Here is a 230,686-nt window from a genome sequence, read left to right on the forward strand (position 1 = left end):
CCTTTTCTTACTACAAACTTCTTATCAATTAATCCACCATATTTAAAATTATAAGTACCCTCATATGCTTGGAAATCTCCCCACATATTAAACTTACCAAGTGTGTTTATTTTAAATAATAGCGATCCAAATCCTTTTCCTTTCATTCCATGTCCTGAATTTCTATCTAAGATCACTTCTACCTCGGCATCAGGCGTTATATCAAAATCAAACTCTAGTTCAAGACCATTATAGTTTTTTGTGTTTTCGACAATTCCATTTGCAAGGTTATATTTTTCTTTAGCAGTAATAAAATGAATAAAATTATTATCACTCATGGTTTGTGCATCATTAATCGGAATCTTCACTGATGTTCCTTTTTCTGATTTTGCATCAACTTTAATAAACAAAGCCGAAGTCAACCCTTTAATAGTTGCTCTACCATTGATGAATGCTGTACCAAAATAAGCTGCATCTTCACTATCTTTAGTATCTAATGCTAATAATCTTTTCGAACTAATATCCAGATCTAATTTCCAATCAGTAAAATTATTATGCTCTATAGAACCGTTTAAAATCCCTTTGGTGCCATATTTAGTATCCGTGATTGTATTATTTCTTAATAAAAACTTTTCATCAGTTACATCAACAATTGTCTTATCACTTAATTGGTAATCTATATTTAAATAAGGAATTGTCATTCCTGCTTTGTCCAAATACAAACGTCCGTTTACATCTGGTCTTTTTAAATTTCCAATTATAGCCGCATTTCCTGAGACATATCCTCTAATATTCGACAATACATCTCCTCCCAAAGTACTGAGAGAAGCTAAATTAAATGTGTCAAATTTTAACTGTAAATCGAGTATGGTTTCTTTATTGATAATTTCAAAGCTTCCAAACAACTTAAACAACTCTGATTTATCATTTTCTACAGTTGAATTTATTGTAAACTTTCTAAGATTTTCATCTCCAACAATATTAAAATTCAAAGCACCTAAATCAGTCTTATTTACATTCAATTTATTTATTTGAATTGAAGCCGTTGGCTGAAAAACATTCTTCCTTTGCTTAAAGTTAATCTCACCATTGATATCACCATTTAGAACAAGTTTATCATTAGTAGGTGTGATTTTATTAAGGTCTACATCTTTAAAGCTTAATTTCAAGTCTTTATAATCGCCCTCTTTTATTTGTCCTACCAATTCTATTTGCTGGTTTTCATGAGACAGAATAATATTGTCGATATCAAAATTTTTAAATTTTTTATCAAAAACGATCTGATTGTCTGGTTCATCTTTCTCATTCAGATACCACATATAATCTTTGAACTTCAACTCCGATTTATTAATTCCAACAATATTATTTTTATTCTTATCAATAGTATGATATAAATTGAAATTAAAATAATCTTCTCCTTTAGAACCTCCTTTAAATTCTGATCTTACAAATAAAGTATCCTTCATGGTTACATTAATCAAACTAAAATCACGCACCTTATAGTATTTTGTTTTAATACTATCAAGCTCTATATAGGTGTTATACAAAGGGTTTTTATTGTCTACTGCTACTCTTATATTATCAAAAGTATTTTGTGCAGCTTTAATTTGAGGCGAATTAAACTTAAGCTTAAACTCTTGTTTATCGGCATCAATTTTACCCCTTACAACTGTATTAGTTGCAAGTTCAATATCTGGATAAAAAATCTCAATAATTTTATTGTAAATAGTAAAATCAAAACGCAGAAACTGCCCTTTACTTACCTTCAATGGCTTGTAATTAGCATACAAGCTACCTACAGAATTGGTAACTAAATTTTCTAATTGATTAAATTTATATTTACCTACGATTACCCCATTAACAACATCCGTAGAATTTATTGTTATGGTACGTATTTTATCTGCATCAAAAACTGAACTAACATTAACTTTATCAAAAACATAAGTAGATTTTGTATTTTGATAAACGGCATCATTAATACTAACATCCCCTTGAAGGTTTTCAATTGTATTTCCAGAAACCTGAACCACAACATCTCCTTTAAAAACAGATACTGAATCTTTAATGAATTTAAGTTTATTTAAATCGGCATTTTCGACATTAATATGAAAATCATATTTACTATCTCTTCTGCTTAAATCTATCAAACCATCAAAGGTCATATTCAAGTTAGGGTCGTTTACAGAAAGCTTCCCTTTATAATGTGGCAATTTAAAATTACCATTTAAGACAATATTACTATAAGTATAGTTATTGTAATTAAATTTCTGAACATCTCCTTTTATAACTGTATTTAAATATTTATCTGTAAATCCTTTTCCATCGACATCAATATTTAGTGTTGTTTTTCCAATATCCTTTCGGCTTAATAAAGTACCTACATCAAAATTTTCTAAAACAATATTTCCTGAATAAGAAGCTTTATCAATAAAATCGATATTATTCATATTCAAATCAACAAGACCATTTCCTAAATCGGTTGTCATATAGAAATCGACATCCAATGCAGTTTTAGATACTTTTGCCTTACCGTCTATCGTGAATTTCCCTATTCGCTTTAATTCTTTGGGCAATTTTTTCCCTAAAACATTTGGCAATAAAACTACCAGATTATCATAACTAGAAGAGAGCTTGTCGAATTTTCCATTCATGAGAAACTCTTGTCCGTTTTTTCCAAAAAGATTTTTAAAATTAATATTCCCAACGATATTGGATTTATGCAAATCAGTTAACGTAAGTCGTTTAAGATTCAAATCATTTAAAGTCCCTTCAATTTTTGATTTCACACGGAAATATTGGTCTTTACCTAACTCTTTATAAAAATAACGAATATCATTTGAACCTATATTAGCAGAATCTAAAGCAACATCAAACTGAACTTTATCAGTAAACTTAGCAAAATCCTCAATATGGTAGTTTAATATAGCTGCTCCATATATTTTAGAATATTTAGTCAAGATAGATAACTTTTCAAGCTTCATTTGCTTTTTAGTATAGCTAAATCTTGAGGTTAGATTAGCAACATACAAACCTCTATGATCTAAAAATGATAACTTATGAATCCTTGTACTTACATCTGGCCCATGAAGCTTAAAATCGCTTATATGTGCATTTAATTTTGTAAAATCGACATCTTTTGGAACTACTCGATTCTCGTCGGTTAAAATAAAATGTCCATTGGTAATATAGGCATCCTTTGCAGTAAGCAAGAATTTTTTAGCAGAAGGAGCTGTTGGCTTTCCTGTTTCGAATGAATGAATAAACACATCAAGGTTGGTTTGCTTTTCATTTTTATAGGTTTTTAAGTTAAACAATAACCTTGTCAAACGAATTTCACCGAAAATCAAATCACCATCAAGAACTCTCTTGACTCCTAAAATATTTGTTTTAATTAAATCAGAATAGATTAAAGTATCTTTATGGTGATCCATTATTAAAACTTTTCTAAGTTTTACGCCACCAAAAACACTTACAGAAACTTTATCAACTGATATATGAGTACCAAAATCTGAGTTTAATGAATCCGTAATATAACTTGCAATTTTGGTCTGAACCACTGGTAAAGACAATGCGATAGCCAATACTAACAAAAGTAGAATTAGTCCGATTAGGGAACGAGATACTATTTTTTTTATTTTTCTGATACCGATTGTTTTTTTAGTTTTTCTTTAAATTTAATTTAGAGCAAACAAAGGAAGGTTCCTTTGATAAAAATTCTTTAATTTTGGCTTCTACTTTTAAATAAAAAAAATCAAAATTTGATTCGTCAAATATAATTCAAAATTCGTGCCTTTACATGCAAAATCCTGAGGTTTTTATTCTTGCTATCGAAAGTTCTTGCGATGATACTGCAGCAGCTGTTTTACTTAACGACAAAGTACTATCAAATGTTGTTGCCAACCAGCTGATTCATACACAATATGGAGGTGTTGTTCCTGAACTTGCGTCTAGAGCACACCAACAAAACATTGTACCTGTAATTGATGCAGCACTTCGTAAGGCAAATATAAAAAAAGAACAATTATCAGCAATAGCATTTACCCAAGGTCCTGGACTTATGGGATCATTACTAGTAGGAAGTTCTTTTAGTAAATCATTAGCACTAGCCTTAAAAATCCCGTTAGTTGCTGTTAACCACATGCATGCACATATTCTGGCTCATTTTATAGATGAAGAAGGTTATGACAAACCAACATTTCCATTCTTAGCATTAACAATAAGTGGTGGTCATACTCAGATTATTAAAGTGAATGGTTTTTTTGACATGCAAATTATTGGAGAAACAACCGATGACGCTGTTGGTGAAGCATTTGATAAAAGTGCTAAAATTTTAGGGCTTCCCTATCCTGGTGGTCCTCTTATTGACAAATATGCACAATTAGGAAATCCTAAAGCGTTTCCTTTTACCAAACCTAAAGTTCCTGGACTTGATTTTAGTTTTTCTGGTTTAAAAACAGCTATTTTATATTTTATCCAAAAGAAAAAATTAGAAAACCCAAACTTCATTGAAGAAAATCTAAATGATATTTGTGCTTCTATACAACATACAATTATTGAAATTTTAATGGATAAATTAAAATTAGCAGTAAAAGAAACTGGAATTACTCAAATTGCCATTGGTGGTGGTGTTTCTGCCAATTCTGGAATACGAAACATACTGAAAGAAAGCGAAAAAAAATACGGTTGGAAAACTTACGTCCCAAAATTTGAATACACTACCGATAATGCTGCAATGATTGGAATTGTGGGTTATCAAAAATATTTATCTGAACAATTTGAAACAGCTGCTGTTGTTTCTAAAGCACGAATACAATTTTAAACTATGCAATTATTTTACAACCCGAATATTGACGAAACAACCCAAGAATTTTCTTTTGACAAAGAAGAAAGTAGACATATTATAAAAGTATTACGAAAAAAAGATTCTGATATATTACATGTAACAAATGGATTGGGTTACTTATTTGAAACCGAAATCACTTTGGCTTCTGATAATAAATGTACTGTAAAAATAATTTCGTTTGAAAAAGCACCTGACCCAAAATATCGTTTGCATCTTGCGGTTGCTCCAACCAAAATGAATGATCGTTTTGAATGGTTTCTAGAAAAAGCTACTGAAATAGGCATTCACGAAATAACTCCAATTATTTGCGATAGATCGGAACGTAAAGTAATTAATACAGAACGTTTTGAAAAAATCATTTTATCAGCAATGAAACAAGCAAACGAATTATACCTTCCTAAACTTAATGAAGCTATTTCGTTTAAAGAATTTATAAAACGTAAAAACGAAGGACTACAGTTAATTGCTCATTGTGAAGAAACGGACAAAAAATCATTAAAATCAGTTTTGAAACCAAATGAGAATGTAACCTTGCTTATAGGCCCTGAAGGAGATTTTTCTGAAAAAGAAATAGTTCTAGCTATCGAAAACGACTTTCAACCTGTTTCCTTAGGCAATACAAGATTACGTACTGAAACTGCAGCAATGGTTGCTTGTCATAGTGTCGCTTTTTTTAATGAAACAATTTAAATTTAAAAATACTAATCTCTGACTTTGCTGTTATGAAGAAAATATTTTTGCTTTTTTTATTTATCTCCATCTCTTCTTTTTCACAAGAAATTGCCCTACTAAAATATAGTGGTGGTGGTGATTGGTATGCAAATCCTACTTCATTACCAAATTTGATAAAATTTTGTAATGCAAATATAAATACCCGAATTAAAGCAAAACCTGGAACGGTAGAACCAAACAATCCCGATTTACTTTCCTATCCTTTTGTACATATGACTGGTCACGGGAATGTTGTTTTTAGCGATGCTGATGTGACTAACCTTCGTAATTATTTGTATGGCGGAGGATTTCTTCATATTGATGACAATTATGGAATGGATCAATACATTCGGAAGGAAATTAAAAAGATATTCCCAAACAATGAATTGACTGAGCTTCCTGCCAATCATGCTATTTTCCAAAAACCATTTCTTTTTTCTAATGGCTTACCTAAGATTCATGAGCATGATGGGAAAAGACCACAGGCATTTGGAATTTTTATCGAAAATAAATTGGTTTTGCTTTATACTTTCCAATGTGATCTTGGGGATGGCTGGGAAGATGCCGAAGTACACAATGACCCTCTAGAAATACGTCAAAAAGCACTAAAAATGGGTGCTAATATCATCAATTATATCTTTACCAATTAATTTAAGTCAAGTGCAATTAACACACGAAGAAATACAATTCGAAAGAAAAACTTTTCCAATAACTCTTGTTTGTGATCATATCTATTTTCAGCAAAACATTGGTTCTCTTTTTAGAATAAGTGAAGCTTTTGGTGTGGAAAATATTATTTTTTTAGGAAAAGATATTCCGTTAACCCCAAGAAAAATTAATAAAACTTCTCGAAGCACACATCTTTATGTGCCTCATACCGTTATAGAAAAAACTGCCGATTTAGCTATTTATTTAACCGAAAATAACTTCGAAATAATTGCTCTGGAAATAGCTAGCAAAAGCAAACCTCTAAAAGAAGTTATTGTACCTGCTGACAAAAAAATTGCACTATTAATAGGAAGTGAAATCGATGGGATTTCTGATGAACTTTTAAAAATTTCCAACCAAATTGTCCACATTAATATGTTTGGAAAAAATAGTAGCATGAATGTTGTACAAGCTGCAAGTATAGCGTTGTATGAAATTACTTCTTTATAGAAACATTTACTTTATGAATTTTAACTGTAAATAGCACACTACACCTTCATGTTGTTATAAATTAAATACTTACAATTAAAAATCATCTAAAATGGCATATTCTATAAAAAAAGAGGAGGCAATTAAATACGAACCAAATGAATTGAGATCTTTTCATTTATTTACCCATGAATGGATTGACAATTTAAATTTCACATTTAAACCACACGATTTTTTACCAAATGCAAATCCATATATACAGGTAGCTGAAGAATTATTCAGGGATGCTGGTTGGAATGGAGATGGAGAAATACAACTTATTTGGGTACCTCCATTTGTGCTTTCCGCTGGCTTCACTTTAAGTGAAGAAGCATTGGGCATCGTAATTTGGCATGTTAAACAAGAAGAAGATGGAATTTCATGGCTACTTTCTCCAAAAGAACTTCCTTTTTATTAAAATAAAGTTTAATGAAATTCTTTAACATAATCTTCTAAAAAAAAATCTTCACAACCAACATCAAACCAACATCATAACTCTCACAAAAACAACAATATAAGAATTTTCATCATAATAATTAAAACAAAAAATTTGTAAGAACTAAGCCATACAAGGGATTGTAATATTCTGACAAACAAAATCATAATTTTTTTTTGCTTGTTAGAATATTTGTTATAAAATTGCGTTAATTATTAACAAACCAAAGAATTTATAACAAAACCCCAAATTATTATGAAAAAGATTGTTTTATCAGCATTCGTAGCATTAATGCTTTTCTCTTGTCAAAACGACAAAACGGAATCTACAGACCTTCAAACTTCAGCAACTAACCAACGTGGTTGTGCTACACAAGATGTTCTTGAAGCTCAAATAAAAGCCGATCCAACTTTGGCTATTAGAATGAATCAAATTGAAGCATTTACAGAAAACAAAATATTAACTGGAAAGTTAGTTAATGGAAAAGTTCAAATTCCAGTTATTGTAAACGTATTATACAAAACTGCAGCAGAAAATATTTCTGATGCACAAATACAAACACAAATTGATGTCTTAAATAAAGATTTCAATGCTCAAAATGCTGATTACGGAAGTGTTCCAGCATTATTCTCTGGAGTAAAAGCAAATGTTGAAATTAGTTTTGTACTTGAAAAAATAAATAGAAAATCAACAACAAAAACTTCATGGGGAACTAATGATGCCATGAAAAAAACTGCTTCTGGTGGTTTAGCACCTACATCTCCAACTACAAAACTTAATATATGGGCTTGTAAAATTGGTGGTGGAATATTAGGATACGCGCAATTTCCTGGAGGATCTTCTACAACAGACGGTGTTGTAATTGATTCTAAATATTTTGGATTATCAGGTTCTACAGCTGCTCCTTATAACTTAGGAAGAACAGGAACTCACGAAGTAGGACACTGGATGAACTTACGTCATATCTGGGGTGATGCAAATTGTGGAAGCGATTTAGTAAATGATACACCGGTGCACAACACTGCTAATTACGGAGTACCTACTTATCCTCATTATAGTACTTGTACAGGAACTCCTGTAGAAATGACTATGAACTACATGGATTATACTGATGACGCTGGAATGTACATGTTTACTACAGGTCAAAAAAACAGAATGGCTGCTATATTCTTAACTGGTGGACCAAGAGCTGCTTTTGGCATCTAAAATTAAAACCTTATAACTTAACATGTTAATAATTATTAAAAGCGAGATTTAATTATCTCGCTTTTTTTGGTTTAAAATGTAATCTTTCCCTGTTATTTTCTATATTTATGCCCTAAAGAAACATAAACTATGATTACATCTAAAGTAATTTCAAACGGGATTTTAAGAGCGATCACAACTATTTTGGTAGTATCACTAATTTTGTATTTTTTATATCAAATACAAACTGTAATAGTATACTTATGTGTTTCATTAATATTGTGTTTAATTGCAAACCCATTTGTAAAATTCTTAAAAGAAAAGCTAAAATTCAGTAGCTCATTCGCCGCAATAACTACTATAGCTTTTTTCATCTTGTTAATGATTGGATTCATACTATTATTTGTCCCATTGATAATATCACAAGCAAATAATTTATCTCTTCTTGATACTGATAGCCTTCAAAAACAATTTATATTGATTGAGCGTGATTTTGAAAATTACTTTAACCTACAACATCTTGATTTTCAATCTTTATTAAAGAACTCTGAAATAACTTCTAAACTAGACTTTAGCTATTTTACATCATTTATAAATTCTATTCTAAATATGTTAGCTGGTTTTGGTATGGGATTAGTATCTGTATTTTTTATTACTTTCTTCTTTATTAAAGATCAAAATATTTTTAAAGAAAACGCAAAAAGAATACTTCCTGACAATAATGAAGACAAAATAATAAACTCTATCACTAAGATAAACCATTTACTAACACGTTATTTTGTAGGCTTGTTGCTACAACTAACCGTTGTATTCATTCTATATTTTATTGTACTTATTATTTTTGGAAGTCAAAATGCATTTGTAATTGCTTTTTTATGTGCTGTATTAAACATCATCCCATATGTAGGCCCAATAATAGGAACTATCCTTGCAGCTATATTAACAATGTTGAGTTTAATTGGTGGTGATTTTCAAACAGAAATTTTACCTAAAACTATATATATTGTGATTGGCTTTTTATTGGTTCAAGCAATCGACAATAATATAAGCCAGCCGATTATTTCATCAAAAAGTGTAAATTCGCATCCACTGGAAATATTTTTAATCACTTTAATTAGCGGAATAACTTTTGGAATCGTAGGAATGATTATTGCAATCCCATTTTATACTTGTCTTAAAGTGATAGCCAAAGAATTTTTTCCAAACAATAAAATCGTTATTGTACTAACCGAAAAAATATAGCCTTGAATTTAGCCCTTTTACATCCTTCTGTTCAGGATTTTATAAATAAAAAAGTAAATGAATCTGTTTCTAAATTAGCACTTCAGAAAAATCCCTTTCCAGAGATTGAATGGATTGCAATTTTAAATCAGATTGAGGCTAAAACAAAAGCAAAAGAGAAGTTACCAACTTGGTTTGCTACCCAAGATATACTTTATCCAAGTAAAATTTCAGTAGAACAAACCTCTTCTGAAAAAACAGCACAATATAAAGCCAATTTAGTTTCAGGAGATAGTCTAATCGACTTAACTGGAGGCTTTGGTGTTGATGACTATTACTTTTCAAAAAAAATAAAAAATGTAGCACATTGTGAGATAAACATCGGTTTATCTGCAATCGTACAGCATAATCTCAAACAATTAAAAATTGAAAATTGTGTTTGCTATCCCGAAGATAGTTTTGAGGTTTTAAAAAAACTAAATAAAAAATGGGACTGGATATATATTGATCCCTCCAGACGAAACGATGCCAAAGGCAAAGTTTTTATGCTAAAAGACTGTTTACCTAATGTTCCTGATTTATTAGATTTTTATTTTGAAAACACGAATTCAATTTTAATAAAAACTGCTCCACTATTAGATATATCTGCAGGTCTTTCTGAACTAAAAAATGTAAAAAATATACATATAATAGCTGTAGAAAATGAGGTTAAAGAATTACTCTGGGAAATTCACAAAGACTATTTAGGAACTATAACTCTCTCTACTGCTAATATATTAAAAGACAAAACGGAGTCATTTGAATTTATTTTAAACGGAGAACCTGAATTTGTTAGCTACGACTTACCTCATAAATACCTATATGAGCCCAATAGTGCTATCATGAAATCAGGTGGATTCGACGAGGTGAGCTCTTTTTTCAAAGTAGATAAACTGCATAAACATTCTCATTTATACACTTCAGATGAATTAATTGCATTCCCAGGAAGGGCTTTTGAAATTCAAGAAACTATTTCGTACACCAAAAATGAAATGAAACTTCATCTCTCTAATCAACAAGCTAATATCACTACTAGGAATTTTCCCGATAGTGTAGAAACCATTCGAAAAAAATGGAAAATAAAAGATGGTGGAAATTTATATTGTTTTTTTACAACTGATAGAAATGACAATAAAATAGTTTTAATTTGTAAAAAAATATAATAAAATGAAACAACTAATTACTTTAACTTTTTTCTTATTAACATTTAATTTATTTGCACAAAAAGGTTGTGAATACTCTGTAAACGTTACCGATTCTTTAGGAACATACAAATCGACAAAAGAAACAATGATTTCTGAAAAAAACTTTGCAGGAACAGCGAGTTACATCTTTTTTTCTTTAGCACAAACTGATGGTTTACCAACACTAAATGTACAAATGATTAAAAAGAGTAAAGATTTTACGAAAGCGAATTGCTTTGATAAAAACTCAAAATTATATATACAATTAAGCAATGGGAAAATTGTTACTTTAATTCATATCGATCAAGAAAGTTGTGGAACATTAATTCGTGATGATAAAGGATTTGATAATCGGGTAAACACAGGTATTTTTATGTTTATGAAAGATAATTATGAAGATTTAAAAAAATCTTCAATCTCGATGATACGTATTAAATACTTAACTGATACTGAAGATTATGTTCTAAAAAGAGAATTCACATCAGAACTAGACAACAAAGTATATCGTCCTGATAATTATTTTATTGATAACATAAAATGTGTAGAATAAGCTTAATTACAATTCCATTTTGTATTTGAGACTTTATCATTTAAACCTGCTTTTAAATTATAATGCCACCACTCTGAATCAAAAGAATTAAAATTATGTTTTATCATTATTCTTTTCAATAATTTTCGGTTTGCTTTAATAGTATCTGATAAATCCATATAGTTATGACTGGCTTCTTTTCCGAAAAAATCAAAAGAAGTCCCCATATCTAATTCCTTACCATTACCATCAACAAGAGTAATATCTACGGCTCCTCCTCTATTATGGATGGAGCCTTTTTTTGGATCTGCAACATATTTAGGATTTGAAACTATTTCCCACATTCTTTTTTGGATAAATAATGGTCTATAACAATCGAATAGCTTGATTCTATATCCTTTCTTCATAAAAGTTTTATTAGCTTCTACTAGCGCTTTAACTGTTTTTAAACGCAGGAAACATTCTGCACAATCATACACTTTTGCTTTAAGAAAATTATCTTCTGTGGCATATTTCATGTCATATACAAAATCACTACTATAATCTTTTAAATTAACAAAAGTAGTATCCGAAATGACCTGCTTATTATCAACTTCATGCAATTCATTTTGAGCATTTACTGAAGTAACCAATAAAAGTGTTCCTATAAAAAGTAAATTGATGTATAACGTTTTTATTAATATCATAGTTTGAATTTTCCTGTGTAAGTAAAAGTAAACAAAAGCATCCAAAACAAAAAACCCACTAATTACAGTGGGTTTAAAATTATTATTATTTTTAAAATTATTACTTACTGCTTACTTCCTCTTTCAAATTCGGCTGTCCTTTACCTGTAGTTATTAAATTATACAAACTACTATTAATATAGTTAGTCCATCCGTTCACGCAGATATCGTAACACTCATAATCTGGAACCAGCCCTTTATGTGTTAATCGAATTTCTGTTTTATTATCTTTTTCACTTATTTCAAAAATGACTTTTGTACCTACCCACTCTCCTTTATCAACAGTAAAATTAAAATGATTTTCTAACACATCCCAAACTACCTTTTTGTTTGGAATAACTTCTACTAATTTCATTTTACAAATATGAATGTCTTTATAATGATATCTAAACTCATCATTTAACTTTCCTGTACCTCCTTCAATTTCTTCTGACCACCATCCTCGAACGTTTGTAACTGCATCAAATGCTTCTTTGGGAGTTTGACCTACTAAAATAGTTGTTGTAAAATCTTGATTATCCATAATTATTATTGTTTAAAAAAAATGAAAACTCATTGAACTAAACAAAGTTAACAATCTCATTTACAAATAACAGGGTGTAAAACAGACTTTTACAGGGGTAATTAAGACAGCTTAAATTTTACAGATATTCTTTTTTATCATCTCTTCTTTTCTTTAGGTAATATAAATACCAAAGTCAAAGCCAAAATTGCCAATACTGATCCTGCTAGAATTAAAACTACATCATGTGCATCTTTAAATGCTGTCATTGCCGCTTTTTTTATGATCTCACCTTTCTCACCTCCTAACTCATTGGCAACAATCATTGCATCTCCAATTGAATTATTTACCTCCTTTGAGACTCCATTCAACAATTCATCACTAATAATAAACTTTTTTACAAAAATTTGAGATAGTATAATTCCAAAAAAAGTAATCCCTAACCCAGTACCTAGTTCATAAGAAATAGACTCCATTGAGCCTGCCATCCCAGCTTTATCAAGTGGAGCAGCAGACATGATAGCTGTTGTTCCAGCTATCAATACAACCCCTAAGCTGAACCCTAAAACTATCGACCAAAATAACAAGCTAGCTGTAAATGAACTAAAATCTAATTGACTCAACATAAAGAATGATAATGACGATAAAGACAATACAGTAATTATAACGTTCTTAAATCCAATTTTACTGAGTATTGAACCCGTAAGCGGTCCTGCTACTGCAGAAGAAGCCACAAATGGTAACATAAATAGTCCAGCATCTATCGGACTTAGCTTATGTACAAATTGGAGTTCTTGTGCTAATAGAAATTCAAACCCTACAATAACTGCCATTGGCACAAAACAAAGTAACATTCCTAACAAAATTATTTTGTCTTGCAATAAGCTCATATCAATCATTGGAGAAGATGATGTTTTCTGCTTTTTAAAAAATAATATCAAAAAAAGAAGTCCAACCGCCCCTACAACAATACTGACCCAGAAAGGATGATCTTCTTTAAAAACTGTTTTAATTCCATAAACGAGTAAAATCACGCCTACTAATACAAAAGCAGCATCTTTTAACACCCAAGGCTTCTCAGGATTCGAAATTCCTTTGGGCACTCCAATCCATATAAAAGGGATAACAATTAAAATTAACGGAAGGTTAATCAAAAACACTGCTCCCCACCAATAATGCTCGACAATAATTCCACCAATAACTGGACCTACTGCTGCTCCAGCAGTACCTACTGCTGCCCAAATCCCTAATGCCGTACCACGTTTTGCTTCATTAGTAAAAGTTTGACTTATCAAAGCTAAAGTTACTGGCATAATCATCGAGCCTCCTAACGCCAGAAGCGCACGAGATAGTATTAAATAAATCGGTGCTGTAGAAAATCCTGCAAAAAATGAAGCTATTCCAAATATTGTCAAACCAAATAATAGTACTTTTTTATGTCCAATTTTATCTCCTAAGATTCCCATAGGCAACAATAAACCAGCCATAATAAGTGGATAAATATCTATAATCCATAATACATCATTACCCGAAGCTCCCAATGATAATGTGAGTGTAGGGATAGCAACATGTAATATGGTCGCATCAATAGTTACAGGAATAAGTGCAACGATAATAATAGCAAGTATCAGCCATTGATTTTTTACATTATTTTCACCTTCTAATACTCTATCTATCTTTTTCATTCTAATCAATTATATTATCTACCACAAAGTAACCCTAAATTTTTCTACACCTAAGTGCAAAAAATGTTATTTCTATAATAAAATTAAGCTATAAATGCCCTAATCAATAATAAATCATACATTAAATACAAAAAGCCCACTCTGTTGAGTGGGCTTAAACGTAAATTTATTCAATAAAACAACAATACTATCTTTGTTCTGTTATTTCAGATTTATTAAGTTTAATTACTCTTATTTTTTGATTCGTATTATCTGACAAAAAAAGACGATCCTCAAGTTGCGCAACACTTACAATACTTCCAAAGTTATTTTGCCCCATAATATCTGACGTATTTACTCTTGGATTGTAAGTTCTGTCCATAAATTCTTTTTTAGGATAAAGGCGTAAATAATTTAAATCTCCTACATTCTCTGAGGTAATAGCCCAATCAGCATTAATAGCAACTGCCAATGGCTTTACATCATTAAAAGGTACTACTACAGGCTGTATTGGCGCTTTTAAAGAAGCTGCAGCATTAGCACGAATACCTGCAATGTTGTAATACAAATACCCTTTTGCATTTCTTCCTGCTACAACTAAATTCCCATCAGCAACAGCCATTGAATACACCTCCTCAAACCCTTTTAAGGTATTTAATTTTGCAATAGGAACTAAATCCCAATCACTTTTATCTGTAATTTGGGATGTCTCAAAAACTTTAATACTAGTTTCTTTTTCTTTAACAAATACTAATCCATCTTTTACAATAATCCCAAAAACATGAACGAAAGTTCTCGACCATTGACCATTCCCTAAAACACTGATTCCAACATTCGTTACTTCATCAAGAACAAAAAGTCTTGAATCAACGCTTCCAATATAAATTCGACCATTATCAACTGCAACTGAACTAAGTTTTGCAAATGCAATTGTAGTAGTTCCTTTAGTATAATTTGCAATTGTTTTTAAATGAGCCAAAGTACGTGCATTAAAAACTTCAAGTACATCTCCATTACAAACATACAATTTATCATTTGCTACAGCTATTCCATTTGGGTTTAACGTTCCTTTTCCATCACCAACCTGACCTGCAGTAATTGAGGCTTCATCAGTAGGATAGTAATAAGTATGATTTGGAGCCGTTCCGTCGAAAGAATCCTTGCTACAATTTGTAAATACACAAAGTAACAATATAAAAAAAGCTATTTTATTCATTTTGATTTTATTTGTTAATTCCATTTTCCTTCTCCTTTATATTTTAATAAGAATGGATTTTTTGGATTAACTGTGAAAATTGGTTTCTTATATGTTCCTGTCAAATGATTTGTTTTAGTCCATCCTTTTAATACCTCTGGATCAGTAAAAGGAAGATCTTTCAGGTAAATTAAGTATTTGTAAAAATGAGTTAACATCTCTTGTTGTCCACCGCCTTCGCCACTATTAGCTAAATTACTACTGTGACTAAAACCTATATGATGTGAGTATTCATGTGACCAAACCGACATATCTCCTACCCAATGTCCTGTAATATAACTAGATTCCCATTGAGATGCTAAAGGTCCGCCTCCCCAAGCAGAATCGCCTCCTACCATTGCCATATAAACTGTTCTATTATCAAGGTAGTCCAAATATATTTTCTCAATTTCAACCTTAGTAAGATAATCGTAGACACCATCAACATCCTCTGCATTTCCATGCCAATAGGTTGCTCCATTTACAGCTGTTCCTGCTTGAGCAGCTTGCTCTTTTTTATATCTATCAAAATTAATAAAGGTGTCATAATAAATTGGATGACTTAAAGCGTATGAATAATTGATAATCATCGCAATTGCCTCTTTAGCCAAAACTGGGTTCATAGGCAAAAATTTACCCAATTCTTTAATATGGTATCCATCATTAAATTGAACTAAATGTGAAGACTTAATTTTTTTGAATTTTGCAAACAAAGGATCACTTGATTCAACCGAAAATTCTATTGCACCTGAAGAGAAACCATCAATTTTATCAATTGTAACCGCATTACCAGTTTCTAATAAATAATCATGTTTTCCTGTTACCAAAGGAATTTGATGAAATGAACGATGAAAAGCGGGAATTTTTGTGAAACTATAAATTAAGAATCGCTTGTCATAATTAGCCAATTTAGCGTAGATTCTTACATCGGTAAGTCCAACAGGAGAATAAAGAGAAACTTGTACCGAATCTTTCCCTTTTTGAATCACTTGCATCGGTTGATTTACACGAAACCAACGATCTTCTTTATCATACATTTTTGAAGGACTTTCATCATCTTCAAACATAGTCATTGCACGATTTCCTGCTGGTAAATTTGTTGCATCAATACTTGGTAAATAGTTAGCATTGTAAGCAGTAGATTGGTCTTCTTTATCACAACTTGTAAAAATGAGAAAACCTGTAATTAGCAAGCTGGCAAAACGCCACCTCTTAATGTTTGTAATCATTGTAGGTTAGTTTAAATTTGTTTTTTTAGTTTTGGGAATATTAGATTTTGAATCTAATGTTGCAAATATCTTCCATTCTTTTTTAAATAAAAATTTGTTTTTCTTATTTATAGAAAACGATAATTATTACATTTTTATCTATAAAACAACAACATACTAACAAAACTACAATTCAAGCATTATATATATTAACTTTTATTATCTATAAATTTCCATTTTATAATAATAAAAAAACGGATTCTACTTTTAATTAAAAGAGACTCTTAAGTATAAAAAACTAACTACCTAACTACCGTTAATAATTAATAAAAAGAAAAAGCAACTCCAAATGAGTTGCTTTTTCTTTTATAAACATCAAATTAAACAATGAAATCTATTATTGTTTTTTTTCTAATAATTCTAAACGTTTATTCTGACTATCAATATACTCCATTAACTTCTCTGTCTTTTTTTCCTGATTGATAGCATACAAAGTTAATTCTTCTATTTTCTTCAATAAATTCATATTCATCTCGGCTAGCATAAGACCATTTTTTTCAATTTCTTTTGCTGATGGAATTTCTGGTAAATGACTATTTTCTTTTATAAAGCTTTCAACTTCTTCTAATGACTTTAATTTATAATCATTAGCAAACACATAATCAGGAACAAGTGGACCAGCTAAATCTACTCTCACCTCTTGTGTATGAATTTTTCCTTTTACAGTTAATTTTTCATCTGGAGCTGTTGTTCCTATACCAACATTACCATACATAAATGAAAACTGACTTGCATCTAACTGCATTTTAGAATATATATATGAGACTCTATTAAAAGATTGTAATCCAACAATATTGGTTAACGGATCTAAATAAACCTCAAGCCCTTCTGCTCCATTGTTAGAAACCACAAATTTTTGATGAGGACTCATAGTCCCTATTCCAACATTACCGTGCAAAAATGAAAACTGACTTGCGTCTAACTGCATTTTAGAATACGTATTTGAAACTCTATTGAAAGATTGTAATCCAACGATATTGGTTAACGGTTCTAAATAAACCTCAAACCCTTCTACTCCATTGTTAGAAACCACAAATTTTTGTCTAGGCTTAACAGTCCCAATCCCAACATTACCATCTCTTAGGTTAAATATTGTATTGTTACCTAACTCATTTATATAAAGAGGTAACATTCCATGCGATTGTATCCAACTATAATTTGAGTTTCCTCCTATTTTTAAATTAGTTCCATTATGCGTCTCAATTGTTAATCCGCCTACACCAGACTGATCGTCTGGAACCTTAAAGCGCCCCTTTCCTATAACATCCAATTCAAATTTAGGATCCAATGTACCAATACCTACATTACCGGTCGGTTCAAGCTTATTTTGAGCTACACAAAAAGACGTTATTAAGCATAGCAATGCTAGTGAAATATTATTTCTCATAATTTATTTAAATTTAATTAATAAGGGAAAACACCTAAACTCCTTGATTTCTCTGTATGATAACTTCTACACTTAATTCGTCTAAATTGGTTTTGTAATTTCTCTTTTTCATGAAATTCAAGTGCTTTATACTTCCTAAAGTAGCATCATTTTCAATTTTGTTTAGCAGCGCCAAACATCCGTTAAAAGAACCTTCCAAAGAGAAAATGTAACTTGTTGTTATAAATCCTTTTTCAGTTATTATATGTGGTTCTTTAAAATCAATAATTTTAAGATGGTAGTTAGTACTATAGGTATTAAGTTGTTTTAATAAATCATTCTGAAAAGAATCAGTAGTATTGATAGTATAATTTGATAAAAACAAATCCAATTGTTTTTCTTTTTGAACTAACTGACTTATTAATTTTGGCGTCTCGATTGTACTAAGAAGTTGTTCTTCTTTTGCTTTATATTCCTTATAATATTCAATTGTATTAGAAATTGCAAAAGAATAACAAATACATAAAGTTAAGAAGAAACCAACCAAAAGTAATTTGTTTTTTTTGTTAAGTCTCATATCATTTCAGTATTAGCTTAATTGAGAATTCTGTTTCATTTAATTCATTTTTTCCAAAATGAGTTATTATTGCTTTGTTGATCCATTCTAATTGTTCAATAACCTCGACCCAATTTGTAAAAGCACTATTATCTATAGTAGTTCCTGAAATTATCAATACTTCATCTTGCGTAATTATTGATTCTTCAGATTTTATCTTTTTTTCTAATGGAGAATAAATAAATTCTTTTAATAAAATTGATTGAGGCACTCTTTTAGTAATTTCATTAATGATAAATGAACTTTTGGAAGAGGTTCTATCAACAATACTTTTTACTTTTTGCTCTTTTATTACAATCCTCTGCTTGATAGTATTTACACTTTCTAGTGATGATTGATTTACCAATACTATTTCGGAAGTTTTTTCAGCCTTTTTATAATAATGTGAAAAAACAAAAAAATTAAGAAGTAAAATAGTCAATATTACTCCTACCATTATTTTTAATCCTTTAGTAAAAAAAGCTTTTTGATTAAATTCATCATAAAGCATTGTACTATAATTTATAATACTTCCTGTATTCTGAGTGCTTTGAGTTATGAGTCGTAATAAACCTGAAAAAACTAATAAATGAGTATTATAAATTATTAGATCATTTATATTATAAGTTGCTTCTAAACCTTCAGATTGAAAAGTAATAATCTGCTTTTCTTCATCCTTAATTATTATCTGATTATTTGTGAACAAAACCTTTTCATCAGTATAGTTCAATATCTCCGCTATTGAACAAACCCCAAGACTTACTCCAGAAATAGTAATCTTTTGTTTTTCATAATGTGAAAGTAAATCATCTAAATATTTTTTTCTAGTAATTGCAATAATTGATTTTGTTTTTAATCTCCAGATTTCAAAATAAAACTCATCCCAATTTGTGTTTGGAAATGTTTTATGCAATAATTTCTCATCTGAAGCATCAACACCAGCAACTTCCTTTTGAATAACCTGATTGGTATTAACAATCAAAAAAAAAGGGAGTTTAGTATCCCATTTTTCTGCTATTTTCTCAGTATAACTTACCTTATCTTTTTTGGAAATTATTAACCCTTCTTTCTTCTTTTCTACTAACAATAATGCTATTTTCTCTTCATTATTCAAAGTGAAATGTTCGATACCAATATACTGGGTACCTATTAATAAAGGGGCTATAAATGGCAAATTCATTAGTAAATAACAGTTGGTTTAATTAATACTGATAATTTTTTCTTAGAGTCCTCTCTTTTTCGAGAACTAAATAACCATTTAATAATTGGAATTCTAGATAATAATGGTACTCCAGTTCCTGAATCATTTTTTACAGATTCTTCAAGACCACCTAATACAATTATGTCTTGATCTTTTACTCGAATAATAGAGGTGAATTCTCTTGAATTAATTCCAGGAGGCGCATTTTTATCAACTTTTTGCCCATTAAAACTAGATTGAATTACTTTAATATCCATAGTTATCTGTCCATCACCAGAAACTAAAGGCATAATCGTAACAGATAATTCGGCATCAATTGGTTGGTAATTTTTAACTTCAGAAGCTTGTGGAATCTGCGACCCATAAAAGTTTTGATTCGTAACTACATAGTAGGTTGTTTCACCAATAGATAAATAGGCTTTATGTCCATTTAATGTTGATAATCTTGGGGACGAACGAATTTTTAAATTTCCGTTAGTCTCCATTGCTTTTAGACTCAAATAAAAATTAGGAACTACTTTTCCAATATTTAAAGATCCAAATCCATTAAATCCGTCGATAATATTATTAATTGTTTGTGCTCCAAGATTCATATCTGCTCCTGGAAACAAAGTACCTGTGGTAGTAACTGGCTTATTTCCAATCCCTGCACTAATTCCTGTTTCTACAGTAGCACTTTTGTTCACCTCAAGTAACATAACTTCTATCAAAATAACTGGTACAGCCTTATCAATATATTTTATAAAAACTTCAAAACGCTCAATATTCGCCGCAGGTCCATTAACCAAAAAACTATTAAGTTCTTTATCAATTTTTATATCTAAATCTTTCTTAATTTCATCAGGAATTATTGACAAAATAGACTCTGAAGGAGTACTTGCTGAAGAAGCTGAACTATTTGAATTATAGTTATTATTTTGATTTTGCTGATAATTTGAATTTGATTTATTATCAAACGTACTATTTGAATTATTATAATTAGTATAATTGGTATTATTATTTAATCGTCCTGCACTTCTTCCCTCTTTCGATGGATCGCTCAAAATATCAATTGAACGATACATTAACGGAATAACTTTTATGTTTCGAACAACTAATTGATCTTTAGTTCCAAAATAATAAATAGATCCATTTTTCATGTAAGTATAAGGCCCACTTGAAGCTCCACTATTTGAACTTCCTATATTATTATTATTATTATTATATTGTGCCTGAGATGAGCCAATATTTGAGGATGAATTATCTGACTTAATTTCAAATAATTTATTTAATAAAGCATCAAATGAAATGTTTTTTGCTTTAACAGTGGCATTTCCTGCATTCTCAAGTGGGCTAGAAATAAACATATCAATATCTAATTCATGCCCTATATCATATATAATACTTGAAATTGGAGTATTTTCGAAATCAACATCAAGTAATTTTTTATTAGCATCAATAATTGTAAAAAAGAAATTTGATTTTCGAGAACGCAATGGTTTATTTTGACGAATAGCATCTGTACCTGATTCTTTTGAATACGTTCCTTCCAATTGATCAAAAATATAAAAATTATCTCTAGACTTTGTTACATTTAGATTATTTGCAAAGGCTAGTTTATTTAATGCAGCATCAAATGGCATGCTCTTAATATAAACTGTTAATAATTGATTTTCTAATCCCGGAGCAAAAACTAAATTTTTACCACTCTTATCCATTATTTCTTTGAAAACTCCATATAATTGATCTCCTTTTAAATTAAGAGAAAGTAAATCATTAGAGGTATCATACACTACATCAATTGGCTTGACAGCTTCTTTTACCACTGGTTTTTCGTATGACTTTATAGAGAGAATATTTCCAGTAAAGTCGATTGTTAAATTATATTCCTTACAAAGAAAAAGCAACAAATCACCTACTGTAACTCCCGTAAAGCTGTTCACTATATTTATTTGACTTAAATTTGGAGCTACACTTAAGTTAATTTTATGCACCTCAGAAACTGCTAGCAAAAAACTAGATAAAGTAGACTCTTTAATATTAATATTAACTTTTTCTGACAAACCAGGTGCATCAGCACTTATTGCATCAATATTATTTTTAAGTTGTAAAATCCTATTTTCTTGTGAAAATGAAATTTGAAAAATTAATAATAAGAGGATAGTAGTTATTTTTTTCATGAATGTAAATCAGATGTGACTGCTTTTATATATATTTTTACAAGAGTAATGAAAAAACTTCATCAATTGAAGTCGTTCCATTTTTAATTAGAGATAATGCATTTTTTTTCAGTGTGAAAATTTCGTTTTCTTCCAAATAAGTATTTATATCTAATTGATTATTTTTAATCAATGCAGAGAGTTCACTTCCTATAGGTAGAATTTCATAAATGGCTTTTCTACCTGAATACCCTGTATGATAACAATTTTCACAACCAACAGCAGAATGATGTTTGTTCAAATTTTCAGGAATAATAAATCCTGTTGGAAAAAGGGCTTGCGAAACATTTTCTTCAACTTTACAATATTCACAAAGTTTCCTTACTAGACGTTGAGCCACGCTTACATTTAATGTACTCGCAATCAAGAAAGATGGGATTCCCATATCAATTAATCGAGAAACTGTAGCCCATGCCGAGTTGGTATGAATTGTAGACAACACAAGATGCCCTGTTAAGGCAGCACGAATAGCCATATTTGCAGTATTTACATCTCGAATTTCACCAACCATAATTATATCTGGATCTTGACGTAAAAATGTCCTTAAAGTAGTCGCAAAATCAAGCCCAATATTTTCTTTTAATTGTACTTGATTAATACCCTCCAATGTATATTCTATAGGATCTTCTACAGTCAATATGTTAGTATTGGGTAAATTAAGCTTTTTTAAAGTAGCATATAAAGTAGTCGTTTTTCCAGACCCTGTAGGTCCTGAAATGAGTACAATACCATTCGGGCGTTTTATATTCTCAAGATAAGTTATTAGCTCTTTCTCAGTAAAACCAAGAGCATTAATATTAATATGACTGGTATCCTTACTTAAAATACGTAATACTACTTTTTCTCCATGGAGGGTTGGTAAAACTGAAACACGAACATCAAAATCCTCGTAATCAGTAACCATAGTAATACGCCCATCTTGAGGTAATCGCTTCTCAGAAATATCTAGTTGTGCTCTAATTTTTATTTTATTCACCAGAATAGGATACTCCTCTGTAGTAATATGAAATTGCTCTTTTAATTTTCCATCCAAACGAAAACGCACTCTAGCATTTTTTTCATAGGGTTCAAAATGAATATCACTGCTTCCTATTTCTTTAGCATTTAGCACTATTTTCTCTAAAAAATCTGCTGAATAATGGATACTTGAAATATTTTCAGAAGATGTTTTTCTATAATTAGTACTCAAATAGCGATTAATATTTTCACTACTCTCTGCTTCTAATTTTATAGCAAAATTTAATAAAACTGATAGTTCATTTTGTAAACTTTGTATATCAACACTATCTGTTTTTAACAGCACCAACTCTCCTACTTTACCAACTGGAATAATCCTGTAATAAAATGCTTGTTCTGATTTAACAAGTTGCTGAAATTCTATAGAAATATCAAAATCATTCATTGCTTAATAGGCATATAAAAAGTTGCTGTCATAAAAAAAAGTTATTCCATAAACTACTCCAAAAAACAAAGCCATGTATCCTGCTAATGGCACTGTTCTTTTCTCTTTATTGACTGATAAAACAAAATGTAATAACAATGAGAAAAATAATGAAAATAAAAACAATACAAAAAAGGAAATTATAGAAAAGGAAAAAGAAATAAAAACAAAAAATAATACATCACCTAATCCTAAAGATTTTTCAAACTCTATCCCTCTTAGTTTAGTGTAGCCATAACAAACTATTAATAAAAAAGAAACGAATATTAAATTAACTCCACTATTAAGTAAAACAATGTTAATGGGTAAGATTGTAAGTTGTATTGTAAAAGCTAGAACTCCAATTAATGGATATAAAAACCAATAAACCAGCCGGTCTTTACAATCCTGATATAATATTATAAAAAATAAAATAATCAATAAAAATTTTAATAATAACATTAGTCATTTACTATTTGTTTTGGAACCCCATTCTGATCAATTTCCCAAACATTAAAAACACCATTACCATTAAAATCAGTTATAGCAGTAGCTTTTACTTTAAATTCATTATTGCTCGCTTGTACAATTTCATATACATAATTTGCACTACCATTATCTTTTGTCGTTTTGGGAGCTTCAAAATCAATCTCCACAAAATCTGGGCTGTATTTAGAATACATGAAATAGTATTGTTTTTCGGCATTGTATATCGCTTTTAGCTGTACTTGCGCCTCTACACTTTTAGCTTTTGTAATTAAAGGCATCAAATTAGGTAAAGCTATTAATAGTAATATTCCAATAATTGCCAATACAATTAACATTTCTTGGAGATTAAAGGAAGGGAATTTTTTAACAAGGAATTTTTTCAAAACAAAAAAGATTTAGTATGGGCAAATATATAGATTTTATTGAAAAAAAGTCACATAATAATAAATAAGAAATTACACATTAATTTACCGAAAAAAAAAATGAGTAATGATTAACAAAATCAATCCTCATACATAAAACACATAAAGTCATATTACTTTTAATTTAAACTACATTTTTTTTACATCAGTAAATAAAAATTTTAAATCAGACGACATTACAAGAAAGTAAAATACTATAAAAAAACAAAGATTGGTATTCCCTAAAAAACCCATTTTACATTAAAAACAATACAATATAACTTGTTAAAGTAATATAAAAGCTTTAACATTGCGCAAAATTAGCTAAATAAAATAATGAAGAAAATTCCTTTATATGCTGCAATTATAGCAGTGTTTTTAAGTATTGTTGCAATTTATTTTGCAAAATCAAGCTCACAATTAGTCTATGTTGATGTTAATAAACTAATTATAGGGTATAGTAAAACAAAAATTGCTAAAGCCGAGTTTGATAAAAAAGCCAATCTGATGAAAGCAAACGTTGACTCATTAGTTGCAAATTGGCAAAACGAATTAAAGAACTACGAAAAAGAAAGAGCGTCTTTATCTCCAAAAGAGTTAAAGCTAAAGCAAGAATTACTTGGTAATAAACAACAACAAATTAATGGATACCAAGAAGCAATTCAGAAAAAAATACAAGAAGAAGACAAAAAAGTAACTCAAACTGTAATTAATGATATTAACGATTACATTAAAGAGTACGGAAAAAAACATAACTATAAAATCATATTTGGTGCCAGTGGTGGTGGAAATATCATGTATGCTGATGAATCTACTGATTTAACTGAGCAAGTTTTAAAAGGACTTAATGCAGAATATGATAAAAAATAACCTTTTATTACTTCTTTTATTATTACTTCTAACTTCCTGTAACAAAACTTTTGATAATCAGGAAGAAATGTATGATTATATAAAAGATGAAGACAACGGATACTGTTATAAAAAAACGGTTAATGGTGTTGATTATATACTACAATACAGACCGACAGATTTATTAGTTCAACAAGATTTAGAAAACAAAACTAATCCAACTGAAATAAATAGACTAAGACAGAAATATAATAAATATTTATATTTCAACTTGTCTATGTCTAAGAATAATCAGGAATTACTAAATGGAGTTGCAAGAGATAAAACTAAATTCGGTCAAATGGTTACTGATTTAGCCTTTAGAATGGAAGAAAAACTTCACGTATATACTCCTACAAAAGACACTTTAGCATTAGCCGATTTTATTTACCCTAGAATGTATGGTATGAGTAGTTCTACATCCATAATGATTGTGTATCCCCGAGACAATAAATTTATTAAACAAGACTATCTAAACTTTGTTATTGAAGATTTAGGGCTTGATACTGGAGATATTAAATTCAAAATAAATACCAAAGCACTAGAAAAAGAACCTCAATTACGTTTTTAATATTAGCCTTATGATTACATACAAAAAGCACCATCGCCTTATTGCCACTTTTTTCTTGTTGATTTTTTTCCCAACTTTAATACCAAATAATCTATTTGCATCAAATAATGGACCTAAATCAGCTGAAGCAGCAAGCTTTGAGCCTGTTGATGCAACTGATATGGTAAATCTAATCACAGGCCAATATAGTTATGTATTACCTTTACTTAATGTCCCTAGTCCAGAAGGAGGTTATCCAATAGCTATGGCATATCATGCTGGTATAGCATTAGATCAAGATTCATCATGGACAGGATTAGGATGGAACGTAAACCCTGGCGCAATTGAACGAAACATTAATGGTTACCCAGATGATTATAATACTGCAGTTATTAGTGAGTATTTTTATGACTCTTCAAAAACTGATAAAATTTCATCTGTATCAGTAGGATATTCAAATGGCGCTTTTTCAGTTGGATTAGGTTTCAATTGGAGTAATAGTCAAGCTGTTGGTGGATTCGTAAGTGTTGGTGCTGGTTATACAGATCAAGCAAGTGGTGCAGGGGGTGGTGCCAATGCTTCTATTGGATTTGGAAGCTCATCAGGAAATGCCTCTGTAGGTGTTGGTATAACTACTGCAGGTGGATTAACAGTAGGAGCAAATTTAAATTCAAATGGCAATTTAGGAGGCAGTATCGGTTATTCAAATAATACAAATGGTGAAGGCTTTTCGTTAGGATACAATTCTTCAGGCACGTTTTCCTATGGAGCTACTTTATTGTCTGGAAATAACAATACATCATCCCTTGAGGTAAGCCTCTCCTCAGGAGGGATAGGAATAAATGGAGGGGTAAAAAATCGTAATAATCAAAACAAAACAGTAGGAGGAGCTGGGACAGGAATACGTCTATCTTTCAATCATACAATCAATATGGGAGATTACAGTACAAAATCTAATGGATGGATAGTACCTATTATTGTACCTACACAAATAGGAACCTTTAGTTTAAGCTTTGGTAAACAGGAATTTACATATTACCTTTCAACGAATAAAGAATCGGTTGTAAATGGAGTATTAAATTTCAACAAAGTACAAGAATCCTATGTGGTCTCTACTCGAGATGCAAAATTACCAAATACTACAGGTAATAATTTAGTTAAATCATTTGAGAACTTAAATAGTGCTATCGTATATCGAGACCAAATGCTAATCAAGTATCCCAATTTATCTACAACTATATATTCGGGTTCTAATTCAAATAGTGAGCCTCAAATAGTACCATGGACAGATCAGCAGTTAAATATTCCTGGTTACATTTTTGAGAAATCAACAGGAGACATACACGAATTCTCAATAGAGAATACTCTCAATATAGAAAACAATAACCTTGTCTTACCTAGCAATGATAACTTTAGTGCAAATTCTCAAGGGTTATCAGGAAATTTTAGATCTATTTTGTATGAGAATGGAGCGCTAAAAGGACTCAGTAATTATGAAAACAAAAATGGTTTTAAATTAATTTATTCTGCTCCTGACCAAGGTTATTTCCGTAACAAACCAGATTTTTATTTTGATAATGAAATAAGTACATACTTAAACACTACAGATGTAAAAACAATATCTCAAAATTCAGATTTAAATAAAAAATTTCCTTATGAACATTATTCATCAGGAGAAGATTATGGAAAACTTAAAAGAGTTACATCTAAAAAAATTGAATATTGGTTAAATAGTGATTTAGTAAAAAATTTATCTCAATTAAAAGATAGAGGCTTTTTAGATACTAATGCAACAGGGATTGACAGGTCTAAATTACCCGTAGATGGTATTGGTGCATTCTCAATAACTGCCATTGATGGTAAAACTTATCATTATTCATTACCTGTTTATAATCATGAAATTATTACACGAACTTTTGGAATGATTAATGGAAAAACGGAAGAAAACCAAGCATATATGGAGAAAAGACAATTGGAACCATTTGCCACACATTGGTTATTAACTGCTATTACAGGTCCTGATTTTATAGATAATGGTGACGGAATTGCTGGAGATGGAGATTTAGGTTATTGGACAAGCTTCGATTATGGCTTATGGTCAGATGCATATTTATGGTCCGCTCCTGATAATAAAGAGTATTTTACAGATGATTCAAACTCTAACATAAAGACTTGGATTAAAGGAAGAAAACAAATATATTATTTAGATAAAATAAAAACAAGGACCCATACTGCAATATTCTTAAAAGATGAAAGAAATGATGCAAAGTCAAAAGAATGGGAATATAAATCGGTCATACATGAAAATAAACGTGAACAACGTGAGTCTGACTTTGTCACTAGGTTTATAGTGCCTTCCCAAAAACTTCTAAAACTAAGTAAGGTCCTATTATTTAAAAATGAAGACATAAACATAAATAAGAATCATGGAGTTGATTCAAATACAAATATTGATATTAATTATAGTAAGAATTATAATTACACACAATCAAACACGTTAAGAAACTCGGAACTTTATAATAGTTTTTACTACAATAAAAAAGAACTAGCTCCAATTAACAAATATGATAACATAATTGATATTGGTGACAATTGGGAACAATACATTTCTAAAGCAATAAAAATAGTCGATTTAAATTATGATAATTCCCTACTCAAAGGGGAAGGCTGTTTAACATTAAAATCTGTAAAATTTAGAGGAAAAGGCGGTTCAGATATCTTACCTCCTTATCAATTCGAATATAATAATGAGAATGTACAATTAGCAGATTTAGATAATGTATCTGATGGCTGGGGGTATTACAAGAATAACCCTTCAAATTGGTCTCTGAAAAAAATAATTACTCCACAGGGTGGAGCAATAAAAATAAATTATGAGAGTACAAAATTTAAAAGTCTAACTAAAGCTGCATTAGAATTTTCAAATAAAAGCTTAACAAAATTTAAAAGTACTGTACCCACAAATCAATTGTTGATAGATGGTGTAAATGAAAAAGTAATAATAGACATAGGTTCAATACATAACTATCCCATCTCATTAAATCAATCAGTAAAAATTAATTTCACTTCTTTTTTTAGAAGACAAATTGGGAATAACATAGTAATAACAAAATATCAATATGCCGGTAACGGGCATATTTCTTTACTTGAAAACACTTTAGGAGCTGGTAAATATGAAGTTACATTCGACAATCCTGTAACAAGTGAAATCATATATAATTCACAATTAAACAGTTCTATATATAACAATGATGATATAACAATCAGTATTGATTTAGATGGGAATCCCACATTTGAAGGTGGTGGTACTCGAGTTTCAAAATTAGCAGTTAGTGATGGTTTAAATGAATATAGTACAGACTACAAATATGGATTAAATGAAGACGGTATAGGTTATGTAAGTTTTGTCCCATATGCTCAAAATATCACTAAAGAGCTACCTTATAGTTCGGAATTACCAGCTCCAAGGGTTATGCACGATTACGTATCAGTTGAATTTAAAAGCACAAATAATAAATCTAATGGTAAGATTCGTTATAAATTTAATGTAATGAAAGAAAAAACTCCAAATAAAATTAAATATGGAGATTTCTTTGAGATTGAAAAGAATGAAACCTATTTCACCAATAATTCAGGTAAAAATGTAAATATAAGTTCAATAACCTTGAAAGATAATTTAGCTGCAATTGGCCAATTATTAGAAGTTTCTACTTATAATTCAGAAGGGCATCTTTTAAGTAAAATTTCCAATAATTATTTTTCCAAAAATGAAATTCCGAATAGCATTGGTATTTCAAAAGAATCATATCAATCTTACAAAACAGTTGATTATCTATCTCCAAACATTAATGATAAATGGTTAATAAACACATCAACTAGAATAAAATATCCAAATATTATTAAATCATCTACAGAGCAAAGTAATGGATATACATATTCATCTCACTTTTTAGATTATGATGAAATTTCTGGCATTTCTAAAGAGCAAGTGATGAAATCAAGCGATGGCCAATCCTATAAAACAAAGATAATCCCAGCATTCCGTATTTACCCAGAAATGCAAACTTCAAGAAACATGTTATCTCAAGTTGCAGTTAATTATGATTATATTTTTAGTAAAGCTGAAAATAAATGGAAAGAAACTGGAGTAGGTATAACCACTTGGAGTAATAATTGGAGCTACAAAAGCATAGATGGTACTTTAACTCCAGTAACATTTCCTGATGGAAGCTCTCCTACGTATTGGAGTGAAGTTGCTAGATATGCAAAAAAAATAATTTGGAGAAAACACAAATCATATATTTGGAATGGTAGTAAAGATTCTAATGGTTTATTTCTCAATTATAATAGTGAAAATCATGATAATTTTAATTGGAATATTGGAGTTCTTAACATTTGGACTGGTTCAATAGGTGTTGGTTCACAACCAACCCAATGGAAACAAACTTCCGAAGTTACATTATATGATCATTTTTCTAAACCATTGGAGATAAAAGATGTCAATGGGAATTATGCATCCAGAAAAATGGGTGATAATAACACAAAAGTAATAACCTCTGGTAATGCTAGTTATAGTGAAATGTTTTTTGCAGGAGCAGAAAATGCGCCTCTTTCAAATTTCCCTACTTATCTTGAATCAGAAGTCGCTATGATAAATGCATCTAGAAATACATTATTTTATCACACTGGAAAATATTCAGTTGCTACAACCTCAAATTCTCAATTTGGAATATCCATGAAAAATGGCGAGCATAGACCTGGTAAATATAAAGTATCTGTTTGGGTAGAAAAAACTAATGCTGCCAAAGCTCGTATAAATAACAATGGTAGTATAATTGATTTCACAGAAACATACACTGCTGGTAATTGGATTTTAAAAACTGGTTACGTAAATGTACCAGTAGGGGCTTATTCGGTATATGTCACTTCTGCAGATGGATCAACTGTGTATTTTGATGATTTAATGATACGCCCAGTAGCATCTTCTATCACTGGATATGTTTATAATGAATGGGATGAATTAACACATATAATTGCTAATAATGGTTTAGCCACACGATTTGAATACGACGCTGCAGGAAGGTTAATAAGAACTTATTCTGAAATTATTGATGATCCAAAAAATGGAATTACGGGAGGTTTTAAATTAGTAAAATCAAACACTTACAATAATAAATTTTTTTGATAACATCGTTATTTGTTAGAAACAAAGATATTAGAGTTCATTAACCAAAACAAAACAAATGAAAAAATATATATACTATATAATTTTATTTCCAATATTTATTTTTGCTAATTCAGATATTAATAATACATCCAATTATATCAGTCATAATTTAGATGCATTTGGTAATTATCCAAATTATAGCATTACTATATCATCAACAGAATTATTTACGGGTAGCGGAGGAGGAGGAGGTAAAATTTCAGTTGATAACAATGTATTAACAGTTTATTTTAGTGGCGGTTGGACACAACAGCCATTAAAAACTGGAGTAATAAAAGTTCTTACAATTTCTCCTAGTCTACCAGATATTGAATTAGGCCCAGTAACAACAAGTGCCACTAATTATCCAAATGCATATAATGCAAAAATAGAAAATAACAGCCTAATAATATATTCAACCGCAGATGTTTTAAGCAGTATAAGTACAAACATAACCACTAGCCCTTCCAACTATGCAGCTGGTGTAGACTATACTGCTTCACTTCCAAATATTTTTAACTGCACAGATGAAGAAGGAAATAGTAATGGAACTATAACAATAAAAAAAGGTACTGTCACCCTAAACATGAACGGTACATGGCCTAGCAAATGTAATATTAAAACTGGACAAATTCTATATTTAGATACTGGAGTTCCATTACGGAATACGGAATTAGGAATAATTAAACAAGGGTCGACTGATACTAATTATAGAGCTAGAATAGTTTCCAATTTTTTAATATTTTACAATATAGAAGCATCTCCTCCTCTTACAACTACTGCTTCTTTAAATGTTATAAAAGACTTAAACGAAGGTTCTGAGCTTTTGATTCCAAATGACTATTCTAATAATTGGATTCATGCTGTCTCGTATGATATAAAAGGACAGGTCATTGGTCAATCCAGATCATACTTTGATGACCTTGGCAAATCAGATGTGACTCTGTCTAAGAATTATGTAACCAATCAAATTTGGGGTACAGAAACTACCTATGATGATTTTGCTAGACCAGATAGAACTTCATTTATCGCTCCTTCTCCACTCGATTCTTTTGAGAAAACAAATTTCTTAAAAAACAGTACGCAAATCGAATCCTATCCTTCGAGCCTATCATTGGGGGCAATAACATCTAGTAAAGATTATAAAGCTACACAATCTATTACAGCAAATGGAACTATTAGCCCTGGATTAACAGTAAGCTTAACATCACCAAGTATAGTATTAAGTAATGGTTTTATATTAACAGCAACTTCAGGGAGCAATTTTAAAGCAACAGCAGCCATCTTATCCGATGCTTCAACACATCCAAGTTTAGCCAATTACTACAGTGACAATAATACTGAGGAACTATATCAGGCAACAGCAACACACCCCTTTGCTCAGAATAACTATGACCAACTTAATCCTGGAAATGTAATAAATGTGACTGGTGGTAATAAAATAAATGATGAATGGAAAACAGGTTATTCATTTACTGTACCAGCAGCTCAGGAAATGTATTATATTTTTGGTACTGATTATTTTAATAATGATAGAGATCCTGAAAGCTATACTACAGTGGCAAAATATCCTGAATATGACAATAAAGGACTATCTGCTTATTTTATAAAAATTATTCCTTCAGAAAACCAAGTTTTACCTATAGAATCAATACCAGGTGGCAACCTAAACATAATGCTTCAGGTGGGTGGTAGACCATATACAATTAAAGCTAATTCACCACTCGAAAGAGGTAAATTGTATAAAATGTTAGTAGGTGGAAAAAGTGAAATTGTTCAAATACTTAATGAGATTAACTATAGGAAAGCCATTGAAAATAACAGTCCTGGTATAGATAACCCTATAAAAATAATATCAGGAAGCTGGGACACATATACTGAGGTTAACCATTTAAATCAGATTAGTGATGTTTTAAATAATACCGACAACATTATTGTAGGACTGAAATGTTTAAAAACAATCAATATTGACCCTAATGGAATTGAAAACGTTTCATTTATAGATACTGATGGAAAATCATTGGCTTCTGCACGTTCTGGAGGAGCAATCCAATACAAAGTTGCTTCTTTAATTGGAGATCAAGGTTTCATAGATGTACATTTACCAAAAGGATGTGAAGGAACACTATCATATTTTGGAGGTGCAGCATTATACAAAGTTTACGATTTAAAAATTGGAAGAGCATTATCCGATTCCGAAAAAAATAATCTTCAGGCGGGAATATACAGAATAGAATTAATTTCTAAAACACCTCAGTTATCATTAGCGTATATCAATAAAACTGATGGCTCAATTAATAATGTTTCACCAGATGCAAAAGGTGTAACTTATAATGTAAATTATTATGACTATGCTATTAATGTACATAACAAAACTGGTCAAGTAATAAAATCTATACAACCTAATGGATACGTAGCAAATACAACAATAGTAGCATCTCCTTCTTATTTAAGTTCAACTAATTTTGCGACCACATATACCTATAACTCATTAGGCCAATTAATACAAGTTACAAGTTCCGACGAAGGAACTAGTAAATTTGTCTATAGAAACGATGGACAAATACGTTATTCACAAAGTGCCCTTCAAAACGATTCCAAAATATCATATACTGATTATGATAGCTATGGAAGACCAATAGAAAGTGGTGTAATCGCTAATAATTGGACAACTGCTATAATTAATCCTGACGCAGCACTAATTTCAGGTACACGAACAGAGCAAACATTCACTGTATATGATGATGCCGAAAATAATCGTACATCAGTTAGCATCCCTAACAATTTAACCTTAAGTAACGTACTAAGCTCAGCAGGTATTGCTAACACTAATTACATACAAAACAATCTTTCAGGAAATGTTGCTATTACTTATACTAAACCAGAAGGCACAATTTCTGCTATTAGTTGGTATAGTTATGATATTTACGGAAGAGCTGAATGGGTTGTACAATATAATGAAGGTATTGGTGCAAAAACAATACATTACGAATATGATTATAAGGGCAATACAAAAAAAGTAATATTTCAAAAAGACAAATCTTCAGATTTTTTTATACACCAATATAGTTATAATGAAAATAGTGTTTTAACAAAAGTTGAGACTTCAATAGATAATATTAATTTTATAACACATGCTGATTATTCTTATTATAAAACAGGTGAACTTAAAAGAGTAAACATAGCTCAAGGAACTCAAGGTTTAGATTATGTTTACACACTTGGAGGACAACTAAAAAGTATTAATCACCCAAGTCTAGAAGCTAGTAAAGATCCTGGAGGAGATAACAATGATGTCTTTGGTATAACACTTGATTATTATAACGGTGATTATTTGCGTACAGGCAGAAATATAACTTCTTCTCCAACTGCGGGTGCTGATTATAATGGAAATATCAAAGCTACTCGTTGGACTAATAAAGGAGTCCCTGGAGATTTTTCAGGAAATACTGCCAACCAAAAAGGATATTTGTACAATTATGATCGTAACAACTGGTTAACAACAGCTACTTTTGGTAATACAAATTCAAATACTGCAGCAATTGCTGCTACAAATAGTTTAGTTGAAGGAGGATTAACTTATGATCCAAATGGAAATATAAAAACATTACAGCGTACCGATGAGACTGGCTCTTTAATTGACAATTTAACTTATAATTATGCAGGTAAAAATCAATTAAACAGTGTAAATGATGCTGCAACAACAACTGATATAACTGACATTAAAAATCAAAATCCAGATAATTATCAATATGATGCCATAGGTCAATTGATACATAATGCTGAAGAAAACCTATACTATTATTATAATACACAAGGATTAATTACTGAAGTCCGCAAAGGTATAAACCCTGTAATTAAAATATTTTACAATGAGCGTGGACAACGTGTTAAAAAAGAAAGTTATAATACTAGCACATTTTCATTACAAAACACTACTTATTATATCTTAGATTTATCTGGTAATGCTATAGCGATATACAGTTTATCAAATGGAGGTAATATAATTCAAACTGATTTACCTATCTTTGGCTTAAGTAGATTGGGAGTTTATAATAAAACAAATGCTACCAATAGTTATGAGATTACTGATCATTTAGGAAATGTTAGGGCCGTGATTCAAAAAACTAGTGGTAATACTACAATACAATCGTACGCTGATTATTACCCTTTTGGGGAGCAACTACCAGGTAGGAATTCGTTAAGTAATTACAGGTATGCTTTTCAAGGACAAGAGCTAGATAAGGAAACGGGAATGGAAGCTTTTCAGTTGCGTCTTTGGGATGGGAGATTGGGAAGATGGTTGAATCCTGATCCTAAAGGTATCGGTTATTCACCATATATTGGTATGGCAAACAATCCTATTAATACAATTGACCCTGACGGAGGATGCCCATGTAGTCAATGTCCCGAAAATTGTAAAGGTAGCGGTGTTAATCCCATAACAGATGCAGACAATATGTATCCAAATACAAGCGGAATGCAACATTTGGAAGGTATGACAATAACATATGGAAGTTCAAAAAGCATGCAACAAACAAATCCATTTACTCCCTTTGATGATGCAAATAATCTTTTAACAATTGCTTTGAACGCTTCAGGAGCATTAATACCTTTAGATAAATATACCGAAGCTTTAAGTAATAGTAAATTTATATTTAATTATAATGGAGTAGACAAATTATGGAAGATGGGTTATCATGGGGGAGGCAGTGGAAAAATAGCGAGTTCTTCAATTCAAACTGCAAAAATTGAGACTCAGGTTCTTGGCAGTGTAGGTAAAGGAATAAAATTTACAGGGTATAGTTTATCTGCCTTAGGAGTTTTGAGTACTGAAAGACAATATCAGCTTGGTTATATAGACAATGATAGAAGAGCTTATGACCAGTCACTAAATGTAATTAATTTTTATTTCCCAGAACTTGCTTTAGGTACCATACCAGGGAATTATCTAGGACAAAAATATCATACACAAATAATGAATCAGGTGACTAATCCAAACGCTTACTTAAACAATACAGTGGGAAATATTTTAAATTTCTTTGGAGTGCCTACTAGTAAAGAATAATTTTAAACTAACTGAAAATGAAATTTTTTGATTTAATACTTGTTAATTTTTATAAATTTTTTAAAATAATAGATTCAAACATGTTCTCTAATAATAATGATGTCAAATTACATGCTTTTGTATTACTTAGCGCAATTCAAAGTATAAATATATTTAGTATCGTAGGAATATTATATTTTTTTACTTTTTCGAAAGTTCAACCTCAAGTATTGGTTTATATTGCTTTTATATTACCTCTTATTTTTAATTATATAATTTACTATAAAAAGAAAAGGTTTGAGAAAATTATTAGTTCTGAATTAATTAATAATAATATTATACATTATCTTTTAGCTTTCGTTTATGTTGCTGTAACTATATTCTTAATGAATTTGGTTAGTAATTACATTAGAACTAACTATTTGAAAATCCCTCTCTAATCCGAACATTTGATGTCGTTAGGCTATTGTGAATCTCACATTTGTACCCACAACAAAACATATAAAACCACAACTATAAAAAGTTGTGGTTTCTTTTTAATATTAAACACTCTTTATAAAGCTTTCAGAGACATAGCACAACTCTAGATTTTGTTTATCTTGTATTTTCAATACGCTATCTAACATGGTATCATTAACACCAAATTGAACCACAACCTCAATAGAGCCCCCGATAGCGCCGATTTATTTGCTTTAAAAGGTCCTAATAGAGTAAATATTGGGACAGAAATTATAATTTTAAGGTCCTTTTACAAAGCATGCGTATTATATTACTTTAGCTACTTCCATGAAAAACTCAGACTTACAAATCTTCATAAAAAGACTCCATTTTGAATCTTTTTGTAGGCCAATATCTTGTTGAACAACCAACCCATTCCCTACCTGAGTAAATATACCTGGTAAACCTTCAATTAGAATAACAACTGGATTGTGAAATATTATTGCTTCAGATGTATAACATGACATTTAACATTAAAAGTAGGACTTTGCTCTGTAGCTTTAATATTTTGTACTTTCATGAATGATATATTGTGTTTCATTCCTACTAATGTAATATTACTTGTAAAAAACTTGGCTCGTTAAAACGTTCCATAACATAATGCTAAAAAAAAAGTATTATTTTTATCACTCAACTTCGATGAATGAAAAACGTAGATTTAATCTAGTTTTTTAACAAAATAACCACAATAAATCTTACAAATACTTATGTAAATTTTGTTAGATTTGTTAAAAAAATATTGGTGTCTTTTAATAAGTAAAAAGCATCAAATAAATAAAAAAGAAATTCTTATAAATTTAAAAATATGATAAAGAAATTGGTTGCACTGACATTAATATTATGCACTGCATGTCAGTCAACGAAAATAAAAAATGAAACTTATAAAATGGCAATATCTTCCCCTGAATTAGGGAGTATAGGACAGGCAGAAGTAAAAAATGTTGTCGAAAATAATTTTTCAATAAGAACATTACCAAAAATAGAAAATAAAATAAGAGTTTCTATTGATATAGTGCCCTTTAACCGAAAACTACATAAAGCATATACTGCGAAAGCTATATACAACCAAAACCAAACAAAAGTAACCTATGTTGATAGTTTACCAATAAAACCCGAGTTAGTAACTATCAAAATATTAGACATAAACGGGTTGGTTAATGAATTAAATGCTAATTATAATGCAGATGTTTTTAGATTACTTAAAGATACTAAAAGTTCACAAATTATAACGAGTCTTGCAGTAAGTTTATCCAAAGATGAAATTACAAAAATTAGACAGGCTGATGCTTATTACTTGACTAATACTCAAGATAAAAAATATCTTATTGCATTATATAAACTAGGAAAAAAAACAGAAACTATAGATCTAAATCCAGAAATTATAGTTGGATATCAAGCTAGTAAGTTTTGTTGGACTTCTAATCAAAAGGGACAATGGTATATTGCAGATATTGTTTTAGACAATACAAATTGTCTTGGAAACACCAAAACTGTTATCCCAAAAGGAGACAAAAAAAACAAAAGTCTCTTTGATATGTAATTTTACTACATAATCTTCTCTTATAATTACTAATCTATCTCAGAATAGATAATTCAAATAAATTACATTAAAAATGAATAAATCTTTATTATATAAAATTGCTTTAACTTTTATTTTTTTATCAATAGTATCTTGCGAAGAAATACTATTTGTTGATGATATTTCGAAAAAAGAAATTAATTTAATAGCACCTGCAAATAACACTGTTTTATTTTCAACTGGCGTTTCATTATCTTGGGACAATGTAGAAAATGCAGAGAGATATCGCTTACAAATTGCAAAGCCAAATTTTACATCCCCAATTCAAATCGTTGTCGATACCCTGATTACTAAAAAAACTTTTACTCAACAACTAAATATAGGTAAATACGAATGGCGAGTAAAAGCAATAAACAGTGGTTATGAAACTGAATATAAAACCCATGCTTTCGAAATTTTAAATAATGATGATTTTCAAAACAATACAGTTATTTTACTAACTCCAAGCAATAATTTAATTACAAAAGTTGCTATTCAAAAACTTGCTTGGCAAACAATAATAGGAGCAACAGAATATCAGCTTCAGATATTTGACAACAACGATGCTATTATTAAAGAAGAAAAAACAAGCTTAATCAATTTTGACTATACGTTTCCTGAAGGAAGTTACAGTTGGAAAGTCAGGGCAAGCAATGGAACTAAAGAAACTTTATATACTACTAGATCAATACTAATCGATACTAAAGCTCCCAATACCCCTGTACTATCAAGTCCAGCCGATAAAAGCACAACAATTACTACTGACATAAACTTTCAATATAATAGAGTTCCTATAGCTGGAAGTCCAGAAATAGATAGCATTTATGTATACACGGAAAGTGCATTGAGCAATCTTAAGTTTAAAGAACAGGTAAAGAATACATATACCAAAACCCTTACCTCTGGATCTTACTATTGGTATGTGAAATCATATGACAAAGCAGGTAACACTAGTAACAAAAGTACCGTTTTTAGTTTTACAATAAACTAAAAACATTACAAGAAGTCGAAGAATTCATTAATAAAAACAACCATTTTACCAGAAATACCATCTGCTAAAGAGATTGAAAAAAATGGGTTAATGCTTGCAGAAATGAATTTGAATTTACTGAAGAAAATTGAAGAAATGACTCTTTATATGATTGAACAATCAAAAGAAATTAAATCATTAAAAGAAGAAAATAAAAATTTTCAATTATTGTCTGATAGAATTTATAAACTCGAAAACCCTTCAAAATAAAATAATATGAAAAATATTTTTTTAATTATACTCACAATAGTAACAACAAATAGTATCTTTTCACAAACTGACATAGACCAAAATGGCTTAAAATCAACTGTAATTTCAGGATTACAAGCAGATGCTGCTCAAGCAAGAAGATTTGAAATAGCAACTGTAGGATATAATTCGCATCACTGGCAAGTAGGTGGAATTATTATAGTAGAACTATATGAAGCCTCTTATGGAACTGGATATGAAAAATATATTATTGAAAACGGCTTTGGACAAGGTGTCAATTCTGGTTCTCCTGTACTTAAATTATTAGACTCGCACGGAGCATATCATTCTGGGAAAATTGTTTTAGGCACACCAACAGACTTAACTTCCAGTCTCGGTGACTATATAAATAAACAATTACCAATATTATTTGATGTTAGAGATTATGCCAGTTATAAAATTAAAATTACCTATTTACAAGACAAGGTAAATGAATTGAATAGCTATAATCAAATAAAAATTAATCAAAACCCTATAGGGAATACCATTCCCGATTTTGCAGTAAGCACAGAATTAAATAATGACCTACATACAAATGGAACCTTAAAAGTTAGTGGGAACGGGAATCATTATATACAAAATGGTAATGTAGGTATAGGAACAACAACCCCTGATTCCAAACTTACTGTAGCTGGAAACATTCATGCTCAAGAAGTTAAAGTTACAACTACAGCAGGATCAGTTCCTGATTATGTTTTTACTAATGATTATAAACTAAGATCACTAAAGGATGTTGAAGACTTTATTAAACAAAATAGTCATTTACCAGAAATCCCATCAGCAAAAGAAATCGAAAAAAATGGGCTTATGCTTGCAGAAATGAACATGAACCTATTAAAGAAAATTGAAGAACTTACCCTCTACTCTATTGATCAAAATAAAAAAATAAATACTCAGGAAAAAGAAATTGAATCTTTAAAAGAATTAGTTTTGAGAGTTACTAAAATTGAAACCCAATTAGCTTCAAAAGTTAATAACAATGAAAAATAAAAAGAACATTTACATCCTTTTACCAATTGTACTCTTAATATGGGGGATTGTTATATTTCAGTTTTTTTCTTTTACAACTTCAGATACTGTTGTAGATAAAAAATCATCTGATTATAACTTCAAACCGCTTAAAATAGCAGTAAGAGATACATTTGGTATAAATGTAAATTATCGTGATCCATTTTTAGGAAAAATGTATGCTTCAGGTTCAACAACTAAAGTAAAAAGTTCTAATTCAACAATAAAAAAACTACCTAAAAAAGAAGATGCTCTTATATGGCCAATTATAAAGTACAAAGGTTTAATCTCTGACACTAAAGATAAAACTAAAATATTTCTTTTAATTATTTCTGGGCAAAATCATTATATGAAAATTGGTGATACTGCCAATGAAGTTTTCCTTAAAAGCGGTGACAAAGAGTCTATATATGTTAGGTTCAAAGGAAATTTAAATATTATAATGATTGCTGAGTGATTTTAAAACTTAAACTTAAATCAGGTGCTCTACAATTTACTGTATTTATTGCAGTATTAATCGCATTACTTATAAGCGGATTGTTGTTATATGCATATACTTTCATTTACATGAAAGAACAATCTAAAGGTGCAATCGAAAATATTCAACTATCAAATATCGGAATCGATTATTTACTTGAACAATCAGAATTAACAACAGATACCATTCCTATTTCTTTAGTTAAAAAAGAAAACCAAACGATAAAAGTTAACTTATCACAATGGGGATTGTTTGAGAAAGCCACATCAATAAGTCAATTCCGGAAAAAAAAATTCACAAAAGTAGCAATCATTGGTGCTGCAATTAATGCAAAAGAATCTCCTACCTTATTCTTACAAGAAACACAAACTCCTCTAGCGGTCGTTGGTAATACAATACTTCGAGGAAATATATACTTACCCAAACAAGGGGTAAGATCTGGTTATATAGCAGGAAATAGCTATTATGGTTCACAATTTGTATATGGTGACATAAAGAATAGTACAACTCAATTGCCAACTTTAAAAAAAAGTTCTACAGCTGCAATCCTATTCTATTTAAATGAATATAAACCGACCAACGCAAATGACTATATTAATTTAAATAGTACTAGAAATAGTGCAAATTCGTTTAAAAAACATACAAAAAGCATATTTCAAAAAGGCCCTATTTTTCTTGATGCAATAAAACTTACAGGTAATATTATAATTAAATCAGATACTTTAATAAAGATAACTAAAACTGCGCTCCTTAAAGACATAATCCTAGTCGCTCCAATTATAGAAATTGAAGATGGTACCATAGGAAGTTTTCAGGCAATTGCTTCTCAAAGAATTTCAGTAGGAAAAGGGTGCGATTTAGGATATCCATCTGCTTTGGTTTTATATCAGGATACCAAGGTAAAAACAAACGAAACATCTACAAATAAACTCGATAATAAAATTTATATCGGTACTGAATCTATCATAAAAGGAAGTGTCGTTTATTATAAAACAGATCAAGAAACCAATTTCTTAACACAAATTGTATTAGAAGAAAAAGCAAAAATTAAAGGGCAGTTATATTGCAATGGTAATTTTGAATTAAAAGGTAAAGTTTCAGGTTCTGTCTATACAAAACAGTTTGTAGCTAATCAATCAGGATCTGTTTATACAAATCATATTTATAACGGGACAATCGAGAATGAAAATATTCCAAACATTATCGGTGGAGTTTTATTTGATCAAGAGCCTAAAACTATAATGAAATGGTTGTATTAAAAAAAATAAAATCAGCAACATTAATTGAAGCACTTGTTGCTACAGTTCTTATTGTAATCATATTTGTAATTGCAAGTTTGGTATTAAATAATTTAGTACTAAATACATTCTCTAAAAACACCCATCTTATAGAGACTCGGATGAATGAATTAGCATATGAAATTCAAAATAAAACAATAAAAATTCCTCATGAAGAAAATTATGGAAACTGGAATATTGAAGTTCATAAAGAAATAGTAGAATCAAAAGCAATGTTATTTATTATTGCAACGAATGACAATACAAAGAAACAAATAACAAAACAACAGATTTATGACACCCAATAAAATAAAATCTTTTACACTCGCTGAGTTATTGATTGTCATAATTATTACAGCAATTGTTGTGGGGATGGCTTTTAGTGTACTGCGTTTGGTTCAAAAACAAATTCATACCATTCAAACTAATTTTGATAAATCAAGCAACCTAGCCTTATTTGAACAAAAATTGTGGCAGGATTTTAATGAACTAAATACTATTCAATATAACAAAGAAGAAAAATTGCTGTTAATGCAATCAGAAATGGATACTGTAATTTATTCTTTTAATGACACTTATAGTTTAAGAAACAAGGATACTATAAAATTAAAGTTAGTTCCTAATTTTCTTTTTTTAAATGGAAAAGAAACAGAATACGGAGATATAGATGCTATAAAAATTCAGGCCAACAATGAATTAGTAGATTATGAAATTTTTGTATCGAAAAAAAATGATGTAACCTTTTTTATAAATCAAGAAAATGGCATTTAAATTAGAAAACACTCCAAATAAAGTTACTTCTACAAATAGAAAAGAAAATAGTATCGAAGATTTACTAAAAAAAGAAATCACCTTTTTTAGTTCTGGATTTAATAACAAAAAAAAACAGGCTTTTTATCAGGAATTAGCTGTCTTACTAAAAGCAGGCATTACTTTTAAAGAAGGGTTATCCTTAATCGTTGAATCTTTAAAGAAGCAAGCTGATAAAGATTTAATTCAAAAAGTATTAAATGATGTCATTAATGGAAAATCCTTTTCAGAAGCATTGTTAGATTCAAAGGCGTTTACAGAATATGAGTATTATTCAATACAAATAGGAGAAGAAACTGGAACAACAGCTCAGGTTTGCCAAGAATTAGGGCTTTTTTATGAGCGGAAAAATGAACAAAAAAGGATTATCATAGCGGCACTTACCTACCCTTCGATAGTTTTATCAACAGCTGTGCTTGTTGTAGTATTCATGCTAAGTTATGTTGTACCAATGTTTGAAGGTATCTTTAAGCAAAACAACATGGAGCTTCCCGCTCTTACACAAATTATTGTGAAACTCTCCGCTTTTACTAAAACCTTTGGGGTATATGGGCTACTGATAATTATAGCACTTATTTTTACTGGACGTATATTAAAAGATAATGCAAAGTATAAAAAAATCCTTCATTTTTCTTTAATAAAAATCCCGATTATTGGCACTTTTATAACCAAAATTTATCTTGCACAATTTACACAAGCTGTAGCACTATTAACTACAGCAAAAGTTCCGTTGCTAAACAGTATACAAATGGTCAAAAAAATGATACGCTTTGTACCATTGCAAGATGCACTTGAAAAAGTAGAAAATAATATCCTAAAAGGAAATAGTTTAAGCTCAAGCTTAAAAGAAAACACATTATTTGATAACAGAATCATTTCGCTTGTAAAAGTTGCTGAAGAAACCAATCAAACTGAATACGTGTTCAAGCAACTAAGCGAACAATACAATCAAGAAGTAGTACAGCAATCTAAAATTATGACTACTGTTTTAGAGCCATTTATTATACTTTTTGTTGGGGTTCTTGTTGCTGTTTTATTAGTTGCTATGTATTTACCAATGTTCCAACTTAGTAGCGCTATAGGCTAAAACTTTTATTTTAAAATTTTACAAACAATAAAGAATAGTTTTGTTAATATTTATTTAAAGAAAACACTAGAATTTAGCTTTTATTAATTATACTTGTATTTTCCTACGGAAATCAACAAATAATTATCAATAAATCTAAATATGCATAAAATTTCTACCCTAGGAATTCTTTTTACAATGTTATTTACTAACATTATATTTTCTCAAGTAGCAAAAGATATTCCTGACTATTTCCCAGTAAGCCCAAATGCCGCATCATTTGCCAAACAAGGTCTTTTTCCTGTAGATTATTCAACGGGGAAAATAAATATTAGTATTCCGATTTATACCATAAAAACAAATGAACTAACTGTACCAATAGATATAAGTTATAATAGTGCTGGAATACAATTAGACGAATTGGCTTCTTGGGTAGGATTAGGATGGAATTTAAATGCTGGAGGAGCTGTCATCAGAAATGTAAAAGGAATTCCTGATAATAGTGAACCTGTTCCAAATATTGCAAATTTGGCCTTTACTGAACCTAATTATAGAATTTTATACAATCAATTTGACCCTTATAACTTTGGAACTGTAGATACAGCATACGATGAATTTATTGTCAATGCTCCAGGCTTATCTGGGACCTTTTACTTTGTTGACAATAAAGCTATTTTCAGAGATTTACAAAATACAGTAGTCAAAACGTCCTTAAACAATAATCAATTATTTTATGAAACACCTACATTAGAAATAATCAAAGGCGATGGAACTACTTATCGTTTTGGACAAGGTCTTGATGGTTATAACGCAACCGAAATTTCTCGTAATACTGCTGATACTTACAAACCTAGATATGTCTCTACATGGTATCTTACTGAAATCATCCCACCTAATAGTAATAATCCAAAAGACATCATATCCTTCAAATATAAAGCAGTCGACTATACAAGTGATTACAAAATTATTATTGGGGAAACATTGGTTGAAAACTCTATAAGTAATAACAATCTACCCAAATTAAAATCTATTTACCCTGGCTTAACAAGTTCAACCAGACAGTTTTTGACAGCTATCAACTTTAGTAATGGATCCGTTGAATTTTCTTCTTCCAAAAACAGACAAGATTTAGCCGATGATTATAAGCTCGATAAAATTAGTATTTATAATATAATTGGGACAATTAAAAAATTAATACAAGATTATAGTTTTGATTATGATTACTATATCAGGCATGGTGGTTCTATTACCTCTTCAGCCTATCCTAATCCAGGCGATCCTAATGATTATTATGCAAGCAGGAATGTCAATAGCAGAAATAAATCATTAAGACTAAATCAAATAAAAAATGAAATTCTTAATACCAAACATTCTTTTGATTATGAAACGACACAATTACCAGAAAGAAGTACAACACAAAAAGATTATTGGGGCTATATTAATACAAACTCTGGAAACCTGTCACCTCAAACAAGAATAAGACGTATGTCAGAATTCCCACTACAAGATGTTTCTTTTCTAGTAGGTAACGGAAACAGGACCGCAAACGAAAGCATGATGAAATCCGGTATTTTACAAAAAATAACTTACCCAGAAGGTGGTTATTCCATTTTTGAATACGAAGCCAATAAATATACAGAAAATGTGAGCACTCCAACCAATGTGTACAGAAGCGCATCTGCTGTTGCTTACGGATATGGAAAGGGTTGTACAGTTCACTCTGCTAACACTACTTTTACTCCCGTAAACTATGTTTCAGGAAGTGGTAAATTAACTATTTCTTTCATGTCTGCCACTGATGAAAATGGAGGTGCCACAAACGTAAATTATGATTCTGAATCTTTTGTAAGACCCTTACCCTTTACCATGGGAGGAAACTATATGCATCAAAGAGATTTTGGAAACTCTACACATACTTTATCGGCTTATGAATATAGAACAGGGAGTTTTGGTGCACAAGCCTGTCCAATATCTAGTATCACAGCTTCTTGGCTTGAAAATTCAGGAGAGACAACAACTCCAACAGTAAAGTTAATAGGTGGTTTACGTATAAAATCTATTAAAAATTATGATGGAGTAAATACCAATCCAATAACTATAAAACAATATAAATACGAAGATGAAAATGTACTAATAAAAGAAGGAAACGGAAGTTATGTTAGAGGCGTTTTTGCTGAGGACAGAAAGTCAGATGTACTACCTATTTTCTCTACAACTGCTGTATTTGACAATAACACAGGTGGGACTCCAGCTATGACTTATGGAAAAGTTACTGAAATAGATATAAATACCATCGATGGAAAAAAGAATGGAAAAACTGAATATTTTTTTCAAAATATTCTTTCTGAAAGAATATTTGATATCAATGCGGGGAATTTACCAACAGTTTTTAAAAGCCCTTTTTTTTCAACATATCCGGTAAATGGTTTCACACCAATCAATATATATCTACCTTTGGGTTTTCTAACAAATTTTGCCTTTTTTAAGAATGATCTTTGGAATCAAGGCTCTTTGTTAAAAACAAATATTTATAAAAATGGAACAACTCCTGATACATACAAAATAATTAAAAGTATAACTAATCAATACACCATATTAAAACAATCAGCATTACCTTATAATATTGTTTTTAATAATTTCCCTTCACAAGTTAATCCTGGAGATAATATTGGATCATTTAATTTACCTTATAATGAACGAGCAGACTTTCATTCAGGTCAATTTTATTATGCTGTAGGTCAAACTTCTCAAGGTAAAAAAGTAATAACCAGTACAACAGAAACTGATTATGATGCCAATGAAAACCCGATTACCCAAAAGACAACTACTTATGATTATCAGAATCCTACACATTATCAATTAACCAAAACCGAAATTACTAATAGTAAAAATGAGATTTTAAGAACTCAATTGAGTTATCCTCAAGATTTAGTCATTAATGGTCAAACTACTGAAATGCAAAAATTAGTAGCTCAAAATAAAATTGATAAGCCTATTAAAACTGAGACTTTTATCAATGATATACAAACTTCTGAGTCTATTACCAAATACGAAGAAAGTACTGTAACAGGAAATTTATTATTACCTAAAGAAATACATACTACCAAAGGAACTACTGAAACTTTTCCGTTTAACGATGCCAATCGCAAAGTAAATTTCAACTTATACGATACAGATGTGGTTAATGGTATAACCAAAGGAAATGGAAATGTATTGCAATATTCTATGGAAAACGGTATACCTATTTGTATCATTTGGGGCTATAATAAAACCCAGCCCATTGCCAAAATAGAGAATATTAGTTATGCAAACATTCCAGCAGGTTTGATTACAACTGCTCAAGATGCTTCAAACACAGGAACAGAAACAGCTTTAATAGATGCTTTAAATGCCTTACGCATAGCATTACCTAATGCAATGGTTACAACCTATACCTATATCCCACTAGTTGGAGTAAGCACCATTACAGATCCAAAAGGAGATACAATCACTTATAGCTATGACAACTTTGGAAGGTTACAGTTTGTAAAAGACAAAGACAAAAATATCCTTTCAGAAAACCAATACCATTATAAACAATAAGCCAAAAATGATTATGAAAAAAATTACAGCCCTACTTTTGGTTTTGTTTCCTATAATAATGATTGGACAAACTCAAAGTGAGAATTACATAAAATCAGTAACCTATAAAGTAGCTACCCAAACTGCTATTGCAGCTCCCACGATTAATCAGGCCAATCAAAATATTACTTATTTTGATGGCCTAGGAAGACCAATTCAACAAATTAACTATCAGGCATCCGCAACAGGAAAAGATATTGTAATCCCTACAGAATACGATGGTTTTGGAAGACAACTAAAAGAATACCTTCCTTTTGCTTCTGGACAAAATAATTCAAATTATATTGCTCCTTCAACTTTAATTCCTGATTTAGTACAGCAGTATAAAACCAAATATGGCGCAGTAAATGCGAACCCTTATAGCGAAAAACAAGTAGAGGCTTCCCCTTTAAATCGAGTGCTACAACAAGCAGCTCCAGGAAACGATTGGGCATTGGCTAATAATCATACCGTCAAAATGGATTATCAGGCCAATAGTGATACAGATCAAGTCTTGTTATTTATTGCTAACACTACTTGGAAAGAGTCTTTGGGCTTATATGATATAAGTTTGAGTAAAGCAAATGGAACAGGCTTTTATCCAGCCAATGAGCTTTATAAAACAATTACCTATGATGAGAACACAACCGCTTCATTAGTTGAAGCTAATGGTTCTACTGTAGAATTTAAAAATAAAGAAGGGCAAGTAGTTTTAAAAAGAACTTATGATGCAGGATCAAAACACGATACCTATTATGTGTATGATCAATATGGTAATTTAACCTATGTAATTCCCCCTAAAGCCTCAGATCTTATAAATGTATCCAATAGTCCATATGATACTAGCTCTAAAGCTACTGTAGCCTCAGGAACTTCATTAGATTTAACAGCAACCAATTCAATTACATTGTTACCTGGATTTAATGCTGTAAAAGGAAGTACTTTTTCGGCAAGAATAGAGTCTGGAAGTCTAGCAATTTTAAATGATTTATGTTATCAATACAAATACGATTATCGCAATCGATTGGTTGAGAAAAAACTACCAAGCAAGCAATGGGAGTTTATAGTATATGATAAGTTAGACAGACCTGTAGCTACAGGTCCTTCAAATTCTCCTTTCACAGATTTAAGCACAACGGGTTGGTTAATTACCAAATACGATGCTTTTAGTCGTCCAGTTTATACAGGATGGATGACACAAACTGCAGCTACAGACACTGGTAGAAAAGCATTACAAGATGCTCAAAATAATGCAACAGTTTTATTCGAAACCAAACAAGCAACAGGAACCATAGATGGTATTGCAGCTTATTATAGTAATATAGTTGCCCCTACTAGCTTCAAGCTTCTTACTGTAAACTATTATGATGATTATACTTTTCCAAGTACACCTGCCATAACAATACCTACAAGCGTAGAAGGACAAAACACTTTAGCAGCTTCGCAGCTAAAAACAGTAAGTACCGCTTCATGGACAAGAGTTGCTACCTTGAGTACCGCAACATTTGGGGAAACAACAGCTATTTTTTACGATGCCAAAGCAAGACCAATTCGTAATTATACTCAAAATTATTTGGGAGGTTATGCCTATACTGATAGTAATTTAGATCCTTTTTCAGGACAGTTACAGTATACTATAACAAGACACAAAAGAGTTAATGGTAATCCGGAATTAAAAACAAAAGAAGCATTCACCTATTCAGCCCAAGACCGTTTGCTTACACATACCCATCAGATTAATGATGGAGCTATTGAACTTATTGCAGCCAATACTTATGATGAATTAGGCCAGTTGGAATTTAAGAAGGTAGGAAACACCACCACAGCTCCAACTCAAAAAATAGATTTTACTTATAACATCAGAGGATGGTTAACAGGTATAAATAATATATCTTCACTTACTCAAGCTGGAGATCCTAAAGATTTATTTGCCTTTAAGCTAGATTACAATACAGTACCAACAGGAGTTCCTGGAGTATTACCTTTATACAATGGAAATATCTCGGAAACATCATGGAAGTCAAATTCAGATTCAGGTGCAACAACTCGTGGGTATGGCTATAAATATGATAATCTAAACCGTCTTAAGACAGCCGTTTTCCAAAAAAATAATGCTGTGACTAATACCTATAATGAATCATTATCTTATGATAAAAATGGTAATATAATGGGGTTATCCCGTAATGGATCTTCAGATACTACTCCAACATTAATAGATGATTTGGTTTATAGTTATGGCAATGCAAATAAAACTAACCAACTTATCAAAGTGGCAGATAGCAGCAATAAAACCGTTGGTTTTGTTGATGGCTCTAATACAGGAGATGATTACAGTTACGATGCCAATGGAAATATGATTAGTGATGCCAATAAAAACATTACAGCTATTACTTATAATCATTTGAACTTACCAACTCTTGTCACTTTTGGTTCTACTGGAAACATTGCCTATACTTATAATGCAACAGGACAAAAAGTACTAAAAATTGTAACTAGTGGAACTAATAAAACGAGTACTGATTATGTAAATGGGTATCAATATGAAAATAACATACTTCAATTTTTCCCTCAATCGGAAGGCTATGTAAATAACAATTCGGGAACTTTTGAGTATATTTACCAGTATAAAGATCATTTAGGGAATGTACGCTTGAGTTATGATAAAAACCTAAGCATTGTTGATGAAAACAATTATTACCCGTTTGGATTAAAACAAATTGGATATAATAATAATATTAGTTCTTTAGGTAATGCAGTTGCTAAAAAGTATAAGTTCCAAGGACAAGAGCGTCAAGATGAGCTGGGATTGAACTGGGACAGCTTTAAATATCGAAATTACGATATGGCTATCGGTAGATTTATGAATGTTGACCCGCTAACAGAAAAATATATGGATTGGAGTCCATATGTATTTAGTGGAAATCGTGTTATTGACTCAAGAGAATTGGAAGGTTTAGAGCCCGTAGAAGCTGGTAAAATTAAAAATTCAAATATGTTGGTTATAACAGCTAACGGAAGAGCTGGTGGTATGTATGGTGACAAAATTAAAGGTAATAATACATTAGTTAGCAATTTACCAGATGGCTATAATAAGGGAGACGATGGTTTATCTTTACTAGGGCAACGTGGCTTTGGTGTAGGTAATGCAACAATTATTAATTATGCTGGTTCTGATAGTGGTATTACAGCTGGGCATATTGCAGAAACTATTGGAAATTACAGACAAAACAATCCAGATGGGATGGTTGCTTTAATAGGGCATAGTTTAGGAGGTAAGGATGTTTTAGATGCAGCAAATATTGTAAATAATAGTGATGGTATAAAAAATAAGTCTATTGACTTAGTAATAACAATGGAAGCTGCATCAGTTGATGGTAAAGGGTCTGCATATAGTACCTCATTAGGGAGCAATGTTGCAAATGTTATTAATTTCAATTCCTCAGATTCCTCGATGATTGGAGTTGGTGGTAGAACTTCAACTGGCTTATCTACAAATATATCATTAGGAGCTGGAACAAAGCATACCAATCTGGACAACACATTAACACCCTACTTAGCACCAATATTAAATCATATGAGCAAAGGAGTAAATCCAGTTAATTTAGTAAATAATATAAACTTTGAAAAAGCTAAAGTTTTAAATAATGGAGATTTAAAGCCTGCAAGTGGAGGCTCTTATTAAATAATATGTTTATGAAAAATTTAAATACCCTATTGAGTTTTGCAATTCTTGTTTTTTGTTTTTTATGTATTCAAATTAGTTATAATGGGACGCCTTCAGTATCAATTTTTGGTTGTTTGGTTGCCATTATATTTAATGCATTAGATAACGGATGGAATTTCGAGCTAACAAATTGGACGATGAATTTTAGCTTTTTAGTTGTTGAATTTATTTTTGTTATGTTTTTTTTATCTATTTCTGTATTAAAGAAAAATTATAAATTAATAACTTTTTCATTAGTTTTAATGATAGTGTTGTGGTCATTCTGGGGAATTACTTATAATCCATATATTGAAATTAAACTATATTTATTGACTTCAATTCCATTTTTAATTGTATTTATTTTGCTTTTATTTTTAAATTTAAGAAAATTAATAAGTAAATATTAGATAATGTTGGTAATGTATCCCCTGCTGGCGCGAGCGTCCCGCTCGTGAAGACAAAGAGCATCGACAAAGAATAGAAAAGAAAACCTCGTCAAATACTGGCGAGGTTTTTTTATGCGCTAGATACTCCAAAACACACCAAATACGCTTTAATCCTGCGCTTGTTTTATTTGAAGATTTTTTAACTTTCATCTGAGTTTAAATCAAAACGTTCTAAAAAAATAAGCCCAATGTAAAAGCAAATCTATCAGAATTAGGAATGTACGAAAAGTTGTCATTTTTTATTTCAATTGAGTATGTAATCTATATATTTTACTATTTTTACAAAGCAAGAAAATGTAAAAGGACCTTCTTAAAAAAAAGTAGTTAAGCTCGCGAGGAAAATATTGAGCAAATACGATTGTCTATATTTACAATGCAACAGGGCAAAAATTAGAGAAATCAGTAACTGATAACGGAGTTGTAACTCAAACCATATATTTAGGAGGGTTCAAATATAAAGCTAATGTGTTGCAATATTTCCCAACAACAGAAGGTTATGTAAATAATACATTCACAAATGGCGGCAATAGCTATAATTATGTATTTAATTATACCGACCACTTAGGAATTATTCGCGTTAGCTACAAGAAAAATAGCCAAAACGTTCTTGAAATTCTTGAAGAGAATAATTATTACCCTTTCGGATTAAAACACGAGAGGTATAATACCGATAATAAACAACCAAATTATAAGTATAGATACAACGGAAAGGAGTTGCAGGACGAGCTGGGGCTTAACTTTTATGATTATGGAGCGCGTAATTATGACCCTGCAATTGGTAGATGGATGAATATTGATCCGCTTACTGAGAAAATGAGAAGGCATTCTCCTTATAACTATGCTTTTAACAATCCAATTTACTTTATTGACCCTGATGGGATGGCACCTACTGATGTAATCTTTTTAATACGAAATAAGGATGGTTCTACAAAAGAGCAACTACAATACAGAAATGGAAATTTTTATCATAATGGTGGAAAAGGTGCTAGATATAATCCCGGAAAAGAAAGTAATCCAACTCTTTATAAAGTTTTATCAGCTTTCAGGACAATAGAAAAATCAAATGATAATGAAATGAAGCAAAAACTTTCTACATTAGAAAATTCTAAACAGACACATTATATACAAGAAGGCACACCAGGAAAGGATGTAAATAATGTTTCTGTGAAATTCCATGGTGAAAACAGTATGCAAAATTATACCGCAAGTGAAGACGTAAAGAATGGTAAAGGTGTAGATACTATGACTACTTTTAATTTCTCAGAAGAATCAAAGAAAGACTTTAAAAGTCAAGAAGGAGTCGCTAATTCAGATTTTACTACTATTGCTCATGAAATGAGTCATCAATATGATTTCGATCAAGGAAAAAATGCAGATTCGGTAGGGAAAACAAATGAAAAATCACCAACTGAAAAACGAGCTGTTGATTTTGAAAATAGAGCTAGAGCATTAATGAATTTACCAAAAAGAACAACATATGGAGGCTTACCGTTTAATCTTAATTAGACTTTTATTTGTATTAACAATATTTACTTCTTGTTCAAAAGAGCAGGAGATTAATTATTATAAAACATATTCGATAGAAAATAAGAAAAATAATCCTGTCGAAAGAAATTATTATATCTTATTTTGTAAAAATAGTAGTGGACAAATATGCTTAGTGGAATCATATGAAATTTTTTATGTTTATAAAAAAAATAATATTCTTGGGGAATATGATGTCTTTTTCAACAACATTTTAAATCAAAAGGTTTCAATGAAAGCAGATGCAACTGACCATGTCTGTTTTGAAATAGATAAGAAGATTGAGAATGATTATAAAAAATTAGACAGAAATGATTTTTTACTTAAATATGCATATGAAAGTGCAGATAAAAAGAGATATCTTATAAATAATAAATTAGTTGGAGATAATAATTTATGTGTAGCCTATTTTCTTTTTAAAAGTGGTTTTGGAATTATCTTTGATGATTACTTAGGTTCTTATTATGTTAATAATTTAACTTTGGAAATGCAAGCAAGAAGTAAAGATTAACTTAAAGACAATAGACCATAGGATTTAAATTTATACAATTAAAATTCGACCACTTGTATATTTAGACAGTGATTGTGCGTAAATTCTTTCTGTGTCCACAAAGAGATCGATTAAAAAAGGAAACCTCGTCAAATATTGGCGAGATTTTTTTATGTGCTAGAATAATCCAAATCACACCAAATACTTTTTAATCCTGAGTTTTTTTTGGAATATTTTTTAATTTTTATTTGAGTTTAAATGAAAACGTTCTTGAAATTCTTGAAGAGAATAATTATTACCCGTTTGGATTAAAACAAATAGGATATAATAATGTAAGTTCTTTAGGTAATGCAGCTGCTAAAAAGTATAAGTATAATGGAAAAGAGTTGCAAGACGAGCTGGGGCTTAACATGTACGACTATGGAGCACGTAATTACGACCCTGCACTTGGTCGATGGATGAATATGGACCCGCTGGCAGAGCAAATGAGAAGACATAGCCCGTATAATTATGCTTTTGATAATCCTGTGTATTTTATTGACCCTGATGATATGTGGCCAGATAATCCTTTTACAGGATTAATTGATAGAGCTAAATCTGCAGTGAGAAATTACGTTGCAAATAAAGTAAGTACCGTTGTTTCGAATGTTAGAAACATAATTTCTCAAAAAGCAAATAAAATTTTAAATTCAATTACACCAACAATAAATAATCCTTTTACCAAAACAAAATCTACAAGTAGTAGCAGTAGTGGAAGTGGTTATGACTTAAGAGTCAAAGACCCAGATAATGCCAACAAGGGAATTGTTGAAAAGCCACAGGGAGGCAGAGATGTAGAAAAAAAAGAAGTAGATGTTCTTATACAGCTTTCGACCTTTTTAACTCCTGGAGGCTTTCCTAGCGATGATAGTGATAGTAAAGGAAAGGATAATACGACAAATGCATCTACTCCAACTGAAGCAAGTTCGAATTCAGCAGAAAATAGTGCAAATGAAGACAATGTAACTATATCTTATCAAGAATATACGGCAACAGGAACAATTGGCATTAACACTTCCACAGTTCATAAAACTGAAAAGGATACAACTGTTAGTACAGCAAATGTGCAAAATATTCAAAATGGAAATGCAAAGAGAAAAGCATCCGCAGAACAACAAGCAAAAAAAGACAACATTAAAAGATTTGGACATGACTAAAAATATTATCAAAATGATGATAGCTGTAACTTTATTAGTAGGCTGTAATAACAAAGAGAAAATCACTCAAGTTAATAACTCACAAATAGAGTTTCGCAATCAAACCATGTCCTATATTTTTGATTTTCCAGATACCGTTTCTGTTAATAAGCAATACAACGGAATGATAATCTACAAAAATATTTTAGACACTATCACTACTCATTTAGCTAACCCGAAAGATTCTTTGCGAGATAGGTATATTACTTATTCAATGACAATAGCAAAAAAAATATTAAACGATGAAAATTCGCTAAAATCGATAGTTAAAGATACTTTTGGTGCAGTTGACAATAGAACAATCCCTCTTTTTAAATTAAAATTCCAACATCCAGGAATTTACTTTATTGACGGATTTATTACTGATAATGGTTATTTAAGGATACATAAAGGAGATAGTACACGCATTATCACAAATGAATTTAGAATATACCACAAAGTTGTAGCTAAATAGAGTGTTAATATTCAAAGCTAGTATTAAGCACTCCCTATGGCTCGGATATGTCGACAACGATAGCGCAGATTTGTAATCTGTGACCGCAAAGAGAATCAAATAAAACCATTCCATAACGGAGTGGCTTTGCTTTTATTTATAAATAAAAAATAATTTTATTAGTTGTACTACTATCCTATCATATTTTATTCGGTATATTTTTCAATATAAAAGCATAAAGAATTAATACCGGACAACTCCGATTTCATTTAGATACGTTTAAGTTAGCTAAGAAAATACTCAAAACGCTCTTGAAATTACTGAAGCTAAATAATTATTACCAATTACATTAAAACACAAAGGTCAAACACTATTAAAAATCTACTCAATCCACCATAAACAACAAAGCCTGAACATTGTCAGGCTTTGTTATTATATATAGCTAAAATATTTATTTTACTACTCCAAACATCATTATCAATTTATCACCAAGATAAAAATTCAAAGTTTGTTCAGCTACATCAAAACGTAACTCCTTATCACTTAAAAGAGATAGCATTTTCTGTTCTGTTTTGGCAACGTTTTCATCAAGACATGCCATTCTAGTTGAACCTAAACCACTAAAAGAAATATGATCATTCCCCTTAAGCGTGTATGTTCCAAAAAAGTTATTACATCCTGTATTACCACTCACTTTCTTTTCAGTTGGATCAAATTTAATAGAAGCTCTTCCATAATCCTGTCCTACGTTTTCTAACATAATTAGCTTCCAATTGTTTTTACCAATAAAGCTCCAAACATCATTCTGTGTAGGTATGCTAAATTCCATAACAACTTTATTTTTTGAATTTTTAAACTGTACTTTATTGTTTTTCTTTACAATTTTAAATTTCTTATCTTTTATTGCATTAGTGAAATCTTGTTCTAATTTCATGCTTTCTTCATTACAAGCCATTAAAGTTCCATAAGGAGAACCGATTTTAATTTGATTTTTTGAAGAAAGCTTAGTGAATTTTGCACCAAAGTTATTACATCCACTTTTCCCACTAATCATTCCCGTATCTTCATTGATTGTCAAATACACATTTCCTGTACTTATCGCTTTACCATTTAAACGAGTTAATATCATTTTTGTATCATAAATACCTTTTGCTTTAGTTACAGGTATTTTTGAAACAATGCTTTTCAATTTATACTCGTATGAAGATGCATCTGCAGGAATAATACCTTGTCTTTTAGTTCTGATTACTAAAATCTCGTATCTGTTTCCTTTTTCAAAATTAAAACCTTCAATATGATCGTAAAAAAGCTCCCAGTCATTCTTATTGTCAGACTTTACCTCTAAGCATTCCATAGGTCCAACACCTTGGCAAGGCACTTTATTTTCTTTCACAAACATTTTCAAAGTTTCTTGTCCATAGCTTAATGATGACACTACAGTCATCATCATAAAAACAAACATGCATTTTAAATTTTTCATTCTTTTAATTTTTGTAATACTCCATGAAGTATTTGATTATTCTTTCCATTTCGTTTGCATTAATTGTGCCATTCTGAAAAAATTTTATTTTTTAAAGAGATTTTATGCTCTAAAAAAAGGCCTGTAATAGAAATAGAATCATCGAAATCTAAAATCAACTATTGCCTTACAAAATAATTTTTCAAACAACATAAAGCATAACCTTTTCTATTACAAATAATTGCAATAACAATACTAAATTTACCACGAAAAAATCAAATATGACTCGTCATAAAAATGTTATTTTATGATGTTGCGAAAAAATTATCAAAATAGCTGGAAATTATTACCTCCAAAAACTGCTATTACGCCTAAAAATTATCAATTTTTAAGTTATCACCCCTAAACTAACAGACAAAAATTCGGTTCTTTAATGCGATTTTCACATAAGAAAGTATTCCACAATTTTAATTCCTCTCATAGCTTCTCTCAGTAATCAATAAAAAGATCTTATTCTTTCCATAATCTAAATTACCAATTATACTTTCTTAAGATACCTAAACTTCCATCTTCTATATTTTCCACAATTTTGTACTGTAGTTTAAAACTAAACAAGTAAATTAATTTAAATAGCAAGACAATGAAAAATTACAGTAAAATAAGATAGCAAATGACTCTTATATGCCTTTATCAATTAAACTATCTTTAGTTTTAATACTCTTTATACTTAATACCTATTTCCTCAAGAAGCAAAACCTATTTTAAACGTCTCAAATAAACGAGCTATAACTAAAGAGGAAACAGCGAAACTAATATCATATCCCCTCTTCTTTTACATAAACTTGAACTGAGTAAAACAAATTATTTAAATCCCCCCCTTCTCATATAACAAAAACCTCCAATATGAAAAGCCCCTTTAATGAAGGTCACATTCTTTTATATTTTATGTAACTTAGCTAAGCTAAAAATATCGAAAAAATTGATTTAATAGCAATTTTAAATACTGCTATATGAAAGAACTTCTTAAAAAAAATATTGCAGCACACATTTCTCTTTCGGAAAATGAAATAGAAGACTTTTGCAATCTATTTAAACAAAAGTCAATCCCAAAAAAAAGCTTTCTACTTAGAGAAGGCGAAGTTTGTAAGTTTGAAGGTTTTGTTGTCAAAGGTCTTTTCCGAATCTACCATATTGACCAGGATGGTTTTGAACAAATACTTTATTTTGCTATTGAAAATTGGTGGATTACTGATATCGATAGTTTCACCAACGAAACACCATCACAACTTTTTATAGAAGCTCTGGAAGATAGTGAAGTACTAATAATTTCTAAAAAAGAAAAAGAATTTGCTTATACAAATTTACCTAAAATAGAAAAATTATTTAGGGTAATGACTCAGAAAACCCACGTTGCTCTTCAACGAAGAATGATAGACAACTTAAGCAAAACAGCAGAATCTCGTTATATCGAGTTTACAGAAAAACATCCAAATCTAATACAGCGTCTTTCTAATATTCAAATAGCTGCTTATTTAGGGATAACGAATGTATTTTTAAGTAATATCCGAAAGAAAATATCTTTAAGAAAATAATACTAAGGCGTTCATTTATTAAACTAGTTTAATGTTTTAAGGTAACAGATCTCTGCATCTTTGCAGAATAAATCCAAATATCCAAAAAAATGAGAAACAACATTTTAATACTATTAATTATACACTTAACTTTATTTACTATGGAAACACAAGCACAAAGTTTCAAAACAATCGAAACTAAAGATTTAAAACTTCAAGTATTCAACGCATCAGAAAATAGTTTTGGTGTAGCATCAGTAATCGTTTCAGGAAAAACAGATGCCATTTTAATTGACACACAATTTACTTTGGCTGAGGCCGAAAAGGTAGCTCAAGAAATAAAAGCAAGCGGTAAAAAACTAACTACTATTTTTATTTCTCACGGTGATCCTGATTTTTACTTTGGACTAGAAGTTTTTAAAAAATATTTCCCTGAAGTTACAGCTTATGCCTCTCCTGCAACTGTAGAACATATTAAGGCTACAGCTAAAAAGAAACTAGAAATCTGGGGAGAAAAATTAGGTAAAAACATTACATCAAATTTTATATTACCACAAGTTTTAGAAGGAAATAGCATTGAATTAGAAGGTCATAAATTAGAGATAATTGGCTTGGACGAATTCCCAAGTAAAACTTTTATTTGGATACCTTCTATCAAAACAGTTGTTGGCGGAATCAATGTTTTTGGAACTACTTTTAATTTATGGATGGCAGATGCACAAACGCCAGAAGCACGCAAAAGCTGGATATCAGTTTTAGATAAAATTGCAGCTTTAAAACCTGAAATTGTTATTCCAGCTCACGCCAACAGTAATAGCTCATTTGATATTACTGCTGTAACCCACACTAAAAATTATATTCAGTTTTACGAAGAAGCTTTGAAAACCAACAAAAATTCTGAATCTTTAATTAAAGCTATAAAAACAAAATACCCAACACTTACTTTTGAAACTGCCTTGATGATAGGGGCAAAAGTAAATACAGGGGAAATGAAATGGTAAAACAAATAATTTTCAGCTTCGCACTACTTTTGGTTCTGTCAAGCTATTCATTAAATAAAGAAAAAATGACAAATCTTGAAATTATAAAAAGCACTTATGAAGGAAAAACTTCAGAAGAAAATGGCAAAAATTTAGCCAACCATGTAATTGATGATATTTCGTGGACAGAAGCCAAAGGATTTCCATACGCAGGGACATACATTGGTTTAGACAACATAACCAAAAATGTTTTTAGTCGATTAGGAAGTGAATGGATTAATTATAAATTTACTCCTGAAGATTATGTTACAAGCGATGACAAAGTTGTAGCTTACGGTACATATAGTGGTACTTACAAAATTACAGGTAAATCATTTAAAGCCAGAGCAGCACACATTTGAAAATTGAAACACAACAAAATTATAAGCTTCGAGCAGTTTGTAGACAGCCAAGTTGTAAATGATGCAATGAAATAAGAAACATCCGTTTATTAAAATTATAATATTTTTTCTAAACAAAAAAAGCCTGTAAAATATTGTTTTACAGGCTTTTTTTCGTGAACGCAGAAGGATTCGAACCAAAGGTTCCGAACCCCTATCAATACTATACTTTCAGTAATTTCAAAAACCGTTTGCCACGATCTTGCCACATTTATTTTAGATGTTTTAAAAACAGCTTATTTTATTGATTTTAGAGAATTTGTAATTCTGCTGCAAACTTAATGATTTTCGACTAACTTCGTGTCTAAATTAAACTTTTTAATTAATGGATTCCGCCTGCTGGTCCGTTTCAACAGCAAGTTGAATTACATGCTGAACCAGGAAAGCATCGACCAGAGAAAGGGCATAATCCTTATCGATAGGCAGCATGTCTAGTTGTAAAACCTCATCAATATAATTTTCCGAATTCCATAATTTCCTCACTAAGTCCGGATGATCTGGCTCAACTCGCTGCATTACTCTTTCGAAACCTAATTCTGCTGTTTCGAGAAATTCAATCCTGTCTGCTCCTGCCAACGGTAAAGCAGAAATCTGTACATTATTTTTCTTTTTCATGGGTTTAGATATTATATTGTTGTCGGCTGTTTTGTCGCTTTTGCTTAAACGGTAGTCGTAACCATCTGTTTGATGCCCTTCTACGTCCGTAAAAACAATTTGGAAAATTTCAAGTTTATCCTCATCATCGAACAAATAACCTTTCTCCCGCTCTTCACCCGAAAGATATATTTCCCATTCAACAACACTTATTTTGTGCATATTCTCGAATAGTAGCTTAGACAGTTTTAGTGCCGACGGAGAAGCCTTCAGCATTTCTGTCCATTTTGTAAATCCCGCCAACTTCGCAATTTGGTGCTGAGCGTTCATTAAGGTAAAATTGTCTTCATCGATATCGAAATCGAGAGCTAATGCATCGACATCGAAATACTTTGGCGTATACTGATAAAGGTCGCGGCCATAAGTGGGATCGTAATAGGGCTTTTGTGTTTTAAAATCTTTATAAAGATTTTTTGCCTGGAGTTTGAAGTACTCAATAGTTTTCATAATACATTCCTTTTAGTACCAGCAATATTATCCTGAATTTGAGCGTTCGTAATCTTGTTTGGATAATAAGCAGGAAGGTTTGCACTATTAAACTATTGGCTGATAAAATCTTTGCACGAACGGGCCAGCTTGCCAACAAGCATATACAAATATAAATATATAATACTGAAATACAAACACATAATCGAATTTATTTTTTTTTAGATTTGCTAGCTGACAGGACAATAATTAAACCACGACAATAAAGTAATTCCTATATTTCAGACACTGTAGGTTATGGATTTAAAATCGTCACTAAATTAAAAGGAAGTACTTGTATATAAAAAGTAAACTTATATTTTTGCCTACTTAATTTAACAATAAAAAAACATGAAAGATTTAATAGCAAAAATTAGTGCAGAAATCGAAACTTTTAGGACAGAATCAGATTCGCTGATTGAAAAAGGCGTTAAGGCAGCTGGAGCTAGAGCTCGTAAATCAACATTAGAAATTGAAAAACTATTAAAAGAGTTTAGAAAAGTTTCTATTGAGGAATCTAAAAAATAAACTCATTCTTATTTTTACTTAACTGGCCTTTCAGATTTCTGAAGGGCTTTTTTAATTTCTAATTAAAAAATTTGACTGTAAATCTATAATACTTTTTCATTAATCTTTCATATATGAGAAACCGTTATTGCTTGCAATCGTGATTAAAGGCTGAATAGTTTCTTTATATCGCAAATAATCAAATCCACTATCTCCATCTAAATTAGGAAAGATGCTAAGATATTCCTCCAAATATTTATTCTTACAATTATAACTTTTTACTATTTCATAAGCAGTCTTTTGCAGAGTATAAAACTTATCAAAATACCTATCTAAAGACGGAAGTTTATCGCTTTTGAAGGAATTAAAGTTTTTATCAATTGGAATAAGATTCCAAATTAAATCATGAGAAACAAACGCATGAGGTACAAAATGGTCCAAAGCATATTTTTTTTCATCAAACAATAATCTGTTATTGGTAAACAAACAATCTATTGTCCCCAATTCATTAAATACCAATTTCCAATATTCATTTGTCTGTTTTATCAAAGAATTCCGTGCTAAAGATTTGCTTATTTTATTTGGAATATCCGGAACATTTGGATTTCTTTTTTGTAGAAAGAGTGACAAATTCCAAAAACAAAAATCCTTAAGTATTTTTGAATTCATTTTTAAATAGCTAATCCAAATTGGATTTATCTCAATATGATCTTTTCCTAACCGGTAAATACATCCGTGATCGAAATTCTGAGAAAGGGAATAAACTTCGTTACGATTTCCGGAAAACCAAGAAGAAATAAACCAGTGAGGTACATTTTTATCGAAGTGATTTAATATTTTAAGAGTTTCAATCTTCTGAGTGTTTTCCAAGACAGAATTTATTATGCTTCTATTTTCATTTATTTTAAGATTTTCAATTTTCAGAATAGCTTTAACCGCTTCCTGAATAAGATCTTGTTTACCAAAAGAAATATGGAAATAATTAACTGTGTACCAAGAATTACTTATCATTCTTGCGAATATCCTTTGCTTATCAATATGAATGCTCCCCTCTTCTATTAATTCAAGAATAGCCAAAAACCAGTAGAACTTATAACTAGCAGAAGTATTTGCAAATACAGAAGATAATTTATTTATTGGCAAATATTGGGAATATGGTAAGCTCATAAAACCATTTAGATTTAGATTTAAAAATATTATTGAAATGAATACTTCGGAAATTGTAATTGAAGCGTAAATAAAACTGATGGGAAATCTTTTCCTACGTATAATAGCTATAAAATAGTTTTTGAATTTATTTCAATTTTTCAAGACGTTGCTGGGCTTTTGTTAAAATTTCTTCACTGAATAAAACTTTATATTTATCTTTCTGAATTATACTTTCAATTGTAAGATCCAGCCTATTTATTTCAAACATTTTAAGTAGTCCAGAATGTAACTTCTCAGTACCCTCTTTTATTAGACGATTTGCGGCACCAATAGCTCCGTAATCGTAAATCTGGTTCAGGATAATTGATTTGTTAATTTTTGCACCTGCTTTTAATGACAGATCAATTGATGAAATTAATTCGTCATGCAACTGGTTTTCTAAAATTATGAATTCATTTTCTTTTGTATCAGCACAAAGAACATCATTTGCTAACAAAGCTCTTTTGTCGTATTGGATAACAATTTCTTTTAATTTATTGAAACGGATGAAAAACTGTTTTATTAGTTGCGTTTCTTCACTTTGTACAATAAATTCATGGTTATAATATTCAGCAGAATTGGTCCAGTTATAGGAACCAGCTATTAATTTAACATTGTCAAATATTGCATATTTGTCATGCAAAAATTTTCCACTTCTAGCTGATAAAACATAAACTTTTCCACCTTTATTTATAAAGTTTTCGAAAGATAATCTCGTATTTTCATAGTGGTCACTTATTATAATTTCTACAGAACAGCCAGTATCTAATTTGTCACTTAACTGGCCAAGCAGGTCTTTACTAGTAAACCAAGCAACTGACACAATAATTGATTCTCTTGCTGAATAAATATTTGATTCAATTTTTTTCTTAATATCTTGAAATGATGCTGTTGTCATAAATTTTTCGTTAATTTTTCGATTTGGTTAGTCTTAACTTGTAAAAATATCAGGCGATAGAGCTTGCAGATTTTCACTTCAAATTGAAAACTTTTAAAAGAGTTTAAAAAAAGCTTCTTTTGACGAATCTATAAATTCATAATAGACTTCCAAAAAAAGGCTTATCATATTAAGAATTTAAATTTAAGGATATGTCATAATACCAAGTACACCATGAATCATGACTAGTTACATCTTCAAATTTTTCAGGTACAGGATAAATTATTCTGATTTCCGGATTATGTAGTGCAAATAAACATACTCCTAGCGCCATAGGTTTTGTACCAATTGGAGCAATATTTATAAAAAGATCTTGATATTCAGTCTTGTCCTTAATACTGGTCAGTAAGTTGTAGGTATCAAAAGGATTTGTTGATCTGCTAAATACAAGTTTATTACCACCTTTATTTACAACTTTTTCATTAGAAATTAAGCTAATATCTTTAAAATTTGGAGAGTAGCTAGGAAAACCATTTACCAAAATTGTTTTTTTTGGCGCAACACTTTCATCTAGTTCGGCCGATAAATCTCCATCAAAACCGAGCATGATAATAAGTAAACTATCATTTTTATTGGCATCATTTCCACTAAAACTTGCTATTTCCTCGATACTTACTGGACCTACACTTGAATGATATTCACTATATAGACCTTTATTAAATACGTAGTTTTTCGGCTCAGTGTAGAAAATCGTAACATTTTCAATTTCACAAACAGTCTTCAACCAATTTAAAAGTGTAAAAAAAAATGGTTTAGTGAAGAAAGAAATGTCTACAGCTATTTGAGAATCTTTTGGAATATCGATATCTAATAGCTTTAAGGCAGCGGAAGGATTTTTTAAAGAACAATTATAAATTTTTGTTTTATATGATAAATTTTTATAATTCTCAGAACCAATACTTTTACGCTTTTTTATTGAATCTTCCCTTTCGTTAAAATTAAACAGAACTACGTTGTCGACTTCAATTTTATTTTGTTCTGCAACAAATATGGATTTATATGCTCTCAAATCTGTTCCAACAGCTAACAAAAAAAAATCAAATTTCTCAATATCATTGTTCCAGTTTTCATTTAAAACATTCGATTTATAAATTATTTCCATATTAAAATCCAAGTTCTGTTTGAGAATTATTTTTTGTAATTGGTTTAACTCTAGTTTTTTCAAGCCTAAATTCGATTCCTTCCTTCTCCATTAATGCAGTTATTTCTGAAGAATTGTATTCCTCTGAAAAACCTCCTCTAGTCCTGTATGAAAACTGAAAAATTGGCGCAAATACTCTATTCAAAATAAATATATCATTTTTCTTTTTTCCTATGGATTGTTGTTGAGTTTTTTGCTTTCTTTGAATTATTGACCATCTTTGAGCAGCTTCGAAGGCATCTTTTGTTGATGTAGTAAGTAATGTTTTATCTACTGAAAACTGATTTGTTTCAGGATAACGAATAAGAATGTCTCTATGGTATCTTTTAAAAGTATCACCGAGATTCAATGCAAAAAAGTATAATTTATTACCAAACTTTTCAATTCTGCGTATTTGTTGTAATTCAGTTTCAGCTAAATCTCGAGAGGCATTACTTTGTAAATGCTTCGGAATATTTCCACTTTCAATTAAAGTTTTCTTATTTTCAAATTCAGCATACTGAAAACAACGACGACAAAGTTCAATAAAATGACCAACTATGCCAGATGATAAATAACTAAAAGTATTAAAAGAATAATAACTTTTATCTTTTTTATAAATTGTTGCAATAATAAACATTAGTGAAAGTTTATATTTATCGACATAGTCCATTTTATATTTTGAAAGATTTGGGTCAGCAGCACCAATCAAATATGCTTTCATTGCGCTATTAATTTCCTTACTTGTTTTACCTCGCTTAAACCATAAGCAATTTAGTACCTGTAGTAATGGATTCTCAATACATGTTAGCAGTCTTTTATCATCTTTATTATCGATTGAATAGTGCGAAAATATTTTCTCATGTTTAATTCCAACAATTTCAATTGCCTCCAAAACTAAATCCTCTTTTTCACCTAAAAAATCTGCAATATCAATAAGATTGTTTTGTACAAAACATTCAATTTTTGATAATCTTTTGTTAGCAATATCCCTAAGATATTTTGAGTAACCTGACGATTTAATCAAATATTCTTCAAATATTATATTCCTGTAATCTCTACCTTCTTTTATAAAATCATCAGTACTGATTGTATCATAGGTTCTAAAACCTTCAAGTCTCATCCCTAATCGAAATGTAATACCTGGCTTTACAAATTTTAAGAGTGTATTTATCAATCTTTGTTGCAATTCCAGAAAATTTTCGTATTCATCAATCATTAGTACAAATTTAAAATCTTCCGGTACTTCGAGAATATTTTTTTTGAAAGCATCTGCTATACCAAAAATAAGATATTGAGAATTATATATAAATTCTGATTCAAACTCTACATTTTTTAATGGAATTTGCGACCTAAACAAATTAATTTCAGTAATTTTAGAGTCTACAAATGAAATCATTGCAGACAAATCCACAAAACTAGTATTACTTCCTGTTAAAAGCGCAGAGCAATCTTCAAAAAACTTTTTGGTAAATTTAATATCAATCTTTTTATCCATTTCGAGTGAATGAAAATAAGCGAGATACACTTTGGCAATGTACAGTTCAAAATAATGAGTAAAAATTACTAACCATTTTTCATCACTAACACCGAAACCTTCAAATGATCTTAAGATGGGTCCGTCAATTCTAATATAGAAACCTGCTCCATTTAATAATTTGTTAGTTGGGTCAGTGTGATCTCTGCTTAATAGTTTTTTTTGCACATCGTAGGAACAATATCTTAAAAACATAGTTTTTCCAGTACCGCGTCCACCCATAAAGACGATTGGATTTGGATCTGAAAATACTTCTTTTTCAGTTAAACCAAATTCAACAAAACTAAATGGATTACTCCAATATTCTAATATCATATTATTATCCATGACATTAGCATTATATTCAGAAAAGGGATTTTTATATGTATTTTCCAATATTTAGCAATTTATTTTGATAATTTTTGTGATATCTTTTTCTAATAGGAATCCAATTGTTCTCCTCTGCCCAAAAAATAGGTAAAGTATTATCTGGCGTATTATAATAAAAACCAAATAAAAACTGACCATCATTATGCCCAAGAGGATTAGCAGGTTTAACTATATTACCATAATGAGTAGCAAATTTTTTTGCATTTTCTAAGTGTTCGTTAAAGTATGAAAAAACCATAGAATCTTCTTCAAAACACTTGTGTCTTTTATCAAGAATTATACATGTTACAACCTCAATATTTTCACTTTGAAGATAATCAATTGCATCGTCTGTTGCAATAAAAGTTAATAAAAGTATTCGCTTATTTTTTAAGCTTGGATTATTTTGTTTTAGCTGTCTGATATATTTTGCCGCTTGACTTTTTTCACCAGTAGACAATGTCACGTCATCTACAAATATGATTGTATCAACTGTTTGATCTAAGTTGTCTAACCTGGAAATAAATTTTTTTAAAGGTATTTCGTTCTGTTGGCGAAATAAATATAATATATAGCTACTACTTTCTCCTGGTTGTCCAAGACTATAAAATCTACTTCTGCCCAGAATTTTTTTGTAATTTAGATCTATACTATTTGCAACATCTTGTTCAACAATCAATTTATGTATAAAATCGCTATATAACATTTTACACAAATGCTTTACTTCATTCTCATTATAGAAAACAAAATTCGCTAATAGCCACAATGCAAGCTGATCTTCATAACTTTTTTTAAATACCTCTCCCTTAAAATTTGTTAACCACTCAGTTATATGTGATTTGTCCAGTTTTTTTTCCCAAACGATTTCACTTGTTAAACGTATCTGATTAATTAAATCTGCTTCTGAGGGCAGGGGTAACTTTGGACTTCTTGTATTATTTGACACTACTAGTAGATTTTGAAGTTATAATTGTATCAAAACGACCTTTAGAGCCTTCAATATATTCATCATTAATTTCAACTGAAATCCACTCTCGATTTAAACTTTCAGCACATTCTCCCGTTGTATTACTACCTCCAAAAGGATCAAAAACTAAGTCATTTTCATCTGTTAAAAAACGTATAAAAAATTCAGGTAAGTCTAATGGCATTCTCGCAGGATGAGGTCCAATTCCTTTATCTTTACAATACCTTAAATATTTGGAATTTGAATCTGTATTTGATGAAATTAGCACATTTGAAGGTATTGCTCCGCCATTATTCGTCAAAAATGATTTCTCATTAATAACATGTTCTGAAGGTCTCCTGCCAGAATTATATTTCTGTTCATTTAGTAACTTTTTCATTCGGTTGCTATATTCTACAAGAACATTTTTATTGTTAGCCTTTGGATAATCACCTTTACTTAACCACCAAATTGTTGTAAATGAATCCTTAACACGTATCCTCTTTTTATTTACCCATTGTATTGGACTAGGTAGCTTAGCTTTGTTATACCAAATAAATTGTTGGCACAGCTTGTAATTTCCTTTATCTAAAAATGCTAAGAGAGATCTTAAGGGTAATGTTGACATTATTGGCCTTCCTTCTTCCCATGAATTTCCAATTTCAAGTACTATAGAACCATCATCCGTTAAATACTCGCTTAGTAATGAACTTATTTTCGATATCCACTCTATGTATTCTTCACCTTGTAAATTTCCATATTTTTTTTTTCTATTTAGTGGGAAAGGAGGAGAAAAAAAAATGAGATTAAATTTACCTTTATATGATTCAAAATCTTTAGACTGCAGAGCATCTTCAACATTTGCTTTGTAAAATATTCCCTTAGTAGTCCTATATGCTTCTTCCATAATGTAACGTTATTCGGCAAATATATAGCAATATAACCTAATGTTAATTCATCGATGAAAAATTCTTACACATAAAGAATAACATTTTTTTAAATAACTCTCTTATCAGTTCCGTTTAAAAAGTTGGTTAATTTTTATTCAAAATCTAGCAGGTCTTTTGGTTCCTTCCCTAATCCTTTAGCTAAATCAAGTAGTGTACTATACGCAAAATTTCGTTTTCCGTTTTCAATATCGCTTACAGTCGCTTTCACAAGTTTATCACTGTTTAATACTACATCATCTTGACTGAGGTGTAAATCTGTCCGTAACTTCTTAAAATTGTCACCAAATTTTTTAAGTTTTTCTTCCCTTTGCTTTTCCATATTATGTTGCTTTAGACAAAAGGCGTGATAATTCACTAAAAAATTGTTATAAGAACTTATAACAAATGAAAGTTTTTTGTTATATTTGTTTATTAATTGAATTAACATTCATTATTATTTGCTTTAAGCATATAATTAAATAATTTTGCGATTCTTCATGTAAAAAATATTTGAAGCATTCGCTTTGAATCTCGTTTTCAAAAACTGGCGTTTTAATAACCACGAGAGGATAAGTATGATGCTCACGTCTTATGGCGTGGGCTCACTTATTTGTGGTAGGGTGCCGCCAGTGCCTTGAAAACGATAAGCTGAGTTCCATGCCTTTTTTTATTTACTTCAGGCACTACTCGGCTCCCATTCTCAGCAATGCTAATATTTTTAAGTTTCGTAAATCAGCAACAAATATGGAATTAGTTAGTTGAGAAACACACTGCCCAAACCTAGCTGCAATAAGGAAAAGCGGTGTGGCTTCTCAATCAGTAACCTTTAAACTTAAATGCCAATGAAATAACCGCACTTTAAATTTTATTGAAACTTAAAATCAACTTCAATAATAAAAAAATGGCCCTCTACCAAAGCGACTAAACTAGTATAGAGGACCATAGCTAATCAAATCATCGTTTAACTAACCAATCCAATATTATGAATAATTTTTCATTTTATAAGGATGGGAAAGCTATTTATTGCCTTTTTTTTATCTGGCTATGTCTGTCTTTCTCATCTCTTTTCGCCAAATCTTCGGATCGGCATAACATTTCTTTTCCTCAACAGCATAAGGTTCAGGGGACTATAACAGACGGTACCAATCCTCTGCCTGGCGTAACAATTGCCGTTAAAAATAAAAAAAACAATGCCGTAATTTCAGATTACAGCGGTCAATTTACACTCTCTTCCTCTCCATTTGACACTCTGGTAGTATCATATATAGGTTTTAAAACTTCTCTAATTCCCATTCAGGGACGTTCAGTTGTAAACATCATACTTTTAACTGATACAAAAACATTGCAGGAAGTAATTGTGAATGCGGGTTATTACTCTGTAAAAGACAAGGAACGAACCGGAAGCATTGCCAGAATTACATCCAAGGAAATAGGAACACAGCCTATTACAAATATTGTGGGAACCATGCAGGGTCGGATGGCCGGTGTAAATGTAGTTCAGGAAAGCGGTATTGCAGGCGGCGGTTTTCAAATTAATATCCGGGGACTTAATAGTCTTAGGACCAGTGCAAATTCACCATTTTACCTCATCGATGGCGTTCCATACTCCAGTGATCCTATCAGCGACCGACAGACTTCCACTTCAATTCCCGGTGACGGCAATCCTTTGGCCAGCATTAACCCGAATGATATTGAGAGCATTGAAGTGCTTAAAGATGCTGATGCAACTGCAATCTACGGTTCAAGAGGTGCGAACGGAGTAGTTTTGATAACCACAAAAAAAGGAAAAACAGGAAAAACCACTTTCAACATTGACACTAACCATTCATTTGGTAAAGTAACAAAAATGATGAAAATGATGAACACTGACCAATATCTTAATATGCGCAGGGAAGCATTTGCTAATGACGGAATTACAACATACCCTGCTAATGCCTATGATGTGAACGGAACATGGGATCAGAACCGCTACACCGATTGGCAAAAAGAGCTTATTGGCCGGACGGCTGAAACATTTTTCATCCAAGCTACCGCAAGCGGTGGCACTGAACAATCACGATACCTCTTTAGCGGGAATTACAGAACCGAAAGCAGTGTTTATCCCAGCGATTTTTTATATAAAAAAGGCGGCGGCCGATTTAGTTTTAATCATAAGTCAGTAGACAATCGCTTCATTTTTAATTTTTCAGCAAGTTATATGATACAAGACAATGATCTTCCGTGGATAGATTTTGTAACCTTATCACGTCAGCTTGCACCGAACGCTCCAAATTTATACGACCAATATGGAAACTTGAACTGGGAAAACAATACTTGGGAGAATCCCCTAGCAAATCTAGAAAGCAAAAGTTTAGCAAACACAACGGATTTGATCGCGAATTCTGTCATTTCTTACAGAATAATTGACAACCTTTTAATTAAGTCCAATTTTGGATTTACAGACTTAAAAAATATTGACAGTCGCTCACTTCCTTCCACAATGTATAATCCATCATTTAATCTTACCAGTCAGCAATCATCAATTTATCAAAATCAGTTTAATAGAAACTCCTGGATTGTTGAACCGCAGCTAAACTGGAATAAAACTTTTGGACGCTCTTCATTAGACATTCTTGCAGGTGCAACATATCAAAATCAAAAAAGCGAGAAATTAGCATTTCTCTCCAGCGGATTTTCAAGTAACAGTCTGCTTTATAACAGTTCATCAGCATCTCAGACCGTTATTCTGAATAACGATGAAATCATCTATAAATATCAAGCCTTTTTTGGGCGTTTAAACTACACCTATGACAGCAAATATATAATTAATCTGACTGCCAGAAGGGACGGTTCAAGCCGATTTGGTCCTGGTAAACAGTTTTCAACTTTTGGAGCAGCAGGGCTTGCCTGGATATTTACAAATGAAGAATTTGCAAAAAATAAACTTAATTTTTTAAGTTTTGGAAAATTGCGCACAAGCTATGGAACAACTGGAAGTGACCAGATTGGAGACTATCAATTTCTAGACACCTACGCAAGTTCCAACTTAAATTACGGAGGCGTCATTGGCCTGCTTCCTGCCCGTTTATACAACCCTGATTTTAGCTGGGAAACAAATAAGAAGTGGGAAGGTTCCTTGGAACTGGGTTTTCTACGCGACAGAATTTTTCTAACAACCTCCTACTATAAAAACCGGTCTTCTAACCAACTGGTTGGCTTACCTCTTCCAGGAACTACCGGATTTGCATCAATTCAGCAGAACCTTAATGCAGAAGTGGAAAATTACGGACTCGAAGTAACCTTACGTATAAATCCCTTTAAGACCAAAAATTTCACATGGACGACTGACTTCAATATAACTAAAGCAGGTAATAAACTTCTCTCATTTCCCGGTTTAGAAAACTCAAATTATAGAAGTCAATTTGTCGTGGGCCAGCCAACTACAATTCGAAAATTATTTAACTTCAAATCCGTTGATCCCCAAACAGGTCTTTATCAATTTGAAGATGTAAACGGTGATGGAATCATTTCCTATGAATATGATCGCGAAACAGTTAGAGATTTCAATCCTGAATTTTACGGAGGATTGAACAATCAACTTACTTTTAAAGGACTGCAGCTGGACTTTCTTTTTCAATTTGTGAAACAAGAGAACTTTAATTTTGCTAATACCCAGCGCTCGGCAGGACATTTCGCCAATAAACCAACTGAATACGTTGACAGCTGGAGCCAGCCCGGGGATCTAGCGCCCTATCAGAGATATGCAACAAACACAAATCAATCAGCCTCACAGCGTAGTGAATTCTTCAGTTTAAGTACGGGGGCTGTAAGTGATGCATCATTTATAAGGCTTAAAAACGTCTCGCTATCCTACAATTTCCCTAAAGAGTTAACACCTAATATGGGCTGCCGTCTATCATTTCAGGCACAAAATCTTTTTACAATAACTTCTTATAAGGGAGCAGATCCTGAATTTACACTAGGGGGTACTTTACCGCCTCTGCGGATTTATTCTCTTGGAGTGCAGTTTACATTTTAATATCAAAAGCAGTTACTTATGAAAAAATATTTTTTTAAGAAAGTTTACTATATAAAGCTAATAATTTGTGGATTATTAATCATTAGTTATAGTTGTGACAATTTTGTCGAAATAGAACAGCCTAATTCACAATTGATCACTGAGTCCGTCTATAGGGATGTTGCCACGGCAAATGCTGCTATGACTGATATTTATGCGCAGATGCGAGAACAGGGTTTAATTACTGGAAAAATTAATGGCATTTCCTGTCTTTTGGGAACTTATGCAGACGAGCTCATTTCATTTGAAGATGGAATTTATACAACAGCACCTTTTTATTCCAATACATTATCCTCATCAATGACATACATTTCAAATATATGGAACAGGACATACAGCCAGATATATGCAGTAAATGCAGTATTAGAAGGAGTTGAAAATTCAACTGCACTATCACAAGATGTAAAAAAACAATTAAAGGGAGAAGCTTTATTTCTCCGCGGCTTTCTACACTTCCATCTTGTTAATCTATATGGTGATGTGCCTTACATTACTACAACAGACTATAATAAAAATAAAAATGCAGTGAGAATAAACAGCACCGAAGTAAATCAAAAAGTAATTAACGACTTGAAAGATGCAGCGAGTTTGCTTGGAAAAACATACAGCCAATCGGACAGAATCCGTCCAAATCGTTCAGCAGTTCAGTCAGTGCTGGCAAGAGTATATTTGTATAACAATAATTACGAAGACGCTCAAACAATGGCGTCGGCTGTTTTAAATGAAAAATCGTTGTATAGTATTGGAACTAATCTCAATACTGTATTTTTAAAAGACAGCCCGGCCACAATATGGCAGTTATCAGCCGGCCCAAATGGTGCCAATACCTATCAGGGTGCTACCTTTATTTTTCAGGCGGGTCCGCCTTCCAGGGTTTCACTTACTGAAAGTTTAATTACTCAGTTTGAAACAAATGATTTAAGAAAAACTTCATGGATAAAAACCGTTACAAATGGAAACAACAAATGGTACCATCCTTTTAAATACAAACAAAACAACAATACATCTGTCACTCTGGAAAATTCTGTAGTACTGAGACTTGAAGAACAATACTTAATTCGGGCTGAAGCCAGAGCCATGCAAGGAGAACTGAACGGCGCAGTTGAAGATTTAAATGTAATCCGCAATCGTGCCGGATTATCAGGAACTACCGCAGTTTCTCATAATGATATAATGAAAGCTATAGAACATGAAAGAAGAGTTGAACTATTCAGCGAATTCGGGCATCGTTTTTTTGACCTAAAAAGATGGAATAAGTTAGAGAATGTTTTAGGTACAAAAACCGGATGGAACACAACAGATTCACTTTGGCCACTTCCCTTGTCCGAAATGAACTCAAATCCATTTTTAACTCCTCAAAATCCTGGATATTAATATGAGTCTATTTTTCAATACAAAAAAGATTTTCTGCTGCATTTACAATTTTAGAGTTTTAAATCTTATTTTATTACTATTCGCTTATACCTTAAGCGGTCAGGTAAAATTAAAAAAGAATATAACAGTTTCTGATTACAGTAAGTGGGGCACTTTGATGAATCAATCACTTTCAAAAAAAGGAGATTGGGCTTCTTACTGCATGAAGTATGACGACGTCCCAGACACACTTTTCGTGAAAAGCGTCGAAAATAAAATCAGCTTTCAATTCCCTAATGCAAATGAAGGTATGTTTATTAATGAAAAGCTTTTCATTTTTTTAGACAAAGCAAGATCACTGCATTTACTTGATTTAGAAAAAGGAACACTTATACAACTAGATAGTATCCAGAAATATTCTATCTCAGCAGATAATCGATATCTAATAACATTAGAACAAAACAAAAAGGAAGACTTGTTGTCGGTAAGAAATTTTGAAGGCAAAATTCTAGAGATGATTGTAGGGGTTAAGGAATACAAAATGAATAATTTTGGTAATGCTTTGGTTGGCTTTATTGATAACCAAGAGATTAAAAGTGTTTTGTTAATTAAACTTGGCGCAGTGATTTCAAAATTTAAAATTTTGGAAGGAAGCCAGGAAATTTATTCCAATTTGACTTGGAGCGAAAGCAGCGGCTCTTTTGCATTTTTGGCTCAAAACAGTAAACAAAACCAAAACAAGTTATTTCATTATTTGGTTAAGCAAAATAAACTTTCAGAATTTATTCCTCAGAGTACAGAGGACTTCCCTGAGGGATTTCAAGTAAGCGCAATACCTAATACTTTAACCATCTCCCCAGACAACAGCCGTTTGATATTCAATATTTATAAAACGCTCAAATCTGAAATTCTCGATCCGGTCCAAATTTGGAACACGAATGATGCAGTTGTCTACTCAGAGAAAATGCATTCAGGAGAATTAGACAATACGCTTATTACAGTTTCATGGCAGCCTCAAAACGCAAGATTTCTAAAAATAACAGACAAGGACAGACCTTACTGTACTCTGAACAGTTCAAAAGATTTTGCCTTGGTCTTTGGCTTTAACAAGGGCAAACCACAATATGGTGAAAATCGAAAAGTAGACTACTATGTTGCAGATCTTCGAAAAGGTAGTCAGCATCTGCTTCTCGAAGATCATCTAATGGGCCTGCACAACACCAGTATGTCGCCCAAAGGCACATACATTGCTTACTTAATGAATAATGAATGGTGGGTCTATGATTTTAAGACAAAAGTTAAAATAAAACTTGCCAATACAGACAACCGAAATTTTGAAAACATAGAATATGCTCAGGAAAAAAAATCATATGGCATAGGTGGCTGGAGCTCCGATGAGAAATATATACTGCTGTATGACCGTTTTGATATTTGGAAAGCATCTATAGACGGAAAAAAAACTTCAAAAATAACCAGAGGTAGCGAAAAAAAAATAAAATTCAGAACAGTACCTGATGACAAGAAAGTTTTTTTTCCTAATTCAGGGAATATTGCCCAGGAAGTAGACTTAGACAAACCAATTACACTATCCGCTACAGGTGAAAATCAAACTGGTTTTTTTCTACTTTCTCCCAGAGGAGAGCTCAAAGAAATTAGCTATGGTAAATCTTTACATTCCAAAATATCAAAATCCATTAATGCTGATAAATTTATATACATAACTCAGTCCTATGACTCTCCTCCTAGTCTCGTTTATCTAAACTCTAACACACAGGAAAAAAAACTGGTCTTCCAAAGTAATATGCATCATTTTAATTATAATTGGGGCAGACAGGAATTCATAAAGTACACAAATTCAGCAAATGAGGAGTTGAATGGAACTTTGTATTATCCTTTTAATTATGACGCTACAAGTAAATATCCAATGCTTGTATTCGTATATGAAGAACTCAGCTATAGGAATCTATATTATACCAATCCTTCTCGATATAATTTGACAGGATTTAATCTCTCGTCCCTCACAGCAGCAGGCTATTTTGTTTTAATGCCTGACATTAAATATAAAATCGGTGACACTGGTTTCTCCGCTGTCGATTGTGTACTGGCTGCGACTAAAAAAGTAATAGAATCAGGAATAATAGACAAAGAAAGGATAGCATTGATGGGACAATCCTTCGGTGGTTATGAGACTAATTTTATCGTTACTCAAACTAATCTCTTTAAGACAGCTATTTCAGGAGTGTCAATTTTTGATTTGGAAAGGATGTATTTATCAATAAGTGAAAGTGCAGGAAAACCTGAATTATGGAGATTTGAATCACAGCAGTGGAGAATGGGTACTTCCTTATTTGAAGGAAGAGAAAATTATGAACGAAATTCTCCGTCAACTTATGTGGAAAGTATAAATACTCCAATGTTAATTTGGTCTGGAGCTGAAGACAGGCAGGTTAATCCTGATCAAAGTGTTGCATTATATCTTGCGTTAAGAAGATTGGAGAAAAAAGGCATTTTACTTATGTATCCAACAGAATCACACTCTTTAATGCTAAAAAAAAGCCAGATTGATTTATATAATCGTCTTAATGATTGGCTGGCTTTTTATTTAAAAAACGAGCCTCCACCAGATTGGATTAAAAAAGGATTACAATAAAAAAAGCAGACAATAACTAATTATTGTCTGCTTGATTCTCAGCCTTAATCAATGATATTAAGGCTGATGCGTAAGCAATTCAGTACAATCGGAAGCAGGTGTTGGTTTTCCATACATTTGATTATTGGATGCATCAACACAAAAAGCTTCGCTTATATTATTACACTCACGTACAGGCTCACAGTTAGAAGGTGCGATTCTTTTCCACCCCTGAACATCTGTAGTCTTGATAGCACTCACTGAGTTGCTGGTGCTCACTGCTCCTGCAGAAGCCAGTACAAAAGCAGCCACTGGCAGAAGTAATTTAATTGATAAAACTTTCATGATTTCTAAAATTTAATATGAAATAAAATTGATCTACTCTATTCTACAGGTTTTCGATCTCACCCCTGTTGCCGGCCCGACATATAACATTTTAAAATTTGATTTTATTTTTAAGCAGGTCACTGAACTTGTATGAAACCATTTTACTTCCTGTAATAATATAGATATGTGAATCTGTGGCTATCATATCATCTATTTTTTCTCCATCCACCTTGTAGATATAAAAACTCATTACATAAGATTTATTGAGTATATCATAAACATCAATTACATTGGCATTTTGCCACATTTTTTTTCCCTCAAATCGCCCTGGTAGCATAGAATTAACAAATAGTAAATTACGATGAAGCGTGCTAAGGCGGTTGACCAATAATGGAGGGTTTGAAAATGTACGTTGGTTTTTAGATTTTATATATTCAATTTTCAGTGAAGCTTTACTAGTGGTGTCAATTGTGTTACCTCTGTGCAATAGTTTAAGTTTGTCATCAGTCACTATATATTCATTTCTATAATAATATAGATATACAAATTTCCCTGTCTCCTTACTGTACTGCAAAATACCATCTGTATCAAAGAGACCATCAGACTGCTTTTGGAGCAACTCATATGAAGGCTGTAACTTAGAACTCGATATATCCAATAGCGAAAGTAAATTTTCCCTTTTATTGTTCAGATTCCGAATTATAAATGTGGAAGAATCTATAATGGAAGCTTTTGTAAATCCGGGTATCTTTGCTGTCTGCAATTCAGCTTTTAACTTATCAAGTCTTCCTCTAAAAATGCACGGAACTTTACCATCATATACAAAAAAGTAAGGCGGCATCACTTTTAGCTTTATATTCAGAAATCTAAAAAGAGTATCTGAAATTTGAAAATGATAAGTCCGTATTTTACCAAAATCTGTACGAACTTCGGTTATTATTGCTGGCGCCGTAGAGTTTCCCAGATATACTTGATCTCCGTTCTGGCCTGCAAAATAATAATTCTTGGCTTTTAGATTATGAGCCGCTTCACGAGTAGCAGGAAATGGAGGAAATATTCGGGTAAAATTATTCTGTTTATGTGCTAACTCATCTGATCGTATATAAAGTCCAACCATTAGAATAATACAAGAAACAATAGAGACTGTAATTCTTTTATAGAAACCTAATGCGTCTGTTTCCAAGCAATGTAATGCGATGAAGGCAAGAACGGAGAAAAAAATATTGAAATAAAAATGCTGGTCCCAGTTCATTTTTTCCAAAATTCCTCCACAGGAACAAGGGATATAGGAACTGTAATTTAAGATTAAATAAATATAAATTGAGAACATAAACATTAGTCCAAACCCCGCATATAAACCTGCTTTTCTGAATTTAGGCACTGCTAAAAGAACAGCTATAAGTGTTTCTGCCGTAGGTACAAGAAATGCCAGATAAACTGCAAATGAACTAATTAAAGGAGATTGCCCTAATTGAACTTGAAAGTTTTCAAAATCCAACAGCTTGCTGACAGCCGCATATACAAAAAGAAGTATATAAAGGATACAGATAACTTCTACTGCATATTTTTTAAATCCCGGTTTCATATTCAGTCTCATAACAAGTCGATTTGAATTCAACAATGTAAAATTCTGAATTACATATCAATAACACTTATATTATCGGGAGCGAGTATTACTCAGAAAGGATTAATCTTTTTCGCTTAAAAAAAGATCACCTGTTTTGTTTCGGCCTATTTCTTTTGGGGAGAGCCCAAATTGTTTTTTAAATGATTTGGAAAAGTTAGGATAACTATTAAAACCGCTCATAAACGAAATGTTTTTCAAAGGAATATCAGTTTGCTCAATCATTAGGTAAGCCCGTTTAAGCCGCTGTTCGGTATAAAACTTGTAGACGCTTGTATGGAAAAAATACCGGAATCCGTCTTTGAGTTTAAAATCATTTGTCCCAAAAAGCCTGGCAATTTCTTTTATTGAAGGCAAAGGCTCCGCCAAATTCGCTAGTACATAATCGTAAACTCGCTGCATCAGGCGCGCATCGGCTTTTCTAAAATTATGCTGCTTTTGCTCTTTTGTTTCGTATGATTCCGGAACAGCGTCATCAAGCTGGAGAAAGGGAGCTATGAAGCTAAGTACTGTAAACTTACCTTCAGACAATCTTGACACCGAGCATTCGGCACTTACGATCAGCTTTTTATATGTTATGAAATTTAGCGTAATGATTTCACCTGATAGAAGAAGATCCTCTAGCGCTTTTTTCTCTAAATCAGACATTTCTGTGAAGTCGTCTAGCAAAAATTCCTGTATTGGCCTGCTGAGCATCTCTATCGAATCATAGCCCAAAATTTTCAAAGCCCCTTGATTCACATCCTTTATAGAATGATTTTCATCTAAGATAAAAGTTGCAGGTGTCACCATCCTGTGAGTAATATATGGATTGACAAAACCTGAATGAAAAGCTGACTCCTTAAGTTCTTCCGCTACCATGTTGACAAGGACGACCAGGGTTTCAATTTCGTCGTCATAACTGCTCAAAGGGATTTGGTTATTGAAATTGCCCCTTGCCATTTCAAATAACATCTTGTGCATCGATACCATCCGATGGCGGTTGTGAGGGCTTTTCATTTGTGCTGAATTTTATATATTTCTATCTACCTGTTTACAGCTCTAAACGAAGTCCGTTAGATAGTCCAACGCCTCCTGCTCGACGGTAAAAATTCGCGTAGGCACGGACGGCTTGCTGATTTCCAGATAAAAAGTACTCATAGTCATGGAAACATTTTCACTCCCAATTAGAGCCACTGCTTTTGCAAGCAGTGATCCAGATTTTGCGAGATAGTCTCGGGCTGCTTTGTCAATTGAGGCAATTCCCCTGGTATCGCAAAATACAGGAAGATGCCTTTCATTTTGAAATGCAATCCTGTCTGCAACCACGCGCATAGCGACTTGCAAATCTATTGCAGTATTAGGTTTATACTCGAAAAAGAGGATTCCCTTTTCAATCCAAAACCTTGCATTTTGATTCTCAAAAGATTCATGTGAGGCAATCATGACCTGTTTGTTTTTAAACTTGAAATTTAACAAAATTATAAAGATTTAGAAACATTGTCATTGTCAAATATGGATTATTTCTTGCAAAACACTGTAATTTGTTGTCAAATCGGGAATTACCCTTGCCAAATTGGGAATAAAATATCTGCAAGTAAAAGCGCTTTCGATTTTTATAATGAATTTTAGGTGTCTAATTTTCAGACAATTACAAAAACACAGATCTAAACCTAAAAATTTAATAAGAGATGGCAAAAATCAAACACAATAATTTTATCGATACAGTAGACACTGTTTTTACTAGTGCAAAGGATCAAGGAATGCTACACCTATACACGGAAGGTGAATATTTAAATGGCCGGACCATAAAAATTAACGGAAACGACATGCTCCATTTTGGCACTACGGGATATTTAGGACTCGAACAGGATGAAAGGTTAAAAGAGGCTGCAATAAATGCTATAAGAAATTACGGGACGCAGTTCCCTCTTTCTAAAACTTATCTTTCGCATCCCCTATATGCTGAATTAGAAAGCAAGATTGAGCAGATGTACGATATACCAACAATTATCACTAAGAACAGTACCCTTGGACATATGGCCATCATTCCCACCCTTATAAGAGATGAAGATGCCGTAATTTTAGACCATCAGGCGCATTGGAGTGTTCAAAATGCCTGTCAGGTTCTAAAGCTTAGGGGAATACCTGTCGAGATGGTACGGCATAACAATCTGGAAATGCTTGAAGACAAAATTCGAATGTTCAGCGGTAAATCGGGCAAAATCTGGTACATGGCGGACGGTGTTTATTCCATGTACGGAGATTATGCACCAGTACAGGATCTTTTGAACCTTGCTCGAAAACATACGCAGCTTCACCTCTATTTTGATGATGTACACGGAATGAGCTGGAAAGGACAAAATGGTACTGGTTTTATCTTCGACTCTATTGGAACACTGGAAGAAAACGTTGTCGTTGTCAGCACGCTGAGCAAGACTTTTGGTGCCAGCGGAGCCACATTTTTCTGCAGTGATCGTAAATTGCGGGAAAAGATTAAAACTTTTGGTGGTCCCCTTACTTTTTCAGCTCAGCTTGAACCTGCATCAGTTGCCGCTGCAATTGCATCCTGTGACATACATCTTTCTGCAGAAATCTATGAGCATCAGGCTCAACTTGCCAAAAAAACAACACATTTCAGCACGCTGCTTTCAAAAAGCAGTTTGCCGCTTGTTTCTGAAAACGACTCCCCTGTTTTTTTTATTGGTATGGGGACACCCGCCACTGCTTATAATTTTACAAAGCGCCTTTTCTCAGAAGGATTTTATCTCAACCTAGGCATTTATCCGGCAGTACCTATAAAAAATACCGGAATCCGTATCACGATATCTGCACATAATCAAATTAAGGATATAACCGAACTTGCCCGTGCGATGGATCATCACTTCCAAAAAGCAGTGGAAGAAACAGGAAGCAGTAATGAAAAAATACGGCAAGCATTTAGAATGGATATCAGTACAAAACTCACATCTAAAATACAGCACTCAGAACTGCTCCATATTGAAAAGCAAACCACAATTAAGAACATCAACAAACAAGAGTGGAACAATTATTTGGGTACTCATAATATTTTTGATTGGGAGGGAATGCTGTATCTCGAGCAAACGTTCTCGGACAGCCAGGATCAGACCAATAAATGTGATTTCTTCTATTATATAATCCGTGACCAGAACAGGCAAGTGATTTTAATGACATTCTGTACATTCGGAATCTGGAAAGATGATATGCTGTCCACTGAATCAGTATCTAGACACCTTGAAGAAATTCGGAAAACCGATGCTATGCACATGACTTCTAAAATACTAAGTATAGGGTCGTTATTTACCGAGGGGCAGCACTGCTATATTAACGAGAGTCATACGCTGGCAGGGCAATCACTGCGATTGCTACTGAGTAAGCTGGAAGAATCATACAATTCGCTAGGGGCCGATATGCTCATTCTGCGTGATTTTGAGCCCGGATTCCACTGGGATGAAATGATAAGAAACCAAGGGTACTTCAGAATTGATATGCCCGAATCATGTGTTATTGAAAATGAAAACTGGCCAGCAATTGACAAGTATGGTTCCCTGCTTTCAACCCGTTCCCGCCAGCATTTCAATAGGGAAATATTAAAGTATGAAAAATTCTACGATGTAGAAATAAAAGATTGCCTAAATAAGGAAGACCTAGACAAAGCATACGAGCTATACTGCAACGTAAAGGACCGCAACCTGGCCATAAATACCTTTACCTATAACAGGCAAGTATTTGAAAACATGAACAGCTGTCCAAACTGGGAGTTCATAATTCTGACCCTCAAAGATGCCCCTGAAAAGAATTTGGTTGGGATAATGTTCTGCTATAAAAATTCCGAAAATGTATATGTGCCTGAACTTATCGGCATGGACTACATTGCGGGAGAAGGCTTCAACTTGTACAGACAGCTTTTATACCAAACGATCAAAAGAGCACGAGAGCTTCAAATTCCGCGAATCGATTTTGGCATATCGGCAACCTTTGAGAAGAAAAAACTTGGAGCTTCTGTAAAACCTAAAGTGGCTTACGTGCAGGCCAGGGATAACTACGCTATGGAACTTATGCAGACACTGCAGAATGAAACCAACATCCCGCGCTTATCCAGCTAAATTATAATTCCAACGAAAAGTGACGTCATAAATTTCCGGGCAGCAATGCCCCAGCTTTTTCTTGTTCAAATAAATCTAAATTCTGTTGCCATGATAAGATCTACATGTGAGAACGCACTTCAGGTTATTCGAAAAGCAGAACAGCAATTCAGCTTAGATCCTGAACATATAATAGAAAAATCCTACCATATGATTACCGTACTTCGAAACTTGCTTAGTACGGTAAAAAAAAATGTTTTAGAAAATGGATTCTCTGATGAAAGTGAAGAGATTAATTTTTTTAAAAGTATTAAACCCCAAATACTGGGAAAACTGATATTCTACAATAAAGTTTTCCGCATTGAAGCATCCTGTCCGGTTGTAAGCGGCAAAATGCATCACAAATACTTTTCCAATGAACTTAATTTGCTAAAACAAGAATATAAAGACCACTTCTATACCACTGACTTCTATCGCTACTATCGCTCAGGAAGAACCGAATGGGACCACCATTTTTTTTGTCTGGGAAAAATAGACCTTCATGAAGGAGTTAATAGTTTTGTGTTTGAAATTGACACTCAATTTTCTACCTATTACGATTATAAGGTAGCGCGAATAATTGCCAACGAACTTCTTTACAGCTATCTGATCTCCAAAATTGAACCTGACACGCAGCAAACTAATATTTTTTCAGATGGAAACACAGCTAACAGAGATTTTTTCTGGACAGATTCAAAGAATGCACTGATCGAATTAATCTATGCACTTCATGCATCAGGCAGCATTTCTCACGGAAAAGCGGGAATTCGTAAAATCAGTATGGTCTTTCAGTTGCTGTTCAGGATACAGCTTGGTGATGTCCATCATGCCTTCCACAGGATGAAAGACAGGACTGACAGCAAAAGTATATTTCTGGATCAGCTGAAATCATCGCTTAAACAGCACATGGAAAAAGAGCTGTAGCGGATTTTGAAACTTGCAATTCTCCACCAATGTGATGCAATTGGCATTGAGTGGCCAATAATATATAATCGCTTCTGCATGTTCATCTGTCCCAACAAATCAGTATAGTTGTATAATTATTGTAACCGTTAAAATTTTCATAAAACCACATTTTACATTGGCTGACATTGGCACTGTAAAAATTTTACCCGTAGCAATTTTGCATCACTAATGCAAAACACACGGCCATGAATATAGACAGAATGGAATTCATTTCCTGGATGGAACGGATCATAGAACGATTCGATCTTATGAGCGCACATATTATTGAACTAGAAAAAAAGCGTGGAAGTGTTGACGGCGAAGAGCTATTGGACAATCAGGATATATTGCAAATGCTGAAAATAAGTTCCAGGTCACTTCAGCGGTATCGATCTTCGGGCAGGCTCCCCTATTATACTATCAGTGGAAAAATCTATTATAAATTATCTGATGTACACCAGTTCATCCGAGAGAGTTTTAATGTCCGAATGCCGAAAACATACGACAGGTAGTGAAAAATAATGCCAAAAGATTCCAGCTTTTAGTCAACACTTTTTCACACTTTAATTTCGCAAATGAATTTAAAATTTAAAATTATGAACGAACAAATTAAAGAGATGCTTAACACGCAGGAAGAATTATCGGATATATTGCTGGTATTCGATAAAGAGAAAAAGAAAATCCTGGCCGTAAAAGGCATTGATCAAAATGGCAATCTGGAAACCGTTGACCCTACCCGGAAAAATGAGAATCAGTTTATGCGGGTAGATAAGCAGGGTGATTTGTTTTCGAATTTCTTTTCCAATTTTTTCAGCCAGCTGAAGAACCCAACTAATTTTTCGTTTTTCAAAATTCCAGCACTGCTGGCTGTTGATACTTCAAAAGATATGCAGAAACACTTAGATCATCCCACACCTGAAGGTGAACAATTAATGAAACAGCATGAATTAAAAAATGAATATAAACAAGAAAATAAAAACAATATGGAAACAACACAAACAAACCCGGAAACAAGCGAATACAAATACAAACCGGAACAGATTGATTGGGAAACATTAAACAACCTCGGTTTAAGCAAAGAGAAACTTGAAAAACTAAATTTGCTTGATCCTTTACTAAAAGGATACAAAACAAATGAACTTGTGCCCGTAAGCCTTAACCTCGGTACTGCCATAACCAGAATGGATGCACGCCTATCCCTAAAACAAAACGACGAAGGACAGGTTGTTTTAGCCATTCACGGCATCCGAAAATCACCCAATTTGAATTATCCTTTTTTCGGTCACGAGTTCAGCAAGGAAGATAAAGACAATCTTCTGCAAACAGGGAATATGGGACGAATAGTAAATCTCACCAATCCGAAAAACAATGAAACCATGCCCTCCATTATTAGCATAGACAGACTGACTAATGAGGTTGTGGCACTTCGTACGGATTTCATTAAAATCCCTGATGAAATTAAAGGAGTAAAGCTTAGCGAAGAACAAAAGCAAACATTAATGGAAGGGAAACCCCTTCCAGTAGAAGGTATGGTCTCCAATAAAGGAAAAACGTTTGATGCATCGGTTCAGTTCAATGCCGATAAACGCTTTGTAGAATTTCTCTTTGACAGAAATACCCCTAACAACCAGCAGAACCAAACTCAGGGAGCACCAAAAAACTTTAGGGACAAAGAACTCGATAATGAACAATATCAAAAGCTCAAAGAGGGTCAAACGGTTTATATCAGCGGTCTTATGGATAAAAAAGGCAAGGAATACAATGGATATATCACGTACAACAAGGAAACCAATAAAACAGAATTTTCATTCCAAAATCCAGATAAAATCAAAGAACAGATAAAACCATCGGAAGCTCATAAAACACAAACCGCCGTCAATTCCGAAGGAAAAACGAACGAAGCTACCAAGAATATAAAGGAGCCTTTAAAATCAGGACAGACAAATCCCAATGACAAAAAACAACAGGAACAACACGAAGAATCCGACTCACCTGCTAAATTAAAAGGGCGAAAAATGTAATCCAGTATGATAACAATTATTGCAGAAAAGCCCAGTGTAGCAAAGGAAATAGCCGTACTGCTAGGAGCCACCGAAAAAAAAGATGGCTACCTGAGCGGTAACGGCTATTTTGTTACATGGGCATTCGGACATTTAGTCGGGCTGGGTATGCCGGCAGATTACGGAATTTCAGGATTTAAGAAATCCGCACTCCCCATAATGCCAAACCCTTTTTTGTTGACGATCCGTAAAATAAAAAATGACAATGGCTATGCTGTTGATCCAGGAGCGGAAAAGCAGTTAAGAATAATAGAAGATGTTATTGGCATGAGTGAAAAGATTATTGCCGCAACTGATGCCGGACGTGAGGGTGAATTAATATTCCGAAACATCTACGAGTTCCTCAAATGCAGTAAGCCATTTGAGCGATTATGGATTAGCTCACTTACTGAAAAAGCTATTAAGCGGGGATTTGAAAATCTTAAACCGGGCAGTGATTTTGACAGGCTTTATAAATGTGCACAAATTAGAAGCCAGGCCGATTGGCTATTAGGTATTAATGCTTCGCAGGCATTAAGTATTGCCGCAGGTGATGGAACTTATTCACTTGGAAGGGTACAGACTCCCGTCCTGGGTTTAGTCTGCAGGCGTTATTTTGAAAATAAAAACTTCTTAATAAAACAATACTGGCAGTTAGAAGTATTACATTCCAAAGAATTCACTGATTTTAAAAGCCTGTCACAAAACAAATGGGAAGATAAAAAAGCGGCAGACAACGTGTTAAAATTAATCGCACGGAGTGGCAATACCGCCTTTGTCACAGCTGCAGAAACCAAAAACATGGCTGAACAGCCACCATTACTTTTTGATCTGACTGGACTTCAAAAAGAAGCCAACTCAAAACTGAATCTTTCTGCAGAGGAAACACTAAGTATTGCACAAAGCCTCTATGAAAAGAAATTTATTACCTACCCACGCACCGGAAGCAAATTCCTTCCTGAAGATACGTGGGCAGAAATCCCTAGACTGATCAGGGTTTTGCAGGACTGCGATGTATTCAGGCAGGCAGTGTCCAAAGTTAAATGGGGCCAATTCAACAAACGCATAGTGAATGACCTGCGTGTAACCGATCATCATGGCCTGCTGACTACCGAGAAAATACCTTCTGCCCTGCCAGCAAAGGAAAACGCAGTTTATAATATGATTGCTTTTAGACTTCTGGAAGCAATTTCGCAGCCATGCATCAGGGAAGTGACCCATATTGCATTACAGGTTTTACATTATGATTTCAGCTTGAGAGGAAGCAAAATAATAGAATCAGGATGGCGTGCAATCAAGCGCAGTTTTTATGATAATGACCCGCAGCAGGAAATTCCCGGATTGAAAATCGGTGATGAACTTAAAATTAGAAGTGCGAATGTTGTCGAAAAGCAAACGCACCCTCCAGTTCTCTATACTGAGGCGGGACTTTTAACTGCAATGGAAACTGCTGGTAAGGAAGTCGACAACAAGGAACAATACAGTGCCTTACAAAATATAGGCATCGGTACGGCCGCAACAAGATCTGGCATTATAGAGACACTCTTTTCTCGTAATTACATACAAAGGGAAGGAAAATCACTGGTACCTACTTCGAAAGGACTAAAAGTGTATGAACTGGTAAAAGGCAAGAAAATTGCCAATGTAGGTATGACTGTAGAGTGGGAAGCTGCCTTAGAGAAAATTGAAAATAACCAGGATGATGCAACGGCTTTTCAAAATGATATCGAAATTTACACAGCATTCATCACTTCTGAATTACTGCAAACTTCTATTGCTGAGAGCAACATCCCTCAACTTGTATGTCCAAAGTGCAAAATCCAGCCACTTATTATTAGTGATAAAATTGTCAAATGCAAAGATGAAGTATGCAACTGGATACAGTTCAGGAATATTTGTGGGGTCCATTTAAGTTTATATGAAATTGACAATCTTGTCACAAAAGGCAAAACATCTTTAATAAAGGACATGAAAAGCAAAGCCGGAAAAAAATTCAATGCTTATATCGCATTAAACAAACAAGCCGGAAGTTTTTTTGATTTTAGTAAATAAAAAGATTTATAATGATTTTCAATTATAAAAGTATATACGAGGAATGACCGTCAAATTATTGATGGTCATTTTTTTTGATCCTTTTGAACTAAATGCTGTAATTGGGGGTCGTTTTTAATACGTTCCAGTTCCATTTCTATAACCATAATTATATCTCGTTTTATCTGTTTATAATTGGCATCAATTTCTTTTTTCATCTTGTCTGTCCCACTTTCATCAATAAAGGATAAGATCTGCGGTATCTTTTGATAGACCTTGGTTTCAGCGGTAATCTTGGCATTATCTACAACAATTTCGGCATGGAAAATTTTCTGCTCGATTCGCTGGTCAAAATTGTCCGACACAGCTCCAACAAAAAACCCTTGGGTTAATGTAGAAATTTTGGAAGCCGGTATAAGGCTGTCTAACTGGGTAGATATTGAGGTCGACGTATCATTTCGATTGATGCTCATGCTTTGTCTTTTCTGTAATACTTTACCGAAACGTTCCGAAAGGCTCTTCGCTGTTTCACCTACCACCTGACCGCTGAAAATGTTTCCCACCGTATTTTGGATAACCTTGCTTTCCTTGTCCCCGTAGTCGCGGTTCAATTGTGAAAAATCCTGAAATCCTAGACACACTGCTACTTTATTGCTACGGGCAGTAGCAATTAGATTATCCAGTCCGCGAAAATAAATGGTAGGCAGTTCGTCTATAATTACCGAACTTTTTAACTGTCCTTTCTTATTAATGAGCTTTACAATACGAGAATTGTAGAGACCCAGCGCAGCTGAGTAAATGTTCTGACGGTCGGGATTATTACCCACACATAGGATCTTTGGTTCTTTAGGGTTGTTGATGTCCAATGAAAAATCATCTCCGGTCATAACCCAATAAAGACTTGGTGAAATCATACGGGACAATGGTATTTTAGCCGATGCAATCTGTCCCTGCAGCTGGTCCTGTGCACCTCCCTGCCAGGCGTCCATAAATGGCGATAAATAGTTCTCCAGCTCCGAATAGGACGTAAGGATGGTAAACACGTCCGCATATCTTTTGTTAAGTAACTCAATGGCATGAGGAAACGTACAATGCTTTCCATTTTCATAGATTTTAAGAAACCATATAATGGCGGCCAAAAGTATAATCGGGCTTTCCACAAAAAAATCACCCTGTTTCTGTATCCAGCTCCTGTTCAGGTTCAGCATTATGGTATATGCCGCCTCGTAGGCATCCGAAATATCGGTCATGAAATCAGGATTAAGGGGATTGCAGCGATGGCTTTTTCTTGGATCATCGAAGTTAATTACATAGAATTTCGGTTTGACTTTGTACTTGTTATGATGCTTTAATAAATGATTATAGGCAATTGTGGAAAGATCGTCAAACTTGAAGTCATAAATATACATTGAAAAGCCTTTTTCAATCTGCTGCTTGATATAATTGTTAATTATTGCATATGATTTACCAGATCCCGGCGTACCCAGGACAATTGTTGCCCTAAATGGATTTACGATATTAATCCAGCCGTCATTCCATTTGTTTTTATAATAAAATCTGATAGGAAGATTGACCGAAAATTCATTTTGCATGAGTCGGGTCTCCTGCTGAAAACTCTCGTTCTCGTTATTGAAAACATCATCCATTAAATTCGTTTTTAAAAGACGACTGCTCCAGACTCCGGCCAGCATTAAAGCTACGTAGCCCAATCCCATGGTCAGGATATAAAAGAAAGGTGCTATTTCCTTTGGCAGCCTTAATAACGAGGTATTAAAAAAGAAAAAGACAAAGCCAATGCTAAAAGCACTAAAGATCTTCAGCCATGTAATTTTCTCATTCTTTACTCCCTTTGTTCCCAGACAGCTTAAAGCCAATAATAATACGGCAAAAATTTTCGTATAAAGTGTATGAGTAAACAAAACTGTCTTACGGTCGAAACTGCCTAAAATATTATTAATGGTTTCCAATGCCCAACCTCTTTCAAGAAAAAAGCCGTAACAGTACCAGTATAAATGCATCAGTACTATCAGTATACTTACTGCTCTCATAAACGCCATTATCTTGGCAAGCCCTCTTAAATCGTCTTCTCCCTGCATTTTATAAAGAATTAGTTATTAAAAAGTGAATTTAAAAAGTGTAATAATAAAAAAAGAGAAAAATGCTGCCAATGTCTGCCAGAGGCATTATTTTTCTGAGCTTACTTAATAAATTTCTTTTATTTGCATAAATGCATAACAATGAGTAATTTGTCTTGCTAATTCTAAAATATTATTCGATGATTCCAAGGATGCCTTTATCTCAATTTCCGGAAATTTCATATCACGACCCGGAAATTGAAAGTGCCTACAAGTGGTTTAGAAGCTATGTCAAGGAATCAGACTGGAATGACCGAAAAATAAAAATCGAAAATTACCTAGGCGGCATCGTCAAGACTTCCGAACCTTTTTCCCAATCAATAGACAAGGGAACCCTGTTGGTCATTCAAAAAGACCAGATTGGCTGGTATCTGTATCTGGTTCATACTTATCTATACGAGCGTCATAAATATGAATTTTACCAGGGAGCGAGGGTGCTGCCAATATTCAAACGTTTGGGAAGCGACCTGCAATTTCTCAAAGGCATAGAAGGTATCAACAAAAAAATGAGGGAACTTCTAAACAAAAGAACCGCAGAGGCTGATTCATTTTTATTTGAAATGTTAACCGCCCTATTGTGGATAAGAAACGGATGGGAAGTTAAGATAATTGAAGAAGGAAAATCAGGCAAAACCCCCGATTTTTTGGTATTGAAAGGAGAAGAGCAATGGGAGGTCGAATGCAAAAGGCAAAAGAAGAGCTCCGACTACACGTATAAGGAAACAGCAAAAAGGCAGATCCTTGTTTCGCACATCAGTACAATACTGCTTCACCATAATATACTGCTCGACATTACATTTCACGTTGAGCTGGTTTCACTTCGCGATACATATCTACTTGATATTCTTAAAGACCTCATTGACAAGAAAACAAAGTCAGGCAGGCTGATTTCGAACAAGGAAGTCGAAATAAATTTATCTTATATTGATATACCTGCCATTCAAAACCATTTAAAAATGCATTTTGTAAAAAGCCATTCTCCCCAGCATCTCGAGCTCATATCCGGAAAGCCTGTCGATCATTCGGCCTTTACGTCAGGTTTTATCGGAAAAATGTTTTTTGTTGGCGATGACAATGCGAACAATCTTTATATAAGAGAAATGACAAATGCTTTCGGAGTCCATTCATACTGCGACTCAAGTGACGCGCTGTCTGCAAAAGCAAGAGATGTTCGCAGCCATATCTATGATGCAATTGGACAGTTCAGCTCAGATACCGATGCCATTATCCATATCGGAATGGAAACCTTCGATGGTCCGGAAGTTGAAAGGAAAAGATTTGAAAAGATGAAAAATACAATGGAAAAGATTCAACCGGGGCAAAATAGGCTCTGCTGGATTTATTATCATTTTTTCCAGTCATACAGCAGGTCCTATCAGGAATGGTTTTTTGATGAAACCGTGAGCCCGGCAACCTCATTTACTAATCCTGTTCCGCCAATTAAAAAAACATTTTTGGTCATTAATGAGGATGAAATTACAATAACGGATGCTTCGCATTGGGAAATTGACCTGCCTTGATCTGCCATCTTTTTTTCATTTCAGTACTATTTTGCCTGTCTTCTTTTTTTCTTCAGCTGGCTGACAAACTTTAGTTCTTCCCAGTCAAATTCATGTGCTTCAGGCAGCAGTCCCCCCAGCGCATCAACAATCCCATTATCACGCGGATTAATATAATTGGGATGCAAATCCAGAAAGCCGAACAATTCATGCGGACTGTCAATAGCAGTAGATTGCAAGGTGTTTTGCTGTTTTGCTGACAAATCCTGATCGCTATCTTCGTTTTTCCGGCGCATCTCGGCATTTCTCCAATACTCATTAAAGGTATTCGCCGAAAATAACGGACCCAGTCCCGAACCGTTCCAGACCGCTTTGGAATTATGGTCAATAAAAGTCATGCCGTAAATACGTCCTTTATCATTGCTTCTAACCACAACGTTGATACCCTGTCCAGCAAGGTATATTTTAAAATCCTTTTCACTGGGTGTTGATTGTACCGCCTTATTGATCGTTGCTTTAAGGTTCGCTTTTCCTGCACCGCCCTTTAAAGACTTTTTGGATTTCGCAAAATGCAGGTAAAGTCCTGCCAGCCCCGCATTTTTACCAAATAGCGAAGCTTTCAACGGATATCCCGCCTTATCCCCGTTTTCTGTAAGAGCAATATAGACCAACCCATTACGCTTTGTTCCATGAAGCTCTCCTTGCACTTTGACTGTCGTAATATTGAACAATGACAGCAGGGCATTGTATTCGCCCAAAGTCTGAAACTTGTAATACTTGGAAAGGTGCCTTACAACTGAAGCGATTTGGTTTTTTATATCCCCTTTCAGATGGTCTACAGGATAAAAAAAAATAGGGGTCTGGCGAAGTTCCTTCTCCGTTGCAGGTATCAGTTCAAAGTTCTTTTCCATTTCCCTACATAGGTTCATGGATCGTCTTTTTTCAAACTTGTCAGATATTTTCCTGCCGTCTTCATCGACGCAAACCGATACGATATGGATATGGGTACGCTCCATATCTGTGTGTTTGAAAACTACAAATGGCTGCCGCCCGTAACCCATTTTTTCCATATATTCTGCTGCCATTTCCCTGAATCTGTTATCGTCTACGATATCCTTTGGATCTGGATTGAGTGAAATGTGGATTACAGGTTTTTCCGTATTTCGGTTTGATGCCAGCAAAGTCTGAAACGATCTGGCCAGTTGGGCCGCGGAATACTGACCGTTTACTGTCTCAATTATTTTACTTGTAAAGACAACAGACGCTTCATCTTTTTGGACTTTGAGCAGGTTATATTCCAGCGTACCATACAAATTGCTTCCTCTTCCTATTTTCGCTATCATTCCATTTCTATTTATAAAGAACCGCTGATGCCGATCCAGCATTTTTAACTGAACAATTCAAATAGTGAGATCCCGGCACTTCCGGCGTTATCTCAAATGTAAGCCCAAGGAGTTTCAAGTTTTAACAGTGGTCGCCAATGGCTTCAGTTGTCTGCGTCTTATACTGAAAAGCATCACTTCATCATAACTATAAACCAGAAAGCCCCAGCGCATACCGTGGATAATCTCCAGCATATTTGCTAATAAAAAACGATGTTCATATTTATTTTATTAAAACTTAAAGGATAATCTTATAATTTATTAATATTTTTACCTACCAACTATCCGATTATCTAACATGTCTAATTTTGAAAAACATTGAATGCAACTATTAAAAAATTGAAGTGTGGCAATGATTTATGTATTATAGACATTGAAAATATCGATACGGCGCTAAAAACTTCGCTGGATAATAAATTCATTAAAATTTGTGAGGGAAATGTAACTGTCGATTTAAACGGAGTCAAGCAGCGCGTTGTAAATTACCTTACGCCAAAGAAAGGCAGGACTTTAGAAATGGGAGCAATAGCTGAATTTTTTATACACCTGTATTTAAATGAAGAAGGTTTTGAACCACAATTTCTATTTTTTAATCTGGAGGAAAATTCTATTAAAAAGGGCTTTGACGGTTATTATTTTCATGATAAGGAAGAGTGGATTTTGGAAAGCAAATCCGGTATGAGTACCACCGCAGGAGTTTCACATGGTTCAAAAGTAAAAGAATCATACAATGACCTAAAGGAGAAATTAGCCGGAAATACCCCGAATAATCCCTGGCGGGAGGCTTATAACCATGCATCTCATATTGATGTGGGGGCTAATTCAAATGTAAGGGCAAACATCAAAAAATTTACTGTCGAGTTTGACACCAAAGTATATCATAAGATTAACGACTTCAACATAATTCCGGGCTCGACAATTTTTCTAAACGGCACATGGACCGCAACTGATACTGCCGCATTAGAAACTGAGATTGAGAATACGATTTCAAAATTTGACTTTAAAAAAATCAAGATTGTCTGCGTGACTAAAAAATCCTTGCAGCTTTTTTGGCAGTACTTGACAAAACCTTAATTATTTATGAACCAGACAGAAAAAGCAGCACTTACGGATATAAATAAAATTGAATCCTTCAGGACAATAATGGAAAAACTGACCATTGGTACTGAATTGACCCATCAGGAAATTGTATATATTTTAGGCTGCGCTATCATATTTCTGAAAAATTACGAACTCGACAACAGGTTAACAAGCTATGCGGAGTTCGCCTACTATATCATACTAAAGTACAGTACCCGCTACAAGGACTACGCCCCTCTTTATGATTTTTCAGCCAACTTCGGCTATTATCCGGTTGCCAAAGCAATTTTGAACGACGGACTGCTGGAACAGGAATCTCTGGAAGACCACTGCATCGGCATTGAACTGGAGCGTTACAGACACGAGGAATATATAGAAACCGTACATCAGTACAACAGTAAGCGAAAGCTGCTTTCCGACAAAACTTTAGAAGTCAGCTATGTAGCCCCAACTTCATTCGGTAAAAGTTCCGTTATTGTAGATTATATCAAAAAATATGCATCAGTAAAAAGCAGGATCGCCATCATCGTACCTACCAAGTCACTTCTTATGCAGACCTATAAGATGGTCCGAAATGCAGGTCTTGGTAAAAAAATTATCATTCATGATGAAATGTTCCAGGGCCAGGATTCTTTTATCGCAGTTTTTACCCAAGAGCGTGCATTACGCCTATTAAGCAAAAATGCCATCTTTTTTAATGTGCTATTTATTGATGAGGCACATAACATTTTAAAGGATGACCCTCGCAGTATTCTACTTTCACGGCTGCTGGCAAAAAACCGCGTACTAAACCCCGATCAGAATGTGGTCTACCTTTCCCCGCTGATTGAGGATGCGCACAGCCTTAAGGTTGCGCAGGAGCAAAGTATCAGCCAGCATAAAATTCCTTTCAACATAAAAGAGCCTGAGATATATGAATTTAACGTGAATGGAAATGTAACGGTATATAACAGGTTCGTTAATGAACAGTACGGCGTGGGGCATTTTAAAGATATGTTTGCCTACATCAGCGCCACTTCTGCCAAGAAAAATTTCCTGTATAATTATCGTCCTGTTAGCATAGAACTGGCTGCCAAAGAACTGGCGCGCCACCTTCCGATAATTGACAGCTCGGGGCCCGTGTACGAACTTATAAAAATCCTAAAGCAGGAGGTTCATGAAAAATTCTACGCGGTAAACCATCTGCAGCACGGGATTATTTACCTTCACGGCAAGCTACCGGACCTTATCAAAGAATATCTGGAAAGCAAGTTTAAAGATCTCCCGGAAATTAAATACATCATTGCAAACTCTGTGATCCTGGAAGGAATGAACCTGCCGATCGACAATCTGTATATATTGAACACCTATTCACTTGGAGGAAAGGAACTGACAAACCTAATCGGCAGGGTCAATCGTTTAAATACTATTTTTTCATCCGCTTCCAATGACCTTGCAAAACTGCTTCCAACGGTTCACTTTGTTAACAGTACGCTTTTCAACAGGAAAGACGGAAAGATGGCTGCAAAAATCGGACTGCTTCGCAGCCGTATTTTCAAGGATGCTGTACACAACCCAACTCTTGATACCTTTAATGTGGCCAAACTGACCAAAAGCGAAAGAGACCGGAAAAAAGATCATTTCGTCCAAGTGCAGGAGGATGAAACATTCCTTACAAAAACGCCTGAGAACTCTTTTGAAAGCGTTAAGCAGTATCTCATAGAGTCCGGAATTTCTAATTTTTACGATGATCTTGATACTATTTGCCGAAGGCTCGACCAGCTTCTGGGAATGGTTAGAAGCAGCCCGGGCTGGACACTACTTGACATGATGGGCAAGATCAACTACATATTCATAAATAATGCAGATGTCAAAGATGCGGAATTTAAGCGGCTTCAATATCCGCAGGCCCGCAGATACTATGATTATCATATTACAATCAGTCAGAAAAAGGCGCTCAAGGAAAACGTCAACAGTATGTTTACCTATTTTAAGACACGTATTGCTGAAAGGAATCCCCTGACCTTTTTTGGAAAAACGTACGGCGAAGTCGGCAGGACCGAAAGCCAGCAAGAAGCAAAACTTTACATTAACCTTGGGACAAAAACGGATGTGGAACTGATTAATTTAGCCATTATCAAACTGAAGATGGAGGATGATTTTATTAGTTTCAAACTGAACAAATTTATAATCATGTTATATGACTATAAACTTATTTCCGTGGATGACTACAATACCTATATCTACGGTACAACGGACCAGACTAAAATCGATCTATCAAAAATAGGCCTTAGTGTCAGTCTGATTTCCAGACTTGAGAATGACAGCCAGTTGCAATATTTATATTTTGACGAGTACAATAATCTGCGTTCACGTCCAGAATTTGAAGCGTATAAAAACTCAGTTAATGACTTCTACAGATTTGAAATTGAACGCTTTTTAAATTAATTTATCGTTTTTAAAATGTTTTTCTTCAAATTCCTGTACAATCAGGATAATTTTTTGGCACAATGCGGCAAATTCGGCAGTCTGTTTTTCCAACTTGTACAAGTACGCTGCTGCCTTTTTCTCCGAAAAATTACGGTACAAAAGTTTCACAACCTGATTATAATTTACTCCTACTGACCGGAACTGACTATGCAATGTGGTCAGCCGCATATAAAAATCAACTGTTCCCTTGTCTATTTTCACCGTCTTCACTTCTTTTCCAAATAAAAGGGAGATGATAAATTTTGCCTTATTGTGCATTCCCGACGATTCATATAGCGATAACAGCTTCGCATTTTCCTTTTCAGTCAGACGAAAAACATGTCTGTGTATACTGGGATCAATTTTCGGATTCCTGCCCCCTTTGCCGCCTCTTCTTTTATTTTCTTCTTTCATCTTAAGTCGATTATAACTTCTGCAATAAAACCTGACTTCGGAAGGTTTTTCCAGCCCCCGGAAGGGCAAGTTGTTTTGGGGCACGAACTCAGTTTCGAGTGCCTCAAAACACAACTTGCCGTGTTCTGGCGAACACAAAAATCCGCCCTTCGGGACGGATTAAATATAGAGGGAAAGACAGCCTGACGCTGTCCTCTTTATTGCCAGAAATGTTTATTTGTTTTTGCATAAGTCCGTTACTAATATCACAGTACAAAAGAAAGCACTCTCTATCAAAGTACTATAAATCAACAGAATACCAAAAAAAGTCTTTGAACGCCAATTAGTGCCATCTAAAATGAAGCACATATATACCTGCATTTCTTTGTATGTGCAAAAAGGCGCAGGGATGTAAGTATGTTGGGACGTAATTTATCAATTATGTAAGCAGCTGCACAGGGCCAGATTTACAGATTTGGGTTTGTATTTAAATAGAATCACAAATACATACCAATGTATATAACTCGATAAAAATGCATCTACTCTTGTAAATACATAAATACCACATCATGCAAGCATACGGCCAAGTGCATAAGTGCACACTGAAAGGTCCACCAAGGTACATACAACTGTGCGCACAGATATAAGTAAATATTAAATACATAAAAAATGAAAACAGAAAACCAACCCGTATTCGTTGCTTTTTCCTCCCAAAAGGGAGGTGTAGGCAAAAGTACATTTACGGCGCTTGCCGCCAGTACCCTTCATTACCGCCTTGGCTACAATGTGGCGGTATTCGACGCCGACTTCCCGCAGCACAGTCTCATGAAAATGAAAGAACGTGATTTAGCAATGGTCATGGAAAATGAGTTTTTAAAAAAGACTGCTTTCAGGCAGTTTACAGCTATCAACAAGAAAGCGTATCCGATCTTTCAGCATAAAGCCGAAGGAGTGCTTCAGGCGGCACATGACTTTGTAGATTCTCTATCAGCTCCTGTTGATTATATCTTTTTTGATCTTCCGGGAACAGTAAACACTACTGGCATTTTGAAAGCCCTGGCGGGTATGCATCACATTTTTACGCCGATCACAGCGGACCGTGTGGTGATGGAAAGCACCCTTATTTTTACCCAGCTTATGAAGGATGTTATTATGAAAAAAGGGGATACGTCCATAAAAACAATTAACCTGTTTTGGAATCAGGTAGACGGCCGTGAACGCTCCCCTCTGTACGAGGTCTATAACAAACTTATTGATGAGCTGGGCCTGAGCCTAATGGATTGCCAGATCATGAACAGCACACGTTTTCGCAAAGAAAGCGAAGCAGATGCCAGAACTGTTTTTCGTTCCACCCTGATGCCCCCTGATGAGCGGCTGATGAGCACTTGCCGTCTGGACCAGTTTATGAAAGAATTTTTACAAATCACCCAATTATAGCATCATGGAAAAATACAATAACAAAAAAGCCATTCCTGAAATAAACGAGGAGATGATGATGAACTTGATGGTAGAGGGCGTAAAAAAAGAAGGTTTGCAGCTTCCTTCCGAGCAACCTAGAGACGTGATAAAAAAATCCAAGGAAAAAGATTTTCCAAAAGAGCGCGCCAAAATCAAAAAACCAGCTGAAGAAAATTACGAAAGCCTCTTTTTTAAAAAGTCCGAAACCAATGCCCGTGAAGGAAAAACAGTATATATTCGGCCAGATTTTCATGAGAAGCTTACCCGTATTGTGCAGGTTATTGGAGAGGATAAGATCAGCATTTACGCGTATCTGGACAATCTGCTCGAATATCATTTTCAGGAGTTCGGTGAGCAGATTATCTCAAGTTTTAATGATAAGTACAAACCTATATTTTAATTATGGAAACGTTGATTTTGATATGCCTTTTGGCTGTAATGGCCCTACTCCTGCATGATAAAATTAGTATTCAGATACGGAAAAAGGAAAAGCCTGTTCGTGGGAAACCCAATCATAAACTGCCTAATGTTATGGGACAGCCTAAAACCGTACAACGCCTTTCGACGCCAAAGCATGCAGATGAGCGCCCAAACAGCAACAAGAAACAACAAACCGATAATTTTGATATTGAAATCGACAAAGAAGATTTTGATATAGAAATTCCGCAGGAAGAACTGGACGATGTTTTCAGAAATCAGCCCGATTTGGAAGAGGAAGAAGAAGAATGGAACGGCTATGGAATGTCGGCATGGAATGACGGTTTTGCCCAAGGGGTTACCTTCGAGGAACTAAGCGCTGTGGGGATGCTGCTGATAAAGGACAAGCTGGAGCCATCCCAAAAGGAAACAGCCATTGCATTAGTTCAAAAAATACAAGGAACCGAATTATTCAGCCTGCTGGAAAATTCCATGGAAAGTGCTTCCCGAAAAATAGCAGAGCTGCTGGACGGCAGCCTTTCCTCTGAAAAGGATTCCGGTTCTTCTTATCTGCGGAAAAATGATTTCAATGATTTTGATATTGGGGATTTTGTCTAAAGGCAAAATCCCCTTTATTATTTAATGATTGATACATTAGGTAGTTTAAGTTTTAAAGGACACAAATACTTAGCTTTTTCGTTGGCGCTCAAATAACAAATTTTAATGTCGAAACACTGTCGTTTCGGCGTTTTTTTTTGCCTGAAAATTACATTTTTCTACATCTGACTGCCAAGTAGTTCCACAGAAAGCCACTTCCCTGCAGGCACTCAATTTTCATCACACTTTTGTCGTCAGAGCCCGCATAGTGCGGGAATACAGTAACAATCTAAAGTGTTTAATGATGAAAAAACAGAGAAAAAAAATCCTGCAGGCAGCAATGTTAGTGCTGTCATCCTTACAGTTATCTGCGCAGGGAAACGGTACGGCAGGTATCACGGAAGCCACGCAGATGGTCACCTCTTATTTTGACCCTGCCACTCAGCTTATCTATGCCATAGGCGCAGTAGTAGGGTTAATTGGCGGGGTTAAAGTGTATAACAAATTCAGCAGCGGGGACCCCGACACCTCAAAAACCGCGGCAAGCTGGTTCGGAGCCTGTATCTTCCTTATTGTAGCGGCTACCATACTGCGCTCCTTCTTCCTTTAACCCTGCACTATGGATACGTACAACATCAACAAAGGTATTGGAAGGACAGTCGAGTTCAGGGGGCTCAAGGCGCAGTACCTTTTCATTTTCGCAGGCGGACTGCTTGGAATACTTATCCTGGTCATGATACTGTATATGGCCGGAACCAGTTCCTATATCTGTCTTTTTCTTGGGGCAGGCGGTGCTTCGCTGATCGTGTGGCAGACCTTCTCGCTCAACAGAAAGTACGGTGAACACGGACTGATGAAAATCGGAGCAAAAAAAAGGCATCCCCGATACATCATCTGCCGAAAACCAGTACGTCGCTGCTTAAGGCCAACTCCTAAACCCACTACGGCATGAGAAATACAGCCAAGACCACAACACTGGAAAGCAGATTTCCACTGCTGGCAGTAGAGAACAACTGCATCCTTTCCAAGGACGCCGATATTACTGCCTGCTTTGAAGTCCGGCTGCCCGAACTCTTCACGGTGGCTTCGGCCGAGTATGAAGCTATTCATTCTGCCTGGCATAAGGCCATTAAGACCCTGCCAGATTTTACGGTCGTCCATAAACAGGACTGGTACATCAGGGAAAATTATGATCCTGAATTAGATAAGGATGACCATAGTTTTCTGGCCAGGTCTTACCAGCGGCACTTTAATGAGCGTCCGTTCCTGAACCATTACTGCTACCTGTTCCTTACCAAGACCACCAAAGAGCGCATGAGGATGCAGAGCAATTTCTCCTCGCTATGCAAAGGTACACTGATACCAAAGAAAATACGGGACAAAGAGACAATACATCGTTTTATGGAAGCCGTAGCGCAGTTTGAGCGCATTATAAACGACTGCGGATTTGTCAAAATCAGTCGGATGAGTGAAGACGACATTATTGGATCTGAAGACAGACAGGGACTGCTGGAACAGTACCTGACCCTGTCAAGGGAAACCGGAACACCGCTCCAGGATATTGCCCTGGGCAGCGAAGAGGTCCGTGTGGGAAACAAAAGGCTGTGCCTGCATACCCTTTCTGACACCGACAACCTGCCCTCATCTGTATCGGCTGATACGCGATATGAAAAACTGTCCACCGACCGCAGTGACTGCCGACTTTCTTTTGCTGCGCCTGTGGGACTGCTGCTGAACTGCAACCACATTTACAACCAGTACCTGTTTTTGGACAACAGCGAGGAGAACCTGCTCAAGTTTGAAAAGTCAGCCCGAAACATGCACTCGCTGGCACGATATAGCCGCGCGAACCAGATCAACAAAGAATGGATCGAACACTATCTCAATGAGGCACATTCTTTTGGACTGTCTTCCATCCGCGCGCATTTCAATATCATGGCATGGTCGGACGACCCATCCGAGCTCAAACAGCTGAAGAACGACTGCGGGAGCGCACTGGCCCTTATGGAATGCAAGCCAAGGCTTAACACGACTGATACCGCTACACTGTATTGGGCGGGAATGCCAGGAAATGCAGGAGATTTCCCCAGCGAGGAAAGCTTTTACACTTTTATCGGGCCTGCTTTGTGTTTCTTCACAGAGGAAACCAATTACCATAATTCGCCATCTCCTTTTGGTATCAACATGGCGGACAGGCTTACAGGGAAACCGATCCATCTGGACATTTCGGACCTGCCGATGAAACGAGGTATCATTACCAATCGTAATAAGTTCATACTCGGCCCCTCGGGAAGCGGCAAATCTTTTTTCACCAACCATATGGTGAGGCAGTATTATGAGCAAGGCGCGCATGTATTGCTGGTGGATACCGGCAACTCGTATCAGGGTTTGTGCGAGCTTATCAAGGCAAAAACCAAAGGCGAAGACGGGGTATATTTTACCTATACCGAGGACAATCCCATTGCTTTTAACCCTTTCTATACCGACGACGGGGTTTTCGATATTGAAAAGAGGGAAAGCATCAAAACCCTCATACTGACCTTATGGAAACGTGATGACGAGCCTCCCACGCGCTCCGAAGAGGTGGCACTCTCCAATGCCGTGAGCGGCTATATTGAAAGGATCAGGCAACTTGATGCATTTCCTTCTTTTAATGGTTTTTACCGTTACATAAAGGAGGATTTCCGTCAGGTATTGGAAGCAAAGCAGGTAAGGGAAAAAGACTTTGACCTAGCAAATTTCCTAAATGTGCTGGAGCCTTATTACCAAGGAGGCGAATACGATTACCTTCTGAATTCCGATAAACAGCTGGACCTGCTTTCCAAGCGTTTTATAGTATTTGAAATCGACGCGATCAAGGACCATAAAATCCTGTTTCCCATTGTGACGATCATCATTATGGAAGTGTTTATCAACAAGATGAGAAGGCTCAAGGGTATCCGTAAACTGATCCTGATCGAAGAGGCATGGAAAGCGATTGCCAAGGAAGGAATGGCCGAATACCTCAAGTATCTTTTCAAGACTGTCCGCAAGTTCTTTGGAGAAGCCATTGTGGTAACCCAGGAGGTTGATGATATTATCAAGTCCCCTATTGTCAAGGAAAGCATCATCAACAATTCGGACTGCAAAATCCTGCTTGACCAGCGAAAATACATGAACAAGTTTGATGATATCCAAGCGATGCTGGGGCTGACCGATAAAGAAAAGGCACAGGTGCTTTCCATTAATATGAACAATGATGCATCACGCCTTTACAAGGAAGTATGGATCGGACTTGGAGGAACGCACTCTGCGGTCTATGCCACCGAAGTCAGCCTCGAAGAGTATTATGCCTACACAACCGAAGAAACCGAAAAACTGGAAGTGATGCAGCTTGCCTCGGAACTTGGGGGAAATGTAGAGCTCGCCATCAAGCAGATAGCCATAAGGAGGCGCGAGCATGAAAATCCATAATTAGTAATAATTCTAAATCTATAAAAATGAAAAAAATATTATTTATGGTGTCTGCGGCAATTATGCTTGCCGCTGCACCATCAGCAAAAGCGCAGTTCGTGGTTACCGACCCGGCCAACCTGGCCTCGGGGATTCTCAACAGCGCAAACGAAATCATACAGACTTCCTCTACGGTAAGCAATGTAGTTAAAAACTTCAAGGAAGTCGAAAAGGTATACAAGCAGGGCAAGGAATATTATGACAAGCTGCAGGCCATTAATAATCTGGTAAAAGACGCCCGCAAGGTACAGCAGACAGTACTCTTGGTGGGCGATGTATCGGAAATGTATGTACAGAATTTCGGCAGGATGCTCAGTGACCCTAATTTTTCGGCAAGGGAACTAACCGCTATTGCCAAGGGGTATTCGGCGCTGCTGGGAGAAAGTACCGAGCTTTTAAAAGAACTCAAGCAGATTGTAACCTCATCAAGCTTGTCGCTCAGTGATAAGGAACGCATGGACATTGTTGACCGTGTATACAAGGAGGTTAAAGAATACCACAGCCTGGTGCGCTACTACACCAACAAGAATATTTCGGTCAGCATCCTGAGGGCTAAAAAGCAGAACAGCACCAAAAGGGTGCTTGAGCTTTACGGCACTCCTGACCAAAAATACTGGTGATATGGAATTTAATAATCTTCACCAGGTCCTCCGCTCACTTTATGATGAGATGCTGCCACTCTCAGCCGATATGGCGGCAGTAGCCAAGGGACTTGCCGGACTCGGGGCACTGTTTTTTGTGGCTTTGAAAGTCTGGCAGGCGCTCAGCCGGGCAGAACCTATTGATGTCTACCCGCTGCTGCGCCCTTTTGCACTTGGGCTCTGCATCATGTTTTTCCCGAGCATTGTACTGGGCACTATCAATGCCGTATTAAGCCCGATAGTCCACGGAACGCACAGCATTCTGGAAGATCAGGTATTGGACCTGAACGATCTGCAGGCAAAAAAAGACCAGCTGGAGCATGAAGCGATGATCCGCAATCCCGAGACCGCCTATATGGTATCGGACGCGGAGTTTGACAAGAAACTCGACGAGCTGGGCTGGTCTCCTTCGGATATCGGGACTATGGCCGGAATGTATATGGACAGGCAGACCTATCAGATAGAGAAAATAATAAAAGAATGGTTTCGCAACCTGCTTGAAATACTGTTTCAGTCTGCAGCGCTGGTTATCGATACCATACGGACTTTCTTTCTGATTGTTCTCTCGATCCTTGGCCCTATTGCATTTGCCATATCAGTCTGGGACGGCTTTGAGTCAACACTCACCCAGTGGATTACCCGTTACGTCAGCGTTTATCTCTGGCTTCCAGTAGCGGACCTGTTCAGCTCAATGCTAGCCAGGATCCAGTCACTGATCATTGAAAAGGACATTGAAATGCTTGCAGATCCCTCTTTCATTCCTGATACCTCAAACACGGTGTACATCATTTTTATGATCATCGGTATCGTGGGTTATTTTACTATTCCGACGGTAACAGGCTGGATTATACAGGCAGGAGGCGCAGGAAACTTTTCACGAAACGTTCACCAGACTGCCATGAAATCCGGAAATATCGCAGGCGCCGGAGCAGGATCGGCCGCTGGCAACATTGCCGGAAGGCTGATCAATAAATAACTATAAATATTCAATAAAATGGAATTTAAAACACTGAGAAATATAGAAAACAGTTTTAGGCAGATCAGGCTCTACGCTATCTTGTTTGCCGGGCTCTGTGCAACGGTGACCGGATACGCCCTTTGGAAATCGTACGGTTTTGCCGAGCTGCAGCGCCAGAAAATTTATGTGCTGGACAATGGCAAATCGCTCATGCTGGCACTTGCCCAGGACGCCTCGATCAACCGTCCGGTTGAAGCACGCGAGCACGTAAGGCGCTTTCACGAACTGTTCTTTACCCTGGCACCGGATAAAAATGCCATTGAAAGCAACATGAAAAGGGCATTTAACCTTGCCGATAAAAGCGCCTTTGACTATTACAAGGACCTTTTGGAGAAAGGCTATTACGGCCGTATCATATCGGGCAATGTACAGCAGCGTATCGAGATAGACAGTGTGGTCTGCAATTTCGAGACGTATCCGTATGCGGTGAGAAGCTATGCCCGGCAGATTATAATACGCTCCAGCAATGTGACCCGGCGCAGTCTGCTTACATCCTGCCTACTGGTCAACTCGGTGCGTTCGGACAATAACCCTCAGGGCTTTACTATTGAAAAGTTTGCGGTGGTTGAAAACAGGGACATAGAAGTTATTGAACGCTAAAAAAAATCTCATGGAAGCATTATTAGATTTAGACGCATTCGCGAGAGTCCTAACTGACAAAGGATATAGCGGTTATTTCCATACGCAGGGTGCGCATGCCGGAAAGCTCAAAGACAGCATCGGGGAATACCTTGAAAGCTGCCGAAAAGAAACAGACTGTTTACCCGAAGAGGACTTGCTGCTGACAGGCTACCTGCAATGGTCGGGCCCGGACAAGCCCAGTGTACGATGCATTATGCTGGTAAAATACCTTGCCGGTAAATTTTCCCTGAGCGCAATGGAGGTTGCAAGGAAAGACCAATTTGGACAGCTGCTGAAAAAATCGGAACTGAAAAACCTGTCTGTGCTATCTGCACCGGGCGCAGCTCAGGCAGTCGCTTTGGTGAGTGAAGAACACGAGCAAAAAGCAGATAGGTCCGCTAAACGTTTCAAGCTATGAAAACAGAAATAATAACGTTATGAAAAATTTAAGAACAAAAATAGACCAGTGGCTGGAAAAGCTTGATAAGGACTGGGAAGCGATGCCTGTAAAAAGGCAGCATCTGGTGATACTGTACTTTTTTGCAGCGTACGTGCTGCTTACCGGAGTTGTCATTTTCAATGTCTGCCGTGATACTGCAGCTGCCCGAAATAGCATGGCTGTAGACCATATCGAAAACCCCGCCCCGTCAGGAAAACAAAGTCCGGCGCCTTTGCAGGATTCCCTAAAGCCTATTTTAAAACAATAAGATTATGAAAGACACTAAGAAAAAGGTCAGCCTTCTCTCAGAAGGGACCGGCCATAGCAGTACCTCGTTTTTGCCTGATGAAAAAAAGGGAACTGTCGAGCGTCTTAAAAAGCCGCTGATTTTTACCCTGATGGGTATTGTCTGCATCGGCTGCCTGTATCTGATTTTTAATCCTTCGACAGATAAAAAGCAGATCGAAAATATCGGGCTGAATGACAGCGTGCCGCAGGCAAGCGAATCGGTACTGCAGGAAGACAAGGAGAAAGCGTATGAGCAGGAAATGCTCGAAGACAAAGAAGAGCAAAAAAAGAAAGCGTTAACAACGCTGTCCGATTACTGGAATCAGGACAGCGATAAGCAGAAAGAAACCGTGCCTGATCAGGCGGAAGAGCCAAACAATCCAGCGCTGAACAGCTACCGCAATGCACAAAGCACGCTGGGCTCTTTTTATCAGCAAGAGACCGGTGAAACAAAAGAACTCCGCAGGCAACTCGAGGAGCTCAAGGAGGAACTCGCCCAAAAGGATGTTCCCGCCCCTGTCACTATTGATGACCAATTGGCACTTATGGAAAAATCCTATCAGATGGCCGCCAAGTACCTTCCATCCGGATCCAGTCCTGCAGAGCCTGTAGGCAAAAACACTGCTGCGCCGATTGCACACTCACAAAAGGAGGCTTTTGAAGCATTAATTCCCGCAAAAAAAAACAGGGTATCCTCGCTGTACCGCCAACCTTCCGACAGCACTTTTCTGGCTGAATGGGATAAAAACGGAAACCACGGATTTTACACCGCAGGTAAATCAGAAGAGCTGCAACAGCCAAAAAACAGCGTGAAGGCATGCGTGCACCAGTCTCAGACCATTATTGGTGAGACAGCTGTTTCCCTTCGTTTGTTAGAGCCTGCCCGGATGTCAGGTCTTACTGTAAGGGCAGGAACAATGGTAACGGCGAATGCCAAGATACAGGCAGGACGCCTGCAGTTAAAAGTCACTTCAATCGAACTGGACGGTATTATTATCCCGGCGGACATCACCATTTATGACCTGGACGGACAGCAGGGCGTAGCTGTTCCCTATTCAGCTGAAAGGAATGCCCTTACAGAAATGGCGGGCAATATGAGCCAGCAGTCCGGGACGAGCCTTATGATGACACAGTCTGCGGGACAGCAAATGGCCGCGGATTTAAGCCGGGGCGTAGTCCAGGGCATCTCGGGCTATTTCTCCAAAAAAGTAAGAACGCCTAAAGTGATCCTGAAAGCGGGACATCAGGTCTTTCTGGTGTCTAAAAAATAACAGCAATCCTAAATAAATTATTATGAAAAATCATTTCAAAACATTTTGGGCAACCGCCCTTTTAATAGCCTTTTCACTGACCTCATCTGCGCAGGAGAACCAAATCGAAAACCTTGAGTTCGCAAAGATAGAACCCTACAATATGCAGGTTACCTATGACAAAACTTCGCATCTTATTTTCCCTTCGGCTATCCGATATGTGGATCTTGGAAGCGAACACCTGATTGCGGAAAAGGCCCAGGATGCGGAAAATGTGCTGCGCGTCAAGTCATCGGTCAAGAATTTTGAAGAAGAAACGAACTTTTCAGTAATTACCGATGACGGCCGTTTTTACAGTTTTAACGTGCACTACAGTTCCAGCCCGCCTACTCTCAGCTATGATCTTGTGGCAATGCAGAAAGCCACGGACAAGGCAAGGGGAAACGGCGTTCTTTTTGAAGAGCTTGGGAAAACTCCGCCATCGCTCGCTGTACTGATACTGGAAACCATTTACAAAAAAAATAAGCGAATCGTAAAACACATTGCATCGAAGCGTTTCGGCATACAATTCACCTTAAAGGGAATTTATATCCACAATGGCAGGTATTATTTTCATACGGAACTTGGAAACCAAACCAATGTCCCTTTCGTCATTGATTTTATGAGCTTCAAGGTGATAGACAAAAAAACAGCCAGACGCACTGCCGCTCAGCAAATAACGCTGGTCCCGCTTCGCATGTTCAAGCCCCTTACGGAGATTCCAGGAAGGAGCACAGACCAGAATGTTTTCCTTTTAGACCAGTTTACCATCGCTGATGACAAGCTGTTGGTAATTGAGATTTTCGAGAAAAACGGAGGCAGGCACCAGATACTGGAGCTGGAAAATTCAGATTTGGTAAAAGCAAGGCTGATCAATGACATGCACCTGAAATTTTAACAACGATAAAAAACAGAAAAATGAAAAAATATATCTATGCAGTGATCCTGGTATTGACCAGCATTATTATGACCAACGCACAGCGCATGATCCCGAGGCAAAAAGGATTCGAAATTAATACCGGAACCTTATCCGGTGATAGCCCATGGCGTAATTATTTCCTGAACCTTGGCATGACCATAAATGGCAAAAACGGCAGTTATCAGCTTTGGACATTGGAGTACAGCCACCAGTATTCGAAGTACAAAGGCCTGAACCTGCCTTTGGAAACCTATATCGCGGAAGGCGGTTACAGTTTCTTCCTGCTGGGCGATGCCCGCAGGAATATTGTCCTGAATGCAGCCCTTACGGGAGTTTTGGGTTATGAGAGCATCAACCGCGGTGAGGATCTGCTGCAGGACGGGGCTAAAATAATAAGCGAAGACAGCTTCCTTTACGGCGCCGGCGGACGGTTGTCTTATGAAACCTACCTGTCCGATCATCTGGTGCTTTTGCTGCAGGGCCGCATAAAAGTGTTGTTTGGCACTGGCCTGCAGCAGCTCCGCCCCTCGGCTGGTTTGGGATTAAGGTATAACTTTTAAAACCTAAAATGATGAAAGCAATTTTTAACAGATTCAAAATAGGGTTACTGCCAGTCCTCATGTTATCCTTGACCCTTTTATCGTGTCAGAGTGACGAACTTCAAATACAGCATAATTTTCCTTTTGAGGTCAAAACAATGCCGGTTCCCGCAGGTATTGCCCATGGAAAAACAGTGGAGATAAGAATTACCATTGAAAGGGACGGCAATTATGCAGGCGCGCAGTATTTCCTGCGCTACTTTCAATTCGAGGGCAAGGGAACACTGCGGTATTATGAAGATGCCCCTTACTTGCCGAACGACTTATATCAACTGCCCCAGGAGCGGTTCAGGCTGTATTACACCTCTGAGTCCCTCGTTTCACAATCTTTCGATGTTTGGATTTCAGATAATTTTGGAAACGAGAAGAAACTCACTTTTGAATTTAGTAATAGTGATTAAAAAGATAATTATCCGTTTAAGAAAAACGGAGTTGTAAACTATTTACAACTCCGTTTTTTTATTTGCAAGGTTATAAAACCTGACTGTTTATACATACAATTGCTTCACCGTGATTGGCGTCACCAAAAACAAATAACGGTTGTTGAGATTTGCAATAGGCTGCGTGGCAGAATGAAAAAGAATTAAATCATTTAGCAGCATTTTGCACCTTCCTGGATTGGCGGGCACTTGACGCTTCCATAACTGCAATACACACAACAGTCACCTTCCAAAGGTTTTAGCATTGTCTTGCATTTTTCGCATTCGTAAAAATACTGACAGGCATTTGTCGGCATTATTTCTTCTTTTTTATGCCCACAGTTTGGACAGGTTATGATTGACTCTAACTTTATTTCCATTATGATATAGTTTTACTTTTTAGTGCTGTATAGCCTGTGGAGTTGATCGCTTTCCCGATTTCATCAATACTTGTCTGTTTGCTGTCAAAACGAACAATGGCGTTTCCTTTCTCATAAGAAACCACAACTTCGATAATTCCTTTTAGTTTGCTAATTTCAGTTTTAACGTGATGCTCACAACCTGCACAAGTCATTCCTTTAATTGTAAACTCCACTTTCTGAATCTTGGAAGTTTGGGTAATAGTGGCTGTACTTTGAACCTTTGGAAAAAAGATATGGGCATACATTGGAAAAGATAAAAGTAAAGCCGCCATAACGGTGATAATCCCTAAAAATGATTTTGTTTGCATAAAATTCGGTTTTTCAATTATTTCACAATTACAGTCAGCGTTTTTTTGCGATTCCAACTTTTGATACCAGGCAAAACCAAGCACTACAACTGTCAAACCGATTAGATAAGGCCTGAAGGGTTCGAGCCAGGAAAAAGTTGAAGCAAGCCCGCTTGTTCCTGCAATCAGCGCCAAAACAGGTGTAATGCAGCAAAGTGAAGCTGCTACTGCTGTAAAAAGCCCGGTGCCGATTAGTTTTTTATCCGTTTTCATATTGTTGCTGCAATTTTATTATTGTCCAGTATTTTAAAAAATGGGTTGAGCATATTTTCGTATTCTTTTGTCAATGAATAAAAAATAGTCTGTGACTCCCTTTCGGTTACAATGAGGTTCCTGTCCCTGAGTTTTCGTAAATGCTGGGAGACTGCTGAAATAGTCATACCCAGAATATCGCTTAAATCACAAACACAAAGGCGTTTTTCTTCATAAAGCAGAAACAAAATCCTCAGCCTTACCTTATTGCCTGCCAATTCAAGTCCATTTGATAAATAGTCAAAAGAGACATGAAGTTCTGAAACCCGTTCTTTGCAACGAATAATCTGCTTAATGTCTGCCTGTTGTCTTATGCAAGAAGTATTGTCCATAATGCAAAGATAACCAAATTGCTTATTTAAGCAAATACTAAAATACAAATTCAAATATTTTTTATTTTTTGGGATGGTGACCCGGAATTTATTCTCTGGGAAAGAGAGGCTCCCCGGCCAAAACAGGAAAAGGGATGCTGAACATCCCTTAAAAATACGCCGCAGCGGTTTTGGTAAAATAGCGGGCACTGCATTTTAGCAAAAGCGCTGCACCGATAAAACGCAAAAAGGCGCTCCGCCCGCAGGAAGGAGTGCCTTTTTGCCGCCCGACCTCGGGCTTATCCCACCCCGATGGGCTGTGAGCGGAAATCCTTCAAATTCAGGAAAAATCCCCTGTTGGGTGTCATCCCCTCACGAAAGAGGTTCCATAACAGCGAGCATCCCATCTGCGCCAAGGCAGAATTAATATACAAGTCCTGTTTGTCGAGCGCCTCGGCAAGCGAACAGCTTGGGGTGTCGTCCACCGCTTCCGACTGCTTTAGCAATTCGCCAAATTCCTCGGTCACAAACGGCAGGCGCTCCACCGTTTCAAAAATCCCAGACTTGGGTTGTCGAATCTCCCCAACGGTGGACAAAACAACCTGACCCGTGTACTGGCTGTTGCCAAAATCCATCCAGTATTTCGGGTCGTCCCTGTGATGCCTCTGATTGCTGTATTTTAAAATATCGGCAATCTCAAAACGGGAGCCTGCGCTGTCCGTACACGTGATATAAATCGTTGCCTTTGCATTTGCGGGCAGTTTTCCAAAGCAGTCCCTTTTAAATTTAACGGTTTCGGCTTTCCAGTTTGTTCCCATAAAACGGTTGGCACGGTTGATAAGTGCCACGGATTTGTACAGCCCTGTCTCACTGGGTGCAAAACGCTGTCTGCCCAGATTGGCATTTGTGATAATGTCATCATCCCAAAGGCGGACGCACAGCCCTGCATGCCCCAGCGATACGAGGCTGTGGTTCATCTCCATCAGGGCAGTCAGCACTTTTGAGCCTGTACCGCCTGCCCCTATGAGGTTGACCGTAATGGGATTTGTCGGGCTAATCAGGTACGGGTCTGTAAAATGGACTTTGGTTTTTCCTGTTTTCATGACAATAGGTTTTTAAGGGTTTTGTTATTGGTTTTTAAAAGGGCTGTCGGAAAGGGTCTGCCCGATGAGACAAGGTCTTTCCAAAGGCTCACGCAGTTTCCTTTTACGGGACTTGCCTCGCCCATTAAATGGCTGAAATAACTGTTGAAAAAATAATCTTCCCATGCATTTGTGAAGTCTTCCACGCACGCAGATTCGGTAATGCTGATATTGACCGACCCCATACAGACCCTGCCGTCCTCATAGATATTGAAAAACGGGGCGAAGTACAGCGGTGTTTTTTCGGTGGGTCTTTTATTGCCCGAAAGCGCAAAGACCCGCAGGCTGTTTTTGGTAGCCTGCCAGACCATGGGCGGGACATACGCTGTTTCGCACGGTATGCCCAGCGATTCTATAAAATAAAGGCTTCTTTTTTGGGATTTGGTGTACCATATCACTGCGCCTTTGTCCCTGCTCGGATTGATGTGCAGGATGTTTGTCGGCAGTATCCCGCCCGATTTTAAAAAGGCGGTCTGCTTTTGCTTTTCGGTTACAAGCGCTTTTGCAAGCGCCTCGGCTTCACGCTCTGTAAGCGGGTGGGCATTGATGGGCGTGCCGTTTTTGTCCATATCGAAATGCTCGACGTAAATATCTTTCTGCGCTCCTTGTGATTCATAAAAAACAAGGGCGGATTTCGGGTGGTAGAGTGTCCCGAAATCTTGGGTGATATCAGTTAAAGTGTTCATCTTGTAGTGGTGTGTAGTTATACAATAATTCGCAGAGATCGTCCAAAAGCACAAACAGCCGGCTTTCAAAATCAAGACTGTTTTTGGGCAGTTCCTGCCCGTCAAAGTGTTTTATAATGGTAGGCTCATCCATAGAACCGTACTCGTTAAATTCATTGTTGATGCTCTCTTGAATACTTTCATAGAGCCATCCTTTGGTATCGGAAATAAATGAAATATACTTTTCCATGCCAATGCTCTCGGTTTCCGTGTCTTCATCCTCATCCTCTTCGTGTACGGATGCATTTCGAAAAATGCTCTCATTGGGGTAATCGGTGTATATAGCAAAAGCTTTTTTGCCTATATCCAAACACTGTTTATCAAAGTTATCACGGCTTTTAAAACCGTTAAGCCGTTTTTCAAAAAAGTTCAGGTTCATGGGACTGAAAAACTTTTGTCCCATACAGTCCCCGATAAGTTCTGCCTTGTCAAACTCCCGCACGTACCTCTCGTTTTCTTCCCTGTCCTGTTCCTCTTCCGTCCATTCCCTGTGCATTTCATAGAGCCAGTAGAGGTAACTGCCCTGCTCCCTGTAGTATGGGATACTCGTAATATGGTACAGATAAGAGCAGATAGAGAGAAGCAGGTGCGCATTTTTTTTGCGCTCAGGGTCTTTGAGCATCTGATAAATCGGATGGGTCGGGATATAATACAGGGTTGTGCCTGTATTGAATTTTTCCTCGCTGACCAGATACGTTTTAAAGCCGTCCTGTAGTACCCTTATTTCCTGAAAATTAATAAAGCTGTTTTTCAGCTTCTGCTCCAAATCCCATACAGCGAGTGCCATATTATAAGGATATTCCAAATGACGGGTCGGCATTGGCGAAACACCGTAATGCCCCGAAAGACGCTCAAGGGAGGCATAAAAATCAGACTGCATTTTTTCAGTTTCCTGACAAGCCCGTGCCTTTTCGCCCTGATAGAGTTTAGGCAGAAAAGAAACCTTTAGAAAACCATCGGTAGCATCTGCGCAGGCACACAGAGGCATTTGTCCTTCTGTACCTCGCCCAGGTCTTTGGGTCTTTGCATCGAGTGCATAAACCCGCTGAGCTGTTCGTGAAGCTGTTTTTGTCTTTTTTGCGCAGGCAGTTTTACTGTCCCTGAAATAATTGTCTTTTGCATGATTCATGGCTTTTAAATTTTGGTTATCCTTTTGTCCCCATTACCGTTTCAAATCGGTATTCGACCGCATCGTCCCTGATTGCAGGGGCGGATATTTTGGCGGTGGTCAGTATCGGATAGGTCGGAGCATAAAAATGCAGTACCGCCTCGATGCTCCATCGTGGTTCGGGGTCGGAAAGCCTGATTTCCTGCCCCTTGTCTTTGAGTATAAAGACCCGCTGTAAGTGTGTCGATAATAACATGATTTCCGTTTTTTAGATTAATATCCCTGCTCTTCGGGGTCGTCCTCACAGTATTCTGTTTTTTCCCATTCTGTTTCTTCCACTTCTGTTTCTTCCACTTCTGTTTCGGGGTCTTCGACCTCATCGGGATAGTGTGGAAAAAGTGCCTCACGGGGCGGTTCGGGTGCTGACTTCTCTACTGTACTGCCGAAAAGGTCGGGCGCAAACTGTGCCGAAAGTTCGGATTTGCGTCTGCGTATCTCCTCCGCCTTAAAGGGAAACTCGTGTATTTCAGGCACTTTTATCCATGCCTCACGGAATTTGCCGTCTTTTTCCAGTTCGTCCGCTTTTGCCATGGCATCCGTATACTTTTTGTCTTTGGCTTCGGTTTCCTTTTTTTGGCTGTCGGCTTTTTCCTTCTGCATTGCCGACTGTTTTTTGGTGGCTTCCAACTGTTTCATATAGCCTTCCATATCGACCATCAGACCTGAGGCGGTCTGCATGGGTGTGGTTATGTTTTCAAAAAAACCATGGTCAAGTTCTTCCGCTGTTCCTGTAAGGTTCAGTGGCGGTATGCTGTGTTTGGCACTGTCGGTGCAATTCTCGTTTTGAAGCATGACCAGTACGATAAGCTTGTTTTCTGCGCCCTTTGCAATGGTTATGTGCAAATCACCCGTGATTTGCAACTGCGCTACCTGATTAAAAAAATTAGTGTTCATTGCTGTAAATTTTAAAATGTTTTTTGTTGCATCCTTTCTATATGCAGGGCTATAAGTGCGCTTATATCCTGTCGTTTTTTAAAGCAGTCGCCCCGTAAGGCGACCGCCTGTAAGCTCTAGTTAAGGCTTAGGATTTCCGCTCCGCTCTTTTCAAAAACCGTACATAAATCAAATGCCTTTTGGGCTTTTTCCTGAGCTGTGCCACCCATGACAATGGACTGCAGTTTGGCCTGCTCGTCTTTATATTTTCTTACATTCTGATAGTAGCCCGTCACGGCATTGTAAGCCCCGAAAAGCGTGCCTTTAGTGGTTTCCATCTGCTGTGATTCGCTTGCCATGGCGTAGGCAAAAGCATCCTCCACGGTATTTTTAAAGACGGTTGAAACGTCCTGCTCCGCCCCTTTTTTGATTAAATCCAACGTTTCCTTATTCGGGCAAAGTGCCAGCTGGATGAGTTTTTTAACCTCGCTATCGGACACCTTTACTTTTGCCCACTCATTGAAAATGCCTTGCAACTGCGTGGTCAGGGTGTTCGCCAGTCCCATTACTTTGTGGGCATCATCAAGGCGCTGTTTTGCCCCTGAGGTGTGGCGGATTCGCACCACGTTGCTCATGGAGCGAAGCGATGCGTTCAGCGTATTTTGGCATACGATGCGGATGGGGGTAAAAGCCGCCGTGATGCTTCCGCTCCCATCGTGGGAGGTGGTCAGGAAAATGTATTTTTCGGTCACGTCATCCCCTTTGCCCACACGGATATAGTCAGGGAGTTTGGCTGTGATAAAGATGCGTTCCCCCTGCCCGAGCGCCCCTGCTGTTTCGTACAGTATCCCCTCCCCGCCTACAATGGCATCAAAGAAACGGAACGCCTCACGGTTCTGTACGATATGGTAGTCTTTCCCAACAACGCCCAGTACAGTATTATTGTCGGTGCGCACGGTGGCAAAACAGTCAGGGACTGCCAGTTCGCTGTTTTTCGTTACGATACCGCCCGCAGGCAGGACAATGCCCGAAGCCTTGGTGTACAGCGGGCTTTTAGCTACCTCGTAATCAAGTCCTGCATGTGCTATGGCTTCGGCGCTTGTCGGGTACTGCTCCACTATCTGCCCAAGCCCGTGCCACGCTTTCTCTTTCACGCTGAAAAAAGAATAATTTCCTGTTTGACTGTTGTAATTGATATTATGTGCCATGATATTTGATTTTAAAATTTTATAATTTGCTTGGAATACTTTTGCTTACTTATTTCGGATACTGCCCTTTAAAATGGCAGGTCGTCCTCAGGCTCTTTTGCGGTGACCTTTTTGCTTTCTCCCTGTACTGCATTCAGTCCAGTTTGAACCGCCTGCGCATTTTGAACTGCCTGTGCACCTTCGGATTTCTTCCCGCCCCCGTGCAGTTTGATGTTGGAAGCGTTGAAGTCAAGCCCTGCACGGGGTTCTCCGTCTCTTCCCGTCCACGCCCTTGCGCTTACCCTTCCTGTAAGTTCCACCACGGCACCTTTGGTCAGTATACTTGCCACTTTGGGGCTGATCCAGTAGGCGCATTCAAAAAAGGTGGTCTGCTCTACCTTGTCGCCCTGTCTGTTTTTGTAGCTGTCGTTGATGGCTACTGAAAAATTGACTACCTGTCTGTTGTCTGACAATGTGCGAACCTGCGCATCTTTTGTAACTCTTGCTGTAATGTTCATGATTTCTAATTTTTAAAAATTTTTACTTTTTTTATCGCCTGCTTTTTTCTTTTTGCTTTTTTTATTTTTTACTTTATTTTTTTTGAAATTTATTCGGCAATGAGAGGAGGCGCTGTTTTGTTTCATCATTGCAGTTTTCAATATTTCAATTTTCATTTCTGACATTTTTTTTTATTCGTCTAAAGAGCCGGAGTATGCTATGTTTTGTTTCATGAGCATAAAAAGGTGAGTGTCCGGCAAAAGCAGGGCTTTGAAAAAAAATACAACCCGGATGGGTGGAGATTTTTTGGCAAACCTGAAAGGCCCGGCCTTGCTTTTGCTTCAGGACACGGACTACCTTTGCTCCTGAAATAAGACAACAGCATACAGGTCTTTGATAAAAGAAAAAAGGGAAGCAATTGGGATACTATGGACAAACATAGCCAGGAAGAAAAGCAGTCACCACCGATGTGGATTCTATTAATGGCACCACAGGCAGGGCCAAAACTAAATACGAAAAAAAAACATCGCAGCAGCAATTCTTTGAGTATCAGATGTGACTGGAAAAACAATGCCGAAACAAGAAAAATACTTCATCAATAATCCCTCATCCCTTGACAGGTCTGCACATTTTATGTAATTTTGCCCTATGACCCCCGAAGAGATAAAACGCTATTTTGAAGCCACTCCGCCACCTAAGGAAGTGGACTGGAAGCCCTGGGCTAAAATCACAGATTCCCAGGTTTTTCTCAAGAGCTGTTACTCCACTATAAACAATTATAAAGGAAGTCTGGACATGTGCCCGGCATGGTGGCATTTGAAAGATTTTTATATGCTTGTAAGGCGAAATTCACAGGAAACAAAAAGCGGGAATCAAACGGAATAGACTCGAAATTTCAGCCTGTTTAAATGCATCTTTACACTTTCATCCATCTAATTTTTACTTTTTACACGGTTATATTATTTTGCTGCCGCCTCTTACGAGGCGGTTCAATCCCAGTAATCAAAGCGCCGGAATAGTTTTATTTCTAATAGGTTGCCTTTTGTCCTTTTAAAAAAGATTGCCAGAAGATTTTCGGATAAATCCTGCCGTAAATTTTTCTAATTGCGATCCGCCGTAAATTCTGAATAAAGAGAAAATGATCGTTTTTTGCCTGTCTTGAAACTCCCATAAAATAAGATATTTTTAATTTTGTTATCATTTGTAACATAATTATTTTTAAAATTGTTCTGATCTATACTAATTTTGACTTGTATAAAAGGAGAAAAGAGTATGGAAAGGTCAATTGTACATATCGATATGAACACGTTTTTTGTCTCCTGCGAAAGACTTACCAATTCCGAATTAAACGGAATACCGCTTATTATTGGAGGAGGTGAAAGAGGTGTTGTGGCCTCGTGCTCCTATGAGGCCCGTCGTTTTGGAGTACGCTCCGCCATGCCCATTCACATGGCCATGAAGCTTTGCCCACAGGCTAAAATCATGAAAGGGGATATGGAACTATATTCCCGGCTTTCGCATGACATCACCGAGATCATTCAGGAAAAAGCACCCGTGGTGGAAAAGGCAAGCATCGATGAATTTTATCTCGATATTACCGGCATGGACAAGTTTCATGGCAGCTACAAATGGACGAGTGAATTGGCCCAGACTATTATCAAGGAAACCGGCCTGCCGCTCACCTTTGCATTGTCCATCAATAAAACAGTATCCAAAATTGGAACCGGGGAAGGAAAACAGAAACAAAACCTGGAGATACCCCAGCATTTGGTGCAGTCCTTTTTGAATCCCTTGTCGGTTCAGAAAATACCAATGGTCGGTGACAAAACGTTCCAGCTGCTCTCACGCATTGGGATCCGAACCATTGAAACGCTCTCCAAAATGCCGTGTGATGTACTGCAGCAGATGATCGGCAAAAATGGTTCGGAGCTTTGGAAAAAAGCCAATGGTATAGATAATAATCCCGTGGAGCCCTACACGGAGCGAAAATCCATTTCCACCGAACATACCTTCTCTCAGGATACCATCGATATTGACAGGCTAAAAAGGGTGATTCTGGGAATGATTGAAAAACTGGCTTTTCAATTGCGATCGGAAGAGTGGCTGACTTCCACGGTCACCATCAAAATACGCTACGCCAATTTTGATACCGAAACCAAGCAGTGCCGCGTGCAATATACCTCGGCGGATCACATTCTGACTAAAACCGTAACGGATCTTTTCGAAAAACTATACCAGCGCCGAATGCGCCTTCGCCTTATTGGTGTGCGCTTTAGCGGACTGGTTCGCGGTACGTATCAGATCGATCTTTTTCAGGATACCGAGGAAATGCTCGCGCTCTATCAGGCTATGGACCGGATGAAAACCCGTTATGGTTTTGATGCTGTGATGCGCTGTGCCGGGGCCTCCTTTAAACCCAATACTAAAAATGAAATTTTAAAACGTAAATCCCAGTAAAATGTATCTCAATTGTCATTCCTTCCACTCCCTGCGTTATGGCACTATTCCCTTGGAGGATTTGATCTCCCATGCCAGTTCCTGCGGGGTTACCGCTATGGCGCTTACCGACATTAACACAGTAACTGGAATTTACGATTTTATAAAGGGGTGTGATGCTGCAGGGATAAAACCTTTGGTGGGTATGGAATTTCGCTCTGAGCATGAGCTGCGCTACATCGGCCTTGCCAAAAATGCATCAGGCCTTGCCGAAATGAACCGTTTTTTGACAAGCCACAATTATGAAAAAACGCCACTTCCTTTCTTAGCTCCTGATTTCTCAAATGTTTTTGTAATTTATCCATTGGAGAATGCTCCGCTCTCACTTGCTGAAAACGAGTTTATTGGTATTCGTCCGGAGCAGCTTCAAAAACTGGTTTTGTCCGAGTGGAAAACAAGACAGGAAAAAATGGTGATTCTCCAGCCTGTTACTTTCCGTACCAAACGTGAATATAACCTGCACAAAATACTCAGGGCCATAGACCTGAACCTGATTTTATCGCGGCTTTCCCTGAATGATTACTGCAGAGAGTCCGAAATAATGGTGCCTCAGGAAAGAATATTGAATTGTTATGAGCAGTATCCGCATATTATTTCAAACACTCAAAAGATAATAAATGAATGTGATTTTATATTTGATTTTACAACACCCAAGAACAAGAAATTTTACACCAACAGCAAAAGGGATGATATGATCCTTTTGACCTCGCTGGCAAAGCAGGGCCTGGAATGGCGCTATGGTAAAAATAATGCAGAGGCGAAATCCAGAATGTTCAAGGAACTCAAAGTAATTGAGCAATTGGAATTCAGCGGTTACTTTTTGATTACAGCCGATATTATTCGTTTCAGCACCTCTCAGGGGTTCCTGCATATTGGACGCGGCAGCGGCGCCAATAGTATCATCGCCTACTGCCTGGGCATTACCGATATCTGTCCTTTGGAATTGGACCTGTACTTTGAAAGATTTCTGAACCTCAACCGTAAAAGCCCCCCGGATTTTGATATCGACTGGAGCTGGAAGGAAAGAGATGTTATTCTTGAATACATTTTCTCCCGTTATGGATATGACCACGTAGCCTTCTGCGGCACCAACGTGGAATTTAAATACCGCTCTATTTTTCGGGAAGTCGGAAAAGTTTTTGGTCTTCCTAAGGAAGAACTCGATGCGCTGGCCAAAAACCCGATGACGCTTCATGCCACAAACAAAGTAGTGAAGCAGGTACAGGAATATGGGATGCTTTTGGCAAAATATCCTAACCAGAGAAGCATGCACTCCTGCGGGATCCTGATCTCCCAGGAGCCTATTACCAATTACTCGCCCCTGGAAATGCCCCCTAAAGGTTTTCCAATTGTGCTTTTTGATATGCATATAGCAGAGGACATCGGACTTGAAAAATTTGATATCCTGAGCCAGCGCGGGATCGGCCATATTGATGACAGTGTAAAGCTGATTGAGAAAAACAGGGGTATTCGCCTAAATATCCGCGATACCTCGATTTCAAAAAATGAAGCCAGCTGCAATGCGTTCTTGGGAATTGGCAAAACGATCGGCTGCTTCTACATTGAGAGCCCGGCCATGAGGGGACTTTTGCGCCGCCTGAAATGCAACAATTATAAAACCCTTGTGGCAGCTTCCTCGATTATTCGTCCAGGTGTTGCGCAAAGCGGAATGATGAAAGAATATATTTTCAGACATAACCATCCCGATAAATTCGAGTATTTCCATCCGGTGTTCCAGCAGCAGCTTGGGGAAACCTACGGGATTATGGTCTATCAGGAAGACGTGATAAAAATCGCCCTTCATTATGGGGGACTTCCCGCCGCAGACGGGGATATACTCAGGCGTGCCATGTCAGGCAAAGGACGCTCGAAGGCGGCACTTCAGAAAGTGAAGGATAATTTCTTTGCTTCCTGTCAGGCGCAGGGACATCCAACCAAGCTCAGCGAGGAAATCTACCGCCAGATCGAATCTTTTGCCGGATACTCGTTCTGCAAGGCCCACTCAGCCTCTTATGCCGTGGAAAGCTACCAGAGCCTTTATCTGAAAGTGCATTATCCCATCGAGTTTATGGTAGCGGTGATCAATAATCAGGGCGGGTTTTATCGCACCGAAGTTTATGTGCATGAGGCAAGGATGTCAGGGGCCACTATTCACAATCCATGCGTGAACAAAAGCGAGTTTGAAACCACCCTTTACGGCTCGGATGTCTATCTGGGTTTTATGCACCTGCAGAGCCTGGAATCCAAAATCGCAATACTGATACAAACCGAACGTGAACAAAACGGCTCGTATAAATCCCTGGAGGATTTTATTAACCGCATTCCCATCGGTATCGAGGGCATTCAGATTTTGATTTTTATCGGCGCCTTTCGATTTACGGGCAAGACAAAAAACCAATTGCTTGTTATTGCCCGGCTTATCATGGTGAATTTCAAGCCAGAGAACAGAAACCTGATGCTGATTCAGGAACCTGTCAGGGAATATGAATTGCCTGAGCTGGCGCGTTCCGCTTTTGAAGACGCCTTTGATGAAATTGAGCTTTTAAGCTTTCCTGTATCGCGTTCCCCTTTTGAGCTGCTGCAGACCAAATTCCGCGGTGACATAATGGCCAAGGATCTTCTCAAGCACCATAAAAAAACAGTCCTAATGCTGGCTTATCTCATCTCGCGCAAACACGTACCGACCAAAATGGGCGCCATGTATTTCGGCACTTGGATCGATGCCGAAGGCGAGCTCTTCGACACGGCCCATTTCACGGGAAGCCTTAAGGAGTATCCTTTTCAGGGAGGCGGCTGTTACCTGCTCTTGGGGCATGTAGAGGTGGATTATCACTTCCCTACTATTACCGTGACCAAAATGGCCAAGATGCCTTTTATTGCCGATCCCCGCTATTCCAATGCTGATGACCGGCAGTTCACGGCTCATGAAAAAATCAAGGAAGATGTAAGCATGACCCATCGGGCACCCTATCCGCAGGAACATGAAATTAATCTGCCAAGGAATAAAATGGCAAACTGAAGCATAATTCAGTCCAAAAAAACTGTCCGTATACCTATTTATAATTGCAATAATAGCTGCAGGTAAAGGGAAATGTATTAATTTAGACTGAACCGATCCGTTAAAATGTAATTGAAAACTATATAACAATGATCAAAACAAAAAAATTACCGGCACTGCTGCTGCTGTCGCTTTTAATCTCGTGCACTTCAAAATACAAATACCACAAGATGGTGCAAACAGACTATAACCTGAATCCATTCAGGGCCAGTGACATTATCAGATCAGATACCACGGCAGGCAATTATATTGAGGCCGAAAAGAAAGAAAGCCTATTTATATTTGAGGACAATAGTGATTTCATCTTTAAAGTTTCAAAAAATCCCCCTCAAATAGACATTGTGGACAGGGAAGGCAATAATTCCAGATTTGTAGCAGAAAGAGGTTTTGAAATTACAAGCAAAAAAGCGGGGGATACTTTAATTGTGCGCTTTTTCCCAACCAAATCAACCCCAGACAACGTATTGAAATTTGGTGCTGAATATAAATTTTTCAAATAAGACAATTGTTCGGGATAAGGAGAATTAAAAGCCGTTTATTCACTTATTATCCTCAGCAAAATATCAAATATCATCACCTTCATCTCCTTATTGTAAACCGTAATATCCTCCTGGGGAATACTCCCGTGATAAATAATGTTTCTAATTCGTATGAGGTCTGTTAGTTCAACTTCATATTTACCAGGATCTAAATCTAAATACAAAATAAAATTCTCAAACTGGTCTATCAGTCCCGTTTTTTTTATAAAACTCACCTTGAGGTTTGCTTTGGAATCAAACTCCGCCTGATCCGACTCTTTTATTATTTCCCCAATTTCCTTAATTTTATTTTTAATAAACTCATTTGTCCGTTTTACGCCCTTTGTAAATTCAAATTCTTCCTTAATTATGAAAGGATTCTCCCCAAAAGGATTTTCTAAGAAATAGTTCCTGAATTTTTCTATAATATTATACAGGATCATAAACACAGAGATATCATCTAAATTTTTGATCCTTATTAAACGCGGAACTGCCTGCCGGACAAGCGCCTTATAGATTTGGTATTTTTCAAAATTCACGGACTGCGCAAACTCATAAAATGTTGGATACATATCCTTTAAAAAAAAGGCCTCATTATAATCCGGATTTTCACTCGTGAATCTGAAGACCTCTCTGGTTTTATAATTATCCAGATTATTGATACGAAGTACGGCGCTAAAAAAATCAATGTTTTTTTCCCAGTACAATGACATCAGCAGGCATAAGTCCTCACCCAGTTTCAGCAGTTCGGTGTCTTTTAGAGTTTCACTATGATCAGTCAATGTCAGGTAGGCATCCCTGGTAATCTGAAAATCTTTAACTGATGGACTTGATTTATAGGAATGATTAAAATTAAGGATAAAATCGACCGGACCAAACTTTGTCATTTTATTGTCATTGCGCTCGATAAACTTATCATTACTTTCATAATTCCCGAGCATCCCATATTGTACATACTGGTCCAGATGCAGAAAAATGTTTTCGTTCATTTTAAATCGCGCATCACCAGCGTATCTCCCATTTAGGATAAGTTCGAGATTATCTATAACAAGCATCAGGGTTTTCTTATCATGATCCCAATAGTGTGTATCCTTCATCTCAATTAGGGAACTTCCTGAAAAATCAAGGATATCAGGATGCACCCAGGCGTGCTGAGAAATTACCGGCTGTATTACCTCAAGAATATTAACCTTTGAAGTGTATAGAAAATTAAGCTTCTCATATAAAAAATCAGCTGGCTTATAATAGATCAGCAATTGCAGATGTTCCGGTTTTCTCTCATTGTATACTAGCCTGGCATCGTACTGGACATTCTGGATATCACCTTCAATTATCTCGCCTAAAAGTGCCTGATGCCCTGCCAGGTGCAGGCTTATCTGAATGTCCCTCTGAAAATATTCTTTCATTACTTTACAATTAAATAACCAGATGTAAATATATTATATTCAAGAGTATTACTTACAAAATAAACGGCTTGTTATTTCTATAGAGAAAGCTGATGCGCGGATAATACCAGACAGGCACACTTTTATATTTTATGGCGGCGCCAGAAAACCAAAGCCAAATCGCACCTTGGAAAGCCTTTAGTCTGTAATAGTCTTTAGAATTTAGAATTTTACATCTGCATAAAACTGATAATCCGATTAAGTTATGAATAATAAAACCTCAGCTGACTGATGGAATACTATTGAAATTTCTGTCCGCAGAAGCTACTAATACGGTTTAATGATTATACAAGTGATGCGATGCTGAATGATAAAAATATTGGAACAACATAAGGCAATTCAAAAATGTCAAAATTAAAAATGAGCAAGATTATGAGCGAGCAGATAACAAAAGACGATTTAAGACAATTTGCCCAAATGATTATTAATGAAATAAGAAGTGACCGCAAAAAACAGGAGGAATTCACTGCTGACTGGCTGAAAAGCAGCGCCGTAAAAAAAATTTTAAATATTTCTTCGGCTTCTCTTCAGAGCCTGCGCATTACAGGAAAAGTCAGATGCAGAAAAATACTCGGTTCTTATTACTACAGCAAAAATGATTTGACAGAGCTTTTTAAAGATTAAGCTGATGGAAATGCAAACACTACTAAAATACTTAAAGCTCTTTGAAAAAGACACACGATTGAATGTTTGGCATTTCTCATTACTCAGCGCTGTTTTATATTTGGGTTATCGGCAGGACCAAAGCAAAATTATAAAAGTAAGCAGAAGCAGAATAATGTCATTGTCCCACATAAAAACCTTGCCCACTTACCATAAATACTTTAAAGAGCTGCAGACAATGGGCTATATAAAATATACCCCATCTTATAACCCTGGCTATAGAAGTGAAGTTGAGCTATTGTTTAACTAATAGAAGCGGCTCTCTGGAATATTAGATTCTACCTTTCTAATCATGTAAAATTTACCATTAATTATATAAAAAAAACTAAAATATAGACCTTGATTTTAGATATTAAATGCAATTTTATTACGAGTATTATATAATTAAGAATCCAGCAAAAGGGCAGCTGACTTTAGGTTAGTAACTTTAAATAACAGTTGTTTTTACAGCAAAAATATTTTGATCTCATTGCAGTGAATTATTAAAAACTTCCATTGATTCTGGTTATTTCTCACTTGGTGCAGCCATGTAATTAGTAATATTCTCTATGATATTTTAGTATTTAGTCGCCACAATACAAAGTTAAATCTGTGTCCCAATTCCACAATAGCAAGTAGTAAAGTGTTTGGCAGGGAAGAATTATAAGCCCAGGCCGATGGTGAAAGAAATATCAATGTGAGTGGTTGTACAGTTTAAAATGGCGTTGAATCTGTACGTGTTTTAACATTTTATTTTAAAAAATCCAAAAAATATATGTAAATTTGTTTTCATAATTCTTTTATATGAATCGATTTCACATCATATTGATTGTCATGCTTGGCTTTTTCTTAATGCCAACAGACACTTTTGCTTGTGGAAAAAATGTGGCAGATCATTCCTGCACAAAAAAAACGTCTACGTCTGATAAAGATGAAGATGATTGTTGTTCTAAAAAGAATCATTCAGGCAATAAAAATCATGATGGTTGTGGCGGAAAATGCGGACATTCAATGTGTGGTTGTGCTTCAGTGTGCAATGGAGGAATCACTTTCGTAAACCAGCTTGAATTCAAAAAAATTACTTTCAGTATTTTTTCTCAAAAACAAAAATTCTACAATTCAGAAACCTCAATTTTAACAGGTTTCTATTCTATTTGGCTTATACCTAAAATAAGCTAAAAACCTTTTTTGATAGCCATACGTGTGCCAAAAAAGGAAACCATTTGCTTTTCATTATTTTAATTTTTCGCTTATATAGAATAATAGTCTGTACAACTCGTATATACAATTATTTCTCATAAGGCTACTTTCAATTCTAATACATTTTAAAATGAAATCAATTCAAAAAGGATTGATGGCAATTACAATATTGCTATCAGTCATAGTGTATGGCGCACCTATAAAAAATGCCAAAACCGTAAACACAAAAATTTATGGTAATTGTCTAATGTGCAAAACTGCTATTGAAAAATCTGGAAACATCAAAAATATCGCTTCGGTAAACTGGGATGAGAACACCAAAATTGCCGCCATTACCTACGACCAGAAAAAAACAAATCAGGATGAGATCCTAAAACGAATTGCGTTAGCGGGATATGACAGTGAGCAGTTCCTAGCTCCTGCCGATGCATATGCAAAACTTCCTCAATGCTGCCAATACGAAAGAACAAATAAGACAGCTGCTCCAATAAAAGAATCAAAAATGGATATGGCGAAGATGGATCATTCCCAGCATACAACCGCAGTTTTCCCAGATACTCAGCAAGACAGTCCATTTAAAACAATTTTCAACAACTACTTTGAGCTAAAAGATGCTTTGGTGAAAACAGATGCCAAGACTACTGCAATCAAATCTAAAGAGCTTCTTACTGCAATCAATGCCGTTAAAATGGACAACCTAAAGCCAAAAGAACATACGGTATGGATGAATGTAATGAAAAGTTTAGCTACAGATGCAAAAAACATTTCTGAAACCCAAGATATTAAGAAACAAAGAGAATCTTTTAAAAGCTTATCTAAAAACACTTACGATCTTATAAAATCTACCAATCAGCCACAACCGGTTTATTATAATCATTGCCCAATGGTTGATGGAAATTGGCTCAGCAAAGAAAGCAGTATCAAGAATCCTTATTACGGCTCCCAGATGCTAAGCTGTGGATCAACTATAGACACAATCAAATAATCCCCTATCAAAAAAGAATAATTCGTATCATACTCACTAATGAATGTTGGACAAAACAACATTTAATAAGAGATTAAAAACTAGAAAAAATGAAAAAAATAATTTTCTCAACCCTTATAATGGCAATTTTATTTACAGCCTGTAATTCAAAAAGCAAAGAAACTGCAGCTCCTGAAACTGCTTCTGGAACAACCCAGAATGATTCACAATTGTATGCCTGCTCTATGCATCCTGAAGTTACAGGAAAAAAAGGAGACACATGTTCCAAATGCGGAATGGAATTAACCGAGCCAATAGAGCAAACTACTGAAAAAAGAGCGGAGCAAAAAACAACCCAGGCTGCTGAAGCAACATTTTCTATAAACAAAATTGTGCGTAATTACCTGAACCTGAAAAATGCATTAACCACGGATGATGCAAAAGGAGCTGCAAATGCTGGAAAAGAGTTGTATGCAATTTTTAATAACACAGATCCCAATTCAATCGATGCGAAATTAAAGACAGAATATTTTGACATTGCTGATGATGCCAAAGAACACGCAGAACATATTGGAGCTAACGGTGGAAATATCGAACACCAGCGAGAGCATTTCGCCATGTTAAGTAAAGACATAAATGATTTGATGAAAACTTTCAAGTCAGAGCAGAAATTGTATCAGGATTTTTGCCCTATGTATGATGGTGGAAAAGGAGCAATCTGGATTAGCGAAACAAAGGAGATAAAAAACCCTTACTATGGTTCCAAAATGCTTACCTGCGGTTCAATGAAAAAACAATTTTAAAATGAAACGATTCATTAGAAAGATTCTTTTTATTGGGTTAATTATTTTTATACTGATGCAATTGTATCAGCCTGCCCGAAATTCCGATTACGGGCAGGTTTTACCAATTCATATTTCCAAGGTGTACACCATTCCACAAAATGTGCAAACAATCCTTGAAAACTCCTGCTATGACTGCCATAGCAATACGACGAGATATCCATGGTATTCCTATATACAGCCAGCACGCAGCTTTATGGAAGGGCATATCAAAGAAGGAAAAGAAAATTTGAATTTTAGCCAGTGGGGAAGTTATTCCAAACGAAAACAGGAAAATAAATTAGACCGAATTGCCAAGCAGATAAAAGCCAACGAAATGCCTTTGGCTTCCTACACGCTGATCCATAAAAATGCAGTGCTGAATACTGTTCAGAAAGAACAGCTCCTCAATTGGATTGAAAAAGTAAGCGATAGTCTTGCACAAATAAATTAAATCTATGGTACACAAATTAATAGAATGGTCGCTGCGAAACCGTTATATCGTTTTACTATTATCGGCAGGAATATTTGTATGGGGTATCATCTCTATTCAAAAAAATCCTATTGATGCTATTCCCGATTTATCTGAAAATCAGGTAATCGTTTTTACAGAATGGATGGGACGTGCACCACAGCTCGTTGAAGACCAGATCACCTATCCCTTGGTTACCAACCTTCAGGGATTGCCCAAAATTAAATATGTAAGAGCTGCTTCCATGTTTGGTATGAGTTTTATCTATGTCATATTTGAAGATGATGTTGATGTATACTGGGCAAGATCAAGAGTACTGGAAAGGCTCAGTACTATTAGCAGCACCCTGCCCAAAGGAGTTGCCCCGCAATTAGGACCCGATGGAACCGGGGTTGGGCATATTCTCTGGTATACTTTGGAGGCACCCGGTATTGACCTTGGCGAACAAAGAGCCCTACAGGACTGGTACGTCAAGTTTGCTTTGCAAAATGTTCCCGGAGTGAGTGAAATTGCTTCTTTTGGAGGATTTCAAAAAGAATACCAGGTTACCATTGATCCAAACAAACTGCTATATTATAAGCTGTCTGTCCCGGAGGTTATAAGTGCTGTACGTGCCAATAATAATGAAAGCGGCGGAAGAAAATTCGACATGAGTGATATTGGCTATATCATTAAGACATCCGGTTATCTGAAATCCATCAAAGAGATTGAGGATATTCCACTTAAAAACCAAAATGGCATTCCTATAAAAGTCAGCGATATAGGAACTGTTCAGATGAGCGGGGAAACCCGATTGGGAATCTTTGATCATAATGGTACTGGTGAAGTCGTTGGCGGTATAGTAGTGATGCGTTATGGTGAAAACGCAGATGCTGTAATTGACAATGTGAAAGAGAAAATGAAAGAAGTTGCTAAAGGGCTTCCAAAAGGGGTAAAATTCAATATTGTATATGACCGGGGACATCTGATTAAAGAATCTATTGATTCGGTTAAGCGTACCTTAATTGAAGAAATGCTTGTAGTGTCGCTTATCGTTATTATTTTTCTTTTTCACTGGCGCAGTGCCCTGAGTATTATCATCCAGATACCAATTACAATTGCAGCAAGTTTCATACTGCTCAATGCTTTTGACATATCCTCCAATATTATGTCCCTTACCGGTATCGCACTTGCCATTGGAGTAATAGTTGACAACGGTATTATTATGAGTGAAAATGCCTACCAGCATCTCTCACAACGTTATGCGCAATGGGAATCTGAACAAAAAAATGAAACAAACTCTGATGAAAAGAATTAAAAATATATTTCGCAAAAAACCACAGTGGATATCCGAAGAGGAAAGGCTCAAAATAATTGAGAAAAGCAGCAAGCAGGTTTCTCGTGGCGTATTTTTTGCCACTGTAATTATAATTACTTCTTTCCTGCCTGTGTTTATGCTTACCGGACAGGAAGGAAAACTATTCCATCCTTTAGCCTATACAAAAACATTCATACTGATTGTGGATGCCCTGTTGGTACTTACATTAGCTCCGGTACTGATTTCTTTTTTTATGAAAGGGAAATTCCGTCCAACCGATTCACATCCTGTAAATCGCTTTTTGGAAAGAGGTTATGAGCCAATTATCCGCTGGGTTCTGAAATGGAGAAAAACAACTCTTGCAGTCAATATTCTGGCATTATTGATTTCTATACCCTTATTGATGCGGCTGGGAACCGAGTTCATGCCTCCATTGGATGAGCAGAGTATTTTATTTATGCCTGTTACCCTCCCTGATGTATCTAATGGAGAAATCAAACGCATTTTGCAGGTACAGGATAAAATAATCAAATCGGTTCCTGAAGTAGAAAGTGTTTTGGGAAAGGCAGGGCGAGCTAACACAGCTACGGATAATTCCCCAATGAGCATGATTGAAACCATTATCATGCTAAAGCCAAAATCACAGTGGCGTGAAGGAATAGATAAAAAAGATATTATTAAGGAACTCGATACCAAACTCCAGATACCTGGTGTAGTAAACGGATGGACGCAGCCCATTATCAACCGAATCAATATGCTGGCAACAGGAATTCGTACCGATGTAGGAATTAAAGTCTACGGACAAAATCTCGACACCATTGCTCGTGTATCGGAAAGGGTGAAAATGGCTTTAGAAGGAACTCCAGGAGTGTCTGATTTATTTGTAGATCCTATTACGGGAGGTAAATACCTTGATGTGGATGTTAATCGCCAGGAATTAGCCCGATATGGATTAACAGTAGATGATGTAAACCAAACGGTGGAATTTACTTTAGGTGGTGCATCCATTGGCAATACTGTTGAAGGACGAAGACGTTTTTCAATAAGTGTGCGTATGGCACAGGATTATAGAAATAGCGTGGAACGCATTAAACGCATTCCCTTACAGTCTCCTACCTTTGGAGAAGTGCCTTTATCTGCCGTTGCTGATATTAAATTCGTAGACGGCCCTCCAATGATCAGTTCTGAAAATGCTCTGCTCCGCGGAGCAGTCATGTTCAATATACGGGATCGTGATATGGGAGGAACCGTACAGGAAGCGATGAAAAAATTAGAAAGTGCCAAAAACATACTCCCTGAAGGGTACTTTATAGAATGGAGCGGACAATATGAGAACCTGATCAGCGGAGAAAAGACCCTTAAAGTCATTGCGCCGCTCGTATTACTTATTATTTTCTTCGCCCTCTATTTTGCCTTTAATTCCCTTAGAGAAGCCTTTTTAAGTCTTATAACAGTTCCTTTTGCTTTAATTGGAGGTGCCTATATAATTTTTTTCTGGGATGTCAATCTATCAGTGGCGGTAGCTGTAGGTTTTATTGCCTTGTTTGGTATTGCCGTGGAAACAGGAATTGTAATGGTTATTTATCTCAATGATGCTATGGATCAGCTTATCAAGGCCAAAGGAAACTCAAGAGAAACCATTACTAAAGAGGATCTAAGGGAATATGTGGTACATGGCGCCGCAAAACGATTGCGCCCTAAACTAATGACCGTTTGCGTCTCATTATTTGGATTGGTACCTGTTCTGTGGTCCAATGGTGTTGGAATGGATGTAATGAAACCAATTGTATTGCCTATGATTGGCGGGGTATTTACCTCTGCCGTACATATCTTATTAGTAACCCCGCTTATTTTCCTAATGTCCAAAGAATATGAACTAAGAAAATATGGCAAACTCGAAGTACATGATGTCAAACATTAAAATACTGGCAGTACTATTGCTTTTACTGCCATTACAGCTATTGAGCCAGACCAAAGAGGTCTTGTCTCTCGATACAATCCTGCAAAGGATTGATAAAAAAAATGTGCTCCTGCAAAGCTATAGTTTAAAGGCAGAAGGATATAAATACGGCGCCGATGCCGCAACAGCATGGATGGCACCAATGGTGGGTGTGGGAACCTTTATGACCCCCTATCCTTTTCAGGAAGTTATGGATGACCGCGACAAAGGATCTTTAATGTTCAGAATTGAACAGGACATTCCCAATGTAAGAAAGCTAAACAAGAAGAAAAAATTCATCCAGTCTCAGGGAAATATTGAGAACGCTACCCGTGCCGTTACCCTTAACGACTATAAAGCACAGGCCAAACAACTATATTACGGTTGGATGGTAGCCGAGCAGCGAATGAAAGTTTTGGATCAAAACGAAAAGATAATGCTCACCATGAAAAAGATTGAGGAAGTGCGCTATCCCTACAACCAATCGCAATTGGGTAATGTATATAAGATCGATGCAAGGATTGAAGAAAATAAAAATATGGTCCGCATGCAGGAAGGTGAAATCGCAAAAGCAAGAGCATGGCTGAGCAGCTTGATGAACCAGCCCGGCAATGCTGATTTTGCCATAGACACGAGTATTACCCCCGTCTTTAACCCTGCTTTGCACGACACCACAAGTCTTGCAGGAGTGCGTGGTGATATTAAGAAGATGGATGCAGGGATTGAATCGATGCAGCTCAGTATTGAGGCCATGAAAGCAGAGAAAAATCCCTCTTTTAAAATCCAGTTTGATCATATGAATTCTTTTGATAAAATGATGCCCAAAGCCTATTCGGTAATGGCAATGATGTCTATTCCTATTGCTCCCTGGTCATCAAGAATGTATAAATCAGATACCAAAGCAATGCAATATAATGTGCTGGCCATGGAGAAAGAGAAATCCGCCATGCTGCAGGAAACCCAAGGTATGTTATATGGTATGCAATATGAAATACTGACCATGCAAAAAAGGATTTTGGGACTCGAAACAAAAATAATACCTTCTATGCAAAAGTCCCTGGATGTAAACTTTCTGAACTATCAGGAAAACAAACTGGAGATTCCTGTAGTAATTGATTCCTGGGAAGCTTTAAATATGCTACAGAATAACTTACTAGATGAAAAATTAAAACTATATCAAATGATTATCGATTATGAAAAAGAACTCTATCGCTAAGTTAGTCGCATTGTTATTCGTTTCGATACTATTATTGACAGCCTGTAACAAGAAAACCGAGCATAACAATAAGCCAGCCCATCACCATAGTGCAAATCAGGAATATACCTGTCCGATGCATCCTGAGGTTATTCAGGATAAGCCCGGCAACTGCCCAATATGCGGTATGGAATTGGTTCCAAGACACACCCCTGGTACAGAAACAGCTATAGACAGCAGCCTAAGACACCTTTTAAAACCCGTCAACGAACAGGTCATTTCTAATATATCTGTCATAAAACCTCAGGGAGGCACTAAAATATTCTCTATGCAGGTGCAGGGAATTATTACTTACGATACTCGTGAGCAGACCAGCATTTCCAGCAGGGTAAGTGGAAGGATTGAGCGCCTTCTGATTAAGTACAATTACCAGCCCGTAAAAAAAGGACAGCTAATCATGGAAATCTATTCCCCTGACCTCGCTGCCGCGCAAAGAGAATTGTTGTTTATTTATCAATCTGATGCAAACAATCCGATGCTTCAAAAAGCAAAAGAGAGACTGTCTCTGCTAGGTATGCAGCAAAAACAAATACAACAGGTATTAAAGACAGGTGAAATTTCCTATCGCATTCCTGTTTACAGTAATGCCACGGGGTACATCTTAGACAATACTGCGACAGCAAACGCTTCTGCAGCAGCTCCGGCGGCTTCACCTCAAAGCTCCGTGTCAGATGATGGCATGGGCGGTATGGGCTCAAGTGGCAATGCAGCATCAAATAATAACGCATCTACCCCTTCTGCCTCTGCTATTATGCTAAGAGAAGGACAATATGTTGGTGCTGGACAATCACTTTTTAGAATCTATACCAACAAAAACCTTATCGCTGAGTTTGCTTTTGATCCATCGGTATCCCCCCAGATTAAAAAAGGACAAAAACTGGTGTTTTATGAACCATCAGATAAGCAAACCGTATATACTGGTACTATCGGACTCATTCAGCCCGTCTTTAAAGAGGGAAGCAACTTTACTATAGCAAGGGTTTATTTGCAGGATAATAAATTTAAAACTGGAAAATTAGTAACTGCAGCCATTCCTATTGTAAGTAAAGGATGGTGGCTCCCGCAAAGCGCCGTTGTCAACCTAGGAAATAAATCCATCGTTTTCAAAAAAGAAAAAGACGTGTTTGTTCCCAGAGAAGTTAAAACGAAAAACAATGCTGATGGAATGGTCCTAATAGATCAAGACATCAGTGATTGGGATATTGCCGGCAATGCGGCCTATATGATAGACAGTGAGAGTTTTATCAAGATAGCTTCAGAAAATAAATTAAAAAAATAAGTCATGAAAAGTAAATTAATAATTCGTACTATTTTGCTCATTGCAATGGTTTTTCCGCTTCTATTTACAGCATGTGCCCAAAAAGAAGAAAAAAAAGTCATTCAGGAAAAAGCTCAAACCTATACCTGTCCCATGCATCCGCAAATTGTGAAAGATGGTCCTGGCTCATGCCCAATCTGTGGAATGGATTTAGTGCCCTTCGAAAAAAATAACGCACAGGACTTTCTAACCTTAGGGTCAAGTCAGCAAGCACTAGCCAATTTGACGACAATAACTGCCGGAGAAAATGAATTTTCAAATTCGTCCCGTCTCAATGGACGTTTGGTTACAGACCCGGAGCAAACTATTTACATTTCAAGCCGAGTGGCAGGAAGGATTGAAGAGTTGTATGTAAAGGAAACCGGTGTTCCCGTTCGAAAAGGCCAACCTTTATACAGGATATATTCAGAGCAGCTATCAGCCCTGCAACAGGAGTACCTCATCGCGACAGCACAGGCCACAAGCTTTGCCGAGGATAAACGCTTTGCCCAAATAAAAAATGCTGCAAAACAAAAACTATTATTGTATGGTCAGTCCGAAGTCCAGCTTAATGAATTATTCAAAAAACAAAAAGCATCGCCTTATGCTGTTTATTATTCTCCAAATTCAGGAATAGTTGCGGAACTTTCCATTACGGAAGGCCAATATGTAGCAGAAGGAGCCTCTATAATGAAATTAGAAGATTACAATCGTTTATGGGTCGAAGCTGATGTTTATCCAGCCGATGCAGGTAAAATTAAAACCGGTCAAAAGGTTAAAGTTATAGTCTCGGGTTACGAAGATCAGCCCCAAACAATGACCGTAGATTTTATAAATCCTGCCCTGCAAACAAGCAAGCAGATAATACAGCTGCGCGGTACTATTGCCAATCCAAACAATCAATGGCAGGCAGGTCAGCAGGCGATCGTTTTACTCCCTTCCTCAGAACAGAAAATGAAATTGACAATACCTGTGGATGCTGTTATAAGAGACGGAAGCGGCACACATGTTTGGATTGAAATTGGAAAAGGCAAATATCAGCCTAGAATGGTGGCGATTGGTTCGGAAACCTTCGATGAAGTCGAAATTACTGGGGGCTTAAGAAAAGGTGATGTCGTTGTTGCATCTGGTGCCTATCTCCTATACAGTGAATTTATATTAAAGAAGGGCAAAAACCCAATGTCAGGAATGAAAATGTAATAACCAATCTCACAACAGACAATGAAAAAAATAATCAAAATAGGAATTCAAATATTATCAATCTTCTCACTTATTGCCTGCGGTAATAATGAAAACAAAAAGCAAGAGAATCCTAAGGATAGTGAAACTTCTGTCCCAATTTCAAAGGAAGCCAAAATCAGGATAAATGATGATGTCTTAAACGCGATATACGGCCAGTATGCCCATTTAACTGTAGCCCTTACCCAGGATAATCTCGCGGAAGCAAAACTGGCGGCCAATGCAATTGAAGCGGGAGCACGGGAAATCAGCAACAACAGTAATCTTGCTTCAAGCGCTGCATCAATCGTTTCAGCTCCTGATATCGAAAAGCAGCGGGCTGCTTATTCTAAACTAAGTAATGAAATGGTTGTCTTGCTAAAAAAAGCAGGAATGGCCGAGGCTGAACTATACGTTGAATATTGTCCAATGGCTTTCGACAATAAAGGAGCCGTATGGATTAGTTCTACCAAAGAAGTGCGTAATCCTTACTTTGGAGAAAAAATGCTCAAGTGTGGTGAGGTGAAAGAAATAATTAAATAATTAGAATCTAAACACATATGTATTTGTAATTATTTTTTAGTGTTTAACAACAGGCTGTAACAGCTGATGAACAACAAGTCATTTTAAGTAAATTAAAATCAACCGTTTACTAAAAAAAACACTAACTTTCTATATATTAAGCAAATAACACTTCTGAACTGTAAATAAAACAACCTTATGACACACACCTATACAATATCGGGAATGACTTGCGATGGATGTCGTACAAAAGTCGAAAAAACATTAAATGCGGTGGAGGGAGTAAAGGCAAATGTCACACTAGATCCCCCATTGGCAACCATTATAATGGAAAAACATATTGCGACCGAGCAACTGCAGGAAGCATTGGCTGCGGTTGGAAAGTACACTATTGAAATGACCCACACGACGCATTCGCAAGAAAAAACAGCTGAGAAATCATGCTGTAGTACTGCTGACGATCATGATCATATAAAGTTAGCTGTGCCTCATAATGATGCGGGTGGAAAATACTATTGCCCGATGCATTGTGAAGGCGATAAAATGTATGATAAACCGGGAGATTGTCCTGTATGCGGAATGCATTTGGTACAAGAACCTGCCGCTGTTCAGGTGCAGCAATACACATGCTCTATGCATCCGGAAATTATAACCAATGCGCCAGGATCATGTCCTATTTGCGGGATGGATCTAATACCAATGCAACCAAGCGAAAGCGAAGAGCAAAGGATTTATAAGGGTTTGGTTAAGAAAATGAAAATAGCGGTTGTATTTACAGTTCCTATTTTCGCCATTGCCATGATAGAAATGGCACACAACAATCCTCTACTTCAACTAATGGATGCGGCTAAATGGAATTGGGTACAGCTTATTTTATCACTGCCTGTTGTCTTTTATGCCTGCTGGGTATTTTTTGTAAGAGCATGGAAATCAATAATCACATGGAATTTAAATATGTTTACCCTTATCGGAATTGGTACAGGAGTGGCATTTTTATTTAGTTTAGTTGGAATGTTTTTTCCAGACATTTTTCCAAGTGAATTTAAGACCGAACACGGAACAGTACTATTATACTTCGAGGCCACAACAGTCATTCTAACTTTGGTTTTGTTAGGACAATTGCTTGAAGCCAGGGCGCACAGTCAAACCAGTGGCGCGATAAAAGAATTATTAAAATTGGCTCCTACCGAAGCTACTTTGGTAAATGATGGCGGTGACAAAGTAATCTCAATCCATGATATAAAAAAAGGTGATTTATTACGGGTAAAACCCGGAGATAAAATTCCTGTGGATGGAAAAATAACCGATGGTGAAAGTACAATAGACGAATCGATGATTACAGGTGAACCAATTCCTGTAGATAAAAAAATAGGCGATATGGTGTCTTCCGGAACTATAAACGGAAACAAATCATTTATAATGATTGCCGAAAAAGTTGGTTCGGAAACCTTGCTTTCGCAAATTATACAAATGGTTAATAATGCAAGCCGTTCCAGAGCACCAATTCAAAAACTAGCCGATAGTATTGCTAAATATTTTGTACCAATTGTTGTTGTAATTTCCATTCTTACCTTTTTCATTTGGGCAAAATTTGGTCCCGAACCGGCATTGGTCTATGGGTTTATAAATGCCATTGCGGTATTGATTATTGCCTGTCCTTGCGCTTTAGGATTGGCAACGCCTATGTCTGTAATGGTAGGAGTTGGAAAAGGCGCTCAATCGGGAATTCTGATAAAAAATGCTGAAGCTTTAGAAAAAATGAATAAGGTAAATGTTCTGATTACTGATAAAACAGGAACAATTACAGAAGGGAAACCTTCGGTAGAAAAAATTGTTGCATTACAATATTCAGAAGATGAACTGCTGCAATACATTGCGTCTTTGAATCAGTATAGCGAACATCCTTTGGCACAAGCAGTAGTAAAATTTGCAAAAGCTAAAAATGTCTCTTTAACGAAAGTCGATGACTTTGAAAATATTGCAGGAAAAGGAGTTATTGGAACTGCTATTGATAAAAAGATCGCATTAGGGAATAAAAAATTAATGGAGCAAACTGGCGCAGCTGTTTCTTCCACAATTGAAGAGAAAATTATTGCCGAACAAAAATTAGGAAAAACAGTTTCTTATATCGCCGTAGATAAGAACGTAGTGGGATTTGTAACGATAACCGATGCTATAAAAGAAACCAGTGCTGCTGCTATAAAAGAATTAATGCGTCAAGGGGTTGAAGTAATTATGCTTACTGGAGATAATGTAAATACTGCCAAAGCTGTCGCCGACGAGTTGCATTTAACCTCTTTCCAAGCTGGTTGTTTACCAGAAGACAAATTAAAAGTAATAGAGAAATTACAAGCTGAAGGAAAAGTTGTTGCTATGGCAGGAGATGGTATAAACGATGCACCAGCTTTGGCACAATCGGACATTGGTATTGCGATGGGAACAGGAACAGATGTTGCGATAGAAAGTGCCAAGATTACTTTGGTAAAAGGAGATTTACAAGGAATTGTAAAAGCAAAAAACCTGAGCCACGCTGTAATGAGCAACATCAAGCAAAACCTATTCTTTGCTTTTATATATAATGTCTTAGGTGTACCAGTTGCTGCGGGAGTTTTATATCCGTTTTTCGGAATATTACTTTCTCCTATGATTGCTGCCCTGGCAATGAGTTTTAGCTCAGTATCTGTTATTGTCAATGCATTGCGATTGAGAAGCTTAAAACTCTAAATAATAATAATAATTTATTATAAAAACAAATAACCAATCTAGGACAAATTATTCTGCAGTATAAAAACGATAACGAAAATCTCTACAATACCGGGTTTATAGATAACAACCAACAGTTAAAGGCATTTCGGACTATAAGACGGGGTGTTTTACAAGTCATTAAGGATATTAAAAAGAAAGCAGCTTAGAATTATTCCCAATTACAGGGAAAGGATGTTGTGCTTCAGCTCAAGAGACCTGTTATAAAAAACTCTAAAATGAATATCAAATATATCCTGTTTTCTGAATTAAGAGCAAATTGTGATGCTATCTGCAAATTTAGAACCGACCATTCAATAATGGAAAAAATATCAATATCAATATCAATTTAAAATTAAAAAACTATGAAAAAAATATTTCTGCTAAGCTTCATTATTATACAATCGTTATCAATTTCTGCACAGGAAAAAGTTCAAATCAAACTTACTTCTGCAAGCCCTTCAGCATCATTTCAACAAGAAATTGGAAGCTCAACAATAAAAATGAACTATAGCAGACCATTAGTAAGGGGACGAAAAATATTTGGGGAACTGGTGCCCTTTGGCAAACTTTGGCGGACAGGTGCAAGTGACTGTACAACCATCAGTACTAATGAGGATATCACCTTAGGAAATAATATTTTAAAAACAGGAACTTACTCTATATTTTCAATTCCATCAGAAAATGAGTGGACTATCATTATAAATAGTGATATTACTTTACATGGCGAAACTGGCTATGATGAGAAAAAAGATGTCATGCGTTTTACTGTTTCCACAGAAAAAACAACTAATTTCTACGAAACTTTTACCATCGAATTAAATGATATCAACAGTAAAGGGGAAGGTTTGCTTAAAATAGAGTGGGAAAATACGATGGTTAAAATACCTATGAAAAGCAAAGCTGACAAAGAAATTTTAGCCTTGATTGACAAATATATTATTAAAGAAAAAAGTCAAAATGCTGCTTTATTATTTCAGGCCGCAAATTATTATTCCATAACCGACAGAGCAAATAACCAAACAGTATCCTGGTTAACTGAGGCCGAGAAATTGGATCCTGAAAATTTTTATTATCCCGCCTTAAGGCAGAAAGTATGTGTAGAACTGAAAGATTACCCTAATGCTATTGAAGCTGCAAAAAAAGCCTTAGCAATTGCAGAACAGAAAAAAATGAAAGGCACAGAAAAATTAAAAAACCAGATTGAAGAATTACAATTATTACTTAAAAGCAAATAAATAAAAAGCTATTATTATATCACATTGAAAAATAGAAACGCAAAAAAAATCCCAGCGATTTAAGCTAATGCTGCGTAAGAGTAACATTAGACTTGTTTTGTTCGGAAATCGATTAATCTAAATAACTTTTAAAGCTAAAAAACATGAAAATGGAACAAGCAACACAGCAGCATTCAAAAGAGGTAAACTCCAAAATGTATAAAAAATTAGCCCTTATGATCGTATTGTCATTTATTTCTATGTACATACTAATGTATTCGATGGTCGATATTTTTGCTAATGTCATTCCCAATGTAAACCAATTTTACATGGCAGGGCTAATGACTATGCCAATGCTGATTATTGAGATCACAGTAATGGGTAGTATGTACATGAATAAAAAATGGAACATAGTATTGCTTACCACAGGCAGTCTTGCCACAATCATTTTTTTCTCCTGCATAAGAGTGCAAGCAGCTGTTGGAGATAAACAATTTTTAAAATCAATGATACCACATCATGCAGCAGCAATACTAATGGCTAAAGAGGCTTCTCTTCACGATCCGGAAATAAGCCAGCTTTCCCAAGACATTATAAAAGCGCAAGAAGCTGAAATTGCACAGATGAAGGCCAAGTTGAATGAGATGAAAAAAAAATAATGGAACAATATTCTTTAAGAGCAATATGAAAAATATACTGATAATACTCGTATATATCATGCTTCCTGTCCTGATTCAGGCCCAGGATATGAAAATGGAAATAGATAAAAAGCCTGTCAAAGAAGAGTCGAATTCCTCTTCCTATACTTGTCCAATGCATCCCGATATTCATGAATCCAAACCTGGAAAATGCCCAAAATGCGGCATGGCATTAGTAAAAGAAAAATCTAAAACACCTAAGCCGAAAGCAGGCACAAAACCTAAAGCTGAAACTCCTGTTAAAGAGGAAATGCCTCAAAAGGCTAGATCTTCCCCTGCGGATAAGATCGACAAGCATCAGGCGCATGATATGAAAAACATGGAAAAGAAAACAAATCCTCCAGTAAAAAAAATGATGGTAAATGATAAGCCGCCTAAAGTTGTAAGGTACGATTTATATGTTCGCGATACGGTGGTAAATTTTTCAGGAAAATCAAAAAGAGCGATAGCAGTAAATGGCCAAATACCAATGCCTACACTCACCTTTACTGAGGGTGATACAGCAGAAATTTATGTCCATAATGAACTCAACGAAGAAACGTCATTACACTGGCATGGATTATTTCTGCCCAATAAAGAAGACGGTGTGCCTAACCTGACACAAATGCCGATAAAAGCACACAGTACCTACAAATATTCTTTTCCCATCAAGCAGCATGGAACCCATTGGTATCATAGCCATTCGGGATTGCAGGAACAAATCGGAATGTACGGATCTTTTGTGATGAACAAACGAAACTCCGATCCCAACTTCAGGATAGGGATAGATGACCTCCCGACAATTCCGGTTGTGCTGAGCGAATGGACCGATATGAACCCTGAGAATGTTCATAGGATGTTGCATAATGCTTCGGATTGGTTTGCAATAAAAAAAGGCACAACCCAGAGTTATGGAGAAGCTATAAAACAAGGTTATTTCAAAACCAAGGTCATCAACGAGTGGAAGCGAATGAACGCTATGGATGTAAGCGATGTTTATTATGAGAAATTTTTAATTAACGGGAAACACGAAAGCCAACTTTCGCAGTTCAAGGCAGGCGATAAGGTAAGATTACGCGTATCTAATGGAGGTGCGTCCAGTAATTTTTGGCTTACGTATGCGGGAGGCAGAATTACAGTAGTAGCCAGTGATGGCAATGATGTTGAGCCCGTTGCGGTAGACCGTCTGCTAATTGCAGTTTCTGAAACCTATGATGTTGTCCTTACCATTCCGGCAGAAAACACATCCTATGAGTTTTTAGCAACACCAGAAGACCGGACAAAATCGGCTTCCCTGTACATCGGAAATGGCATCAAACAGCTCACCTCTCCTTTACCCAAACTGAAATACTTTGAAGGGATGAAAATGATGAACGATATGATGAAAATGAATGGAAACCTGGATGATATGGGGATGAAGATGTCGCTGAATCAGATGGATATGAATTCGGTAATGTATCCTGAAATTACAGGCCCACAAGCAAAAGGAAGTAAAGACATGCCAATGGAGATGGACAAAGAAGAAACCAAATCGGATGCCCCTGGTAAAATGCACGACATGCACAATATGGAAAATAAATACAATGCAAATGCCCTTGCCGATATTGTCACGTTAAATTATGCAATGCTAAAATCTCCTATAAGCACGGCATTGTTAAAAGATGCTCCCGTAAGGGAACTCAAATTCGAGCTTACCGGAAATATGAATCGTTATGTCTGGAGCCTGGATAACAAAGTCGTTTCCGAAGCTGATAAAATACTGATCAGAAAAGGAGAAATTTTACGTATTATTCTGCATAATAATTCAATGATGCGCCACCCAATGCATTTGCATGGCCATGATTTTAGGGTTATCAATGGGCAAGGTGATTTTGCGCCATTGAAAAATATTATCGACATCATGCCAATGGAAACAGATACTATTGAATTCGCCGCAAGCGAAGATGGTGGCGACTGGTTTTTTCACTGTCATATTCTCTACCATATGATGGCTGGTATGGGCAGAGTTTTTTCTTATGTAGATTCACCTCCAAACCCAGAAATAACAAACCCTAAACTGGCTCAGCGAAAATTATTTGCTGACGATAGAGAATTCCATTTCATGGTTGAAAATGACTTTGCAACTAATGGAAACGATGGAGAAGCAATGTATCAGGGTACGCGTTGGAGTATAGGAACCGAATGGAGATTAGGATACAACGAAATGCATGGCTATGAAACTGAAACACATATTGGGCGCTATATTGGAAAAATGCAATGGTTAATGCCGTTTATAGGATTTGACTGGAGATATAGAAGAATGGGAGAAGATGAACAGGAAAAAAATCTCTTTGGACAAAACAATACTAAAGATAAACGTGCAGTAGCGAGTCTAGGGGTCAACTATACCCTTCCTATGTTGATAGTAGCACAGGCCGAAGTTTTCACAGATGGTAAAGTTAGATTGCAGTTTGAGCGAAAAGATATACCTGTTTCTAAAAGACTACGAATGAATCTAATGTGGAATACCGATAAAGAATATATGGCTGGACTTCGTTACATTCTAACAAAATGGGGATCACTTTCGTCACATTATGATAGTGACATGGGCTTTGGGGCAGGATTCACAGTGAATTACTAAAAATTTGTGATGCAAATACACATAATAGATTCGAATTCCTGGCAGTAGGATAATAATGTAAAACTACAGTTAAATTTTATAAATTAAAGACAGCACATATAATTACTTTAGCTTCTATCATTAATTTATAACTCTACAAATTATGAGAAAAGCAGCACTCACAACCTTGATTGTAATTGGGCTAATGGTTATCGCTTGTTCAAATGATGAAGATAAAGCAATACATGCTCAGGAGCATGATAAAAACATCTTGATGAATAAAATGCACACAATGATGGATCAAATGACCTTAATGACCATGAGCAAAGATCCAGATCTGGATTTTGCCAATATGATGATTCTCCACCATAAAGGTGCTATAGAAATGGCTAATTACGAATTGCAAAATGGCGCCGATGCTCAGATTAAGGCAATGGCACAAGATGTGATTGACGCCCAGCAGCAGGAAATTCAGCAAATGGAGGCAATTATAAATGGCATACCAGCTGATCAAACCGATAATGCTTTTGCTATGGAACTCATGAAATCTATGGACAAAATGGGCATTACTGCTGACACCCAATTAATTACCGGAGATACTGACCACGATTTTGCCACACTAATGATTGTTCACCACCAAAGTGCACTTGATAATGCATTGGTGTATCTACATCATGGAAACAACGCAGAACTCAAGGCAATGGCCAATATGATGGTGGAGATGCAGACAAAGGAAATAATTGATTTTGGCAATTGGCTTGTAGCAAATTAATTTGCAAGTATATATATGATAACTGATAAAAATAAATAAAAATTATGGATCAGAAATTTAGAAATTGTATGGAAGCCTGTCTGGCTTGCGCAATAGCGTGCAACAAATGTGCAACGGAATGTCTGAATGAAGACGATATAAAAATGCTTGTAAGATGCATAGAGCTCAACAGGCAATGTTCGGTCATCTGTTTTGCTGCTGCAAACCTTATGAGTATCGGAGGCGAACATGCCTCTCATTTATGCGCTGAATGCGCCGAAATCTGCAAGGCCTGTGCTGAGGAATGTGAAAAACATGCCGCAATGGGTATGGATCACTGTAAGGAATGTGCGGAAGCTTGTCGCAAATGTGCGGAAGCTTGTGAAGCGATGGCAAATTAATACCTTATGTAATTGATCTTAATTCACTTCCTGTAATGATATTAATCTATATACCCGTTTTGTGATGTAGGACGAGGCTTTAAATATTAAAATTAACATAATACGATAGGCTTTCAGCGACTCATTTTAGGTTTAAACAGGTTTTCTATATTAGATATTTAGACTTGACCTCTTTTTAAATCCATAAGTAAAATTGCAAAAAAGCCTCATATAGCCTTTAAACATACGAGTTTAAAGGCTTTTTCTTTAATTGTTCTCAAATTATTTAAGTAGAATAATTTTTATTTATAAATTAATATCGTAATATTGCAATATAAATATAAAACAATGGGAGCTACAAAAACAGATTACTTTACAGACAGTCAAAACGAACTTGCTGTTTTGGCTAAAGCATTAGGACATCCAGCCCGAATTGCTATTATGGAATATTTATTAAAAGTAGACACTTGTATCTGCGGAGATATAGTTAATGAATTACCACTATCCCAGCCTACAGTATCCCAGCATCTTAAGGAACTTAAAAATGCTGGTTTAATAAAAGGAAGCATTGATGGTAACTCTATTTGTTATTGCATTAATGAACCTGGATTAGAAAAAATAAAAGGCTTTTTCGAACATATCACCACTCATTTGGAAAAAAAGAGAAACGAGTGCTGTTAATTTTATAAAGATGGAAATAAGAAATTTGTTAGCAGTTGATTGGAAACAGGTTAGCTTGATATATGAAAAAGGCATAAATACTGGTAATGCTACTTTTCAGACCAGTAGTCCTTCATGGGAAGATTGGAATGCATCACATCTGGCCTCCTGCAGAGTTGTTGCAGAAAAAGATGGGCAGCTTCTAGGCTGGGCAGCACTAACACCAGTCTCTTCACGGTGTGTATATGCAGGCGTAGCTGAAGTCAGCGTATATGTTGATCCTGAACAGTCAGGCAAAGGAATTGGTCTTATACTTTTAAACGAGCTTGTTCATTTAAGTGAAGCTGAAGGCATATGGACGCTTCAGGCTGGTATATTTCCTGAAAATACAGCAAGTCTGCGTATTCATGAAAAAGCCGGATTCAGGATCTTAGGCATTCGCGAAAAGATCGGGAAGCAAAATGGAATCTGGAGAGATAACGTCCTTTTAGAAAGAAGAAGCAAATTAATTAATTAAATATTTACTTAAAAATACAATAGCAGCAATAATTGCTTAATCATAGTTATTACCACCGCTGCAAAAAAATATTATAAATTTTTAAAACACATAAATTATGAAACTTTCAGAAATTAAAGAAGTATTAAAAACAGTTGACGCTGTAAATTTTGAATTGCCAAACGGAAATTTTGTTCCGGAATATTTCCATGTAACAGAAGTTGGTCTAATTACTAAAAACTTTATTGATTGTGGCGGAACAGTAAGAAAAGAAACTGTTGTAAACTTTCAGCTTTGGGATGCTAATGATTATGAACACAGACTTAAACCACAAAAATTGATTCATATAATTGAACTTTCAGAAAAGGTTTTAGGCATTGAAGACCATGAAATTGAAGTTGAATATCAGGATACCACAATCGGTAAATATGATCTTGATTTTAATGGCAAAAACTTTATTCTATTAAATAAACAGACTGCATGTTTGGCTCAGGAGCAATGTGGAATCCCGTCCGACAAATCAAAAGTAAAATTATCTCAATTAAATGCTGATAGTGCAAGTTCATGCGCACCTGGATCAGGCTGTTGTTAATTTTTAATGACAATTAAACATCTATTATAAATACCAGACAAAAACTATGTTATTTACTGAAATAAAAAACACCCTAAACTCATTTGATTTTAATCAGATTTCAGAAGATCGTAAAACTATACTGCAGCCATTAGTGGACTATATTCAAAATAAAGTCGACAACAAACTGCCGATTAGACTTAATCTGATCTGCACACATAATTCCAGAAGAAGTCACTTGTCCCAGGTCTGGGCACAGACTGCTGCTGCACATTATAATGTACAGAATGTTTCCTGCTATTCAGGAGGTACAGAAGCTACTGCACTTTTCCCAATGGTAGCCGAAACCCTGCAACGCAATGGATTTAAAGTTAAAACTATTTCTGAAAGTCAAAACCCGGTTTACTCTATAAAATTTTCAGCAAATGAACTACCCGTTATCGGTTTTTCTAAAACCTATGATGATGATTTTAATCCCGAGAGTGAATTTGTTGCTATAATGACCTGTTCACAGGCTGATGGAGGCTGTCCTTTTATTGCAGGTGCCGAAAAGCGTATACCGATTACTTTTGAAGATCCAAAAGTTTCAGACGGCACAGCACAGCAAAAAGAAGTATATCTGGAGCGAAGCCTTCAGATTGGGACTGAAATGTTTTATGTATTCTCACAAATCAAACAATAAAAATGTCAGTAAATAACTGTGCGCCTGCCGCAGGACGCAAAAAATTAGGTTTCCTGGATAGATTTTTAACCCTCTGGATTTTCCTGGCTATGGCTCTTGGCGTAGCAATAGGATATTTCATTCCGTCCAGTGGTAATTTTATAAATTCATTCTCAAGCGGGACAACTAATATTCCTTTGGCTATTGGACTTATTCTTATGATGTACCCGCCTCTTGCCAAAGTGAAATACGAGCAAATGGGACAAGTTTTTAGAAACACAAAAATCCTGGGAGCCTCTTTATTTTTAAATTGGGTTGTTGGACCAATTTTAATGTTTTTACTAGCCTTGCTTTTTTTAAATGGCTATCCTGAATATATGATCGGTGTCATTCTGATAGGTTTGGCCCGTTGTATTGCAATGGTTGTCGTTTGGAATGATTTGGCAGATGGAAACAGGGAATATGCTGCAGGCCTTATTGCACTTAACAGCATTTTTCAGGTTCTGCTTTATAGTGTATATGCTTATATCTTCATAACTGTTCTTCCTCCCTACTTTGGCTATAATGGATTTGAAGTTAACATCAGTATTGGCCAGATCGCCGAAAGCGTGGGGATATATTTAGGAATTCCTTTTGCTCTTGGAATCATAAGCCGTTATGCTCTTATTGCCCTGAAAGGTTCTGAGTGGTTTGAAACTAAATACGTACCATTTATTTCTCCTATTACACTTATATCGTTGCTTTTTACAATCATAGTGATGTTCAGCCTTAAAGGGGAGCTTATTGTCCAGATTCCTATGGATGTTGTTCGTATCGCAGTTCCATTGGTAATATATTTTACCATCATGTTTATCATCAGCTTCTTTGTTGGAAAATATTTTGGTGCTGACTATTCGAAAGCGACTGCTATAGCTTTTACGGCTACCGGTAATAATTTTGAGCTTGCTATTGCAGTAGCCATTGGTGTCTTTGGCATAAACAGCGGTCAGGCATTTGCAGGAGTTATAGGGCCATTAGTAGAAGTACCGGCGCTCATTGCACTGGTTAATGTTGCTTTCTGGTTCAGAAAGAAGTATTATTTAAAAACAGCATAGTTTCCAATACTAATTTCTAAAAGATGAGAATTGCAATAATATCGGATATACATGCCAATTTTCCGGCACTGGAACAAACCTTAAAAAGTATCGAACAGCAGAATATTGACGCTGTTTACTGCCTAGGAGATTTGGTAGGTTATAATTTATGTCCTAACGCCGTGATAAATGAAATTCGTAAAAGACATATTCCGACTCTGGCAGGAAATCATGATGTTAAAGCTGTAGAAATACATAATGAGGGTTCTAATGACTCAGAAAGTTATGCATATCAAATAGTGGGCAAAGAGCAGATTAAATATCTTTCTGCTCTTCCTGCCCATATTAAACTAGAATTTCAGACAACGGATAAACTAATCAAGATCTTAATGGTACACGGCAGTCCTTACAGCAATACCGAATATTTGCTTGAGGATAAAAAGGAAAATGATTTTACTGCTATTTTTCTTGACTCCATCGCTGACATTATTATTTGTGGACATTCACACAAGCCTTATCATAGAGTTTTAGAAAACCCGAATAAAAAAGGCAGTTATTTCCATGCTATTAATGCAGGATCAGTAGGAAAACCAAAGGGCGGAAATCCTAAATGCTGTTATGCAGTACTAACTATGGACAAAAGCAGTAATCTCTCAAAAAAAGAAGGTGTACAGGTAGAATTCATAAGAGTCGACTATGATATTGAAAAGACTGCGATGGCTATCGAAGAAAGTCCGCTACCAAACGTATACGCACTTATGCTTCGAAAAGCATATTAAGAAATGCCGCAATAAAATCATTCATGGAAAATTTTAAATTATTTTTGAATAGTCTTACTCCTGTCAGTGATGGGGAATTTGAAAATTACAGCCAATATTTTAAAGACCGTAGTTTACCTAAAAACTATTATTTTGCAGTGCAGGGCAAAATATGTCAAGAAGTGGCTTTTATAAAAAAAGGAACACTGCGAACTTATTATCTTAATGAAAAATCTGAGGAGGTAACTTCTTGTTTCTGTACCGAAAACAACTTAACAACATCTTATAAAAGTTTTGTTTCCCAACAGCCTTCAGAACTATCTATTCAGGCTATTGAAGATACTGAGCTTTTGGTTATTGATTACCGTGATTTACAAAATCTTTATCAAAAAAGTTCAGTTTGGCAGAATATCGGGAGGATAATTGCTGAAAGACAATACATGGTAATGGAACAGTATGCCAATGTTCTTTGCAATGAGACAGCTAAAGAAAAATACCTACGTTTATTAAAAGAAGAGCCTTCGATTCTAAACAAAGCTTCCGTAAATGATATCGCCAGTTATCTCGGAGTAACCCGTCGAACACTTAGCAGGATTCGAAAAGAAATCACACAATAATTTCGAGGACATTTGTCCTTTAATACATTCTCCCCTTCCATTATTTTTGCTTTATAACAAATTCAAAAATAAATGGAAACAGCTATTATTATCACTTCAGTTTTACTTATTCTTTTTTCTATTCTCGCACTGTATGATGGATTTTATCTTCATATTTTCAAATACAAATTGCACAATCATCCAGAAAGTAAAACAGAACATTATATCCATACAATCAGAGCAATCTTCTTTCCTGCAATTTTATATTTCTTATTCCTATCACAGAGCTGTTCTCTTAGTTTTATAATTGGCTTAGTAGTTGTCGCACTTGATCTTCTAGTTTTAGCACTTGATGCTTATACAGAGAAAGACAGTAGGGAATTTATGGGTGGACTTCCTCGTTGGGAATATATATTACATCTTTTTGTTAATGGATTTCACTTTGCCTCGATAGGTGTTTTCTTGTCTATTAAACTACAATTTGAAAATAACCAAATAATAATCTTACCCACTATTGAAAATCAAAACTATGAGCTATTGCATACTATCTTAATTAATCTTTTACCAGGTTCCGTTTTAGTTGGACTTCTTCACTTCTTTTTATGTTTTTCAAAAACAAGTATTTTTTGGAACAATTTGACAAGTAGAAAATAAAACTTTCAAACCTAAATAACATACGAAGCTTCAATCTCTCACGGTTTTTACCAATCTATCGAAGATCTATTTTTAATAATTCAAAGAAAATTTCGATAACGTATATTTTATCTCTAAATTCGCAATGTGAAAATTTGGGTAACATTATTATCAATCATTGTACTGTTTCTTTCAACAGTGCCTTGCAGTGCATATTCTAAACATTCAGAATGTAATGTCGAGAAAAATTGCAAAAATGATTCGCATAGCTGTGGAAATGATTGTAATGGAAAATGTTCTCCATTTTATGCTTGTGGAAGTTGTGTTGGCTTTACAATTACACAAACTTCACTATTAATTTCAGAAAAATTAGAATTTACAACAACCGAAATACTACAACCTATATCCTACGATAAGTTTGTTGATTCCTCCTTCTTTTGTAAAATTTGGCAACCTCCTAAATTTCTTACTATTTAAAAAGTTTTACGCTTATGATTGCAAGATCATGAGCATATTTATGTATTAATATTAAGAAATTATAAATGTTTAAATATATTTTATTGATTGCGGCAATAACAACTATTGGCACAGCACAAGCACAGAATAAAATTAAAGTTCTCATTAAAGATGCCCAAACAAGCGTGCCTATTAATGGTGTAACTGCTAAAATTGAGCAGACTAATGTATCATCTGTATCAAACGCAGAAGGGCTTATCGTTTTTGAAAATCTTCAGCAGGGCGTTTATAATGTTTCTTTTTCTATGGAAGGCTATAAATCGAACATGGCATCCTTTACAATACCTTTTACAGGGGAATTTTTAGAAATTTCATTAGAGAGTGAAGCAGAAAAGATGGATGAAATTGTTGTCACTTCCACCAGAGGTACACGAACGATAAGTAACATTCCCACCCGCGTAGAATTTATTGCCGGAGAAGAACTCGAAGAAAAAGCCAACATGAAACCCGGCGATATCCGTATGATGCTCAATGAAAGCACGGGTATACAAACCCAACAGACATCGGCAACATCAGGGAATTCTTCTATCAGAATTCAGGGATTGGACGGCAGATATACTCAAATATTAAAAGATGGTTTCCCCGTTTATTCAGGAGCTTCCAGCGGACTGGGATTACTGCAGACACCACCACTGGATTTAAAACAAGTGGAGATCATTAAAGGATCTGCCTCTACCCTATATGGCGGGGGAGCAATTGCAGGCTTGGTGAATTTAGTTTCTAAAACCCCAACAGAAGAAAGAGAATTGCGATTTTTATTAAACGGAACTTCCGCTCTTGGATTGGATATTAATGGCTTTTACTCACAGCGATTCAATAAAATTGGATTGACTGTTTTTGCCTCACATGATCGCAATGCACCCTACGACCCTGCCAATATTCAGCTTACGGCTATTCCAAAGTTTGAGCGTTTTAATTTTAATCCCAAATTGTTTGTCTATTTTAATGAAAAGACAAAACTTAATTTTGGTGTAAATACAGTTTTCGAAAATCGTATTGGTGGAAACATTGATTATATTAAAGACAAAAGTAAGTACCCTGATAGTTATTTTGAAAAAAATAAAACACAGAGAATAAGTACTCAATTTACCCTTACCCATAAATTAAGTGAAAAGGAATCTCTAACATTCAAAAATAGCTTCAATAATTTTAGTCGTGTAATAACTATTCCCGATTATACTTTTGATGGACTTCAGAACAGTACTTTTTCTGAAATTACATATTCCCATAATGGCGAGATTTCCGAATGGGTTACAGGAGCCAATTTATACACTGATAAATTTACAGAAAACAGCACTACTGCTTTTCCTCTAAGAGATTATAATCAGATAACCTACGGGGCTTTTGTTCAAAATACTCTCAAAGCTAAAGAGTGGCTTGATATTGAGACAGGTCTTAGAGGTGATTATGTTATTGATTATGGATTTTCATTTTTGCCAAGAATTTCTGCTCTATTTAAAATAAGTCCTAAACTTACCTCAAGACTCGGCGGTGGCTTAGGGTATAAAACGCCAACTATATTTACCGAAGAAAGCGAGCGTATTCAGTATCAAAATGTATTGCCTATCAATAGTGATTTTAATAAACTTGAAAAAAGCTACGGTGTAAATTTTGATGTTAATTACAAGGCCAGTATTACTGAGGATATATCTTTATCGCTCAATCAGTTGTTCTTTTATACTAATGTAGATAATCCTCTGATCTTAACTTCACTTCCTAATGCTATTTACCAGTTTGTTAATATTGATGGCTATTTAGATACCAAGGGAGCTGAAACTAATGTAAAATTAGGATATAAGGATTTTAAACTATTTTTAGGTTATACCTACACCGATGCGTCAATAGATAATAATGGCATTAAATCTGAAAATCCTTTAACAGCCAAACATCGATTGAATAATGTCTTGATGTATGAAGTAGAAGACAAATGGAAAGCTGGATTAGAGGCGTATTATTACAGTGCTCAAAAATTAAATGATGGAACAACCGGAAGGGAATATTGGATTTTTGGTTTTATGGTGGAAAAACTATGGGAGAACTTTTCTCTTTATGCCAATTTCGAAAACTTTACCGATACGAGACAAACTAAATTTGGAAGTATTTATACAGGACCAATTTCAAATCCTGTTTTTAAGGATATTTATGCTCCCCTAGATGGATTTGTAATAAATGCTGGTTTAAAAATTAAGCTATAGCATTATGAAAAAAAGCACCTATAATATTAAAAAGATGGATTGCCCTAGTGAGGAGCAGCTTATCAGAATGAAACTTAGCAATATAAATCAAATTAAACGTCTGGATTTCGATATTCCAAATAGGAAATTAAACGTTTATCATTCAGATGACCCTAAAAGTATCACAAGCGCCATTGACAGTCTTAATTTCGACAGCAGTTTATTGACCTCTGAAGAAACACTGGATATTTTAACTCCAGCAGATGATTCCCGGCAAAGAAAATTGTTATGGCAGGTTTTGATTATAAATCTCTCATTCTTTCTTATAGAAATTATAACGGGATTTATTTCCAATTCTATGGGATTAGTGGCCGATAGCCTGGATATGCTCGCTGACAGTATTGTATATGGTTTGGCATTATTAGCAGTGGGAAGCACTATGTCAAGGAAAGTAGGCGTTGCTTTGATAAGTGGATACTTTCAAATCGTTTTGGCAATTTTGGGACTTATTGAAGTCATTCGAAGATATGTACAACAGGAAAATATTCCAAATTTCGAAACCATGATTATAGTTTCCCTGTTTGCTCTTGCTGGTAATTCATTATGCCTTTATTTACTTCAAAAATCAAAAAGTAAGGAAGCCCATATGGAAGCAAGTATGATTTTTACTTCCAACGATGTTATAATTAATCTCGGAGTTATAATAGCAGGTATTTTAGTTTACTATACGAATTCTAAGCTGCCAGACCTGCTTATTGGTATCTGTGTTTTTGTAATAGTTGGCAGGGGCGCTTTGAAAATATTAAAATTAAAATAGAACGATTTGCTTTATCAACTCTGTCCCATAGGATATTGAATGGTTTGTGCCCATTTTTTTGCAAACTAAAATTGATTCTCTCACGATGGAAGTAAATCTTCAAAAGAACCTTTAGAAATTATAAGCCCAAACATCAAAGTTAATTCTAAAACGCTGTGGTAGATATAGATCTTCAGAATAATAAAAAGCCCTGAAAAGGGCTTTTTATTTATTATCTGATCCAATGCAGTAGTATAAAATTAAGTGATGAAACCAAGTCTTTTTTTCATTTGGATTAAGTCTTTTTCCATTTGCTCGATTGTCTGTAAAGTTACCTCACCAGAAACATCTTCCTTATCTGCCAGTCTGTGTTTTAGTCCCTGCATCTCGCGACCTATTGACAGCTGCTCGGTCATTGCATACTGCTCGGTCTGGCTGACAGACTGGTGCCCTAGCATTTCTTTTACTACATGAATAGGCACATCATTATTGAGCGTTATAGTGCTCGCAAAAGTCCGTCTCGCCTTATGCGTATTTAAAGCAGTTGTTATACCACATAAATCAGCTATTTCTTTAAGATATTCATTCATTTTCTGATTTGAACTTACAGGCAATACCGAATTCCTTTCCAAGCAAAGTGGATGATTTCGATATCTCTCCATTATCATAACCGCTTTAGGCAATAGTGGAATATTAATAGGACTCCCTGTTTTCTGTCGCCCTGTCATTATCCATTTTTCACCATCAATACCTACTTTTAAATCAGACTGTTTCAGATTATAAACATCAACATACGCAAGACCAGTGTAACATTGAAAAACAAAAACATCTCTAACCACACTTAGACGGGCTGTAGAAAAATGATGTTTTTCCAGTGAGGCCAATTCATGATTAGTCAAAGGCTTTTTAGGAACTTTCGTTTTTTTAGATTTGAAACGTTTAAATGGATCGGCTGCAATAATTTCCTTATCAACTGCACTAAGGACGATTTTCTTAAAATTAGTAATATACTTAAGGGCAGTGTTGTTACTGATGTTTTTTACTGTTTTAAGATAGAACTCATAATCTTTTACAAATTCAAAATTAAGCTCATTAAATTCCATATCCTCAACACCGTATTTATAAAGCATAAACTCTCTGACATGATTTTTTGATATCTTGTAACGCTCATGGGTTCCTATAGCATACTCCTCTTTTTCTACCAAAGCCAGCATTTGATCATTGTGAAGCTGAAATTCCTGCAGTACTGTAGATTTTTTTTCTGTTGTTTTACCTAAAGCATAATTAATGAGCTTTATACTTGTAACTGTTTCGCCTTTTTCAGAAAGTTCGTCCCTGTACCGGCTTATTTTAAGTTCCAGTGAGTTTAAAAACAAATTCAGAGTCTTAGCATCTTCCTTATTTCCTGTAGCCCTTGCAGTCTTTTGCTCCCATCGTTTTAGATCCCACTTTCTTTTTGTGGAAGTTTCTTTAGGAACACCATCTACAGTAATTCTTAGATAAATGTATTTTTCATTGGTACTTTTTACGGAACTCTTCAAAAAGAAGGTAATTCCAAAACTGCTTTCTAACATAATTCAACAATTTAATAAGTTAATAAAGGTCGAATTATAATATCTCTAAATCAAGTCGTTAATAAGCTTTACATGTTGAATAACAAGTTGTTACATCCTTTTTTGTGGCAGTTTTTTTTACCAAAATAAATTGCCACGAATGTGCCATAAAAATTAGTGAAAGAATGAGTGTTTTTGAATCTAAAAAGAAGAATAAAAAAACCCGCATCCTTGTAAAGTGCGGGTTTCAATGTATTAACCAATTATAAAAATCGGTTTCAGTGATCCCAGAAGGATTGCAACTATAGGCCACAAACCCGCGTCATTTCTAAACTTCAGTAATTTCAAAAACCGTTTGCCACGGTTTTGCCACATTTTTTTCAGCAATTTTGAAAACAATTAAAATAAACAAAAAAAGCCACTCAAATTGATGAGTGGCTTTCTACGTGAACGCAGAAGGATTCGAACCTTCGACCGCCTGCTTAGAAGGCAGGTGCTCTATCCAACTGAGCTATGCGTCCTTGGATATAAAATAAAAAAACCACCCGATTTGAGTGGTTTTAAAGTGAACGCAGAAGGATTCGAACCTTCGACCGCCTGCTTAGAAGGCAGGTGCTCTATCCAACTGAGCTATGCGTCCATTTGTTTTAAAACTTTATGGAAAGTTTTGTCGGGGTGGCAGGATTCGAACCTGCGGCCTCCTGCTCCCAAAGCAGGCGCGATAACCGGGCTACGCTACACCCCGAAGGCAAAAATTATTAAGCGGAGAGACAGGGACTCGAACCCTGGCACCGATCACTCGATGACAGTTTAGCAAACTGCTCCATTACCACTCTGGCACCTCTCCTAAGCTCAGAGAAACGTGTCTCGTTTTGCGGTTGCAAATCTAAGACAACATTATATATCTCACAACTATTTTGCTGACTTTTTTCATCTTTTTTTCATCTTTTTTCAAAATGACTTCACTATCAAACAAATACAAAAATATATTTTTTAGTAATAATTTAAAAAGACAATCAAAACACTCAAAATTTGAATTTGTTTAAATAAACATTAAATTTGCTTCATTAACTAAATCACACAGAAAATGAACAAAAGAGTTGTTATTGTTTCTGCCGTTAGAACCCCTATCGGAAGTTTCATGGGAGGATTATCTACAGTCACAGCCCCAAAATTAGGTGCTGCAGCTATTAAAGGAGCTTTAGAGAAAATACAATTAGACCCCAATTTAGTTGATGAAGTATTCATGGGTAACGTAGTACAAGCAGGAGTTGGTCAAGCTCCAGCGCGTCAAGCAGCTTTATTTGCTGGATTACCTGAGAAAGTTACTTGTACAACAGTAAACAAAGTTTGCGCATCGGGAATGAAATCAGTAATGTTCGGCGCTCAGGCAATTGCTTGTGGTGATGCCGAAATTGTAGTTGCTGGTGGAATGGAAAGCATGAGTTTGATTCCGCATTATCTACAAATGCGTAATGGTACTAAGTTTGGTCCAACTACAATGGTTGATGGAATGCAAAAAGATGGTTTGTTAGATGCTTACGATAACAGCGCGATGGGAGTTTTCGCTGATTTATGTGCAACTGAATACAACATCAGCCGTGAAGAACAAGATAATTTCACAATTCAATCTTACGAAAGAAGTGCAAAAGCTTGGGAAGCAGGAAAATTTGATTCAGAAATCGTTCCAGTTGCAGTACCACAACGAAAAGGAGATCCAATAATCGTATCAAAAGATGAAGAATACACTAATGTAAAATTAGACAAGATTCCTTCGCTAAATCCAGTTTTCACAAAAGACGGAACTGTAACTGCTGCAAATGCCTCAACAATAAATGATGGTGCTGCTGCAGTGATATTAATGTCTGAAGAAAAAGCTAAAGCGTTAGGTTTAAAACCACTTGCCTACATAAAAAGCTATGCTGATGCTGCACAAGAGCCAAAATGGTTCACAACAAGTCCAGCCAAAGCATTACCAAAAGCATTGGATAAAGCAGGAATCTCAATTAATGATGTAGATTATTTCGAATTCAACGAAGCATTTGCTGTTGTTGGATTAGCAAATTCAAAAATACTAGGTCTAGATAACGATAAAGTAAATGTAAATGGTGGTGCCGTTTCATTAGGACATCCACTGGGTTGTTCAGGAGTTAGAATTATCGTAACTTTAATCAACGTTTTAGAACAAAACAATGCCAAAATTGGTGCTGCAGCTATCTGTAATGGTGGCGGTGGAGCTTCGGCAATTGTTATCGAAAGAGCCTAAATAAACATAAATCAGGAGTTGTTTACAAAGAATAACTCCTGATTCTTAACTCATAAAATACACTAAATGTTCGGAATTTGTAATCTAGCCATAGTGCCTGTTCGATTTGAACCAAGTGATAGAAGCGAAATCGTTACCCAAGTATTATTTGGAGAACATTTTGAAATTCTAGAACAGCAAAATCAATGGTCTAAAATTAAAATCCAATTCGACAATTACGAAGGTTGGGTTGATTCCAAACAATACCAAATAATATCCGAGGCAAGCTATAATTCGTTGTCATCAGACGTACAAATTTTAAATGCCGATTTAATCGATTATATCACATCGCCAGATAATCTATTATTACCAATTCCGCTTGGTGCATCGCTAACCTTTTTGAATAACAGCGAAATAAACACTTCAAATTTTGAATTTGAAGGCACGAAAACAAGTGGTATAAAACCTAAAAATGCTTTAATAAATACAGCATATATGTATTTAAATGCACCCTATCTTTGGGGAGGAAAAACTCCATTTGGACTGGACTGCTCTGGTTTCACACAAATGGTTTACAAACTAAACGGATATAGAATTCACCGTGATGCCTCGCAACAAGCAATGCAAGGAGATCCTTTAAGTTTTATTGAAGAAAGTGAAGCAGGTGACTTAGCTTTTTTTGATAACGAAGAAGGAAACATCACTCATGTAGGCATAATTATGGACAACAATTACATTATTCACGCTAGTGGAAAAGTAAGAATTGACCGTTTAGATCACTTAGGAATTTACAATCCAGAAACAAACAGACACACCCATAAGCTACGTGTAATCAAAAAGATTATTTAATTTTTTTTTTAATCACAAATCCTTATAACTAATTACATTAGCTACTATATAATTATACCAAAAAACTAGTTTTAACTTAATCTAAAAAACAATTTAAATGGCAACTGCACAAGAAATAATTCCACAAATTGATATCTTTTTAGATAAGTTCTCACTTAAAAAAAACAAATTAACATCTCAAGACTTAATCAATTATATTGAAGAGAAATGGCATGAAGCCGATGATGAAAAATACAAGATACATCAAGCAAGTATTTTCATTGGCCGAATGATTAATGAATACATAAAGTTAAAAGATTATAACAATATGAAAAGGTGGTTGGATATGATGGCTCTTCATTCATTATCTCAAAAACACCCCGATTATATTAATAATTACTACAATGGTGAATGTTGTTTAGAATGTGGAAATGAAGAAAAAGCATTAGAGTACCTTCATTTATCTTACAAAGAAAACCCAGAATATATTTTTTCTCGAGCTCCATTTTGCTATGATTTTTTCAATAAACATCTTGAAAACCCAAAAGAACTTCCAGAAAACGAACTAAATGACGATGAAGAAATGTATTCTAACGTTATTGATTTAAAAGACTGGCAATTATTCTTTAATGAAAATGAAGAATCCATTTATTACACAATACTAGATGAAGATTTTGAAAGTCTAAAAGAAACTACTACAGAACACGACAACGGAATTCAATATCTACAAAACAATCAGACAAAGATTCTAGAAAGCATCTTGTCTGAACTTTTAAACAAATATCCCAAATTACAAGAAATCTATGATTATTCCGATGAAGACAAACAAGATTTCATGCCAGACATTTCGCAGATAAAAGATTTTGCCGATTTACTATCGCCATCAACAATTTACATAACATCAGAATTCAAAGACAATATTCCCCACATTGGCTATCTATTTTATTGCTCATGGGATTCAGAACATGGATTGGGTGTAATGACGCATAAAAATCAAATAATAAAAATTGGCGGAGCCGAAACAGCTTTCTATATATAATTCTACTGAAGAATACTTTAATACAATTCCTTTATTTAATTTAAACGCACTGCTTTCCTAAACTCCGAAGGACTGTTCCCTTTTTGTTTTTTGAAGAATTTATTAAAGTGGCTTTCGTCAGTAAAACCAAATTCATAAGAAATCTCATTAATACGTTTTTCACTAAACTGCAAACGGTGCTCGATTAGTTTTGTTTTATAATTGCTAATATATTGCTGCATCGTTTCATTAGCATGTTTCTTAAAATAACGTCCTAAATAAGTCCCCGAAATTCCAAAATGTTCACTAATCGATTCTGCTTTTATTTTCTCAGGATAATAAATGTTGTTCTGAATATATTGCAGAATATCCATCGCTTTAGCCTCACAACCAATATTTACCTGTTCAGGTAGATACTTCGCAATATTTCGTGCAACAACAATAATCAAGGTATTCACCAATTGCTGAATCAATTCTTTATTATAAACATCCCTATCCTGATGCTCTCTAATGATAGCTTCGATCATCGTTTTAATCAATAACTTATCCGAATCATTTTTTAAAATACAACCAGGCTGATGATTGGCATTTTGAAGAATATATTCTAATCGCTGAATATTTTCATTCTGTAAACTCGAATTTTTCAAATAGATATCATTAAATCTCAGGAAGAAAAACTGCGTTTCGGTCTCAATAGTAAAGTTATGACAATCCTCTGGCGTTAGCAAAAACAAATGCCCCCCATCGTATTCAAATATATTTTTATTGATACATTGCGAACCAGTTCCAGACAGTACGTAAACCAATTCAAAAAAATTATGACGGTCTCCCACATCTGGATATTCTGTTAATGTTTCAAATGAAACTGTAAAAGGTTCGTATAGGTTTTCTTTTTTCATGAGTCTGTATTTATTGGTATTCTAGTTCGCATAAAATTAGTCAATCACCACATTAATTTTCATTAACTTTTATCATGACCAATTTCCTGCTGCAAATATACCTAATAAACGAAAATATATACCATTTATAACTCTTAAATTTGGTATAATTTTGCTGAATAATTTTTAAAGCACAAAACATACTATCATGGAATATAGAAAATTAGGTAATACAGAACTCGAATTATCAGCAATAACATACGGTGCATTTGCCATAGGAGGCACAATGTGGGGCGGAAACGAAAAGAAAGATTCAATAGCATCAATACACGCATCAATCGATAACGGCGTGACAACATTAGACACAGCTCCATTCTATGGTTTTGGATTAAGTGAAGAAATGATTGGTGAAGCACTTAAAACACAAGACCGATCAAAAGTACAGCTACTTACCAAATTTGGATTAGTTTGGGATGGTAGTAATCAAGGTCAAGGAGAATTCTTTTTTGATGCTGAAGACAATGGTAAAAAAATACCAGTATACAAATTTGCTTCCAAAGCAAATATCATCAAAGAAGTTGAAGAAAGCTTAAAACGATTACAGACCGATTATATCGATTTATTGCAAATACACTGGCCAGACGCAACCACATCTATTAGCGAAACCATGGAAGCAATGGAATTATTAATCCAACAAGGAAAAATAAGAGCCGCAGGAGTTTGCAACTATAGTGTAGCGCAAATACAAGAAGCCCAAAAAACAATACAATTAGCATCAAATCAAGTATCATACAGCATGCTAAATCGTAGTATTGAAGCCGATTTAGTTCCGCTTACAACATCACAAAACATTGGTATAATTGCATATAGCCCAATGGAAAGAGGATTACTAACAGGCAAATATTTCACTGATAGCAAATTAAAAGATAACGATCATCGCAATGGTTATTTCAGTCAATTCGATCTTACTAAAGTAAAAACATTAGTCGGAGAACTAAGCTCACTAGCTAATACAAAAAATGCTACACTAGCACAATTAGTCTTGCGTTGGACAAGCTTACAAAAAGGAATTACAATTGTTTTGGCAGGGGCTCGAAATGCAGAACAAGCAATTTCTAATGCAAAAGCAATGGATTTCAATTTATCAGCATCAGAACTTGATTTCATTAATCAAGCAATCTCAAAAACAAAATAAGAATCTTTAGGGTGTGACCCGCTAAAAAAGCGGGTCGGGTCATCCGCTAAATCTTTTATTTTTTAAAAAAGAAAAAAACAAAAGGATATCGCTACTCCCCCTCACACAAAAAGTTAATAAAACACATAGAATACAATTAAGATGAAAAAAATATTTATAATAAACGGTGGACAAAAGTTCGCTCACTCAGGAGGAAAATTCAATCAAACCATTCAAGAATGGACAACTGATTTTCTATCACAAAACAGCAAATACGAAATAAAAACAACCAATATAAACGACGAAATCGATCTACAGGAAGAAGTAGATAAATTTGTCTGGGCAGATCTAATCATTTATCACACACCAATTTGGTGGTTTCAATTACCAAATGGCTTTAAAAAATATATCGATGATGTTTTTACTGCTGGACATAACAACGGAATTTACAAAAATGATGGAAGAAGTCGTGTAAATCCAGATATCAATTACGGAACTGGCGGACTTTTACACGGACGTAAATACATGCTTACTACAAGTTGGAATGCACCAAAAACAGCATTTACACTACCAGGAGAATTCTTCGAACAAACCTCAGTTGATGATGGACCAATGTTTGGTTTTCATAAAATGAATAAATTCACAGGAATGCAAAAATTAGATAGTTTTCATTTTCACGATGTCGAAAAAGGAGCAACTCCAGAAAATATTGTTATCTTTAAGCAGGAATATACTTCACATTTAGAACAACTTTTTAAAACTATATAAATATGATTTCGATAACAGCCATTATTAAAAGTAAAAAAGAAAACAGTGAGCAAGCCAAAAGTATGATTGAAAATCTGGTGAATCAAACCAGAAAAGAAACTGCTTGCATTCGTTATGATTTACACGCCACCGAAAATGTTTTTATCATTTGGGAAGAATGGACCGATCAAGCTGGACTAGACATACACAATAATCAGTCGTATTTACAAGATTTTGTTACCAATAGTGAAACCTTACTCGCATCACCAATTCAGGTTTATAAAACAACTCAGATTTTGTAATTAATTCAAAATCTATGTTATCCATACATTAATCTTAAATTTTAAGCACAGACCTAACAGCTTTAAAGAAACTGTTAGGTCAAAACTTAAAGATTGATTCTCTCGCTTACTTTATTCCACCAAAAGCTCCAAAACACATATTCTTGTGTAAAATTTCAACACTGGTAAAACCTACCTTTTTCATTAAATCCAGTTGATAATTCATTGATCTTGGTGAATCTTCTTTGGCAACATAATCCAATACATTTTTACGGTACTCCTTCCCTCCTAGTCCTTCTAGGTAATCTCCGTATCTTTCCCAAGTATATTCATTTAACAGTTCAGTATCTTGAGTAATTAAATCTGAAATCATAAAGCAACCACCAGGTTTTAATAGTTTATAAATTTTAGTAAACGTCATTTCCCAATCTTTGTCGTCGCGCAAATGATGCAAAACCGCTCCAGCTAAAATGATATCATAATGATTTTCTTGTAACTCAACATCACGAATATCACCTTCCTTCACTACTACTCCATTATTAGTTTCAACTGAAACTCTTTCGAAGGCTTTATCCAACATTGGTTTACTCAAATCAACCAAAGTGCAATTTAAATTCGGAACTTTAGAAAGCATCATCAGTGTATAATTACCAGCACCGCAACCAATATCCAATACATTCTTTGCATTAGGAACAATTCTCTTAGAAGCTTCAGTGATTAGTTCTAACGAAATTTTCGCATCAATAGTTGATAATTGCCCCGTATCCAGATTAGAAAATCGTTCCACATCATTATCAAAACGTTCTCTTATTTCTGCAATAGTTGATTTTTCCATAATTATAATTCTTTGATTGTTTTTAAATACACTTATCCACCAAATTAAACAGCAACCTTCCTCTCTCCGCACCTCTACCCCAAAAACTTTTCACATCTCACCTCTTACATCATCCCCAAAAATACTAGTTTTATAATTCTTGAGTACTTGATAATAAACAGAATTACGTTATCTAAACGCTAAAAACCAATCAAAGTAACCTAAAACAGCGCATAAGGCTCTACTAAAAAAACGCTCAAATTATAAGTTCAAATACGAAACACAAGCCTGTTTATTTATCAAAAACAAAAAACCCAAGAGAGAAAACATTATGCTTATAGCTAACTTTTAAATACCTTAGCAGAAAATAATACTACCCATAAAAATTATCAAAATGGCTGAGCAATCTTCAATTCAGTGTCCTAATTGCGGAACAATAATCGATGTAAATGATATTCTAAAACACCAATTAGAAGATAGCATCCGTAAAGAATTTCAGCAAAAAGCCACTGCTCAGACAAAAGAACTAGAGCTTAAAAATGAACAATTTGAAAAAGCCAAAACCGAATTTGAGGCCAAAAAGAAGCAAGAAAATGAACTTTTCGCAGAACGCTTAGACCGAGAAAAAAAGGTTGCAGAAAAGGAAATTACCGAAAAACTAAAAACAAAACTCGACGAAGAAAATAAAGACCGTTTACTTTCGATGGAAAAAGAACTTTCAGAGAAATCTGAAAAGTTGCGAGAATTAAATAAAATGGAAGGCGAGATTGCTAAACTCCAACGTGAAAAACTGGAAATGAAAGAAGCAATCGAAGCCGAATCACAAAAACAACTCAATGCTGCTTTAGTTTTGGAACGAGATAAAATTCGAAAACAAGAAGAAGAAAAAAACGAGTTAAAAATAAAAGAATACCAAAAACAATCCGACGACCAAAAAAAGCTTATCGAAGAAATGAAACGCAAGCAGGAACAAGGTTCTATGCAATTGCAAGGCGAAGTAATGGAATTGGCAATCGAAGAATGGTTGGCTTCTAATTTCCCATTAGATAGCATCGATGAAGTTAAAAAAGGAGCCAATGGGGCTGATTGTTTACAAATAGTAAATACCCGCGAATTACAAAATTGTGGTTCTATTTATTACGAAAGCAAGCGTACCAAGGCATTCCAACCAGCTTGGATTGAAAAATTTAAAAATGACATTCGAGATAAAAAAGCCAATATTGGAGTTCTTGTTACCGAAGTAATGCCAGCAGGAATGGACCGTATGGGAATGCGTGATGGAATCTGGATTTGTACTTACGAAGAATTTAAAGGATTAAGTGCTGTTTTGCGCCAGTCATTAATACAAGTTAGCCAAGCTGTACAAGCACAAGAAAACAAAGGGGATAAAATGGCCATGCTATACGATTTCTTAACCAGTAACGAATTCCGCTTACAAATTGAAGGTATCGTAGAAGGATTTACACAAATGCAAAGTGACCTAGATTCCGAAAAAAGAGCCATGCAACGTATCTGGAAACAACGCGAAAAACAAATAGAAAAAGTAGTCAATAATACTTTAGGAATGTACGGATCAATACGCGGTATAGCCGGAAATGCCGTTCAAACTGTAAGAGCATTAGAACTGGATTTTGTTGACGACCAAACAGAAGAGTTAGAATAAAAAAAGTTTATTAAGTAATAAAGGCTCTAAGTATCTAAGATTCTAAGTGTTTTAATTAATCTTATAGATTAAGCTCAGTCGAATCTCGATTGGCTAATCTAAAAATAAAAAATCTCCATTATAAATTTGGCATATAGTCAAATTGATAATGGAGATTTTTTTAATTCTTCAGAATAAAATTCTGAAGATAGACTTAACAGAATTACTTAGTCAACTTTTTTGAAAACCAAAAGCAAACCAGATGGGTTTGATAATGACAATCTATTGTTTCCTATAGTATAAGTTGTAGTACTTTGAAGTGCTTGCAAAAACTCCCCTTCTTTATTGTTGTTAGTTCCACAAGCCATTAATGTTGAAATTCCATTTGTGAAACGCAATACCTCTTTTTCATAAAAGATGCTCCCATTAATATGATTACATCCTCCAAATCCCATAAATCTATTCTCGGCGCTATTAATTTCAATTCTAGGCAATTCACGTTGGTAATCAGTTATAGCAACTTTTTTTCCATTTAATTGCTCTAGAACCCAGATGTCATGTAAACGATAATCAGTAATGTATTTTCCACAACCTTCCATTTTTTGCACACTACTATCGCTAGCATTTGTAATCTCGATTTTAACGTTATATGGCGATTTATCACCAGACATAGTATCTGTACAATCCATTTGTTGGATAGTAATACTCATACTGCCCGTTTTAGTTTTAAAACGATACAACTTTACATTTGCATCCATTGCTCTTATTGGTTCAACGTATGGAGAATTAATCTCTTCTAAGCCTTCAATCAATGAGGTAAACCTAATCGTTTCTTTACCTATTTTCAATCCCCAAAAAGGTTCATTACCAGTAGCTTTAAAAAACGTAGAACCATCATATTCATCTGCATTATTTGTGTTCATAGTTGTGTTATTTTCCTCCTTTGGTTGTGTTAAAGGCTTTACTGTTGTTTTACAACTGTATGAGAAAATTGCGACTGAGACTAATAAAAATATTTTTTTCATGGGTGTGTTTTTAGACATAACACAATATTAAACAATATGTTATGTCAATTTTTTAATAAAATAAATGTTTAGCAAATTTACAATAAAAAAACAAGCTGACCAATCAAGATGCAATAGCAGCTGAGTTATGCAGGTACTTCCAAACATTGTTCTTATTGATTTTTAGGCTAATTATATATCTCAAATTACGTACCTTTGGTTGTATATATATTCATTTAAATGACAACACCTTTCCAAAAAGCAAGCGAATGGATTGATGCCGAAAACGCTCAAGATCCAAATCAGGAAACTGATAAAAATAGTATGTATCCTAAAGAGCTATTATACTCTAACAGGATGTATATTAAATTGATGGATTTTTATCCTGAAGCTTCTGAAGAAGTACAGATTGCTTCCAAGGCGCAACATATATGCAGATGGAAAGTTGCACGCGAATCATATCCAATGGATCGTGTAGGTTACTTAAAATGGAGAGAAGATTTAAAAAAATTCCATGCTAAAACAACTGCAGTAATTTTAGAAAAAGCAGGTTATAATGCTGAATTTATTGCTCGTGTATCTTTTTTGATTGAAAAAAAATTACTTAAAAAAGATACTGAAACTCAATTACTAGAAGATGTTATCTGTCTTGTTTTTCTAGAATATTACCTTGATCCTTTTGTGCATAAGCATGATGAAGAGAAACTCAAAAACATCATTAAAAAAACTTGGGATAAAATGTCTGACAAAGGACATCAAGAAGCGCTAAAAATAAATTATAGTAAAGAAAACCTTGAATTAATAAAAGCTTCTTTAGGATTATAATCTAATATTTATTTCTCATCCGTTTCATCATTAAAAATCAATACCCTCTAAAAAAATAAAATAAAACTTATAAATAACGAATAAAAAAATATCTCTAAAAAATTAAGAATTACGTATATTAGCATAATAATCTAGCAGAATATACGTAAAATTTAATTTAAATATTAAGTAAAATGGCAGATATTATTCGTGTTGTTCTGGCAGATGACCATGTATTTGTAAGGGATGGGGTTAAATTATTATTAAAAAACGAACCAAATATTGAGGTTGTTGGTGAAGCAACTGATGGCTTAGAAACTCTAGAAGTTGTTACAGATAAACAACCTGATTTGCTTATTGTAGATATTCGCATGCCCTACTTAACAGGCATAGAAGTAGTTGAAAAACTTAGAGAACAAAATCAGCTTATTAAAATAATCATACTCACCATGTATGAAACTGAAGAGTATGTTTTAAAATCTATTAAAGCAGGTGCAGATGGTTATTTATTAAAAGGCTCGAGTAAAGAAGAATTCCTAAAAGCCCTACATTCAGTTACTAAAGGTAATAAATACTTTTGTGGTGATATATCATCAATATTAATCAAACAACTAGTTAGTAACAACTTCAATGACGATTTAAAACAATCTTTAAACGAAGAGGTTATCATTACTAAAAGAGAAAAAGAAATTCTTAGATTGTTATTATCTGGAAAAGGAAACAAAGAAATTGCCGAAACTCTTAATATTAGTAAAAGAACTGCCGAGGTTCATCGCTTTAATTTGATGAAAAAACTCAAAGTAAAAAACTTAATGGAACTGTCTAATAAGGCTACAGAATATTCATTAGTGCAGATTAAAACCACATAATAATCCCTGTTATAAAAAACACGTAGTTATACGTATTACAAAAGCATGTAATTGATTTTGCAACTAAATAAAATATAAGTACACATTGAGATTAAAGCCCATCGTCTCTTTACTATTTTCCTACTATTTACTAAAAATCAGACAATCAATATTATTTTATTATAAAATACTGGTTTCATGATTTTTATCACCAAAAAAAAAATGCTAAACTTTTAAATTTACACTATCAGTAAATTTAAAAATTATGAGAAAAATAAAAATTATCTCTCTATTATTATTAGGAATAGTAAGTGTTTCTATACAGGCACAAGAATTTGATGCAAACTTACAAATCAGACCTCGTTACGAATTCCGGAACGGTTATAAAACCCTTTTACCAGAAGGACAAGCAGGAGCCTCTTTTGTGTCACAACGCTCAAGATTAAATTTAAACTTTGGACAAGACCAGCTAAAAGTAAAATTAACACTTCAAAACGTAAGAACGTGGGGAGATGTAGCAAATGCAAATGTTTCAGATAAAAATGGAGTTGCCGTATTTGAAGGTTGGGCACAATATGACTTTGATAAAAACTGGAGTACTCGTATAGGTCGCCAAGTCATTTCCTATGATAACCAACGTATTCTTGGAGAAATAGATTGGGCACAACAAGGGCAAAGTCATGATGCTGTATTAGTAAGCTTTCATCCAAAAAACCATCAATTAGATTTAGGAATAGCTTACAACTCTACTGGAGAAAATGTGATCGAAACTCCATATACAATTTCTAATTACAAATCCATGCAATATGCTTGGTATCATACAAATCTTGATGCATTGGGCGTAAGCTTATTAATGCTAAATACAGGTTATGAATATGCTAATCTAGAAAGTAAATTATTAGTCGATTACAAACAAACTTTTGGAACTTATCTAACTTATAAAACCACAAAACTCGATACTAACCTTGGTATTTATGGGCAAACTGGTAAGAGTACAGACAAAAGTGTTAGCGCATGGTATGCTGGTGCAAATTTAGGTTATGCAATCACTGAAACTTTTAAAGCCTCATTAGGTTACGAATTTCTATCCGGAAAAGATATGAATGATGGAAGTACTGCAATAAAATCATTCACTCCTCTTTTTGGTACTAATCATGGGTTTAATGGTTATATGGATTATTTTTATGTTGGTAATCATCAAAACAGCGTTGGTTTACAAGATGCATTTTTAAAATTAAGCTATACCCATAATAAATGGCAATTTGCTTTAATTCCTCATGTGTTTCACGCGCCAAATAAAGTTATAACTCCAACAAATGTAGAACTTGAGTCGTATTTAGGAACTGAAGTCGATTTAACTTTTGGATATGCATTTAAAAAAGACATTGCACTTAGTGGTGGATACTCACAAATGTTTGGTTCTAAAACCTTAGAATTTTTAAAAGCAGGAGATGCCGGTCATACCAATAACTGGGCTTGGTTGATGATTTCTATAAATCCAAGAATTTTTACTTTAAAGAAATAGCCTATTTTATTATACTATCCCTTTTTAATACAATGTATATATTCACCCTTTGCTTTGGAACAAAGGGTGTTTTTTTTTATATATGATTCATTAAAATAATTAATCGATAGCAAGATTGGGGAAAAACTTAACATTGCCGTATATTTTTATTGTTTATATTTACTTAACTGAAAGTTAACAATTTAAACACATTATTAATCTTTCATCATTACTAACTTCAGAACTTTTCAATTATAAAGCCAACATCATATGGAAAAAAAAGCAACAGAGGGCACTCCTCAAAATACTGATTTACCTAAGGCCGACAACATTCAGCCAATTGTAGAAGAAAAAAAGCTAGAAACGACATCAGCAGCAAAAACACCAACCAAAGCACCAGTAAAAAGAACAACAGCTACTAAACCTGCTGCCAAAGCTACTACAGCCACAAAACCTGTACAAAAAGCTCCAGTGAAAAAAGTGGCACCAGCTAAACCAGCTGTTGCTAAAACGGAAACTAAAGTAACCAAAGAGACTACTGTAGCTGCAAAACCTCCTCAGGCCTCTGCAACGAAAGTAGCAGCACCAATTGCAAAAGAAAAAGAAGTAACGACAACTACTACAAGCAAACCAGTTGCGACAACAAAAGAAAAAACAACAGCTCCTAATACTGGTAATTTAGTGGATGCAATAGGACATATCATAAAAGATAAAGACAAATCAAAAGATAAAAAGAAGAAAAAAATGAAAGAAAAAGACAAGGAGAAAGAGAAAGAAAAAAAGAAATTAGCTAAGAAAAAAGAGAAAGCTAAAAAGGATAAAAAGAAAGAGAAAGCCAAAAAAGCTAAACTTAAAGCTAAAGCGAAAAAGAAAGAAAAAACTAAAAAAGCAAAGGAAAAAGCTAAAGCTAAAAAAATAGCCAAAAAGAAGGCGAAAAAATCGAAATCAAAATCGAAAAAGAAGAAATAAATAAAAAAGGGGATTAACTTTAAAAAGTTAATCCCCTTTTTTAGGTAAACAAGCTTCGATCCAGTTTGGTTTAATACCTTATGTTTTACAATTAAAACTAACCACCAATAGCAATCATACTACGGTTATCTTGATTTAAACTTGGGTTATTCAATTCCTTTATTGTAGCCATTCCAGCTCTTACTTTTTTCTTACTTGTAATAGTTGTTGAGATCAAATCAATAATCGATTTTCCATTTCTAAAAGGAGTTAATAAATCAGTCTCACTATTAGAAAATAAACAGTTTTTTATTTTACCATTTGCTGTAAGGCGGATTCTATTACAGCTATCACAAAACGGATTCGTAACTGAGCTAATAATCCCAAAATTACCTAGATGCCCATTTATTTTAAAAATTCTTGCTGTGAAATTTTTTTCATCAACAAGCTTCTCAAATTTAGATGTGCCAAAATGATTACCAACAATTTCTAAAATCTGTTTTTCGGAAACTATTTTACTTTTATCCCATGCATTTCCAGCAAAAGGCATAAATTCTATAAATCGAACGGATAAAGACAAAAACTCAGTTAATTTAATAAAATCGATAACCTCATCTTCATTAAACCCTTTTATCAAAACCACATTTACTTTTACATTAAAATCATTATTTAAAAGCAGATGCAAATTATCAATTACTTTCTCAAACTGATTACGAAGTGTTATAGAGCTAAATTTAGAAGCAATTAAAGTATCAAGGCTCAAATTAATATCTCGAACATTAAACTGTTTTAAAACATCCAAATGGCGGTCAATCAAAATACCATTTGTAGTAAGAGAAAGTTTGATATTAAGAGTTGCTAATTTTGAAATAATTTCAGGAAAATCTTTTCTCAAAAGTGGCTCTCCTCCTGTCAATCGGATTTTATCAACACCATTTTGTACAAATGTTTGCGCAATAGCAAAAACCTCATTGGCAGTCATTAATTCACTTTTAGGAGTTAATGCAATCCCTTCAGCAGGCATGCAATACGTACAACGTAAATTACACTTCTCTATAAGAGAAATGCGCAAATAGTTATGCTTACGTCCAAAATCATCTGTTAAAATTGTATTATTTGGCATCATGATTATTGCCTTTTAAAATATGAAATACATGCAAAACATGTGGAAAAATAGCATCCATAGATTCTCTAGCTCCATTGGTTGACCCTGGTAAAGCCAATACTAAACTCTTTCCTAAAGTTCCCGCAACAGTTCGAGATAACATGGCATAGGGCATACGCTGTTGTCCATAATCACGAACTGCTTCTTCGATACCTGGAATACGGCTTTCTAGCAAAGGGATCAACGCTTCGGGAGTTACATCTCGTGGTGACAAACCCGTTCCTCCAGTAAAAATTACTAATTGATTTTCTTTCACATAAGCTTTAGTACGTTCCTGAATAATATCAATTTCATCTGGAATAATCTCATAATGTGCTGTTTCTACTCCACAAGATTTTAATTTTTCAACAATAATTTTACCTGAACGGTCATGTTTATCTCCTGCAAAAATAGAATCAGAACAAACGAAAACTGCTGCTTTAATAACTGATGGAAAATGATTTTTAAATGATGATTTACCACCTTCTTTATTCATTAATTTTATTGTAGCAATCTCAATATTTTTATCAATTGGTTTAAGCATATCGTACATCGTAAGCGCCACGATTGAAGCTCCGTGCATAGCTTCAACTTCAACACCTGTTTTATAAACCGTTTTAACAGTAAAGATAATTTCGATAGTTAGACCTTCAATATTATATTCAACAGCTGTAAATTCGATTGGAATCGGATGACAGTCAGGAATAGATAAATGTGTGTTTTTAACAGCAAATAACCCTGCCGTTTTTGCCATTTCCATTACATTCCCTTTTGGCACCGTATTATTTACAACAGCATCAATAGTAGCTTGTTGGCTTACTTTTACAATTGCAGTTGCAGTTGCAGAACGTAACGTATTAATTTTATGCGTAATATCAACCATATTCTAGGTATTTTGCTTCCAAGTGAAAGTATCGTTTTCAAATAATTCTTTTCCAAAAATTGGCACATCCGTTTTAATCCAATTTACAATAGCCTCTGTAGCTTCATAAACTTGTTTGCGTCTTGTTGCCGAAACAAAAACAAACAAACAAATTTCGCCAGCCTTTACTACGCCTAGGCTATGATAAATGTGCATACACGTTAAATCGAATTTGGCAAATGCTTTTTCTCGAATCGCAAATAAAGCCTCATTAGCCATATCTGTATATGCCGAATAATCGATAGCTACAACAGTATTGTCATGAATGACATCGGCGCGAACCTGACCTAAAAAGATATTATGCGCGCCAATAGTATGTTTCGATTGATGTTTAGCAATAGATTCTGCTATAAACGCTGAAGAAATTGGCCCTTCAACAAATACATTTTTACTCATTTTATTTTATTTTTTTTAGCGACGAATTTCACTTATTCATTTAATTCTTTATCTCTGTAACGGAAAATTCAAACACAAACTTTACGTACTTAGAATCTCAGTCCCAAAACTTAGGAGTTACTAACTTTTTCGAAGCCTTTGAACCTCTCTCCTTTTAAACCTTTGAACCATCTATTAATTGATTCAGGGCCAAAGCTCCTCCAACTATGCTTTTCACATTTTTGAATTGATTTTTTATAAGCAATTCAGTTGCTACTTTACTTCTTATTCCAGATTGACAGAAGACATAAATAGTTTGATTTTTATTGAGTTTATCCATTTCATCTTCTAAATTCATCAACGGAATCTGAATTCCATTTTTAAAACTAACTTTTGGAAGTTCTCCTGAATTTCTAACATCTAAAAAAAGAACTCCATCAACATCTATTTGATTCAAAACAGTTCCTACTGTTATTTCTTCAACTTGGTTTTCAATAATATTGTATTTTTCTTGAAAAGTGTTTTTGTTCATTACAACAAAATCACTCTTCTCAAAGTCATATTTTTGTTGCTCATTACTTAATAAATTATAAACCAATATTTTACCACTCAATACTTCTCCTATTCCTAAAATCATTTTTATGACTTCATTTGCTTGTAACATTCCGATAATCCCAACCGATATTCCGATTACTCCAGCATCATTACAGTTCAAAGACTGGCTATTTTCATCTGCATATAGACAGCGATAAGTAGGTCCGTTTTTATAATTAAAAACTGAAACCTGCCCTTCAAATCTATAAATAGAACCATAAACTAGCGGTTTATTAAGAACACAACAGGCATCATTTATTAAGTATTTTGTTTGCAAATTATCAGTTGCATCAACTATTATATCATAATGCGCTAACAAATCGAGTGCATTTTCTCCCGAAAGCTTTTTGTTAATAGCATTAATTTTAGTTGTAGGATTTAATTCAGTTGCCATGCGTTTAGCTTCAAGCACCTTACTTTTGCCTATTCCATCATTTTTATAAATAACTTGGCGGTGTAGGTTACTCAACTCAATTACATCATCATCAGCTATTCCTATTTCACCCACACCTGCTGCTGCCAAATAAGGCAATATAGCCGATGCTAAACCACCTGCACCAATTATCAATACTTTGGCTTCAAGTAATTTTTGCTGCCCAATCTCTCCTACTTCTGGTAGTATAACTTGTCGGTTATAACGTAATATTGACATATTAAATAATATTTATCCTCCAGCAAATGGTGGCAATAAAGCAATAACATCATTGCTTTTTAATTCATAAACAGTTTCTTTTGGGACTATTTTCTGATTGACAGCTACACTAAACGAAAGTGTGTTTAATTGATATTTAATATCTAAATCGTTTAATAATTGTTCCAAAGATAAATTCCCTGAAGGAATTTTTTCAGTAAAGCAATTTGCCTTTTCAGCAACAGCACCAAAATATTTAACCTCTATCATGGCTTTAAATTTAAATTCTGAAAAATAAACTCATCTTCTAAATATTCTTTAAAATAGGAGTTTAGTTTTAATGTATTTCTTACCACTTCACCAATAATAATTACTGCTGGTGAAGCTATTTCTTTTTCTTTAACTAGTTCTACAATTGAACTAATTGTTCCTGTTACTTTCTTTTGGGTATCTTTTGTTCCGTTTTGGATAATTGCAACAGGTAAATCATCAGTTCTATTTTTTTGATATAATGCAATGATTTCATCTAGTTTATGCATTCCCATTAGGATAACAACTGTTGCTTCTGATTGTGAAGCTAGATTTATATCCTTAGATAATTTATGCTCTGAAGTTGTTCCTGTTATCACCCAAAAACTTTCGGCTATTTCTCTTTGTGTTAAACTAATACCGTTTGAGGCAGGAACTCCTAAAGCCGATGAAATCCCAGGGACTACAGCCGTTTCTAGGTTAAACCTTTGCGCATACTCTATTTCTTCAATACCGCGTCCAAATACAAAAGAATCTCCTCCTTTTAACCGAACTACATGACCATAACGATTTGCCATCGATACAATCAATTCATTAATCTGAACTTGATTATAGACTTGGCATCCCAGACTTTTTCCAACAAAAACAATTTCTGCATTTACAGCATATTTCAATAACTCTATATTTACCAAAGCATCATACAAAACCACATCGGCATTTTGTAATGCTTTTATGGCTTTCAATGTAATTAACTCAACATCGCCCGGACCTGCACCTACAACAGTTAACTTCGGTATTATCATAGCAATGAGTTTAAATTAGCATTGAGATCATTTAATTCATCTGGTGAATTTATATTCGTAAAATTAAAGCTTTGACTTTCGTCAAAAGTTATAATCTGATGCGGTACTTTGGCAATCAGATTCATTAATTTCAAATCTCCTTGAGTAATCGCTTCTTTAATAACTGGAATAATTCTCTTGGCATAAATCCCAATCAAAGGGTGCATTCTACTCTCTGACGATAAAACAGTAATTGCAGCTTCATCATCATGTTTTTTTATTAATTCAGCCAATAATTCAGTAGAAATTAAAGGTATATCACAGCTCAAAATCATGTTGAATTCAGATTCAGAATGATACAAAGCGGTGTATATCCCCCCTAGAGGACCTTTATCAATTTCTATGTCATTTATTTTATTATACTCCAAATAGTCATAATCATTCCCATTTGTAATTAACTGTATGTTATTTGTAATAGGCAAAATAGCATTAATGATATGTTCAATAAAGGGCTTGCCTTTAAACAATACCAATCCTTTCTCAGATTGCATCCGGGAACTTTTTCCTCCGCATAGAATAAAAACTGCCAGATTTTCCATATCAAAAAAATTATTTATTCTTTATATTAGGGAAATATCAACTTTACACTCGCCAATAATATTACCACTCCTAAAACATATTTTAATGTTTTGTTGGAGAAGTAACCACTTCCGTAATACCCTCCTAAAACGCCTCCAAAAACTGCAATAGGTACTAAATAAAAACTATCTATTGGAATCGTTTTTCCTCCTAAAAAGTAACCTGTTATTCCCGCTAGTGAATTTACGAAAATAAAAAGACTTGAAACCGCTGCCGACTCTTTTACTGATGCCCAACCCAGAAACAATAAAATCGGACTTAATATGATTCCACCACCAATTCCTAACATCCCCGATAATAATCCTATTCCAAAACCTAAAGCCAATGCAAATGGAAGCTTTATTACAACCGCCTCTTTTTCTTTAAAATTAAAAAAGCCAAATAATCGAAATGCTGCAAATACCAAAACCAATCCTAAAATCACTTTATAAACGGTGCTATCCAATGTTATAAAACCTCCTATAAAAGCTGCTGGAATCGATGCTATTGCAAAAGGATAAAACAGCTTGGGCTTAAAGTAATTCATCTTATAATAAAAGAAGAAAGAAATACTAGACACAAACAAATTAAGCAACAATGCCGAAGGCTTCATTACACCAATCGGGAAAGCAAAAATCGCCATTAATGCCAAATATCCTGATGCTCCTCCATGACCAACACTAGAATATAAAAAAGCAATTACTACAAGTGCAATGCTAAAAATTATTAAGTTTTCTGTAGTTAATACATTCATATATTTTGTTTAATCTAATGGTAATAATATTACATCCTCATTTTCTTTAATTTCTGTACGATCGTAAGGTACAAAAAGCAAGGAATTTGCTATAGCAAAAGTATTTAACATTGCCGAACTCTGACTGTCTAATACGGTTGCATGAGTTTCATTATATAATGCTTTTAAGAACAATGTTTTTCCTGTAGAATTAGTTACTGCTGTATTTAGTTTTCGAACAATCTTTTTTAAATGAATATCCTCAAATCCCATCATTTTTTTTAAAGCTGGCAAAACATACACATAAAAACTAGTAAGAGACGAAGCTGGATTTCCTGGTAAAGCAAAAACTAACTTTTCCTCCTTATTCCCAAAGAACAAAGGCTTTCCTGGTTTTTGGTTTATTTTATAAAATAATTCTTGAACTCCGTTTTTCAACAATGCCTCTTTGACAAAGTCATAATCACCTACCGAAATTCCTCCTGAAACAAGAATCATATCGTATTTTAATAAAAGCTTTTTCAAAACTTTTTCAGTCGCTTTTAAATTATCTTTTACTCTAAAAACTTTTACTTTTTTTATTCCTGCAGTTTCTAAAGCAGCTTGCAACATAATCGAATTACTCTCGAAAATCTTACCTAATTTTAATTTTTCACCAGGTTGTACCAATTCATTTCCAGTAACAAGGATAGCAACTTTTGGTTTACTATACACGCTAACTTCTGTGATTCCTAAACAAGCCAAAAAACCAATTGCTGCAGGAGTTAAACGAATGTTTTTTTCAAGCATAATATCACCCGCATTAACTTGTTCCCCTTTTGCTCTTACATTTGCATTAGGATCTGGCATTTTATCAATACTAATCGAATCTCCATTGACAGTAACATGTTCTTGCATTACTACAGTATCTACTGAGTCTGGAACAAATGCTCCAGTAAAAATTCGTACTGCTTGATTGGCTTTAATTTTATACTTATCATTGGCTCCTGCTTGCGAAATACCAATTACATCATATTGTTTGCTTTCTGAATGTATAAAGCCATAACCATCCATAGCCGATTGACGAAATGGTGGCATTGCAATAGGCGCATAAACCGTTTCTGCCAAAATATAACCCAGTGATTTACTGACTTTAATTTTGCGAACTGGCATTTTTATACTGTTTTCTGCAATAATTGATAAGGCTTTGTCTACTTGAATCATGGTGGATATTTTATATATAAATAAAAATACTTGCTACAAATACAAGTGTTTTTAATGTCGTAGAAATCGTTACTACTCGTGTTTTTTAAGGAATATAAATTTAAGCTTAATTCTTTAAATACACTCCCAAAAAAGAATCAAATAACACTAGAAATCCACTTTACTAAATATCAAAGAGATGAATTAACAATCAAGTATTTTTTGATTTATATTTTAAGAAAACCCGTTTTATTTTTGATAATAAACATCGGGATAAACTATTTCTTTTTAAAATTTCCTGTTGGCAAATAATACATCCATCCAAAACCTATTAAGAATAAAATAACGGAAGCAATAAAAGCAGGTAACAATATTTCTTTATTATTATCTAATGCATTGTTCAAAGAAGCATATAACAACCAAATTTGGATACTCACATTCAAAATTAAAATAAAGATAAGTGTCGAAAGTATATTGTTCAGTTTATTTGGATTGGCACTGTTCTGACTTTTTCTAAAAGTACTCATACTAATTATTTTTTGAGGTTATACTAGCTTTCTTTAGGTTCTTCGGCCTTTACAAAAACTTTATTATCTTTAAAAAATACTTCTAATTTTGGTAAAGCTCTTGGTGGTGGCCCAGCTATTACATCTCCAGTCATAGCATCAAATGAGCCTTCATGACAAGGACAATGAATAATTCCTGTTCCTGGTTTATAAAATACGGAACATGATAGATGCGTACATTTTTGTTCGTATGCCTTAAAATCGCCACTTTCCAGATGTATTAAAATATAGGGTATTGTACTTCCTTCTATTACAAAACCTCTGGTTCCTCCTACTGGAACTTCGTCTTTATTACAAATAAAATGCTCTCCTTGAACCCCTTCTTTTGGTAATAAATAGGCTTTGGCAGCAACAAATCCGCTACCGACCATTAATCCGCCAGAAACAAATGTTAGGAATTTAGCAAAATCACGTCGACTTACTTGTGTCGATTCTTGCTTTTTTATTGGGAAATCTTTTTTCCAGTTTTGATTTAAATTATCTTCTTTTGACATGGATTTAGATTTAATATATTCTTAATTCATTACTGCCTTTTGGCATCATAATGTTTACTTTGGTATTCACTGTTTCTTTTCCAAAAATGAATGTATTGATTGGAGAACTATTTGGTCTCATTTCCTCAATTTCGGCTCTTGTTCCATAAAACAAAGCACCACTTGGGCAAACGGTTGCACACATAGGTTTTTTACCTACACTCGTTCTATCATAACACATGGTACATTTCATCATCAAATCGTACTCTTCCATCTTTTTAGGAACTCCAAATGGACATGCCATAACACAGTTTGAACAACCAATACATCTTTCGGTATTAGCAGTATGAACGATTCCGAATTCGTCTTGCGAAATTGCATCGGCTGGACATACGTTTGCACATACTGGATCTTCACAATGCATACAAACTTGCACTGTAGTTTGAATTGTTGATGAACGTTCTACATAATTCACACTAATTAATGATTCATGTCCATTGGTCTCGCATTCAGCACAAGCCATTTCGCATGCCTTGCATCCAATACAGCGTTGCAGATCTACAAAAAACTCTTCATTTCTATTAAAATTAGTTTGATTCATTGTCTCGTTTTTTATAGATTATACACTTGCATACGCTTCTGATTCTTTAGATGGTGGTGCCATTTTTCCTTGTGGATCTAATTGGCAGGCACAAACTTTAAACTCGGGCATTTTAGAAACTGGATCTAAAGTCCCAATTGTCAATTGATTTGCAGATTTAGCTCCTGGCCAATGAAAAGGCAAGAAAACAGTATCTTTTCGAATTGTTTCTACAATATTTGCTGGAAAAATTGCTTCCCCTCTTCGCGTTACAACTCTTACCAACTCACGTTGTTTTATACCATATTTTAAAGCTAATTCTGGATGGATTTCCAGTAATGGTTCAGGAATTTGATCTACTAATTTACCTATTCTTCGGGTCTGTGTTCCACTTAAATATTGAGAAACTACTCGTCCGGTAGTAAGTATTACAGGATATTTTTCATCTATAACTTCACTAGATAATTTATAAGGAGTAGGATTAAAATGGGCTTTCTTATCTGGTGTAGCAAACACTTTATCTTCCCATAATCGTGGTGTTCCTGGATGATCATCTGTAGGACAAGGCCAGAAAACCCCCATATTATCTTCTATTTTTTTATAAGATATTCCAAAATAATTGGCTGTTCCTCCATTTGAAGCCACTCGAAGTTCATTAAAAATTGCTTCGCTATTTTCATAAGTAAACTTATCTTCTTCTCCCAATCGTTTAGCCAATTCCAAAAATATAGAAATATCTGATCTTGCCTCTCCTGGAGGCGTAACGGCTTGACGAATTCGGATTACACGCCCTTCTGCTGAAGTTGTAGTTCCTTCTTCTTCTTCCTGTAAAGATCCAGCAAGTACAATATCTGCATGACGTGCGGTTTCATTCAAAAAGAAATCAATACAAACATAAAATTCTAATTTTTCAAGAGCTTCTCTTACATAACTATTATTTGGCAATGAAACCAAAGGATTAAAGCAAATTGAAAGTAAACCTTTAATTTCTCCGCTATGAATAGCATCAATAATTTCATAAGCCGAAAGCCCTTTGCCTGGCATATCTTTTTCATCAATTCCCCAAACTTCTGAAATGTATTTGCGATGTTCTGGATTTTCTATATCTCTGTTTCCTGGTAATTGATCACATTTATGACCATGTTCCCTTCCTCCCTGTCCATTTCCTTGTCCAGTTATCGTTGCGTATCCACAGTATGGTTTACCAATTCTTCCTGTTGCAAGAACTAGATTAATGCATCCTAATACATTATCAACTCCTTTAGTATGCTGTTCTATACCACGAGCATGAAGTAAAAAGCTTGTTTTGGCTTTTCCCCATAATTCAGCAGCGGCTTTGATTTTATTTTTGTCAATACCTGTAATTTCTTCTGCCCATTCTAAGGTATATTCTTTTACAGCATCTAATGTTTCCTGAAAACCTGATGTATAATTGTCTATAAAGTCGTGATCGAGCATATCATGATCAGCAAGATATTTTAGCATTGCACCATATAAAGCTGAATCTGTTCCAGGTTTTATATCTAAATGAATATCTGCAGTTCGAGCCAACGGAATCATTCTCGGATCGATAACAATTAATTTAGCTCCGCGATCTCTTGCTTTCCAAATCCAATGCGTTAATGTTGGGAAAGTTTCACTAATATTTGCACCAGTAACAATGATTACTTCTGCATATTCTAAATCAGAATAATTATTTGAACCTCGATCTAATCCAAAAGCTTTCTTATTTCCAGCTCCTGCGCTCACCATACAAAGTCTTCCGTTATAATCCAGATTTTTAGTTTTTAATGCTACACGAGCAAACTTCCCTACCAAATAACTTTTTTCATTTGAAAGCGATACTCCTGATAACACTGAGAAAGCATCCTTACCATATTTTTCCTGAATTCTTTTTATTTCAGATACTGTTTTATCCATCGCTTCATCCCAAGTCGCTTTTTCAAAACCTTTTCCTTCTACTCTTTTTATAGGATGTAAAAGACGGTCTGGGTGATTATTTTGCAAATAGCGTTGTACTCCTTTTGGACACAATCGCCCTTCGTTAAAAGGAAATTCCATCCAAGGTTCAAAACCTACTACTTTATTTTCTTTTACTAATAATTGAATCCCACACTGCATTCCGCAAAAACAACAATGTGTTTTTACCACTTCATCCGGTTCATCTCTACCTTGGTAACCGTCTTCGGGTACATAATTTAAATGCGGTCCAAAATCTTCAATTATTTTTTCAGTTGATATAGGTAATTTTGCCATTTTTTTTTAAGTTTTTTTATTTAAAGTTTAAAGTCCGTAACTGTGACTGTAAACCATGACTGAATAAAAATTATCCAAATAAGCTTCCGCCACTTTCTAGTCTTGCTTTTAAATGTGCTTGAGCTAAACGTGATCTTTTCCCTTCTGGGCTTAAATCAAGGTGCGAAGTCCCATCTTCATGAGTAAAGTCAAATCCTAATTGTTTGGTTACAATTTTTAAATCGTCAATATGTAATTGAGTTGCAAATTCTTCTCCAGTATGTTTACAAACTGCCATACCTTTTTTCATTCCTTCTTTCTTATAAATATGGGCTCCAATCTGAGCGGGTCGCTGGATGATATGGAAGAATTTCCCAAAAGGAATCCATATCAAAAACATGATTACCGTTACGGCATGAGTTACCGCTAAGAAATCAAATGCAAACCCTTTCATAAATTGATAGGAATAAGTAAGTCCCAATCCTGTAACCGATATTGCAATCAATAAAATAAGTGGCAATAAATCCCCTTCAAAAGATTGTGTTGCTATTAAACCAGGGTTTGTTAATCGTCTTCTCAAATAATAAACCGACCCAATTATAACCAACCAAGAAGACCAGTTTAAAGCATGAAAAATCATGAATGCAAGAAAAGATCCTATTTTGAATTCCATCATTTTAAACCCAAAAAAATGAGCTTCATAGATTGAAATTGAATCTGGTGCCAAAGAAAAATGTATCCATCCAAACGTAAGTGGGATTGTTATAGCAAATGCCGACATACATCCTAATGCAATACAAAAGTGTGCTATCCAACGGTATTTGCTTCTTGGGTAAATGAATTTCTGAACAACAATATTCTCTACCGATTCTTTTCCTAAAAACCACAAATGCGAGAATATTTTTCCTGTAAATAGAAACTTGATACTGCGTTTAAAATACATCCATGTAGGTGGGCGTTGCAACCAAACCGAATAACGATATACTATTCCGAAGAAAGCGAACACTGTTCCAAATAAATAAGTAATCAGGGCAGCATCAAAATTTTGCAATTGTCTCGATCCGTAAAACACAAGAACAATAGTTAACACAGATACTAGAGTTGCGACAAGTAAAGCTTTGGTATTAAATGTTTTATTTTTCATCCTTAATTAAAATTTAATGAATTACTTATTAACTCGGTTTCTCACAACCTTTACGATTATAGAACCACCAATTTATACCTGTAGCTAAGATAGTGAAAATTGCAACTCCAATAAAGAATTGATTTACAGTACCATTAGCAGAAAGATTATTCCCAATTAATTTAGAAAAGATAAATGGACCAAATGCTGCGATTGCTGCTGTCCAACCAATAACTCCAGCTGCCTGACGTTGGTTTTCTGCGAAAATAATTGGGTATTGTCTGAACGTACCAGCATTACCAATTCCTGTAAAAAAGAACATTCCTAAAATTACTGTTACAAAAAGTGGAAATTGATCCATGCTTGTTGGTGCTACTAATCCTTCTGTTACCAATATAATAGATCCAGCCAAAATTCCTAAACCAGTAATTGTAGTAAGTATGGCTCCACCCACTTTATCAGCAATAAAACCAAAAGCAATTCTACTCGCTGAACCAATAAGAGGTCCATAAAAAGCATACACTAATGGATCTGGTGCATTAGGGAAATCTCCATATAAGAACTTAATCATTAAAGGAAAGGCTGCAGATAAACCTGCAAATGTTCCAAAAGTCATCACATAAGTAATAGTACAATACCAAGTGTGTTTATTGGAGAAAATATCCATTTGTTCTCTAACAGAAGCTTTCATAGGAATACTTCTTAAATAGAACCAACTAATAATTGATAATATAACTAAAAAAGGAACATACCAAAATGCTGCTGATTGTAAGTATATTTCTGTGTTTTTAACCGCAGTATTTTTAGGACTAATATCATTTAATATTTTTTCAGCCATCTTTGGGTTTGCATTTGCAATGGCCTTAGCTTTTGCTTTTAAAGGCAATGAGGCAAAAAGAACGACTTTATCATCTGATTTAATTGTTGCGCTTACTGAGTCAATAATGGTTTTCTTTACGTCTGTCAATATTCTAGCTTGTACCTCAGGATCTAAAGCTGCAAAAACCTCTTTTTGTTTTTCAATACTAGCATTCTGAAAAACAACTATTGCTTCTTTATGATCAATGCTTGTGAATACTGATGCGGCACCAAAAATGCTGACACTTATAATAAGTGGTGTAACAAATTGCGCTACCGAAACACCAAAATTTCCTATTCCCGCCTGAATTCCAAGTGCTGTCCCTTTAAGTCTTTTAGGAAAAAACAAACTTGTACTTGGCATGTAAGAGGAGAAATCTCCTCCTCCAAAACCTGTTGTAAAGGCTAATACTGCAAATACCCAAAATGGTGTATTTGTATCCATCACCGCAAAACCAATTCCGACTACGGGAATTAATTTAATAAGAGTAGCAAAAGATACTACATGTCGTGTTCCAAATATTGGTAATATAAAAGTGTGAATAATTCTTAAAAATCCAGCTGCTAATCCCGGGATGGCTGTTAACCAAAAAAGCTGATCTTTAGTAAAACGGAACCCTAATCCAGGTAATTTAACTGCAATAACACTCATCATAAACCATGATGCAAACGATAATATTAAAGTAAGTGTTGTTATTGTTAAAGTTCTCCATGCCACTTTACTTCCGGTTGAACTCCAAAACGCTTCATCTTCGGGCTCCCATTTGTCTAACCAAGTTTTCATATTCTGTAATTATTATTATTTTAATGATTGTGTTCTATATCTCTAGTGAAATTTGGTGATTTTGTTCTCAAAACATTTATTATTGTTCGGTGCATCCACAACAAACAAAGAACTGATATGATGAAAATAAATATCCAAGAACTGGTCCAGAGCCCAGTGTAGTTAAGAAGATAACCAAAGATAATTGGGCCAACGAAACCTCCTAATCCGCCAATTAAACCCACCATTCCCCCTACAACACCTACCTCATTAGGAAAGTATTCTGGAATGTGTTTATAAACTGCTGCTTTACCAATTCCCCATGAAATACCTATAAGTATTACCAAAATCACATAAACCCAAAGATTGGCGCTAAATTTAATTTGTGTTATTCCCTGAGCTAGTAATTCTTTCTTTTTCACCTCTTGATTTTGTTTTACGACAATTTCCTGCCAAGAATTTTTAACTGGGAAAATTGCTGTATCGTCATCTGTTGAAATTGCTTTGGGGTTGATTTTATGTTCTTTTCCATTTACGATTATAGCATCGGCGGCAATTTCAGTAACAATACCGTTATTGGTAGCCAAAACTCCAGGTCCAGCAGTAAATACTTCCATTTTTGGGAACATCAACAAGAAACTAATAACTATCGATGAACCTAAAACCCAATACATTACTTTTCTAGCTCCGAATTTATCTGATAAATAACCTCCAAAAGCTCTGATTATTCCAGATGGCAAACTGAACATTGTTGCAAACATTCCTCCCATTACCAATGAAGTATGATACACATTCATGAAATTTGGTACCAACCATTGCGAATAGGCTACAAAACATCCAAAGACAAGAAAATAGTATGCTCCAAAACGCCAAACACGAATATTTTTAAGAGGGGACATTAGTTCTTTCATTGTTTTGGAAACACCTGTATTTTTTTTGTTTTTAGCAAAAACAATAAAAAGTATTCCTATAAGAACTAAAACAGAACCATAAATTATTGGTAACATTTTCCAGCCATTCATTGGGTCATTTTCTGATAGCTGATTTAATAAAGTTGGTGCGATAAATGTTGTAATTGCAGCACCTGCATTTCCCATTCCAAAAATTCCTAAAGCTCTCCCTTGCCAGTTTTTAGGATACCAAGCCGAAGTATATCCTATTCCTACTGCAAAACTGGTTCCTACTAAACCAAATAAAAAACTTAATACAGCAAAACTCCAAAATGAGTTGGCAAATGGAAGTAGAAAAAGTGGAACAGAGCACAATAGCAACAAAACAGAGAATATTATTTTACCACCATATTTATCTGTTAATATACCAATGGGTAGTCGGAAAATTGATCCTGATAAAATAGGAATACCTAACAACCAACCTGTTTCTACAACTGTCCAATTAAATATGCCCTTGTCTACTAAATAAGTAACCAAAACACCATTTAATGTCCAGCAAGCAAAACATATAGTAAATGCTAATGTGTTTAAAAATAAAATTCTGTGGGATTGAGATAGACTACTCATACATAACTGTTTTTAATATATTTTTTTTAATTAAATCAGTATTCCAATTGTGTATGCTATTTAATTAAAAGCAAAATTAGAGAAATCAGCCTTCTCAAATAATGACATTTGTCATATTAAGGATGAAATTGTCTTCTATTGCTTATTTATTGTCATTCTAATTATCTCTCAGACTATAGCAATTGTATCATGAATAAAATTAACAAAAAATGCTACACAAAAAGAATTTACCACTATTAATAAAGATTCTAAACAACTAATTACTAACAACATACAACCAAAAAAAGGCAGTAATTAAGGTAATCGGAATCTTTCCGAACAAAGTTGCGGTAAAAACGAAGTGCCACTCATTTAAACAAATTTGGTTTTATTAATTAAATTGTATTAAAAAAGCTATTTTTTATAGATGATTGGATCTTTTTATTAAAGGAATAAAAACTTAATTTCAAAAATAATCAATTAAAAATCAACGAATTAAAACTGATTAAAAAACCAAAAAAGACAACTCCTCTATTTATTTTAAAAAATAATTATCTAAATTTTTGGTTTTTATTATATATAATTTAACTTTGTCTATAGAATTAGTAGAGTTTAAATTAAAATAATCTATATTTTGAAAACAATCGAGAGAATATCGAACTACATCCTTCCTAAAGAATACACTTATAACACCTTCTGTTATATGTGTATCTGTTGCTAATTCTCATCGTACTATTTTCGTTAGTATTTACATATCATAAACTATATCGTTTAAACTAACCGAATACCCCTCCACAATTATCTTACTGAAAATACAAAACTATTCTTTGCCTCAACCGTAAGGAACGGCTTGTGGAAAAACATGTAAAAACTAAAAATAAATAATTAACTAAAAAAAAGGAAAATGAAAACTATGTATAGAAGTTGCTGTAAATAAAAAAAGCCATTTCTGCGGCAACAGAAATGGCAGGCTTAAAAAAAATGTGAATCTCTTTATAAAGGAAACGATTGTTGATTTCTCAGCTTTCGCTATGCCTTTACTATTTAAACCAACACAAAGAAATGAAAAAAAAATTAAACATATACTCATTGCTTTTTCTTCTGTTTGTATCAGCAGGAATTAAAGCACAAAATACTACCCCTCTTATACAATCTAAACTCGACGGTACAGTTGTCGATGATATTACAAATCAACCCATTATTGGAGCTTCTGTAAATATTAAAGGTACGACTCACGGAGTAGTAACTGATACAGAAGGAAAATTCTATTTTCAAACGGGTCAAAAATTCCCATATACATTAATTGTAAGTTACATTGGATACAAAAAAGCTGAAGTAATAGTTGATAAAAACCCAGTCACGATTAGCTTAAAAGAAGAACGTCAGGAGCTTGATGAATTAGTCGTTGTAGGATATGGAACTCAAAAAAGAAAAGATATTACTGGCGCAGTATCTTCAGTTCCAAAAGCAAATCTAACTCAGGTTACCTCATCTGCAGATAACTTATTACGAGGAGCAATTCCCGGAGTAGTTGTTACTCAAAGTTCAGGACGTCCCGGAGCCTCTTCGAGTGTTCGTATCAGGGGAGGAAACTCCATCACAGCAGGTAACGAGCCTCTTTATGTTGTAGATGGAATATTGATATACAATGACAATAGCAATAGTACAGCCGGTGTAGCTTTTTCTGGAGCAACCATCAATGTATTGTCAACTATTAATCCCAGTGATATCGAATCGATTGAAGTTCTTAAAGATGCCTCAGCAACTGCTATTTATGGATCACGTGGGGCTAATGGTGTAGTACTTATCACAACTAAAAAAGGAACTAAAGGTCAAGATAATATCTCCTATCAAGGGTATTTCGGTTTCCAAAATGTCTCCAAAAAACTAAACTTATTAAATGCTAGTCAATGGGCAAGTTTACGTAATGATGTTCAAGCCAGTATCGGACAAGCTCCTTCATTCTCACCAGCTCAAATAGAAGCTCTTAAAACTTCAGGAGGATATGATTGGCAATCGGCAGCTTTTAGAACTGCAGCTCCTGTTCAAAATCATCAACTGAGTTTTTCTGGTGGAGATGAACGCTCGAGATATGCTGTTTCGGCAGGATATTTTGATCAAGAAGGAGTTGTGATTGGATCAGATTTTAAACGAATTTCTTTGCGTGTCAATTATGAAAGGAATTATTCGCAGGCTTTTAAATTTGGAGTAAATGCCAATTACAGTAATTCGGTTTCAAATGGTGTAGGAAGTAATTCTAGCAGCCGTCAGCCTAACCCAATAGTAGCTGCATTACTAACCGCTCCAGTGGTTCCTATTAAAAACCCTGATGGAAGTTACAATGTAACTCAAAATCCATATGCAACCTCTGTCAATGGTTTTATATCAAATCCTATTAATGATTTAGAAAATACTATTAACCAAACCAAAATTAATAGAATATTGACGAGCTTATTTGGTGAATATAAAATAACGAAAAAACTAACTGCTAAGGTTTCTGTTAGTGGTGATGTAATTAGTACTAAGCAAAATTATTATGCTCCATCAAATACAACAAACGGTGCAGGAACAAAAGGATTGGCTTCTGTTGGTGATAGATTGGTAGGTTCGGTATTAAACGAAAATACATTGAATTACAACACCTACTTTGGCGAAGACCACAAATTCTCAGCTTTAGCAGGATATACACTTCAATACACTCAAGGCGAAGTAGTAAATGCTGGTGCAAATTCATTTGTAAATGATGCCAATACTTACAATGCTTTACAAGATGGTGTAGGTGTAAAACCATATAGCGATGCATTTGAAAGTGTGCTAAAATCATGGCTAACTAGAGTAAACTATTCTTATAAAGGCAAATATAACTTCACGCTATCAGCTCGAGCAGATGGTTCTTCAAGATTTGGTTCAGAATCACTTTGGGGATATTTCCCATCAGCAGGGTTTTCATGGAATATTACCGACGAAGAATTTGCTAAAAACATCAAAGGTGTGACTGAAGCCAAGCTAAGATTAACAGCTGGAACAACAGGAAATCAAGAAATTGGCAACTACCTTTCATTAGCATCAATGGGTTCTGTTAATTATGCTTTTGGGGGTACGTTACAAACTGGGTTAGCTCCTACTCGCTTGGCTAATCCTGACTTAAAATGGGAAAAAACAAATCAATACAATGTAGGTTTAGACTTGTCTTTACTAGACAGAAAAATAAATTTTGTTTTTGACGTGTATTACAAAAAAACAAAGGACTTACTTATAAATGTACCTATTCCACTTACATCAGGATTTGCCACAGTTCTTCAAAATATTGGAGGTGTTGAAAATAAAGGTATTGAAATTGGATTGATAACGGAAAACTTAAAAACAGAAAACTTCTCATGGAATTCTAACTTCGTTTTCTCTGCCAATAAAAACAAAGTTGTTGCTATTGGAAATGGAGTAGATCAGTTTTTTCCTGTAGTGCCAAATGGCTCTTTATTACAACAACAACCCGTAATAGTAAAAAAGGGATTGCCTCTAGGAACATTTTGGGGATACAAAACCAATGGTGTTTTTCAAACTCAAGAAGAAGTTAATACACAACCAAAAATAAACAGTCTTGCCAATACAAAAGTTGGAGATAGAAAGTATGTAGATACTAATGGTGATGGAATCATTTCGGCTGCAGACAAAGGCAACCTCGGAAGTTCTCAACCTAAATTTGTGGGAAGCTTTAGCAATACCATTTCGTACCGAGACTTCGATTTGAATTTTTCTTTACAAGGATCTTATGGAGGAAAAATATTTAATGCCCTTAACCAACAATTAGAAATCTCAACTCTTGGAACTAATGCAGCGGCAACTCTTGAGGATCGTTGGACACCTACTAATCCTAGTAATGAAATTCCTAGAGCCTCTAGTTCTCCATTAGGAATCGTTTCGGAACGCTATGTTGAAGATGCTTCATTCTTAAGATTAAAACTCATCACTTTTGGATATACCCTACCTAAGAGTCTTTCTTCTAAACTAGGAACAAAGAGCATCAAGTTTTATGTATCTGCCGAAAACTTAATTACATGGACTAAATACACTGGGTATGATCCTGAGGTAAGTTCTTATGAACAAAATAATCTATATCCTGGAATCGACTTTGGTGCGTATCCAAATTCTAAAACATTCATTTCGGGCTTGAACGTAACTTTCTAAGTAAAAAAATAAACGATGAAAAAAATAATAATTACAATACTACTAAGTGCCAGCTTACTTATATCGTGCACTGAACTAGAGGTAACACCTACCTCTTTTGTAACCGAAAACAATTACTTTAAAACTCAAGATGATGCTGTAGCAAGTGTCAATGCTGTATATGCTTCTTTGAGCCTTGATCCTGGTGAGCAAAGTTTGTTTGGAAGAAATCTTTACTTCTTAACTGATATGGCTACTGATTATGCTGCCGCTGGAGTTTCGGCAACCAACCCACAGGTTAGAGCTTTAAGCAGTTTGACTCATGATGCTACTTCTGATCGTGTTCAAGTGGCTTGGCGCCAAATCTACTCTGGAATAAACAGAGCTAACGTAGCAATCGATAATATCCCTAACGTATCTGGTTCTGAGGTTGTGAAAACAAGATTAATCAATGAAGCAAAGTTTATTAGAGCACTTCTATACTTTCAGGCTGTTCGCCTTTGGGGTGATGTGCCAATTGTTTTACATGAACCAAAATCAATACAATTAGAGAGTTTAAAATCAAGAAGAGAGACAGTAGATGCTGTTTATCTTCAAATAATTTCAGACTTAAAAGATGCAGAAAGCTTACCTTCTACTTATCCTGCAAATGATGCTGGACGTGCCACATCGGGAGCTGCAAAAGCTATTTTGGCTAAAGTGTATTTGACAAGAAAAGATTGGCCTAATGCAATTCTTAAATCCAATGAAGTTATTAATGGTGGCTATGGATATGCGCTTTTTGAAAATTTTGCGGATGTATTTAATAAGACGAAAAAGAATGGAAAAGAGCATATTTTCTCTGTACAATTCGAACCTAACCAAGCAGGAAATGGATCTAGCGGAAGTACTTTTCAAGGTACCTCGTTTACAGGATTTACAGCTACAGAACCAGCAGATATTATTTCGGATGTAGCTTTATTTTATGATACCTATGCTACAGGAGATACAAGAAGAGATGTGAGTTATGCTAAACAATTACTCAATCCTAGCACTGGAACCCTGTATACTTTTCCAAAACCAATATTTAAAAAATACTTAGATCTAACAAACTTAGCTACACCAAGTAATGTGGCCATTAATTTTCCAATTATTCGCTACGCTGATATCTTATTGTCATTAGCAGAAGCCACAAATGAGCAATCTGGTCCTACTACCGAAGCATATGAAGCGTTGAACCAAGTAAGAAGAAGAGCGTATGGAAAACCAATCAATAAGCCAGATCCTACAATTGATTTATCTGGATTAACACCACAAACATTTAGAGCTGCTATTCAAGAAGAACGTAAAAAAGAGTTTGTTCAGGAAGGACAACGCTGGTATGATTTAGTGCGTTGGGGAACTTTGGTTACCGAAGTAAAAAAAGTAGCAGCTAAAACGTCTGTTTCCGAAAGAAATAATCTATACCCAATTCCACAAAGCGAGCGCAGTATTGATCCAATAGGATTACCACAAAACACAGGATATTAACTACAAACCATAAATAAAACTATTTAGAAATGAAAAAAATCAAAAATAACAGTAAAATCAAAAGTCCTAAAAATGGGCTTTTGATTACTGCTTTACTAGTTGCACAATTAGGAGCAGTACCAACATTTGCACAAACCACACCAGATACAAACTTTAAGGGGGTAATTGGTAAAACCTTAGCCGATTCAAAAGAATATTGGCCAGAGCCTGTTACAGCCCCAAAAGACGCTCCAAATATTGTATGGATATTGCTTGACGATGTCGGATTTGGTGCATCAAGTTCTTTTGGTGGATTGATACAAACCCCAACTTTTGATAATCTAGCAAATAATGGTTTGCGTTACACCAACTTTCATACAACTGCTATTTGTGCGCCAACCCGTGCTGCATTATTAACTGGAAGAAATTCTGGAAAAGTACATGTTAGCGGATTCTCTCATACAGTTATGTCGGCAGGTTTTCCTGGTTGGGACGGAAGAATTCCATCTGATAAAGGAACCATAGCAGAGATCTTAAGAGAAAAAGGATACAACACTTTTGCAGTAGGTAAATATGGTTTGACTCCTGATGAAGAAGCGACTGATGCTGGGCCATTTGACAGATGGCCAACAGGTAAAGGTTTTGAGCACTTCTTTGGTTTCTTAGGATCGCAAACAGATCAATACAAACCCGATTTAGTCGAAGACAATACCCATGTTACTCCTGATGGCAGACATTTAACAGATCAGATTACTAATAAAGCCATTAGCTATATCACAAAGCAACACAAAGTTGCTCCAAACAAACCATTCTTTTTGTACTATGCACCAGGAGCAGTTCATGCACCTCATCAAGTTGAAGCGTCTTGGAGCGATCCGTATAAAGGAAAATTTGATGAAGGTTGGGATGTGTACCGTGAGAAAGTTTTAGCTAATCAAAAGAAATTAGGAGTAATTCCTGCTAATGCGATATTACCAGAACGCAATCCGCTTATTACCGATTGGAAAAAACTAACTCCTGACCAGAAGAAAGTATATGCTAGATTCATGGAAGTATATGCTGGATATCTTACTTATACTGATCACGAAATTGGTCGAATCATAAAACATTTAAAAGAATCCAATCAATTAGACAACACACTTATTTTTGTTGCAATTGGAGATAATGGGGCTAGCAAAGAAGGAACTTTGCAAGGTACTATCAACCAATCTCTTTTTTCTAAAACTGCATCCGATGAACAGAATCTTCAGAATAATTTAAATAACATTGGAGAAATTGGAACTGCAAAAGGGCTTAACACAAATTATCCTTTAGGATGGGCACAAGCTACAAATTCACCTTTTAAAAACTGGAAGCAAGACGCACAATCAGAAGGAGGAACACGCAATCCGTTAATTGTTTATTATCCAAAAGGAATCAAAGAAAAAGGAGGAATAAGAAATCAATACAGTCATGTAATCGATCTACTTCCTACTACCCTAGATGTTGCTGGAATTAAAGCACCAGAGTATATCCGAGAGATTAAACAAGATAGCATACAAGGTTCCTCTCTATATGCTTCACTAAATAACGCTAAAGCAGAATCCTTACACAAAGTACAATACTATTACATTTTTGGTAACAGAGCCATTTATAAAGACGGTTGGAAAGCGGCAACAGCACATCTTCCTGATTCATTTGCAATAAAAAATTCATTAGGTAAAAATGAAGTTCCTGTGACTAGCAATTTTGACAAAGATGTTTGGGAGCTATACAATCTAAACGAAGATTTTAACGAGCGTATTGACTTGGCAAAGAAATATCCTGAGAAATTGGCAGCGCTAAAAAAGGTATTTGATGAGCAAGCAAAAGAAAACAACCTTTATCCATTAATCGACTGGCAAGATGTATTTAATAGAAGAATACATAACACTGGCGTAAATAAAGATAAAGACCTACAGGAATTGGTAAAAAAAGCAACCCAAACTGGGGCAACTAATTAATAAACAAATCTAGAATTCAGGTCTTTTACCTCAACATAAAAAGACCTGATTCTTTTAAATAAATAATAAAAAATCACAGACTATGAAACGAGTAGACTTTGAAATAATAGGAAAAAAAATCCTCGTTGGAGCGATTATTTTTTTAGTTCCGCTAATCATTTTGGTTGGAGGATTAACATTAATTAATCAAATTTTAAAATAAAGAATCATGGCAGTAACTCATAATTCAAATAGCAAACTTACAAGAGATTTAAGCATTAGTCTTTTGTTATATTCCTTACCTGTAGTAGCTATTTACTTGTATTTTAAATTAAATAATGGCATTGTAACCGAATCCCATCTTTCATTACCCTCTTATTTAGAATTTGCAAAACCTGCATTTCAAAATATCCGTAGTTGGGGATTAATAGTCTTTATGCTGGTTTTAGGCATCGTAGAATTTACTGCTGGTTTGTATGATGATCAATGGACTGGTGAAGAACGCAAAATAGATATTGTTTGTTTCTTGGCTCCTAAATTACTTTTACCTCCAGTAGTTGCTTTTTTTAGTTTAACCGTTTTACCTCATTTAATTCCAAATCTAGAAAACTCACTTTCTTGGGTTCCGTTTTGGGGAGGCTTTTTCTTAATTGCTATAGCCGATGATTTAACTCAATATTGGTACCACCGCTTGCATCATCAAGTTCCGTTTTTATGGCGTTTTCATAGAACACATCATTCGGCTCCATACATGGGAATGGCAATGGCTTCTAGACAAAACTTTATCTACACCATTTTCTTTTCTCAGATTTACTTAACAGCTACTTTAACGTATTTAGGCTTGGGGCTACCTGCTTTATTTGTTTTGGTTATCAAAAGCTTTATCACTTTGGGAGCGCATTCTAGTATTGCTTGGGACAAGCCATTTTATAAATACAAAGTATTACATCCTATTGCATGGGTTTTAGAGCGTTTAATTTCGACTCCAGCCACACATCACGCACATCATGCCGATACTAGCGGAGATGGTGTAGGACATTTTAAAGGCAACTTTGGTAATATGTTCTTCATTTGGGATATGATCTTCGGAACAGGATTAATTACGCGAAAATTTCCAAAATCGTACGGAATGAAATCGTACAAACAAGAAGAATGGTATGCACAATTTCTTTGGCCGATACTCAAATCTAAAAAAGAAGGAAGCGCCTTGGCAGAAGGTGTTCTTGCAGTTCCTGTAACTCAAAAAGCAAGCAACACACCTTCTCCTAGTCCCATTTATTATGAACAGCAAACCCAATCTTAAAAACATGAAAAATTCAAAACTTAAAAATAGTATCACAGCACTAGTCTTGCTATTTACAATCCTAGGCTTTTCGCAAGATAAAAATTCAAATATAGTATCGCTAGAAGTATTTTATACGAAGATTAAAAGTCAAAAAAATCCTCAGATAATTGATGCTCGAGATGCAGAAGAATTTGCATTGAATCATATCAATGACGCAGTCAACTTTAATTTACAATCAGAAAATTATGCCAAGTATGTAGCAGCATTAGATAAATCAAAACCAGTATTTATTTATTCTATCGGTGCAGGACGAAGTGTAGCCTTAGAAAAAGAATTATTAAAAAATGGATTCAAAGAAGCCTACAGTTTAGAAGGTGGAATTGCCAACTGGATTGGAAACGGAAAGCCATTTTATGCTAGTTCCAAAAGTAAATTATCCTTAGCGGAATACAACAAAATTATTGCCGATAATAATACTGTATTAGTTGATATTGGCTCTAAACACTGTGCACCTTGTAAAAAAGTAAAACCTATTTTAGAAACAATCCGAGCTCAGTATGGCGAAAATTTAAAAATTGTAGAGATAGAACTTGAAGACAGCCCACAGGTGATTGCCGATTTAAAAACAGTAAAAGTTTTCCCAACCTTGATTTTATACAAAAAAGGAAAAATTGTATTTAAGAAAGAAGGCTTAGGTGATTTAAAAAATGATGTTGATGTGGCTTTGAATTAAAGACGCTGAGGTTCTGAGACACTAAGGTTTTCTGTGGAGGCGCACCGCAGTGCGTCTAAAGATGCTAAGATATTTTATCAATAAATTAAAAATTATTCTCGCAATATTGTCTTTCTGAGGAACGAAGAACCTACACGAGTAGCTCGCCAATTTAAGAATACTTTATGTTAGTTTCTTTCGGAGATTCTTCGTTCCTCAGAATAACAAGTTGGGGTTAATTCACTCCTTCTTTGCCATACCTACAAGGTCAAAAAGGTCTTGCCTAAAAAAACAAAAAATATTAAAATGTCAATTAAAACAAAACAATATACCATTCACGAAGACTGGACAGTAGTCCTATTGGGATTTTTAATAATCGGAATATCTCTTTTTATTTTTCTCCCTTCTGTTCCTGTATTCAAATGGTCGAATGGAAATGATTTACTATATCATGTATTCGATTCTGAAAATTTACAAATCATTGGTTTACAATTTATATACCTTATTTCTATAGGAACAATTGGAGCTTATTTAACGGGAAAGTCCGCAAAGAACTTCTTATTGGGTTTTCCAATTGTTTATGTGCTAACCATAGTAGCTTTGATTATTGCAGGAAATACTACGATAAAAGGATTCAATCTAGAAGCTGTAATTTTTAGTTTGATTATAGGTTTAAGTATTGGTAATTTTTTCAAACTTCCTGAATGGTTTCGTTCCGCATTGTCAACAGAAATATTTGTAAAAATTGGATTGGTTCTATTGGGAACAAGCGTAATCTTCTCAGACATTCTTAAAGCCGGAACCTTAGGATTATTTCAAGCTTTAGTAGTCGTACTATCCGTTTGGTACTTTGCGTATTGGTTGTGCAAAAAACTAAAAGTTGATGATGAGCTAACTATGATGATTTCTAGCGCAGTTTCAATCTGTGGTGTTTCGGCAGCTATTGCAACATCCGGTGCCATCAAGGGAGATTCAAAAAAACTATCCTATGTTATTTCAATGGTATTGGTTACGGCAATTCCTATGATGTTATTTATGCCCATAATTGCCAAGTATTTCAACTTCCCCGAAGAAGTAACAGGAGCTTGGTTGGGTGGTAGTATTGATACCTCAGGTGCTGTTGTTGCATCTGGTTCGCTCGTAGGAGAAACGGCTTTAAAAATAAGTACGATTGTAAAATTCTCTCAAAATGTCTTGTTAGGCTTAGCTGCTTTTGCCATATCTGTTTATTGGACCTATACACATAATAAATCGGACGAGGCAGTCGCATCCAAACCGACATTAGGAATCATTTGGGAACGCTTCCCCAAGTTTGTTATCGGTTTTATAGCCGCTTCATTAGTCTTTTCATTCCTTCTTACACCCGAAGCTCGAGATGAAGTCAAGGACAGTTTAAAGAACTTACAAGGTATTTGGTTTGCACTGGCTTTTACAAGTATAGGTTTAGAAACCAACTTTAAAGATTTACTAAGCAACAACAGTAAGAAACCATTATATGCTTTTTTAATAGCACAACTATTCAATGTTATTATTACCCTAATCATTGCCTTACTATTATTTAGCAATTAAAATACAGGCAGGATTGAGCCAACAAAAATTTAAAATAAAAATGAAAAAAATAGTTATTACACTAAACCTTCTGCTTGCAACAGTTGCCTTAGTTCCCGCACAAAACCAAGCGTCAAAACCCAATATTATTCTTATTATGGTTGATGATATGGGCTATTCAGATTTGGGAAGTTATGGATCAGAGATTAAGACACCAAACCTAGACAAACTAGCCAAAGAAGGGTTGCGCTTACGGGAGTTTTACAACAATTCTATTTGTGCGCCAACGCGAGCTTCGTTATTAACAGGTCAATATCAGCATAAAGCAGGCGTTGGATTCTTTGATGTTAATCTTGGATTACCAGCCTATCAAGGCTATTTAAACAAAGAATCATTAACCTTAGGAGAAGTTTTTCGCTCGGGCGGATACAGCACTTTATTATCCGGAAAATGGCATGTCGGTTCTGAAGATCAAGCGCAATGGCCAAACCAAAGAGGATTTGATAAATTTTACGGAATCCTAAAAGGAGCATCAAATTATTTTGACACTAAACCTTTGCCTTTCGGAAAAACCCCATATCCAGTAAAACTGCTAAAAAACAATGTCGAATTACATCCAAAAGATGATTCCTATTATTTTACAGATGAAATAGGAAATAATGCAGTAACATTTCTAGAAGAACAAAACAAAGAAAACAAGCCTTTCTTCCTGTATTTAGCTTTTACAGCACCACACTGGCCACTACAAGCAAAACCTGTAGATATTGCCAAATACCGAGGAAAGTTTGATGAAGGCTGGGATGTTTTAAGAGAAAGAAGAATTCAGAAATTAAAAGAAAACGGAATCCTCCTAGCCGATCAAACTATTGCTCCAAGAGATCCCGAAGTACCAGAATGGAGCAAATTAACCTATGATGAAAAACAATTTTGGAAAGCTAAAATGGAAGTTTATGCGGCCATGGTTGATAATATGGACCAAAATGTTGGAAAAGTTTTAGCTGAATTAAAAGCATTGAAGAAAGATAAAAACACGCTAATTATTTTCATTTCTGATAATGGAGCACAAGGAGGTTTTAATAGCTACAATCAATTAAACAGGGGGCTTGTAAGAAACACAGGTCCAGTAGGAACCTCGGGGTCGTTTGATTATCAAGAACAAAACTGGGCTTACTTATCCAATACCCCGCTGCAACAATATAAAAACAATATGCACGAAGGAGGTTTTAGCTCTCCATTTATTGCATGGTATCCATCACAAATAAAAGCTGGAAGAATTGATAAAGGAACAGGACATATCATAGACCTCGCTCCTACTTTTTATGAATTGGCTGGAATAGAATATCCAAAAGAATATAATGGCACGGCGTCTAATCCTCTGGTTGGAAGGAGTCTATTACCTGTTTTATTTAATAATGTTTCACAGGTAAATAGAGGCGCCCCATTATTTTGGGAAAGAGCAGGCAACCGCGCTGTAAGAGATGGCAAATGGAAATTAGTTTCTATTTATCCATCTTATGAGTGGGAACTCTACAACATTGATACTGATAGAGGCGAAACAACCAATGTAGCACAACAAAACCCTGCAATTGTAAATCAATTATCAGAAAAATATTTTGATTGGGCAGAAAAAACAGGAGTAGTTGAATACAGCAAATTCAAGCTAAAAAGTGAGCTGATGCCTGGTGGAGCTCCTCTAAAGAAATAGTTGCTTTTTTTGATATTTTAAGCAATTATAAACAAAAAGCGATAGTTCTTGGACTATCGCTTTTGATATTTAACAGCAAATAAAACTACACAATAAATAAAGAATACCAATATTAGATAAAAACTACACAACCATACTGTTAAATAACAACAAACAAACTATATAAATTGAATTAAAAATTAAACTATTAACAATAGTAATCATTTATTTTAAGACAAATACACAAATAAAACCCATAATGTTACATTTTATACAAAAACACGCTTATTTGTGATATTTTATGTTAAAAAATAAACATTCATTAACATATATTTAAGATATTTGAGAACTAACCTTAAACTTTAAAAAATGAAAATTAACTTAAAGTATTTTTTATGGCTTGTGTCGGTATTATTAGTGCAAATAGCCAATGCACAAGAAGGATTTATATCTGGTATAGTCACCGACTCAAAGAAAATCCCTATTCCTGGAGTAAACATCCTCGTAAAAGGAACAAAGACCAGTACACAAACTGATTTTGACGGAAAATTTAAGATAGCCGCAAACAAGGGAGATCTTTTAATTGCAAGTTATGTAAGTTTTGCTACAGTTCAAGTACCAGCAACAAATTCAATGACAATTCAGTTAACCGAAACTCAAAATGAACTTGAGGCTGTTGTAGTTGTTGGTTATGGAACTCAGACTAAAAAGAATCTAACAGACAACATTGCTAGAGTAACAGCAAAAGACATCCAACAAATACCCGTTTCCAATCTGCAAAATGCGTTGGTAGGTAAATTAGCTGGGGTACAAATTACTCAAACAAATGGTAAAATCGAAGGAGGTATAAGTGTTAGAGTTCGTGGTGCAGCAAGTATTAGTGCTGGAACACAACCCTTATATGTACTAGATGGTATTCCGTTAATTACTGACGATGAATCTGGTAATGGAGCTCCAACCAATCCCCTATTGACATTAAGCACAAACGAAATTGAATCTATCGATGTTTTAAAAGATGCTTCATCTGCAGCTATCTATGGAGCACGTGGTGCAAACGGAGTTGTAATAATTACTACTAAAAGAGGAAAAGATGGAAAAGGGACTTTCTCTATTAATATGTCACAAGGAATTAGCGAGGCTACCCATAAAAAAAAATGGCTGAACTCAAAACAATATGTTGAATTATTACTTGAAGCAGGTCGAAATGTAAATGATTTAGCATCTGTAGAAGATGAATTAGAGTTTTTATCACAAGGGACAGATTGGAGAAATGGAGAAGTAAACACCGACTGGCAAAAAGAGGCTATAAAAACAGGGTATACAACCGATGCCGATTTTTCAGTTTCAGGAGGTGATGATAAAACCAAATATTTTATATCAGGCTCATACAACAAAACTATCGGAATTATTGATAGTAATAACTTAGAAAGATTAACTGCCAGAACCAACTTATCTCACAAAGTATCAGACCGTTTTACTGCAGGAATGAATATTGGTTTTTCAAGATCATTAATAAATAGAGTTCAAGATGACAATTCATTTTCAACTCCATTACAATCTGTAGCACAAGCACCAATATCTCAAGCTAGACTAGCAGACGGAAGTGCAAATCCAAATACAGAATATTCAAATTATCTTTTAGCCAAAGACAACACCTTCTGGAAAACAATTATGAGAAGAGTTATCGGAAAAGTTTACGGAGAATTAAAACTATTTTCTTCTTTAAAATTTAATTCAGACTTCTCATACGATCTTTTAAGTCAAACAGAAGATTACTGGCAAGGAAAAAAAGCCCCGTTTATGGCAACAGATGGTGCTGTATTTGCAACCTCAGTAAATACCGAAAATTATGTTTTTAGTAACTATTTTACTTTCGATAAAACATTTGCAGAAAAACATACTATAAACGCAGTTGCAGGTATGGAATTCAATAAATACAACAGACGCTACCAAGATGTGAATAGTATTTATTTTCCAAATGATTCCTTTCAAACTGTTGATGGTGGTGCCGAAGTAAATGAAGGTCACGGAAGCGAAACCGATTATGCATTCGTTTCCCAATTTGGAAGATTAAATTATAGTTATGACAATAAATATCTTTTTAAAGCCAGTATCCGTCGTGATGGATCGTCACGTTTCGGGAAAAATGAAAGATTTGGAGTGTTTCCAGCATTCTCAGCAGGTTGGGTTGTATCTCAAGAAAACTTCTTAAAAGAAAATACTGTTTTAACTTACCTAAAATTAAAAGGAAGTTGGGGTAAATTAGGAAATGCAGAAATAGGAAATTTTGCTTCACGCCAATTGTACAGACCTAATCCTTATAATTTAAAATCGGGGCTTACTTTTGATCAAGCAGGAAATGATAATCTTACTTGGGAAAAATCAACACAAACAGATGTTGGTTTTGAAATTGGATTCTTAAACAGAATCTCTTTAGAAGCAGATTATTACCAAAAAGACACCGATGGATTACTTTTTGAAGTTCCGTTGCCTTTGAGCTCAGGAGAATCAACAATTAATAAAAACATTGGAAAAATTAGAAGTAATGGTTTTGAATTTACTTTAAACACAAAAAATATTGAAACCGAAAATTTCAAATGGAATACAAGCTTCAATATCACCACAAACAAATCCAAAGTAAAATCATTGCCAAATAATAATACTGATATTGTTACTGAATTTACCATCAACAGAATTGGAGAAAGCATTTCATCATTCTACTTAGTTGAATATGCAGGAGTAGATCCAGAAAATGGAGATGCCCTTTTTGTAAAAAACACTACAAACGCCGATGGAAGTATTGACAAGAGTACAACCAATGATTATAGCGAAGCAAAAAGAGTTATTACTGGAAATCCTTTTCCAACTTTAATGTCAGGTTTAACAAATACCATTGCTTATAAAGGCATCGATTTCTCACTTACATTTCAAGGAGAATGGGGTGCTAGCATTTATAATGCAGCAGGGAGATACCAATCTACAGCAGGTGACTATTTTGATAACCAAACATTAGATCAGTTAAATCGTTGGCAAAAACCAGGTGACATAACAAGTGTACCACAAGCTAGATTTGATTCATCAAATGGAACACAAGAATCTACACGTTATTTAGGAAAATCAGATTTTATTCGTTTGAGAAACATAACTTTAGGATATTCTTTACCTAAACAAGCAGTAAACGACATGGGAATGAGCAATTTAAGATTCTACATCACAGCTGTTAACTTACTAACTTTTACAAATTATGAAGGATCAGATCCAGAAGCCAGAAGAGATGATAATAATGCTATTGGGCAAGAATTTTACTCAGCTCCACCTGCAAGAACAATTGCTATGGGAGTAAATATTAATTTTTAAAACGAACAATGATGAAAACAAATAAAATATTTTTATATCTATTTTTCGTAGCCTTATTTGCAAGTTGCGAAAGTGAACTGAATATAGACCCTAAGCAAAGAGAAGATGCTTCAGAAACCTTAAGCACAGAAGGTGGTGTAATAAATGTACTTACTGGAACATATGCTTTGGCAGCAAACGGTAATGCTTATGGCGGAAGAATTTTGGTCTATGCTGATTTGCTAGGCGTTAGTGCCTCACTGAACACAACAGATCTTAGATGGAGAGGTAGTTTTGGAGAATTAAGACAGATGTACAATAAAACAATGTTGTCCGATAACGTAATTATTGAAGGCACCTATTCTAGATGTTACGAAATAATTAATGCATCAAATACAGTAATTGAAAATATAGACAAGGTCAAAGATCCAAATAAACAGGCAGTAATGATTGGTGAAGCCAATTTTTTACGATCTCTAGCCTATTTTGATTTGGTACGCTTTTTCGCAAAACCTTATGTGAGTGGCCAAGCCAATAATCAATTAGGAGTTGTAATTAGACCAAAAGCTATTTATGATTTTAGTGTTGACCTTTCAAAAGAAAGAAGTACTGTCGATGAAGTTTACAAAGTAATCATTGATGGTTTAAAACTTGCCTATACTAATCTACCTGACGAAAATAGCTTTTATGCTGATAAATATGCTGCAGGTGCATTACTAGCAAGAGTATATCTACAACAAGGCAATTATGATGAAGCAAGAAATGCTGCCAATGATGTTATCGAAAATAGCGGACATAAATTGTCTCAAACCTATGCAGCTGCTTTTAATCATGATACTGATCTAATAGAAGATGTATTTTCAATACAAATTACAAAACAAACAGGGGTAAATGATGCAAATACTTTTTATGCTTCAGAAAGTAATGGAGGTCGTGGTGGAGATTTTTCAATCAGAGATCATTATTTAGAAAAATTTAGTGATCCTGATGATAGAGCCACTTTTAATTATGTTGATGATGGAACGGGAAGAACACTAACATCTAAATTTATTGATCAGTTTGCAAATGTAGGCATCATTCGTTTAGCCGAAATGTACTTGATAAGAGCCGAAGCAAATTTTAGACAAGGAACTGCTCTTGGAAACACACCGCTTGATGATATTAATGTTATTAGAACAAGAGCAAAAGCAGATAATTTGTTAGCAATTACTCTAGATGATATTCTATTAGAACGTGAACTAGAATTAGGAATGGAAGGTTTCTTAATTCATGATATCAAAAGAACAGCACGTTCTATTGACATTAGTGAAGATGGTGACGGATCGGATTTGATTCTTTATGATGCCGATAATATGGTATTCCCAATACCATTAAAAGAAACGGATGCCAACAAAAAAATCACCCAGAATCCGGGATATAGTAAGTAACCAACAAAAAAACCATTCGTCGCGACGAATGGTTTTTTTTATATCGGTTAAAAGACCTCTATTTAAATTCTAAAATCATTCAATGATTTTTCGATAATTTCTAAACACTCATTAATTTGAGATTCAGTCATTACTAATGGTGGTGCTAATCTAATTTTGTTACCGTGAGTAGGTTTAGCCAATAAACCGTTATCTCTAAATTTAAGACAAATATCCCAAGCCAAATCAGAATCTTCTCCACAATTGATTACAATTGCATTCAATAATCCTTTACCACGAACAAGTGTAATTAAATTATTTCTTTTAGCAATCTCGTTTAAACCTTTTCTTAAAATGATTCCTAAACGTTCTGCATTTTCAGCAAGATTTTCATCTTTAATTACTTCAAGTGCAGCAATTGCTACAGCAGCAGCAACTGGGTTTCCACCAAAAGTAGATCCGTGTTGTCCCGGTTTAATAACATTCATAATTTCGTCGTTACACAAAACTGCAGAAACAGGATAAACTCCTCCAGAAATTGCTTTCCCTAAAATTAAAATATCAGGTTGTACATTTTCATGATTAACAGCTAATAATTTTCCTGTACGTGCAATTCCAGTCTGAACTTCATCTGCAATAAACAATACATTATGCTCTTCACATAATGCTTTTGCTTTAGCTAAATATCCTTCAGAAGGAACATAAACTCCAGCTTCACCTTGAATTGGTTCTACCAAAAATCCAGCAATATTTGTTGACGATTCTAAAGCCTTTTTAAGAGCCTCAAGATTATCGTATTCTATTTTTATAAATCCATCTGTAAATGGTCCGAAGTTTTTACGAGCAGTTTCATCATTAGAGAACGAAATAATTGTAGTTGTTCTACCATGAAAATTATTCTCACAAACAATAATTTGTGCCTGATTCTCTGGAATACCTTTAACTTCATAAGCCCATTTTCTACACACTTTAAGAGCCGTTTCAACAGCCTCAGCACCAGTATTCATCGGTAAAACTTTATCAAACCCAAAATATTTGGTTACAAACTCTTCATAAGGACCTAATTGATCATTATAAAAAGCACGCGAAGTCAATGTAAGCCTTTGAGCTTGATCAACCATTGCTTTCACAATTCTTGGATGACAATGACCTTGATTAACTGCTGAGTAAGCAGATAAGAAATCATAATATTTCTTTCCATCTACATCCCAAACATAAACACCTTCACCTCTTTCTATTACAACTGGAAGTGGGTGATAATTATGAGCTCCATACTTATTTTCTTTTTCAATCAAGATTTCTGATTTTGATGAAAGGTTTTGTTTTGTCTGCATGATTATTTATTTTTTTAAACTTAAGTTACAAAATTAGCCATTTTTATATATTTTGCAACAATAAAAAGTTATTATGACTTAAAATTTATTTATTTTACAGAAATATTAACTTTACAAGCATGAATTCAAGTCATTTTTAAATACAACTATTCTATTTAGTCCCCTATTTGAAAATCGCAAAAAATAATTACTTTTATAACTAACAGAAACAATCATTTTTAATTCAGAACGAAACAATGGATATATTAGACGAATTCGATATCAGCATCATAAAAGAGTTAGAAAAAGATGGCAGAATGGCCTTCTCCTCTATCGCTTCAACTCTGAAAATCTCGAACACAATGGTCCATCAACGAGTTAATAGACTAATTGATCATGGTATTCTAACTGGAATTAAACCTGTTGTAAATGAAAAAAAGATCGGTTATGACTGGGCATCCTTTACAGGAATTACACTCAACAAAGATTCAGACTCAGATCGCGTAATACAATCCTTAAAAGAAATCCCTGAAGTTACAGAATGTTATTTTGTAACAGGCTCATTTACGCTTTACATAAAAATCATAGCCAAGAACCATGAGCATATGAGAAAAATTCTCTACGAAAAAATTGATAGCATTCCTGGTATTGCAAAAACCGATTCGATTATAGAATTAGGTTGCGCTTTTAAGCGAAATATCACTTTATAATCAACCTTATAGACTAAAAATATGCGATTACAATTCCTTTTATCAGTTATTTTATTTTTCTGTAAATCAGTCTTGTTTTCGCAAACTACTGTTTCAAATCCATCCAAAAGTGATTTCTCAGGAACACTTTCTTTCTTAGCTTCAGATTGGATGGAAGGTCGTGGAAGTACTCAAAAAGGAGGTTTTATGGCTTCTGATTATATTGCTTCAATGATGGAACAATACCAATTAATTCCCTACAGTCCAAAATCAGGATATTTTCAAAACTTTAAAATCCGTGAGCACACTGTAAAAAAAACATCTTTTAAAATAATAAAAGGAGGCAAAGAAACACTTCTGCTGTCTCCAGAAAATGACTTTCAAGTCACACCAATTGAGCAATCAATACAAAAAGAAGCACAAATAGTTTTTGTTGGCTATGGGCTAAGTCTACCTAAAGAAGGTTATGACAATTATAAAAATCAAAATGTAAAGGGCAAAATTGTTGTTGTTTTAAAAGGATTTCCAGGACATCAGGATAGCACTTCAACTACATATCAGAAGTTTAAAAAATTATTCCCTGAAGAAAATAATCTCGAAGAAATCAAATTACAAACTGCCATCAATAAAAATGCAGTTGCTTTGATAATTATAGATGGGAACGAGAATTACAAACCTAAAAATGCTAAAGAAAACGAAGTTTTTCATTCATTAGAAAATCCTATTACAACATCTATCCCCGTTTTTAAATTCAGTAAATCTGCAGCCCAAAAACTTTTTTCAGGAAGCGGTATTTCAGTAGAATCAGCAGAAAAAAAACCAAGCATTGCTTCTACCCCATTGAAAAACACAACAGTTAATTTCTCCATTGAATTGCAATCTGAAACTTTTCCTGTTCGAAATGTTTTAGGAATGATTCAAGGAAGAGACACCACTAAAACCATTATTGTAGGGACGCATTATGATCATTTAGGAATTAAAAACGACACAATCTATAATGGTGCCGATGACAATGCTTCAGGAGTTTCAGGTATGTTAGCCTTAGCCAAAAACTGGTCAGAGTCAAAAATAAAACCACCATGTAATATCTTATTTGCTTCATGGACCGCAGAGGAAATGGGGCTTTTGGGAAGTCAATTTTACATTCAGAATTTTGATTTAAAAAACAAAAAAATAGTTCTCGCTATTAATATGGATATGATATCCAGAAGTGCACCAGAAGACAAAACCCAACGAATTTTAAGCATTGGAACTCAAGAAGGAAGCGATAACTTAAAAGAAATTATTAATGCTAGTAATAGCAACCTATCAAAACCGTTTACTCTTGATCTTTGGGAAACTAATGGACATACCGGAAGTGATTACGCCTCTTTTGCAGCAAAAGGAATTCCTATTATGACATATTTCAGCGGTTTTCATGAGGATTACCACTCGATGCGTGATATAGCCTCAAAAGTAGATTTAGATAAAATAAAAGATGTTCTTTATATTGTAAATACCTCTCTTTTAAAATTTATAGCAAATATGCCTTAACTAAACCAAAATAAAACCATGAAAAACCAGCAACTATTCAACTATTTGTCCAAAAAACAACTATTGATTTCACTTTTATTCATGAGCTGTATGCTTCAAGCGCAAGCACCTAAAGGAAAGCTATTCATAATTGGCGGAGGTGACCGATCTGACAATTTAATGAAGCAAGTAGTAAGCGTTGCCGATTTAGCAAAAAAAGATTACATCGTCGTTTTGCCGATGTCAAGTGAAGAACCTGATAGTTCATTTATCTTTTTTAAAACACAAATGCTAAAATTAACAGCTAACCCAATTGTGATGCTGAATTTTAATAAAGAAACTGCTCAAAATAAAACCTTGACAGACTCTTTGCAAAAAGCAAAACTAATTTTTATAAGCGGAGGTGATCAAACACGATTTATGAATATTGTTCAAAATACTCCCATAAAGACAGCAATACAAAAAGCATATCAAAACGGAAGTACAATTTCTGGAACAAGCGCTGGCGCAGCTGTAATGTCGGAGAAAATGATAACAGGAAATCAAAAATTGCAAAAAGAATACTCTGGAACTTTTGATAATATCAGACACGATAACCTAGAAACTTCGGAAGGTTTAGGATTAATAAAAACAGCTATTATCGATCAGCATTTTTTAAAGAGAAATCGCTACAATCGACTCCTAACCGCTTTAGTCGAATTTCCGACTTTAACTGGAATTGGAATCGATGAAGCTACTGCAATTATTGTTAGAAACAATCAAATTGAAGTTGCTGGAGATAGTGAAGTTATAGTAGTTAAGAATCCAAAAGGAATTATGAAAGCTAAAAACAACAACCTAATTTCAATAGAAAATCTGCAAATGAGCATTTATACTGCTGGCCAAAAATTTAATATCAAATAACTATGTTCAATTACCTAAAAATAATAAAACTAAGCTTTATTGTTTCTTGCATAAGCTTTCAGATTACTGCACAGAAAATAAATCCAAAAGAGATTGACCGACTAGAGAAATTAGCAGAACAGGTTACAATAATTCGTGATAATTGGGGCATTCCACATGTTTATGGAAAAACCGATGCTGATGCTGTCTTTGGATTGCTTTACGCACAGTGCGAAGATGATTTTAAACGAATCGAGATGAATTATATCGAAAAACTTGGACGCCTTTCAGAAATAAAAGGACAATCCGTTTTATACAATGACCTAGAAATTCGTCTTTTGATAGATGCACAAGAAGCAAAATCAGATTATAAAAAAGCACCAATCTGGCTCAAAAAACTTTTAAATAGTTATGCTGATGCTATCAATTTTTATCTATACAAACATCCTGAAGTAAAGCCAGCCTTATTGACTCATTTTGAACCATGGTTTCCTTTGCTCTGGACTGATGGAAGTATTGGAGCCATAAGTACAGCTGATCTTTCAACAGGGGAACTAAAAGCATTCTATTCCGGAAACAATGATAAAGTAGCTTATGTAGAAAGAGAAAAAAACGTGCAGACTGGTTCAAATGGTTTTGCCTTTTCTCCATCAAAAACTGTCGATGGAAATGCAATTCTATACATTAATCCACATACCACTTTTTACTTTAGACCAGAAGTTCAGGTAACAAGTGAAGAAGGCTTAAATGTATATGGAGCTGTAACATGGGGACAATTTTTTGTTTACCAAGGATTCAATGACAATTGTGGTTGGATGCACACATCATCAAATGTAGATGTTGCAGATATGTATGCAGAAAAAATCGTTCGTAAAAACAATAAAATATTTTATGAATTTGATAAAAAACTACTGCCTATTACCGAAAAACAAATCACAATAAATTATACTGAAAACGGGAAATTAATTCCAAAAAAATTCAAAACCTATTTTACCAATAACGGTCCGATTATGGCCAAACGTGATGGGAAATGGATTAGTTTAAAATCGAATAATCGATCGATGACGAGTCTTATTCAGAGTTGGGTAAGAACAAAATCTACCAATTTTGAAGAGTATAAAAAGGCAATGGATTTAAAAGCCAATACTTCTAACAATACTGTGTATGCAGACAGCAAAGGAAACATAGCCTACTGGCATGGGAATTTCATTCCAATAAGAGACAAAAAACTCAATTGGTCAAAGGTTGTTGATGGTTCAGTTTCATCAACACAATGGAAAGGCTTGCATGAAGTAAATGAAACAGTACATATATACAATCCAGTAAATGGCTGGCTTCAGAATTGTAATTCAACTCCTTATACAGTTGCAGGAGAAGACAGTCCAAAAAAAGAGAACTACCTTCCCTATATGGCGCCAGATGGAGAAAATTTTAGAGGTATAAACGCCGTTCGCCTATTTAGTAAAGGTGAGGATTATACCTTAGACAAAGTAATTGCTGAAGGTTATGACACTAAATTATCTATTTTCGAAATTTTAATTCCAAGTTTACTTACTGTATTTGAAAAAAACGTAAAACCTACAGATACAGAATATGCAGATTTAGCCGAATCAATTGCTATTCTAAAAAACTGGGATTATTATGCTGCGGAAAATTCTATAGCAACAACATTAGCTGTGGAATGGGCATATAAATTAGATCCAATTATCTTGAAAGCTTATATCGATGAAGGCGAATTAGATCAGGTTGAAAACACCAAGAACTTTGCAAAAAACGCAACAGCAAATCAACTAATACCACAATTACAATCGGTTTTAAAAGAACTTAAATCAAAATGGGGATCATGGAAAATAGCATGGGGCGAAGTAAACCGTTTTCAACGCTCTAATGGTGATATCGATTTAAAATATGACGATTCAAAACCAAGTTTACCAATTGCTTTTGGTCCAGGCTCATGGGGCAGCTTGCCTTCCTATAAAAGCAGTTATCAAAATGACTCTAAAAAACGTTATGGATATAATGGTAATAGTTTTGTTTGCGCTGTAGAATTTGGTCCTAAAATAAAAGCAAAATCACTACTGGCGGGAGGAAACAGTGGTGATCCATCCTCAAAACATTTTGCCGATCAAGCCGAAATGTATCAAAAGGGGGCGTTTAAAAAAGTCTTATTTTACAAAGAAGATGTTGTTAAAAATGCCGAAAAAACATATCATCCGGGTAAATAATTTTACCCCTAACCATCAGCTTACAAAAAACTTAGAAGAAATGTATTTTTGAAATTTTTTTGTAACATAAAATTTTTAATATTTGTTTAAATTTATAAAACCATGAAAACATTACCCCTTCTCTTACTTACTACTATCCTTTTTTCTAATATTATGAGCGCACAATTAAAACCAGTAAAATATACCGATGGAAGTCAGGTTTTAAATGGACTAGCCATTAATCCAACAACAAAAAGCAATGAAAACCCAGGAATTTTAATCCTTCCCGCTTGGAAAGGTATTGATAATGCATCCAAAGAAATTGCCGAAAATTTAGCCAACCTAGGGTATCATGTTTTTATTGCAGATATCTACGGACAAGGAAACTATCCTAACGACAATACAGAAGCTGGTAAACTATCTGGATATTACAAGAGTAATTTTAGTATTTATCAAAAGAGAATTAACCTAGCCTTACAACAATTAGTAAAATCGGGAGCCAATGTGAATAATACTGTTGTAATTGGGTATTGTTTTGGAGGAACAGGCGCTCTTGAAGCTGCAAGAGGGCATCTTAATGTACAAGGAGTTGTTTCTTTTCATGGTGGCTTAGGAAAAGACATTAAACGACCTGCTCAACCTATTACTACAAAAGTATTGGTTTGCCACGGTGCTGATGATCCTTACGAGTCAAAAGAAGAAATCAATGCTTTTCAACAAGAAATGCGTGATACCAAATCCGATTGGCAAATGATTTATTATGCAAATGCTGTACACTCATTTACTAATCCTGAAGCTGGAAATGATAATTCTAAAGGAGCAGCTTATAATGAAAAAGCGGCCAAACGTTCATTCGAACATTTAAAAAATTTCTTAAATGAAGTCTTAAAAAAATAACCATAACTATCTCAAACCAAAAAATACCAAACCAAATTTTTTATGTCAAAAAGCGCTTTAAGAAAAGACAAAACCTGCCTGAATTGCAGACACGTTGTTGATCAAAAATTCTGCCCCAACTGTGGACAAGAAAACACTGATACTCGAAAAACATTCCACCATTTATTCATTCATTTTTTTGAAGATTTAACGCATTACGAAAATGCTTTTTGGCGCACAATTAGAAACCTTTTATTTAAACCAGCTGCTCTAACCAAAGAATATCTTTCGGGAAAACGCTTGTCTTATTTGGCACCTGTTCGATTATACATTTTCATCAGTTTTGTTACTTTTCTTTTAATTGCATTATTTCCCACTCGCATCACAGAAGACATTACTAAAGGCGAAAAAGAAATTACTTTACATATAAATAAAGTAAATAAGGAGGATCATAAAATAAATACAAACCCCGAGTACTTCCGATTGAAACCGATGAAAGAAATTGATTCTATCCAAAAATTTGGAAAAGAAAAAGATAAACTTTCTGAGTTTGGGTATTGGGCATATAAAAAGGCTTCAGGCGTTACTGAACATTATACCAAGAAAGAGATTATTAATAAATTCATGGAATCTTTTTTCCATAATATTCCTAAAATCCTCTTTATAATAATGCCGTTTTTTGCATTCTTTTTATGGATCTTTCATAACAAAAAGAAATGGTATTATTTTGATCATGGAATTTTCACTTTGCATTACTTTTCTTTTCTTCTCTTAATTTTTCTGATTTTATTTTTAATGAATAAAATCACTTCCTCTTTTGAAGAATATGCTGTGGTTAATTTAATTACAATACTAGTAAACACTGTTGGAATAGTTTGGATGTCTTATTATTTTTATCCTGCACATCATCGTTTTTATGGAGAAACTAGATTCGTGTCATTTATCAAAAGTGTTATTTTATTTTTCATAAACTTCCTTTTTGTTCTATTTATACTTATCTTTTACATTCTTTACACATTTATCAATTTACACTAATCAAGAAATGAAAAAAATCTTAATTCTATTATTAATTGCTTCGGCATTTTCTTGCAAAAACACTAAAAACGTAGTTGCGAAAGACAATTCGGATCCAACCAAATATATGAATACCATTACAGCTGCCGAATTAAAAAAGCATCTTTATATTGTGGCTTCAGATGAAATGGAAGGAAGAGATACTGGCTCAAAAGGGCAGAAAAAAGCGGGTGTTTATCTTATAGATCAATACAAAAAAGATAAAGTTACTTTTCCTAAAGGAGCAACTGATTACTACCAACACATTCCTGCATCCTACTTAAATGCCAAAAGAAATCAAAATCTACCCGATTCTGAAAACATTTGGGCTTATATTGAAGGTACTGAGAAACCAGATGAAATATTAGTTATTTCAGCACATTACGACCATGTAGGTATGAAAAATGGTGAAGTATTTAATGGTGCCGACGATGATGGATCTGGAACTGTAGCCCTACTTGAAATGGCTCAGGCATTTACTAAAGCAAAGAAAGATGGTCATGGACCAAAACGTTCTATCCTTTTCTTGCATGTAACTGGTGAAGAGCACGGCCTACATGGTTCACGTTTCTATTCAGAAAACCCATTGTTTCCTATCGCAAATACAATAGCTGATATTAATATTGACATGATTGGACGTCGCGATGTTGAACACGCAAATACAAACAATTACGTATATGTAATTGGTGCTGACAGACTTTCTAGCGATTTACATAATATTGTAGTAGCTCAAAACGAAAAATACACCAAGGTTGATTTGGATTTCAAATTCAATGACCCAAAAGATCCAAATCATTTTTATGAGCGTTCAGATCACTATAATTTTGCTAAACTTGGTATTCCATCTGTGTTTTTATTTAATGGCGTTCACGAAGACTACCATAGAAAAGGGGATAAACCAGAAAAAATCGAATACGACGCTTTAACAAAAAGAACCCAACTAGCATTTGTAATAGCTTGGGATCTGGCAAACAGAGAAAACAGACCTGTAGTTGATAAGAAGTAACTGAGGTTCTGAGGTTCTGAGGTTCTGAGGTTCTGAGGTTCTGAGGTTCTGAGGTTCTGAGGTTCTGAGGTTCTGAGGTTCTGAGGTTCTGAGGTTCTGAGGTTCTGAGGTTCTGAGGTTAAAAAAAGGATGAGTAAATACTCATCCTTTTTTTTATTCCTAATTTTTATTTCTTTACAAATTCTTCTGTTGTAAGCTGGTCTGCAAAATGATGTACAATTTCTTTTAGCATATAATCTTGTTGTTTTTTATTAAAAGCTGCCGTAGCATCACTAATAATAAACGTATTGTATCCTATGTCGTGAGCTTCACGCATAGTACTTTCTACACAAACATGGGTTGCATAGCCAACTAGGTATATATTCTCAATTTTATTATTTCTCAAGTAGGCATCTAAATTTGACCCTGCAAATCCACTTGCTCCCACTCTACCAGTAACAACAAATTCTTTTTCTAAAGGCTTAACCGTTTCATAAAATTGTGATCCAAATTCATTTATCGGAAAAGTTCCTGCTTGCGGAATTGCTTTGCGTAAACCACTTTTCCCATTTGCCAGTTCTGGATACCCTTTTTCAAAACGCAATCCAACATGAATCACACTTAAATCATTTTCTCTTGCATACTGAAGTGCTTTTTCAATATTGGTAATTGAATTCTTCATCATCTTATCATCTGTAACTAAGTTTTTCCTCAACTTCCCATCTGGATGCATCCATTCATTTTGAGTCTCAATTAATACCAATGCCGATTTTTCTTTTGTCTGACTATTCATCATGCTTGTATTTATTAGTAGTATTATCAGGATTATTATTTTCATCATTTATAAATTTAAAGGATTAGGTATGTGCTCATTTGAAACTTTTGCAACAGCTCTCCACCCATTCTCAAGTTTTAAAAGTGAAATGTAATCCGTTATTATATGCTCTCCTTTTCTAAAAAGCTGGACTTTTACCACCGCTGCCTTTCCGGTTACATCTATCAGATCAAACTTATATTCGAGGTTTCTGTCTCCTGATTTTATTTTTTCAGGATCATTTTTATATTTTTCAACTATTTTAATCCAAACAGGAAGTTCCAATTTTTTCAAATTTGTACCATCAGCAATTAATATTGCAAAATCAGGATGGAACCCATTACGGATTTGTTCAATATTTAAATCGTTTAACACGCCGTTTAAAAAAGTAGTTTCGATTAATGTTTTCAAATCCTGCTGCTCAGCACTTGTTATCGCTTTATCATTGCTTAACACCCAACTATCATGCAACCACTTTTCTGTAATACGCTTTCCAGCTGCATTATCCCACTTAATGTTACGCTCAAAAGTAATAATCGAACCATCAAAGCCTACAATTACCCAACAATAGTCATTTGTAGAAGCACGATAACATTTATACTTCATTCCACTTATTGTGATTTCTTTGCCATCAACAAAAATCTTCTCATCATGTTGTTCTATCCAAAGATTCTTCAACTCACTCGCTAAAGAAGTATCCAATTGCTTCAAAAACTTATCAGCTATCTTTTTTGTTTCATTCTTTGATATCATTTTTGAATTAGAAAACTTCTTATCCATATAAGTAAATCCTAAAATTTGCTTTTGATTTTCAGATACAACAAAAGAAAAATGTTCTCCATTCTTGTTTCCATTCTTGTCTTTCTGATAACGAAATAACAATGCGGACTCTTTATCTACAATCACTTTTTTCGCTGAATAGAAATAATATCCAGAAGGAATACGTACATGTTTCTCAAATTCTTTTAAATAATCTGCCTGTACAGGGGTTTTTTCCTGTGCTACTGGTTTAAAACTCATCATAATCATTGCCGTTGTAATTAATAATAATCTTTTCATTTTTTTTAATTGTATTTAATTATCAATAATTGTAAATAAATTACAATTTCAAACTAACGGTTAATTTTATACATTTGCAACATTAATTGTAAATAATTTACAAAATGGATAAATCAAACGCAGACAAAGCCTTATCATTCGACTTTAATTTTTTAGATAAATTGATTGTTGGAATTGGCGAAGTATCACAGATTACAGGCATTCCCACAAGGCAAATTCGCTATTGGGAAGAGAAAGCCATCATAAGTAGCTTAACTGAAGAAGAAGGAAAAAACAGAAGATATAATTATGAGAACATTAAAAAAATGTTGCTTATAAAAGAGCTTTTAGACGAGGGGTATACTTTAGATTCTGCTGCAGAAAAGATAAAAAACAGAATGGAACTTATTGAAAACACTTTAAACAAATTAAAAAAGGGAGAATAAAACTATTCTGCTGCATTTGAAAATATTTTATTGGCTACTATTTACTGATAGTAATAATGATAAACAAAAAAGGATGAGTAAATACTCATCCTTTTTTTATATTTTAAACTTAAATTCTCAGCGACTTAGCAACTAAGAACCTTAGTCTGTGTATTTAGTCATTCATAGAAATTAAAAACTCTTCGTTGTTTTTAGTTTTCTTGAAACGGTCATTAATAAAGTCCATTGCTTCAACAGGGTTCATATCTGAAAGATATTTTCTCATGATCCACATTCTTTGTAATGTTTTCTCATCAAGTAACATATCATCACGACGCGTACTTGAAGAAGTAAGGTCGATTGCAGGGAAAATACGTTTGTTAGCAATTTTACGATCCAATTGTAACTCCATGTTACCTGTACCTTTAAACTCTTCAAAAATAACTTCGTCCATTTTAGATCCTGTCTCAGTTAATGCTGTAGCGATGATACTTAATGAACCACCATTTTCAACATTACGAGCAGCTCCAAAGAATCTTTTTGGTTTTTGCAATGCATTCGCATCAACACCACCACTTAATACTTTACCAGAAGCTGGTTGTACAGTATTGTAAGCTCTTGCCAAACGTGTAATTGAGTCTAATAGTATCACTACATCATGACCACATTCAACCAAACGTTTTGCTTTTTCTAATACGATATTTGCAATTTTAACGTGTTCTTGTGGTTCTCTATCAAAAGTAGAAGCAATTACTTCTCCACGTACACTACGTTGCATGTCTGTAACCTCTTCAGGACGCTCATCTATAAGAAGAACAATTAAATATACCTCAGGGTGATTTGCTGCAATAGCATTTGCAATGTCTTTTAATAACATTGTTTTACCCGTTTTTGGCTGTGCTACAATCATACCACGTTGTCCTTTTCCTATTGGAGAAAACAAATCGATAATACGAGTTGAAATTGTACTTTGCTTTTCGGCTAATTTAAATTTCTCTGAAGGGAAAACTGGAGTTAAATGTTCGAAGGAAACACGATCACGAACTACTTGTGGGTCATGTCCGTTTATTTTTAAAACACGAACTAATGGGAAAAATTTTTCTCCTTCTTTAGGAGGACGCACTACTCCTTTTACTGTATCACCTGTTTTAAGACCAAACAATCTGATTTGTGAAGTTGATAAATAAATATCATCTGGAGAGGCTAAATAATTATAATCTGAAGAGCGTAAGAAACCATATCCATCTGGCATCATTTCAAGAACACCTTCACTTTCGATAATTCCATCAAACTCAAAATCTGAGTCTCTAAAATTATTCTTTTTATTTTTAAAATTTGGATTTTGATTCCCGTTATTCCCGTTCTGATTTTGATTCTGATTCGGGTTTTGGTTCGGATTCTGATTTGGGTTTTGTTTATTCTGATTCGGATTAATCTTTTTAGCTTGAATTGGTGCTTCAACTTTTTCCGATGTTGTATTTTCCGATGTTGTATTTTCTGTAGTCTCAGCAGAATTCTCATTTGGAGTTTCAGCTGCAATTGCATTTTCTTTTACTGCTTCTTTTTCTTTTTGCAAAGCGACCTTTTTTTCATAAGCCGATTTATTAAACTTTATAACTTTAGAAGCTTTTTTCTCAGGCGCACTTTTCTCTGGAGATTCAACAGGTTTAATAGTTTCTGCTTCTACTACTGGAACTTCTGGAGTTATTGGAGTGTCAAGAATTTCGCTTGTCTTATTCTCTTTTTCTTCTTCAAAAACTATATCCTTTTGAACTGTATTCTTTTGTATAGCAGCTTTCTTTACAGGAACAATTCGAACTCTTTTTGGCTTATCATCTTCAACTACATTAACTTTTTGTTCCACTGCTGATTTTGCAGTTTCTTCTTGATGGGATAAAATATGACCTATTAATGTCTCCTTTTTTACACCGTTAAATTTTATTGTTTTAGCTAACTTAGCTATTTCTTGAAGCTCAGAAAGCTTCATTTCTTTTAATGCAGAAATATCAAACATGAATGTTCTATGAGTTTAATTAATTTTAAGAAATACTGTAAAAGAATAGGTAGTATCTTTATTTTTTTTAGTTGAATCAACCGCAGTATGAAGTGCTTACGGTATTATGATGCAATAATACGAATAAAATTTTATCATACAATAGTATTTTAAAAAAAGAAAATATATTTTTGTAAAACAATTACCAACTATAATGATACAAAGAGTTCAAACTATATATTTAATTTTAACATTTGCAGTTACAGGCATATTAATGTTTTTTGTTCCACTTTGGATAACTGCTGATGCTAAGCCATATTATTTCATGCAAAATCAACTTTATGTTATTTTGTTTGGACTAAGCACTATGCTTTCTATAGTAAGTATCATTTCATACAAAAAAAGACAAAACCAGTTTGTCATGGGCAGACTGAATATCATATTAAATTTAATTTTATTAGGATTATTTGTATATCACTCACTAAACTTATCTGGAGAAACACCTGCTGTTTCGGAGAAAGGTATTGGGATGTTTCTACCTATAGTTGCTATCGTATTATTAGTATTAGCTAATAAAGCCATCAAGAAGGATGAAGATCTTGTAAAATCTGTGGATCGATTGAGGTAAACCTATAAACTTAATTTATTTTGTGCGAAGAAAACCCGAATTGTATGATTCGGGTTTTTTTGTGGAAAATATATTACCATTAATGCAATAAAAAACAAAATAAACCCCTACAAACACTCGCATTCTCTTATTTTTACCTAAATTTGAAACTAAATAGTCATCATTTTTATGAAAAACAAAATACGAGTACATCTAGCCGACGATCATCAGGTACTTATCGATGGGCTTACTAATTTATTACATACTGTTTCAGACTTTGAAGTTGTGGGTTCGTCTTTAAACGGAATGAATATTTATAATGATGTAGCTTCAAACAATACTAGCATCTTAGTTTTAGATATAAGTATGCCACAAAAAGATGGCATCGAAGTCCTTAAAGAATTCTCAGAAAAAGGGTTCCCTTGTAAAGTAATAATCCTTTCTAGCTATGATGATTTAAAAATCATCAAAGAAGTCATGAACCTAGGAGCCAGTGGTTATCTAACCAAAAAATGTGCTGGTGAAAATATCATAGAAGCCATTGAAGCTGTCAATAAAGGCGAAGAATATTTCTGTGACTCCGTTAGAGAAAAGATTTTTACCACATTTACAAAAGGCAATCCTAAACTTAATGAGCGTACTCGAGAAGAGAACTCAATACTAAGTTCACGTGAATTAGAGATAATCACCTTGATTTCTCTTGAGTATAGTGGTAAAGAAATTAGTGAATTACTTTTTATCAGTACCAATACTGTAGAAACACATCGCAAAAACATCATGAAAAAGCTAAAGACCAAAAACACTATTGGTCTGGTAAAATATGCAATTAAAAACAATTTAATAAAATCTTAAAAAACAAAGTAGCAATCTAGAACACATTTAATTAAGTAAAATAGGTTATTAACAAATCACAAAAGTGATTTAACTAAATTTGCTTTCTATGTGTAACTTAATGTACTTTTAACGGCTAATATTTTTCTATGTCTTCTACTCGGATTATTGCCTTACTACTCTTTCTTATCCAAAGCTATGGTAATGCTATTTTTGGACAAGAAAAGAAATTAACAAAACAAGAGCTAGAAAGACTCTCTGATGAATCTGTAAAAATGATGCGTGAAGGACATCACGAAAAGTCATTAACACAATCCCGAATTATTTTAAACTATGCTATTAACAATAAAGACATCAATCTTATTGCAAAATCGTATAATACAATTGCAGCCAATTTTGATGAGTTAACAGAACCTGACAAAGCATTATTCTATTATAACAAAGGATTAATGTATGCAGAAAAAACCAATAACGGCGAACTTAAAAATTGGCTTTATAATAATTTAGGAAATATCTACTGCTTTAATAAAAAGGAGTACGAGAAAGGAATTTCATTCTACAAAAAATCACTTTATTACAGCACTAGAATAAAAGATTCAGTGCAAATTGTTTTCACAAAATTAAATATCGCTTGGGCATATTTTGATATTGGCGGTTATAATGACGGCTATCCATACCTAAGCTATATTAATAAATACCATTCAAAACATGGCGATGAGTCTACTTTGGTAGTATTAAACATGCTTAATGGAATGTATCACAATCATACCAATGAAAACAAAAAAGCTGATTTCTTTTTTAACAAAGCCATAGAAATTGGTAGCAAAGGAAATGAAAAATCAGACTTGTCCTTTACCTATCTGGAATATTCAAAATTCTTATCAAAAATTGGACAGGATAAAGCCGCCTACAAAAACCTTGCTCTTTATAATGCTTTAAACGAAGAATTAAGCAATGAAGATAAATTACGAAAGGTTGATGTTGCAGGTCTTAACCTAGAAGTGGATGAATACAAAAGAGATATCGATAAGATTGGAAGTCAATACAAATCCAATCAGCAATCCTTATTGTTGGAGCAATCTCGAAACAAAAAAGTGGTTAGTATTATGATTTCACTATTTGTTATTAGTATCATCTTATTTTATTTCTTCTATCAAAATACTAAACTGAAACAAAAAAACAGATTAAAAGACATACAAGGTAAAATTCAACAGAATATAATCAACGCCAGTATCGATGGTCAAGAAAGCGAACGCAAGAAAATTGCCTTATTCTTACACGACAATATTAGCGCATTATTATCCTCTGCCGGAATGCATTTAAACGTTTTTTCTACTCAAAACGAACCTGTTTCTGAAGAAATTCTAAAAACAAAATTCATCCTCGAAGAAGCACACGACAAAGTACGTGATTTATCTCATGAACTTTTGCCTACACTACTGGTTCGATTTGGATTGTTTTACGCTTTAGAAGATTTATGCGAAAAAAACTCTAACTCGACAATGCTATTTGAATACAACTGCTCGATTCCTTCCAAAACACGCTATCATGAAAAATTTGAAATGAGAATCTATTTCATTATTTCAGAACTTTTAAACAATATTATCAAACATAGCGAAGCTAGCATTGCAAACATTTCATTAACAGAAGACAACTCCAACTTGATTATTAATGTAAATGATAACGGTAAAGGTTACAAAACAAATAAATTCCATATCATAGAAGGTTTTGGCCTGAATCAAATTAGAGCAAGGATAAAGAATTTAAAAGGAGAAATAACTGTTAAGTCTATAATTGATATGGGTACCTCAATTAGAGTAGAAGTTCCTATAATGTATCAGGTATAAATTAATTGCGTTTTTCGATTTCGATAATCTCTAAATCTTTTATTTTGTCTCCCTCAATTACAAAACGAAGCATGGTACGCACTTGATGGAAACCACTCTTTCCTGCTGCTCCCGGATTCATGTGTAGTAAATTATTCTTTTTATCAAACATGACCTTAAGAATATGCGAATGTCCACAGATAAATAATTTAGGTGGATTTAATGCCATCTCTTCCTTAATAGCAGGACTATATTTTCCTGGATAACCACCAATATGAGTAATCCAAACTGAAACATCTTCGCACATAAACCGATTATTTAAAGGAAATTCTAAACGCGCCTTAGCATCATCTATATTCCCATAAACACAACGCAATGGTTTTATTGCTTTTATAGCATCAGTTACCAATAAATCACCAATATCACCCGCATGCCACACTTCATCCGCCTGTGAAACGTATTTTAAAATAGTGTCATCAATATGACTGTGGGTATCGGAAAGTAAGAGGATTTTTTTCATTCTAAGTGACTAAGATTCTAAGTTGCTAAGGTACTAAGATTTCTCACTACACATACAAAAGAAGGCGTCTTTCCTGCCTTTCTATATAAAAAACCCAATTCACCCTCGTAAACTGAACCTCTAAATCTTATACTAAATGTAATACTGTATATCTTTAAAATTCATTTCTATAAAAAACATTCTATCTTAGAACCTTAATTTTTTTTAAACCCACTTTGAGAAAACCTTAGCTACTTAGGACCTCTATAACTAAGCTCCTTAAAAAAATCCTTTGTACCTTTGTGATTCAAAACATTTGCACCTATACTTTGAGATATTTTATACAATTTGCATACAACGGCACACATTATCATGGCTGGCAATACCAACCTAATGCATCATCTGTTCAGGAAACGCTTAACAAAGCCCTTTCGGTTTTATTAAACACACCTATTAATTTAATGGGAGCTGGACGTACAGATACTGGTGTTCATGCTAAAGAAATGTATGCACACTTTGATTATGATTCTCCTATTGAGGTTCCAAATTTGATACACAAACTCAATTCCTATTTACCAAAAGACATTGCTATCTATGATATTATCTTGGTTCAAGACGAAGCACATTGTCGTTTTGATGCAACCAAACGCACCTACGAATATCATATCAATACCGTAAAAGATCCATTTCTGGAAGAGCTAAGTTGGTATTTTCATCAGTATTTAGATGTCCCTCTAATGAACGATGCTGCTAAAATTTTGTTAAATCATACCAACTTCCAATGCTTTTCAAAGGTCAATACTGATGTAAATACATTTGATTGTAGTATTTTTGAAGCCTATTGGAAAACTGAAAACAATAAACTAATCTTTACTATTTCGGCCAATCGTTTTTTACGAAATATGGTTCGCGCTATTGTTGGCACATTGATAAATATTGGTTTGCATAAAATTACGCTAGACGATTTCGAAAATATTATTGCTAGTAAAAACCGAGACAAAGCTGGTTTTTCAGTTCCCGCTCACGGATTATATTTAACTAAGATTAAGTACGATTACATTACTAAATAGCCCTGATTGAAGTGGAAATCCTTTATTGTTTTGCTGCCAAAACAATAAAGATTGTAGCAAAAAGCAGGAAATAGCTCCAAAATAAAATGAAAGCAAAAGCATTTGACACCGGCTTATTTAAACGAATTCTTACTTATACAAAGCCTTATAAATGGCGTTACAATGGAGTGATTATCTTCGCTGTTTCGCTCTCTATTTTTGCTGCCCTTCGCCCCTATTTACTTAAAGAAACAGTAGATGGATACATTAAAACACACGACCAATTAGGATTGCTTTTTTATATAACCCTAATGGGAATCGTCCTTTTATTGGAAGTATTCTCTCAGTTTTATTTTGTGTATTGGGCTAACTGGCTCGGGCAAGATATTGTAAAAGATATCCGAACGAAGTTATTCAAGCACATCTTGAGTTTTAGAATGAAATACTTCGATTTGGTTCCTGTTGGGCAATTGGTTACTCGTTCAGTTTCAGATATTGAGTCAATCGCAAGAATTTTTAGCCAAGGTTTATTCATGATTATTAGCGACTTGATGAAAATGCTTGTGGTCTTGATTTTCATGTTCTATATGAACTGGAAACTTACTTGGATTGTTGTTATCGCAATGCCTATTTTGGTTTATATTACTCGAATTTTCCAGCGTAAAATGCAAGTTGCTTTTGAAGAAGTTCGTACCCAAATTGCAAATATGAACTCCTTTGTTCAAGAGCGTGTTACAGGTATGAAAATTGTTCAGCTTTTTAATCGTGAAAATACCGAATATGAAAGCTTCAAGGAAATAAACGGAAAACATAAAAAAGCATGGATAAAGACGATTTTATATAACTCGATCTTCTTCCCTATTGCTGATATTATCTCATCGCTTACATTAGGCTGTATAGTTGTTTTTGGAGGTTTTAAAATCCTGAATGGAGATAATTTTACCACATTTGGAGATTTATTCTCTTACACGATGTTTATCGGAATGTTGTTTAACCCCTTGCGTCAGATTGCAGATAAATTCAACGAGATGCAATTAGGAATGATTGCAGCCAACCGTGTTTTTGATATTATCGATACACAGGATCACATACAAGATACTGGAACCATCGAAGCTCCTATTTTTAATGGAACAATAGAATTTAAAGAAGTTCGCTTTGGTTATATTCCAGAAGAAGAAGTTATAAAAGGAATAGACTTATCTGTCGAAGCTGGGCAAACAGTCGCAATTGTAGGCTCAACAGGAGCTGGAAAATCGACTATAATAAACCTATTGAATCGCTTTTACGAAATTAATAGCGGTACTATTTGTATTGACGGACACAATATCGAGAACTATACTTTGGCTTCATTACGCAAGCAAATCGCTGTAGTTTTACAAGATGTCTTTTTATTTGCCGATACAATTTACAATAACATTACTCTGAATAATCCAGAAATAACCAAAGCTCAGGTTCTAGAGGCAGCCAAGGTAATTGGTGTTCACGATTTCATCATGAGCTTGCCCGATAATTATGATTTTGATGTAAAAGAACGTGGAGTGATGCTGTCTTCAGGACAACGTCAGCTTATTGCCTTCTTGCGCTCGTATGTAAGCAATCCAAGTATTTTAATTTTGGATGAAGCAACTTCTTCTATAGATACCTACTCTGAAGAAATGATACAGCGTGCCACCGAAACAATTACCAAAGGAAGAACTTCAATCGTTATTGCGCATCGATTGGCAACAATTGTTAATGCCGATAAAATTGTGGTTATGGATAAAGGTCTTATTGTAGAACAAGGAACGCATCAAGAACTGATTAATCGTGCCAATGGGTATTATAAAAATTTATATGACTCCCAATTTGTGGTTGCAAATTAGAAAAACACACTGTTAGTACAGTCGCAGATTCACTGCTGTTTTCGCAAAAAAAAGTCAATTATTCGCTTAATTTTAGCAAATTATATCGCTTTTATTTTAATCTCTGTGAAATAGCCAATGTAAATTGACCTTGAAATAAAAATTAAACCTTTTTTTAAAATAAATCCTTAAATTCGCAATCTCTATTCATTGTTGAAAAATAGAAAATGAAAAGCGTTTTTACAGCTTTTAATTTTAAAAATAAAATAAATACTTAAAAAATGAAATACGACGTTATTGTTTTAGGAAGTGGTCCAGGCGGATATGTTACTGCCATTAGAGCATCACAATTAGGATTTAAAGTAGCCGTAGTTGAAAAAGAAAACTTAGGTGGTGTATGCTTAAACTGGGGTTGTATCCCAACCAAAGCATTGCTTAAATCGGCGCAGGTTTTTGATTATCTAAAACACGCTTCCGATTACGGATTGACTGTTTCTGAATTCGATAAAGATTTCCCAGCAGTTGTACAACGCAGTCGTGGTGTTGCAGAAGGAATGAGCAAAGGTGTTCAATTCTTGATGAAAAAAAATAAAATTGACGTTATTGAAGGTTTTGGAAAATTAAAACCAGGAAAAAAACTTGACGTTACTGATAAAGACAATAAAGTTACTGAATATAGTGCTGACCATATCATCGTTGCTACTGGAGCTCGTTCTCGTGAGTTACCAAACTTACCTCAAGATGGAGTAAAAGTAATAGGATACCGTCAAGCAATGACATTACCAACTCAACCAAAATCAATGATAATCGTTGGTTCTGGAGCTATTGGAGTTGAGTTTGCACATTTTTATAATTCAATGGGAACTCAAGTTACTATTGTAGAATTTATGCCAAACGTAGTTCCTGTAGAAGATGAAGATATCTCAAAACAATTTGAGCGTTCATTGAAAAAAGCTGGAATTAAAATTATGACAAACTCATCAGTTGAGCGTATTGATACAACTGGTGCAGGAGTAAAAGCTTTTGTTAAAACTGCAAAAGGTGAAGAAGTTCTTGAAGCTGACATCGTACTTTCGGCTGTTGGAATCAAAACTAACATCGAAAATATCGGTCTTGAAGAAGTAGGAATCGCTGTAGACAGAGATAAAATCTTAGTAAACGCTTACAACCAAACAAATATCCCTGGATATTATGCAATTGGTGATGTTACTCCAGGTCAAGCTTTGGCTCACGTAGCTTCTGCAGAAGGAATTAACTGTGTAGAAAAAATTGCTGGATTACATGTACAACCAATCGATTACGGAAACGTTCCTGGATGTACGTATGCAACTCCAGAAATTGCTTCTGTAGGTTTAACAGAGAAACAAGCTAAAGAAAAAGGATACGAATTAAAAATTGGTAAATTCCCATTCTCAGCTTCAGGAAAAGCAAAAGCGGCTGGAACTCCAGACGGTTTTGTAAAAGTAATCTTCGATGCTAAATATGGCGAATGGTTAGGATGTCACATGATTGGTGCTGGTGTTACAGATATGATTGCTGAGGCAGTTGTAGCTCGTAAACTAGAAACTACAGGACATGAAATCTTAAAATCTATTCACCCTCACCCAACTATGAGCGAGGCTGTTATGGAAGCTGTTGCAGATGCTTACGGCGAAGTAATTCACTTGTAATAAAAATACGCAGCAATGCGTTTTTACAGTTATATATAATTTTCAATAAAAAAATCCGATTTGTGAAAGCAAGTCGGATTTTTTTATGCCTTACTGCCAAAAGGAAAAATCAACCTCAGTTTCACTTTACATTAAAACAATAAAATAGTAACATTTTTACACCTAATTACAGAATATTTTATGACAATAAAGTGTTATTTTCGCGGCACCAAAACTAACCTACAGTACTAAGATGAAAAAAGCATTCCTCATTATTACAATTACCTTATTCTCATTAAATAGTTTTTTTGCCCAAACAAATAAAACTGCGAATCCAACCTCCGAAACACAAAATATCTTTTCGAAAACATATAATTATGTAAATGATTTCGAAAAAATATTGACTCAAAATCAAGTAGACGCTCTAAAAAACACCTTAAAATCATACGAAACGAGCTCTAAAAATAAAATCATCATCGTTACAACCTCTTCGATAACCCCTTATACAAACATCCCTGAATATGCGTTGGGTTTAAACACATATTTAGCCAATCAATTAAAATTAAATACTACTGTTTTAATTATCCTAAGCAAAGGATTAAGACAAATTCAAGTTCAGGGTAACGAGCAAATACGTAATAAACTAAACTACGATGAAATTAAAGATATCATATCCAGTACAGCAATACCAGAGCTTAAAAAAGGTGATTACCATAAAGGATTAGAGGAAACAGTTTCTCAAATAATAAAAAAACTGAATTAGCCCTTAGAGACAATCACCTCTTAAACAATACCATAACATCCGATTTGTAAAAAACAGATCGGATTTTTTATTGTCAAATTCACGAACAAATTATTTTGTAAGCATAAAGCTATATATTTGTTTTTTCATAACATAAAAACAAATGCAGATGACGTTAGAAGAATACAAAAAAGAGTTTTCAGAAGATGATGCTGTTGGATGGCTATCAATTGATAAAGAATTTGAAAAACTTTATCCTAATCAAGAGCCCAAACATTTTGCCCCGCCAATACCTTATATTCTTGGTGGCGAAAATCCTCTTGATGGTGTAAGTTTTTATAACAGTACAAAACAATCAGATCATTATCATTTCATAACTTATGGTTTTTCAGAATTATATTATGCCGAAGAAAAAATAAACGGAGATTATAGCAAATGGGGATTTGAACTTACCTTTAGATTAAAACCATTTGGAGAAGATACCGAAAACCCAAACTGGGCAATTGCACTATTACAGAATATTGCTAAATATGTTTTTAGCAGTGGAAAATGGTTTGAAGAATTTCATTACATGCCTGCCAATGGTCCTATTCGGCTTGATACAGAAACAGAAATTACAGCAATAATTTTTGTATCAGATCCAGAAATCGATAAAATGCAGACTCCTCATGGTGAAGTTTCATTTTTACAAATTGTAGGAATAACTACAGCTGAATATAACGATATAAAAGAAGGCCGCAAAACAGTTGAAGGATTAGCAAATCAATTAAAAAAAGATAACCCTTTATTAATAACCGATCTGACAAGAAAATAAAATTATCGCTTTCATATAGAAATCCGATTTGTAAAAACAGGTCGGATTTTTTTATGACATGATCCGAAAATGGGTCAACCTTTCGGTTTTATCTTTTGTTTTGCTCCGCACACAAAAGGATATCGCCTCAATCCTTCACGCAAAACTCTAATAAATTCATTTTTTAATTCGTATTTTCGTTAAGCTAAAAACGTTCCAATAAATGATGTAGCAAAATGCTACTGCAATTTATAAAAAACATTAACCTAACGAAAAACATGAAAGATTCTTGGACCGAAAGATGGGATGACCGATACAGTACAGACGAATTTGCATATGGCATACATCCAAACAATTATTTAAAAGAGCAATTAGAAAAACTAAATACAGGAGCAATACTATTTCCTGCTGAAGGAGAAGGACGAAATGCCGTTTTTGCAGCCAAACTTGGTTGGACAGTTTCAGCATTTGATATAAGCATCGAAGGAAAAAACAAAGCTTTACAACTTGCCAAATCCAATAACGTAACAATCGACTATCAGGTTGGTGAACTACAAACATTAGACTATACTCCTGAACAATTTGATGCTATCGCTTTAATCTATGCACACTTTCCAGGTGACATTAAATCGTCATACCATAAAACACTCAGTAACTTTTTACGCAAAGGAGGTCTACTAATTTTTGAAGCCTTCAGTAAAAAACACATCGAGTACAATTCTAAAAATGAAAAAATTGGTGGGCCAAAAGAATTGGATATGCTATTTTCTATTGATGAAATAAAAGCTGACTTTCCAGATTACGAAATAATCGAATTGAAAGAAACAGAAATTGAATTAAACGAAGGTCTTTTTCATAACGGAAAAGGATCTGTAATACGATTTGTGGGAAGAAAAAAATGAAAAGAAGAATAACATATCAAATTGATTCTTTTACAAAAGAAAAATTCAAAGGAAATCCAGCGGGAGTAGTTGTGAATGCCGAAGGAATGAATGATTACCAAATGCAACAAATTGCAAGAGAATTAAACAATTCTGAAACTGCTTTTCTATTCCCTCCTGATACTGATGATTGCGATGGCGTTATACGGTACTTTACTCCAAGTACCGAAGTCCCAATTTGCGGACATGCCACAATCGCTGCAATGTATGCAAAAGCACTTGAAGACAATTTGGATTCTTGTGTATTACGATTTAAAACTAAAATTGGAATTCTTCCTTTTGAAATAATCAAAGATAATGCAGATTATCAAATTCTAATGACACAAGGAGCCTTCGAGCTTAGTCCAGCTTTTGATAAGGATATAACAAGCAGAATGATACCTGCATTAGGGCTAGAAGCAGCAGATATCGATGAAAGATGTCCCATTCAGATAGCCTCTACAGGACATTCAAAAGTCATGATAGGAATTAAAACTCGAAAAAAACTAAACAGTTTATCTCCAAACTACAATGCATTAGCCGAATTGAGCGAAGAGATTAATTGCAATGGCTACTTCGTTTTTACTCTTGATTCCGATGACAAGAATATTCTAACTTATGGTCGAATGTTTGCTCCCGGAATTGGTATAAATGAAGACCCTGTTACTGGCAATGCAAACGGACCTCTTGGAGGATATTTAGTTCAAAATAAAATTGTAGATTTTAAAGACAATACTTTTGAATTTAATGGCAGGCAAGGTGAAAAAATTGATAGACTTGGTTTAATAAAAGTCAAAGTTGAAATCGAAAACAACAAACCAAAATTGATACAAATAAAAGGAGATGCTGTGGCTGTATTTAGAACTGAAATCTTATTATAAAAGTAAATCCTCTTAAATAAATGCATAAATATTGTTTTTAATACTAGAGATCTAAAAAGTACCAAAAACAATAAATACAATTCACAAATCGGTTATGAGAACATTTCAAAATGAAACAAAAATTGAGCTGTTAAATGCTATGGATGAATTTAAAACAATGGCTAAACAACTAATTCATAAAGTAATCAATGAAACGAATCAACCTGAAATTGAAGCAATAAAAAAAGGAGATTACTACGAAATTGAAAATGCCGATCTTTTAAACAGACAAGAAACATTATCCGATAATTGGCTTTATGATGTTCATGGAGAACATTGTTTATTTGAGAATACAATAACTGGGCAGACGATAGAAGTTTCCCTAGGGAATAAAGATCACGTTACTAATATGGATCCTTATTTTTTCTATAATTTTCTTAAAACAACAACACATCTTGCACATCTTATTGAACATTTTAAAAATCCTTTTAAAGACATGTTGAATTTATTTGAACATTTTGAGGAGGAAAAATTATTAGAACATATTCATACCATTGAATATCGAAAAATATAAACTAGAATTGACATTTACAAAAAACTCTTAATCTTAAATATCGAATGTTATGAAATTAGATTTTAATAAATTTCCTAAATTGACAACTGAAAGATTAGTTTTGAGAAAAATTGAAAATCAAGATTTTGAACGCATTCATAAATTGCATTCTAATCCTATAGTAAATGCATTTGTAGGTCGGGATAATTCCTCCAACTTAGAGAAAGCAAAAGCATATATAATCCGAATAAATAATTTAGTTGCCAATAATGAATGTATTTATTGGGTAATCACAACAAAAGAAAACAACAATCTTATAGGTTCTATTTGTCTATGGAATTTTGATTTAGAAAACAAGATTGCCGAAATCGGATATGAGATGTTAGCTGAATACCAAGGAAAAGGATATATGTCAGAAGCATTAAAAGAGGTTATAAAATATGCCTTTGAAGAAATAAATTCATCTATTATTGCAGCATATCCATCATCTGACAATATAAACTCAGTATCAATTTTAAAGAAACTTAATTTTGAATACGAAGACAGACTTTATAATAATACACATCAAAATATACAAAACCTTGTAACCTATACATTAAGAAAAGTATAGGTTACAAGAATTCACATTTACAAAAATTAGTATCACACATGAAACAGAATAAATATGACGATGAATCTTTCTTTGAGAATTATGGCAAAATGCCACGTTCTGTCGAAGGATTAAATGCTGCAGGAGAATGGTATGTTTTACGTGAAATGTTACCTCTATTTCAAAACAAGAACGTACTTGACCTTGGTTGTGGTTATGGTTGGCATTGTATTTATGCCAAAGAACAAGGGGCAGAGAAAGTCATTGGCATTGATTTGTCTCAAAAAATGATTCGAAAAGCTAAAGAAAATTCAAAAGACTTAGCAATAGAATACAAACAAATGGCAATAGAAGATATCGACTTTCAACCTGAGGCGTTTGATATTGTGATTAGCTCCCTAGCATTTCATTATGTAGAGAATCTAAAATCTATTTTTGATAAAATTAATACAAATCTAAAAAAAGGGGGCAGTTTTGTTTTTTCAATGGAGCACCCTGCCTTCACAGCACGAGAAGAACAAGATTGGTTTACGGATAATGATGGAAATCGTTTGCACTGGCCAATTGATAATTACCAAAACGAAGGTATCAGACACACTCAATTTTTAGGTCATGAAGTAATTAAATACCACCGAACTTTTGAGACTATTGTTAACACCTTAATCAATGCTAATTTCTCGATTAAACAAATATCCGAGCCTAAACCGTCTGAGGAAATAGTAAACAAATATCCCGAAATGATAGACGAAGCCAGAAGGCCAATTTTTATATTGATTTCGGCAATTAAGAATTAATACATTCTCGATTTTAAAAAACACAACGTTTCAGCATACAATTGTTTTCGGCTTTGTTCCAAATGCATAACATGAGTACCTTTTTCTAAAACAACGTATTTTTTTGATTTAGCATTTTCAAGGGAAATAAATAAATTCTCAGCATCAGCATTATTAGGGTATTTATCCCACTCCCCTCTTATTATCAATGTTGAAGATTTGATATCTCTAGGATTGTAATAGGATTTATTGTGCAATAAATCTTCAACATCTTGATTTGGACCTGATGGAAAACGAATGCTTTCAGTTTTAAATTTTATAAGTAACGGATCGCTTTTCTTCCAAATTTCTCCCCAATTAGTAAAAACTTCCTTTTCTAATTGACATATTTTACCATCAGGAGTTAAATTCGCCATAGCATCAATTCTTTGTTTAGGCGTCATTTCATCATAAGAGCCTTGAATCTTTTCGACCACATCATTCTCGTTTCTAGCTGTTATTGTGGCAAATAAAACTAGCTTTTCGATTTTATCAGAGAATTTCGATGCATAGAGCGAAGCAACAGTTCCACCCCATGAATGCCCAATTAAATAGACTTTACTTTTACCCGTCTTTTTTATAATTAACTCAACCGCTTTATCAACATCTAAGAATACATCTTGAGCACGACCAACTACTTTACTTTCTTTAGTATTATTCTCCATTTCTGGATATCTATCCGAATTTCCGTAACCCAAGAAATCCAATGAAAATACATCATACCCATTCTCAGCTAAATTGGTCATCCAAGATGCATTATTCATTTTAAAATCAAAAGAGAGAGCCGTTGGAAATGACGAACCATGTAGAAAAAGTACCGGATAATCATCCGAAATCACATTGGGTTTGGTATGATTAATTGCAATACTTAAATTACTAATACGACTTTCTATCCTTAAAACTTCAGTAGAATTCATTGTATTTGTTTTTGAACTGGTCATACTATTTTGTGCATTTATTTGATATAGCCCTAAAAGACAAATCAATATATTTGTTTTATATCTTACCATGTTACTATTCTATTTTGTCCAAAAATAAAAACTCAATATCTTTAATACTTCATTTATCACTTAACTATGATTACATAAACACGAATTATACAATAACAAGCATCCAATATTTTTTGTAACAAAAAAATTATATCACGTCTTATAAAAAAATCATCATCATGACAATCAAATCAATCAACCACTATTTTCTACTGCTATTCTTAGCTTCATTCTCTTTATCAGCACAAGTTGATAAAAACTCCGATTTATATAAAACTATCATTTCTAAAGATAGTTTGCTCTTTAAAATTGGTTTTAATACTTGCGATGCAAATCAATTTGAAACATTACTAACCGAAGATTTCGAGTTTTATCATGACAAGGACAGCATATCCGACAGGAAAAAATTCTTGCATGATTTTCGTAACGGAATATGTCTTCCGTCTAGAAAATACTATGTCAGAAGGGAATTAGTAGCGGGAAGCACTGAAATTTATCCACTTTATAAAAACAAAACACTCTATGGTGCCGTCCAAATTGGGATGCATCGTTTTTATGAATCTACACTTGGAACAAAAGAAATCCCTGGAAGTACAGCCCGATTTACACATTTATGGCTGTTGCAAAAAGGAACATGGAAACTCGCTCGATCTCTCAGTTATGACCATATAAACAACCCAGTTACTAATAAAACAGCTATTTTTGATAATGATTCAGAGATTGAGAAATGGCTCAAAGAAAATAATGTTCCTACACTTGGTTTGGGGATAATTAATAATGGAAAACTTCAACAAATTAAAGTTTTTGGCGAAATAAAAAAAGGAGCAACAGCACCATACAATACTATTTTTAATGTTGCCTCACTCACCAAACCAATTACTGCAATGGTAACCTTAAAACTAGTTAGTTTAGGTAAATGGAACTTAGATGGGCCTCTTTACAAATATTGGATAGATCCAGATATCGCAAAC

At 34.6% G+C, this 230,686-nt stretch carries 200 protein-coding genes, 4 tRNA genes and 1 pseudogene (2 of these 205 only partly in view); 134 read left to right on the forward strand and 71 right to left on the reverse strand.

All coding sequences use genetic code 11. The features are described from left to right. Positions 1 to 3,569, reverse strand: the 5' portion of a protein-coding gene (locus tag LNQ49_RS04560; protein ID WP_229987532.1) for a translocation/assembly module TamB domain-containing protein. It extends 892 nt beyond the left edge of the window; 3,569 of the gene's 4,461 nt are visible here — the first part of the coding sequence; the start codon lies at positions 3,567 to 3,569; its stop codon lies beyond the left edge, outside the window. Positions 3,570 to 3,775: 206 nt separating this feature from the next. On the opposite strand from LNQ49_RS04560, the gene tsaD reads away from it, so the two are divergent. The 9 genes from tsaD (at position 3,776) to LNQ49_RS04605 (ending at position 11,324) form a co-directional block, all read left to right on the forward strand. After that, positions 3,776 to 4,798 (forward strand): tRNA (adenosine(37)-N6)-threonylcarbamoyltransferase complex transferase subunit TsaD, encoded by a 1,023-nt coding sequence (gene tsaD / locus LNQ49_RS04565; RefSeq protein WP_229987533.1) that lies wholly within the window; start codon positions 3,776 to 3,778, stop codon positions 4,796 to 4,798. 3 nt (positions 4,799 to 4,801) lie between these two features. Beyond that, positions 4,802 to 5,512, forward strand: coding sequence for a 16S rRNA (uracil(1498)-N(3))-methyltransferase (locus tag LNQ49_RS04570; RefSeq protein WP_229987534.1), 711 nt, complete (start codon positions 4,802 to 4,804; stop codon positions 5,510 to 5,512). Between the two features lie 32 nt (positions 5,513 to 5,544). Next, entirely contained in the window at positions 5,545 to 6,183 is a 639-nt protein-coding gene (locus tag LNQ49_RS04575; protein ID WP_229987535.1) for a DUF4159 domain-containing protein, read from the forward strand. A gap of 10 nt (positions 6,184 to 6,193) precedes the next feature. Continuing rightward, the gene (locus LNQ49_RS04580) at positions 6,194 to 6,691 is read left to right on the forward strand and encodes a TrmH family RNA methyltransferase (protein WP_229987536.1); all 498 of its coding nucleotides are present in this window, start codon (positions 6,194 to 6,196) and stop codon (positions 6,689 to 6,691) included. Positions 6,692 to 6,782: 91 nt separating this feature from the next. Beyond that, on the forward strand, positions 6,783 to 7,127 hold the full coding sequence (locus tag LNQ49_RS04585; RefSeq protein ID WP_229987537.1) for a hypothetical protein: 345 nt from the start codon (positions 6,783 to 6,785) through the stop codon (positions 7,125 to 7,127). Positions 7,128 to 7,400: 273 nt separating this feature from the next. Continuing rightward, positions 7,401 to 8,351, forward strand: a complete 951-nt coding sequence (locus LNQ49_RS04590; RefSeq protein WP_229987538.1) for a zinc metalloprotease — start codon at positions 7,401 to 7,403, stop codon at positions 8,349 to 8,351. Between the two features lie 129 nt (positions 8,352 to 8,480). After that, entirely contained in the window at positions 8,481 to 9,572 is a 1,092-nt protein-coding gene (locus tag LNQ49_RS04595) for an AI-2E family transporter (protein ID WP_229987539.1), read from the forward strand. A 2-nt stretch (positions 9,573 to 9,574) separates the two neighbouring features. Continuing rightward, the gene (locus LNQ49_RS04600) at positions 9,575 to 10,753 is read left to right on the forward strand and encodes a THUMP-like domain-containing protein (protein WP_229987540.1); all 1,179 of its coding nucleotides are present in this window, start codon (positions 9,575 to 9,577) and stop codon (positions 10,751 to 10,753) included. A 4-nt stretch (positions 10,754 to 10,757) separates the two neighbouring features. Beyond that, positions 10,758 to 11,324, forward strand: coding sequence for a hypothetical protein (locus LNQ49_RS04605; protein WP_229987541.1), 567 nt, complete (start codon positions 10,758 to 10,760; stop codon positions 11,322 to 11,324). A 2-nt stretch (positions 11,325 to 11,326) separates the two neighbouring features. Here LNQ49_RS04605 and LNQ49_RS04610 read toward each other — a convergent pair whose 3' ends face one another. The 10 genes from LNQ49_RS04610 to LNQ49_RS04655 form a co-directional block, all read right to left on the reverse strand. Beyond that, positions 11,327 to 11,989: a M15 family metallopeptidase gene (locus LNQ49_RS04610; RefSeq protein WP_229987542.1), complete on the reverse strand. Its 663-nt coding sequence runs from the start codon at positions 11,987 to 11,989 to the stop codon at positions 11,327 to 11,329. Positions 11,990 to 12,089: 100 nt separating this feature from the next. Beyond that, the gene (locus tag LNQ49_RS04615; protein WP_229987543.1) at positions 12,090 to 12,551 is read right to left on the reverse strand and encodes an SRPBCC family protein; all 462 of its coding nucleotides are present in this window, start codon (positions 12,549 to 12,551) and stop codon (positions 12,090 to 12,092) included. Positions 12,552 to 12,688: 137 nt separating this feature from the next. After that, complete coding sequence (locus tag LNQ49_RS04620) at positions 12,689 to 14,215, reverse strand: MFS transporter (protein ID WP_229987544.1); 1,527 nt, start codon at positions 14,213 to 14,215, stop codon at positions 12,689 to 12,691. A 187-nt stretch (positions 14,216 to 14,402) separates the two neighbouring features. Further along, positions 14,403 to 15,434 carry an LVIVD repeat-containing protein gene (locus LNQ49_RS04625; protein WP_229987545.1) on the reverse strand — a complete coding sequence of 344 codons (1,032 nt, stop codon included), beginning with the start codon at positions 15,432 to 15,434 and terminating at the stop codon, positions 14,403 to 14,405. Continuing rightward, entirely contained in the window at positions 15,425 to 16,657 is a 1,233-nt protein-coding gene (locus tag LNQ49_RS04630; protein ID WP_229987546.1) for a hypothetical protein, read from the reverse strand. The genes LNQ49_RS04625 and LNQ49_RS04630 overlap by 10 nt, the downstream gene beginning before the upstream one ends. A 376-nt stretch (positions 16,658 to 17,033) precedes the next feature. Then, a complete protein-coding gene (locus tag LNQ49_RS04635) occupies positions 17,034 to 18,083 on the reverse strand; it encodes a tail fiber protein (protein WP_229987547.1) in 1,050 nt (349 codons plus the stop codon). A 34-nt stretch (positions 18,084 to 18,117) separates the two neighbouring features. Continuing rightward, on the reverse strand, positions 18,118 to 18,639 hold the full coding sequence (locus LNQ49_RS04640; RefSeq protein WP_229987548.1) for a general secretion pathway protein: 522 nt from the start codon (positions 18,637 to 18,639) through the stop codon (positions 18,118 to 18,120). Between the two features lies 1 nt (position 18,640). Continuing rightward, positions 18,641 to 19,837, reverse strand: a complete 1,197-nt coding sequence (locus LNQ49_RS04645; RefSeq protein ID WP_229987549.1) for a general secretion pathway protein — start codon at positions 19,835 to 19,837, stop codon at positions 18,641 to 18,643. After that, a complete protein-coding gene (locus LNQ49_RS04650; protein WP_229987550.1) occupies positions 19,837 to 22,017 on the reverse strand; it encodes a type II secretion system protein GspD in 2,181 nt (726 codons plus the stop codon). The genes LNQ49_RS04645 and LNQ49_RS04650 overlap by 1 nt, the downstream gene beginning before the upstream one ends. A 37-nt stretch (positions 22,018 to 22,054) precedes the next feature. Next, positions 22,055 to 23,458 (reverse strand): GspE/PulE family protein, encoded by a 1,404-nt coding sequence (locus tag LNQ49_RS04655; RefSeq protein ID WP_229987551.1) that lies wholly within the window; start codon positions 23,456 to 23,458, stop codon positions 22,055 to 22,057. Between the two features lie 73 nt (positions 23,459 to 23,531). On the opposite strand from LNQ49_RS04655, the gene LNQ49_RS04660 reads away from it, so the two are divergent. Then, positions 23,532 to 23,729: a hypothetical protein gene (locus LNQ49_RS04660; protein WP_229987552.1), complete on the forward strand. Its 198-nt coding sequence runs from the start codon at positions 23,532 to 23,534 to the stop codon at positions 23,727 to 23,729. A gap of 208 nt (positions 23,730 to 23,937) precedes the next feature. Here the strand turns inward: LNQ49_RS04660 and LNQ49_RS04665 are convergent, their stop codons facing one another. Next, positions 23,938 to 24,348, reverse strand: coding sequence for a prepilin-type N-terminal cleavage/methylation domain-containing protein (locus LNQ49_RS04665; RefSeq protein ID WP_428978334.1), 411 nt, complete (start codon positions 24,346 to 24,348; stop codon positions 23,938 to 23,940). A 354-nt stretch (positions 24,349 to 24,702) separates the two neighbouring features. Here LNQ49_RS04665 and LNQ49_RS04670 point away from each other — a divergent pair, with 354 nt between their 5' ends. The 4 genes from LNQ49_RS04670 to LNQ49_RS04685 are packed head-to-tail and all read left to right on the forward strand — an operon-like array spanning position 24,703 to position 36,078. Further along, a complete protein-coding gene (locus tag LNQ49_RS04670; RefSeq protein WP_229987553.1) occupies positions 24,703 to 25,236 on the forward strand; it encodes an OmpH/Skp family outer membrane protein in 534 nt (177 codons plus the stop codon). Then, positions 25,223 to 25,825 carry a hypothetical protein gene (locus LNQ49_RS04675; RefSeq protein ID WP_229987554.1) on the forward strand — a complete coding sequence of 201 codons (603 nt, stop codon included), beginning with the start codon at positions 25,223 to 25,225 and terminating at the stop codon, positions 25,823 to 25,825. Before LNQ49_RS04670 ends, LNQ49_RS04675 begins: the two co-directional genes overlap by 14 nt. Positions 25,826 to 25,835: 10 nt before the next feature. Beyond that, a complete protein-coding gene (locus LNQ49_RS04680; protein WP_229987555.1) occupies positions 25,836 to 30,989 on the forward strand; it encodes an RHS repeat domain-containing protein in 5,154 nt (1,717 codons plus the stop codon). Positions 30,990 to 31,047: 58 nt separating this feature from the next. Then, the gene (locus LNQ49_RS04685; RefSeq protein WP_229987556.1) at positions 31,048 to 36,078 is read left to right on the forward strand and encodes an RHS repeat domain-containing protein; all 5,031 of its coding nucleotides are present in this window, start codon (positions 31,048 to 31,050) and stop codon (positions 36,076 to 36,078) included. Between the two features lie 743 nt (positions 36,079 to 36,821). Here LNQ49_RS04685 and LNQ49_RS04690 read toward each other — a convergent pair. Further along, positions 36,822 to 37,022 carry a hypothetical protein gene (locus LNQ49_RS04690; RefSeq protein ID WP_229987557.1) on the reverse strand — a complete coding sequence of 67 codons (201 nt, stop codon included), beginning with the start codon at positions 37,020 to 37,022 and terminating at the stop codon, positions 36,822 to 36,824. Between the two features lie 419 nt (positions 37,023 to 37,441). Here LNQ49_RS04690 and LNQ49_RS04695 point away from each other — a divergent pair, with 419 nt between their 5' ends. The 16 genes and pseudogenes from LNQ49_RS04695 to LNQ49_RS04770 all read left to right on the forward strand — a co-directional run bounded on the left by LNQ49_RS04695 (position 37,442) and on the right by LNQ49_RS04770 (position 55,483). Continuing rightward, positions 37,442 to 38,095: a hypothetical protein gene (locus tag LNQ49_RS04695; protein WP_229987558.1), complete on the forward strand. Its 654-nt coding sequence runs from the start codon at positions 37,442 to 37,444 to the stop codon at positions 38,093 to 38,095. A 73-nt stretch (positions 38,096 to 38,168) separates the two neighbouring features. Then, a complete protein-coding gene (locus LNQ49_RS04700) occupies positions 38,169 to 39,104 on the forward strand; it encodes a hypothetical protein (RefSeq protein ID WP_229987559.1) in 936 nt (311 codons plus the stop codon). A 90-nt stretch (positions 39,105 to 39,194) separates the two neighbouring features. Beyond that, entirely contained in the window at positions 39,195 to 39,353 is a 159-nt protein-coding gene (locus tag LNQ49_RS04705) for a hypothetical protein (RefSeq protein WP_229987560.1), read from the forward strand. A gap of 6 nt (positions 39,354 to 39,359) precedes the next feature. Further along, positions 39,360 to 40,382: a tail fiber protein gene (locus tag LNQ49_RS04710; RefSeq protein ID WP_229987561.1), complete on the forward strand. Its 1,023-nt coding sequence runs from the start codon at positions 39,360 to 39,362 to the stop codon at positions 40,380 to 40,382. Next, positions 40,372 to 40,857 carry a hypothetical protein gene (locus tag LNQ49_RS04715; RefSeq protein ID WP_229987562.1) on the forward strand — a complete coding sequence of 162 codons (486 nt, stop codon included), beginning with the start codon at positions 40,372 to 40,374 and terminating at the stop codon, positions 40,855 to 40,857. The genes LNQ49_RS04710 and LNQ49_RS04715 overlap by 11 nt, the downstream gene beginning before the upstream one ends. Next, positions 40,854 to 42,137, forward strand: coding sequence for a hypothetical protein (locus tag LNQ49_RS04720; RefSeq protein WP_229987563.1), 1,284 nt, complete (start codon positions 40,854 to 40,856; stop codon positions 42,135 to 42,137). The genes LNQ49_RS04715 and LNQ49_RS04720 overlap by 4 nt, the downstream gene beginning before the upstream one ends. Continuing rightward, on the forward strand, positions 42,125 to 42,463 hold the full coding sequence (locus tag LNQ49_RS04725; protein ID WP_229987564.1) for a hypothetical protein: 339 nt from the start codon (positions 42,125 to 42,127) through the stop codon (positions 42,461 to 42,463). The genes LNQ49_RS04720 and LNQ49_RS04725 overlap by 13 nt, the downstream gene beginning before the upstream one ends. After that, entirely contained in the window at positions 42,450 to 42,926 is a 477-nt protein-coding gene (locus tag LNQ49_RS04730) for a prepilin-type N-terminal cleavage/methylation domain-containing protein (protein ID WP_229987565.1), read from the forward strand. Before LNQ49_RS04725 ends, LNQ49_RS04730 begins: the two co-directional genes overlap by 14 nt. Beyond that, positions 42,916 to 44,052 (forward strand): type II secretion system F family protein, encoded by a 1,137-nt coding sequence (locus LNQ49_RS04735; RefSeq protein ID WP_229987566.1) that lies wholly within the window; start codon positions 42,916 to 42,918, stop codon positions 44,050 to 44,052. Before LNQ49_RS04730 ends, LNQ49_RS04735 begins: the two co-directional genes overlap by 11 nt. A gap of 141 nt (positions 44,053 to 44,193) precedes the next feature. Beyond that, on the forward strand, positions 44,194 to 47,613 hold the full coding sequence (locus tag LNQ49_RS04740; RefSeq protein WP_229987567.1) for an RHS repeat domain-containing protein: 3,420 nt from the start codon (positions 44,194 to 44,196) through the stop codon (positions 47,611 to 47,613). A gap of 13 nt (positions 47,614 to 47,626) precedes the next feature. Then, positions 47,627 to 51,313: a DUF6443 domain-containing protein gene (locus LNQ49_RS04745; protein ID WP_229987568.1), complete on the forward strand. Its 3,687-nt coding sequence runs from the start codon at positions 47,627 to 47,629 to the stop codon at positions 51,311 to 51,313. An 11-nt stretch (positions 51,314 to 51,324) separates the two neighbouring features. Then, entirely contained in the window at positions 51,325 to 51,741 is a 417-nt protein-coding gene (locus LNQ49_RS04750) for a hypothetical protein (RefSeq protein ID WP_229987569.1), read from the forward strand. Positions 51,742 to 52,245: 504 nt separating this feature from the next. Then, positions 52,246 to 53,286 carry an RHS repeat domain-containing protein gene (locus LNQ49_RS04755; RefSeq protein ID WP_229987570.1) on the forward strand — a complete coding sequence of 347 codons (1,041 nt, stop codon included), beginning with the start codon at positions 52,246 to 52,248 and terminating at the stop codon, positions 53,284 to 53,286. After that, the gene (locus LNQ49_RS04760) at positions 53,258 to 53,815 is read left to right on the forward strand and encodes a hypothetical protein (protein WP_229987571.1); all 558 of its coding nucleotides are present in this window, start codon (positions 53,258 to 53,260) and stop codon (positions 53,813 to 53,815) included. The genes LNQ49_RS04755 and LNQ49_RS04760 overlap by 29 nt, the downstream gene beginning before the upstream one ends. 251 nt (positions 53,816 to 54,066) lie before the next feature. Beyond that, positions 54,067 to 54,348: pseudogene (locus tag LNQ49_RS23350) on the forward strand (RHS repeat domain-containing protein); the annotation flags it as partial. Between the two features lie 634 nt (positions 54,349 to 54,982). Beyond that, positions 54,983 to 55,483 (forward strand): hypothetical protein, encoded by a 501-nt coding sequence (locus tag LNQ49_RS04770; RefSeq protein ID WP_229987572.1) that lies wholly within the window; start codon positions 54,983 to 54,985, stop codon positions 55,481 to 55,483. Between the two features lie 430 nt (positions 55,484 to 55,913). Here LNQ49_RS04770 and LNQ49_RS04775 read toward each other — a convergent pair whose 3' ends face one another. Then, positions 55,914 to 56,942, reverse strand: coding sequence for an META domain-containing protein (locus LNQ49_RS04775; protein WP_229987573.1), 1,029 nt, complete (start codon positions 56,940 to 56,942; stop codon positions 55,914 to 55,916). 989 nt (positions 56,943 to 57,931) lie between these two features. Here LNQ49_RS04775 and LNQ49_RS04780 point away from each other — a divergent pair. From LNQ49_RS04780 to LNQ49_RS04790, 3 genes are all read left to right on the forward strand, one after another. After that, entirely contained in the window at positions 57,932 to 58,513 is a 582-nt protein-coding gene (locus LNQ49_RS04780) for a Crp/Fnr family transcriptional regulator (RefSeq protein ID WP_229987574.1), read from the forward strand. 140 nt (positions 58,514 to 58,653) lie between these two features. Beyond that, entirely contained in the window at positions 58,654 to 59,493 is an 840-nt protein-coding gene (locus LNQ49_RS04785) for an MBL fold metallo-hydrolase (RefSeq protein WP_229987575.1), read from the forward strand. 65 nt (positions 59,494 to 59,558) lie between these two features. Then, positions 59,559 to 59,873 carry a nuclear transport factor 2 family protein gene (locus LNQ49_RS04790; protein ID WP_229987576.1) on the forward strand — a complete coding sequence of 105 codons (315 nt, stop codon included), beginning with the start codon at positions 59,559 to 59,561 and terminating at the stop codon, positions 59,871 to 59,873. A gap of 357 nt (positions 59,874 to 60,230) precedes the next feature. On the opposite strand, the gene LNQ49_RS04795 is transcribed toward LNQ49_RS04790, so the two are convergent. Beyond that, a complete protein-coding gene (locus LNQ49_RS04795; RefSeq protein WP_229987577.1) occupies positions 60,231 to 61,013 on the reverse strand; it encodes a hypothetical protein in 783 nt (260 codons plus the stop codon). Positions 61,014 to 61,382: 369 nt separating this feature from the next. Between LNQ49_RS04795 and LNQ49_RS04800 the strand changes: the two genes are divergently transcribed. Next, entirely contained in the window at positions 61,383 to 61,559 is a 177-nt protein-coding gene (locus LNQ49_RS04800; protein ID WP_229987578.1) for a histone H1, read from the forward strand. Positions 61,560 to 61,658: 99 nt separating this feature from the next. Here the strand turns inward: LNQ49_RS04800 and LNQ49_RS04805 are convergent, their stop codons facing one another. The 7 genes from LNQ49_RS04805 to LNQ49_RS04835 form a co-directional block, all read right to left on the reverse strand. After that, positions 61,659 to 62,681: an HNH endonuclease domain-containing protein gene (locus LNQ49_RS04805; protein ID WP_229987579.1), complete on the reverse strand. Its 1,023-nt coding sequence runs from the start codon at positions 62,679 to 62,681 to the stop codon at positions 61,659 to 61,661. 151 nt (positions 62,682 to 62,832) lie between these two features. After that, positions 62,833 to 63,624: a phospholipase D-like domain-containing protein gene (locus LNQ49_RS04810; protein ID WP_229987580.1), complete on the reverse strand. Its 792-nt coding sequence runs from the start codon at positions 63,622 to 63,624 to the stop codon at positions 62,833 to 62,835. A gap of 169 nt (positions 63,625 to 63,793) precedes the next feature. Further along, positions 63,794 to 64,765: a hypothetical protein gene (locus LNQ49_RS04815; RefSeq protein ID WP_229987581.1), complete on the reverse strand. Its 972-nt coding sequence runs from the start codon at positions 64,763 to 64,765 to the stop codon at positions 63,794 to 63,796. Between the two features lies 1 nt (position 64,766). Further along, entirely contained in the window at positions 64,767 to 66,695 is a 1,929-nt protein-coding gene (locus tag LNQ49_RS04820) for an ORC-CDC6 family AAA ATPase (RefSeq protein ID WP_229987582.1), read from the reverse strand. Further along, entirely contained in the window at positions 66,679 to 67,614 is a 936-nt protein-coding gene (locus LNQ49_RS04825) for a phosphoribosyltransferase-like protein (protein WP_229987583.1), read from the reverse strand. The genes LNQ49_RS04820 and LNQ49_RS04825 overlap by 17 nt, the downstream gene beginning before the upstream one ends. After that, the gene (locus LNQ49_RS04830; RefSeq protein ID WP_229987584.1) at positions 67,604 to 68,521 is read right to left on the reverse strand and encodes a DNA-methyltransferase; all 918 of its coding nucleotides are present in this window, start codon (positions 68,519 to 68,521) and stop codon (positions 67,604 to 67,606) included. Before LNQ49_RS04830 ends, LNQ49_RS04825 begins: the two co-directional genes overlap by 11 nt. Before the next feature lie 134 nt (positions 68,522 to 68,655). Beyond that, complete coding sequence (locus LNQ49_RS04835; RefSeq protein WP_229987585.1) at positions 68,656 to 68,883, reverse strand: helix-turn-helix domain-containing protein; 228 nt, start codon at positions 68,881 to 68,883, stop codon at positions 68,656 to 68,658. Positions 68,884 to 69,525: 642 nt separating this feature from the next. On the opposite strand from LNQ49_RS04835, the gene LNQ49_RS04840 reads away from it, so the two are divergent. The 3 genes from LNQ49_RS04840 to LNQ49_RS04850 are packed head-to-tail and all read left to right on the forward strand — an operon-like array spanning position 69,526 to position 76,603. Further along, positions 69,526 to 72,561 carry a SusC/RagA family TonB-linked outer membrane protein gene (locus tag LNQ49_RS04840; protein ID WP_229987586.1) on the forward strand — a complete coding sequence of 1,012 codons (3,036 nt, stop codon included), beginning with the start codon at positions 69,526 to 69,528 and terminating at the stop codon, positions 72,559 to 72,561. An 18-nt stretch (positions 72,562 to 72,579) separates the two neighbouring features. Beyond that, complete coding sequence (locus tag LNQ49_RS04845; protein ID WP_229987587.1) at positions 72,580 to 73,974, forward strand: RagB/SusD family nutrient uptake outer membrane protein; 1,395 nt, start codon at positions 72,580 to 72,582, stop codon at positions 73,972 to 73,974. A 1-nt stretch (position 73,975) separates the two neighbouring features. After that, entirely contained in the window at positions 73,976 to 76,603 is a 2,628-nt protein-coding gene (locus LNQ49_RS04850; RefSeq protein WP_229987588.1) for an alpha/beta hydrolase family protein, read from the forward strand. A gap of 57 nt (positions 76,604 to 76,660) precedes the next feature. Here LNQ49_RS04850 and LNQ49_RS04855 read toward each other — a convergent pair whose 3' ends face one another. From LNQ49_RS04855 to LNQ49_RS04870, 4 genes are all read right to left on the reverse strand, one after another. Next, a complete protein-coding gene (locus LNQ49_RS04855) occupies positions 76,661 to 76,927 on the reverse strand; it encodes a DUF6520 family protein (protein ID WP_229987589.1) in 267 nt (88 codons plus the stop codon). Positions 76,928 to 77,018: 91 nt separating this feature from the next. After that, positions 77,019 to 78,506 carry a MauE/DoxX family redox-associated membrane protein gene (locus LNQ49_RS04860; protein WP_229987590.1) on the reverse strand — a complete coding sequence of 496 codons (1,488 nt, stop codon included), beginning with the start codon at positions 78,504 to 78,506 and terminating at the stop codon, positions 77,019 to 77,021. Between the two features lie 90 nt (positions 78,507 to 78,596). Next, positions 78,597 to 79,532 (reverse strand): helix-turn-helix domain-containing protein, encoded by a 936-nt coding sequence (locus LNQ49_RS04865; RefSeq protein ID WP_229987591.1) that lies wholly within the window; start codon positions 79,530 to 79,532, stop codon positions 78,597 to 78,599. A 42-nt stretch (positions 79,533 to 79,574) separates the two neighbouring features. Then, on the reverse strand, positions 79,575 to 79,958 hold the full coding sequence (locus LNQ49_RS04870) for a DUF7793 family protein (protein ID WP_229987592.1): 384 nt from the start codon (positions 79,956 to 79,958) through the stop codon (positions 79,575 to 79,577). A 245-nt stretch (positions 79,959 to 80,203) separates the two neighbouring features. Here LNQ49_RS04870 and LNQ49_RS04875 point away from each other — a divergent pair, with 245 nt between their 5' ends. The 5 genes from LNQ49_RS04875 to LNQ49_RS04895 all read left to right on the forward strand — a co-directional run bounded on the left by LNQ49_RS04875 (position 80,204) and on the right by LNQ49_RS04895 (position 87,693). Next, complete coding sequence (locus LNQ49_RS04875) at positions 80,204 to 82,639, forward strand: bifunctional aminotransferase class I/II-fold pyridoxal phosphate-dependent enzyme/GNAT family N-acetyltransferase (RefSeq protein WP_229987593.1); 2,436 nt, start codon at positions 80,204 to 80,206, stop codon at positions 82,637 to 82,639. Between the two features lie 90 nt (positions 82,640 to 82,729). Next, complete coding sequence (locus LNQ49_RS04880; RefSeq protein ID WP_229987594.1) at positions 82,730 to 83,581, forward strand: RteC domain-containing protein; 852 nt, start codon at positions 82,730 to 82,732, stop codon at positions 83,579 to 83,581. Positions 83,582 to 83,808: 227 nt separating this feature from the next. Then, positions 83,809 to 84,114: a helix-turn-helix domain-containing protein gene (locus LNQ49_RS04885; protein ID WP_229987595.1), complete on the forward strand. Its 306-nt coding sequence runs from the start codon at positions 83,809 to 83,811 to the stop codon at positions 84,112 to 84,114. Between the two features lie 84 nt (positions 84,115 to 84,198). Further along, on the forward strand, positions 84,199 to 85,623 hold the full coding sequence (locus LNQ49_RS04890; protein WP_229987596.1) for a DUF3945 domain-containing protein: 1,425 nt from the start codon (positions 84,199 to 84,201) through the stop codon (positions 85,621 to 85,623). 6 nt (positions 85,624 to 85,629) lie between these two features. After that, positions 85,630 to 87,693 carry a type IA DNA topoisomerase gene (locus tag LNQ49_RS04895; RefSeq protein ID WP_229987597.1) on the forward strand — a complete coding sequence of 688 codons (2,064 nt, stop codon included), beginning with the start codon at positions 85,630 to 85,632 and terminating at the stop codon, positions 87,691 to 87,693. Positions 87,694 to 87,758: 65 nt separating this feature from the next. Here the strand turns inward: LNQ49_RS04895 and mobC are convergent, their stop codons facing one another. After that, positions 87,759 to 89,768, reverse strand: a complete 2,010-nt coding sequence (mobC, locus tag LNQ49_RS04900; RefSeq protein WP_229987598.1) for a conjugal transfer protein MobC — start codon at positions 89,766 to 89,768, stop codon at positions 87,759 to 87,761. A gap of 179 nt (positions 89,769 to 89,947) precedes the next feature. Here mobC and LNQ49_RS04905 point away from each other — a divergent pair, with 179 nt between their 5' ends. Next, on the forward strand, positions 89,948 to 91,327 hold the full coding sequence (locus LNQ49_RS04905; protein ID WP_229987599.1) for a hypothetical protein: 1,380 nt from the start codon (positions 89,948 to 89,950) through the stop codon (positions 91,325 to 91,327). Positions 91,328 to 91,353: 26 nt separating this feature from the next. On the opposite strand, the gene mobB is transcribed toward LNQ49_RS04905, so the two are convergent. Further along, positions 91,354 to 92,649 carry a conjugal transfer protein MobB gene (gene mobB, locus LNQ49_RS04910; protein ID WP_229987600.1) on the reverse strand — a complete coding sequence of 432 codons (1,296 nt, stop codon included), beginning with the start codon at positions 92,647 to 92,649 and terminating at the stop codon, positions 91,354 to 91,356. A gap of 357 nt (positions 92,650 to 93,006) precedes the next feature. On the opposite strand from mobB, the gene LNQ49_RS04915 reads away from it, so the two are divergent. Further along, positions 93,007 to 93,762, forward strand: a complete 756-nt coding sequence (locus LNQ49_RS04915) for a Hachiman antiphage defense system protein HamA (protein ID WP_229987601.1) — start codon at positions 93,007 to 93,009, stop codon at positions 93,760 to 93,762. Positions 93,763 to 93,768: 6 nt separating this feature from the next. Further along, positions 93,769 to 96,195, forward strand: a complete 2,427-nt coding sequence (locus LNQ49_RS04920) for a DEAD/DEAH box helicase (protein ID WP_229987602.1) — start codon at positions 93,769 to 93,771, stop codon at positions 96,193 to 96,195. Here the strand turns inward: LNQ49_RS04920 and mobA are convergent. Further along, entirely contained in the window at positions 96,187 to 96,630 is a 444-nt protein-coding gene (gene mobA / locus LNQ49_RS04925; protein WP_229987603.1) for a conjugal transfer protein MobA, read from the reverse strand. The genes LNQ49_RS04920 and mobA overlap by 9 nt on opposite strands. A gap of 648 nt (positions 96,631 to 97,278) precedes the next feature. Here mobA and LNQ49_RS04930 point away from each other — a divergent pair. The 15 genes from LNQ49_RS04930 to LNQ49_RS05000 all read left to right on the forward strand — a co-directional run bounded on the left by LNQ49_RS04930 (position 97,279) and on the right by LNQ49_RS05000 (position 108,788). After that, complete coding sequence (locus tag LNQ49_RS04930) at positions 97,279 to 98,046, forward strand: ParA family protein (protein ID WP_163399439.1); 768 nt, start codon at positions 97,279 to 97,281, stop codon at positions 98,044 to 98,046. A 4-nt stretch (positions 98,047 to 98,050) separates the two neighbouring features. After that, a complete protein-coding gene (locus LNQ49_RS04935; protein WP_163399440.1) occupies positions 98,051 to 98,467 on the forward strand; it encodes a DUF3408 domain-containing protein in 417 nt (138 codons plus the stop codon). Positions 98,468 to 98,469: 2 nt separating this feature from the next. Continuing rightward, positions 98,470 to 99,102 carry a conjugal transfer protein TraD gene (locus LNQ49_RS04940; RefSeq protein ID WP_229987604.1) on the forward strand — a complete coding sequence of 211 codons (633 nt, stop codon included), beginning with the start codon at positions 98,470 to 98,472 and terminating at the stop codon, positions 99,100 to 99,102. Positions 99,103 to 99,385: 283 nt separating this feature from the next. Then, positions 99,386 to 99,691, forward strand: a complete 306-nt coding sequence (locus LNQ49_RS04945) for a DUF4134 domain-containing protein (RefSeq protein ID WP_095382661.1) — start codon at positions 99,386 to 99,388, stop codon at positions 99,689 to 99,691. Positions 99,692 to 99,700: 9 nt separating this feature from the next. Further along, on the forward strand, positions 99,701 to 100,033 hold the full coding sequence (locus LNQ49_RS04950; RefSeq protein WP_229987605.1) for a DUF4133 domain-containing protein: 333 nt from the start codon (positions 99,701 to 99,703) through the stop codon (positions 100,031 to 100,033). Beyond that, complete coding sequence (locus LNQ49_RS04955; protein WP_229987606.1) at positions 100,030 to 102,534, forward strand: TraG family conjugative transposon ATPase; 2,505 nt, start codon at positions 100,030 to 100,032, stop codon at positions 102,532 to 102,534. The genes LNQ49_RS04950 and LNQ49_RS04955 overlap by 4 nt, the downstream gene beginning before the upstream one ends. 26 nt (positions 102,535 to 102,560) lie before the next feature. Further along, positions 102,561 to 103,193 carry a DUF4141 domain-containing protein gene (locus LNQ49_RS04960; RefSeq protein WP_095382658.1) on the forward strand — a complete coding sequence of 211 codons (633 nt, stop codon included), beginning with the start codon at positions 102,561 to 102,563 and terminating at the stop codon, positions 103,191 to 103,193. Position 103,194: 1 nt separating this feature from the next. After that, positions 103,195 to 104,190 (forward strand): conjugative transposon protein TraJ, encoded by a 996-nt coding sequence (gene traJ / locus LNQ49_RS04965; RefSeq protein WP_229987607.1) that lies wholly within the window; start codon positions 103,195 to 103,197, stop codon positions 104,188 to 104,190. Between the two features lie 18 nt (positions 104,191 to 104,208). Further along, positions 104,209 to 104,832 carry a conjugative transposon protein TraK gene (gene traK, locus LNQ49_RS04970; RefSeq protein WP_095382656.1) on the forward strand — a complete coding sequence of 208 codons (624 nt, stop codon included), beginning with the start codon at positions 104,209 to 104,211 and terminating at the stop codon, positions 104,830 to 104,832. A 10-nt stretch (positions 104,833 to 104,842) separates the two neighbouring features. Further along, positions 104,843 to 105,271: a hypothetical protein gene (locus LNQ49_RS04975; protein ID WP_229987608.1), complete on the forward strand. Its 429-nt coding sequence runs from the start codon at positions 104,843 to 104,845 to the stop codon at positions 105,269 to 105,271. A gap of 19 nt (positions 105,272 to 105,290) precedes the next feature. Continuing rightward, complete coding sequence (locus tag LNQ49_RS04980) at positions 105,291 to 105,560, forward strand: nitrogen regulatory IIA protein (protein ID WP_095382655.1); 270 nt, start codon at positions 105,291 to 105,293, stop codon at positions 105,558 to 105,560. A gap of 4 nt (positions 105,561 to 105,564) precedes the next feature. Then, a complete protein-coding gene (gene traM / locus LNQ49_RS04985; protein ID WP_229987609.1) occupies positions 105,565 to 106,851 on the forward strand; it encodes a conjugative transposon protein TraM in 1,287 nt (428 codons plus the stop codon). 22 nt (positions 106,852 to 106,873) lie between these two features. Then, positions 106,874 to 107,767, forward strand: a complete 894-nt coding sequence (traN, locus tag LNQ49_RS04990) for a conjugative transposon protein TraN (protein ID WP_229987610.1) — start codon at positions 106,874 to 106,876, stop codon at positions 107,765 to 107,767. Positions 107,768 to 107,787: 20 nt separating this feature from the next. Continuing rightward, a complete protein-coding gene (locus tag LNQ49_RS04995) occupies positions 107,788 to 108,348 on the forward strand; it encodes a conjugal transfer protein TraO (protein ID WP_095382652.1) in 561 nt (186 codons plus the stop codon). Between the two features lie 8 nt (positions 108,349 to 108,356). Next, positions 108,357 to 108,788 (forward strand): DUF3872 domain-containing protein, encoded by a 432-nt coding sequence (locus LNQ49_RS05000; protein WP_428978335.1) that lies wholly within the window; start codon positions 108,357 to 108,359, stop codon positions 108,786 to 108,788. A 191-nt stretch (positions 108,789 to 108,979) separates the two neighbouring features. On the opposite strand, the gene LNQ49_RS05005 is transcribed toward LNQ49_RS05000, so the two are convergent. The 11 genes from LNQ49_RS05005 to LNQ49_RS05055 form a co-directional block, all read right to left on the reverse strand. After that, positions 108,980 to 109,186, reverse strand: coding sequence for a GDCCVxC domain-containing (seleno)protein (locus tag LNQ49_RS05005; RefSeq protein ID WP_095382650.1), 207 nt, complete (start codon positions 109,184 to 109,186; stop codon positions 108,980 to 108,982). After that, on the reverse strand, positions 109,186 to 109,788 hold the full coding sequence (gene merTP, locus LNQ49_RS05010; RefSeq protein ID WP_095382649.1) for a mercuric transport protein MerTP: 603 nt from the start codon (positions 109,786 to 109,788) through the stop codon (positions 109,186 to 109,188). Before merTP ends, LNQ49_RS05005 begins: the two co-directional genes overlap by 1 nt. Next, positions 109,785 to 110,159 carry an ArsR/SmtB family transcription factor gene (locus LNQ49_RS05015; RefSeq protein WP_095382648.1) on the reverse strand — a complete coding sequence of 125 codons (375 nt, stop codon included), beginning with the start codon at positions 110,157 to 110,159 and terminating at the stop codon, positions 109,785 to 109,787. Before LNQ49_RS05015 ends, merTP begins: the two co-directional genes overlap by 4 nt. 278 nt (positions 110,160 to 110,437) lie before the next feature. Further along, complete coding sequence (locus LNQ49_RS05020; protein ID WP_095382647.1) at positions 110,438 to 111,241, reverse strand: PRTRC system ThiF family protein; 804 nt, start codon at positions 111,239 to 111,241, stop codon at positions 110,438 to 110,440. After that, positions 111,238 to 111,966 carry a PRTRC system protein B gene (locus LNQ49_RS05025; protein WP_229987611.1) on the reverse strand — a complete coding sequence of 243 codons (729 nt, stop codon included), beginning with the start codon at positions 111,964 to 111,966 and terminating at the stop codon, positions 111,238 to 111,240. Before LNQ49_RS05025 ends, LNQ49_RS05020 begins: the two co-directional genes overlap by 4 nt. Next, a complete protein-coding gene (locus LNQ49_RS05030) occupies positions 111,950 to 113,134 on the reverse strand; it encodes a hypothetical protein (protein WP_229987612.1) in 1,185 nt (394 codons plus the stop codon). The genes LNQ49_RS05025 and LNQ49_RS05030 overlap by 17 nt, the downstream gene beginning before the upstream one ends. A 16-nt stretch (positions 113,135 to 113,150) precedes the next feature. After that, entirely contained in the window at positions 113,151 to 113,369 is a 219-nt protein-coding gene (locus LNQ49_RS05035; protein WP_229987613.1) for a PRTRC system protein C, read from the reverse strand. A gap of 17 nt (positions 113,370 to 113,386) precedes the next feature. Then, positions 113,387 to 114,067 carry a PRTRC system protein E gene (locus LNQ49_RS05040; protein WP_229987614.1) on the reverse strand — a complete coding sequence of 227 codons (681 nt, stop codon included), beginning with the start codon at positions 114,065 to 114,067 and terminating at the stop codon, positions 113,387 to 113,389. 116 nt (positions 114,068 to 114,183) lie between these two features. Continuing rightward, positions 114,184 to 115,254, reverse strand: a complete 1,071-nt coding sequence (locus LNQ49_RS05045; protein ID WP_229987615.1) for a DUF932 domain-containing protein — start codon at positions 115,252 to 115,254, stop codon at positions 114,184 to 114,186. Positions 115,255 to 115,322: 68 nt separating this feature from the next. After that, positions 115,323 to 115,751, reverse strand: coding sequence for a single-stranded DNA-binding protein (locus tag LNQ49_RS05050; protein ID WP_095382641.1), 429 nt, complete (start codon positions 115,749 to 115,751; stop codon positions 115,323 to 115,325). Positions 115,752 to 115,763: 12 nt separating this feature from the next. After that, entirely contained in the window at positions 115,764 to 115,907 is a 144-nt protein-coding gene (locus LNQ49_RS05055; RefSeq protein ID WP_191002638.1) for a hypothetical protein, read from the reverse strand. A 252-nt stretch (positions 115,908 to 116,159) separates the two neighbouring features. Between LNQ49_RS05055 and LNQ49_RS05060 the strand changes: the two genes are divergently transcribed. The 5 genes from LNQ49_RS05060 to LNQ49_RS05075 all read left to right on the forward strand — a co-directional run bounded on the left by LNQ49_RS05060 (position 116,160) and on the right by LNQ49_RS05075 (position 121,785). After that, the gene (locus LNQ49_RS05060) at positions 116,160 to 116,333 is read left to right on the forward strand and encodes a hypothetical protein (RefSeq protein ID WP_191002637.1); all 174 of its coding nucleotides are present in this window, start codon (positions 116,160 to 116,162) and stop codon (positions 116,331 to 116,333) included. A gap of 46 nt (positions 116,334 to 116,379) precedes the next feature. Further along, on the forward strand, positions 116,380 to 116,616 hold the full coding sequence (locus tag LNQ49_RS23355; RefSeq protein ID WP_095382640.1) for a DUF6965 family protein: 237 nt from the start codon (positions 116,380 to 116,382) through the stop codon (positions 116,614 to 116,616). A 387-nt stretch (positions 116,617 to 117,003) separates the two neighbouring features. Then, positions 117,004 to 118,188: a DNA polymerase IV gene (gene dinB / locus LNQ49_RS05065; RefSeq protein ID WP_095382639.1), complete on the forward strand. Its 1,185-nt coding sequence runs from the start codon at positions 117,004 to 117,006 to the stop codon at positions 118,186 to 118,188. A 1-nt stretch (position 118,189) separates the two neighbouring features. Further along, positions 118,190 to 121,246: a DNA polymerase III subunit alpha gene (locus LNQ49_RS05070; protein WP_229987616.1), complete on the forward strand. Its 3,057-nt coding sequence runs from the start codon at positions 118,190 to 118,192 to the stop codon at positions 121,244 to 121,246. Between the two features lie 128 nt (positions 121,247 to 121,374). Next, a complete protein-coding gene (locus tag LNQ49_RS05075) occupies positions 121,375 to 121,785 on the forward strand; it encodes a hypothetical protein (protein WP_229987617.1) in 411 nt (136 codons plus the stop codon). 35 nt (positions 121,786 to 121,820) lie between these two features. Here the strand turns inward: LNQ49_RS05075 and LNQ49_RS05080 are convergent, their stop codons facing one another. Further along, a complete protein-coding gene (locus LNQ49_RS05080; RefSeq protein ID WP_229987618.1) occupies positions 121,821 to 123,209 on the reverse strand; it encodes a hypothetical protein in 1,389 nt (462 codons plus the stop codon). A 384-nt stretch (positions 123,210 to 123,593) separates the two neighbouring features. Between LNQ49_RS05080 and LNQ49_RS05085 the strand changes: the two genes are divergently transcribed. The 27 genes from LNQ49_RS05085 to LNQ49_RS05210 all read left to right on the forward strand — a co-directional run bounded on the left by LNQ49_RS05085 (position 123,594) and on the right by LNQ49_RS05210 (position 152,196). Next, positions 123,594 to 123,872: a DNA-binding protein gene (locus tag LNQ49_RS05085; protein WP_346432467.1), complete on the forward strand. Its 279-nt coding sequence runs from the start codon at positions 123,594 to 123,596 to the stop codon at positions 123,870 to 123,872. Positions 123,873 to 124,694: 822 nt separating this feature from the next. After that, a complete protein-coding gene (locus LNQ49_RS05090; RefSeq protein ID WP_229987619.1) occupies positions 124,695 to 125,069 on the forward strand; it encodes a hypothetical protein in 375 nt (124 codons plus the stop codon). 151 nt (positions 125,070 to 125,220) lie between these two features. Then, entirely contained in the window at positions 125,221 to 126,075 is an 855-nt protein-coding gene (locus LNQ49_RS05095; protein WP_229987620.1) for a DUF3347 domain-containing protein, read from the forward strand. An 89-nt stretch (positions 126,076 to 126,164) separates the two neighbouring features. After that, entirely contained in the window at positions 126,165 to 126,857 is a 693-nt protein-coding gene (locus LNQ49_RS05100) for a DUF3347 domain-containing protein (RefSeq protein ID WP_095382632.1), read from the forward strand. 1 nt (position 126,858) lies between these two features. Continuing rightward, a complete protein-coding gene (locus LNQ49_RS05105; RefSeq protein WP_095382631.1) occupies positions 126,859 to 127,329 on the forward strand; it encodes a heme-binding domain-containing protein in 471 nt (156 codons plus the stop codon). A gap of 4 nt (positions 127,330 to 127,333) precedes the next feature. Next, positions 127,334 to 128,644, forward strand: coding sequence for an efflux RND transporter permease subunit (locus tag LNQ49_RS23240; protein ID WP_089055911.1), 1,311 nt, complete (start codon positions 127,334 to 127,336; stop codon positions 128,642 to 128,644). After that, the gene (locus LNQ49_RS23245) at positions 128,616 to 130,565 is read left to right on the forward strand and encodes an efflux RND transporter permease subunit (protein ID WP_255680734.1); all 1,950 of its coding nucleotides are present in this window, start codon (positions 128,616 to 128,618) and stop codon (positions 130,563 to 130,565) included. Before LNQ49_RS23240 ends, LNQ49_RS23245 begins: the two co-directional genes overlap by 29 nt. Further along, positions 130,549 to 131,799, forward strand: coding sequence for a TolC family protein (locus LNQ49_RS05115; protein WP_229987621.1), 1,251 nt, complete (start codon positions 130,549 to 130,551; stop codon positions 131,797 to 131,799). The genes LNQ49_RS23245 and LNQ49_RS05115 overlap by 17 nt, the downstream gene beginning before the upstream one ends. Further along, positions 131,777 to 133,117 (forward strand): heavy metal-binding domain-containing protein, encoded by a 1,341-nt coding sequence (locus LNQ49_RS05120; RefSeq protein ID WP_229987622.1) that lies wholly within the window; start codon positions 131,777 to 131,779, stop codon positions 133,115 to 133,117. Before LNQ49_RS05115 ends, LNQ49_RS05120 begins: the two co-directional genes overlap by 23 nt. Before the next feature lie 3 nt (positions 133,118 to 133,120). Continuing rightward, positions 133,121 to 134,335, forward strand: coding sequence for an efflux RND transporter periplasmic adaptor subunit (locus tag LNQ49_RS05125; protein WP_095382628.1), 1,215 nt, complete (start codon positions 133,121 to 133,123; stop codon positions 134,333 to 134,335). A gap of 21 nt (positions 134,336 to 134,356) precedes the next feature. After that, the gene (locus tag LNQ49_RS05130) at positions 134,357 to 134,896 is read left to right on the forward strand and encodes a DUF3347 domain-containing protein (RefSeq protein WP_229987623.1); all 540 of its coding nucleotides are present in this window, start codon (positions 134,357 to 134,359) and stop codon (positions 134,894 to 134,896) included. Between the two features lie 177 nt (positions 134,897 to 135,073). Next, positions 135,074 to 137,599 (forward strand): heavy metal translocating P-type ATPase, encoded by a 2,526-nt coding sequence (locus tag LNQ49_RS05135; protein ID WP_229987624.1) that lies wholly within the window; start codon positions 135,074 to 135,076, stop codon positions 137,597 to 137,599. A gap of 383 nt (positions 137,600 to 137,982) precedes the next feature. Continuing rightward, positions 137,983 to 138,855, forward strand: a complete 873-nt coding sequence (locus LNQ49_RS05140; protein WP_229987625.1) for a DUF2911 domain-containing protein — start codon at positions 137,983 to 137,985, stop codon at positions 138,853 to 138,855. Between the two features lie 149 nt (positions 138,856 to 139,004). Next, the gene (locus LNQ49_RS05145; protein ID WP_223871234.1) at positions 139,005 to 139,493 is read left to right on the forward strand and encodes a DUF305 domain-containing protein; all 489 of its coding nucleotides are present in this window, start codon (positions 139,005 to 139,007) and stop codon (positions 139,491 to 139,493) included. Positions 139,494 to 139,518: 25 nt separating this feature from the next. After that, a complete protein-coding gene (locus LNQ49_RS05150) occupies positions 139,519 to 142,131 on the forward strand; it encodes a multicopper oxidase domain-containing protein (RefSeq protein ID WP_229987626.1) in 2,613 nt (870 codons plus the stop codon). A 142-nt stretch (positions 142,132 to 142,273) separates the two neighbouring features. Further along, complete coding sequence (locus LNQ49_RS05155) at positions 142,274 to 142,882, forward strand: DUF305 domain-containing protein (protein ID WP_095382622.1); 609 nt, start codon at positions 142,274 to 142,276, stop codon at positions 142,880 to 142,882. Between the two features lie 44 nt (positions 142,883 to 142,926). After that, positions 142,927 to 143,262 carry a four-helix bundle copper-binding protein gene (locus tag LNQ49_RS23390; protein WP_487313308.1) on the forward strand — a complete coding sequence of 112 codons (336 nt, stop codon included), beginning with the start codon at positions 142,927 to 142,929 and terminating at the stop codon, positions 143,260 to 143,262. Positions 143,263 to 143,589: 327 nt separating this feature from the next. After that, on the forward strand, positions 143,590 to 143,922 hold the full coding sequence (locus LNQ49_RS05165) for an ArsR/SmtB family transcription factor (protein ID WP_072973580.1): 333 nt from the start codon (positions 143,590 to 143,592) through the stop codon (positions 143,920 to 143,922). Positions 143,923 to 143,932: 10 nt separating this feature from the next. Beyond that, positions 143,933 to 144,418, forward strand: a complete 486-nt coding sequence (locus tag LNQ49_RS05170) for a GNAT family N-acetyltransferase (protein WP_095382620.1) — start codon at positions 143,933 to 143,935, stop codon at positions 144,416 to 144,418. 97 nt (positions 144,419 to 144,515) lie between these two features. Beyond that, positions 144,516 to 144,989 carry a DUF6428 family protein gene (locus LNQ49_RS05175; RefSeq protein WP_072973578.1) on the forward strand — a complete coding sequence of 158 codons (474 nt, stop codon included), beginning with the start codon at positions 144,516 to 144,518 and terminating at the stop codon, positions 144,987 to 144,989. A gap of 46 nt (positions 144,990 to 145,035) precedes the next feature. Next, positions 145,036 to 145,650, forward strand: a complete 615-nt coding sequence (locus LNQ49_RS05180) for an arsenate-mycothiol transferase ArsC (protein ID WP_072973577.1) — start codon at positions 145,036 to 145,038, stop codon at positions 145,648 to 145,650. 2 nt (positions 145,651 to 145,652) lie between these two features. Beyond that, on the forward strand, positions 145,653 to 146,723 hold the full coding sequence (gene arsB / locus LNQ49_RS05185) for an ACR3 family arsenite efflux transporter (RefSeq protein WP_095382619.1): 1,071 nt from the start codon (positions 145,653 to 145,655) through the stop codon (positions 146,721 to 146,723). Positions 146,724 to 146,746: 23 nt separating this feature from the next. Then, positions 146,747 to 147,481, forward strand: coding sequence for a metallophosphoesterase family protein (locus LNQ49_RS05190; protein ID WP_229987627.1), 735 nt, complete (start codon positions 146,747 to 146,749; stop codon positions 147,479 to 147,481). 23 nt (positions 147,482 to 147,504) lie between these two features. Then, positions 147,505 to 148,077, forward strand: coding sequence for a Crp/Fnr family transcriptional regulator (locus tag LNQ49_RS05195; protein ID WP_095382617.1), 573 nt, complete (start codon positions 147,505 to 147,507; stop codon positions 148,075 to 148,077). Between the two features lie 72 nt (positions 148,078 to 148,149). Then, complete coding sequence (locus tag LNQ49_RS05200; protein ID WP_095382616.1) at positions 148,150 to 148,710, forward strand: hypothetical protein; 561 nt, start codon at positions 148,150 to 148,152, stop codon at positions 148,708 to 148,710. A gap of 521 nt (positions 148,711 to 149,231) precedes the next feature. Then, positions 149,232 to 151,400 carry a TonB-dependent receptor gene (locus LNQ49_RS05205; protein ID WP_229987628.1) on the forward strand — a complete coding sequence of 723 codons (2,169 nt, stop codon included), beginning with the start codon at positions 149,232 to 149,234 and terminating at the stop codon, positions 151,398 to 151,400. A 4-nt stretch (positions 151,401 to 151,404) separates the two neighbouring features. Then, positions 151,405 to 152,196, forward strand: coding sequence for a cation diffusion facilitator family transporter (locus LNQ49_RS05210; RefSeq protein ID WP_095382614.1), 792 nt, complete (start codon positions 151,405 to 151,407; stop codon positions 152,194 to 152,196). A 239-nt stretch (positions 152,197 to 152,435) separates the two neighbouring features. On the opposite strand, the gene LNQ49_RS05215 is transcribed toward LNQ49_RS05210, so the two are convergent. From LNQ49_RS05215 to LNQ49_RS05235, 5 genes are all read right to left on the reverse strand, one after another. After that, positions 152,436 to 153,749: a site-specific integrase gene (locus tag LNQ49_RS05215; protein ID WP_095382613.1), complete on the reverse strand. Its 1,314-nt coding sequence runs from the start codon at positions 153,747 to 153,749 to the stop codon at positions 152,436 to 152,438. Positions 153,750 to 154,175: 426 nt separating this feature from the next. Further along, a tRNA-Arg gene (locus tag LNQ49_RS05220) sits at positions 154,176 to 154,249 on the reverse strand. Between the two features lie 45 nt (positions 154,250 to 154,294). After that, positions 154,295 to 154,368, reverse strand: a tRNA-Arg gene (locus LNQ49_RS05225). A gap of 30 nt (positions 154,369 to 154,398) precedes the next feature. Beyond that, positions 154,399 to 154,473 (reverse strand) — tRNA-Pro (locus LNQ49_RS05230). An 18-nt stretch (positions 154,474 to 154,491) separates the two neighbouring features. Further along, positions 154,492 to 154,575, reverse strand: a tRNA-Ser gene (locus LNQ49_RS05235). A 240-nt stretch (positions 154,576 to 154,815) separates the two neighbouring features. Here LNQ49_RS05235 and LNQ49_RS05240 point away from each other — a divergent pair. The 3 genes from LNQ49_RS05240 to LNQ49_RS05250 all read left to right on the forward strand — a co-directional run bounded on the left by LNQ49_RS05240 (position 154,816) and on the right by LNQ49_RS05250 (position 157,840). After that, on the forward strand, positions 154,816 to 155,994 hold the full coding sequence (locus tag LNQ49_RS05240) for an acetyl-CoA C-acyltransferase (protein WP_229987629.1): 1,179 nt from the start codon (positions 154,816 to 154,818) through the stop codon (positions 155,992 to 155,994). Between the two features lie 66 nt (positions 155,995 to 156,060). Then, complete coding sequence (locus LNQ49_RS05245; RefSeq protein ID WP_229987630.1) at positions 156,061 to 156,822, forward strand: C40 family peptidase; 762 nt, start codon at positions 156,061 to 156,063, stop codon at positions 156,820 to 156,822. Positions 156,823 to 156,919: 97 nt separating this feature from the next. Next, on the forward strand, positions 156,920 to 157,840 hold the full coding sequence (locus tag LNQ49_RS05250; protein ID WP_229987631.1) for a DUF6985 domain-containing protein: 921 nt from the start codon (positions 156,920 to 156,922) through the stop codon (positions 157,838 to 157,840). Positions 157,841 to 157,875: 35 nt separating this feature from the next. Here the strand turns inward: LNQ49_RS05250 and LNQ49_RS05255 are convergent, their stop codons facing one another. Further along, the gene (locus LNQ49_RS05255) at positions 157,876 to 158,718 is read right to left on the reverse strand and encodes an AraC family transcriptional regulator (RefSeq protein ID WP_229987632.1); all 843 of its coding nucleotides are present in this window, start codon (positions 158,716 to 158,718) and stop codon (positions 157,876 to 157,878) included. Positions 158,719 to 158,905: 187 nt separating this feature from the next. On the opposite strand from LNQ49_RS05255, the gene LNQ49_RS05260 reads away from it, so the two are divergent. The 3 genes from LNQ49_RS05260 to LNQ49_RS05270 all read left to right on the forward strand — a co-directional run bounded on the left by LNQ49_RS05260 (position 158,906) and on the right by LNQ49_RS05270 (position 160,920). Further along, positions 158,906 to 159,892, forward strand: coding sequence for an aldo/keto reductase (locus LNQ49_RS05260; protein WP_229987633.1), 987 nt, complete (start codon positions 158,906 to 158,908; stop codon positions 159,890 to 159,892). A 141-nt stretch (positions 159,893 to 160,033) separates the two neighbouring features. Continuing rightward, complete coding sequence (locus tag LNQ49_RS05265; RefSeq protein ID WP_229987634.1) at positions 160,034 to 160,639, forward strand: NAD(P)H-dependent oxidoreductase; 606 nt, start codon at positions 160,034 to 160,036, stop codon at positions 160,637 to 160,639. A gap of 2 nt (positions 160,640 to 160,641) precedes the next feature. Then, on the forward strand, positions 160,642 to 160,920 hold the full coding sequence (locus LNQ49_RS05270) for a putative quinol monooxygenase (RefSeq protein ID WP_229987635.1): 279 nt from the start codon (positions 160,642 to 160,644) through the stop codon (positions 160,918 to 160,920). A 106-nt stretch (positions 160,921 to 161,026) separates the two neighbouring features. Here LNQ49_RS05270 and LNQ49_RS05275 read toward each other — a convergent pair whose 3' ends face one another. After that, positions 161,027 to 161,734 (reverse strand): class I SAM-dependent methyltransferase, encoded by a 708-nt coding sequence (locus LNQ49_RS05275; protein ID WP_229987636.1) that lies wholly within the window; start codon positions 161,732 to 161,734, stop codon positions 161,027 to 161,029. 373 nt (positions 161,735 to 162,107) lie between these two features. On the opposite strand from LNQ49_RS05275, the gene LNQ49_RS05280 reads away from it, so the two are divergent. After that, on the forward strand, positions 162,108 to 163,376 hold the full coding sequence (locus LNQ49_RS05280; protein ID WP_229987637.1) for a DUF2130 domain-containing protein: 1,269 nt from the start codon (positions 162,108 to 162,110) through the stop codon (positions 163,374 to 163,376). 206 nt (positions 163,377 to 163,582) lie between these two features. On the opposite strand, the gene LNQ49_RS05285 is transcribed toward LNQ49_RS05280, so the two are convergent. Continuing rightward, entirely contained in the window at positions 163,583 to 164,380 is a 798-nt protein-coding gene (locus LNQ49_RS05285) for an META domain-containing protein (RefSeq protein ID WP_229987638.1), read from the reverse strand. A 219-nt stretch (positions 164,381 to 164,599) separates the two neighbouring features. On the opposite strand from LNQ49_RS05285, the gene LNQ49_RS05290 reads away from it, so the two are divergent. From LNQ49_RS05290 to LNQ49_RS05305, 4 genes are all read left to right on the forward strand, one after another. Next, positions 164,600 to 165,184 carry a DUF4202 domain-containing protein gene (locus LNQ49_RS05290; protein ID WP_229987639.1) on the forward strand — a complete coding sequence of 195 codons (585 nt, stop codon included), beginning with the start codon at positions 164,600 to 164,602 and terminating at the stop codon, positions 165,182 to 165,184. Between the two features lie 173 nt (positions 165,185 to 165,357). Beyond that, on the forward strand, positions 165,358 to 166,032 hold the full coding sequence (locus tag LNQ49_RS05295; protein WP_229987640.1) for a response regulator transcription factor: 675 nt from the start codon (positions 165,358 to 165,360) through the stop codon (positions 166,030 to 166,032). A 244-nt stretch (positions 166,033 to 166,276) separates the two neighbouring features. Beyond that, positions 166,277 to 167,536, forward strand: coding sequence for an alginate export family protein (locus LNQ49_RS05300; protein ID WP_229987641.1), 1,260 nt, complete (start codon positions 166,277 to 166,279; stop codon positions 167,534 to 167,536). A gap of 249 nt (positions 167,537 to 167,785) precedes the next feature. Continuing rightward, the gene (locus tag LNQ49_RS05305) at positions 167,786 to 168,484 is read left to right on the forward strand and encodes a hypothetical protein (RefSeq protein WP_229987642.1); all 699 of its coding nucleotides are present in this window, start codon (positions 167,786 to 167,788) and stop codon (positions 168,482 to 168,484) included. A 97-nt stretch (positions 168,485 to 168,581) separates the two neighbouring features. Here LNQ49_RS05305 and moaA read toward each other — a convergent pair whose 3' ends face one another. The 16 genes from moaA to LNQ49_RS05385 form a co-directional block, all read right to left on the reverse strand. After that, complete coding sequence (gene moaA, locus LNQ49_RS05310) at positions 168,582 to 169,589, reverse strand: GTP 3',8-cyclase MoaA (protein ID WP_229987643.1); 1,008 nt, start codon at positions 169,587 to 169,589, stop codon at positions 168,582 to 168,584. After that, on the reverse strand, positions 169,576 to 170,490 hold the full coding sequence (moaCB, locus tag LNQ49_RS05315; RefSeq protein WP_229987644.1) for a bifunctional molybdenum cofactor biosynthesis protein MoaC/MoaB: 915 nt from the start codon (positions 170,488 to 170,490) through the stop codon (positions 169,576 to 169,578). Before moaCB ends, moaA begins: the two co-directional genes overlap by 14 nt. A gap of 3 nt (positions 170,491 to 170,493) precedes the next feature. Then, entirely contained in the window at positions 170,494 to 170,925 is a 432-nt protein-coding gene (locus tag LNQ49_RS05320; protein WP_229987645.1) for a molybdenum cofactor biosynthesis protein MoaE, read from the reverse strand. Between the two features lie 154 nt (positions 170,926 to 171,079). Next, positions 171,080 to 172,150, reverse strand: a complete 1,071-nt coding sequence (gene moeB, locus LNQ49_RS05325) for a HesA/MoeB/ThiF family protein (protein WP_229987646.1) — start codon at positions 172,148 to 172,150, stop codon at positions 171,080 to 171,082. Positions 172,151 to 172,162: 12 nt separating this feature from the next. After that, a complete protein-coding gene (locus LNQ49_RS05330) occupies positions 172,163 to 172,399 on the reverse strand; it encodes a MoaD/ThiS family protein (protein ID WP_229987647.1) in 237 nt (78 codons plus the stop codon). Continuing rightward, positions 172,396 to 173,181, reverse strand: coding sequence for a uroporphyrinogen-III C-methyltransferase (cobA, locus tag LNQ49_RS05335; protein WP_229987648.1), 786 nt, complete (start codon positions 173,179 to 173,181; stop codon positions 172,396 to 172,398). The genes LNQ49_RS05330 and cobA overlap by 4 nt, the downstream gene beginning before the upstream one ends. Then, entirely contained in the window at positions 173,178 to 173,759 is a 582-nt protein-coding gene (locus LNQ49_RS05340; protein ID WP_229987649.1) for a molybdenum cofactor guanylyltransferase, read from the reverse strand. The genes cobA and LNQ49_RS05340 overlap by 4 nt, the downstream gene beginning before the upstream one ends. Before the next feature lie 26 nt (positions 173,760 to 173,785). Beyond that, complete coding sequence (locus LNQ49_RS05345; protein ID WP_229987650.1) at positions 173,786 to 174,532, reverse strand: sulfite exporter TauE/SafE family protein; 747 nt, start codon at positions 174,530 to 174,532, stop codon at positions 173,786 to 173,788. 9 nt (positions 174,533 to 174,541) lie between these two features. Further along, positions 174,542 to 175,714, reverse strand: coding sequence for a molybdopterin molybdotransferase MoeA (locus LNQ49_RS05350; protein ID WP_229987651.1), 1,173 nt, complete (start codon positions 175,712 to 175,714; stop codon positions 174,542 to 174,544). A gap of 257 nt (positions 175,715 to 175,971) precedes the next feature. Continuing rightward, positions 175,972 to 176,220 carry a DUF6755 family protein gene (locus LNQ49_RS05355; protein WP_229987652.1) on the reverse strand — a complete coding sequence of 83 codons (249 nt, stop codon included), beginning with the start codon at positions 176,218 to 176,220 and terminating at the stop codon, positions 175,972 to 175,974. Between the two features lie 23 nt (positions 176,221 to 176,243). Further along, positions 176,244 to 176,753 (reverse strand): Rieske (2Fe-2S) protein, encoded by a 510-nt coding sequence (locus LNQ49_RS05360; protein WP_229987653.1) that lies wholly within the window; start codon positions 176,751 to 176,753, stop codon positions 176,244 to 176,246. 10 nt (positions 176,754 to 176,763) lie between these two features. Further along, positions 176,764 to 177,333 (reverse strand): 4Fe-4S dicluster domain-containing protein, encoded by a 570-nt coding sequence (locus tag LNQ49_RS05365; protein WP_229987654.1) that lies wholly within the window; start codon positions 177,331 to 177,333, stop codon positions 176,764 to 176,766. Positions 177,334 to 177,351: 18 nt separating this feature from the next. Continuing rightward, positions 177,352 to 179,568, reverse strand: coding sequence for a molybdopterin oxidoreductase family protein (locus LNQ49_RS05370; RefSeq protein WP_229987655.1), 2,217 nt, complete (start codon positions 179,566 to 179,568; stop codon positions 177,352 to 177,354). Between the two features lie 70 nt (positions 179,569 to 179,638). Continuing rightward, on the reverse strand, positions 179,639 to 180,691 hold the full coding sequence (locus tag LNQ49_RS05375) for an MFS transporter (protein WP_229987656.1): 1,053 nt from the start codon (positions 180,689 to 180,691) through the stop codon (positions 179,639 to 179,641). Between the two features lie 28 nt (positions 180,692 to 180,719). Then, positions 180,720 to 182,312 (reverse strand): magnesium transporter MgtE N-terminal domain-containing protein, encoded by a 1,593-nt coding sequence (locus tag LNQ49_RS05380; RefSeq protein WP_229987657.1) that lies wholly within the window; start codon positions 182,310 to 182,312, stop codon positions 180,720 to 180,722. Positions 182,313 to 182,332: 20 nt separating this feature from the next. Beyond that, positions 182,333 to 183,808 (reverse strand): MFS transporter, encoded by a 1,476-nt coding sequence (locus LNQ49_RS05385; RefSeq protein ID WP_229987658.1) that lies wholly within the window; start codon positions 183,806 to 183,808, stop codon positions 182,333 to 182,335. Between the two features lie 1,041 nt (positions 183,809 to 184,849). Between LNQ49_RS05385 and LNQ49_RS05390 the strand changes: the two genes are divergently transcribed. From LNQ49_RS05390 to LNQ49_RS05430, 9 genes are all read left to right on the forward strand, one after another. Next, positions 184,850 to 187,972, forward strand: coding sequence for a SusC/RagA family TonB-linked outer membrane protein (locus LNQ49_RS05390; RefSeq protein ID WP_229987659.1), 3,123 nt, complete (start codon positions 184,850 to 184,852; stop codon positions 187,970 to 187,972). A gap of 15 nt (positions 187,973 to 187,987) precedes the next feature. Then, the gene (locus tag LNQ49_RS05395) at positions 187,988 to 189,460 is read left to right on the forward strand and encodes a RagB/SusD family nutrient uptake outer membrane protein (protein ID WP_229987660.1); all 1,473 of its coding nucleotides are present in this window, start codon (positions 187,988 to 187,990) and stop codon (positions 189,458 to 189,460) included. A 29-nt stretch (positions 189,461 to 189,489) separates the two neighbouring features. Beyond that, entirely contained in the window at positions 189,490 to 191,421 is a 1,932-nt protein-coding gene (locus LNQ49_RS05400; RefSeq protein WP_229987661.1) for an arylsulfatase, read from the forward strand. Between the two features lie 208 nt (positions 191,422 to 191,629). After that, a complete protein-coding gene (locus LNQ49_RS05405) occupies positions 191,630 to 192,703 on the forward strand; it encodes a sterol desaturase family protein (protein WP_229987662.1) in 1,074 nt (357 codons plus the stop codon). Between the two features lie 4 nt (positions 192,704 to 192,707). Continuing rightward, complete coding sequence (locus LNQ49_RS05410) at positions 192,708 to 193,418, forward strand: thioredoxin domain-containing protein (RefSeq protein WP_229987663.1); 711 nt, start codon at positions 192,708 to 192,710, stop codon at positions 193,416 to 193,418. Positions 193,419 to 193,703: 285 nt separating this feature from the next. Continuing rightward, positions 193,704 to 194,966 carry a YeiH family protein gene (locus LNQ49_RS05415; RefSeq protein ID WP_229987664.1) on the forward strand — a complete coding sequence of 421 codons (1,263 nt, stop codon included), beginning with the start codon at positions 193,704 to 193,706 and terminating at the stop codon, positions 194,964 to 194,966. A 40-nt stretch (positions 194,967 to 195,006) separates the two neighbouring features. Further along, the gene (locus LNQ49_RS05420; RefSeq protein WP_229987665.1) at positions 195,007 to 196,650 is read left to right on the forward strand and encodes an arylsulfatase; all 1,644 of its coding nucleotides are present in this window, start codon (positions 195,007 to 195,009) and stop codon (positions 196,648 to 196,650) included. Positions 196,651 to 196,998: 348 nt separating this feature from the next. Further along, positions 196,999 to 199,986, forward strand: coding sequence for a SusC/RagA family TonB-linked outer membrane protein (locus LNQ49_RS05425; protein WP_229987666.1), 2,988 nt, complete (start codon positions 196,999 to 197,001; stop codon positions 199,984 to 199,986). Between the two features lie 11 nt (positions 199,987 to 199,997). Beyond that, positions 199,998 to 201,392 (forward strand): RagB/SusD family nutrient uptake outer membrane protein, encoded by a 1,395-nt coding sequence (locus tag LNQ49_RS05430; protein ID WP_229987667.1) that lies wholly within the window; start codon positions 199,998 to 200,000, stop codon positions 201,390 to 201,392. 62 nt (positions 201,393 to 201,454) lie between these two features. Here LNQ49_RS05430 and rocD read toward each other — a convergent pair whose 3' ends face one another. Then, positions 201,455 to 202,705, reverse strand: a complete 1,251-nt coding sequence (rocD, locus tag LNQ49_RS05435) for an ornithine--oxo-acid transaminase (RefSeq protein WP_229987668.1) — start codon at positions 202,703 to 202,705, stop codon at positions 201,455 to 201,457. A gap of 236 nt (positions 202,706 to 202,941) precedes the next feature. Here rocD and LNQ49_RS05445 point away from each other — a divergent pair, with 236 nt between their 5' ends. The 7 genes from LNQ49_RS05445 to LNQ49_RS05475 all read left to right on the forward strand — a co-directional run bounded on the left by LNQ49_RS05445 (position 202,942) and on the right by LNQ49_RS05475 (position 210,906). Continuing rightward, a complete protein-coding gene (locus LNQ49_RS05445; protein ID WP_255680735.1) occupies positions 202,942 to 203,394 on the forward strand; it encodes an Lrp/AsnC family transcriptional regulator in 453 nt (150 codons plus the stop codon). Between the two features lie 21 nt (positions 203,395 to 203,415). Further along, a complete protein-coding gene (locus tag LNQ49_RS05450; RefSeq protein WP_229987669.1) occupies positions 203,416 to 204,906 on the forward strand; it encodes a M20/M25/M40 family metallo-hydrolase in 1,491 nt (496 codons plus the stop codon). Positions 204,907 to 204,924: 18 nt separating this feature from the next. Continuing rightward, a complete protein-coding gene (locus LNQ49_RS05455) occupies positions 204,925 to 205,788 on the forward strand; it encodes a cyanophycinase (RefSeq protein WP_229987670.1) in 864 nt (287 codons plus the stop codon). 2 nt (positions 205,789 to 205,790) lie between these two features. Next, on the forward strand, positions 205,791 to 207,992 hold the full coding sequence (locus LNQ49_RS05460; protein WP_229987671.1) for a penicillin acylase family protein: 2,202 nt from the start codon (positions 205,791 to 205,793) through the stop codon (positions 207,990 to 207,992). A gap of 102 nt (positions 207,993 to 208,094) precedes the next feature. Next, complete coding sequence (locus LNQ49_RS05465; RefSeq protein ID WP_229987672.1) at positions 208,095 to 208,868, forward strand: dienelactone hydrolase family protein; 774 nt, start codon at positions 208,095 to 208,097, stop codon at positions 208,866 to 208,868. 42 nt (positions 208,869 to 208,910) lie between these two features. Beyond that, a complete protein-coding gene (locus LNQ49_RS05470) occupies positions 208,911 to 209,882 on the forward strand; it encodes a DUF3667 domain-containing protein (protein ID WP_229987673.1) in 972 nt (323 codons plus the stop codon). Between the two features lie 7 nt (positions 209,883 to 209,889). Beyond that, on the forward strand, positions 209,890 to 210,906 hold the full coding sequence (locus LNQ49_RS05475; protein ID WP_229987674.1) for a M28 family peptidase: 1,017 nt from the start codon (positions 209,890 to 209,892) through the stop codon (positions 210,904 to 210,906). A 166-nt stretch (positions 210,907 to 211,072) separates the two neighbouring features. On the opposite strand, the gene LNQ49_RS05480 is transcribed toward LNQ49_RS05475, so the two are convergent. Both LNQ49_RS05480 and LNQ49_RS05485 read right to left on the reverse strand, forming a co-directional pair. Then, positions 211,073 to 211,726, reverse strand: a complete 654-nt coding sequence (locus LNQ49_RS05480; RefSeq protein WP_229987675.1) for a cysteine hydrolase family protein — start codon at positions 211,724 to 211,726, stop codon at positions 211,073 to 211,075. After that, the gene (locus LNQ49_RS05485; RefSeq protein ID WP_229987676.1) at positions 211,727 to 212,758 is read right to left on the reverse strand and encodes a nuclear transport factor 2 family protein; all 1,032 of its coding nucleotides are present in this window, start codon (positions 212,756 to 212,758) and stop codon (positions 211,727 to 211,729) included. Between the two features lie 104 nt (positions 212,759 to 212,862). On the opposite strand from LNQ49_RS05485, the gene LNQ49_RS05490 reads away from it, so the two are divergent. Beyond that, the gene (locus tag LNQ49_RS05490; RefSeq protein ID WP_229987677.1) at positions 212,863 to 213,183 is read left to right on the forward strand and encodes a MerR family transcriptional regulator; all 321 of its coding nucleotides are present in this window, start codon (positions 212,863 to 212,865) and stop codon (positions 213,181 to 213,183) included. A 154-nt stretch (positions 213,184 to 213,337) separates the two neighbouring features. Here LNQ49_RS05490 and rho read toward each other — a convergent pair whose 3' ends face one another. Further along, on the reverse strand, positions 213,338 to 215,176 hold the full coding sequence (rho, locus tag LNQ49_RS05495) for a transcription termination factor Rho (protein ID WP_229987678.1): 1,839 nt from the start codon (positions 215,174 to 215,176) through the stop codon (positions 213,338 to 213,340). A 193-nt stretch (positions 215,177 to 215,369) separates the two neighbouring features. On the opposite strand from rho, the gene LNQ49_RS05500 reads away from it, so the two are divergent. The 3 genes from LNQ49_RS05500 to LNQ49_RS05510 all read left to right on the forward strand — a co-directional run bounded on the left by LNQ49_RS05500 (position 215,370) and on the right by LNQ49_RS05510 (position 218,440). After that, positions 215,370 to 215,783 (forward strand): DUF4293 domain-containing protein, encoded by a 414-nt coding sequence (locus tag LNQ49_RS05500; protein WP_229987679.1) that lies wholly within the window; start codon positions 215,370 to 215,372, stop codon positions 215,781 to 215,783. A 168-nt stretch (positions 215,784 to 215,951) separates the two neighbouring features. Continuing rightward, positions 215,952 to 216,614, forward strand: a complete 663-nt coding sequence (locus tag LNQ49_RS05505) for a response regulator (RefSeq protein ID WP_229987680.1) — start codon at positions 215,952 to 215,954, stop codon at positions 216,612 to 216,614. A gap of 128 nt (positions 216,615 to 216,742) precedes the next feature. Beyond that, positions 216,743 to 218,440, forward strand: a complete 1,698-nt coding sequence (locus tag LNQ49_RS05510; RefSeq protein ID WP_229987681.1) for a tetratricopeptide repeat-containing sensor histidine kinase — start codon at positions 216,743 to 216,745, stop codon at positions 218,438 to 218,440. Position 218,441: 1 nt separating this feature from the next. Here LNQ49_RS05510 and LNQ49_RS05515 read toward each other — a convergent pair whose 3' ends face one another. Beyond that, positions 218,442 to 218,939 carry a metallophosphoesterase family protein gene (locus tag LNQ49_RS05515; protein ID WP_229987682.1) on the reverse strand — a complete coding sequence of 166 codons (498 nt, stop codon included), beginning with the start codon at positions 218,937 to 218,939 and terminating at the stop codon, positions 218,442 to 218,444. A 308-nt stretch (positions 218,940 to 219,247) separates the two neighbouring features. Between LNQ49_RS05515 and truA the strand changes: the two genes are divergently transcribed. The 10 genes from truA to LNQ49_RS05565 all read left to right on the forward strand — a co-directional run bounded on the left by truA (position 219,248) and on the right by LNQ49_RS05565 (position 228,708). Further along, positions 219,248 to 219,988 carry a tRNA pseudouridine(38-40) synthase TruA gene (gene truA / locus LNQ49_RS05520; RefSeq protein ID WP_229987683.1) on the forward strand — a complete coding sequence of 247 codons (741 nt, stop codon included), beginning with the start codon at positions 219,248 to 219,250 and terminating at the stop codon, positions 219,986 to 219,988. An 86-nt stretch (positions 219,989 to 220,074) separates the two neighbouring features. Next, the gene (locus LNQ49_RS05525; RefSeq protein ID WP_229987684.1) at positions 220,075 to 221,829 is read left to right on the forward strand and encodes an ABC transporter ATP-binding protein; all 1,755 of its coding nucleotides are present in this window, start codon (positions 220,075 to 220,077) and stop codon (positions 221,827 to 221,829) included. Between the two features lie 260 nt (positions 221,830 to 222,089). Next, entirely contained in the window at positions 222,090 to 223,478 is a 1,389-nt protein-coding gene (gene lpdA, locus LNQ49_RS05530; RefSeq protein ID WP_229987685.1) for a dihydrolipoyl dehydrogenase, read from the forward strand. Between the two features lie 232 nt (positions 223,479 to 223,710). Then, the gene (locus tag LNQ49_RS05535; protein ID WP_229987686.1) at positions 223,711 to 224,220 is read left to right on the forward strand and encodes a TPM domain-containing protein; all 510 of its coding nucleotides are present in this window, start codon (positions 223,711 to 223,713) and stop codon (positions 224,218 to 224,220) included. Between the two features lie 148 nt (positions 224,221 to 224,368). Continuing rightward, the gene (locus tag LNQ49_RS05540) at positions 224,369 to 225,013 is read left to right on the forward strand and encodes a suppressor of fused domain protein (protein WP_229987687.1); all 645 of its coding nucleotides are present in this window, start codon (positions 224,369 to 224,371) and stop codon (positions 225,011 to 225,013) included. Between the two features lie 257 nt (positions 225,014 to 225,270). Beyond that, positions 225,271 to 225,894, forward strand: a complete 624-nt coding sequence (locus tag LNQ49_RS05545) for a class I SAM-dependent methyltransferase (protein ID WP_229987688.1) — start codon at positions 225,271 to 225,273, stop codon at positions 225,892 to 225,894. Then, a complete protein-coding gene (locus LNQ49_RS05550) occupies positions 225,891 to 226,793 on the forward strand; it encodes a PhzF family isomerase (RefSeq protein WP_229987689.1) in 903 nt (300 codons plus the stop codon). Before LNQ49_RS05545 ends, LNQ49_RS05550 begins: the two co-directional genes overlap by 4 nt. A gap of 94 nt (positions 226,794 to 226,887) precedes the next feature. Further along, positions 226,888 to 227,346, forward strand: a complete 459-nt coding sequence (locus tag LNQ49_RS05555; RefSeq protein ID WP_229987690.1) for a DUF6896 domain-containing protein — start codon at positions 226,888 to 226,890, stop codon at positions 227,344 to 227,346. 49 nt (positions 227,347 to 227,395) lie between these two features. After that, on the forward strand, positions 227,396 to 227,935 hold the full coding sequence (locus tag LNQ49_RS05560; RefSeq protein WP_229987691.1) for a GNAT family N-acetyltransferase: 540 nt from the start codon (positions 227,396 to 227,398) through the stop codon (positions 227,933 to 227,935). 38 nt (positions 227,936 to 227,973) lie between these two features. Beyond that, complete coding sequence (locus LNQ49_RS05565; protein WP_229987692.1) at positions 227,974 to 228,708, forward strand: class I SAM-dependent methyltransferase; 735 nt, start codon at positions 227,974 to 227,976, stop codon at positions 228,706 to 228,708. On the opposite strand, the gene LNQ49_RS05570 is transcribed toward LNQ49_RS05565, so the two are convergent. Then, positions 228,705 to 229,643 (reverse strand): alpha/beta hydrolase, encoded by a 939-nt coding sequence (locus LNQ49_RS05570; protein WP_229987693.1) that lies wholly within the window; start codon positions 229,641 to 229,643, stop codon positions 228,705 to 228,707. The two genes, LNQ49_RS05565 and LNQ49_RS05570, sit on opposite strands and share 4 nt — an antisense overlap. 251 nt (positions 229,644 to 229,894) lie before the next feature. Here LNQ49_RS05570 and LNQ49_RS05575 point away from each other — a divergent pair, with 251 nt between their 5' ends. After that, positions 229,895 to 230,686, forward strand: the 5' portion of a protein-coding gene (locus tag LNQ49_RS05575) for a serine hydrolase domain-containing protein (protein WP_229987694.1). Its footprint extends 699 nt past the window's final position; only the first 792 of its 1,491 coding nucleotides appear in the window; the start codon lies at positions 229,895 to 229,897; its stop codon lies beyond the right edge, outside the window.

It is taken from the genome of Flavobacterium pisciphilum, assembly GCF_020905345.1.
Lineage (GTDB): Bacteria > Bacteroidota > Bacteroidia > Flavobacteriales > Flavobacteriaceae > Flavobacterium > Flavobacterium pisciphilum.

What these genes read in the sequence shown, in the direction of transcription:
- tsaD (WP_229987533.1), top strand. Translation starts at nt 3,776, where the DNA reads ATGCAAAATCCTGAGGTTTTTATTCTTGCTATCGAAAGTTCTTGCGAT.
- LNQ49_RS04570 (WP_229987534.1), top strand. Translation starts at nt 4,802, where the DNA reads ATGCAATTATTTTACAACCCGAATATTGACGAAACAACCCAAGAATTT.
- LNQ49_RS04575 (WP_229987535.1), top strand. Translation starts at nt 5,545, where the DNA reads ATGAAGAAAATATTTTTGCTTTTTTTATTTATCTCCATCTCTTCTTTT.
- LNQ49_RS04585 (WP_229987537.1), top strand. Translation starts at nt 6,783, where the DNA reads ATGGCATATTCTATAAAAAAAGAGGAGGCAATTAAATACGAACCAAAT.
- LNQ49_RS04590 (WP_229987538.1), top strand. Translation starts at nt 7,401, where the DNA reads ATGAAAAAGATTGTTTTATCAGCATTCGTAGCATTAATGCTTTTCTCT.
- LNQ49_RS04595 (WP_229987539.1), top strand. Translation starts at nt 8,481, where the DNA reads ATGATTACATCTAAAGTAATTTCAAACGGGATTTTAAGAGCGATCACA.
- LNQ49_RS04605 (WP_229987541.1), top strand. Translation starts at nt 10,758, where the DNA reads ATGAAACAACTAATTACTTTAACTTTTTTCTTATTAACATTTAATTTA.
- LNQ49_RS04610 (WP_229987542.1), bottom strand. Translation starts at nt 11,989, where the DNA reads ATGATATTAATAAAAACGTTATACATCAATTTACTTTTTATAGGAACA.
- LNQ49_RS04615 (WP_229987543.1), bottom strand. Translation starts at nt 12,551, where the DNA reads ATGGATAATCAAGATTTTACAACAACTATTTTAGTAGGTCAAACTCCC.
- LNQ49_RS04620 (WP_229987544.1), bottom strand. Translation starts at nt 14,215, where the DNA reads ATGAAAAAGATAGATAGAGTATTAGAAGGTGAAAATAATGTAAAAAAT.
- LNQ49_RS04625 (WP_229987545.1), bottom strand. Translation starts at nt 15,434, where the DNA reads ATGGAATTAACAAATAAAATCAAAATGAATAAAATAGCTTTTTTTATA.
- LNQ49_RS04630 (WP_229987546.1), bottom strand. Translation starts at nt 16,657, where the DNA reads ATGATTACAAACATTAAGAGGTGGCGTTTTGCCAGCTTGCTAATTACA.
- LNQ49_RS04635 (WP_229987547.1), bottom strand. Translation starts at nt 18,083, where the DNA reads ATGAGAAATAATATTTCACTAGCATTGCTATGCTTAATAACGTCTTTT.
- LNQ49_RS04640 (WP_229987548.1), bottom strand. Translation starts at nt 18,639, where the DNA reads ATGAGACTTAACAAAAAAAACAAATTACTTTTGGTTGGTTTCTTCTTA.
- LNQ49_RS04645 (WP_229987549.1), bottom strand. Translation starts at nt 19,837, where the DNA reads ATGAATTTGCCATTTATAGCCCCTTTATTAATAGGTACCCAGTATATT.
- LNQ49_RS04650 (WP_229987550.1), bottom strand. Translation starts at nt 22,017, where the DNA reads ATGAAAAAAATAACTACTATCCTCTTATTATTAATTTTTCAAATTTCA.
- LNQ49_RS04655 (WP_229987551.1), bottom strand. Translation starts at nt 23,458, where the DNA reads ATGAATGATTTTGATATTTCTATAGAATTTCAGCAACTTGTTAAATCA.
- LNQ49_RS04660 (WP_229987552.1), top strand. Translation starts at nt 23,532, where the DNA reads ATGTATCCTGCTAATGGCACTGTTCTTTTCTCTTTATTGACTGATAAA.
- LNQ49_RS04670 (WP_229987553.1), top strand. Translation starts at nt 24,703, where the DNA reads ATGAAGAAAATTCCTTTATATGCTGCAATTATAGCAGTGTTTTTAAGT.
- LNQ49_RS04675 (WP_229987554.1), top strand. Translation starts at nt 25,223, where the DNA reads ATGATAAAAAATAACCTTTTATTACTTCTTTTATTATTACTTCTAACT.
- LNQ49_RS04680 (WP_229987555.1), top strand. Translation starts at nt 25,836, where the DNA reads ATGATTACATACAAAAAGCACCATCGCCTTATTGCCACTTTTTTCTTG.
- LNQ49_RS04685 (WP_229987556.1), top strand. Translation starts at nt 31,048, where the DNA reads ATGAAAAAATATATATACTATATAATTTTATTTCCAATATTTATTTTT.
- LNQ49_RS04690 (WP_229987557.1), bottom strand. Translation starts at nt 37,022, where the DNA reads ATGTCATGTTATACATCTGAAGCAATAATATTTCACAATCCAGTTGTT.
- LNQ49_RS04695 (WP_229987558.1), top strand. Translation starts at nt 37,442, where the DNA reads ATGGCAATATCTTCCCCTGAATTAGGGAGTATAGGACAGGCAGAAGTA.
- LNQ49_RS04700 (WP_229987559.1), top strand. Translation starts at nt 38,169, where the DNA reads ATGAATAAATCTTTATTATATAAAATTGCTTTAACTTTTATTTTTTTA.
- LNQ49_RS04705 (WP_229987560.1), top strand. Translation starts at nt 39,195, where the DNA reads ATGCTTGCAGAAATGAATTTGAATTTACTGAAGAAAATTGAAGAAATG.
- LNQ49_RS04710 (WP_229987561.1), top strand. Translation starts at nt 39,360, where the DNA reads ATGAAAAATATTTTTTTAATTATACTCACAATAGTAACAACAAATAGT.
- LNQ49_RS04715 (WP_229987562.1), top strand. Translation starts at nt 40,372, where the DNA reads ATGAAAAATAAAAAGAACATTTACATCCTTTTACCAATTGTACTCTTA.
- LNQ49_RS04725 (WP_229987564.1), top strand. Translation starts at nt 42,125, where the DNA reads ATGGTTGTATTAAAAAAAATAAAATCAGCAACATTAATTGAAGCACTT.
- LNQ49_RS04730 (WP_229987565.1), top strand. Translation starts at nt 42,450, where the DNA reads ATGACACCCAATAAAATAAAATCTTTTACACTCGCTGAGTTATTGATT.
- LNQ49_RS04735 (WP_229987566.1), top strand. Translation starts at nt 42,916, where the DNA reads ATGGCATTTAAATTAGAAAACACTCCAAATAAAGTTACTTCTACAAAT.
- LNQ49_RS04740 (WP_229987567.1), top strand. Translation starts at nt 44,194, where the DNA reads ATGCATAAAATTTCTACCCTAGGAATTCTTTTTACAATGTTATTTACT.
- LNQ49_RS04745 (WP_229987568.1), top strand. Translation starts at nt 47,627, where the DNA reads ATGAAAAAAATTACAGCCCTACTTTTGGTTTTGTTTCCTATAATAATG.
- LNQ49_RS04750 (WP_229987569.1), top strand. Translation starts at nt 51,325, where the DNA reads ATGAAAAATTTAAATACCCTATTGAGTTTTGCAATTCTTGTTTTTTGT.
- LNQ49_RS04760 (WP_229987571.1), top strand. Translation starts at nt 53,258, where the DNA reads ATGGAGGCTTACCGTTTAATCTTAATTAGACTTTTATTTGTATTAACA.
- LNQ49_RS04770 (WP_229987572.1), top strand. Translation starts at nt 54,983, where the DNA reads ATGACTAAAAATATTATCAAAATGATGATAGCTGTAACTTTATTAGTA.
- LNQ49_RS04775 (WP_229987573.1), bottom strand. Translation starts at nt 56,942, where the DNA reads ATGAAAAATTTAAAATGCATGTTTGTTTTTATGATGATGACTGTAGTG.
- LNQ49_RS04780 (WP_229987574.1), top strand. Translation starts at nt 57,932, where the DNA reads ATGAAAGAACTTCTTAAAAAAAATATTGCAGCACACATTTCTCTTTCG.
- LNQ49_RS04785 (WP_229987575.1), top strand. Translation starts at nt 58,654, where the DNA reads ATGGAAACACAAGCACAAAGTTTCAAAACAATCGAAACTAAAGATTTA.
- LNQ49_RS04790 (WP_229987576.1), top strand. Translation starts at nt 59,559, where the DNA reads ATGACAAATCTTGAAATTATAAAAAGCACTTATGAAGGAAAAACTTCA.
- LNQ49_RS04795 (WP_229987577.1), bottom strand. Translation starts at nt 61,013, where the DNA reads ATGAAAACTATTGAGTACTTCAAACTCCAGGCAAAAAATCTTTATAAA.
- LNQ49_RS04800 (WP_229987578.1), top strand. Translation starts at nt 61,383, where the DNA reads ATGAAAGATTTAATAGCAAAAATTAGTGCAGAAATCGAAACTTTTAGG.
- LNQ49_RS04810 (WP_229987580.1), bottom strand. Translation starts at nt 63,624, where the DNA reads ATGACAACAGCATCATTTCAAGATATTAAGAAAAAAATTGAATCAAAT.
- LNQ49_RS04815 (WP_229987581.1), bottom strand. Translation starts at nt 64,765, where the DNA reads ATGGAAATAATTTATAAATCGAATGTTTTAAATGAAAACTGGAACAAT.
- LNQ49_RS04830 (WP_229987584.1), bottom strand. Translation starts at nt 68,521, where the DNA reads ATGGAAGAAGCATATAGGACTACTAAGGGAATATTTTACAAAGCAAAT.
- LNQ49_RS04835 (WP_229987585.1), bottom strand. Translation starts at nt 68,883, where the DNA reads ATGGAAAAGCAAAGGGAAGAAAAACTTAAAAAATTTGGTGACAATTTT.
- LNQ49_RS04840 (WP_229987586.1), top strand. Translation starts at nt 69,526, where the DNA reads ATGAATAATTTTTCATTTTATAAGGATGGGAAAGCTATTTATTGCCTT.
- LNQ49_RS04845 (WP_229987587.1), top strand. Translation starts at nt 72,580, where the DNA reads ATGAAAAAATATTTTTTTAAGAAAGTTTACTATATAAAGCTAATAATT.
- LNQ49_RS04850 (WP_229987588.1), top strand. Translation starts at nt 73,976, where the DNA reads ATGAGTCTATTTTTCAATACAAAAAAGATTTTCTGCTGCATTTACAAT.
- LNQ49_RS04855 (WP_229987589.1), bottom strand. Translation starts at nt 76,927, where the DNA reads ATGAAAGTTTTATCAATTAAATTACTTCTGCCAGTGGCTGCTTTTGTA.
- LNQ49_RS04860 (WP_229987590.1), bottom strand. Translation starts at nt 78,506, where the DNA reads ATGAGACTGAATATGAAACCGGGATTTAAAAAATATGCAGTAGAAGTT.
- LNQ49_RS04865 (WP_229987591.1), bottom strand. Translation starts at nt 79,532, where the DNA reads ATGAAAAGCCCTCACAACCGCCATCGGATGGTATCGATGCACAAGATG.
- LNQ49_RS04870 (WP_229987592.1), bottom strand. Translation starts at nt 79,958, where the DNA reads ATGATTGCCTCACATGAATCTTTTGAGAATCAAAATGCAAGGTTTTGG.
- LNQ49_RS04875 (WP_229987593.1), top strand. Translation starts at nt 80,204, where the DNA reads ATGGCAAAAATCAAACACAATAATTTTATCGATACAGTAGACACTGTT.
- LNQ49_RS04880 (WP_229987594.1), top strand. Translation starts at nt 82,730, where the DNA reads ATGATAAGATCTACATGTGAGAACGCACTTCAGGTTATTCGAAAAGCA.
- LNQ49_RS04885 (WP_229987595.1), top strand. Translation starts at nt 83,809, where the DNA reads ATGAATATAGACAGAATGGAATTCATTTCCTGGATGGAACGGATCATA.
- LNQ49_RS04890 (WP_229987596.1), top strand. Translation starts at nt 84,199, where the DNA reads ATGAACGAACAAATTAAAGAGATGCTTAACACGCAGGAAGAATTATCG.
- LNQ49_RS04895 (WP_229987597.1), top strand. Translation starts at nt 85,630, where the DNA reads ATGATAACAATTATTGCAGAAAAGCCCAGTGTAGCAAAGGAAATAGCC.
- mobC (WP_229987598.1), bottom strand. Translation starts at nt 89,768, where the DNA reads ATGCAGGGAGAAGACGATTTAAGAGGGCTTGCCAAGATAATGGCGTTT.
- LNQ49_RS04905 (WP_229987599.1), top strand. Translation starts at nt 89,948, where the DNA reads ATGATTCCAAGGATGCCTTTATCTCAATTTCCGGAAATTTCATATCAC.
- mobB (WP_229987600.1), bottom strand. Translation starts at nt 92,649, where the DNA reads ATGATAGCGAAAATAGGAAGAGGAAGCAATTTGTATGGTACGCTGGAA.
- LNQ49_RS04920 (WP_229987602.1), top strand. Translation starts at nt 93,769, where the DNA reads ATGAACCAGACAGAAAAAGCAGCACTTACGGATATAAATAAAATTGAA.
- mobA (WP_229987603.1), bottom strand. Translation starts at nt 96,630, where the DNA reads ATGAAAGAAGAAAATAAAAGAAGAGGCGGCAAAGGGGGCAGGAATCCG.
- LNQ49_RS04930 (WP_163399439.1), top strand. Translation starts at nt 97,279, where the DNA reads ATGAAAACAGAAAACCAACCCGTATTCGTTGCTTTTTCCTCCCAAAAG.
- LNQ49_RS04935 (WP_163399440.1), top strand. Translation starts at nt 98,051, where the DNA reads ATGGAAAAATACAATAACAAAAAAGCCATTCCTGAAATAAACGAGGAG.
- LNQ49_RS04940 (WP_229987604.1), top strand. Translation starts at nt 98,470, where the DNA reads ATGGAAACGTTGATTTTGATATGCCTTTTGGCTGTAATGGCCCTACTC.
- LNQ49_RS04945 (WP_095382661.1), top strand. Translation starts at nt 99,386, where the DNA reads ATGAAAAAACAGAGAAAAAAAATCCTGCAGGCAGCAATGTTAGTGCTG.
- LNQ49_RS04950 (WP_229987605.1), top strand. Translation starts at nt 99,701, where the DNA reads ATGGATACGTACAACATCAACAAAGGTATTGGAAGGACAGTCGAGTTC.
- LNQ49_RS04955 (WP_229987606.1), top strand. Translation starts at nt 100,030, where the DNA reads ATGAGAAATACAGCCAAGACCACAACACTGGAAAGCAGATTTCCACTG.
- LNQ49_RS04960 (WP_095382658.1), top strand. Translation starts at nt 102,561, where the DNA reads ATGAAAAAAATATTATTTATGGTGTCTGCGGCAATTATGCTTGCCGCT.
- traJ (WP_229987607.1), top strand. Translation starts at nt 103,195, where the DNA reads ATGGAATTTAATAATCTTCACCAGGTCCTCCGCTCACTTTATGATGAG.
- traK (WP_095382656.1), top strand. Translation starts at nt 104,209, where the DNA reads ATGGAATTTAAAACACTGAGAAATATAGAAAACAGTTTTAGGCAGATC.
- LNQ49_RS04975 (WP_229987608.1), top strand. Translation starts at nt 104,843, where the DNA reads ATGGAAGCATTATTAGATTTAGACGCATTCGCGAGAGTCCTAACTGAC.
- LNQ49_RS04980 (WP_095382655.1), top strand. Translation starts at nt 105,291, where the DNA reads ATGAAAAATTTAAGAACAAAAATAGACCAGTGGCTGGAAAAGCTTGAT.
- traM (WP_229987609.1), top strand. Translation starts at nt 105,565, where the DNA reads ATGAAAGACACTAAGAAAAAGGTCAGCCTTCTCTCAGAAGGGACCGGC.
- traN (WP_229987610.1), top strand. Translation starts at nt 106,874, where the DNA reads ATGAAAAATCATTTCAAAACATTTTGGGCAACCGCCCTTTTAATAGCC.
- LNQ49_RS04995 (WP_095382652.1), top strand. Translation starts at nt 107,788, where the DNA reads ATGAAAAAATATATCTATGCAGTGATCCTGGTATTGACCAGCATTATT.
- LNQ49_RS05000 (WP_428978335.1), top strand. Translation starts at nt 108,357, where the DNA reads ATGATGAAAGCAATTTTTAACAGATTCAAAATAGGGTTACTGCCAGTC.
- LNQ49_RS05005 (WP_095382650.1), bottom strand. Translation starts at nt 109,186, where the DNA reads ATGGAAATAAAGTTAGAGTCAATCATAACCTGTCCAAACTGTGGGCAT.
- merTP (WP_095382649.1), bottom strand. Translation starts at nt 109,788, where the DNA reads ATGAAAACGGATAAAAAACTAATCGGCACCGGGCTTTTTACAGCAGTA.
- LNQ49_RS05015 (WP_095382648.1), bottom strand. Translation starts at nt 110,159, where the DNA reads ATGGACAATACTTCTTGCATAAGACAACAGGCAGACATTAAGCAGATT.
- LNQ49_RS05020 (WP_095382647.1), bottom strand. Translation starts at nt 111,241, where the DNA reads ATGAAAACAGGAAAAACCAAAGTCCATTTTACAGACCCGTACCTGATT.
- LNQ49_RS05025 (WP_229987611.1), bottom strand. Translation starts at nt 111,966, where the DNA reads ATGAACACTTTAACTGATATCACCCAAGATTTCGGGACACTCTACCAC.
- LNQ49_RS05030 (WP_229987612.1), bottom strand. Translation starts at nt 113,134, where the DNA reads ATGAATCATGCAAAAGACAATTATTTCAGGGACAGTAAAACTGCCTGC.
- LNQ49_RS05035 (WP_229987613.1), bottom strand. Translation starts at nt 113,369, where the DNA reads ATGTTATTATCGACACACTTACAGCGGGTCTTTATACTCAAAGACAAG.
- LNQ49_RS05040 (WP_229987614.1), bottom strand. Translation starts at nt 114,067, where the DNA reads ATGAACACTAATTTTTTTAATCAGGTAGCGCAGTTGCAAATCACGGGT.
- LNQ49_RS05045 (WP_229987615.1), bottom strand. Translation starts at nt 115,254, where the DNA reads ATGGCACATAATATCAATTACAACAGTCAAACAGGAAATTATTCTTTT.
- LNQ49_RS05050 (WP_095382641.1), bottom strand. Translation starts at nt 115,751, where the DNA reads ATGAACATTACAGCAAGAGTTACAAAAGATGCGCAGGTTCGCACATTG.
- LNQ49_RS05055 (WP_191002638.1), bottom strand. Translation starts at nt 115,907, where the DNA reads ATGAAAATTGAAATATTGAAAACTGCAATGATGAAACAAAACAGCGCC.
- LNQ49_RS05060 (WP_191002637.1), top strand. Translation starts at nt 116,160, where the DNA reads ATGGACAAACATAGCCAGGAAGAAAAGCAGTCACCACCGATGTGGATT.
- LNQ49_RS23355 (WP_095382640.1), top strand. Translation starts at nt 116,380, where the DNA reads ATGACCCCCGAAGAGATAAAACGCTATTTTGAAGCCACTCCGCCACCT.
- dinB (WP_095382639.1), top strand. Translation starts at nt 117,004, where the DNA reads ATGGAAAGGTCAATTGTACATATCGATATGAACACGTTTTTTGTCTCC.
- LNQ49_RS05070 (WP_229987616.1), top strand. Translation starts at nt 118,190, where the DNA reads ATGTATCTCAATTGTCATTCCTTCCACTCCCTGCGTTATGGCACTATT.
- LNQ49_RS05075 (WP_229987617.1), top strand. Translation starts at nt 121,375, where the DNA reads ATGATCAAAACAAAAAAATTACCGGCACTGCTGCTGCTGTCGCTTTTA.
- LNQ49_RS05080 (WP_229987618.1), bottom strand. Translation starts at nt 123,209, where the DNA reads ATGAAAGAATATTTTCAGAGGGACATTCAGATAAGCCTGCACCTGGCA.
- LNQ49_RS05085 (WP_346432467.1), top strand. Translation starts at nt 123,594, where the DNA reads ATGTCAAAATTAAAAATGAGCAAGATTATGAGCGAGCAGATAACAAAA.
- LNQ49_RS05090 (WP_229987619.1), top strand. Translation starts at nt 124,695, where the DNA reads ATGAATCGATTTCACATCATATTGATTGTCATGCTTGGCTTTTTCTTA.
- LNQ49_RS05095 (WP_229987620.1), top strand. Translation starts at nt 125,221, where the DNA reads ATGAAATCAATTCAAAAAGGATTGATGGCAATTACAATATTGCTATCA.
- LNQ49_RS05100 (WP_095382632.1), top strand. Translation starts at nt 126,165, where the DNA reads ATGAAAAAAATAATTTTCTCAACCCTTATAATGGCAATTTTATTTACA.
- LNQ49_RS05105 (WP_095382631.1), top strand. Translation starts at nt 126,859, where the DNA reads ATGAAACGATTCATTAGAAAGATTCTTTTTATTGGGTTAATTATTTTT.
- LNQ49_RS23240 (WP_089055911.1), top strand. Translation starts at nt 127,334, where the DNA reads ATGGTACACAAATTAATAGAATGGTCGCTGCGAAACCGTTATATCGTT.
- LNQ49_RS23245 (WP_255680734.1), top strand. Translation starts at nt 128,616, where the DNA reads ATGAAACAAACTCTGATGAAAAGAATTAAAAATATATTTCGCAAAAAA.
- LNQ49_RS05115 (WP_229987621.1), top strand. Translation starts at nt 130,549, where the DNA reads ATGATGTCAAACATTAAAATACTGGCAGTACTATTGCTTTTACTGCCA.
- LNQ49_RS05120 (WP_229987622.1), top strand. Translation starts at nt 131,777, where the DNA reads ATGAAAAAGAACTCTATCGCTAAGTTAGTCGCATTGTTATTCGTTTCG.
- LNQ49_RS05125 (WP_095382628.1), top strand. Translation starts at nt 133,121, where the DNA reads ATGAAAAGTAAATTAATAATTCGTACTATTTTGCTCATTGCAATGGTT.
- LNQ49_RS05130 (WP_229987623.1), top strand. Translation starts at nt 134,357, where the DNA reads ATGAAAAAAATAATCAAAATAGGAATTCAAATATTATCAATCTTCTCA.
- LNQ49_RS05135 (WP_229987624.1), top strand. Translation starts at nt 135,074, where the DNA reads ATGACACACACCTATACAATATCGGGAATGACTTGCGATGGATGTCGT.
- LNQ49_RS05140 (WP_229987625.1), top strand. Translation starts at nt 137,983, where the DNA reads ATGAAAAAAATATTTCTGCTAAGCTTCATTATTATACAATCGTTATCA.
- LNQ49_RS05145 (WP_223871234.1), top strand. Translation starts at nt 139,005, where the DNA reads ATGGAACAAGCAACACAGCAGCATTCAAAAGAGGTAAACTCCAAAATG.
- LNQ49_RS05150 (WP_229987626.1), top strand. Translation starts at nt 139,519, where the DNA reads ATGAAAAATATACTGATAATACTCGTATATATCATGCTTCCTGTCCTG.
- LNQ49_RS05155 (WP_095382622.1), top strand. Translation starts at nt 142,274, where the DNA reads ATGAGAAAAGCAGCACTCACAACCTTGATTGTAATTGGGCTAATGGTT.
- LNQ49_RS23390 (WP_487313308.1), top strand. Translation starts at nt 142,927, where the DNA reads ATGGATCAGAAATTTAGAAATTGTATGGAAGCCTGTCTGGCTTGCGCA.
- LNQ49_RS05165 (WP_072973580.1), top strand. Translation starts at nt 143,590, where the DNA reads ATGGGAGCTACAAAAACAGATTACTTTACAGACAGTCAAAACGAACTT.
- LNQ49_RS05170 (WP_095382620.1), top strand. Translation starts at nt 143,933, where the DNA reads ATGGAAATAAGAAATTTGTTAGCAGTTGATTGGAAACAGGTTAGCTTG.
- LNQ49_RS05175 (WP_072973578.1), top strand. Translation starts at nt 144,516, where the DNA reads ATGAAACTTTCAGAAATTAAAGAAGTATTAAAAACAGTTGACGCTGTA.
- LNQ49_RS05180 (WP_072973577.1), top strand. Translation starts at nt 145,036, where the DNA reads ATGTTATTTACTGAAATAAAAAACACCCTAAACTCATTTGATTTTAAT.
- arsB (WP_095382619.1), top strand. Translation starts at nt 145,653, where the DNA reads ATGTCAGTAAATAACTGTGCGCCTGCCGCAGGACGCAAAAAATTAGGT.
- LNQ49_RS05190 (WP_229987627.1), top strand. Translation starts at nt 146,747, where the DNA reads ATGAGAATTGCAATAATATCGGATATACATGCCAATTTTCCGGCACTG.
- LNQ49_RS05195 (WP_095382617.1), top strand. Translation starts at nt 147,505, where the DNA reads ATGGAAAATTTTAAATTATTTTTGAATAGTCTTACTCCTGTCAGTGAT.
- LNQ49_RS05200 (WP_095382616.1), top strand. Translation starts at nt 148,150, where the DNA reads ATGGAAACAGCTATTATTATCACTTCAGTTTTACTTATTCTTTTTTCT.
- LNQ49_RS05205 (WP_229987628.1), top strand. Translation starts at nt 149,232, where the DNA reads ATGTTTAAATATATTTTATTGATTGCGGCAATAACAACTATTGGCACA.
- LNQ49_RS05210 (WP_095382614.1), top strand. Translation starts at nt 151,405, where the DNA reads ATGAAAAAAAGCACCTATAATATTAAAAAGATGGATTGCCCTAGTGAG.
- LNQ49_RS05215 (WP_095382613.1), bottom strand. Translation starts at nt 153,749, where the DNA reads ATGTTAGAAAGCAGTTTTGGAATTACCTTCTTTTTGAAGAGTTCCGTA.
- LNQ49_RS05240 (WP_229987629.1), top strand. Translation starts at nt 154,816, where the DNA reads ATGAACAAAAGAGTTGTTATTGTTTCTGCCGTTAGAACCCCTATCGGA.
- LNQ49_RS05245 (WP_229987630.1), top strand. Translation starts at nt 156,061, where the DNA reads ATGTTCGGAATTTGTAATCTAGCCATAGTGCCTGTTCGATTTGAACCA.
- LNQ49_RS05250 (WP_229987631.1), top strand. Translation starts at nt 156,920, where the DNA reads ATGGCAACTGCACAAGAAATAATTCCACAAATTGATATCTTTTTAGAT.
- LNQ49_RS05255 (WP_229987632.1), bottom strand. Translation starts at nt 158,718, where the DNA reads ATGAAAAAAGAAAACCTATACGAACCTTTTACAGTTTCATTTGAAACA.
- LNQ49_RS05260 (WP_229987633.1), top strand. Translation starts at nt 158,906, where the DNA reads ATGGAATATAGAAAATTAGGTAATACAGAACTCGAATTATCAGCAATA.
- LNQ49_RS05265 (WP_229987634.1), top strand. Translation starts at nt 160,034, where the DNA reads ATGAAAAAAATATTTATAATAAACGGTGGACAAAAGTTCGCTCACTCA.
- LNQ49_RS05270 (WP_229987635.1), top strand. Translation starts at nt 160,642, where the DNA reads ATGATTTCGATAACAGCCATTATTAAAAGTAAAAAAGAAAACAGTGAG.
- LNQ49_RS05275 (WP_229987636.1), bottom strand. Translation starts at nt 161,734, where the DNA reads ATGGAAAAATCAACTATTGCAGAAATAAGAGAACGTTTTGATAATGAT.
- LNQ49_RS05280 (WP_229987637.1), top strand. Translation starts at nt 162,108, where the DNA reads ATGGCTGAGCAATCTTCAATTCAGTGTCCTAATTGCGGAACAATAATC.
- LNQ49_RS05285 (WP_229987638.1), bottom strand. Translation starts at nt 164,380, where the DNA reads ATGAAAAAAATATTTTTATTAGTCTCAGTCGCAATTTTCTCATACAGT.
- LNQ49_RS05290 (WP_229987639.1), top strand. Translation starts at nt 164,600, where the DNA reads ATGACAACACCTTTCCAAAAAGCAAGCGAATGGATTGATGCCGAAAAC.
- LNQ49_RS05295 (WP_229987640.1), top strand. Translation starts at nt 165,358, where the DNA reads ATGGCAGATATTATTCGTGTTGTTCTGGCAGATGACCATGTATTTGTA.
- LNQ49_RS05300 (WP_229987641.1), top strand. Translation starts at nt 166,277, where the DNA reads ATGAGAAAAATAAAAATTATCTCTCTATTATTATTAGGAATAGTAAGT.
- LNQ49_RS05305 (WP_229987642.1), top strand. Translation starts at nt 167,786, where the DNA reads ATGGAAAAAAAAGCAACAGAGGGCACTCCTCAAAATACTGATTTACCT.
- moaA (WP_229987643.1), bottom strand. Translation starts at nt 169,589, where the DNA reads ATGATGCCAAATAATACAATTTTAACAGATGATTTTGGACGTAAGCAT.
- moaCB (WP_229987644.1), bottom strand. Translation starts at nt 170,490, where the DNA reads ATGGTTGATATTACGCATAAAATTAATACGTTACGTTCTGCAACTGCA.
- LNQ49_RS05320 (WP_229987645.1), bottom strand. Translation starts at nt 170,925, where the DNA reads ATGAGTAAAAATGTATTTGTTGAAGGGCCAATTTCTTCAGCGTTTATA.
- moeB (WP_229987646.1), bottom strand. Translation starts at nt 172,150, where the DNA reads ATGTCAATATTACGTTATAACCGACAAGTTATACTACCAGAAGTAGGA.
- LNQ49_RS05330 (WP_229987647.1), bottom strand. Translation starts at nt 172,399, where the DNA reads ATGATAGAGGTTAAATATTTTGGTGCTGTTGCTGAAAAGGCAAATTGC.
- cobA (WP_229987648.1), bottom strand. Translation starts at nt 173,181, where the DNA reads ATGATAATACCGAAGTTAACTGTTGTAGGTGCAGGTCCGGGCGATGTT.
- LNQ49_RS05340 (WP_229987649.1), bottom strand. Translation starts at nt 173,759, where the DNA reads ATGGAAAATCTGGCAGTTTTTATTCTATGCGGAGGAAAAAGTTCCCGG.
- LNQ49_RS05345 (WP_229987650.1), bottom strand. Translation starts at nt 174,532, where the DNA reads ATGAATGTATTAACTACAGAAAACTTAATAATTTTTAGCATTGCACTT.
- LNQ49_RS05350 (WP_229987651.1), bottom strand. Translation starts at nt 175,714, where the DNA reads ATGATTCAAGTAGACAAAGCCTTATCAATTATTGCAGAAAACAGTATA.
- LNQ49_RS05355 (WP_229987652.1), bottom strand. Translation starts at nt 176,220, where the DNA reads ATGAGTACTTTTAGAAAAAGTCAGAACAGTGCCAATCCAAATAAACTG.
- LNQ49_RS05360 (WP_229987653.1), bottom strand. Translation starts at nt 176,753, where the DNA reads ATGTCAAAAGAAGATAATTTAAATCAAAACTGGAAAAAAGATTTCCCA.
- LNQ49_RS05365 (WP_229987654.1), bottom strand. Translation starts at nt 177,333, where the DNA reads ATGAATCAAACTAATTTTAATAGAAATGAAGAGTTTTTTGTAGATCTG.
- LNQ49_RS05370 (WP_229987655.1), bottom strand. Translation starts at nt 179,568, where the DNA reads ATGGCAAAATTACCTATATCAACTGAAAAAATAATTGAAGATTTTGGA.
- LNQ49_RS05375 (WP_229987656.1), bottom strand. Translation starts at nt 180,691, where the DNA reads ATGAAAAATAAAACATTTAATACCAAAGCTTTACTTGTCGCAACTCTA.
- LNQ49_RS05380 (WP_229987657.1), bottom strand. Translation starts at nt 182,312, where the DNA reads ATGAAAACTTGGTTAGACAAATGGGAGCCCGAAGATGAAGCGTTTTGG.
- LNQ49_RS05385 (WP_229987658.1), bottom strand. Translation starts at nt 183,808, where the DNA reads ATGAGTAGTCTATCTCAATCCCACAGAATTTTATTTTTAAACACATTA.
- LNQ49_RS05390 (WP_229987659.1), top strand. Translation starts at nt 184,850, where the DNA reads ATGAAAAAAAAATTAAACATATACTCATTGCTTTTTCTTCTGTTTGTA.
- LNQ49_RS05395 (WP_229987660.1), top strand. Translation starts at nt 187,988, where the DNA reads ATGAAAAAAATAATAATTACAATACTACTAAGTGCCAGCTTACTTATA.
- LNQ49_RS05400 (WP_229987661.1), top strand. Translation starts at nt 189,490, where the DNA reads ATGAAAAAAATCAAAAATAACAGTAAAATCAAAAGTCCTAAAAATGGG.
- LNQ49_RS05405 (WP_229987662.1), top strand. Translation starts at nt 191,630, where the DNA reads ATGGCAGTAACTCATAATTCAAATAGCAAACTTACAAGAGATTTAAGC.
- LNQ49_RS05410 (WP_229987663.1), top strand. Translation starts at nt 192,708, where the DNA reads ATGAAAAATTCAAAACTTAAAAATAGTATCACAGCACTAGTCTTGCTA.
- LNQ49_RS05415 (WP_229987664.1), top strand. Translation starts at nt 193,704, where the DNA reads ATGTCAATTAAAACAAAACAATATACCATTCACGAAGACTGGACAGTA.
- LNQ49_RS05420 (WP_229987665.1), top strand. Translation starts at nt 195,007, where the DNA reads ATGAAAAAAATAGTTATTACACTAAACCTTCTGCTTGCAACAGTTGCC.
- LNQ49_RS05425 (WP_229987666.1), top strand. Translation starts at nt 196,999, where the DNA reads ATGAAAATTAACTTAAAGTATTTTTTATGGCTTGTGTCGGTATTATTA.
- LNQ49_RS05430 (WP_229987667.1), top strand. Translation starts at nt 199,998, where the DNA reads ATGAAAACAAATAAAATATTTTTATATCTATTTTTCGTAGCCTTATTT.
- rocD (WP_229987668.1), bottom strand. Translation starts at nt 202,705, where the DNA reads ATGCAGACAAAACAAAACCTTTCATCAAAATCAGAAATCTTGATTGAA.
- LNQ49_RS05445 (WP_255680735.1), top strand. Translation starts at nt 202,942, where the DNA reads ATGGATATATTAGACGAATTCGATATCAGCATCATAAAAGAGTTAGAA.
- LNQ49_RS05450 (WP_229987669.1), top strand. Translation starts at nt 203,416, where the DNA reads ATGCGATTACAATTCCTTTTATCAGTTATTTTATTTTTCTGTAAATCA.
- LNQ49_RS05455 (WP_229987670.1), top strand. Translation starts at nt 204,925, where the DNA reads ATGAAAAACCAGCAACTATTCAACTATTTGTCCAAAAAACAACTATTG.
- LNQ49_RS05460 (WP_229987671.1), top strand. Translation starts at nt 205,791, where the DNA reads ATGTTCAATTACCTAAAAATAATAAAACTAAGCTTTATTGTTTCTTGC.
- LNQ49_RS05465 (WP_229987672.1), top strand. Translation starts at nt 208,095, where the DNA reads ATGAAAACATTACCCCTTCTCTTACTTACTACTATCCTTTTTTCTAAT.
- LNQ49_RS05470 (WP_229987673.1), top strand. Translation starts at nt 208,911, where the DNA reads ATGTCAAAAAGCGCTTTAAGAAAAGACAAAACCTGCCTGAATTGCAGA.
- LNQ49_RS05475 (WP_229987674.1), top strand. Translation starts at nt 209,890, where the DNA reads ATGAAAAAAATCTTAATTCTATTATTAATTGCTTCGGCATTTTCTTGC.
- LNQ49_RS05480 (WP_229987675.1), bottom strand. Translation starts at nt 211,726, where the DNA reads ATGATGAAAATAATAATCCTGATAATACTACTAATAAATACAAGCATG.
- LNQ49_RS05485 (WP_229987676.1), bottom strand. Translation starts at nt 212,758, where the DNA reads ATGAAAAGATTATTATTAATTACAACGGCAATGATTATGATGAGTTTT.
- LNQ49_RS05490 (WP_229987677.1), top strand. Translation starts at nt 212,863, where the DNA reads ATGGATAAATCAAACGCAGACAAAGCCTTATCATTCGACTTTAATTTT.
- rho (WP_229987678.1), bottom strand. Translation starts at nt 215,176, where the DNA reads ATGTTTGATATTTCTGCATTAAAAGAAATGAAGCTTTCTGAGCTTCAA.
- LNQ49_RS05500 (WP_229987679.1), top strand. Translation starts at nt 215,370, where the DNA reads ATGATACAAAGAGTTCAAACTATATATTTAATTTTAACATTTGCAGTT.
- LNQ49_RS05505 (WP_229987680.1), top strand. Translation starts at nt 215,952, where the DNA reads ATGAAAAACAAAATACGAGTACATCTAGCCGACGATCATCAGGTACTT.
- LNQ49_RS05510 (WP_229987681.1), top strand. Translation starts at nt 216,743, where the DNA reads ATGTCTTCTACTCGGATTATTGCCTTACTACTCTTTCTTATCCAAAGC.
- LNQ49_RS05515 (WP_229987682.1), bottom strand. Translation starts at nt 218,939, where the DNA reads ATGAAAAAAATCCTCTTACTTTCCGATACCCACAGTCATATTGATGAC.
- LNQ49_RS05525 (WP_229987684.1), top strand. Translation starts at nt 220,075, where the DNA reads ATGAAAGCAAAAGCATTTGACACCGGCTTATTTAAACGAATTCTTACT.
- lpdA (WP_229987685.1), top strand. Translation starts at nt 222,090, where the DNA reads ATGAAATACGACGTTATTGTTTTAGGAAGTGGTCCAGGCGGATATGTT.
- LNQ49_RS05535 (WP_229987686.1), top strand. Translation starts at nt 223,711, where the DNA reads ATGAAAAAAGCATTCCTCATTATTACAATTACCTTATTCTCATTAAAT.
- LNQ49_RS05540 (WP_229987687.1), top strand. Translation starts at nt 224,369, where the DNA reads ATGACGTTAGAAGAATACAAAAAAGAGTTTTCAGAAGATGATGCTGTT.
- LNQ49_RS05545 (WP_229987688.1), top strand. Translation starts at nt 225,271, where the DNA reads ATGAAAGATTCTTGGACCGAAAGATGGGATGACCGATACAGTACAGAC.
- LNQ49_RS05550 (WP_229987689.1), top strand. Translation starts at nt 225,891, where the DNA reads ATGAAAAGAAGAATAACATATCAAATTGATTCTTTTACAAAAGAAAAA.
- LNQ49_RS05555 (WP_229987690.1), top strand. Translation starts at nt 226,888, where the DNA reads ATGAGAACATTTCAAAATGAAACAAAAATTGAGCTGTTAAATGCTATG.
- LNQ49_RS05560 (WP_229987691.1), top strand. Translation starts at nt 227,396, where the DNA reads ATGAAATTAGATTTTAATAAATTTCCTAAATTGACAACTGAAAGATTA.
- LNQ49_RS05565 (WP_229987692.1), top strand. Translation starts at nt 227,974, where the DNA reads ATGAAACAGAATAAATATGACGATGAATCTTTCTTTGAGAATTATGGC.
- LNQ49_RS05570 (WP_229987693.1), bottom strand. Translation starts at nt 229,643, where the DNA reads ATGAATTCTACTGAAGTTTTAAGGATAGAAAGTCGTATTAGTAATTTA.